Genomic DNA, 220918 nt, shown 5'->3' with positions numbered 1-220918 from the left:
CGGGCGATGACGTTCCCGTGGTCGTCACGGGTGACTCGTGCATCGGTGTGGTCCCGGAGCCACGCTGTGATGTACTCCCCAGCAGCCGCTTCGTCGTCGTGACTGGGGATCGAAACGAGGTCACGAGTCAGCGATGTGAGCGTGTCCATATCCGTGGGTCGGGAGCCCGCGGAACAAAAATCCGCGGCAGGCGATGCTTGCGTTGGCTGGCCCACGCCGACCCGGTCCGAAAGATGGGCGTCAGTCCACCGGTGACTCTGTATCAGGCCTGAAACGGGTTGGAGGGGCGCAGTTTTCGCTGAGACTTCTGGTGTCCGTTTCGAACCGAACACCTGTGTGTCCCGAGCGGTAATACTCGGTAATGCTGGGCTACGCGGCGATGAACCGGACGCTTCGAGAGCGTGACCCGCCTCGCCGGTGCAATCGCGACATGCAGAAGAAGACCTGGGAATCCGAGGGTATCGAGTACGCGGCCACGCTCGCTGCGCAGAACTTCGAGGACCTGCGCGAGATTCTGCTGTGGAATCGCGACCACGGCATCGACTTCTATCGCTGTAGCTCCAAACTCGTCCCGTGGAACTCACAGTTCGACATTACTGCCCTGCCGAACTACGAGCGGGTCCAGTCACTGGCAGCGGAGTGTGGTGCGGTCGTACAGGACAACGATATGCGTCTGACCTTTCACCCGAGCCACTGGTGCAAGCTGGCGAGTGAGTCCGACGACACCGTCGCTCGTTCCGTCGAGTCGGTCGAACACCACGGCCGCTGGCTAGACCTGATGGGGGTCCCGCGGTCGCCGCGGTATGCGATTAACGTCCATATCGGCGCTCATTACGGTGACAAGGCGGCGACAGCCGACCGGTTCTGTGATGTCGTCAGCGACCTCGCGCCGCGGGCTCGCGACCGACTGACTGTCGAAAATGACGACGCCGAGTCGCTGTGGAGCGTACAGGAACTCGTTACGGATGTGGCCAGCCGAGTCGATATCCCCGTGACGTTCGATTATCACCATCACAGCTTCACTGACCGCGGGCTCACCTATCGTGAAGGGTTCGAGTTGGCCCGGGAAACGTGGGATGGCGCCCGGCCGATCACACATTACTCGGAGCCGGCGCGCCTCCGGCCCGACAGCGATGCGAGCCCACAGGCACACGCTGACCACGTCGCTGCTGTCCCGACGTGGCTCACCGAACAATCGGACGTGATGGTTGAATCCCACGGCAAGGAGCGGTCGTTGTTTCGCCTGCGGGCGGCTGACGCTGACCGTGTGCCAGGCACGGAGTGAGCAGGCACGCTATTCGGTGTCGAACGTCGGTCCGGAGCGGGAGACTCCACACCCTTATGAACGGCAGTCTCCAACGTTCGCATATGGAAATTGTACCGGACACGAGCGTGGTCATCGACGGCCGCGTGTCCGACCAAGTGAAGGCTGATGCCGACCCTGACACGGATGTCGACGGCATGGGCTTTGCCGGCGCGACGGTCGTCGTTCCCGAGGCCGTCGTCGGCGAACTCGAAGCACAGGCGAACGATGGCCGCGAGACGGGCTGGGAAGGACTCGAAGAGCTCCAGACACTCGTCGACCTGGCTGAGGAAGGCACCATCGACGTGGAGTACGTCGGCCGGCGGCCGGACGCCATCGAAAAGCGCGAGGCCGGCGAAGGCCAGATTGACGCGCTCATCCGGGATATCGCCGGTGACCGCGACACGACGCTCGTGACCAGCGACGACGTCCAAGCCGAAGTCGCCCGCGCGAAGGGTCTCGCAGTGGAGTTTGTCGACCCGGTGAAGCGAACAGTCGACCGCCTGCTGATAGAGAACTTCTTCGACGAGGGGACGATGAGCGTCCACCTCAAGGTCGGTGTCGAGCCCTACGCCAAGAAGGGCTCTATCGGCGATATGCAGTACACGCCGATCCGCGACAGTCCCGCGACGGAGAGCGAACTCCGGGAGTACGCCGCCGACATCGAGGAGAGCGCACGCGCATCGCCGGACGGCTTCCTCGAACTCGACGAGCCCGGCATGACAATCACGCAGTTCCGGGACTACCGAATCGCCATCGCGCGGCCACCCTTCTCGGACGCACTCGAAATCACGGCCGTTCGGCCTATCGTCAAGACCGAACTGGACGACTACGAGTACGCTGACGAACTGCGGGACCGCTTCACCGAACACCAGCGCGGCGTCCTCATCTCCGGTTCGCCCGGGGCCGGGAAGTCCACCTTCGCGCAGGCGGTCGGCGAGTTCCTCGTCGACGCCGACTACGCGGTCAAGACGATGGAGAAACCGCGGGACCTGCAGGTCGGCCCGAACATCACGCAGTACACCGAACTCGGCGGCTCGATGGAGAAGACCGCCGACTCGCTGTTGATGGTCCGGCCGGACTACACCATCTACGACGAGGTGCGCAAGACCGACGACTTCGAAGTGTTCGCGGATATGCGACTGGCCGGCGTCGGGATGGTCGGCGTCGTCCACGCGACCCGTGCTATCGACGCGCTTCAGCGGCTCATCGGCCGCGTTGAACTTGGGCTCATCCCCCAGATCGTCGACACCGTCGTCTACATTGAAGCCGGGGAGGTCGACACGGTCTACGACGTGTCGACAGAGGTCAAGGTCCCGCAAGGCCTCATGGAGGAAGACCTTGCGCGACCGGTCATCATGGTCAAGGACTTCGAGACCGGTCGGCCGGAGTTCGAGATCTACACGTTCAACCGTCAGGTCGTTACCGTCCCGCTCAACGACGAAGACGAACAGCCCGACTCGGGCGTCGACCGCCTCGCCAAGCAGGAGGTCGAGCGGGAAATCCGCTCGATTGCCCGGGGCCACGTCGAGGTCGAACTCCGCGGCCCGAACACCGCCGTCGTCTGGGTCGAGGACGACGACATCTCGCAGGTCATCGGCAAAGGCGGCGGCCGCATCTCCGACGTGGAGAACCGCCTCGGTATCGACATCGACGTGCGGACCTTCGAGGAACGACCGTCCGGGCCGTCGGGCGGCCCCCAGACCGACTCCGGCGGCAAGCAGGGCGAAATCGTCCAGCCGGAAGTCACCTCGCGGCACGTCATCGTCCCGCTCGACGGTCACGCCGGTGACACGGTCGAACTGCAGGCCGACGGCGAGTACCTCTTTACCGCGACAGTCTCCCGTGGCGGCGAGATTCAGGTCTCGCGCGGGTCGGGCATCGCCGAGGAACTGGAGCGAGCTATCGACCGCGGAAGCACGATTACCGTCGTGCCGTCGTAGGGTTCGGCGAGCAAGCCGGTCGTGCGGTTATCGCCGAGAAATGGGGCCGAGCCGGCGAAAACGACAGCTAAATTCCGCTGGAACACGACAACATAGCTATGACCGATGCAGTTGTCGGTAAGTTACAAGACCAGGAGACGCTGGCCGCCCGAGTGGAGCGGGGCGACGCGCCAGAGTGGGTCGGGGCTCACTGGCGGACCTTCCGCGAGGGGTTGACCGGTGAGCGAAACGGCTCCCCGTTCCCCTGTTTCTTCGGCGCGGAGTCAGTTCGGGACGGCGAGCCGCTGTACACGGCCGTCCCGTCGATGAGTGACCCGGACGCGCTGTTCGACCTCGGCCAGACGCTCCTGAAGTACCTTGACACCTACCAAGACCACAGCGAGCGGGCCTCGCTAGTGACCTTCTTCCGGCCACCCGAACGGCCACTGACAGAGGCCGAGTACCACGACCGACTCTGGCACATTCTTCAGTTCCTCCACGTCCACGACCCGGAGCCGTGGCCCGAGGATATTCCGACTGACCCGGACGACCCTCACTGGGAGTTCTGTTTCGGCGGCAAGCCGATGTTTCCGACCTGCCGCGCACCGTTCTACGACACGCGAAAGAGCCGCTACTGTCCGGTCGGGCTGGAAATTACGTTCCAGCCCCGGGCGCTGTTCGAGGACCTGAACGTCACGGCCGACACCGAGGCCGGCCAGCACGCCCGCGATGTCATTCAGGGACGACTGGAGGAGTACGACGGCGTCTGTCCCCACGCCGACATCGGCGACTGGGGCGTTGAGGGCGACCGGGAATGGCCCCAGTACATGCTGTCATCGGACGAGAACGCGTCGCCGGACGAGTGTCCGATGACCGTGACGCGCGAGCACCCGAAATCGAAGTGGCTCGTCGAGACGCCCGCGCCGGAGCCGGCCGACTAAGATGGTCGTACTGCCCGAGACACCAGTCCTCGTGCTGGTTGACTTCCAGCAGGGATTCGACGAGTCGCAGTGGGGAACGCGGAACAACCCCGACGCCGAGGCGAACGCGACACGCCTGCTTACCGAATGGCGAGAGCGTGGGCTTCCGGTCGTCCACGTCCGCCACAACTCGACGGAACCGGACTCACCGCTTCGGCGCGGCGAACCGGGGTTCGCGTTCAAACGAGAACTATCGCCCGAAGCGGGAGAAGCGACGTTCGAAAAGCGCGTCAACGGCGCGTTCATCGACACCGGATTAGCGGACTGGCTCCGCGACACTACCTCCGAGACGCTCGTCATCTGTGGCCTGACGACCGACCACTGTGTCTCAACAACGACACGGATGGCCGAGAACCGGGGATTCGACGTTGTCGTTCCGGGCGACGCGACCGCGACGTTCGACCGGACACTCGACGGCGAACACTTCGACCCGGACCTCGTTCACCGAACGGCGCTGGCGCAACTGCGCGGTGAGTTCGCGACGATTGCGACGACGGACGACGTGGTCGCGTCGCTGTAGCGGCAAGCTCCCGACTGCGCTGGGAAACAACGAGCGAGAAAGCGAGTTAATCCGAAACCGCGGCGTCCGCTTCTGCCGGTTGTTCGATAATCTCGTAGAGGTTCTGCCGCGCGTCGGCGAAGTACACGTCTTCTTCGATGACACCGACTTCGTCGAGTCGTTCCAGAGCGTAGCGGACAGTCCGTGCCGAAAGCATCGACTCCTCGACGATGCCTTTCTGTGTCAGCGGGCCGTCGTACTCCAGAACCTTGTACACGAGCTTTGCGCTCGGCGGAAGGTCTGCGATGGCTTCCCCATCAGAGTCCGTCATTACCCGTAATCACAAGCGCCGGGCGCATAAAGATTGAGGAGTCAGTCTCGCCGGCGCACGCATTTGCGGCCGCGTCACAGTGCTGAACCGCGCACCTTTTGGTTGCGGGTAGTGGAACGTGTGGTATGGCTACGGAAACGGCGGACGGAATGAGCTCCCATATGCGGGGGCTCACTGTCACGACGCTGACAGCCGTCGCTGGCATCGCCGCCGCGTTTGGTTCCAACGCGCTAGCGGCCACGCCAAACGACCCACAGGGCGTGCTCGTCCTCGCGGTCGCTATCGCAGCACAGTTCCCGATTCTGCGGGTGATCGGCATCGACACGGACGACCTCTCGACGAAGGACGTGCTCTACATCGGCTTCATGACCTTCTCGCTGTGGTTCGTCTCCTGGGGTATCCTCCTCACAACGGGGGCATAACGATGGCCGAAGACAGTATCGCCGTCGTCGACTTGGAGCGGTGTCAGCCCGACCGCTGTAACTACGAGTGCATGAACTACTGCCCGCCCAACCGCAGCGGGAAAGAATGCATCGTCAAACGGGAAGACGAGTACGAGGAAGACGAGCCCTTCGAGGGCCAGCCCGATCAGGTCCGCATCTCCGAAGAGATCTGTCTGGGCGAGTCCTGCGGTATCTGCGTGAACAAGTGTCCGTTCGACGCGATCGAAATCATCAATCTCCCGCAGGAGCTGACCGACGAACCGGTCCACCGCTACGGGGAGAACGCCTTCGCACTGTACGGGCTCCCGAGCCCCGCCGAAGGGCAGGTGACGGGGATTCTCGGCCCGAACGGCATCGGGAAGACCACCGCCGTCCGCATCCTCGCCGACGAGATGCAGCCCAATCTGGGCCGCTACGGCGAGGAACCGAACTGGGACGAAATTCTCGACGAGTACCGCGGGACCGCCCTGCAGGAGTACCTCGAACAGATGCGCGACGGCGACGTGAGCGTCGCCCGCAAGCCCCAGTACGTCGACCGGATCCCGAACCAGTTCGACGGCAAGGCCATCGAACTGCTGGACCAGACCGACGAACGCGGTGCCCTCGACTACCTCGTCGAGCAGACGGGTATCGAGCCGGTCGTCGACAACCACATCGACGACCTCTCCGGCGGGGAACTCCAGCGGGTCGCGCTCGTCGCCACGCTGGCACGGGACGCGGACTTCTACTTCCTCGACGAGATCACGCCGTATCTGGACATCGGCCAGCGGATGACCGCCGCACGGCTCATCCGCGAACTCGCCGAGGAGGAGGACCGCTCGATGCTCGTCGTCGAGCACGACCTCGCCATTCTGGACCTGCTCGCGGACAACATCAACGTCGCCTACGGGACCCCCGGCGCGTTCGGTGTCATCACACCGCCAAAATCGACGAAGAAGGGCATCAACGAGTACCTCTCGGGCTACCTCGAGAACGAGAATATGCGCATCCGCCAGACGGACATCGAGTTCGAGGAGCACGCGCCACGGAGTGCGTCCCAGGGCGACGTGGTCATCGAGTACCCCGAACTCCAGAAGAGCTACGGCGACGGCGAGTTCTCACTGGATGTCGAGGCCGGCACCATCCGCGAGAGCGAAGTGCTGGGCGTCGTCGGGCCGAACGGTATCGGGAAGTCGACGTTCGCGAAGATGCTCGCCGGCCGGCTCGAACCGACCGCGGGCGAGATCGACACCAGCCTCGACATCGCCTACAAGCCCCAGTATATCGAAATCGACCAGCCGATGCGGGTCGACGCCTTCCTCGCGTCGATTACGGACGACTTCGGCAGTTCCTACTGGAACACCGAAATCGCCCAGCCGCTCCAGTTGGAGTCGGTGATGGAACAGCAACTCACCGACCTCTCTGGCGGGGAGCGCCAGCGGGTCGCCATCGCGGCCTGCCTCTCGAAAGATGCCGACCTCTACCTGCTCGACGAGCCCTCGGCCCATCTGGACGTGGAACAGCGCGTCATGGCGACCTCCGCCATCCGCCGCTACGCCGAGAACCACGACGCGACGGCGATGGTCATCGACCACGACATCTACATGATCGACCTGCTGGCCGACCGCCTGCTCGTCTTCGACGGCGAGCCGGCCAAGAACGGCCACGCTGCGCCGCCACAGGGCATGCGCGAGGGCATGAACGAGTTCCTCCAGAACCTCGATATCACGTTCCGCCGCGACGAGCGGACCTCACGGCCCCGTATCAACAAGCCTGACTCGCAACTGGACCGCGAGCAGAAAAACGCCGGCGAGTACTACTACGCGCCGTAGCGTCGGAACTCGAAGACACAGTACGGTGTCAAGCCGCGGGGTCACTGCCACTGCTCGTCTCGGACCCCGCAACCGCGTCATCGAGGCCGTCAGCGACTTCTTCTGGGTCGAACTCCTCGTCCGGGTCGAGTTCGCGGTCAGTCTGCTCGTCTGTCTGGCGTTCAGTGACCGCTTCATCGCCGGTAACCGTCACGAAGATGTCTCGCAGTTCCGCAACGCGCTCGGGTGACTGACTCTTGCTCATCGCGTGTGTGTACAAGTACCACAGAAAGGTAGGCGCTATACCGAATCAGTTTGGTATCTGTTCGCAAATCACAGCACGTTCCGCTGGCAGGACCCGCACAGCGAAACCTCTTTTACGTCGACTTGTCGGACGGTGGGGGAGAAATTCATCACGCAGCGCTTGTTGTCGCAGTGTTCCAGCCCGAGGGTGTGGCCGACCTCGTGGACGACCTCTTTTCGAACCCGCTGTGAGAAGATTTCGCCGGCAGAGCGGTTTGAGAAGCCGCCATCGGAGGACGTCTGGAGCCGGTACGTGGAGATAACGCTACCGGAGCCACCGAGATACGCGAGTCCGAAAACGTAGTTTCGGCGGCGGTAGAAGAGGTCTTTCGGCGTGATAGCGATGTTTTTGCCGCCGGAGCCGACCCGGCGGGCCAGATCGATAAACTCCTCTGCGCGGTACTGGTCGCGGTCCCCATCGTACGCGCCGGCAGGAATGGACTGTGGCTCGTGCATCGAGACCTCACAGTCGTAGACGGAGCGGAGTCCGTCCGAGGCCTCGCGTTTGACCTGGGCTGAGACCTCGCCCACCGGCACGATGTCGACGTGCATGGGAACGCATATGCGCCCGCATCTCATAAATTGTACGACGTGACCGACACCACCGGCCCGCTTGTCGACCGACTGGCGTCTGTCGATTCCGTCGTCGAGGTCGGCATCGGAAACCACCCTGACGTAACCGATGCTCTGGCCGAGCAGGGCGTAGATGTGACCGCAACGGATATCGTCGAACGGGAGGCCCCCGACGGGGTGCGGTTCGTCGTGGATGACATCCTCAAACCCGACCGCTCGGTGTATGTGGATGCAGACATCGTGTTCGCCCGGAACCTCCCGCCTGAACTGCACCGGCCGACGTTGACCGTTGCCGAGGCCGTTGGGGCCGCGTTCTGGTTCACGACGCTGGGCGGCGACCAGCCAACGGTCGCCGTCGAGCGGGAGCAGCTCCCGGGCGGGGAGACGCTGTACCGGGCGAAAGATAGCAAGGCGCTTGAGTGAGGACTGCCTTCGCTCGCCCATGCAAGTCGACGCGGTCGTCCTCGACATCGACGGCGTGCTGGTGGACGTGGCCGACTCCTATCGCCGAGCGATTATCGAATCCATCGACCGGGTGTACGGCGACACAATCGAGAAGGCGGCAGTCCAGCAGTTCAAGGACGCCGGCGGGTTCAACAACGACTGGGAACTGACCTATGCGGCCGCGCTGTTCGTTCTCGCCGGCCGCGAGTCCACTGTCGCAGATATAGCGGCGTTCACCGACGCTATTGCCGAACGCGGCGGTGGCCTCGACGCGGCCGAAGCGGTGGTTCGTGACCTGCTGGATGACCCCGCGGAAGACCGAGTCTTCGACGCTTGGAACCGCGAACAGCTCCGGGATGTGTTCCAGACGCTGTATCTCGGAACCGACCGCTACCGGGATATCGAGGGCGGCGAGCCACCGTTTACCGCGCCGGGCTACATCCATGACGAGCCGTTGCTGGTCGACGACGAGACGCTATCGGCTCTGCAGGACCGTTTCGCCGTCGGCGTCGTCACCGGCCGACCGGCCGCCGAAGCCGACATCGCGCTGGAGCGGGTCGGCCTCGACCTGCCCGCAGAGCACCGCTTCACGATGGATGACTGGGAGGAGGGCAAACCCCACCCCGCCGCCCTGCAGACGCTCGCCGAGCGCTTCGACGCCGAGCGGGTCGCCTTTGCCGGCGACACCCTTGACGACGTGACGACGGCAGTCAACGCCGATGCGGCCGACGACGACCGCGTCTACTACGGCATCGGCGTCTTGACCGGCGGGCTGACCGGCGATGCCGGCCGCCAGACGTTCGCCAACAACGGCGCGAGTGCCGTCATCGAATCGGTCACCGACCTGCCCGAGCTTCTCGACGCGGTATAAGCGAGGTGGCGGGGACAGCGCGACCGACCGGCAGTAAACGGCAACGGTTTCACCAACGGGACAGAGACCACGGATATGCGACGACTACCGACGTTCGGCTGGGCGCTGCTGGTGAGCATCTGGGCCGGACTCGTCGGAGGCGCGGTCATCCGCGAGCCGTCGGTCGACTTGGTGCCGCTGTACGCCGTTATCTGCCAGCTACTCGGCCTTATCGCGGCCTACGGGACGATGCGTGAACGCAGTCACATCCTCGAATCCGTCCACCGGCCGGGCCGCGTCGGGATGTTTATCATCATCCTCTTTTTCGTGATGGTGCCGCTTACGACTGTCTTTGCCCTCGTGCTCGGGGACGCATCAGTCGCTGGCGTCGCAACGCAGTGGGTCAGCTATCTGGTGGGCCTCGGGATCGCGCTGTACGTCGCCTTCGCCGGCGGGTTCGACCGGGCTTGGGAGAAGTACACCTGAGTGAACCTGTCACACAACGTTTATTCAGTGGTCGGCCTACGCCGTAAGTATGGACATCGCGTTGCTTGGCGGTACTGGAGACATCGGCCAAGGCCTTGCCCTCCGCTGGGCTGACGACACCAACCACACGATCATCATCGGCTCCCGGAAAGCCCAGAAAGCGGCGAACAAAGCCGAGGAGTACGAGACAGAACTGGCCAGCCGCGGCCACGACGACGTATCAATCGCCGGGCTGGTGAACGAGGACGCCGCCGCCCGCGCCGACGTGGTTGTCGCCGCCGTCCCGGCCTACCACCTTACCGACACCATCGACGCCGTTGCCGACGAACTCGACGACACAACCCTTGTGGCCCCCGCCGTCGGGATGCAACGCGACGAGGACGGCTTCCACTACAACCGCCCCGGTGCCGGCAGCGTCACGCAACTGGCCGCCAACGCCGCCCCCGATGACACGCCTGTTGTCGGCGCGTTCCACAACCTCGCGGCCGGTCGTCTTGCCAACCTCGACGCCGACCTGAACTGGGACACCATTGTCGTCGGCGACGACACCGACGCCAAAGACACCGTCTGTGAACTCGCCGAGGGCATCGAGGGGCTTCGTGCCCTCGACGGCGGCCCGCTCGCTAACGCCGCCGAAATTGAGGGACTGACGCCGCTGCTCATCAACGTCGCCCGCCACAACGACGGCCTGCATGACCTCGGTGTGAAGTTCCAATAGTACCTTTTTACGTCACCCCCTCTCCTCGCGCGCTCGCAGAGCGCGCTGTGGGGAGCGGGTTCGCAAAAATCTACGCTAAAAACGACCTCCGAGTCGCGCTCTGCGAGCGCGCTCGGAGTGAAACCGCTCGCCGTCGGCGAGCGGTATGCTTTACTGCACTCACTCGGCTACCGCAACGGCGGCGCTACTGCTCCTGTTCCAGCGGCAGGCCTGCCCTTCCCCGACGCCAGCGATAAAACGCTGGCGCGGCCCGAAGTGAGGGTCGGGGTTCCATATACGTATCAGATAGGCAAAAACAATCAGCAAGTACTTGCGCACTGCAGCCTTGACAATAGAGGATGGAGACAGAAGGGTCACTCTCAATACTCCATGTCGACGACGACGCGGCGTTGGGAGCCCTCGTCGAAACATATCTCGAACGGGATGACAGCGGCCTCGATTGTACTGTCACGACAGAGACGAACCCCGAAACCGCGCTATCGCTGATTCGGTCGTCGGAGACGAACTTCGATTGTATCGTCAGCGATTACGATATGCCGGAGATGAACGGTATCGACTTCCTCGAAGCCATCCGGGAGACCCATCCGGAGCTGCCGGTGTTGCTGTTCTCCGGGGAGGAAACCGGCGATGTCGCCGCCGAAATCATTCAGGCCGGTGTCACAGACTATCTCAAGAAATCCGTTGGAACCGACCAGTACACGTCGCTCATCCGCCGAGTCGAACACGCCGTCGATTCGGACGGGAGCTTCGAGACGGGCAACGAAGTCAAACTCAGCGGCGTCGGCGTCATCGGCACGGACGAGCGGTTCGAGCGAGTCGGCGAGACCTACGCCTCGTACTACGGCTACGAGTCGGAGGAACTCGTCGGCAAGCACTGGTCGGAACTCCACCCAAGCAACGAAGTCCAGCACATCAGGACGCACGTCATTCCTGCCGTCAGAAGCGGCGGGAAGTGGACCGGCCAGAGCAAAGGGTTGCGGCCCGACGAAACTACCTTCACCGAGTCGAAGATGGTGACGGCGCTTGAAGACGGACGGATGCTGATCGCCGTCGACGAAATCGACGATTCGGGACTGGCCGAACAGGAGTGAGCCAGCGGTTGCTACTGGCCGGTGTGATAAACCGCAAAAGCGACTGCGTTACGCCGAGGCCTGCTGCAGCGCGTCGTCGATGTCGTCGGCCTGCGTGACGCCGACGAAGCGCTCGACGATGCCGTCGTCGTTCTCGATGATGAGCGTCGGCAGGGAGCGTACCTGATACTCGTTGGCGACGTCCTGCTCCTCGTCGACGTTGATCTTCTCGAACTCAACGTCCGCCCACTCCTCTTCGAGGTCTTCAAGGATCGGGTCCTGCGTTTTGCAAGGGCCGCACCAGTCCGCGTAGAAGTCCTTCAGTGTAACCGTCATAGTACTCTGTTCGTGTTAGCCCGCGGTATCTGATAAGGGTTATCCATGTGTACCGGGGGCACGCAATCGCGGGCGACCCGAAAGGCTTAGTGTTGGTGATACACCACCCTGAAGTATGAGTGGTAGCGACGGCGGCGGACTGATGTCCAGTGCGGGACTGGTCCGGTATTTCGACGCTGAAGACCAGAACACGATCCGTATCGACCCTCGAACAATCGTCGCGACCGGCGTCATGTTCGGGCTGTTGATGCTCGTGCTGAACGCGATGATCGTGTAGGCGATTCCGCACTGTTTTCCTCTCCCCGCCACTGACTCGCGGGTATGCACTTCACGCAACGCGAACAGCAGGCGCTCCGCGATGCTGGCGTTGAGCAAGCGACCATCGAAGCGGCCTCCGACGCGGTGGTCGAAGCCACCGACGACGCGGCCGGAGAACTGGAAGCCTTCTTCGACGGCCGCGAGACGGTGTACTCCGATATGGATATCGCTCACAGTTCCAGCGAGATTCAGGAACACACCGTCGAATACTGCGACCTGTTCACCCACGCCGACGACATCCGGGGCTATCTGCGCTTCGACACCTGGGGCGTTCCGGTCGAGGGCGGACGCATTCTGAGCGAGGAGAAGGTCGAGCTCTCGCTCGGGCCGACAGTCCACGGACGGGTCCGCTTTGCCGCCGACGAGGACGCGCTATGACCGTCCGGGTCAGGGGCATCTACGCAACGGCGCTGACCCGGCTACTGCGCGAGGCGGACCACGAGGTCGTCCAGGCATCGGATCCTATCGAGGACCGCTTCGACGGCGAGTTCGCCGACGAGCGGGCGGCGGTCACCGTGGTGACGACCGACGACCAGCAGGGTGTCGGCGTCATCGGTGACCACGACACTGCCGCGGCCGTTACCGACCGCCTGGCCGAAGTCGGCCGGGACACGCTTCGCTGGGACGACCCGACGCCCGAGGGCGCTATCTACGCCGGCACGGTGACGGATACGCTGGGGAGCGGCGCCGTCGTCGACCTTGGCGACGGCGAGGGGTTTCTCCCGTACTCGTCTTCGGACGAGCGCGTCGAGACGGGCGATACGCTCCGGGTGCAGGTCGTCGAAGCGAGCGCGCCGTGGACCGACGGCCGCCCCGTGCTGGACACGACCGTCGCGGTCCGCGGGTCGCTGCTCTCGCTCGTGCGCGGCGGGACCGCCAACAGGTCGGGGACCGGCGGCCCGGCGATGCTGGACCTCATCGCCGCGGAGCCCCAAGACGGCTGGGGTGTCTCATGGGAAGCGGCGAGCGAGGACGCGAGCTTCGACGCGCTGGCTGCGGCACTCGACGCCGCCAACGACCGTGCGGCGGCCATCGATGCATCGCTCGACGGGGCCGACGCGCCCGAGGACTGCGCGCCGACCCGTTACGACGAGGGACGTTCGACGGCGTGGCTGTGGTTCGGCCGCGAGAGCCGGTTCGCCCTCGACGAGGTCCGCCGCGAGGTGACGTCGACGATGCCGGGCCACCACCGCGTGAAGGCCGGGGACCGCGCGGCCAGCGCCGCTGTGGACTACGTCGAAGCGCTGTGTGACGACCCCGAAACCGGCGAGACGGACTTCCCCTTCGCCGTAACGACCCGGCAGTTCGGCCCGCAGGTCGGCGGGTCGCTGTCGCTGGGTCACGGCAAGCCCGACGGCCGACTCATCACGATAGGCAATGGCGAGGTCCAGTCCGTCGATGACGACGGAACGGTGACCATCGAGCGCGAGATGAGTCCCGGCGGCACCTACGACGCGCTGGGCGTCCCGAAGGAGGCCGGCGACATCGCTGAAACGAAGGTCAAGGAGGGGCGGTGGTGGTACCCGACGGTGTACCGCGACAGCGACGGCGACAAGAAGGGCACGTACGTCAACGTCTGCACGCCTGTCGAGATATTCCCCGACACCGCCCGCTACGTTGACCTCCACGTCGACGTGGTGAAACACGCCGACGGCACCGTCGAGCGGGTCGACGACGACGAACTCGACGCGGCCGTCGAGCGCGGCCACATCTCCGAGCCGCTGGCCGAGCGCGCCCGGAGTGTCGCCGCCGCTGTCAAGAGCGCACTGGAGTGACGCAACGGGGCTCAATCAGGCGGGCGAGATCAGTCGCGCCGGCGTCGGGCGCGCCACGCTGCGAGTCCGACCGCCGCGACTGCCGACCCGACGCCGAAGCCGGGACCGCCGACGCCAAGGGAGGTGCCGTCAGCGTCGGTAGCGTTGCCCGCCTCGTCGTCCGTGGGCGTTGGCGTCCGTATCTGGGGGTCCGGGAACGTGTACAGTCCGGGCTGGACCTCCGTCCCCTGGCTCGCGTTCGTGCTCCCGGCGACGAAACAGCCGGCGGCGCGCTGGGCGGTCCAGAACGAGGTCGTTTCAGTGTCGCGCCACTCGAACGCGAGTTCAGGCGCGGTCGGGTCCGTCAGGTCGTGGACCCGGACCCCGCCGTTGTACCACGCCGAGTAACAGCGGTTGTCGGTCAGTTCGAAGTTGTGTGCCGTCGTGAGGATGCCGCCCGGCGATGGGTCCGAGGTCGGCGGCGGGTCGAGCGTGGACAGCAGTTCAGCGTCGGTCGGGTCGCTGATGTCGTACAGCTCGATGCCGCTGGGGCCGCCGCTGTCGTCGTCGCCAAGGTCCCATGATTCGCCGCCGACGCCCAGCAGCGACGCGTCCTCATTGACCGTCACGAAGTGGTCGTTGCCCGGCGGCTCGCTCCGTTCGGTCCCGGGGTCCTCGATGGCGGCGAGGTCTTCGGGAGGCCGACCGCGGACCTTCGAGACGAGCGAGATGTCGCTCGGGTCCGACACGTCCACGACCCACGTCCCGCCGTCCCAGTACGCCAAGTAGGCCCGGTCGTCCTCCACCCAGACATCGTGCAGCGGCCAGAGACTCGTCGGCACGTCGGTCCAGGCGTCGCCGGCGTCTAACAGCGACCAGTCGCCGACTTCCTGTTCGGCGTCGACATCGACGACGAGCAAGGGGTTGCCGTCGCGGTCGTTCGCGGTCAGGTAGGCGTAGCGGCCGTCGAAGTGACAGTTGTGGACCCGTGTGTCCAGTTCGAGGCCCGCGATTCGCTCCGGAGCCTGCCGGTCGCTCACGTCGAAGACGGCGAAACCGTGAGCGCCGTCGGCGGGGTGGGCAGGCCCGGCGGCCAGCAGCCGCGAGCCGCTGACGGCGAGGTCTTGCACGCGCTGTATCGGACCGTCGTCGCTCTCTGCCAGCAAGTCGGTCCGGCGGCTGAGGAGTCGGGGACTGGTCGGCGTAACGAGGTCAACGAGCGCGATGCCGTCACCTGTCGCGACGTAGGCCGTGTGTCCGTCGGGGCTGGTGACGACCTCGTACACTGTCTCCATCTCTAGCACGCCCAGCGGGTCTCCGCCGGTCGGGGTGTCGGAGGCCGCTGGCTCGGCTGTCCCATCACCGGTCGGCGTCGGATGGCCGCGGGTCGTCCCCGTAGCGAGGCCAACACCTGTCCCTGCAAGGGCGAGTCGTCGGAGGACCGTCCGGCGGCGCATAGCGGTCGTTGGGGGAGCCAGGGCAAGAAGGATTCCGGTGGGGCGTCAGTTCCCCTGAATCGCGTCGATAACCATCGCCGCGGCGATGATCGGCTCCTTCGGGACCGTGCTGGCGTCGTCGATGGTGATCTCGTAGCGGTCTTTCAGCGAGAACTGCCCGTCGATGTTGCCGACGTGGGTGCCGTCTTGGTCGGTGATCTCGTACTTGTGGGGAATCCACCCCCCAAAGGGGACGACGTTGCGGGCGATGGTCACGAGCGCGCCCTGAGAGTTGATTTCGGCGATCTTCGCCTCAGTGCTGGCGTCCCGAATCTTCCACGTGTCCTGAAAAATCGAGTAGTCGTTGTCGAGGATGACGATGTCCTCGCCGGTCTTCGAGTCGGTGAGGACGTAGTTGCCGGCCACGTCGATGATGCCGCCGGCGTTGACTTCGAACACTTCGTCACCATTTCCGTCGACGAACGGGAACTGCTCTTTCATCTTCAGCATCTTCTGTTTCCCGCGGAGGACGACGTTCCCGGCGGCGTCCATGGCTTTGTACTTGCTCCGTATCAGGCTCTGTTCGACCGTGTAGCTGTCATCAGAGAGGTCGATTCCCTTGATGTCGTACGTGGAGGGCGGACTCATATTATTTACCATAGAACACGCCGTAATCAAGCTTTCGACGGAACCAGTACCAATCAAGTACGGTTTCGGACGCAACCGACAGGGTTTCCCTCCTGCCGGCCAACGAAGATGCAAAGATGAGCAAGGATATAATCGAGGTCCGAGGGGCCGAGGAACACAACCTCAAGGACGTCGACGTGGAGATTCCCCGCGAGGAACTGACAGTCGTCACCGGGCTGTCGGGGTCGGGCAAATCCTCGCTCGCATTCGAGACGGTGTACGCCGAGGGCCAGCGGCGCTACATCGAATCGCTCTCCGCCTACGCCCGGAACTTTCTGGGGCAGATGGACAAGCCACAGGTCGAGAACGTCGAGGGGCTCTCCCCGGCGATCTCTATCGACCAGAAAAACGCCGCCAACAACCCCCGCTCGACGGTCGGCACTGTCACCGAACTCCACGACTACCTTCGCCTGTTGTACGCCCGCGTCGGCACGCCACACTGCCCGGAGTGTGGCCGCGAGGTCGGCGAGCAGTCCGCCCAGAACATGGTCTCGCGGCTGCTGGAACTCCCGGAGGGAACCCGCGCCAAACTGTGTGCGCCGGTCGTCCGCGACCAGAAGGGTGCCTTCGAAGACCTGTTCGACGACCTCGTCGGCGAGGGGTACAGTCGCGTCGAGGTCGACGGCGAGGAGTTCGACCTCACGCTGGACCGACCCGAACTGGACGAAAACTACGACCACACCATCGACGTGGTCGTGGACCGCGTGAAGATTTCGCCGGACGCCCGCTCGCGCATCACGGACTCCGTCGAAACCGCGCTCGAAGAGGCCGACGGGACGCTGAAGGTCATTCTGCCGGACCCGGCAGAAGGCGCGGCAGAGACGCTCGGCGGGTCAGACGCCCGGGCAACCGGCGACCTCGCCGACGGTGAGGAGGACGACGGAGCTACTTCGGACCGAATCGTCGTCGAACTCTCCGAGGACCTTGCCTGCACCCACTGCGGTATCGACATCTCCGAAATCGAGACGCGGTCGTTCTCGTTCAACTCACCGCACGGGGCCTGTCCGGAGTGTGAAGGGCTTGGCGAAACGAAGGAGGTCAGCGAAGACCTCGTCGTCACCGACCCGACGAAGCCGCTCAAGCACGTCTTCGAGCCCTGGAGCTACGACCGGACGTACTACTCGCGGCAACTGGACAACGTCGCCGAGCACTTTGGCGTCGACCTCTCGACGCCGTTCGAGGAGCTAGACGAGTCCGTCCAGCGGCAGTTCCTCTACGGGACCGACAGCAGGGTCCACTTCGAGTGGCGGACCAAGAACGGGACCCGCGAGAAGACTGAGCGCTTCGAGGGCGTCATCCCGAATCTGGAGCGGCGACACGTCGAGACGGATTCAGACCGCGCCCGCGAGCATATCGAGGAGTTCATGGCGACGACGACGTGCCCGGCCTGTGAAGGGACACGACTCAAAGCGGAGTCGCGGGCAGTGCTCGTTGACGGCACCTCGATAACGGAAGTCAACGAGATGTCCATCAGCGACGCGCTGGCCCACTTCGAGGGGATGGAGGAGAACCTCTCGGCTCGGGACCGGAAGATCGCCGAGGAGATTCTCAAGGAGATCCGCGCCCGTCTGGGCTTCATGACCGAGGTCGGCCTGGACTACCTGACGCTGGACCGTGAGGCGTCGACGCTATCAGGCGGCGAGAGCCAGCGGATCCGGCTGGCGACCCAGATCGGGAGCGGCCTCGTCGGTGTTCTCTACGTCCTCGACGAGCCCTCTATCGGCCTCCACCAGCGGGACAACGACCGCCTGCTGAACACCCTCGAAGAGCTTCGAGACCTCGGGAACACGCTGCTCGTGGTCGAACACGACACCGAGACGATGCGCCGGGCCGACCAGATAATCGACATGGGGCCCGGGCCGGGCAAGCGCGGCGGCGAGGTCGTCGTCAACGCCCCGATGGACGAGGTCATCGACACCGAGGAATCGGTGACTGGGGAGTACCTCTCGGGCGAGCGGACGATTCCGGTCCCCGACAGCCGCCGCGAGGCCGACGGCGAACTCACCGTTCGGGGTGCTCGCCAGCACAACCTCGCTGACCTCGACGTATCCATCCCGCTGGGGACGTTCACCGCCATCACAGGCGTCTCGGGCTCCGGGAAATCCACGCTGATGCACGACGTGCTGTACAAGGGGCTGGTGCGTCGGATGAACGACACCGACGTGAACCCCGGCGAACATGACGCTATCGACGGCCTCGACGACATCGAAACGGTTCGGCTCATCGACCAGTCGCCTATCGGCCGAACGCCCCGCTCGAACCCGGCGACGTACACCAACGTCTTCGACCACATCCGCGAGCTGTTTGCCGAGACGAGCCTCTCGAAACAGCGCGGCTACGAAGTCGGCCGGTTCTCGTTCAACGTCAAGGGCGGCCGCTGTGAGGGCTGTGGCGGCCAGGGGACGGTCACCATCGACATGAACTTCCTCTCGGACGTGACGGTCCCCTGCGAGGAGTGTGGCGGTGCGCGCTACAACGACGAGACGCTGGACGTGACCTACAAGGACGCAACCATCGCCGACGTGCTCGATATGACTGTCGAGGAAGCGTACGACTTCTTCGAGAGCCACAGCGGCATCCGTCGCCGACTGGAGCTCCTGAAGGACGTGGGGCTGGACTACATGCGACTGGGCCAGCCCTCGACGACCCTCTCCGGGGGCGAGGCGCAACGCGTCAAGCTCGCCGAGGAGCTCGGCAAAAAGGATTCGGGCGAGACGCTGTACCTGCTCGACGAGCCCACGACCGGGCTCCACCCCGAGGACGAGCGAAAGCTCATCGACGTGCTCCACCGGCTCACCGACGACGGCAACACAGTCGTCGTTATCGAGCACGAACTCGACCTGATAAAGAACGCCGACCAGATCATCGACCTCGGTCCCGAGGGCGGCGAGAACGGCGGCGAACTCGTCGCACAGGGCACTCCGGAGGACGTGGCCCGGACCGAGGCATCCTACACTGGGCAGTACCTCCGCGACCTGCTGCCGAACGTCGACCTAGAGGGGCCGCGAGCGGACCGCGACACAGCGGCCGAACAGCCGGCCGCGGACGACGACTGAGGAAGTCGGTATGCTGAAAGCAGGCAATAGCTGAAACGGCCACCAACGTTTTTGCCAGTAGGGAAACCTGATATAGCCAGTTATGGCGCAGTCGACAGCAGACCGCGTCGAGCGGAAACGGGGTATCGGTGGGCTGGCGAAGCAGGCGAACCCGGCGTTTGCTGTGGGGGCAGTCGCCGTCCCGCTCATCGCGTTTGCGGGGGCACTCGCCAGCGGAAACATCCGGGCGCTGACCTACGTCCATGTGATGGCCGGGGTGCTGTGGACTGGTATCGACCTGTTCATGGGCCTCGTGCTGGGGCCAGTGCTCGGCGGTCAAGAACCAGAGGCACGGGCAGACTTCTTCGCATCGTTCACGCCCAAGATGACGTTCCTGATGCCAACGCTGGCGACGGTGACTATTTCGGGCGGCATCCTGCTGGCACTTCGCCTCGGAAAGTTCCCCAACGCCGACCCGTGGCTGGCAATCCTGACCGCTGCGACGCTGATTCCGGTCATTCTCCTCATCGGCTATCAGTTCGACGCGCTGACCGACCCGAAGACGCTGGGCATCCTCGGCGTCGCCGTCGTGGGTTCGGGCGCGTATCTCGTCACGACGCTGCCGGCCTTCGCAATGACCTCGTGGTGGATGGTCGCCACGCTCGGTATCGTGACGCTGCTGTCCGTGCAGGGCTTTGGCGTCATCCTGCCCGGCGAGGTCCGTATCTACCGGCAGGTCGTCTCCGAGAACCCGGACGTCGACCTCGTCTCCGAAATCGGGATGCGAAACGCCAGACTGGGGGGCTTGCAGGGGCTGATGCAGTTGGCTATCGTGTTCGTGATGGTCGGCCTGCCCTGGTGGACACCATAGCGGGGTGGGAGTATCCCGTGGTACAGACGAGATAGAGCCGGACAGTCCAACCCGGCTCGGGTTTCTCGGCTGACTTCGGGCGGGGTTGTCTGCTGTTCGAGTGTGTGCACTCACGGCGTTCTCTGATGTCGGCAGAACACCTACAGGTTAGCCGTCCGATACGTCGGTTCGTATGTCCGACCCTGACAGCGGTCCGACGGACCCCGAGGCGGTGCTAGAGGAACTCGCTGGGCTGCCGACGCTGGCGCATCCGACGGCGTCCCCTGACGGCAGCGAAGTGGCCTGCTACTACGACGTGAGCGGGCGCAACGAACTCCACGTCCTCGACGTCGAGGCCGGCACGCACGAGCAGTGGAGCGACGGCGATGTCCCCAGGAATGCCCGCTGGCACGTGGAGTGGGACGCCGACGGCGAGCGGGTGTTCTTCCACCTCGACGACGACGGCAACGAACAGAACGACGTGTACGCCATCGACCGCGACGGGTCGGTTGAGGCGGTCGTCGAGATGGACGGGCAGGTAGTGCTGCAGGACGTTGGCGAGGACGGCGAGACGCTACTGGTCGGGTCGACCCGGGACGGGCAAATGAACCTCTACAGTCACAACCTCGCGAGCGGCGAGACGTCCAAGATTACTGACTACGACCGAGCGGTTCACACGGGACTACTCTCGCCCGACGGGTCGCAGTTAGCGTACGCGACCAACGAGACTGACGACTTCGACAACATGGACGTGTACGTCAGTGACGCCGACGGGTCGGACCCAGAGACACTCGAAATCGGCGTCACCGGCGCGGAGGCCGCCCCGGCCGACTGGGGACCCAACGGTGACCGTTTACTCGTGATGGACAACAGCAGTGACCTGTCCCGATGCGGCGTCTACGACCTACGCACGGACGCAGTGACGTGGTTCGGCGGCGAGTACGAGGAGGAACCACAGGCGTTCCTGCCCGACGGCAAGCGGTTCCTCGCGGTCCGGACGCGTGAGGCGACGAAGCTCCCGGTCGTGTACGACATCGAGACCGGCGACGCACGCGAACTCGACCTTCCTGCAGGCGTCGCGTCATTCGGCCGGATGGGCGGTGACCCGATACTGGGTGAGGACCGCCTCCTAGCGCTGCATACGACGCCCACGCGACGCCCCGAACTGCTCGCGTACGACCTCACGACGGACGAAACGGAGCCGCTGGTTGAGGCCGAGTACGGGCCGTTCTCTCCCGACGCCTTCGCCGACGCCGAGTACTTCACCATCGAGTCCGACGGCGTGCCCGAAACGCGGCAGGCGGCCGTCGAGCACGACCCGTACGACACGCTGGATATCGGCTGTCTCCTCTATGATTCAGGCGAGCGACCGTCGCCGCTCATCGTGAACCCCCACGGCGGCCCCCGCGGAATGGACAGCAAATCATTCGACCTCTACACACAGTTCCTCGTTCAGCGGGGCTTCTCCGTCCTGCAGGTGAACTACCGGGGTTCGACTGGCCACGGCCGCGAGTTCATCCGCGAACTGTACGACGACTGGGGCGGGGCCGAACAGGGCGACGTGGCCTCGGCCGCTGAACACGTTCTCTCGACCCGCGAGTGGCTTGACGAAGATCGGGTTGTCGTCTTCGGCGGCTCCTACGGGGGCTACTCGGCGTACTGGCAACTGGTCCAGTACCCGGACCTGTACGACGCCGGCGTCGCCTGGATCGGTCTCACAGACCTCGAAGACCAGTACGAGAACACGATGGCGCACTACCGAACAGAGTTGATGAGAAGAACATGGGTACTCCGGAGAAGAACCCGGACCTGTACGAGGAACGGTCGCCCATCACCCACGTCGACAACCTCGACGCCCCGCTGTTCATCGTCCACGGCGTCAACGACCGCCGGGTCCCCGTTTCGCAGGCCCGGCTGTTCCGCGATGCCCTCGAAGACGCGGGCTACACCGAAGGACCGGACGGCGCGTTCGAGTACCGGGAGCTCGGTGAGGAGGGCCACGCATCCTCAGACATCGAGCAGAAGAAACGGCTGTTCCGCCTCCTCGACGACTTCCTCGGTCGGCGAGTCGGGACCGAAGCGGTCGCTGCCGACGACTGAGTCCGGTGGTGTAGAAGCGCTTATCATCCTGCCTGTCGACCGTTTCTGGCAACGATGGGCTGGTCGGGTCGCGCCGAGAGTCGCTGTACGTTCACCGACGACCGCGCAGGGTTCGAGGGAGACCCGGACCAGGAGTGGGAGTGCCCACACGGGGCACTCGAAGGTAAAGAGCGCTGTCCGTTCCACTGCCAGCCCGAGGACGTCCCCGACAGCGTGGACGTTTCCGAGGCGTTCCTCGACGCGATAGCCGGCGATGCCGCCGAGAGTCGGCAGGACCGCGAGCGGGCGAAGCAGTTCATCGGAGCGACGTTCGATGTTCTCGACCTGTCGAACGCGGTCGTCGACGCCGCCGACAACCATCCGGTCGACCTCCGCGGGGCGACAATCGGTCGGCTGGACTGCACTGACAGCGAGTTCGGCCAGCGCCTCGACCTCCGGGGAGCGACGGTCACGGAAACGGCCACGTTCGACGGGACGTACCACGAAATCGATGCGAAAGACGCGACGATTTCCGAGGCAGTATTCAACGGGGTGACAGCGGACCGGGTCGACCTCAGGGGCGCGCAACTGGACACCGCTGCGTTCGAGAGCGCGGAACTGTCCGAAGTTGATGCCCGCGACGCAACAATTGAAAGCGCGACCTTCGACCGGGCCTCGGTGATTGACGCCGCCTTCGACCGGGTGACTATCGAGGAGGGGTCGTTCCAGCACGCCACACTGGAGATGGCCGACTTCGACGAGGCGACGCTCGGGACGGGCGACTTCTACCACGCGACCTTCGACGAGGCGGACTTCCGATGGGCGGAGTTCGGCACGGCGCGGTTCTACGGAACGACGTTCAGCGGCGGCTACTTCAACGAGACCAGCTACGGCGAGGCCGTTTTCGAGCGGGTGGAGGCCGAGCGACTCTATCTCCCTGACGTGACGCTCACCAACGCGACGTTCGCCGACGCAGCCGTCTCGATGAAACTAGTCGTTCACGACTCGGTGTTCGTGGGCACCGACTTCGAGGGCGCAAACATCGAGCGGCTCGACGCCACGGACACGACGCTGGTCGCCGCGAGGTTCGTCGACGCCACTGTCACCGACCTCGACCTGAGCGGGGCAACGCTGGCGAGCCCACAATTCGCTGACAGCGACATCGACCAGCTCCGTGCTGCGAAGGTGACCTGCATAGGCACCGTCCGACTCCACGGCTGCACCATCGGATCGGTCGACCTCCGGCCAGCGGCCGTCGGACCGGACGGCGTCGGACTCGTCTCGCTCTCCGAGACCACAGTCGAAGACGGCACGTTCGGCCAGCCGGCTGCAGGCGCAGCGGTTTACGACCCCGAGCGAGCGACGCTTGGCACTGTCCGATTTGAGGGCGACGGGACGGAGAGCGTCCTCGACCGTGTCGCGTTCTACCGGACGCGGTTCGCGGGCTTCGATTTCCGCGACGACGATGCCCTCGACTTGGAGGCTGCAAACTACCGGCTTCACGAACTCGACAGCAGGCTGTGGGACGGCCTGCGGACCGCGCTGTCGTACCCGGCAGCCCTCGACGAGGCCGTCGAAGCCCTGGCGGACGGCAACGAAAACGCAAAGACCGCCGAGCCAGGCACTGTCCCGAGAGTCGCGTCGGCCGGCGAGGACAGGGCGGGCTCGCCCGCCGGCGACGGTAACACGGCCGCGGTGGGCGATGAACCGCCGACTCTCACCAACCTGGCGGCCAAGCAGGCCCAGGACCATGCGGTCCCGACAGCCGCCCGCGCCACTGCCGAGCGACTCGGGACGGCGACAGAGGGGCGAATCGCGGCTGCCGCCGGCGAGGTGACATATCTCCGGGCCAAAAACGGCGCAAACGACATCGCCGACAACACCGCGGCCTCCGAGTTCTTCATGTCGCAGATGGGATACCGGCGGCGCTGTCAGTCCCGGCGCGTCCGGGACAGTGCGGCGTCGCTGCGGGAGCGGGGGCGGGCGCTCGCCCGCTGGGGGATGAACGCCTTCCTGTTCGTGACGACCGGCTACGGTGAGCGGGCATCGTACACGCTCGCGGCCTCGGCGGTACTCATCGTCACATACGCGGGGCTGTACCTCGCTATCGCGCCGGACCTGTTCGACAGTGTCGGCCAGTACGCCCAGCTCAGCCTCGGGTCGTTTATTGCCTTCTTCCTCGGCGGCGTTGGCGAGGTCAGTAATCCGACTGTGAGTCTCCTCGCCCAGTCCGAGGCGTTCCTCGGCGGCTTCTTCGTCGCGCTGTATGTTTTCGCCCTGACGCGGTCGGTCAGTCGCTGACCACCGCCACCTTTCTTCGCTCGGGCAACGTAGGTCGGCCATGGACACCGTCTACGCCGCACTTGGTGACCGCGTCCTTGTTGGGGACGGTAACAGCGGCTGGGACGATTGCCTCCGTGGCCACGATATCGAGTGTGTCGCCGCAGAGGCTGCCGAGTCGGAGCGAGCCTTCGTGGGTCCCTCGGATGCTGGCCTCCAGCGGACCACCGACGGCGGCGCGACGTGGGAAACAGTCCTCGATGCCGGCGACCGCGTGACGAGCGTCACGGTCAGCCCGCGCGACGCTGACGTGGTGTGGGCCGGGACGGAGCCGAGCGCGGTCTACCGTTCGGCTGACGGCGGTGAGACGTGGAACGAGAAGCCCGGACTGACGGAACTGGACTCGGCAGCACGGTGGTCGTTCCCGCCGCGGCCCGACACCCACCACGTGCGCTGGCTCGCCCTCGCGCCAGACGACCCGGAGCAGGTGTACGCCGCCATCGAGGCCGGCGCGTTCGTCCGCAGTCCCGACGGCGGCGAGACGTGGGTCGACCACCCCGACGGCGCTCGGCGAGACAACCACACGCTGGCGACCCATCCTGACGCCCCAGACCGGGTGTACACCGCCGCCGGCGACGGTTTCGCGCTGTCGACCGACCGTGGAGCGGCGTGGACCCACCCGCAGGAGGGGCTGGCCCATCGGTACGTGTGGGGGCTGGCCATCCACCCCGACGACCCGGACTGTGCTATCGTCTCGGCGGCCAGCGGACCCCGTTCGGCTCACAGTACACACGGCGAGAGCTACGTGTATCGATGGAACGGTGACCGGTGGACGCAATCGATGGACGGCCTGCCGGGACCGGAAGGTCTGGCCCGGCCGATTCTCACCGCTGCCCCGACTGATGGCTTTCTCGCGTTGACGAACCACGGCCTGTTCCAGTCGAAACACGGGGAGACGTGGGTCAAGCAGAACCTCGTCGGCGGGGACTGGACAGCCGAGTACGACCAGGTCCCGAGCGGACTGGCCATCGTCTAATACCGCCACCTCGTGATTCGGTCGGAAGACGCGCAGAACACACAGCAGACAGCAGTCCTTACAGGGCGGTGACGACCACGTACCCGATGCCGCTCGTCACGACCGTCGCGGCGGCCGCAAACAGGAGAATCTTCGCCGCTTTTCGCCGGTCAGCGCGAACGGCCTCACTTGTATCGACACTGCCGCGTTCCCCGCCCGACCCCGAGAGGTCGTAGCGGGCCAGCGCACCGAAGGCGACACAGAACCGGAAGTAGTCCTGAAACGCGCCAACGTACCCGCCGAAAATGAAGGGGATAGTCGCCCACAGCGACAGGTTGGGGACCGCGCCCACTGCGACGGCGAGCGCGAGACCGACAGCGACCGCAAACGAAGCAATGGCCGACAGTCGGCGGGCGCGGCGCTGGTTCGCTCCGATGTTACACACCCCGGGCTGATACTCTGCCATAGGCCATGACAGGGGCTACACCGACAAATACGCCCTGATTCGGGTAGTGACGCGACGGTCGGTTTCAAATGGTTGTGTCGTCAGGGGTGTGGTTTTTCATTTCGGCGGTCAACCATCCAACTATGTCCCTCCAGTTCGAGCTATCGAAAACGTGGAAATGCGCCCTTATTGGCGGCGTCATCCCCGCAGCGTTCACGGTCGTGGACGTGTTGCGGTCAGCATCGAATATCACCTTTCAGGGGCTTTTCCTCGGCGGCGTCGTCGCAGGCTATCTGGTCAAACGTCACGATGGGGTCGGGACTGCCGCCGGAATTAGAGCCGGACTCATTGGCGGCGTTCCAGCGCTCTGGTCGCTGAAAGAGCTGTTAGTGGCTATCCCAACGATTCCGAATCCGCTTTGGTTCCGGGTCGTCGGCGTCGGACTCGCCCTCGTTGTTGGTGTGCTACTGCTGGGCCTCCCGATGGCAGTCGGTGGCCTGGCCGGCCGTTTCGGCGGCTGGCTGGCCGAGCGACAGGGCCATCCGCGGGTCCCCACGGCGGGGAGTTGACCCGGCGGTCGTCCCGGAAACAGGGACAGCAGTCTGTATGAATCAAGAAGCTATTTGATTCGTGACACCGAGAGAACGTGTATGTACGATGTTGTGGTGGTCGGCGCGGGTCCGGCTGGGTCCCGGTACGCGCGTCAGGCGGCGAGTCGGGGGCTCGACGTGGTGGTGTTCGAACAGGGAGAGATCGGCAAACCACTGGCCTGCTCGGGCCACGTGAGCACAGATATCTGGGAATTCACCGAGGACGCCCGCGACGAACTGTTCCAGAACGAGATTTCGGGCGCACGCTTTCACACGGGCGGTCCCAGAAGTCAGGACCATCCCTTCTACAAGGACGAGGTCATCTCGAACGTCATCGACCGCGTCGGCCTGGACAAGCACCTCGCGGAAGTAGCCCGCGACGCCGGTGCCGACGTTCGTGAGGAACACTCCGTCGTCGGCGTCACCGAAGACAGGGACAGCGTCACCGTTGAAGTCCGCGGCGACGACGGCGTCGAGACACACCGAGCGAAGATGGTTGCCGGCTGTGACGGCCCGAAGAGCCGCGTCCGGCGGGAACTCGACCTCCCGGAGCCCGACGAACTGCTGCATGGTGTTCTCGGGTTCAGCGATGAAGTGGACCACGGCGATTTCGTCGACGTGCACCTCACCGTTCCGCGCTTTTTCGCCTGGCGCATCCCGCGGGGCGAGGCCGGTGTTGAGTACGGACTGGCGGTGCCGCCGGGCGATGACGCCCGCGGCCGTTTCGAGGAATTCGTCGACGGCTACGGCGTCGAAACTGACCACCGCTGTTCGGGACTCATCCCGATTGGCCCGCCGAAGCGAGTCACCGGCCGACGGTCGTTCCTCATCGGTGACGCCGCGGCCCAGACCAAGCCCTTCACCGGCGGCGGCATCCGCTACGGCATGACCGCCGCCGACCACGCAGCCCGAGAGATAGACCCCGAGGACCCGGCGACACTGGGCGAGTACGAGCGGGCGTGGCGCGACGACCTCCGGCAGGAAATCCGCCTCGGCCACGCGGTTCGGGCCGGCTACTCTGCGCCGGAGCCGATACAGAAAGCCGGGATGAAAGCCTTCGAAGGCGAGATCGGCGTCCACATGGACCGGCCGACGACGCTGTTCTCCCGGGAGCAGTTAGCAGCGCTGTTCTCCCGGTCCTGACGGACGTGTTACCGAACTATCGTGTGCAGGTAACGTTTTTACCGACCGCTGGAAAAGGGCGGGCGTGGTAACACGCCGACGAACCTACGTCCTCGCGGGCCTGCTCGTTCTTACCGGCTGCCTGACGACGGTCCTGCTCGCGCGAGTGCTCTCGACAATATTCTTCGCAATCACGGTCGCATACGTGCTCTTCCCCGTTTCGGAGTGGCTCGGACGCCACGGGCTCAACAAGCGACTGTCAGCGGCTGTGACGACGGGTATCGCCTTTGTCAGCGGCACGCTCATCGTCGTCCCGCTCGGGGCCGTGCTGTATCTCCGCCGTCGTGACCTGTTTACCTTCTTCCAGCAACTCCCGCCGATGGTGACCCTCGAAGTCGGTGAGTTTAGCTACCCGGTCGAGATTGCGCCGACGCTGATAGCCGCCCGAGAGACGCTCACGGCCGTCGCGGTCGACCTCGCTGCCGAATCGCCTGTGCTGGCGCTGAAAGCCGTGCTGTTTTCGATTCTTGTTTACGCGATGCTCTGGCGGCCACAGGCACCAAAAAAGGCCGTCTATCGGACAGTGCCGGCGTCGTATCACGAGGTCGTCAACCGACTCCATCAGCGACTCCGGGGGACGCTGTACGCGATTTACGTTCTTCAGGCGGCGACGGCGTTCGGGACCTTCGTCGTGGCGTGGGTCGTGTTCTGGCTGCTGGGCTATCAGGGCGCGTTCGCGCTGGCGGTCGTCGCCGGCATCCTGCAGTTCGTTCCCGTCATCGGCCCCAGCGTGGTCGTCCTTACCATCGCTGTCGCAGATATCATCAACGGCAACATCACCGGGGCGGTACTGGTGACCGTATTCGGCCTCGTCTTCGTCGGCTTCCTCCCCGACGCGGTCATCAGGCCGAAACTGGCCCGCTACACGACCGGGCTCCCGGCCAGTCTCTACTTCGTCGGGTTCACCGGCGGCGTGTTAACACTTGGCGTCATCGGCTTTATCGCCGGGCCGGTCGTTATCGCGCTGCTGGTCGAACTGTCGTCGCTGCTGACCAGCGAGCGACAGGGGGACCAGCAGCGGCTGACGTAATGTTGACCGCACCAGCAGTTGCGACGACGCCTCAGTTCGTCTCCAGCGGCCGCCCCTGTGCCTCCCATTCGGTGAGGCTCCCTTCGTAGAAATCCACCTGCTCGAAGCCGAGATGCCGGAGGACGACGTACGTGTGGCTAATGCGACGGGCAGTGTTACAGTAGAGGACGACGCGTTTGCCGGGGACGATGCCGGCGGCTTCGAGAACGGACAGCGCCTCGTCTTGCGGAAGCAGTCCACGAGTCTCGTTGTCAACGAGGTCTCGCCAGTCCAGCAGGACCGCACCCGGGATGTGGCCCGCGTCGTACTCCTCGTCCTCGCGAGTATCGACCAGCACCGCGTCGGGGTCGTCCGCGGCGTCAGCGACTGCGTCCGGGCCGACCAGCGGCGTCGAGTCGGGTCGCGTCACCTCGTAGTCAGTTGGCTCGACGGTCGGCGTCTCGCCCGTCGTCTCCCGTTCGAGTTGCCAACTGGAGAAGTCGCCGTCGAGGAGATGTAGCCGGTCGGGGTCGTGGCCGAACAGTTCCGCAGTGACCAGAAACCGCGCGGCGAAGACGCCGTGGTGGTCGTCGTACGCGACGATGTCGCTCTCCGGCGTAATGCCGGCCTCGGAAAGCAACTGCGCCCAGTCGCCTCCGTCGGGGAGCATTCCGTCGCCAGCGTCCGACTCCGCGCCGTGTTCGTCCGCCCGGAATGAATCGAAAGGCACGTTCAACGCGCCCGGGAGGTGCCCGAGGCCATCGTACTCCCACGCGTCCCGCACGTCGACCACCCGGAGGTCGTCGCCCCGACTCGACACCCACTCCGCAGAGACGAAATCAGTCATCATCCACGCGTTACCGCTCCGTCCGCTTGAAAACTCCCATCACAGCCGGTCGAAGGTGGATGCAAATGCTGCCGCCTCTCGCGAGAGAGTGGCCTGACTCACATCCGGACATGGCACGCCATGGCCCCTCCCTGCTGGGCGGCGAAAGTAGTGGACAGCGACATGTCCCAGTAGAAGCAATATCTGCCGGCACGGTGGATGAGTGGCCGAACATGCCGAAAGTCGTAGTAATATATGTCTGGTAGACTTACGCTTCGATGCATTATGACTGACTACGCTAACGACGTGCTCGTCTCGGCCGACTGGGTCAGCGAGCATCTGGACGAGTTCCAGAGCGACGACCCCGCCCACCGACTGGTAGAGGTGGACGTCGATACGGAACTGTACGACGAGAGCCACGCGCCCGGCGCGATCGGCTTCAACTGGGAGACGGACCTTCAGGACCAGACCACGCGAGACATCCTCGACAAGGAGGACTTCGAGGACCTGCTCGGTGCCCACGGCATCAGCGAGGACTCGACAGTCGTTCTCTACGGTGACAACTCCAACTGGTTCGCCGCCTACACATATTGGCAGTTCAAGTACTACGGCCACGACGACGTGAAGCTCCTCGACGGCGGCCGCGAGTACTGGGTCGAGAACGACTACGAACTCACCGACGAAGTGCCCGAGTTCTCCGAAGTCGACTACGAAGCCGCCGGCCCGCGCGAGTCCATCCGCGCCTACCGAGAGGACGTCGAGAACGCCATCGAGCGTGAACTGCCGCTCGTCGACGTTCGTTCGCCCGAAGAGTTCTCCGGCGAAATCCTCGCACCGCCTGGACTGCAGGAGACCGCACAGCGTGGCGGCCACGTGCCCGGCGCACAGAACATCTCCTGGGCGGCCGTCACCAACGACGACGGGACGTTCAAGGACTACGACGAACTCGAAGAGCTCTACGCCGAGTACGGCATCGACGGCGACTCCACGACAGTTGCCTACTGCCGCATCGGTGAGCGCTCCTCCGTCGCCTGGTTCGCCCTGCACGAACTGCTGGGCTACGACGACACCATCAACTACGACGGCTCCTGGACCGAATGGGGCAATCTGGTTGGTGCGCCGATAGAGAAGGGCGAAGCGGACGACTGACGCGAGATTCGACTTTAGGAGAATCTCGGTTGGGTGAGCGGGCCGTGCCCGCGAGCAGGCGAAGCGCAGGAGTTCGCTTCGAATCGGAGCGGGGAGGCATAGCCGACCCGCGGAGAAGGGCGAGGCTGAGTAAGCGACAGCGTACGAAGCCTCGAATCGAAGCGACAACGGCTTACTTTCTGATTTTTGTGGCACTGCTCGAGACCAAGAGCGTCGCTGAGGCAGACACCCGCGCCGAACAATCATCTGCCGACCTCGAAATACAGCGGTGTTCCCAACCGTACATTCAAGTCAGATGCGCATCCTACACCCGGGTGTGGACCGAACGGAACTCGAACAGGAACTTCGTGACGCTTTCGACGCCGACCCGGATATCGTCACGGTCGTCGCCAGACAGGCGCGGGACCTCTCGGAGTCGGACCAGTTCGTGACCGACTTCGGGGCGGAACTGACCGTTGAAGATGTTGTCGACAACCTCGCGGACGCGCCTGACGACTATCAACTCGCCGAGCGATGGAACTGGTGGCTGGGTGCACTTGACCTCTCACACGGCGGCTACGCGCGGTTCAGCGTGCGACAGGACATCGATAAGACGTCCTGACCTGTCGCTGTCCGTATTTTTGCGTGGAAAAACGGCGCAACGCCAGTCAGTGTACGCTAAGCCCGTGTGCCTCTCGTGCGTGTTCGAGGAGTTCCTCCGTCGTGTCGAACTCCTCGCCGCAACTGCACGTGTGGTACGTCGTCGGGGATTGCTGGCGTGTCGCCATGACAACTGAACAATGAACCCCGAGTATAATAATTGTTTATGCTAGCGTGATAACACTGCCCAGTCGACGTGTTATCTTCACACAACACCAGAAGCGAAAACAGCCCCCTGTCGATTCATAGCCACTGAGCGCCCACATATCGTCGTGTTCCAGTTCAAACGTATTCTGTCTGTCCAGCGGTCGGCAGCACGGTCCGGTCAGAACCAACGAACGGAAACGGACGGGCCGCTTCTGTCCCGATAATGGATGTGCAGTTTCTCGGCGGGGCGGGTGAAATCGGTCGGAGCGCCATCCTCATCGACGAGTCGTTACTGCTAGATTTCGGGATGTTGACCGACTCACCGCCACAGTTTCCGGTGCAGACGCCGTCGCCGGACGCCGTCGTCGTTTCGCACGGCCATCTCGACCATGTCGGGACCATCCCGGCGCTGGTGTCGGGCGACGCGCGGCCGCCGATTCACTGGACGCCGCCGACGTACGAACTGGCGATGACGCTCGCGCGGGACACGCTCAAACTCCACGGCGGGACGGTCAACTGCCCGTTCACCGAGACCAACGTCAGACGGGTCACACAGGTGTCAAAGACCCACGGCTACCGCGAGTCGTTCGAGGCCGCCGGCTACGAGGTCACCTTCTACAACGCCGGCCACATTCCGGGCAGCGCGCACGTGCTCGTCGACGATGGCGACACCAGACTGCTGTACACGGGCGATTTCCACACCGACGACCAGCGCCTCGTGGCCGGGACGACGGCCCGTCCGGACGCGGACGCGGTCATCTGTGAGAGCACCTATTCCGATGTCGACCACGACCCCAGAGAAACGGTCGAGGGGCGGTTCGTCGAGAGCGTCGAGACGACGCTCTGGGAGGGCGGGACCGTCGTCGTGCCCGCCTTCGCAATCGGTCGAACACAGGAGATGCTGCTCGTCTGCGAGGCACACGACATCCCGTGTTACGTCGACGGGATGGGGAAGCAGGTGACCGAGATGCTCGGGCAGTACCCCGAGTTCGTCCGCGACGCGGACGCGCTCCAGCGGGCGAAATCCCACGCCCGGTTCGTCACGGGCAAAGACGGTCAGCGCAAGCGTATCACCGACCAGAAGGCGGCAATCGTCACTACCAGCGGGATGCTCTCTGGTGGCCCGGCGATGACGTACATTCCGGAAATCCGCGGGAATCCGATGAACAAGATCACGATGACCGGGTATCAGGTCGAGGGGACGCCGGGACGGGACCTGCTAGAGACGGGGAGTGCCGAGATAGACGGCCGGATTATGCCGGTCAGCGCACGGGTCGAGCAGTACGACTTTTCGGCACACGCCGACCGAGACGGGCTGTTTGCGTATCTCGACAGCTACCGTGACACGCCGGTACTCGTGAATCACGGCGACCGCTGTGAGGCCTTTGCAACCACGCTCCGCGAGGACGGCTACGACGCGACAGCGCCCGAGTTAGGCGCAACCGTCGCCATTCAGTAGGCGGTTGTATATGCGACCGCAGTCCCGCTCAGATACTCTCGTCCGCATCCTCGGCAGCACGCTGTTTCAGCCATTCGTCAAGCAGGTCGCGGACCGCAGCGTCCCGGTTGTCGCGATGGTCGGCGAACGCCTTGTCATCAATCGCGTCGAGCAACTCCTCATCCAGTTCGACCGCAACCGATTCGAGGTCCAGAAACGCTTCGTCCATTGATTACGGGGAGTTTGACCGCCAGCGAAATATATCCTCGTCAGACAGCCGTCGGTCAGTCGTGTGACAGAGGCCGCGACGACGAAAAATTCCAGAAGGGTTGCAGGAACCGCCGTGCTTTGATTACGACTCGTGTTGTATCCACGGCAGTGATGGGTTCGCTACAGTCTCTTATCGGTCCCCACCGGCTCGACGCGCTCGGCGCGTGGGCGGTAACGGGAATTCTCATCGGGGGCGTCGGACGGTTCGCGGCCGGTGGCCACTTCGATTGGGCAGTGCTCACGGCACTCCTCGTCGCTATTGCGGTCACGGTTCCGTTTGCCACGCGGGACCTCGAAACGACGGTGCCCGCGGAGTTACTCGGACTGGTCGCGGTTCCAGTACTCGTCCGGGCGGTTGGCGGTTTCCCGCAGGTCACTCCGTTTCTCGTGATCGCCGGGGTCGCACTGTTGCTGGCCGTCGTCCTTGATGCGTGCACCTCACTGACGATGACGCCGCGGTTCGCGACGGTGTTCGTCGTCATCGTGACGATGGCCGTCGCGGGCGTCTGGGCGGTCGGTATCTATGCGGCCGACACGCTACTGGGGACCGCGTTTCTCGATGGACAGACAGAGCTGATGTGGGATCTCGTCACTGCGGCAGCCGCCGGTCTCGTCGCTGGGGTCGTGTTTGAACTGTACTTCGAGCGCTCGACCCGCATCGCCCGACTGCGCGTCTCAGGAGCTGACGCCTCGGAGTTTGACCAGCCGGACGCGTCCCTTCCTGGAAACGGCACGCACCATCGCATCGCTGCCCGTGCGCTACAGGCTGTCCTCGGTGTACTATCTGCATTCGCACTTGCGCAGGGCAATGTGACGCTGTTCGTCAACAGCGGCGGCCCGCTGGCGATAACGTTCCTGCCAGCGCTGTTCCGCCGGGAGTACGGCTACGGGATGAACACTGGTCTTGTGCTGTGGATCACGGTGGCGTCAACGCTGCACGCGGCCGGCGCGTTCGAACTGTACGGAGCGTTTGGCTGGTACGACAGTCTGACCCACGCCGTCTCGGCATCGCTCGTGGCCGGCGTGGGATACGCGATCGCACGGGCAGTCGAACGCCACTCCGGGGCGGTTGATTTCAACAGGGAGTTTCGTGCGACCTTCGTCGTCCTGTTCGTTCTCGCTGTGGGTGTCGGCTGGGAGATCCTTGAGTTCGCCAGCGGTGGCATTGCGTCGATGGTCGGCGGCGAAGCGGTCCTCGCCCAGTACGGAACGAGCGACATCGTGAACGACCTCGTGTTCAATACGATTGGCGCACTCATCGTCGCGGGCTGGAGCACCGCCCATTTCGAGGGGCTCGCAGCCCGGCTCAGCGGGCGGGTCGGGCGGCTCACCAGCAGTGAGTGAGTCCCTGCTGTGCGCTCTCCCGAAAGCGATTCTACCGTACAGACGGACCGAAACGTATGGAGCAGGCGCATCTCGGGTTCGACCGCTACTTCGAAGTCGCCATGGAGACTGCGGAGGCACAGGCTGCGGAGATGACTATCGAGCCAGGCCGGTCCGTGGGTGGGCCGGAGAACTACCACGCTGACAGCGACCAGTGGCTGTTCGTAGTCAGCGGTACCGGCACCGTCACTGTCGACGGTGATACCCACCACGTTGACGCCGGCGACCTCATTCGCATCGAGGCCGGCGAACGCCACGGCATCGAAAACGACGGACCCGAGCCCCTAGAGACGGTCAACTTCTACACGCCGCCGCGATAGCCGCCTCAGGTTTCGCTGTCGTCGACCCGAAAATGCGTTCAGCGTCAGTCAACGCCAGCTTCGGCGTCCATCGGGTCCTGAATGTCGCCGACGACCTCTTCGAGCAGGTCCGTGACCGTCACCAGCCCGACAACGTCGCCGTCCTCAAGGACGAATGCGAGTTCCTGACGCTCGGCCTGGAACTGGTCGATAGCGTCGCTGACGGTTGTGTCCGGCGACATCGTCATCGGCGGTGAGGCGACGGCTTCGAGGTCGATACGGTCAAGCAGGCCGCCGTTGCCGGCCTGCTCCTCGCGCTCGTCGACGAGCGCAGGGATGTAGACGATGCCGAGGAACTCTTCGAGCGCCTCACCGACGAGTGGGTAGCGGGTGTGTGGCGTTTCGGCGATCCGCTCGGCGTTGGTCGCATCGTCGTCGGTAGGCGACAGCGCAACGATGTCTTCCCGCGGGACCATCACCTCGTTGACTTCGCGGTCGCCGACGCGGAACGCGGAGAGGACCTCCTCGCGGCGCTCGTCGGATACGTCGCCGCGGTCCAGAACGGAGCCGAGTTCGTTTCGCAGCTCGCCCCGGGACTCGATGCTATCGACTTCTGCTTCGAGCCACGCGCCGGACATTTCGACACCGAACAGCCCGAGCGTCCACTTGGCAACGCCGTCACCGACGGCGATAATCGGCGAGATGAGCCACGCAAAGTAGTACAGCGGCGTCGCGCCGTACCGACAGACGAACTTTGCGCGCTCGACACCGAGATAGGTTGGCGTCTGCTCGCCGTGGGTGAGATGGACGAGGTTGATGAGGAGGAACGCAATAGCACCGCCGACACCGACGCCGGCCAGAACCGACGACTCGAAATAGGGCTCGAAGATGGCCGCAAGCGCCGGTTCGGCGATGATACCGACGGCGATGCTGGAGGCGGTGATGCCGACCTGACAACTGGTGAGATAGATCTCCAGATCGTCAGTCATCTCCCAGGCACGCCGGAGACCGGGTTCGTCGAACTCCGATTCGGAGTACTGTCTGGCTCGCGTCAGTGCGAACTCGATGGCGACGAAGAAGCCGTTGGCGAGGATCAGGGCGAGTCCTGCAAACAGCCTGACTGTGACTTCGACTGGTTGCATGTGCCGGCGGGGTTCACGGTCTGGCGGGGAAAAAGTGGGGATTGCCGGTCCCGCTCGCGTCGCGGCAGCACCGTCAACCGTCCTCAAGTACGCTCGAAATCGTATTCCACGCCGGTGAGGTCGGTTGAGACCGCCCAGAGCTGCTCGGCGGTTTCCTCGTCCTGTGACGCATCGTTGGACTGCTGGAACTCGGGCGAGCCGCGCATGTCGAACAGCCCGCCGGGACCGACGTACTCGCCGCCGATGACATCCTCGGCGGTGGCGGCGTACAGCATCGGCAGCGCGCCCTGTTCGGCTGATTGGGCGAAGACGGCGTTGGCAACGCCCATGGCCGCGGTTCGCAGCGTCGACCCCATCTCCCGTGGCCCGCGGAACTGGAGGTCGGTGTCAGCGTACCCAGGATGGCAGGCGACACTTAGCACGTCGTCCCAGCCGTGGTTGCCCAGCCGTCGCTGGAGTTCGTAGGCAAAGAGGAGGTTTGCGAGCTTGCTCTGACCGTAGGCTGACCACTTCCCGTAGGAGCGCTCACGCTGGAGGTCATCAAAGTCGATTTCGCCCATCTCGTGCGCGCCGCTGGACTGCGTGACGATTCGGGATTCGCTGTCAGCGGCTCCAAGCAGGTCGAGCAGGTGCCCGGTCAGGGCGAAGTGGCCCAGATGGTTGACACCGAACTGCGTCTCGAAGCCGTCGGCTGTCTCGCTCCGCGGAATCGCCATGACACCGGCGTTGTTACAGAGGATGTCGACAGCGTCGTAGTCGGCCCGGAGGCCGTCGGCGAACGACGCGACGTTCGACAGGTCGGCCAGATCACACTCTCGAACATCGAGCGTCGCGTTCGGAACGGCATCGCGAATCTCTTTGGCGGCCGACTCACCGCGTTCGACGCTCCGGCAGGCCATCACTACCGTCGCACCTCTGCGAGCGAACGCCTTCGAGCCTTCGAGTCCCAGCCCGCTGTTCGCACCAGTCACGACCACAGTTTGGTCCCTCAGCGGGGGCATATCTTCGATAGTCCAGCCTGTCATTGACGCAGATACGGGCGCGAGACACTGAAACCCATCGCCGGCGAGAGAGTGAGAGTCTTATGCCGTCGCCCCCGTGTTCCAGTGATGAGCGACGTGTCGATCACCGTCTACACGCGCGAGGACTGCCATCTCTGTGAGGAGGCCATCGAGACAATCGAGCGGGTCGCCGACGACGAGGGGGCCGCCATCGAACTGGACCTCGTTGACGTCGACGAGGACCCTGACCTCCGCGAGGAATACGGCGAACGCGTGCCCTACGTCTTCGTCGACGGGTCGCCGGCGTTCAAGTATCACGTCACCGAGCGACAGTTGCGCGAAAAACTGCAGCAGTCGGCGTAGCGGCCTCGGGCTCCCGACAGGCCGTCCGTCGCGGCTCCCACCGCAATTTATTAATTCTGGGATACGTTTCGTCGCTGATGCCCTCCAGTATCAGCAACACCGTGTTCAGCGAACCGTCCGGGCCACGGATTGCACTCATCCACTTCGCTGGTTCGCTTGTCTTCGCCGGTCTCTACGTGTCCGCGTGGAGTACCGACGGTTCTGCCGCGGCCACCTGGTTACTCGCTATGGTCGTCGGAACCGGATTAGCGGGCATTGCTGAGGCGTTGCCAAAGCACAGGCGGCAGTTGGCCGGCGTCTTGCGCTCGATCGCGACTCTCGTGTTTTTCTGTATCGTCGTTGCAGCCCTCGTCGTGCCCGGCTTCCTCGGTATCTGAGCACCACTCGCAGACCCGGGCCGTCTCGACGGCGACCACGGGTAGACCAGTGCTATCGCCCCTGCCCGACGGCTACCACGGGCTGGCCGGTGCTATCGTCCTTGCTCGACGGCACTGTGTAACGCTTCAGCCGCCGCCGCCGGGTCGTCGGCCTTCGTAATCTCGGTGATAACAGCTACACCGTCAGCCCCGGCGTCAACGACCGCAGTGGCGTTCTCGGCCGTGATGCCACCGATGCCGACAAAGGGGATGTCCACTGCCTCGGCAATTGCGGCGACGCGGTCGGTGCCAACAGCGTACTCCTCATCGTCGATGTCGTCTTTCGAGCCAGTGGCAAACACCGCGCCGACACCAAGGTAGTCTGCACCAGCCGTCGCCGCTTCCCGGGCGTCTTCGACGGTCGAGACCGAGCGCCCGATGACCGCATCGTCACCGAGGATATCCCGGGCAACAGAAACAGGGAGGTCGTCGTCGCCGAGGTGAACTCCGTCGGCGTCGATGGCCTGTGCGAGGTCGATACGGTCGTTAACGACGAACGTGACGCCGGCCTCGCGGGTCAGTTCTCGCAGTTTCTGCCCGAGTTCGTAGCGTTCGCGTGCGGTCCGGTTCTTCTCACGGAGCTGGACGACGCCGACGCCGCCCTCGATCGCCTCCGCGACGATTTCATCGGTTGTCCGGCCCGCCGAGAGCGACGCCTGCGTGACGAGATACACGTCCCAGTCGACCATAGCAAGTGTCGGAACCGATGGCCCTTGTGTGCTGTGCGTCATCCGTCTTTAGCTAAGATGAGAACCGCGTGACAGCGACGGCTTATCGAGGCTATTTTTCGAGAGGAATGAGGAGGAGAAGTCTGTGCACAACCCTCGCTCCTCAACGAGAATCATGCGTCGGCTCACTACGCTTTTTCCCTCTGAGTTCCTCGAAGAGCACGCCGAGGAACTCGGCGTGGTCGAGCGAGAAGGCAAGCTTCAGATTCCTGTCCTCGTGTGGGCGCTCGTGTTCGGCTTCGCCGCAGGCGAGAGCCGAACACTCGCTGGGTTCAGGCGCTGCTACAACGCCACAGCTGACGAACCGATCTCTTCTGGCGGCTTCTATCACCGGTTGACACCGACGCTGGCAGAGTATCTCCGCGACCTCGTCGAGCGCGGCCTCGACGAGGTCGCTGTTCCAGACGCTTTTGACGCTGATATCGACCGATTCAGGGACGTGATGATCGCTGATGGAACAGTGTTGCGGTTGCACGAATTCCTCTCTGATGAGTTCCAAGCCCGTCACGAGGAGCAGGCTGGAGCGAAGCTCCACCTGCTCCACAACGCCACCGACCAGACAATTGAACGGATCGACGTAACGGACGAGAAAACGCACGACAGCACGCTGTTCAACACAGGTTCGTGGCTACAAGGACGGCTAGTTCTGTTCGATCGAGCGTACTTCAAGTACCGCCGTTTCGCGTTGATCGACGAGAACGATGGCTACTTCGTGAGTCGGCTGAAGCAGAACGCGAATCCGGTGATAACGGCGGAATTACGGGAATGGCGCGGCCGCGCCATTCCCTTGGAGGGCAAGCAGATCCACGATGTGGTCGATGACCTCTCGCGGAAGTACATCGACGTAGAGGTCGAAGCGGAATTCAAGCGAGGGCAGTACGAGGGAACGCGGTCACTGGATACGAAGCGGTTCCGCGTCGTCGGCGTCCGCAACGAGGACGCCGACGACTACCATCTCTACATAACGAATCTGCCGAGAGAGGAGTTCCTGCCGTCAGATCTAGCGACGCTGTACCGGTGTCGATGGGAAGTAGAAACTCTGTTCCGTGAGTTGAAGACGCAGTATGAACTGGACGAATTCGACACGAACAACCCTGATGTCGTGAAAATTCTACTATACGCTGCGTTGCTGTCACTGCTGGTGAGCCGGGAGTTGTTGGATCTGGTCACCGAGCAGGCCGACGATGAGATCGTGTTTCCGCCGGAACGCTGGGCGGCGACCTTCCGGTCGCACGCCCAGCTCATCCTCCACAAACTCGGCGAGTACCTCGGTTACTCGCCACCGCCGTTGTTGGAGCGGCTAATCGAAGACGCTCAGAAGATTCATCAGCAACGGCCGATCTTACAGGAGACACTCGCTACCGCTACACAACCGAGGTGTGAGTCTTAGCTAAAGACGAATGGTGCTGTGCGTTAGGTCAGGACTCTGTTTCGGCTGTTGAACTCGACGTGTCCGCGTCGTCGGTACTGGCCTCGGAAGCGGTGAGCGCGCCGTCGCGGACGGCCATCCGAAGACCAAACTCGGCGATGTTGCCACCGTGCTCGGCTGTTCTGGCGAGGCTATCGAGGGCGCGGGTGAGCCGGTAGTCGGCGTCGCCCGATTCGAACAGCTGGCGGTCAAGGCTCGTTATCTGCTGGCGCACGGCCCGGCGCGTGGCCAGCGTCTGTCGGGCGGTATCGACACAGGCGTCGCCAATGATCACACGGACAGCGTCCTCAACGACGGTGCGAACGTCCTGAGCGATATCTTCGAGGGCTGTGACGATGGAACCGGTTGGCTGGCCGTCGAGCTGGTCGGCGATGGTGCCGATGCGTTCGGCGTGGTCAGCCACGCGTTCGAGTTCGTTCGCGGTCCCCCAAAGGGTGAACAGTTCCGGACGCGTCAGCCCGAGCGCATCGATCTCATCAAGCCGTGCCAGGCCCCGCTCGAAATAGCGGTCGATCATGGCGTGCAGTCGGTCGGCCTGCTCGTCACGGTCACCCCACCGGTCGCTGGTCGTCCCGGTTGTGAGGGCAGCCATCGCGTCCCGGTGCATCGACAGAGCGACGAACTGGAGCTGGCGAACCGACTGCCGGACCGACACCTCGCTGGCGTCGAGCAACGTCTGGACCGTCACGTGTGTTTCAGTCTCCTCGGCGATGGTTACGCCAGTCAGGTTTCGGGTGACGCGTTCGATGGCCCGGTGTTGCGCGTCGCTGTAGCCGTCGGGGAGTTCAAGAACGACGGACTCGACCCCGGCAGCGTAGGCCGCTCGCAACAACTGCTCGATTTCCGCCGGGTCGTCGTTTCCGACCTCCAGGGTGACGCGGTTCCGCGGCGTGGTCCGGGACTCGGGTGTCTGAATCACGAGTAGTCCGTCGATGTGCGTGTGGAGGTTCACCGTCGTTCCGGCCGTACAGTTCTCCGATTCGGCCCACTCTTTCGGTAGTGAAACCGTGTACGTCCCGCCGCCGACGGTCTGTATCTTTCGGGTTTCCATGCTTAGTAGATGAGTTCGGAGTCGGTTTCGACCATGTACAGCGTGCGTGCCGCGATGTTGACCGCGTGGTCGCCAACGCGTTCGAGGTCTCGAACCGTCAGCAGGAGTCGGGACACGTCATCAAGCAACTGCTCAACCGCCCAGCCGTCGTCGCCGTCGGCCTCTCGTTCGATGAGGTCCCGAGCGACAGTCTCGCTGGCCCGCTGGCAGAGCGCGTCGAGCGCGTCGTCGTCAGCCGCGATAGCGCGGCATTCCTCGACGTCTTCACGCCGATAGGCATCGATACTGCGCTCGACCATCTCAGTGGCTTCGCGGCCGATCGTGTCGACGTCGACCTCGGGAGCGAGTCGACGGTCGGCAGATTGTGCGTACGCTGCGAGGTTCGTGGCGAGGTCCGCGATGCGTTCGAGGTCGGTGATAATCTTGAACGAGGCGGCGACAAAGCGGAGGTCGGTCGCGACCGGCTGCTGGAGGGCAAAGAGGTCGATACAGTCGGCTTCGAGGGCCAGATACAGCTCGTTTATTTCGTCGTCGCCGTCGATGACGGACTGCGCCATCTCCCGGTCGACGGTCCGGAGCGCAGTGAGCGCCGCTTCGAGCCGCTCGACGACGAGGTCGCCCATCTCGACCACGTGCTCCCGGAGTTCGTCCAGCAGTTGCTGGTACGACTCGCGTGACATAGTTACCCGAACTTGCCGGTGATGTAGTCCTCGACACGCTGGCTCTCGGGGTTCTCGAAGATCTTGTCCGTGTCGTCGTACTCGACGAGTTCGCCACCGGTGAGGAACACGGCAGTCTGGTCTGAGATGCGGGCCGCCTGCTGCATATTGTGGGTGACGATGACGACGGTGTAGTCCTTCGACAGTTCCTCGACGAGGTCCTCGATTTTCGACGTTGCAATGGGGTCAAGCGCCGACGCCGGCTCGTCCATCAAGATGACCTCAGGGTCGACAGCCAGACAACGGGCAATACAGAGCCGCTGTTGCTGGCCGCCCGAGAGACCGAGCGCGTTGTCGTCGAGGCGGTCGCTGACCTCCTCCCACAGGGCAGCCTGTTTCAGTGACCGCTCGACGAGTTCGCCCTCCTGTTCCGTGTCGTCGCGGCCGAACAGACGTGCGAGCAGGCCCTTGTTGATGTCGCCGTGTTTGCGGGGACCGTAGGAGATGTTCTCCCGGATGGATTTCGGGAACGGGTTCGGCGACTGGAACACCATTCCGATACGTTTGCGCAGTTCGACGAGGTTGGCGTTAGGGTCGTAAATTTCGGTGCCCTCCAGCTCGACCGAGCCGTCGATGCGGGCGGCCTTGATGCGGTCGTTCATGCGGTTCAGGCACCGCAGATACGTCGACTTGCCACAGCCCGACGGGCCGATGAGCGCCGTGACGCTGTTTTCCGGGATCTCCATCGAGACGTCCTTGAGGGCGTGGTCGTCGCCGTACCACACGTCGAGGTTCTCGACCGAGAGCTTCGTGTCGCCGTCGAACTCGTAGTGCCGCCACTCGTCGCGGACTTGCTCCTCGCTCTCACCGGCCGTCGTCTCAGCGCTCGGCGATGTGGTTTCGACCGTCCGTTCGCCGTTCGTTTGCGTGTCCGTGCTCGGCTCCGTGTTGATGCTATCACTCATAGTTGAGTTTCCTCCGGAAGTACGTCCGCGCCGTGATACCGACCGCGTAGAACGTCAGAACAACCATCAGCAGGATAAACGCCGTCGCCCACCCCATCTGTGGCGACCCAGACACCCCGGCCGCGATAACGGCCCACACCTGCGTCGGTAGCGACGCTGAGGCCGTCAGCAAGGCGTCGTTGGCGATGAACGGCGGCCCCGATACGAAGCGGAAGCCGCCGATGACATCGACGGCAGCCGTCGCGTTCAGCGTCGACCCGAGGACGAGAATGAGCGGAGCAGTCTCGCCGGCGATGCGGCCGACGCCGAGGATGACACCGGTGATGACGCCCGGCATCGCCGCCGGCAGGACGACACTCTTGATGGTCTCCCACTGGGTCACACCCAGCGCTGCGCTGGCGTCACGATACTCGTCGGGGACGGCCTTGATCGACTCCCGCGAGGTGATAAGCACCAGCGGCAAGAGCATGAACCCAAGGACCAGCATCCCGGCCAGCAGCGACTCGTCACCGCCCAGCCGCGGGATCAGGAACGCCGCCCCGAACAGGCCGAAGACAATGCTCGGCGTGCTCCAGAGCGCGTTCGTTGCGATTTCGACGAGCGCGGTGAACCGGCCCTGCTCCGCGTATTCAGTGAGGAACACCGCTGCACCGACACCCAGCGGGACCGCGAACAGCGTCGCGCCGACGACCAGCCACACCGTGCCGATGATGGCAGGCATGATACCGCCGGGCTCGGCCCCCAGCGGGATGTAGGCCTGCATCACCATCGGCCACGAGAGGCTCCCCTCGTTGGCAATGGAGACGCCGAGAACATTGAATGACGTGCCGGTAACGGCCACGTGCAGGCCCACCAGCGCGGTGAAGCCGGCCGTGCCGACAAGTCCGAGTCGCGTCTCCTCGGTCAGGAGCCGGCGGGTGATCGTCTCTTCGCTGGACCGCTTTGCGACGGTCGTGAGCGTCGCCAGCGCGAGCGAGGCCACCGCGGCCCCGAGTGCGATTGCCGGCACGAGGTTCACCGGGCCGACCAGTGGATTGATGCCGGCGACTGGCTGGAGCAACAGCGCGGCCAGTAACAGCCCGAGTCCGCCGAACACACCCAGCGTGAACAGCGGCGCCTCGGACTGTGCGCTGTCCGCGAGCGTCGGCCCGTCGCTTGTGAGCACGCCGACAAGCGGGTAGACTGCGAGACCGCCCGCGGCGACCGACCCGGCGGCGACGGCGGCGAAGCCGAGCGTACTGCCGAGCGGCAGGCCGAACGGAGCGGGGCCGAAAACGAGGAAGAAGCCGGTGAGGACGACGAGCGCGAGAACCGCGGTCGGGACGGCCTGTCGAATCGAGCCGGCCCGCTCGGACTGTGTCCCGACCTTTCGGAGCGAACCGAACGAACGGAAGAAGGTGACTGCGAGCAGCGCCGCCGGCGCGAACAGCAGTAGCGTTCCGATTGTCGTGTCAGGGGTCACCGCGAATGCCGTATCGAGTGCCTGTCCCTGTCGGTTGACCTGAACAGTGTAGGCATAGGAGTAGCGTAGCGGGGACCCAGTGACGAGGACGCTCGCAACCGTCGCGGCAAGCGCGCCGACTGCCGCCAGTGGGAGGACGCGGAATAGCTGTCGAGCGCCGCTGTTCCAGTCATTCGTGCCCGCAGGTGTGCGAGCGAACTGGACCGCGGCGAGAAGGGCTGGCGTCAGGAGGACCAGCGCGGTCAGCGCACCGACCGAGAGCCCGTGGAAGGCGTAGCCGACGCCTTTGACGGTCACGAACACGACGATTGTCGCCATCACGGCCACCATCAGGAAGGCGTTAAGGTTGATGACGAGGAAGGCCCCGTACTCCCGGCCCCGAGCGCCGAATCCGGCCCGGCACTTGGCGGCCGACCAGGCCGACAGGAGCGTCCCGACCAGAAGGAACACGGGGATGACCGCGCCGCCGGTGAAGCCACCGGAGAGGGTCTGCGGGTTCCACTGCCAGCCGACGCCGATGGTGCCGGTTACGATTGTCAGCCCGAGCGCGCCGACCACGATGGCTGTCGGGAGCGTCGAACCGAGGTCCTCGCGAGGGAGAATTGCCAGCAGGAACAGCCCGACGCCGGCGACGACAGCCCCGACGAGCCACAGAAGTGAGCCGGCACTGGTGAGCGCACCGCCGATGGCAGCCCCCATAGCAAGGCCGACCGCGCCGAGCGCGCCGCCGGAGAGCAGCCCGGCGCTCATGTTCGGTTCCGTGTCCACGAGTTCGAGCCGGGAGGAGACACCGGCGGCAGTGATCGCCAGCGCTTCGGCCAGCAACACGGTTCCAAGCAGCGTCGCCATCGTCACGGGAAGGACCGCGGCAAGCGCGGTCAGCGCAAGCGTCGAAACGACGAGGCCCAGCCCGATGCCGCGCACTCGCTGTGAGGTGACCGGGACGACGTTGGTGTAGGAGGCGAGGCCGGTGATCCCGACCGCGCCGACGACGACAGCAAGTAGCGTCCCGAGCGCCGTGGTGAGGGCACTGCCACTGGCACCGGGCGGGACCAGATTCACCAGCGTGATGAGTCCGAGCGTGAAGCCGACGACGCTCAGTGCGATCGCCGTATCCAGTCCCCGGTCGTAGCTGTTCGAGTCCGCACTGACGAGTCGGTCCGTAGTCGCGTAGGCGTCACTCATTGTTGCCCCTTCAGTTTCCGCTGCATACGCCGCTCGATGTACTGCGAGACGATGCTCATCCCGGCGACGATGACGAACAGCATGACGCCGGCGACGAACAGCACGTCGACGGTGCTCTCGGATGCGCTCCCGTACTGGGTCGCGATCAGGCTGGTCAGCGTCGCGTTCGCGTCGAAGATGTCGAACAGTGGGTCGGCGAACTGTGTCCCCGAGGCCATGATCGCGGCGACGGCCATCGTCTCGCCGATGGCTCGACCCAGGCCGAGAATGACGGCCGCGGAGATGCCCGAGAACGCCGCCGGGATGGAGATGCTCTTCATCGTCTGCCACTCGGTCGCGCCCATGGCGACGGAGCCGTCACCCATCGACTGGGGGACACTGGAGAGAGCGTCCTCGCCGACGGAGACGACTGTCGGGAGCGCCATCACGCCCACGACGATCCCCGCGATGAGGAAGCTCGCCCCGTCATCGAGGAAGTTCGTCTGAATGAAGCCGTTCAGCACCTGAAAGCCGATGAACCCGTAGACGATGGAGGGGATGCCGGCCAGAATCTCCACGCCGGGCTTGATCAGTTCCCGCAGGCGGTCGCTGGCGACCTCGGCGATGAACAGCGCGCCGAACAGGCCAAGCGGCCCCGCAACCGCACCCGCGATGATGGTTACGACCACTGTCGCCCATATCATCGGTATCAGCGAGTACGCCCCGCTAAGGGGGTTCCAGTAGGTCGAGTCCGACGGCAGCACGGATTCGAGCCAGAAGAACCAGCGAGCGTCCCCGCCCTGTTCCGGGATCAACAGCAGTCCAAGTCCACGTTCGAGAAACGCTGGCAGTGCGCTTGCGAACAGGAAGAACGTGATGAACGCGACGGTCAACACCGTTAGCACCGTCGCAACCAGCGTGAGTAGGCGTGCAACCTCAGCCTGATAGGTGACCCAGCCGACCGCCGTGACAAACACGAATGCCAGCAGCATGGGCAACGCCAGCGCCGGCCGAAACAGGAAGACAAGAATCGTCGCCACCAGCGTCGTCGCTATCGTGACGACGGCGAGCGTCGACCCGTCGACTCTGTCCCCGCCCGACACCGCCTCGCCCTCCGTTGTAGGTATATCCTCTGTCATAGTATGGAAAATCGACCGACACGGCCGATAACTGTCAGATGTGGTCCGAGCCGTGGGCGATTACACCTGGTCGGGGAGCTTGGCGCGCTCTTCCTCGCGACGGCGTGCGCCGAGCTTGAAGTAGTTGTTCGGCGCGACGAAGGTGTCCTGACCGAAGTCAGACAGGATCATGTTGATGACCGCGGCCTCTTTCTTCGAGGTGCCTTCCCACGTGTACATGTGGAGGTCACGCGAGAGGGGGTAGGCCTTCGAGTCGAGGCCGTTCTGGTCGTCCTGATAGCTGTAGGTCGTCCCTTCCCACTCCAGCGCGATGGGAGCCAGCCCGTCAGTGTCGATGAACGCCAGCGCGAGGTAGCTGATGGCGTTGTCGGCCTGTGCGACAGCCTGCGCGAGGCGCTGGTTCTGACCGTAGCGGTTGGCAACAGAGGTGTCCTCCTCTGGGTTGCCGAAGACGTTGGAGACGAAGGAGGTTCGCGTCCCGGAGCCCTTGACACGGCCCAGCACCTGAATCTCGCGGTCCGGGCCGCCGAGTTCGCTCCAGTTGGTGAGTTCACCTTTGTAGAGGCTTTTGAGCTGGTCGCCGGTGATCTGCTCGACGCCGGCATCGGCGATCTCCTGGGAGACGACCAGTGGCTGGCCGTCCACACCGACGACGTGGTCGATGAATTGGTCGTAGGAGTCACGGTCCGGAAGTTCGTCCTCAACGTTCCCGGAGGAGTTCCCGATGTCGTTCTGGCCGTTCATGACCTTCTCGACGCCGGTCCCAGAGTGAGAGAGGCCAACAGTGAACTGGAACGGCGGCCCGTCCTCGCCGCCGGCCTCGAACCCGTAGAGACCGCCCCAGTAGTCCGCGAGGTTCTTTCCCGTGTCGATATCGTACTCGCCGTGTGGCCAGTACTCGCTGTCGCTGGCCGGCCGGTTTGCGTTCCAGTACGAGGCCGCGGTGTTGGCGATAGGGTACACCGTCGAGGAGCCACCGGATTCGAGTGCGGTGGTACCGCCGGAGCTACCGCCCTCGTCGGTGCTTTCGGTCGCTTCCATCTCCGTCGACACCGCTTCGGTGTCCGCACTCTCGCCGGAGCTCCCGTCCGACTCGGAGTCGCCGCTGCCGCTGGAACAACCGGCGATCGCAGCGATACTGGTCGCACCTGTCGTTGCGATAAATTTCCGCCGCGATACGAACTCTGACAGCCCGTTTGAGTCGTGCGCCATCAACAGAAGCCAACAGGACAGCTAATAAGTAATCTGCTAAGATAGCTATATCTATTGGGTTACTACTATATAGAATTAGTATGACAAACACTCGCAAACAGGTGTGAATATAATAGCTTATTCGTCTGATTTGGGCCTCCAAGTACCCAAATACGTCGAATATGAAGGATAATTATGTATCTCGGCGTGTTAGCCGTCTTCGCCGCCACTGCCAGCAAAAATTGCCGAAGAGTCGGCGTCCAGCCGGCGAATATGTCCCCAAATATTAGAACTCCAATACAGTATATAGATATGAGTGGATTTATATCATCGCATGAACGAGTGTCAGTCACATGGAGACACGCAAGGTCCAGGTGACGGGCGGGTCGACATACACCGTCTCACTACCCAAAGAGTGGGCGACAGAAAACGACGTGAGCGCGGGCAGCGTCGTCGAATTCCACGCTGAGCGGGACCTGCTGCTGCTCGCTCCACAGCGGGACAACGGCCGCGTAGAAGGGAGTCTCGACGTGGAGGGACTCGAAAACAGGCACGAACTCACGCGAGCGGTGATGACGATGTACGTCAGTGGCTTCGACATCATCCAGCTCGAAGCGACTCGGATAACGGCCGAACAGCGACGCATCATCCGTGATGCGACACAGGGGCTGGTCGGTCTGGAGATGATTGAGGAAACGACCGACCGGGTCGTCCTGCAGGACCTGCTGGATTCCTCGGAGCTGTCTGTCCACAACGCGATCACGCGTATGCGGCTGGTCTCGTTGACAATGCTCTCCGACGCTGTCGAAGCGCTCATCGAGGACGACGACGACCTCGCGGCGGACGTGATGCAACGCGACGACGACGTGGACCGCCTCTGGTACATGGTTTCGCGCGTGTTCCGCACCGTCCTCCGAAACCCAACGGCAGCTAACGAGATCGGCTTCCCGCGCGAGACCGTCTTCGACTTCCAGTCCAGCGCCCGCCAGCTAGAGCGTATTGCCGACCACGCGACGAAGATCGCCAGCCTCTCCCAGGAAATCGGGGAGATCACCGGCGAAACAGCCGAGCTTCTCGATCAGCTGGAAGCCGAGGCCATTGCAGTCCCCGAGACTGCGATGGACGCCCTGTTGACCGAAGACTCCGACGAGGCCGTCGAACTGGCAAACGGAGCCCGTAGCCAGATCCCCGATGTCGACGAGACTGCCCGCGAAGTCGATGGCCAGATCCGCGAGTTCGACCCACAGAGCGCTCAGGTTCTGGGCCTAATCGTCGACTCCCTGTCCCGGACCGCCGACTACGGCGGCAACATTGCCGAAAGCGCCCTCCAGAAGGCCGCGCCTCGACCGCAGTCCTGACCACCCGGCACGGCAAAAACTAGAGAGCCGTCCTGCGACCTTAGCTTGTCGAAACGATACAGTGACGACGATGCCGCCTGATCGTATCGAGGCACGTGACGGTGTCAACAAGCGCCGGGCACGTCACCGGACAGCCGTCGTAGAGATATCGAACGAGACTGGTCCCGTCAACACCGGAGAGAGCGGCGGCTGACCGGCTGTGGAGTTGCTGTTGGCGGGTCGCTGCCGCCGCCTCACAGTTAGCTTCAATTTCAGCAAGCTGGTCGTCGATGGTGTCGAGCCGCGCCGGGTCGGTTGTGCGGCGTGCGTTCGCACCGAGTGCAGCTGCACGGCGTTCGCAGTCATCAAGCGTCGCTTGCACCGACTGTAATGACTCCCGTTCGCGTTCGAGCGCCGGGAGCAACATTTCACGTTCGTCGCGCGCCCCCTCGCTTGCAGTCAACAGTGCCTCGTACAACTGCGCCGTCAAGCGCGTTCCCGTGGCGATCTGCGTGCCGAGTTCCGGGCCGAACTCCATCGACATATTCGCTTCTAGCGAGTCGTCGTACTCGGCTTCGAAATGTGGTACAGCCATGACCGTCTCGCGGTAGGCTTCCCGGACAGCACGCAGGCTGGTATCGGGTTTCGGCTGCCGGGCACTGAATGCCGACATCCCACCCCCGGAGGTGTCAACGGTACCCGCGGATTGGGCCGTCGGCTCAATAGATACCATCTGGGTCCGAAAACGTCTGAGCGCCGCCAGTTCAGCCTCGATGCAGTCGGTCTCTCGCTGAACGACAGCGAGCGCCTGCTCGATCCGCGGCTGGCTTGTCTCGGTGGTAGACACGGACACTCAGCCGGAGTGTTTGCTGTCGTCGTATAGGTATTTTATATGTTCGCTATATAGACCGTCGTACCGCTACCGTCGGAATCCACAGTGGTGTGATTCGCTCCGAGCAGCAATGTCCCTGCCAGCGACAGGTACTGTCAGCCCGGTCCGTCCATGTCGTCCGCAACGGATGCACTTTTCCCGAGTGGGGAACTACGACCTGCTGGTGGCGATGACGAGATGTTACCCCCGCTGAGCCCCTTGTGACGATGGACTTTTCCTGAGCCACCATTTCAACTCCGAACAGCGACTAAAACGGTGCAGCAGGGCCTTCGTCGGAATCTCTGTCAGCAGCTGCAGTGTCTGCCGGCGTCTCCTCATCTTCGGCACGCTCCAGCGGGCCGTCCCAGCCGTTCAGCCCGGGTTCGAAGCTTACTACGTCGCCATCAAACCCTTCGTACGACGCGATGAGCCGGGCGGCCTGCACACTGGACTTTCCTTTCGGGCACACTGTCACGACCTCGTCGTCGCCTTCGAACCGTTCGACTTCATCGACGAGCGACGGGAACGGGACGTTCTCGCTCTCGGGGATGTGGCCTCGCTCGAACGCGCCGGGTGAGCGGATATCGACTACCCGGACCGTCTCCTCGTCGAGTTTCGACCGTAGCTCGTCGGCGTCGATTTCGCCGTCCATACCCAGCCGCTAGCGGGCGATACCTAAACCTTCACCGGCTACAGCAATCCATCAGCCTGTGCCAGCAGGATGCCTTCGATGGTCGCGTCGTTAGCTGGCTCGCGACGGGCGACCGCCAGTGCCTCGTCGATGGGAACTGTCGTCACCGAGAGGAACTCGTTGTCGTCAAGTTCCCGGTCGACCGGTTCGAGGCCCTCAGCGAAGACGATGCCACGGCGGTGCCGGAGCACGCCGGTCGAACACGAGAACTCTTCGATAAGTGAAACGCCGGCGGCCTCGAAGCCGGTCTCCTCGCGGAGTTCGCGCGCACCGGCGGCCGTGTAGGATTCGTCGTCCTCGACGATGCCGGCCGGGAGTTCGAGGCACTGCTCACGAATGGTCGGGCGATACTGGTCGACCATGACGAGTTCGTCGCCGGTCGTGGCGACCACGACGGCCGCATCAGGGAGTTCGGCCCAGTAGTAGTCCTTCTCGGAGCCGTCGGGCTGGCGAACTCGGTCGTAACCGCCGGTGTACCAGCCGGTCTCGTACTCGCGTTGGCTCTCGACGATTGGCCACTCGTGGTCCGGTTCGCGGGTCATACGTCCTGTCGGACCGCGACGTGGTAAAACGTGCCGTTGTGCCGGACGACGACGCCGTCGTCGGTTACAGCCCCGTCGTACTGCTGGCTAAGCGCGTCTCGCTCGTCGAACGGCGAATGAGTGAACGCACCCTTGAACCCGAGCGGCCCGCGCCAGTACGGCTCGGATTGCCCGGTCGCCGACGGAGATGCGTCGGCCAGCGCCTCGCTCGTGTACGGGAAGCGTCGCTCAGACTGGCTGCTCCAGTTGATTGCCGTGCCGTTGTCGACGCTGTACTCGCCGTCGGTCGGCGTAGCAACGGCGTAGTAAGGGTCCCCGCTCTTGAGGAGGCCCGGCAGCGCACCCAGCGCCAGCAACAGCACGACGACGGCGATGATACCGAGCAGGGTGTTCCGTGTGACCGGGCGCATCAGATGACCTCGCGGTAGATGCGGCCGAAGGCCTGGCGACGGAGCGTCCCGACAGCAGCGCGACGTTCGTCCTGAAACGTCGCCGCGACGGCCTGCTCCGCGAAGGGCGCGGCGTGCCAGACAACGTTGTCAACGGTCTCCGCGCCGACTAGCGTCACCTCACAGTCGGTGTCTTCGCGCCACTCTTCGAACTCCGCCATCGAGCCGACCTGAACCGCGAGCGATTCTGCGAACAGCACGTCGCGAGCGGTTTCGACGACCTCGCTGGTGACTCGCTCCTCGTAGGTCTCCGGGTCGAGACCCATCGCCTTCGCGACTTCCTTGACAACGACCTGCGCCGTCGGCCCGAACGCGTCGTAGCGCTCGCGGGCCTCGGCTGCCGATACCGGCGCGAACTGCCCCTCAGTGTCCATACGTCCTGTTGCTGCCGGCGGGACTATTCGGTTTCGTCTCCGGTCGCGCCAGCCTCGTCGCCAGCGTCGGATGCCGACGTGTCACTATCAGTGGCGTCCGCATCGTTCTCGTCGTCGCTATCGCGTAGCATCTCCCGCGTCAGGTCCCGGGCCTCGGCCAGCACCTCGCTGTCGTGGTCGCTGAGCGCGTTCGATCCCCGGTGGCGGTCCGCGCCCTGCGGGAGGTCGCCGTGGCCGTGTCCGTGCGCGTGGTCGTGGCTATGCCCATCGCTGCGGTCGACGGTATCCTCGAACACCTGTGGGAACTCCGTCTCCTCAGCGTATTCGACGACTTCGGTGGACAGTTCGTCCTCGCCGAGTTGGCCCCAGTCGGGGACGCGGTCGTCAAGCCACGCTTCATGATCATCGCCGCCGGTCATCGCGGTAAACGCGAGGTGGTTCGCCAGATGCACGTCATCGGCTTGCGGGTCGTCACACACTGGACAGGCGTATCCCATTGGTGTGCAAAGCGTGGATGCGGAGCCGTATATGTAGTCGGGGTCTCGAAGCGGTCGTCGTTTCAGACCGGCGCTCCCGCTCTTCGCCGGGACTGCATCTGAGTATACAGGACCGCGGAGTGAGGCAAGCGCCTACAGCAGGCGGACCATTACCAAGGCGTCCTCACCGTTGCTGTAGTAGTTCGGAATCGTCTTGCGGTGTTCGAACCCGAAGCGCCGGTAGAGCTTTCGCGCGCCGCCATTGTCGGCCCGGACCTCCAGCTTGACCGAGCCGGCACCGGTCTCGTCGATGACCTCCATCGCACGCCGCAACAGCGCGCTCGCAACCCCCTGCCGTTGGTACGCCGGCCGAACCGCGAGGTCCTTGATGTGACCGAGCGGGGTACCGTGGTTCGGCACCGTATCCGCGATGACGTAGCCTGCGACAGCGGGCGGGTCGTCGTCGTCGTTACCGGTTTCGGCGACGAGAAACCCCGTTTCGCCGAGATAGCTCTCCAGTGCAGAAAACGGCCATGGCTGTGGAAATGACGCCTGCTCGATGCGGTGGACCTCGATGAGATCCGCACGGACGGCGCGTCGAACCGCTGGCGTATCCGGCGTCTCCGGTCCGTCAGGAGCGACCGTTGTCACGTGTGTACTTCGGTGTGGCCCTACATATGTGTTACCGCCGACCGAAGATATCCCGGGTTCTGACTGTTTGTCGATAAGTTCTGATAATTCATGCATCGATAGGGGCAGGACAAAGTTAGAACTCCGGAAGGTTCTTTAGTCTGACGAGTCTATCTATAAGCGCACCCATTTTGGGTGCCACCACCCCCACCCCCACCCCTCTTTCCAAACTTTTCCATCGCTGCCGAGTTGTACTAGACGTAGGTTCTGCCAGAGCCGACTGCAGGGGTCGGAATGAAGGCGTCCCCAGCTACGGAATGGGTATCATATCTCTGGCGCTGGTGCGGTTCTAGTATCCTGTTATCTGAAGGAAACGTGGTACTAGGCTTCGTTTCTCGATAAAAAACCGCGGTCAGAAGGCGACCGCGCTGTCTCACGGCGCAAAGCGCCGTTCGACCTGAAATCGATTCCTCGCTACGCTCGGAATCCCTCTGTCGCGGGTCGTTCCTCCCCGTCGTCGGGCGGCGATGCTGCCCGACTGCCTGCGGGACCTACGGTCCCGCTCCGCTCCGGAATCTGAGGTCGCTTCGCGACCTCACGTTAGTCGTCAGCAGGTGCAGCGCCGCCGTCGTCGTGCTGCTGCTTCGTGTGCGAGAGTTTGCCACCGGCGGCGAGGATCTCGCGTTCGCGCTCGGAGGCGTCAAGCTGGCCAGTCGCTTCCCAGTCGTCGTTCACGCGGATGGTGAACTCCGTCTGGCCGGACTTGACGGCCTCGGCCGCGTCGTCGACGACTTCGATGTCGTCGCCTTCCTCGATCTTCTCGTAGGTCTCCTCGTCGATGGTGAGCGGGACGATACCGAAGTTGAACAGGTTCGCCTTGTGGATGCGGGCGAAGCTCTGTGCAAGAACGGTCTCGATACCCAGGTACATCGGGCACAGGGCCGCGTGTTCACGCGAGGACCCCTGACCGTAGTTCTCGCCAGCGACGAGTACGCCGCCGTCTGCTTCGAGTGCGCGCTCCGCGAACGTGTCGTCGACGCGCGAGAGCGTGAACTCGGAGAGCTTCGGGACGTTCGACCGGTACATCAGGATGTCCTGTGTGGCCGGGATGATGTGGTCCGTCGTGATGTTGTCCTCCATCTTGAGGAGGGCTTCACCACCGACTTCGGTCTCGAGCGGGTCCTTCAGCGGCACGTCGCCGATGTTCGGGCCCTTGATGAGTTCGTCGTCGACGGCGTTGTCCGGCGCGATGAGGTCCGATTCGGAGTTGCCGATGTACTGGTCGGGCATCTCCAGACCGGGTGCCTCGAGGTCGCCGAGTTCGTCGGCGAGGTCTCGCGGGTCAACGATTTCGCCTTTGATGGCCGCCGCGGTGGCGACTTCCGGCGAGCAGAGGTAGACGTTGTCGTCCTCGATACCGGAGCGACCCTCGAAGTTGCGGTTGAACGTCCGCAGGGAGACGGAGTCGGAGGCCGGGACGTGACCGATGCCGATACAGGCACCACACGTCGCCTCGGAGAAGTTGACGCCAGCGGCCATCATCTCCGCGGTCCAGCCCTCGCGGGCCAGCATCTCGGAGGCCTGCTTGGAGCCGGGGGCGACGATCATCTCGGTCTTCTTGTCGATGTTGCGCCCTTCCAGCATCTTCGCGGCCGGGAGGATGTCCTCGTAGGCGCCGTTCGTACAGGAACCGATCATGACCTGCTCGACGTCGACGCCCTCGACCTCGGAGACCGGCACGACGTTGTCAGGCATGGACGGCTCGGCGATGAGCGGTTCGAGGTCCGAGAGGTCGACGACGATTTCGTCGGCGTACTCGGCATCCTCGTCGGGGCCGATGTCCTCGAAGACATCCTCGCGGCCGAGGCGTTCGAGGTAGTCCTTGGTCTGGTCGTCCGTCGGGAAAATCGACGAGGTGGCACCGAGCTCGGTCCCCATGTTGGTGATGGTGGTCCGCTCGGGGACGGTCAGCGTCTCGACGCCGGGACCGGTGTATTCCAGCACCTTGCCGACGCCGCCCTTGACCGACAGCCGGCGGAGCAGCTCCAAGATGACGTCCTTGGCAGTCGCCCATTCGGGCAGTTCGCCTTCGAGGCGGACGTTGACGACTTCCGGCATCTCAATGTAGTAGGCGCCGCCACCCATCGCGACGGCGACGTCGAGGCCACCGGACCCGATAGCGAGCTCGCCGAGGCCGCCGGGGGTCGGTGTGTGGGAGTCGGACCCGAGCATCGTCTTGCCGGGTGCAGCGAAGTTCTCCTTGTGGACGTTGTGACAGATACCGTTGCCGGGGCGCGAGAAATGGGCCCCGAACGTGCCTGCCGCAGAGCGGAGGAAGCGGTGGTCGTCGGTATTCTTAAAGTCGAACTGATAGGTCTGGTGGTCACAGTACTGGGCGGCCAGTTCCGTCTGAACCTCTTCGAGGCCCAGCGCTTCGAACTGCAGCCAGACAAGCGTCCCGGTCGTGTCCTGTGTCAGCACCTGATCGATCTCGATCCCGATCTCTTCTCCGGGTGTTAGCTCCCCTTCGACGAGATGGTCGTCGAGAATTTTTTCCGTAAGCGTCTGTCCCATAACGTGCGTCAATGGATGGCGCGGCGGTATAAATCCCGCGTATTCCGTCGTATTTTTCATATAAAAATCCGTGCCGTCGGTCACTCAGAAGCGAGTCAACAGGCCGGGACAGCGGTCGACCAGACCGGCAGGTCTTTCCACGACACTCGCACAGAACCGCGTATGTTCAAGAGTGGGCGGTTCGTCGCCGATGCTCTCGGCGACCTGAGAGACTCGCAGGTGCAACCGAACGGCGTCGACCTTACGCTCGGTGCAATCTACGAACAGGTCGAGCCGGGGCGCATCGAACGCGGCGACAAAACTGTCGGCGAGCGACAGGAAGTTGAGCCCGACGACGGTGTCTATCACCTCGACCGGGGCGGCTACATCGTCGAGTACGCCGACCGGGTCGTCATTCCGGATGGCCACATCGGCTTTCTCCTCCCGCGGTCGTCGTTGCTCCGCAACTCCTGCATGCTTGATACGGCTGTCTGGGACGCCGGTTACGAGGGGCGAGGCGAGGGGCTACTGGAGGTCCACCACCCGATCGAACTCGAACAGGGCGCGCGGATCGCACAACTCGTGCTCGCTGACGCCGCTCACGAAGGGACGTACGAAGGGTCGTATCAGGGTGAAAATCTCTGAGATGTAATCGCAGTCCCAGACGTGTCTCATCGTCCGAGACATGGTAGGCCATGCTGTGAATTTAAGTGGATTTCCTGAGTGCTATCGATTGGTGCTTGAAGCAACTATACCCCGGTCCACACTGCCGTTAGCCTTCAGTACCCGGAAATTACACAAGCACCGTTTTCAGGTACGACAACTGTCTGACCGGGGTTTATTATCGTTGCTGCGTGACAGTGAGACATGATAGTAGAATTTCACATCGATGCCCCCCTCTTGCAGCGAACAGCTGAAACGCTGAGTAAAGCAGCGATACGGATACAGCGACTTCACTGCGAGAGCGGCGACTGCCGTGCCGTCGCCTGGATTGGCCCCGTCGAACGGCCCGCCATCGAAGCGAATCTGGCCCAGGACGAGAGTATCACCGACTATGCCCATGTAGCGGCAGAAGGAGATGGTCACTGGTATACCCTGCATACAACTGATACGACAATCGACACGATCGGAGAATCGTTATTAAACGCGGACGGGTTCCTGCTCGGTGCCGCACAGACCGGCGATGACTGGGTGTTTCGAGCCCGGTTCCCCGAGAAGAGTTCCGTACTGTCGTTCCGTGACACACTCGTGGCCAGTGATATCAACATCGACATTCAGACTATCACTGACGACACGGAAGCCTCCCCACAGTTCGGCGTGACGGACCCACAGCGAGAAGTGCTGTTGCTCGCGCTCAATCGTGGGTACTTCACCGTCCCGCGGGAGTCGTCCCTCTCGGACCTCGCCACGGAGCTCGGTATCTCCAGTCAGGCCGCTTCAGAGCGGCTCCGGCGGGGGACGCGAACGCTGGTACAGAACACGCTGGCGGCCCCTGAACGGCCGCTTGTCGGCTCACCGCCGGAGTAATCGGACCAGGAACGGCTTCCGGCTGGTGAAAAGCGAGGGTGGTGGGACGCTGACCCGCTGTGAGAACCGGGTCTGGGGGCGACAGATTGCCGAATAGCTGTGTTTTGCGTCGTTTGAGCTGACAGTGTGTGACGCAGCGTCTGGTCTGTCATCGGCACGCCGGTTACTTCAGACAGTGAAACTGCTCATCCGCTGTTATAAGAGAAGGGAGCGTATGGTAGGATATGAGCTCGAACGAGGGGACTGTGTATATGCTGCGAAACCGGGCCACGGAGGGGTCCGACGACTGGGTGAGCCCCGAACCCGCAGAAGATGTTATTGCCGATGCGGTACTCGAAGCGACAGATCTGGATGCAGATGATATTGACGAGCTGGATACATACGTCAACAGCGAGTCACTCCGTGCGGTCGTCGGGGAAAGGACGACGGAGTCGCTGACGTTCACTGTCGAAGGACACGACGTGACGATAACGGCTGACGGTGAGGTTTCTGTCGACGGGTAACGGGCGCTGACACGTCCCCGTCCAAATGACATAAGACGGTGGCCCGAGAGCCCAAGGTATGACCCGCATCGCGCTCATCGCACACGACGACGAGAAGCCCGAGATGATCGACCTGGCACAGAGTTACGAAGCAACGCTTTCGGAGTTTGACCTCGTCGGGACCGGCACGACGAGCAAGCGCATCATGGCAGAGACCGACCTCACAGTCGAACGCAAGGAGAGCGGGCCGATGGGCGGCGACACGCAGATCGGCGCGGAAGTCGCTGAGGGCCGGATGGACGGCATCGTCTTCCTCCGGGACCCGCTGACGGCACAGCCCCACGAGCCGGACATCTCGGCGCTCCTGCGCATCTGTGACGTTCACGACGTGCCGCTGGCAACGACGCGGGCCTCTGCAGAATACATCCTCGAAGGGCTGGCACAGGACAGAGCCGACGACTAGTTCCGCAGTCGACACCGCCTACAATCTACTTACTCAGCGTACGTCGGTCGCTCCGCGTACTCGATGGGGTCCCGTTCCCCGATTCGCTGGAAGGCTTCGAGCCGGAACGCACAGGCGTCACAGGTCCCACAGGCCGGTTCGTCGTCCCGGTAGCAACTCCAGGTGTCCGCGTAGGGGACGCCGAGTTCGACGCCGCGCTTGGCGATGTCGGTCTTGGACCACTCGACGAAGGGCGCGACGAGGGCGATGTCGGTGTCGGGCTTCGTTCCGGCGTCGATGACGCCCTGAAAGGCGTCAAAGAAGGCGGGCCGACAGTCCGGATATCCCGAGAAATCCTCACTGTGTGCGCCGATGAAGACGGCTCCGCAGTCGTTGGCCTCGGCGTAGGAGACCGCCATCGAGAGGAGGTTCGCGTTCCGGAACGGGACGTACGAGGTCGGAATCTCGTCGCTGTCGGTGTCAGCGTCCGCTACCTCCATCGAGTCGTCGGTCAGCGACGACGCGCCGATCTGAGTGAGGTGGCCGGTTTCGACGTGGAGGAAGTTAGCCGCGTCGACGTGGTCGGCCAGCGCGCTGGCGCACTCGTACTCCCGGTCCTCGGTGTTTTGCCCGTAGCTCGTATGCAGCAGGTACAGGTGGTCGTAGCCGCGGGTCTGTGCTTCGTAGGCCGCCGTGGCGCTGTCCATGCCGCCCGAGGCGAGCACGACAGCGCGGGTGTCATCAGTCATCTGTTGTCGGTCAGGTCAGTCAGGTGCCCGGTGCGTCGTTCCAGAGGTCGACGTGGAGTCGCGGTGTGTACCGGTAGCCGTACTCCAGCACGAGGTCAGCGACCGTCTCCCGGGTCGCTTCGAGCTGGTCTCGCGTCTGGCCTTCCGGCATCAGCAGCACGTCGTCGTCACGCACGCGGGTCGACGCGGCGTCGCGGAGTCGCTTGAGGAGGCGCTCGATTTCGGCCATGTCCTCGCGGCCTGTGACGACGAACTTCAGTTGCGTGTCGTAGGTTTCGACGAGTTCGGCCAGCGTCGGCACGTCGAGCCGGCGCTCCTCGTGGCGGTCCGCCCACTCGCCGTCACCGTCGGGGTCGCGGTCGGCCGTCGGCGTGCTGGAGGCCAGTTTCGGGCTGACACTGGCGAGGTCGATAGGGGCGTCCGGGACGACGGTCCCGTTGGTCTCGACCGTCGTGTGATACCCCCGGTCGGCCAGCCGCGCCAGCAAGTCCTCGCTCGAATCGTGAATGAGCGGTTCGCCGCCGGTCAGGACAACGTGGTTGGCGTCGTACTCCTCGATAGCCGCGAGCACGTCATCGACGGTAAACCAGTCGTGGGTCGGCTCCCACGAGGTGTGATAGGAGTCACAGAACCAGCACCGCAGGTTACAGCCGCTGGTCCGGACGAACACGCTCGGGACGCCCGCCAGTCGGCCCTCGCCCTGAAGGGACTGGAACAGTTCGTTGATGGGGAGGTCACCCGACTCTGCGTCGGCGTCGGTCCCCTCGATATCGACCCCGGGCGCGTCGTTTGCGACCGGCATCAGCGGATACAGAGTTCGCTTGTCTCCCGAACGGAGACGGCGACATCCGACACGGTCTCGGGGAGGCGGTCGGCGAGGCGCTGTTCCAGTATCGCCGCCATGACCTCGGCTGTCGGCGGATGGTCGAGGACGACCACGGCGTCGCCGTCGCCGCTGGCCTCAAAGGCCTCGACCAGTGGGTCGCCGGCCTCAAGCAGGAAACGGTGGTCCCACTCGTCGACCACGTCCGTGATTTTGCCCTTGTCGACGACCCACCCCTCATCGGTGAGTTCGCCGGTGACGCGGACGGTTACTTCGTAGTTGTGTCCGTGCGGGCGCGAGCATTTCCCGTCGTGATGGAGCAATCGATGGCCCGCAGAGATCCGGAGCGGCCGGTCACCGCCGACGACGAGTTCGCGTTCGCCAGCGTCGGCGAGTGTGTTATCGGCCTTCGATAGTCGCTGAGACATATCACGGTATTATCGGTCGGTGGCTTAACTCTCACGGGAACTGGCCCGCAAGTGTCTCGGTAACACGGAACTGAGATGGAAGGGACTTCAGTAGTCATCCTCCGACAGTATGCGTGCAGTGGCGGACGCGCATCGAGAGCAAATAGACAGTAGCTAATCGGACAGCGTTCACCGCAGGATGGTGCTCAGCAATCTCCAAAGCCGGTTCCGCGTCTTAGTATGGGTGCCAGATTACTCAGAGATTGTTCCGTCGTCAACGGCCGCAAGTCGTCGGTTCATCGCTCGGAGATACTCGGCGGCAGCGTCGGGATCGTCGGTATCGAGCGCGGTGTACACTTGCTCACAGCCGTGGAGCAACTGCGAGCGCAACTCACACTCCGGGAGTTTGTTCCGGCTGACCGTCTCGACCGTCGCAACCGTCTGCCGAGCCGTATCGAACTCCGCGCCGCTGATCGCCGTCTCTCCCTCTTCAGCGAGTTGTGTCAGCACCGCGTGTACGTCGCTGGGCAGATCTCTGGACACAGACGCTGTTAGGTATACACAGTGATAACGGTCGTGTTGAATGCACAGCGGAAAACGCGGCACAAGCCCCAGACGACAGTTATGATTGCTTCCGAAATGCACTGACGGTGGTTTTAATCTGTCCTGTCCCTAGCGTGTACTATGACGACCGATCGGCTGTTGTTGGTCGAAGACAGCGATTTTCTCGGGACACAACTACAGGACGCACTTCGGGGCTACAATTTCGCCGTCGCTGTCGTTTCGACTGCCCGTGAAGCAGCACGACACGTTGCCCAGAACGAGGTCGACTGTGTCGTAACAAACTACGACCTGCCGGATGAAACTGGTATTGCGCTGGCCAGGGATCTACCCGACTCACTGCCGGTCCTCCTGCTGACAACGACCGAACTGAAATCGATTGCGGCCGAGGCGCTGGAGGCCGGTGTAACCGATTTCGTGCACAAAGACAACATTGTCGGAGAGATGAATATCGTGGCCAATCGGGTCTCCGTGGTAGTCCGTGCAGGCCGGGAGTGACCTCGAAACACGGCAGTCGGCAGCGGTGGCCCATGTTGCGAGGGACTATCGGTGGCGAACATCGGCGTAAGGGATAGGTCACTGCAGCCCACAGAGTCGGGTGTGACACGACGTGCCGTCGAACGAGAGTTCGAACGTTACCTCTCGCAGTTCGTCGACGAGACGTACGCGGCGTTTGACGTGGCAGCCGTGCTACGCGGGTCAAACGGGAGCGGAGGCCGCGTTGCGGGCAAACTGCTGAACAACAGCCGCCCACTAGAGCGCCACGTCATCCGGCCGAAACTCCAGTCCTACCAGCAACAGATACTCGACCAGCTGGAGCCGGTGCTCGATTACGCCGCCACTGACGCGGCGTTCGACACCTATGCTGACGAAGTGCTGGCCCGGGACATCTACTGGGACGCGCTCCGGGACACCGTCCGTGGCGACCGACGAGACCAGATTCGGGAGCGACTGCTGGCCCGCCAGCAGTCGTTTGGCGATGACCTCGAACCGCTGGTGGCCGCCGACAGTGACGACTTCTGGACTGCTGTCACCGACGCATACGACCAGGAGATGGCGACAGATATTGTCCAGACACACTTCGAGTTCTCCGTCCCACTACAGGAGGACCAGAACGCCTTCGCCTTCGAACTAAGCATCGACCCCGGCGAGGTGCTGGGCGGTCTCGCACGGGCCCTCCCCACGCTCGATGTCGAGTTCACCGACGAGGCATTGCGGTCGATGCGACGGGCTGAACAACAGGTCATTCCGTCGGCGAAGGCTGACGTAGAACAGGCGTACGAGTCATAGAACCCTCGTCGCCGGATGTCGGTTTCTACAGTACGCGCTCCCGGCTGGTGTTCCTCAGAAGTTCAGTCCGAAAGTGGACACGACGGCCGCCTTGGCACGTGGACGGCCGTCGCGTCAGGTATTGGTGTTGGTGTTGACTGACGACGGCAGGGATGGTTTACTCACGTCGGCTTGGTCTCGGACTCCGCGAGACCGAATAGCATGGGAGCTTGGCAGCGAACGCCGGTGACAGCGTTCACATGCGGGCTTCAGTACGTAGACCAATCGACCTGCCATCGATTTCCAGGTACCCATATGGTAAATAACCTACGGAATATGTTACTTCTATACTGAGTAAATCATTATAGTCCGCCGTCAGCGACTAGAACACCGGAACGCAGGTGGGGTCGAAAATACTAGAAATCTGGTAATTCTTTGGCACAGGTCACGGGAGTCGAACGTGGCGGTGAAGCGGGCGGCGTCGCGTCAATCGCCGAAGGGCCAGTCTCCTGTAATCCGCATCCCTTCGGCGAGGTTCTGTGCTTCGAGCGCATCGGCGATCTCCGCGGGGTCTTTGTGAGCAGGCCGTGCTGAGTCGTCCGCAAGCGCTACAGCAAGTTCGGTTAGAATGACGGCCTGTTCGCGGAACGTCCGGGGTTCCAGTTTGTCCAGCGTATCGGCGTGGGTGTGGCCCCAGCCACGTCCCTCGCCGCCGGTTTCGCTGGTCACGTGATAGCCGGGGACGGCCCGCTGCACGAACGGCCAGTGGTCGCTATGGGGGCCTTGCTCCGGCGTGAGCGAAATGGGGTGGTCAAGGCGGTCAGCCACGTCCTCGGCAGCGGCCGTAAGTGCGTCGAAGCCGTGGGTGTAACACTTCAACGTGCGACCCTGAACGACGCCGTCGAAGTTGAGCACGGCCGTTACGTCGTCGAGGGTAGTTTCGCCGGCCAGCCGATTCGAGCCGACAAGTCCGACCTCCTCGGCACCGAAGGCAACGAACTCCACGCGCGTCGCCAGTTCGTCCTCGCGGCCGGCCAGCGCGCGGGCCACCTCAACGACCATCGCCGTCCCGGCCCCGTTGTCCATCGCCCCTTCCGCGATGTCGTGGGCGTCGACGTGGCTGGTCACCAGCAGTCGCTCGTCCGTGTCCGGTCCCAGTTCGGCGTGGACGTTCTGGCTCGTCGCCTTGGGGGTCTCGCAGTCGACGCTGAGGGTGACGTTTTCCCCGGCGTATCGGCGAGCCAGCCGTGCGCCCGTCTCGCTTGCGACGCCGATAGCCGGAATCTCGCCGATTGGTGCGTCCGCGGTGCCGACGCTCCCGGTCGGTGGCAGCACGCCGTCGACGTGGTTACGGTAGATGAACCCTGCGGCTCCCGCCTCGACAGCGTGGTAGTACTTTTCCCGCCGGTGGATATACCGGTCGTACCAGTCGGGCACGTCCGAGCGGGCCAGCACTATCTGGCCCTCGCAGTCAGCGTCTTCGAAATCCTCTGGGAGACCGTGACCGACATCGACCAGTTCGCCGGTCACCTCGCCGGCCGGCGACCGCGGGAGGGCGATGCACTCGTGGGCCTGTGTCGCGACCGGCAACCCGCCGGCGTGGACAGCGCTGTCACCGCGTTCCCAGCCCTGAATCCCAAACTCGGAGAGTTGAGCGTCGCGGGCGTACGCCGCTAGCGCGTCTCGGGTCGCTTCTGCGGCCGCCCGTTCGCCGCCGCTGCCCGCCATCCGGTTCCCGATGTCGACCAGCGTCTCCAAGTGGTCCCACCCGACCGTGCTGGTGAACGTTTCTCCGATCCAGTCAGTGTCGTCCATACGTCTCGGTGGGACCGTGCCGGCTTTGAAATTGGGGGTCGCCGAGCCGAAATCGGCGGCGGTTACGACGACGCGAGCGGGCCGTATCGACTGGTGAGTCCATATCCAAGAACAGCCAGTGCAGTGACAGCGAGGCCGAAGCAGAGCAAGGAAAGAAGCAAATCAAGCGGCGTGACGGCTATGACCGGCTGGTTCAAGAGGCGATAGGACGCCGAAAAGAGCCCGCTACCGAGGACACTCGCGGCGAGAAACCCGCCGAAACTGGCGAGCCCGACGGCAAAGGCGGCGACGGTGCAGTACCGCTGGGACAGGTCGCGCCGTCTGGCGTCGGCGTACACCAGCGCGGTGACCGCTGGCGACACGAACAGGGCGACGACAACCGGGAGGAGGGTCATACCCGGACAGTTGGCTGCAGGGCTACATAAGATCGGCTCCCGGTAACTGGCCGCTCAGCAGTCCGGGGTTGCCGTCCTCGGTATTTTATCCGGGCCGCGCGAAGCAGCCCCATGCGTGTCGCAGTGCTTGAGGCGTACGGCGAACCGCTGGCCGTCCGGGACCGCGACCCGCCGACGCCGGACCCGGACGGGGCCGTCGTCGCGGTCGAGGCGTGTGGGATCTGTCGGAGCGACTGGCACGCCTGGCAGGGCCACGGCGACTGGGCCGACGACGACGTGCCGATAGGGCAGGTGCTGGGTCACGAACCGGCGGGTCGCGTCACCGCAACGGGCAGCCAGGTGACGACAGTGTCGGTCGGCGACCGCGTCGTCGTGCCGTTCAACCTCGGCGACGGGACCTGTGGCTACTGCCGGAACGGTCACGGTAACGTCTGTACAGACGGGTGGGCGCTGGGCTTCGAATCCGATGCGCCGGGCGCGTTTGCCGAGCAGGTCGCCGTCCCGCAGGCCGACTACAACCTCGTGGGGCTGCCCGACGGCGTCAGCTTCGACGCCGCGGCGGCGCTTGGCTGTCGATACGTCACAGCGTTCCACGCTCTGGCCCATCGAGCCGATATCGCCGCCGGGGACCGCGTCGCGGTGCATGGCTGTGGCGGCCTCGGGCTGGCAGCCGTCCAGATCGCGTCGGCACTGGGTGCGAGTGTCATCGCCGTCGACATCCGGGACGAGCCGCTGGCGATGGCCCGTGACGCGGGCGCAAGCACCGTTGTCGACGCCAGCGCTGTCGAGGACGTGCCGGCGGCCATCGAGGGCGAAACGGACGGCGGCGCGGAGGTGTCCGTTGATGCGCTGGGCCGAGCCGAGACCTGTCAAAACAGCGTTCGGAGCCTCCGCCCCCGGGGCACGCACGTTCAGGTTGGACTGACGACCAACGCCGAGCGCGGCGAGGTGGCGCTGCCGACCGACTGGATTACCCGCTGGGACATCGACGTGCTCGGCTCTCGCGGGATGCCGCCGTCGCGGTACGACGAACTCCTCCGACTGGTCGCTGACGGGCCGCTCGACCCCGGTGCGCTCGTCACTCGCCGAGTCGCGCTAGAGGCGGTTTCGGAGCGGCTGGCGGCGATGACCGACTACGGAACCGACGGCATCGAACTGGTGACAGAGTTCGGTCGGTAGCGGGTACGCTTTTCCCGCTTCAGCCTGACCACCCAAGCATGTCCGACATACTGCGTGACGCTGTCGTCAACCCAGTCCGGGACGCCGTCCCGTTTCTGGTCATCACCGTCCTGTGGGTTCTCGTGATGCTCGTCCTCTACGGCCTCTTTCTCGTGACCAAGCCGGGCAATATCATCTACGACGCCTGGGTCCACGCGACGGTGTTTGTCGTTCCAGCTATCGGGTTTCTGGGGCAGGTACTCCAGCAGGCGCTGTCAGGCCAGCACCGGGCCTAAGCGGCCCCGTCACTTCCAGGGGTTCGGGACCAGTTCTGCTTGCACCGTTGCACCGACAGCGAGATGCGTGTCGGTCGTCGGCTCGGCGATACAGAGCAGGACGTAGCCGTCCGCCAGATGCCGGTCCTTGAGCGCCCGCGGCGGGCGGTGATGGGCCACGTCGCCGGACAGCAACCGAGCAGTACAGGTCCCACAGGCGCCAGTCCGACAGCCAAAGGGCAGCCCGATATCCGCGGCCGCCGCGGCATCGAGTATCGTCTCACCGTCCGGCACCGCAATCGTCTCGGTGCGCTCACTGTCCCGCCAGTCCAGCAGGACCTCGGTCATCGGCTGTCCAGCCACACCATCGTCATTGCCACACGTCGCTGGTGCAGTCCCCGTCGGGCCACCGAATCTCGTGGGCACGAGCAGGGCCTTCGGGGAGGTCGCCGAAATCCACGAGGAAATCCCGATCCAGCGACATCGTTCCCGTTCGCGGGTCCACGTCGGCTTTGAGCATCACTGACCCCTTCTCGGCTTCCTCGGGGAAGAACTGGTTGTCCCACGAGGAAAACAGTGAGGTCGTCCAGTACAGCCGCTCGCCGTCGAGCGAAAGCTGGAGCATCTGCGGACCCGCGACGATATCACGACCCTGAACCTGTTCGATGTCGCCGAAGTAGCCGCCAATAGAGATGGAATCCGCCTTTCGGGGGTTGGAGGGGTCCGAGATGTCGTACATCCACACCTCCCCGTGGAGCCAGCTTGACCCGAAGAGGTAGCGGTCGTCCATCGAAATGAGGATATCCGTCACCAGTGCCGGCACCGGCATGTCCCAGCCTTCGTGCTCGCGGTCGTCGAACTCGATGACTGGTTCGGCGTGGTACCTGCCGTCCGACTCGTGGAAGTGAATGATATTCGAGGACAGCGCCGCGCCAACGTAGCCGTGGGTGCTCTCGGGCGTGTGCAAAAAGCGGGCTTCCAGCGGAATCAGGCCGTCCTCGCCAAGGTCGATGGTCTGCTCGATGACACCGTCTTCCCAGTCCCAGAAGTTGAGCCGCTGGCCGTACTTCCCGTCCTCGACATCGTCCAGATCGAAACCGGGGTAGTAGGTTTTCGGGGCCGCCCACTCCGTCGACAGCATCACGTTCTGGCGGGGCTGATACCAGTAGTCGTAGTTCATCTCGATCTCGCCGGGCGGGTCCCACCGCCCCTGCACCTCGAAGTCGTCGTTCAGTTCGAGGAAGCCGCCGGGCAGGTCGCCGTCGGCGTCGCCCAACATGGAAATCAGAATCTCACCGTCGGGGATGCAGTGGACGGTATGGGGCGCGGAGAGGTCGTGCTCGTACACCTCTTCCGGTTCGATGACTTTCGTCAGTTCGGGGTCGCGGCGCTCCTTTGTGTCGACGATGTAGATGCGCGAGGACCGCTGGCCAGGAATGACGAGATGCCGGCGCTCCAGCCCGTCCATATGACACGAGGAGGAACAGGCGTTCCACCCGAAGTGGTGGAGTTCATCGCCCTTGTTCGGCATCTGGACCCGATTGATTATTTCGCTGTAGGTGTCGGAGTCGGGGTCGAGGTCAACGACAGCCAGAAAGTCCGGCGCGTCGACATCCTGACCAACGTGCAGGCCCATCACGTACGCGGTTCGTTCGGGCTCGGCCGCCTCGATGGCGGCCTGCGGAGTGGCATAGCCCGGCCCCTCGTGATCGTGGTCATGGTGGTCGTGTGTCTCGCTCTCGGCTGGCTGCTCTGCATCACTCATGCGTGTTAGTTACAGACACATTACATTTTAGCAACGTGTTCCGGCTGAAACAGCCGCTATATGCGGCGCGGTAATGGTGGTGTCCGGAGCGATGGACGGACCACCGCTGGCTTCACGCCAGTTGTCGCCAGCTCCAAGTCGGTTCCCAGCCAAGCAGCCGCTCAGCTTTCGTCGTGTCAATGAGCGCCGTGTAGGGGCTTCCGTCGTCGCCCGTTTGGCCCCGGTAGTCAGCGTCGGAGTATAGCTCCGCCGCGAGTTCAGCGCTCGGTGTCTCAGCGCTGGTGTCTGGAGCCGATACCCAGAGCCGCTCGTGGCCAGCGAACGACGCCTCGATGGCTGCCTCAACGAGCGCAACGGCGTCTGTGACGTGGACATAGCCACAGAGCGTGTTGCGCTGGGTGTGGAAATGCGCCGAGTTCCGGAGTCCGGCGAGGGTACGGTCGGCCTCGACAAACGTCTCCTGAGCCAGGTCATCGTCAACGACCCACGGGAACCGAAGCGATACGATGGTCTCCGGCGCGTCCGTACTCCGGCGAGCGAACCCGTCGGCGGCGATCTCCAGTGTCTGCTTCCCCATTGCATACGGGTTCGATGGCGTGAGTCGGTGGTCCTCGTCAATCGGAAGGTAGTCGACTGTTATCAGGTCCGGTTCGAACCCGCCGCCAATAGCGCTGAAACTCGACGCCAGCGCAACCGTGTCGATTCCTAGTTCGCCAGCGGCCTCTAACACATGATAGCTGGACATGACGTTGCTCTCGTAGGTCCGGTATCCCGGCGTCTGGTCGGGCGTGGGAATCATTCCGAGGTGGACGACAGTGTCGGCATCGCTCTTTGCGAGTGCACCGTACACCTCGCCCGCATCGAGCAGGTCAGTCTTGATGTACGCGTCCGAGTGTGCCTCGTCGCACTTGCCACGGGAAAGGTTGACCGTTCGATACCCGGCTGTGGTCAGATGGTCAAGGACGTGCTTGCCAATGCGGCCGTTGCCACCGGTGACGGCGACCGATTCAGGCATGCGAGGGTATGCAGCAGACAGGCCCAAAGGGGTTCCGCCGGAACACGTCGCCGCCAGTCGTCACGCCCCAGCAAGCGCCTTCCGAACGGCGTCCTTGATCGGCATCTGGTCGATTGGCACGGCATCCTGCAGGTCCATTTCCGGGTCGACCGTGACCGGGTTCCGCATACTCTCGGCCAGCGGCCGAGCGATGGCGTACTGTACGTCTGTCGTGAATCGAAGCCAGTGCGAGGACAGGCCCGGCGTCATCACTGGCACGGGAAGAATAAACACCCGCTTGCCCTTCTCGGCGGCGGTAAGTTTCAGCAGCGACTCGTAGGACCACACCGATGGCCCGCCGATGTCGTAGGTCTCGCCACGGGTCTCGTCGGCATCGAGTAACTCCACGAGGTAGCTGATAGCGTCGTCGACGCCGATGGGCTGACACGGCGTTCGGACCCACTTGGGAACGAGCATCAGCGGCAGGCGGTCGGTCAGGTCGTCGACGATCCGGAAGCTCGCGCTCTCCGGGCCGATGATGACCGCCGCCCGGAGCACTGTCAGGTCGAACGACCCCTCCGCCAGCACCGATTCGACTTCGCGCCGCGACGCCAGATGTGGCGAGAGATTCTCCTCGTCGCCGCTGATGCCGCTGAGATAGACAACTCTGTCGACGCCCGCAGCCGACGCGGAGTCCGCGAACCGACGGGCGTAGCGACGGTCTAACTCGGCAAAGTTCTCGGAGGTGAGCGAATGGATAAGATAATATGCGACATCGATATCATCACAGAGACCATCAAGAGAGTCCGGTTCGCCGAGGTCGCCCTCAAACGGTTCAACCCCCTCGAGAAAGGACTCTTCGCTCGCGCTCCGGGAGAACGCCACCACATCGTGGCCTGCGTCGTCCAGGGCACGAACCAGTCGCCGTCCAATGAATCCGGTCGCACCCATAACGAGCACACGCATGTGTTCATACCTTGGGTCGGAACCCCAAGGACGTTGCGGCGATTCCCGTGCAGTCCTGTCGATGTCCGGGACCACAGAACGAGACACGTGGTCTATACAGTGGGTCGCAAAAAGCGGGCGGCGAGGGATTTGAACCGAGTGGAGACGGTCGCCCTCGCTTCGCTCGGTCGCTGCGACTCCCCGGGTTCAAACCGCTCTTGTACTGCTATTCGCTCGTCACATCCGTTCCGCGCAGAATAGCGGGCGGCGAGGGATTTGAACCACGGTCGTTCCGCTTCGCTCGGCTCTGGTGAATCGCTTGACAGCGCCGGTTTCGACCGTTAGAACTAGGAGTATGAAGCGGGAAACCGCCGATGGTTCATGTCTAAGATTTCCCGCTTCACGCAGAAAGCGGTCCAGTTAGCTAAAAATGCTGTTGGTGAGCGAGGCGAAGTCGCCGCCCCCGAAGGGGGTGGCGGCTTCGCCGAGTATGCGGTGGTGTCGCTGCACTGTCTCCGGGTTTACCTGGAAAAATCCTACCGAGAAGCACTCGATTTGCTGAGCGAGATGCCACAAATACTCGGGGAGATCGGCCTCGACGCGGCCGATCTCTCCGACCACTCCACGCTAGTGAAGTGGTTTGACAGAATCAAGACAGCGCTCTGGCGAGTGCTGCTGCGCCTCTCGGCGCAACTGCACGAGCCGAGCGGTCACGCCGCGATAGACGCGACATTTTTCGACCGAGAAAATGCTAGCAAGCACTACTGTCGCCGGACGAATTACCGGGTTCAGACCCTCAAAGCGACAGCTCTCGTCGACACAGAAAGCCAAGCGATTCTGGATGTTCACTGTACGACCGAGAAACGCCACGACACACAGCTCGGCTGGCAGGTCGCCCGCCGCAACGCGGGCGACCTCGCCAGCCTCGCTGCCGACAAAGGCTACGATTGGATGGAGTTACGTGAAAAACTCCGCGAAGAGGGCGTAAGACCGCTAATCAAACATCGTGAGTTCCGGCCCATCGATCACGCGCATAACGCGCGGATCGATGGGCCTCGATACCGCCAACGAGCGATGTGTGAGACCGTCTTCTCCACGATTAAGCGCACGCTCGGCGACGCCGTGCGTGCGCGAACTTGGTACGGTGAATTTCGTGAACTCGTTTTGATGTGTGTCGTTCACAACATCAAGCAGTCTCTGAAACAGTGAAATCAAGCTACGTCCGGCGATTCACCACGGCCCTTCGCTCCACTCCCTGATTCGAATCTTCGCTGCCGGTTCACTCACAGTCTCACTGTTGCTCGGCAGGTTCGTTACACGGGCGGCGAGGGATTTGAACCCCCGACCATCTGGTCCGGAACCAGGCGTTCTGTCCGCTGAACTAGCCGCCCACAGAAAACGGTATCAGACTGTCCGTCTTAACGGTTGTGAACCGTCAGGGTGACTCGCCGGTCTCGATAGTGAACTCGCTGGTCGGGTACGCGACACAGGTCAGGCAGTACCCCTCTTCCATGTCGTCATCCATCAGCGAGTCGTTGTTGCTGTGGCGAATGTGGTCCGTCGCCGGGCCGTCCTCAATGTGGCCGGCACAGGAGATACACTGGCCTTCGCGGCAAGCGTAGGGAAGGTCCCAGCCTTCCTCTTCGCCGGCGTCGAGAATCGTCTCGTTGTTGGCGACCTCGATTGTCTCGCCTTCCTTGGCGAATTCGATTTCGTAGTACTCGACCTCGTCGTCGGCGATGTCGTCGGGGTCGAAGCCTTCGTCTTCTTCTTCGACCGCTTCACCTTCGCCAAGTTCGCCTTCGGCCTCACCAGCCGGAATCGCTACGGCACCGCCACCACCGATAGAGCGGTTGTACGGCTCCGCAAAGTCAGTCTCGGGGACTGTCGCGGCCCGCTGCTCAAGGACCTCCTGGGAGATGTCTTCCGGTGCCTCCCAACCGGTCCCTTTGGCGTAGTGGAGCGCGACCACTATCAGGGTGAGCGTGGCCCCGGCGGCGAGTCCAACGAGTTCTACCATGTGCACGGCTATGGAATACTGGTTTAATTAGCTGTTGTTTCAGCGCGCGAGCACCGTCGACACCGCTTGACGAAGCAGCCCTCGGCACAGAACGGGGGCACAGAAAGCAACCGCAATCGGCGGCAGGGCTACTCCCGTCGTGGGACCTCGTGACGACCGAAGCCGTATCGGAGTCGGCTGGCGAGGCGGCGCGCGAAGCGACCGTCGTCAGCCCGCGAGCCGAACCGCTCGGCCAGCGACTGGTAGATGAGCGGCACTGGAACTTCCTGTTCGAGCGCTTCCTGTACGGTCCAGGTACCAGTCGACCCACCCTCCACTCGGTCGGCCACGTCGCCGAGGTCATTGCCCTCCTCGCGGAACGCCTCCTCACAGAGCTCCAGCAGCCACGAGCGGATGACAGCGCCGTTGTTCCAGGTGTTGGCGACTGATTCGAGGTCGAGGTCGTACCGGCCGTTAGCCAGTAGTTCGAAGCCTTCGCCGTAGGTCTGCATCAGCGCGTACTCAACGCCGTTGTGAATCATTTTGACGTAATGCCCGGAGCCCGCCGGCCCCATCCGGTCGTGGCCGTCCGGTCCGGTCGCAACGGCATCGAAGACGGGGACCAGTTCGTCGTAGGCCCACTCCGGGCCGCCGACCATCAGCGAGAAGCCCAGCTCTGCACCGGCGGGACCGCCAGAGGTGCCACAGTCGAGGTATGCCGCGTCGGTCGACTCGGCGCGCCGGACCGAGTCCTCGAAGTATGAATTGCCGCCGTCAACCACGACGTCATCGCTGTCGAGTGTCGGAGCCAGTTCATCCAGCGCGGCGTCGACCGGGTCCCCGGCCGGGACCATCAGCCAGATCCGTTTCTCCGAGCCGAGTTTCCCCGCGAGATCCGCGATGGACGATGCCGGTCGAGCGCCGGCGTCTGCCGCGTCAGCGACGCTCTCCTCGTCGATATCGAAGACGACGACTTCGTGGCCGGCTTCGAGTACGCGGTCGACGACGATGCGGCCCATGCGTCCGAGTCCAATGACGCCAAGTTCCATACCGAGGAGTCGCCGACCGAACAGGTAGGGGTTGCGGTTCGACAGAAAAGCGTGGCACGAACACCATCCGTGCCGTCGTCAGTCCTGACGCCGTCGTCAATCGGCTGTCCCGGAAACGGCCCTGAGAGAATCGCCATGAGTCCTGTCCCGTACTGCACCAAGTATTCCAGCGCTGGAACGCAAAAAATTCACGGAATACACTCACATCAGCCGTGCCAACCCGGGGACCACCGCCGTTTTGTTCCGGCCACACTTGGTGGGGATATGGACGACCGAATACGCGAACACGCCCGGATTCTTGTTGACTGGAGCGCTCGCATCGACGCGGGCGACGACGTGGTGCTGGCCGTTGAGGACGGTGCTCACGACCTCGCAGTCGCCGTGGCCGAACAGCTGGGCGACCGCGGCGCGAATCTTATATCGACGTACCAGTCAGACGAACTCACGCGGGCCTATCTGCAGGCGCACGACGGGTCGTTTACCGAGAACCCAGACTACGAACTGGCACTGTACGAGCGGGCCGACAGCGTGCTGTTCCTGAAGGGGTCACGGAATACCACCGAGACGGCCGACGTGGACAGCGACCAGCGGCAGGCGTACTCGACGGCTCGACAGGAAATCAGAGAGGCTCGGCTGGATACCGACTGGGTATCGACACAGCATCCGACACGGGCGATGGCCCAGCAGGCCGGAATGGCGTACGCCGAATACAAGGATTTTGTCTACGACGCGACGCTACGGGACTGGGAGGCGCTGGCGGATGAACAGGCTCGTTTGAAGGAGATTCTGGACGACGGTTCGGAGGTCCGTATCGTCGCGGACGGCACTGACATCACGCTGTTCATCGATGGCCGTATCGCCGTCAACTCCGCCGCCAGCGTGGCCTACGACTCCCACAACCTCCCCTCCGGCGAGGTGTTCACCGCGCCCCACGATACCGCCGGCGTCGTCACCTTCGACGTGCCGATGACGATACAGGGTCGTCGCGTCAAAAACGTCGAGCTGACGTTCAAAGACGGCGTCGTCGTCGACTGGTCGGCCGAACAGGGCGAGGTAGTCATCGACGAAATCATCGGGACCGACAGCGGCTCCCGCCAACTGGGTGAACTCGGTATCGGGATGAACCGCGGCGTCGACCGCGTCACCGACAACATCCTCTTCGACGAGAAGATGGGCGGGACAGTCCACCTCGCGCTCGGCCGCGCGTACGATGCCTGCCTGCCCGAGGGCGAGTCCGGCAACGACAGCGCCGTCCACGAGGACCTCATCACGACGATGGGCGAGGGGTCGCACCTCGAAGTCGACGGCGAAGTCATCCAGCAAGACGGCATGTTCCGCTGGGAAGACGGCTTCGAGGGGTAGCGTCGCGGGACTGCGGTGCTGTGGGCCGGGAATAGATGTCATGATTCTGTGGGCCGGGAGCGCCCTGCGTGGCGCGACCCGGGGAAGGGCAGGTTTGCCGGCGGTTGTAGCGCTGTTACTGTACCGCGATCGGAGCGAGCGGTTTCACTCCGAGCGCGGCCGCAGGCCGCGACTCGGAGGTTGTTTTTAGCGTAGATTTTTACAAAGGGGGTTCCCGCAGCGCCGCAGGCGCGAGGAAACCCCCTGCAGTAAAAAGGTACTTCAGATTGCGAGGAACTGCGACACCAGCCACTTCGTGAACGTCCCAGTAATAGCACCGATCCACGAGAGCACCACGAAATGCATGTACGTGTTGGCGTTGTGGCCGCCGTCGACGGTCCGGATCATCAGGGACGACAGCATCGCGCCGAACATGATAATGATGATAAGCAGGAACTCGATGAGCGGGATGTTGTAGACGCTGGTGTTGATAAGCGAGGCAGCGTCGAGCCGGCTCCCGGTGCTCAGGTTGAGCGACATATCAGCGAGGATGTTGACGACCTGCAGGCCGATGAAGAAGGCGAAGGTCGACGCGGCGGTCATCCCGTAGAGGAGGCCCACAAGCGTCGTTGCCGCCTGCTTGCGCTTCTGGCGGAGTTGCAGCACCTGATTCATGTTCTCGGAGATAAGCTCGCCCAGTTGCTTTGGCGACCCACCCATCTCGCGGCCGATGAGGTACATCTCGGAGAAGGTCTGGATGAGATAGGAGCGGCAGTCCGCGGTGAAAAAGCGCCAGGCAGAGGTCGGCTCAATTCGCATATTCAGTCGTTTGTAGAGATTATCGATGTTGGGCGAGAGTGCGCCGAAGTCCTTCTTGCGGAGGGTGCGAAGCACCGTGCCGGTAGTAGACTGCTTCGCGCCTTCGGTCGCACCGAGCGCGCGGATGAAATTCGGGAACTCCGAATCCCGGTCCTTGATACGCTGTTCTTCCTGTCGGAAGACGAGACCGGGGATGAGCATCGGGGTGATCGGCGCAGCAGCATACATCGGGAGCGGCACTTCGTCGAACATGAAAAAGAGGTCGTTCAGCGTGATCGGCGAGATGCCGAGCATCCCGCCCAGCGTGATGAACACGAGCAGCATCGACAGCCCCACGCCGGCGACCATCGATTTGTTGAGCTTAGACTCAATCGGCGACGGGTACTCGACTGGGTGGAACCACACCGGGTCGTAGGGAGCCATCGAGCGGACAGCGAGGTAGAAGCCGGTCTGGACGAACACGAACATCACGATGACGGCGCTGACGGTCATCGTCGGGTTCGTTCCGGTCAGGACTGGCAGGACAACGGCGAACACCAGCGCGAACGTCATCGAGAGGACCATCGACAGATACAGGTCTTTCATGACCTCTAGACTGTCGAGCGAGCTCTTGTACACCGTCGAGTAGTGCTGAATGATCTGCTCCTGTTCGGTCAGGAGATAGTCATCGAGTCCCTGTCCGGCCCCAAGCGTGTACGCGAGGCGGTCGAAGAAGTCCGAAACCGCGCGGCTCGGGACCTGTTTGGCGCGGCGACGGCAGGCGTCGTCGAGGCTGAGGTTCCAGGTGTCGACCAGCTGGACAATTCGGTGCATCTCCATCGCGAGTTCGCCGTACTCGTCTTCCTCGGCCAGCGTTCGGAACACCTCCATCCGGTCGATTTTCGTCGTCGCCAGCACGGTCATATGCGTGATGAGCAGGTGAAACCGGTTGTTGAGTTCTCGTTTGCGCTGGCTCAACAGGATTTTGGGGTAGAAGACTGCCGACGCCATCACCAGAAGTCCGAGTAACGGGATGGGCCCACGGATCGCGAGCGGGAGATCAATCAGAAGGGCGGCCGCCGTCGAAATAATGAAGAAGGCAACAGCCGGTAGCAGGATGAGAAAGAGATACCGCTCAATCGGAATCGTCATCTGGCGGTAGGACTCAACGAGCGACTGGATCGTCTCGGTTATCGTCAGGTCGATGTTGCTCTCGGCTTCACCCTGTGACATTGTTAGTCGGGCCTGGCCATATTGAACGGAATCCCTTCGACACCGTCGCGCTGGAAGTCCGAGATGAAGTCGTTGACCTCGTGATACCCCAGAATTCCCTCCTGCATGGCCCGCTCGATGAGGTTCGCACGGAACTCGAGGTCGTCGTAGATGTCACGCGTATCCTCGTAGCCGAGCAGGGTCGCGATCTGCTCTTCGAGGACGAAGGAGTTGTTCATTCCCTGGAAGATGATTTCGTCCTCGACGGGGTCCCAGTTGAACACCTGCCGAGTGACGACACCGTCCATCTCCTTGGAGTAGCCCTCGATTTCCTGAACGCTCGTCACGCGGCGAAGGACCTGGTCGCCCTGCTTGACGCGGTTCTGGAACAGCGCCACGTCGGCCACGTCCATGAACGTCTCGGGGACGTTGATCGGTTCACCGGTGAAGCGCTGAATCATCGAAACGATGTCGCTCGCGTGGAAGGTCAGCATCACCGGGTGGCCGGTCTGGGCGGCCTGGAACGCCATCCGTCCCTCCTCACCACGAACCTCACCCACGATGATGTAGTCGGGACGAGAACGCAGTGCGGCGGCGACCAGGTCGAACATGTCGATGCTGGTCCCTTCGTCTTCCCCTTCACGGGTCAGCAGTTGCTGCCAGGTGTTGTGCGGCGGCAGCACCTCGGCGGTGTCCTCCGCGGTGTAGATTTTCGCGTCGTCGGGGATGAACGAAGTGATGGCGTTCAGCGTCGTCGTCTTCCCGGACGCCGTCTCCCCGACCACGAACACGGTCTGTTCGTTCTCCAGACAGAGCCAGAGATACGCGGCCAGTTGCGGCGACAGTGTCATCCACTTGGTAATCTGAAAAATGGACAGCGGGACGTCGTCGCCCTGCCGAATCGTGAGCGAGGGGCCTTTGAGGCTCACGTCGTCGGAGTAGATGAGGTTCAGGCGCGACCCGTCCGGCAGCGTCGAGTCGACGATGGGGTCCGAATCGGAGACGGGGTCACCCATCCGCTCGCCCATGTTCCGGAGCCACTGGTCGAACGATTCCTCGGTCTCCCACTCGACGGTGGTTTCGAGCATGCCGTAGACCCCGTGGTCGACGTGGCATTCGCTGCGGCCGATAACGTGAATGTCCTCGTTGGCCGGGTCGCGCATGACCGGTTCGAGTGGGCCGAGGCCGACGATGTCGCGGTTCAGTCGATAGAGGATGTTCTCGTAGGTCTCTTGTGTGACCTCGACGCTGCTCACGTCGGTCAGGTTCGACAGGCGCGTGAGGACGCCACTGTCGCTGTCCTCGTCCCGGACTTTGGTGGTCTCCTGCAGGAGTTCCTCGATACGGTCGTCGAACTGGGCCTCGTTTTCGGGCGCGGGCTTGTTGACGCTGCGCTGGAGCAGGCGGTTCCGGACCTTCCCGAAGACGGCCCGCTCGTCCTCATCAAGTTCCGGCTCAATGGCGTAGTACTTCATGTCCTGACCCACGTCGCCGTAGATATGACAGAAGATAGGGCCACCGACCGGGTACAGCACGTTCGGCCGATTCGTCTCGTAGTCGTCGTCGGCCTCGTCGATGAGCATCGGGAACTCACCGGTGATCTGTTTGAACTTCTTCAGGTGGTCCCGCAGGTGGGGCCGCCGCGCTGCCATCTGTCGAAGTTCGTCCGACGGCTTCGCACGTCCGTGATCTGTCATATCTTAGTCACCTCTAGGCGACACTGCGCGATTCGATGACGATGCCGGTTCCCGAGCGGACCGAGAACCCGATGGTGTCACCGACCTGTTCGCCCATGCCGGCAAATCGGAGAACGTTGATCTGCCGGCGCACGTCGTTCCCGACCTCGATCATCTCCAGTTCGATGAACACGTCAGCGATGGCCCGGAACGGACCGATAGCCTCCTCATCCAGCGTCGATGGATCGACAGTGAGCATGATGCATTTACCCTGTGAAATGACGTCCCGGAAGTAGGAGATAACCTCCAGAGCGGCCTGTCGCTCCTCGTTTTGCCGGACGAGAGCTTCGAACTTGGGGTCGTTCCTGAGAATAGCGTCGAAGGTATCGATGACGACGACGTCGGCGTCCCACATCACCTCGGCCTCCATCAGCCGCTTGAGGAGTTCCTTCCGGTCGGTCTGGTCGTCTCCGCCGGTGAGGGCGTTCGATTCGCCGATGTCGGCGTGCAGGAACAACACGTCCTCATCGAGGATGTGGTCGACCATGTCATACGACAGCGAGTGCATCTGGTCGAGGAAGCTCCCGACAGTGAGTTCCGTCGAGAGGTAGGTCACTTCGTGGCCCTCTTCACAGAGGCCGTAGGTGAACCGCTGGCTCATGGCGGATTTGCCGGCCCCGTAGTCACCCTCGACGAGGATGATGCTGCCGGGTGGGATACCGCCGCCCAGTTCCTTGTTCAGCCGGTCGTGATCGTCCAGTCCGAGCGAGAATAGGTCAGTACTTGCGATACTCATGTGTTGAACTCGAACACCTCCTCGTCGCCGTTGACGATGAGCTTGAGCCGGTGGTCGCCGCCGCTGAGGTTGTCGTTGATGTCAATGCGGACGACCTCACCGGGCCGCCAGCTGTTGCCACCGTTTGGCTCCAGCGTTACCGTGTAATCACTGGCGAAGGTCCCGTCAACGAACACATCTACTTGCCCGGGGACCGGAGCCAGCGTCTCTGAACCGGTGTTTTTGACGTGAACCGTGATTGTGTTCGCGCCGCTGTCGTAGATGGTGTCGCTACCGCTGTCGGAAATGATTTCCACGTCGGTTCGGACGTCGCTGCTTACGTCCAGCCCTTGTTCCGAGACCGCGTTGCTCAGTTCGCCGATGCTGGTCGTAAAGACGCCGGCCACACTCGCGGCGATAGCCATCGACGCGATGAACAGAATCAGGTGGGAGACGGAAACGCTCGCCATGTTAGCTCACCACCATCGTTTCGGCGATACCGTTCTCGGTGACGACTTTCACCCGGTCGGGCTGACTACTGAGTGAGGTGACGGTAATCTCTAATCGCTCCTGTGACGCCCAGATGTCCGTCGAACCGTCACCGTCGACCGTCGTGCCGTAGCCTGTGCGGTAATCGTTGTCGACCAGCAGGTCGGTCGCTTCGACCGACAGCGTCTCGGAACCGGTGTTGTCGACGGTCACGACAAGGTTGTCGTTCCCGCTGCTGTTCCACGTCGCCGACACAAGCGAGATATCGGTGTTTTGCTGGTCGAGGAGCCGGTCGCGTTGGTCCTCGCGGGCGTCGTTGACGCGTTCGAAGCCGTTCGCGGCTGCGGAGTAGAACATCCCGAAGCCGATGAACGCGGCCACGAAAATGACGGCTGCCGAGCCGCTAACGCTGAATCCCATCGGAACCACCCCCCACCAGTTTCGAGAGCGCAACGGCGTCAGCGCCGCTGTCACTGTCAAGCTGTGAGATGTAGTGCAGGCTCTCCGTGTGGTGGTCGATAGACAGCCCATCCCCGGTGTCGTTCACGCCGTCGAAGCCGCGGAGGTACTCCTTGAGCTGGTCCGCGACCGACTCGTCGATCCAGTCGATAGTCTCATAATAGTCGATAGCGCGAGCCGTCTCACGGTAGCCCGAGTGCTGGACCAGGAACTCGAGCCACTCGACGATGATGAGGTCCGCCGCGAACCCTTCCGGCATCGTCGCCAGGTAGGGTTTCCCGTCATCGTCCGCGTCCGAGCCATCGTCTGCCGTTGCCGCATCACCGCTGCCGGTAGCCGCGGTGTCAGTCGGTTCCGGCTCTGGTTCAGGCTCTGGCTCTGCGGCCGGTTCCGGCTCTGGCTCGGGTTCAGGCTCCGCGACCGGCTCAGGCTCTGGCTCTGCGGCCGGTTCCGGCTCTGGGTCCGGTTCAGGCTCTGGTTCGGCTTCCATAGCTTCCGTCTCGGCCTCATCAATCCCATCGTCCTCGATGACCTCGTCGAAGAGGTCGTCGTCTTCCAGCCCGCCTGCGTCGCCGTCCGAATCGTCCTCGCCCAGCAGATCATCGCCCTCGTCGGCCAGCAGGTCGTCATCGTCGTCAGCAAGGAGGTCATCGTCGTCCGATTCGCCCTCAGGTTCCTCGCCCTCGGCCCACTCGGCGTCGCCGGACTCGTACTCGTCTTTGAGCTCTGCGAACGATTTGCCGCCGTCACCATCGTCGCTGTCCTCGTCCATACTCTCCCCGTCGTCCATGCTCATCCCATCGTCCATGCTCATGTCGTCCTCCGTGTCGTCGAAGTCGTCGAACTCCTCGTCGAACGACCCGCCGTCGTCCTCGAAGCCGCCCATGTCGTCGCCGCCGTCATCGGGAAACATATCGTCGACACCGCCATCGTCCATCGACATATCACCGCCAGTGTCATCCGTCAGGTCTTCGTCGAAGAACCCTTCTGCGTCGGCGTTGGCGACATCGTCGTCGATGTCCTCGTCGGTATCGTCACTCCCGTCGTCGTCGAACAAGCCGAAAGAGCCGCCGCCTTCGCCCATGCCGCCCATGCCGCCGTCGACATCATCGGCGAAGGGGTTGACGCCACGGGTGACCATCTCGTAGATGTCGAGCAGCTTCCGGACGTTCTCCTCGGTTTCTTCGACAGATTCGGAGATGCTCTCGTTTTCCGTCCGCACCGTGTTGACCGTCGAGGAGAGGCTACCGACCTCGTTTTCCAGTTCGTCGAGTCGGTGTTCCAGCTCGTCAGTGTCAGGCCCGCTCGCGTCCTCCATATCGCCGAACTCGTCATCACCGAACCCACCCATGTCGTCGCCGTCGTCGTCGAGGCCGCCGAGGCCACCGAGATCGTCGCCACCGCCACCGTCGTCACCCATCAGGCCGCCGCCGTCGGCCATCCCGCCGCCACCGTCGTCGCTTGCGTTCTCGCTCTCGTCGTCCGATAGAATCGAATCGAACATATTCTTGATGCTCATACCAACCAGCCCGCCGGTCAGCAGAACAAAGAGGGCGGGTGCCAGTCCAGCCAGTTCCGGTGAGACGGCTGGAGCCAGTGGCACGAGAGCGAGACTACTCATCTCTTGTATCTCACGCTTTTTCTACTCTTGAATATTCTCCTTAGCGTATCATATTTGATAATAATATCCCATTTTCCCGGCTCAGATGGGGTAAATTAACGATCCAAGTACTAGCCTGTTACATTTCAGATTAATTTCGAGCTGAAAGCCGGGGAACAGAGTGTGGCAGTGCGCCCCCGGCAGACGAACGGCTGTCACCCGTCTGACGCCAGACGTTAGACACGATTACTGCTCGCAGACATTACAGTGTTATCGAGTCCGTGTTCGCGCTTTTGACAATGAAATTGCCAGTGTCCGCTTCGAGTTTGACGGACCGGCCGTGGTCGCCACCCAGATCTTCGCCGACAACGGGAACGCCGTGTTCGTCCAGCGTCTCACGCACCTTCTTGGCGTTGCGCGAACCGATGGAGGATCCGTTCTCGGAGAAGTCGAGCATATCGCTCCCGCCAGCGATTTTGGCCTCCATGGCCTCCGTCGACGCCCCGGCATCCGCCATGGCCTCGATGAGTGCTTCGATGCCCGTGTCCGCGAACTTCGCATGGTTGCCGCCGTCGATATCAGCCGCCGACGGAAGCATGACGTGGACGAGTCCGGCCACCGTGTTACGGGTATCATATATTGCGATCCCGATACAGGAGCCCAGTCCGCTTGTGGTTAGCATGGCCGGCTCTGTGGTCACCTTGTACTCCGCGATGCCGACTTTGATGCGCTCGGGCGTACTTTGTTCGGGACTCTCTGTTTGGCTACCATCGTATACTTTCATTATTTGAATATCTGTTCGACGTCCGCGCCCGTCTCGGTCGCCCGCTCGACATCGAGGTCGTTGAGGGCGGCGCGCAACTCTTTCTCGTTGGGGAGAGCGTGAATCTCAGCCTGAAACTCGATGTCGTCGGTCTGCATCTGGGAGTCGATAATAAACGCATGCTCCTGATACTGTCCGACCTGCGCCGCAAGCGGGTCCATAATCGCCCGGCCCATATCGTGGACGACCCGCGGCGGCGTGTGTTCGACTGACGTCTGGAGGACGTTCGCCCAGCCGTCGACGAACCCGCTCGTCATGATGTTCCCCAGCTCCTCGATGGCAGCCTTGTGCTGGTCAGTTAGCTCATCACTGTCCATTTCGATGGGCATCATCGCCTCCGCAACGTTGATTGCTGAGACCTCGTCGAACAGCACCATGAGGTAGCCACTGGGGGTCCCGGTGAACTCGACGACCGTCCCGACGAATGTGTCCGTTCCGATCTGCTTTGGCACGTCCTCAATGGGAGCGAAACTGATCTGTGTCACCTCCGATTCAGTCGGGATGCCGGTCATCATCTCGACGTTGTCAGCGGCTTTTTGAGTGCCTCTGGTCGTCATCTCGTTGAACGTCTGGAGCTTGTCGATGGGGATCGCATCGCCGTCCGTGTCGACGTGCTCTACCATCATCTCCGTGAGTGATTCGTACTCAGGGAGCATGTAGATGTAGAAATTCACCGATTCGTCGATCCATTCGATCTCCGATTTGAACACGAACACCTGCTGGTGGTCGCCGCTCTCGGGCGCATCAGGGAGCACGTCGCTACCGGACTCCTCAATATACTCCGGCGGCGAGTGGTCGATGGTCGCACCGACGTAGTCGGCCCAGCCGTCGATGAACCCGCTCATCATGATGTTGCCGATCTCCTCGATACCGCTTCTGGCCATCGCCTCGTCGTCGCTGCTACCGGGCATCATTTCCTCGGTGATCGTCCCGGCGCTGTCAACGTCGAAGGCAAGCACAGTATCGCCCTCTAGAACGCCATCGAAAGAGAACTCGACTCCGACGAAGTCCCGGCCAGCCAGTTCTTCGCCGACATCAGCCCTGTCGAGCAGCGTGATCTTGGTGACGTCGACGACAGCATCGATGCCAGTCATCTGGCCCATCGACTGCGTGGCCTGTTCAGCCCCCTCGTGAGCGAGTTGGTTGAACGTGCCGAGCGACTGAATATCGACGTTCATCTATGAGGGAACGACGTCCTCGATAGCCTCCATCACGCTGGGTTTCTGGAACGGCTTGGTGATGTACCCGTCGGCCCCCGCTTTCACGGCCTCCTTCATCTTCTCTTCCTGACCAACGCTTGTACACATGATGACGTTCGCATCGGGATTGGAAGATTTGATTTCGTCCGTGGCCTCGATACCATCCCGGATGGGCATCACAATGTCCATCATCACCAGGTCTGGCCCTTCTTCTTTGAACACTTCGACAGCTTCGACTCCGTTCTCGACCTCCCCAACAATCTCGTGGTCTTCTTCGAGAATCTCGCGGAGGAGGTTACGCATAAACTCTGAATCGTCGGCGATCAGTACGTCTGGCATGCCTATCAAGCCTACATATCGTGATGAGTTAGATAAAGGTGTCCCGTAAATTATCGCGTGTGATATCGGTGGGACCCGAAACCGGGCAACTGCGTTCCGATTCTGACCGCGATGACAGGTACAACGCCTTCGTGTGCTGGTGCCTGCTTTAGAACTTCGCACCGTCTCGTGCTTCGATAGCCTCAACGAGGTCTGCGATACTGTCGTCCGGCGAGAGACCGGTCGACTGGACCATCCGCTTGAAGCTCTCTGGCGGGTGTTTGACTGGGACGTTGGACTCCGAGAGCAGAATGCCGAGCACGTTCTCGACCGATGTCGACCCGTCCATCTGCCGGCCGTACCAGAGCATGAAACTCTCGAACGCGGTGATGATGTCGTTGGACACAACCTGTTGCTGGTCAACGTTCCCGTCAAACTTCGCGGTCACATCGAACCCATACCGGCTGTTTGATTTCGCCATTTGCTCGGCGAGCCACTCGTGAACGTTCGCGTCGGTAAACTCAGGAGCGTCGGGCTCGGGAGCTGGGTCCGGGTCAGGGGTGGAGTCAGACGAAACCTGATTGCCGTAGGAATCGTTGGTTCGAACATCAGAGGAGACGACATACCGTCCTTCGTCGATCTCTGTGACGTGCTCGTCATCCGCGATGTCTAATTCTTCCGGAGAGAGGATCTTACCGTCCTCTGGATTCGGTTCGTCTGACCCCGAGGCCATGCAGATACATGAGAGATGGGATGATATAATTCCGTCGCTGCTCAGGGGTAGCCGACACGGTTTTGACTGGTCGTGGATACGTTCACAGTGTGAGCGAACCGAACCGGCGAGAGGAGCGAGCGACCGTTAAACGGCGGGCACAGAGCTCTCTCGGGTCGATTATCCTCCTGATTGCGGCGCTCCTGATCGCCGCAGCCACGGCTGGCGTACTGTTCGAAGTAGTCGGTGGGTTTCAGTCCGACGCGGCCACGGCCAGCGACAAAAGCGCCGACCGGGTCATTGCGCGGACCGAAGTCGTCGGGAGCACTGGCCACGTTAACACGACTGGACAGAGCATCGAAGCGGTGACGCTCGTGGTGAAGCGAGCGGAAGGGGGCGGGAACATGGACCTTAGCGATGTTGTCGTTGGGACGACAATCGGGAGCGGGGCCGACGCGCCGGTGGGTTCCGCTGCTGAGGTTACGGTTACCCCACTCAGAGATGACGACGACTCACTCTCGCGGGACATCCTGAACGACGACGGCGACCGGGCAGCCTTGCGTATCGACCTCGCGGCACTGACAGGGGTCGAGCTCCAGCCGAGCGAAAGCGGCACGATACGGTTGCTGTCACCTGACGGCGCGACGACAACGGTCAGAGTCTCGGTCCCATCGTCGCTCAACGGGAAGACAACGGTCCCGCTCTGACGGCCGGCAGTAGCAGCCGACCACCCGAACAGTGTGAGCCGGCTCACGGATATCGATGCGGAGAGGCGTGCTGACCCGAGTTCTTGACGCCCGACTTCGACCAGTAGACAGCCATACCGCGTGGCGTTTGGCCGTCTGTGCATCCGGCGGCTGCTACAATCGTCTCTCCCGAGTCTGGTCGGGAGGAAATATGGTGTGTCACACGATAACTGCGAGCCGACGCAGTTCGCTATGTCGCCGTTGACGAACGTACCGACGCACAGAAACAGACCGCACAGCGACAGAAACAGTGTGAAACACTGACCCGTGTATGAGTTCGATCCGTCCAACCGAAGCACGTCGCAAATGTATCGGGCTCTCGGCGTGGGCTTCTTGTCACTGTCTGGATGTTTGGACGGGAATGTGAAACTGACACGACGTAACAGAATCGAGGTCGTACCTGCAAAGAGGTGCATGCAGTAGAGCTTCGCTTACATGATAGAACCGACCACAGAGCATAGTCGACGCCCCCACGAGATGGCTGTTGCTGGTCGCGGGTGGAAAACAGAGAGAAAAGTTCTGCAAGCGAAAGAACGGCTCGCGTTAGACCTGCACTGCGGTTTCGCCTGATAGCGTGTTGGGCACGCTAACGCGGATTTCCGTGGTCGCGCCGGACTCCGTCGTCACTTCGAGCGTCATCGTCGCACCGGTTTCGAGCGTGCCGGGGTCAACGATGATGCGGAAGCGGTCAGCGTCGGTCATCACCGGGATGGACTCGTCCTCGTCCTGAACGGCCTGAACACCGAACGTCTCACCCTGTGAGGCGCTGGTGCCGCCGTAGGTGAGGGTGTTCGTCCCGCTGGGGCCGATTGTGGTGATGGTCGTCTGTTCGAGGTTGATCTGGTCTGCACCGGAACCTTTGATCGCGATGATGCTGATTTCAGAGACGCCGCCGCCGCCGCTGTTGTACTCCGCGTTCACGAGGAGTGCGGAGTCCGCAGCGGTTCCTTGAGTGATGGTGATACCACTGTCAACGTCGTCAGGTTCGAGCCCGTAGAAGGATCCTCCACCTGAAACGGTGATAGTGTCGCCATCTCCGTTCTCGAACTCGATGGTACTACTGCTGACAGAGAGCTCGTTTTCGAACGGGTTGAAGGTGAACGATGCACCCGATTCGACGTTAATTACCTCGACCTCGTTGTTGGAGAGGACATCGAAGCGGATTTCGTCGCCAGCGTCGACATCGAGAGCGCCACCGGATCCGCTAGGCGCAAGTTCCGCACCATCAGCGGTGTTCGACGTAGCGGTCAGCACTTCGCCATCACTGACCAGAAGTTGATCGGATGAGGAACTACTGGTAAGTGGGATGTACTGCTCGGTATTTTCGCTCACCTCTATCGGGAGAGTCTGGTCAGCGGGAGTTGCGTCGCTGTCCGTTAGCTTCAACGTTTGTAGAGTGACCTCTCCGTTGATCGGGTCCTCATAGGTGCGCTGGAGACGGATGCTGTCAGCGCTGGTAGCTGCGTTCGAAGCATCTATCGAGAGGTCTTCGCTGGTGTCAACAGTGATCGATGCACCGGTTGCATCGTTCTGCACTTCCACTGAGGAGGCGCTTGCCTTCGTGAAAGTAAGGGTGTCACCATCTTCGACAGCAATTTCGTTACTGCTGGCTGCAGTAAGAACAATGCTGCCATCACCATCTTCAGTGACAAGGACATCCACTTGAGACCCGTCGTCGATTGCGAACTCACCGTGGGTGTCTGAACTTGCCCCTGAGCTGTCGAATACGATCGTGTCTGCTGGACCGCTTCCAGAAACAGATCCAATCTTAGACGCCACCTGAATCTGGTTGGTCACTTGGTCGCTACTTTCTTGGCCGGTCTGTTCAGCTGAACTCTGCAGGAAGCCAGCAGTGTTAATCAGGACGCCTGCCGCGATTGCGGCGACAAGCACCATCGCGATGAACACGATGAGGGTCCCGATCCCCACTTGGCCTCGGTCTTCTGGATTTGTAATGCGTTCGAACATGTGTAGTCCGGGTCGCTCTGACCCTATCGGAACGAGTACGTACCACGTAATAACATCATCCCTCAAAATTTTATTCTTGATAACGATGGTTTCAGCCGGTTTAGACGGTACTTCTCAATAGTATTCAGCGTCGATTTGAACCGATTTCACGGTCGTATAGCGATCGTCGAAAAACCCGGAATCAGTATTGAAAATTAATTTTGCAAGCTGAAAGCGGCCGGTCGACCGGTCGGGTCACACGCAGGGACAGTCATTCGTACGTGATGAGACTGTACATCACAAACAGGTAGCCAAAGGTCGTCAACCCACTGTTGACCAGCAGCAACGAGCGGACGCCTTCGAAGTCATTGATGAACGCGCTAATCATGGTCGCGGCTGCGCCCGCGATTGCGAGCGAAAACCCCACCGAGAGGTGAAGCATCGCCTCCCGGGATGTCTGGACGTACGCCCGCATGGCCATCCCAACCATTGTCAGTCCGGCCACGACGAACACCAGCGTCGATATGGCATAGAGAAGTTCTATCATCAGCACTGTACAGTGCTACAGCGAACCCGTTATTAAATCCATGCTCGAAAATATCTTTCGTGATAACGGCGAAAAGAGGGGCTCTATCGCTCGGATAGGGTCCGCCACGCCTCGTCAAGTTTGTTGGTCACTTCCGACCGCTCTTCGATGTGGACAGTCAGTTCATCGTCGAAGTCGACCCGGACTTCATCCACGTTCCGCCGGTACACTTTGATACGTCGGCGGTCGTCAGAGAGAATATTGTCGTGGAGTTCCAGCAGGTCATGTTCGGTCAGTTCGTCGATCCGTCGGTAACACGTCGCGATGGGGATTCCGAGTTCGTCGCTGAGCTCCTGTGCGGAGACCGGTTCATCCGTCGCGTCAAGGATTTCGGCACTGTATTTATTGCCAAGCGTCTGAAGAATCTCCCCTGAATCCATCGTTATCAAATCATAAATTCAGTCAATAATAAAGGTATCGCCTGTGATATCGAGTGAAAGGAAGACAAACACGCACTGCGGGGCGTCCGTGCGAAAACGGCGGTCTGTGTCGCTGTATCCGTCGTTCTACGGAGTAATAATGGCTCTATCGTATCGTTAAATTGGTGATTCTTCCTCGCTCATCATCGAGAAGGCGCTGGCGTTCTGGTGGACATCGATGCCGCCGTGGTCAATCTCCATCGGATAGATGTCCGTCTCGATGTTCTGTTTTCGCATCTTGGCGACCCAGACGTATCTGTTCACACCGGTGTCAGTCGGCGTCTGGATAAGGTAGATGTTGCCGTCAGTTAGATAGTTCTCCAGTCCGATCTCGGTGTCCGGGAAGACGGCCCCCTGTTCGTTGGTCATCAGCGTCGTGAGCCCGCTGTCGCTGAGGATGTCAGTGAACTTCAGGAGATACGTCCGCTTCTCCCTCTCGTTTTCGAAGAACAGTTCGAACATGGCAAGCGAGTCAAGCACCAGTCGGTCGTAGTCACCGTCTTCGAGTTCCTCCAGAAGAATATCCAGCGAGGACGTAAAGTCATTCTCGCGCAGGAGCACCTGCTTGTCGTACACCTTGATGTTCCCGTTGTCGACGTGGTCCTGCCAGTTGTCGAAGCCGAGAGATTCGGCGGCTTCCCGGAGGTCCGACTCGTCTTCCTCGAAGGAGAGGTAGATGCCCTTCTCGTCGTACTTTTCGACGCCGTTGTAGATGTACTGGAGACAGAGGATCGATTTCCCGGCACCAGGGTTGCCGCTCACCAGTGTCGTCGAGTTCTTCACAATGCCGCCGTTCAGAATGTCGTCGAGGCCCTCGATCCCCGTTTTGGTTTGCTCAATCATAGTTTCGGAAGGAACTGGAAGTTGATTAGATACTCCTCTGTCGGGAATGTTAAAAAGTCTTGCTGGTGTGTCGCTAAACAAACTGGAATCAGTCACCAGCGTGGACGATGGCGGGGTCCACCCAGATAACAAAACTGTCATCTCGCTTGATGACGCCCCGGATTGAGCCGGCGTCGTTCGCGGGGGACCGGTCGACCTGTTCAGGAGTGATCTGGACTACCTGATACACTTCGTCGACGAGCCAGCCAGCTGCACCCTGTTCCTCGACGATATCCGGGTCGAAGACGATAATTCGCTTCTCCGCACCCTCGTCTCCAATGCCGAAGACGACTTTAGGGTCAACAATCGATGTCGTGCGCCCGCGAAGGTCCATGACGCCACGGACGTGCGGCGGGGCGTTCGGGACGGACGTGAGTTCGCCGATATCGACGATCTCAGTCACGTAGTCGATACTCACGCAGTACGTTTCCGAGCCGAGCTGGAACTCGAGTACTTGGCCGGTGGTGGCTGACTGTGCTGCCATTGCAGTTCTTATCCAAACTGTCGCGGATAGTGGCGCATAAAGGTGCCTGCTGGGCTATCAACTTTGATTACGTGGGCGGAGTATTTATTTCGGGGCCGGACGGGATTTGGAAGTAGGTATGAGGATGTCTCGTTCGCCGATGTCTCCTGTCCGACGGGAGCGTTGGTGATATGGCAGATGGTGTCCGCGCCGTGGTCGCAGACGACTCTCACTTCATGCGGAGTGTCATCTCTGATATCCTCAGTGATGGCGGTATTGATGTCGTTGCGCAGGCGCGTGACGGCGAGGAGGCAGTATCGGCCGTTATCGAACATCGACCTGATGTCGTGACGATGGATGTCGAGATGCCGGTAATGAACGGCATTGAGGCAACCGAGCGCATCATGGCTGAGTCTCCAACGCCGGTGTTGATGCTGTCAGCCCACACCGACGAGAACGCCGACGTGACGTTCGAGGCGCTCGATAAGGGTGCGGTCGACTTCTTCACCAAGCCCGGTGGTGAGGTGTCGATGGAGATGTCACGCCTGAAAGACCAGCTGGTCGAGATGGTCAGTTCTGTCGCGGCAGTCGATGTCGGCGCGACGGGCAGCCGCAGCGGGACAGGCAGCGACAGCGGAACGGCACCGACAACCGCCGGCGGTTCAGCCACTGACCGGAGAGGGACCGGAGGCTCGTCGGGCCAGACGACCTACGTCGCGAACCCGACGCTCGTCATCGGCTCTTCGACCGGCGGCCCGAAGATGGTGGAACAGGTTATGGAGAACCTCCCCATTGAGGCCGACCTGCGGGTGCTCATCATCCAGCACATGCCGGAAGGGTTCACCGGCCGGTTCGCCGAGCGGATCAACACGCGAAGCGATTACGAGGTTCAGGAGGCCACCGACGGGGCACGCATCGGCGGCGGCGAGGGACTTGTCGCCGCCGGTGACCGGCATATGGAGGTCAAAAACTACCGGAACGGCCGACTGCGGACGAAGTTGACACAGGACGAACCGGTCAACAGCGTCCGTCCGGCCGTCGACGTGACGATGCGGACGGCCGCAGAGACCATCGACGACCCACTCGTCGGGCTCATCCTCACCGGGATGGGCGAAGACGGCGCGGACGGGATTCGGCGCATCAAGCAGGCTGGTGGCAAGACCATCGCACAGGACGAGGCCACGTCCGCGGTGTACGGCATGCCAAAACGCGCCGCCGAGACGGGCTGTGTGGACACTGTCTTGCCTATCGACGACATTGCGGACGGCGTTATCGACACGATTACCACTGAGGTGACCTGACAATGGACGACCAGTATTTAGACGCATTCATCCGTGAAAGTGAAGAAGCGATTACCGAACTCAATAACTCACTGCTCGAACTCGAGTCTGACCCCTCCAACACGGAGGCGATGGACTCGATCTTCCGGACAGCCCACACGCTGAAGGGCAACTTCGGAGCGATGGGCTTTGACAACGCAGCAGACCTCGCGCACGCGATGGAGGACCTTCTCGACGAGATGCGCCAAGGCGAGATGGAGGTCACGCCGGACCTGATGGACCTTGTCTTTGCCGGCGTCGACCAGATAGAAGTTATCGTCGGGGAGATCGAGGAGCACGGCGAATCGGGGACAGAGACCGACGAGATGGTCGAAGAGCTCCGGGCCGTCCTCGAAGAGGGGGCCGCCGCCGCGGGTGGCACCGAAACGACAGACGACGGCTCGTCGGACAGCGACGAGTCGCTCACCACGGATGCGGGCGTCAGCGATGCCGACATCGACGGCGATGCCGTCGACGAGCGGGTCCTGCAGGCCGAAATCAGTGTCGGAGAGTCGGATATGCTCGGCGTTGACTCGATGCTGGCCGTCGAGTCCATCGAGGGGCGGTTCGACATTCTCGATTCGAGTCCGAGCCGTGCCGATATCGAGGACGGCGAGTTCGAGGACGCGTTCGTCCTGTATCTCGACGGCCCCGACGCGGCGACTGTCGACGCCGAACTGGGAACGACTGGGAAGGTCGACAGCTTCGACGTAACGGACGTGACCGACGAACTGGTCAGCGGCACAGGCACCGACTCCGATGCTGCCGACGATAGCGAGGCGGGCTCGGATTCGGGTTCGGACCCCGACCCAGAGGCTGAGGAAGAACACAGCGTCGACGAAATCAAGTCCGTCCGCGTCGACGTGGACCAGCTCGATGACCTTCACGGGCTCGTCGAGCAACTGGTCACGAGCCGAATCAAGCTCCGGCGTGGCGTCGAGAAAGACGACCTCGACTCCACCGGCGAGACGCTGAACGAACTGGACAAGATCACGGCGAATCTCCAGAACACAGTGATGGATATGCGGCTCATCCCGTTGAAGAAAGTCGTCGGGAAGTTCCCGCGGCTCGTCCGGGACCTCGCACGCGAACTCGACAAGGACATCGAGTTTGAAATCGAGGGCGAGGACATCGAACTCGACCGAACCATCCTCACCGAGATTTCGGACCCGCTGATGCACATCCTGCGGAATTCAGTCGACCACGGCATCGAGTCGCCCGAAGAGCGCGAACAGGCGGGCAAGTCACGCACCGGCCACATTACGCTCCGGGCCTCCCGCGAGCGCGACCACGTTATCATCGAAGTCGAAGACGACGGGGCCGGGCTTGACGTGGATGGCATCAGAGAGAAGGCCATCGAGAAAGGCGTCCGCTCGCCAGAGGAACTGGACGCGATGGACGACTCCGCGGTGTATGACCTCGTGTTCCATCCCGGCTTCTCGACGGCCGACGAAGTGACCGACACCAGCGGGCGCGGCGTCGGAATGGACGTCGTCCACGACACGGTCTCCCAGCTCGACGGGTCGGTCAGCGTCGACTCCGAACCGGGTGAGGGAACGACTGTCTCACTGCGCCTCCCGGTGACGATGGCGATCGTCAAGGTGCTGTTCGTCAAGGTCGGCGGCGAGGAGTACGGCGTCCCAATCAAGAACGTCGACGAGATTACCGGGACGGAAGAGGCAAAGCAGGTCAACGGTCAGGAAGTCATCAAGCACAACGACGAGATCTACCCGGTCATCCACTTGGATGACACCTTCGACATCGAGGGCGAGACAGCCAACGGCGACGGGATGCTCGTCCGCATCCGCGAGTCTGAGCGCCAGGTCGCACTCCACTGTGACTCGGTCAACAGCCAGGAAGAGGTCGTCGTCAAGCCCCTGGAGGGTATCCTCTCGGGAACACCCGGCCTCTCGGGCACGGCCGTCCTCGGCGACGGGAACATCGTCCACATCCTCGACGTGGTGACGCTATGAACAAAGGCAGCGAGCGGACTTTCAACGACCTTGTAGAGTTCATCGGCGAAGAGATGGACTTCGAGTCGGGCTTTTACAACGACTCGTATCTCGACCGCCGCATCACCGCGCGGATGCGTCGGACCGACACCGAGGACTACCAGACCTACCAGCGACTGCTGGAACGCGACAACGGCGAGCGTGAGGAACTGCTCGATTCGCTGTCGATCAACGTCACCAGCTTCTTCCGGAATCCGGAGGCGTGGGAGCGACTCCGGCCGGTCCTCCGAGAACTCACGGAGAACAACCGTCGCGTCAGGCTCTGGTCGGCCCCGAGTGCCGACGGCCGCGAGCCGTATTCGGCGGCGATGCTGGCACTCGACGACCCCGAGATCGATGCCCGTCGGGTCGAGATCACGGCGACAGACATCAACGCCGACATCCTCGAAGAGGCCCGCAAGGGGACCTACGCGACCTCCCAGACGACCGACATCGCCGATGAACTGGAACCGCTGGACGATTACACGAAATACATCGAGCAGGACGGCGACACGTTTCAGGTTCGGGACCAGGTCAAAGAGATGGTCACGTTCGAGCAACACGACCTCATCCGAGGCGACCCCAAGCGCGATTTCGATCTGGTGTTCTGCCGGAACCTCCTCATCTACATCGACTCGGAGTTCAAGGTCCCCATCTTCGAGACGATCCGCGGGTCACTCCGTGAGGGCGGCTATCTCATGATCGGCATGACTGAGACGCTGCCCGCGGAGTGCCGGGATTCCTTCGAAGCGGTCGACAAACGACACCGCATCTACCGGCGTGTGTAGCGACCAATGAGCCTCTACGAACTGGAACGGGACGGCAATGCACAGGAACTCATCCGCCTCCTCAGGGAGAGCGACAACGAGCGGGTCAAGACTCGTGCCGCGGAGCTACTGGGGAACTTCGAGGACCACGACGACCGGCGCGACGTGGTCAACGCGCTCGTGAACGCGGCACAGAGCGATAGCGACGCGATCACCGGGGCGGCTATCGACTCGCTTGACGAACTCGGTGACGACGCGATCACACAGCTCATCGGGAGTATGGCCGGCGTCGACCTCGAAGACGACGCCGCCGACTGGGTGAAGGCGAAGGCGTATATGCAGGTGCTCGACGCCGACGTGCCGGAACTTCGGATGGCAGCAGCAAACGGCCTCGGGAATCTGGACCAGGCCGACGCGGTCCCGAAGCTCGCAGAGCGCTTCGAGGACGCCGACCCGCGAGTGCGGGCGCGAGCGGCCCGGTCGGCCGGAAAGATCGGCGACTCGCGGGCAACGACGCCGCTGGAGTCCGTCCTGTCGGACCCAAAAGCTGGCGTCAGGCGCGAGGCGGCGGATGCGCTGGGGAATATCGGGAATCGACAGGCGCTTCAGGCGCTGTTGCCGCTGTACGAGGACGACGACGAGCGAGTCCGGCGCATCGCCGTCGGGGCGTTCGGGAACTTCGGCAACGACCGGCCGGTCGATTATCTCATCGAAGCCCTCTCGGACGACTCCGCCGCCGTCCGCCGGACGGCCGTCTACTCGCTCATCGAACTTCTATCGAACGTCCCGACTGACCAGAGCCACGAGATACGGGACACCGTCGTCGAGAAGCTCTCGAACACGGACGACCGGAGCGTCGTCGTGCCGCTGGTCGAAATTCTCGAAGAGAGCACGCAGGCCGCCCAGCGGCGCAACACCGCCTGGATGCTCGGCCGGGTCACCAGCCAAGAAGAGCGTGACCGCGTCATCGAATCGCTGGTCGACGCGCTCGGCGACGACGACCAGATGCTCCGGCAGTTCGCCGCCACCAGTCTCGCTGAACTCGGTGACGACGACAACATGGTGGAGAGACGACTGCTCAAAATCGTGCAAGACGACGGCGTCGACCCCGATATCCGCGGACAGGCTATCTTCACCCTCGGGAAGGTCGGCAGCGAGCGGTCCCGAAAGACGCTGGATAAACTCATCGACGAGACCGAACACGACGTGGTCAGGAAGAAGGCCTTCTCGGCCATCTCGAAGCTCGGTGGCCGCGGATGAGTCAGCCGAGTGGATTAAGACGTGGCGGGGCGTACACGAGAGCGATAGCTGGCTAACCGATGAGCGACGGAGAACACGCACTGGTCGATACGAAGGGGAAGTTCGTTCAGGTCGTCTCGGACGGGCGGAAGCGAAACGACATCGAGTGGCTACCCGGTCGGATTTTGCTCTCGAACAAGCGGCTCGTCCTTGCGACCAACGACGGCAAGCGGACCATCCCGCTGTCGAAGGTCAGCAGCGTCACGGCCAGCCAGATGAACCAGCCACTCGCACAGGTGGACAGCTACATCAAGGTGCAGGCCGGCCGGAACGTGACGCTCATCTCGGCAAAGAAAGCCGATGAGTTTCAGGAGAAACTGTACAGCACGCTACTCGACCAGACTGTCGTCCTCGTCAACCACCCCGCAGTCAAGGGTGGCGTTGTTCAGGACGGCGGCTGGGAGAAGGGGCGGCTCAAGCTCGACGGCGACTGCATCAATCTGGCCATCGCCAGCGGCACGTTCGTCGAACTGGACATCGACGACGTGGGGACCGTCGAGGCCAAGGAGAAGACGATCCGCGGCGACGAGCGACCACTGCTAGAGGTCGAACACACCATCGAGGGCACCAGCGTCGAAACCCACATCTCGGGGACGCCCCGACACGTCTCGCTCATCGAGGGGCTCGTCCGACAAGGCGAGCAGCGCAACATCGCCGACGACGTGGACCTCTCAAATAAGGAGACGCAGGTCCTGATGGCGCTGTACTCCGGCATCTCGCCGTTCAAGATCCCGGAGTTCGTCGATATGGAGATCGAGGAAGTCGAGGACGTGTACGACCGGTTGATGGAGTCCGATATCCTCGAACCGGTCCGGACACGCCGGGAGGTCCAACTGGAGGCCCGCGGCCGCTCGATCGCAAGCGACGCAATGGCTGACCAGTAGCGGCGATGACACCCTGAATGAGCGTGGTTTTGGAAACAGTGTACCACAAGACGGACATACGTTCAGTTTGTCATAGATTGTCATGGACGGGCCCGACAGCCACCGGATATCGGTACTGCATGTCGACGACGAACCGGGGCTCGCGGAGACAACAGCCGAATTTCTCCGACAGCAGAGCGACGGTTTCAGCGTCGAGACGGCGACCAGTACCAGCGAGGGGCTCAAGCGTCTTACCGAAGCGCCGTTTGACTGTATCGTCTCGGACTACGACATGGCAGACATGGACGGAATCGAATTTCTCAGGGCCGTCCGGGCGGAGTATCCGGACCTGCCGTTCGTTCTGTTCACTGGGCTCAATTGAATCCGGCGAATTTCGGCGTTTCAGCGTTCAATTGCCTGCTCCACGTTGTAAACGCCGGCTATGAGCGTTATCTCCCGGAACTGGCGGAACCAGTCACGCGCTCGGACGGCGGAGCCGTGCGAGCGCTTGATTGAGGAGTTGACGGACTCGGTCTGTGATCGCTGACCATAGAGCTCGTCGTCTATTCGGGCGTTGTGTGCGTGATCGTAAGGAGCGAAAACACGGTGCTTTATCAGCGGACGAATCCCGGCGTTTCGAAGCTCCTCACGGAAGCTCATGTCATCATAGCCTTTGTCAGCGGCCAAGCTTCGAAGGTCGCCCGCGTTCCGCAGGGCGACCTTCGGGCCGATCTTGGTTTCGTCAGGCGTATGTGTTTACCCTGTGGATTCAACGACCGGTACAGCGCGAGCTCGTGAGATCATCTCGTTGTCCCGAACGACTCGCTTGAGTTCCTCATAGGGATTGCGTCCCTGCTGGCTCCACGTTGCCAGCAGGGAGAAGAGGGTTTCGTGGACGAACATTCCGCGGTCGTTCCGGAGTGTCCCGATGATTTTCCGAAGAACGACTGGTTCACGTAGCGCGTTTTCCGCAGCGTTGTTCGTCGGCGAGACCGCTGGCTCACCGACGAAGGTGAGCCAGTGGTCGAGGCCTCCTTCGATCTTCCCGAGTAGTGTTGCCACTGGTCCGTCGGGGACCGACCGCTCAATCAACGATTCGAGTTCTCTCCGCGCGACACGCTGTAATTCTGCCCGCTCGCGCAGTGTCAAGTCGCTCTCCAGCTGAGTCTGGAGAGCGGCATACAACTGTGTGAGCGCTCGGTAGATCGGTTCGCCTTCTTCCTGCTGTTCGGCAGCATCCTCGGCCTCCCGGAGAATGTGCGCCCAACACCGCTGGAGTTTCTTGCTGAAAGCTGGGTACGCTGTCCACCCGTCACAGATAATCGTTCCTGCGAAGTCCTCCCCGAGGACTTCCGCAGGAACATCGTGGCCACGACTTTCCCGGACGGCGTACAGCGTGTGCTTGTCCGTTCGGAACGTCCAGAGCCACGCTTGGTCTCCGTCGCGCTTGATTCCCGTTTCATCAACGTTGACCACGTCGGCCTGTTGAATCTGTCTACGTATCTGCTCGTACTCCGAGCGACCGGCGCGCGCTGCGCGCTCGGTCGCATGCCACGCGGACGCGCCCGAAAGGTCCAATCCGTGGAGTTGGTTGAAACGATCAGCGATCTTTCGGTAGGGAAGCCGGTGATCGTACCGGGAAAGAGCCGCCTGCGCGATGACGTTCACCCCGAACTGCCCCTCATCGGGGCAGTCGGGGTGTGATGCCACCGTCTCGGTTCCGCACGAGTCGCACTCGTAGTAATGGCGGTTGTACTGGGTAGCTTCCACAGGCTGCGGATCAGGAATCTCTTCGACGAGTCGCGGGCTGACGCCCTCCGACTCATCGAACTGCTCACCACAGTCAGGGCAACAGTCACACGTGACTTCGACCTCCTCATCTGGATCGGGTGCAGACCGCCACTCGGGATTATGGCCGGATTTTCGACCCGGTGTCCCGCCGTCAGTACGAGGTTCTTCGTCGTCCTCGTCGGATGAAGACGAGGACGACTCCTCAGAGTCAGATTGTTTCTGACTGGAGGGGGTGTGCGGTCCTTCGTGCCAGCGAAGTTTGGCTCTGAGCCGCTTGTTCTCTTCGCGGAGGTGTTGATTCTCCTGTTCAAGCTTCTCAACACGATTTTTGAGCGCAAGAAGTTCCTCACGCGAAACCTCAACGCTGTCATCTGAGGAAGTCACGCGACTGCACTCCCCAAAGCAGACGACACGGGATGGTCTCTGTCAGAGAGACCATCCCTCACAATCGCCTTTGTCGCCTGCATTGACCTACTGGCAGGTCAGGGGCAATCTACGAGAGAGTACCGAAATCGTTCTGGGGGTAAACCGATGCCGTCAGGCCACTTCGTGCTGCAGTGTAAGTCAAGAATTGCTCCCTCAGCTGTATCTACGAGAAACGTCGTCTGGATCGTTTTGACGGAACGATCAATCCGTCGCAAGTAGTGAGACGATGCCTGCTGACGGTCGAAGTAGGTGGCATCAATTGCGGCGTGACCATTCTGGTCCAGCAGCTCCGCCGACCGGCGGAGCAGCTGTCGCCAGACAGTCATCGATGCCCGTTTGAACGCCTTACACAGCGTCGAAGGCGCGGGAAACTCCCCGCGTTGAAGATTCAATACCGCTCGAACACGTTCCATCTCTTCGGCCCAGTCGATGATTTCCTCGTACTCCGCGCTCATGTGTTCGCGCAGATAGAGCAAGACTGCGTGCTTCCAGCCGGCAAACCCGTTGCCGGCTGGATCACTCAGTTCCATCAGCGCAGCGTCAGTAAGCTTTTGAGCGAGCGAAGCCACTTGCTTCACGAAGCGGAAGAGGGTGTTGTGCATAACATTACTCTCCCGCTTCATACCCGTGATTCTAACGACCTATCCCGGCGCCGTCTGTGGATTCAATTGAGCCGTTCACTGGGAAGGGAAGCGAGGAAGTCGCCAGTGAAGCGGTTTCGGCGGGTGTAAGCGACTACCTCCAGAAGCGGGGCGGGACCGAGCGATACACGCTGCTCGCGAACCGTATCACGAACCTCGTCACACAACACCGTGCGGAAGAGCGCCTCAAGACACGGGTCCAGCAGCAAGAAGCCGTCGCTGACCTCGGCCAGTACGCGCTGACAGGATGTGGCCTCGATGCGTTGTTCGAACGGGCTGTCGAGTCCGTAGCAGCAGGCCTCAATACGGAGTACAGCAAGGTGCTTGAGTACCGGCCGGCCGACAACAAGTTCCTGTTGCGTGCTGGTGTCGGCTGGCAGTCGGGGCTGGTCGGCGAGGCAGCAGTCGGGGCCGGCGAGGAATCACAGGCCGGATACACGCTCCAGACCGAAGAGCCGGTCGTCGTTGAAGACCTCCGGACGGAATCGCGGTTCAGCGGTCCGTCGCTGTTACTGGACCACGGTGTCGTGAGTGGTATCAGTGTCATCATCGGAACAACCACCGAGCCGTGGGGCGTGCTCGGGGCGCATACGAGTGAGCGGCGCCCCTTTACCGAGGACGACATCACGTTTGTCAGAGGCGTCGCAAACACCCTCACAAATGCCATCGAGCGGGAACAGCTCGAAGGAACCCTCCGGCAGGCAGAGCAACGGTACAAGACCCTGCTGGAGAACTTCCCTAGCGGCGGCGTATTCCTGTTTGATGACGACCTTCGATACCTTGTCGCTCGCGGTGAGGGGCTCAGCGCGTTCGGTCTCACGCCGGCCGACGTGGAAGGGAAGACCCTCACAGAAGTGTTTCCGCCTGCGGTTGTCGAGAGACAGAAGCCGAAGTACCGCGCCGCACTTGACGGTGAAACACAGGTCTGGACACAGGAGTATGAGGGCAGGCAGTACCGGCTGTCAACGCTGCCAGTGACGGGTAGCAGCGACAAACAGCTCGGCATGGTTGTCTCAATGGATATCACCGGCCTGTCCGCGAGCGTGTGACGGTCGGTCCGACTCCAGTGAGCGGGACGGTTCGACGCGTTTTTGAATCGCGGTTGATTGAGAACAGGTATGGCAGAATTCACGGTCGCTGTCTCCGACCCGGAGGACGGCCACACCTACCAGATTGACGTTGACGGACAGGACGCAAACCGCTTCATCGGCCGCGAGCTCGGCGACGAGGTCGACGGCGGCGCTGTTGGCCTCGATGGCTACTCGCTTGAACTGACCGGCGGCTCGGACACTTCGGGTCGACCGATGCGACCTGATGTTCGCGGCGTCACGACGAAAGAAATCATGTCCGACGGCGGCGTCGGCTTCGAGCCGACCACCGACGGCGAGCGCAAGCGGATCACCGTCCGCGGCCGCGAGGTCAGCGACGACACGCGCCAGATCAACGCAAAAATTACGGCCCGCGGCAGCGACGATGTGGCCGACCTCCTCGGCGACGACGAGTAAGTCACGTGTCGGACCGCGTTCCCAGTGACCACGAAACCGTCGAGACGCATCGCGTTCCCGTCGAGTCGGTCGGTCGAACTGACCGACCACGGGTCGTGCTCCCGGAAGAACTGGCTTTCGACGACGGTGACACCATCCGCCTCGCACTTGACGGCGACCGGTACCACGCCGTCGTCGAGACGAATCTTGACGGCGAGCCGGTACTCTCACACGTTGCCGACAACCGCCGACTGGCCCGCGAACGGGACGGGACAAATCGCCTCGCAGAGTGGGTCGCCGATAGCGATGTCTCACTTGGCGGCTCAGCGCATCTCGACGTGGTCACTGACGGAACGGAGTACGGCCTCCGAACGCCGGGCAAGCGCGTCGTCTATACCGCGACCGACGGACCGGACTCCTCGCTGTCAGATATCGCTCGAAATCTCGACAACTGACGCCGTTGGCCGCTGTTCTCCTGAATAGATCCGATTTTTGCTGTTGATACTCGCGCGAAACGCTCAATATCAGTGCTGCTGTACTTCGGGTAACGGACGAATGTCGGAATCAGTGATCGCGGATTTCGTCGGCAAATTCAACTCCGAAGTGGCCGGTCGGGGCGACCCTATCAGAGGTCGGGTCGTCCTCTCCCAGAAGCGGCTGGTACTGGCCGCAAGCGAGGACGACAAGCTGACGATTCCACTGGATTCGATTTTCGACATCGCCGTCGGGCAGGTCCCGCCCGATCTGGGCGATTTCTTCGACTCGACAGTGACGATTGCCTTCGAGCACAGGGGAAAGCGACTCGTCGCAGCCATCGAAGCCGGCGACGAGAAAATAGAGAAGTTCGGGACGGTACTGTTCAAGGCCATCATCAATGGGACCGAGACAACGGTCAAAGAGCGCGCCCGTGTCGGTGGTCGCGTCACGGAGGAGTCGTTCAAGACCGCGAAGCTGTTTCTCACGCCCGGTAACGTCGAGTTCCGACGCAGCGACGGGTCGTTCAACGTCGACCTGAAGACAGTGTCGGACTTCGACCGGAACACGCGGGAGATTAACGGGAAGGGCCGGCCAGTGCTGACAGTCCGGCACATGAAAGACGGGACGGCCATGACGACGCTGGCTGCGATGGCATCGAACCGCAAGATGTCCATCCTCGGGCGCTATCTCCGCCGTGAGTACGCCGAGCTCATGGAGGAGATCGAAGACGTCGACCTCACGAAGGACAAAAAGGAGGTGCTGGTCGCAATGTACTCGACCGGCGACATGGACGGAATGCCGCTTGCGAGCATTCTCGGGAAGGACTCCTCGCAGGTGTCGATGATTCTCCAAGATCTCGCCGCTGACGGGCTCGTACAGGACGGCTCCGACGGGCCGACGCTCACGCCGACTGGGAAGGTCGTCGCCAGCCGTCACCTGGAAGATGTGAACGCCTGACAGGCGACTGCCTCCGTCGTCTTACTCCTCGGCTCCGACAATCGTGCTGATTCTGGCGTTTTCTTTGAGCTTCAGCCCCGCGCCGCCGACCGACAGTGGCACGCGCGGGAGTGCGTCGACGTGCAGCGTCGGGTGAGTCGCCCCACGTTCGAGCAGTGCCGTCCGCGCCTGGAGCGTCACCGTCGCCTCGCCGGTCAGCGACTCGTTGTACTCGACAAGGTACTGGCCGCCTCGCAGCGTCCACCACTCGTAATCGTCGTCCGGGTTCCGCTTTTCGCTTGCGTGAGGCACCACTTCAGCCGCATCAAGCTCACCGCCGCCGAAGTCGATTCGTCCCGGTTCGACGACTTCATACACCGCAGCGACGGTGAGGTCGAACCCCGGGCTGTCGGTCTGGGTCGGTTCGTGGACGATATCCGTGACGTACTCGCCGAAGTCTGTCATATGCGACTGTATTCGGCGAGTGTGCCTAAAAGTGAGGCTGAGACGGGATAGTGACTTGCAGGAGGAACGCGGCACTTTTGCCCGGCGAGTGACTCCCTCTCTGCATGACCAAACACACGGAGTTTCTGGCGGGCGAGCGGCCTGAAGACGTGCTCTTCTTCCTGCACGAGGACGCCGTCTCGAACCCGGGCGCACTGGCTGAGTACGCTGACGAAGTCGAGGACGGGCACATCCTCGTCCTGCCGGGTGACGACGGCCGAAGTGCGTTCCAGTCGGCGACGGGCATCGACCCGATGGGGCTGGCTCAAGAGGCGATGGGCACGGAGGGCGACATTCACGACGACCTGACCGACGCGGTCTGTCCGGTCGCCGAGGAAGAACCGGAGAGCAACCACACGACCCGGTTTGTCTTCGCCTTCGCCGAAGAACAGAACGAGGACGTGGGCGGCCTCTACGCTGAGGGCGACGTGGTCCACGCCTACGCGGTGTGTGCCTGCGGGGAACGGTACAGCGACAAGTGGGTCGTCGGGGAGTAACTTACAGCAGGAACGGTTCAGCCAGTCGGACGAGCAGTGCCTTCACCAGGCCCGTAACGGGGCTGCCGTCGTGCGCATATGAAATCCCGACCTCGTCGCGGGTGATGCCGTGACGGAGGTGTTGGACGCCGTCGACGAGGAACCAGCAGCCGAGGAGCGCTCCCGAGACGACGACCCACGTCGGGCCGGCGGCCGCGACCGTGTACGCCACGAACCCGAACACGAGGAGGCCAAACACTACGTGGTCGGCGTAGTCGCCGACAGCGACCTGAGCGGCGTCGGCAGCGAGCCAGACACAGAAGGCCATCGCCGCCACGGCCGCGGCGTACCGTATCGAGCCGTCGAGGACCAGCAGCGTCGCGCCGACAGCGACAGCGCTACTGAGACGCTGTCGGACGGCTGTCTCGCGCCAGATTCGAGTATGGAGGGACTCGGGCATCACCCAGAAGTGACGACTGAGGGGCAAATCAACGTTGCGTCGGGCGACGATACACCGCCCACTTCACTCGCGAGTCCACCTATCGGTCGGTATCGACACCTTCCTCTTCTTCCTCAGGCAACCGCCGGAAGGCGTCGACGATGGCCTGTTTCGCAACGGCCCCTTGCGTCGTCCAGTGGTGGGCGTAATCCATCATGTCGTCGTAGATGTCGGGCTTGCAGCCCGCGGCTTTCGGGTGGCCGCCACCGTTGACCTGCTGGGCGACCTCGTGGGCACGCTCGAAGCTGTCCGTCCCACGAATGGAGGCGGAGCCAGCGGGCTTGACGATGACGGCGGCGTCCGCGCCCTGCTCGCGGAGGGCTTCGGCGACCTCGTTCTGCGAACAGCGGCCGTAGGTGACGCCAACTGTCCACTCGCCTACATCGCGGAGTTCGGCCCGGTCGACGGCCTTCTCGATGAGTGCCTCCTTCTCGACGCGCTTCTCGTCAAGGAACTCATGGAACTCCGGGGAGAGGTCGGGGCCGTGGTCCCGAACTGCCTCGATGTACTCCTCTGGCTCGCTCCAGTACGAGAGGTCTGCGAGGTCGTCGCTTCGGGGGTCGTCACGGATCCAGAGGTCGTGGTCGCGGGTGACGGCGGCGAGGTCGGCCCACTGCTCGTCGAAGTCGTAGTCGAGTTCCGAGAGCGCCACGTCGGCGGTACATACCTCCTCAGAGTCGCCGACAGTGCGTTCGACACCGGACGCGTCCACGTCGGCGGCGAGGTCGTCGGGCCACTGGTGGTGGTCGAACCAGACGACCCGCTCGGCGGTGTCGACCAGTGAATCGAGCGGGGCGATGTCGGACTCGCGGTCGGGACAGAGGTCACAGATGAAGACGGTCGCGTCGGGGTCGGCGTACTCGGCGGTCCATTCGAGCGCCTCCGTGAGTTCATGCGGGCCGGCGGGCAGCAGCGCGCCTTCGCCGTGAGCTTCACGAATCAGCGCGGTACAGGCCAGTCCGTCAGCGTCCGGGTCGGCGATAACAATGACGCCAGCGTCGGTCAGCGTCTCTGCGGCTTCGGCTTCGGCTTGCTCTTCTTCGTAGGAATCCGGAATAAAAAACCCCTCACCGGGGAGTACAGATTTGCGGCCGATAGAGAGGCGGTCGTCGTCGATGAGCCAATCGTCCATGCCACAGCAAGCGGGTGGGGCGTCAAGAAGCCGTCGGGTTCCGTTACACGCCCTCGCGCTCGGGGTTTGGTTCGCCTTCGAGCTGGCGGACCGTCAGCACCGGCATGGGAGCCTCCCGGACGAGTTCCTCGGCGACACTGCCCAGCAGATAGCCGTGTTCGCCGTGGCGGCCACGGGTCCCGCTGACGATGACATCGGCGTCGTGTTCCATTGCGTACGTGCAGATTTCGTCGGCCGGGTCGCCCTCCCGAACAGCAGTAACGAGTTCCTCGTCTGCCTCGGCGTCGGCGGCCTCCAGAATGAACGAGAGGGCGCGGCCGCCAGTGGTCGCCAGCGCGCGCTCCAGCGCCTCGCGAACCTCTTCGGGAGTCGTCTCAACCTCGCCGGTGTCGACGACGTACAGCCCGTGGACAGTTGCGTCGAAGCGTGCTGCCAGGTCCAGCGCCGCCTCGACGGCCCGCTCTGCGCTGCCGGAGCCGTCCGTGGCGATGACCACCGTATCGAACATACACCACGCATCGAAGCCGCGACTAAATACACTGTTGGTCACGGCGAGGGACTCGCCGTATGACACGACGTTACCGGCTCGAACCCCGGTGGATTTTTGCCGACCGGGGTCACAGTGGCGAGTGATGGATATCGACCTCGTACTCGCGCCGGTCGACGGCAGCGACCAGTCGGAACGAGCGGCCGAGTACGCGATCGCCGTTGCGGAGCGGTATGACGCCGACCTCCACCTGCTGTTCGTCATCGATGAACGACTTCACCAGGATATCGATAGCGGCGACGTGAGCGCGACCGCGATCGCCGAGGAGCACCAGGCGTTCACCGAGAGCATCCGAGACCGGTTCCGCGACGCACACGACGGCGTGTTCGAAACGTCGTCCGCGACCGCGTTCTCAGAGACACGACTCATGCAGACGCCGGGCAGCGTCGTCCTCGACGTGGCGGAGGACCTCGATTCGGATTTCATCGTCGTCCCACGCGAGGAAGGAAGCGAAGAGGCCGTCGGGCGCGCGGCGATCTACGTCATCGAATACGCTAGCCAGCCGGTCCTCACCGTTTAGATTCGGATCGCCATCTCTATTTCGAAGCTCTCGGCGCTACTGATCTCGAACCCGACCTTCTCGTACAGCGAGATCGCCGGGTCGTTCCACCGCTCGACGGTGAGCCAGACGTGGTCGATGCCTTTACTCTGTCCCTGACCCAGCAGCGTCTCGACCAGCGCTGTCCCGATACCAGCACCCTGGTAGGCCTGTAACACGAAGATAGCGAGTTCGTGCTCGTCCTCGTTGTCCGGGACCAGCGTCGCGTGGCCGGCGACAGTGTCGTCGTGTTTGGCAACGACGTTGACACAGTCGCCGTCGAGGATCGTGTCGAGCCACTCGCGGATAGCTTCCTCTTTGACCGGTGGGATGCCTTGCGCCCGGTCGGCGGGGTCGAAGTCGAGGTACATCTCGACGAGGCTCTCCGTATCGGCGTCGTCCGCAGGGATGACGTCGATGGAGCGGTCCTCGCGGTCGGTGATCGTCCGCGGTGGCTGTGGGAACTCTTCGGCGGGTTCGTCTGGGTAGGTTCGAGTCATCGGATGAGAGTCACCGGCGTCTGTGCGTTCAGCAGGACGAACTCGACAATGGGGCCGAGCTGTATCTTTCCGAGCGGCGAGCGGCCGCCGCCGCCGAGGACGATTCTATCGAACCCTTCGCTCTCAGCGATGTTCACCAGCTCACTTCCCGGTGAGGTGCCTTCGACACGGCGAAGCGGGGGTTCGAGCCCGCTTTCGTCGATACGCTCCTGTATCCGTTGCTGGACCGCTTCGAGGTCGGCGTCGTTGTCTTCGTTGTCGAAGACAGCGACGGTCAGTTCGTCGCCTGTTTCCGCGACGCGGTCGAGTGTTTCGGTCAGTGCCTGGTAGGACAGTTCGCTGCCTCCGACACCGAGCAGTATTTTCATAGTCGGGCCATGCATGGGAGCGGTAAAAAAGCCACCCGGCTGAACTGTCGGGGAAAGACCATGACAGCGGGGCGGCGGCGATACCCTTTTTCACCGCGGGCACGCATGCTCGGCTATGACTGAGGGCGCACCGCCGGACGAGACGGATGTCGAGGCGGCAGACGACGGTTCGGCCGGCCACCAGCCGGACGACCCGGCGGCCGCGGATGACGGGGCCGACGAGGCCGACGCCACGGACAACGGCCCTGCGGCCACTGAACAGACAGCACCGGCCGAGCCAACCAGCGGGACAGCGGTTTCTGAAGCCAGTGACGTTCCGTCCGACGTACAGAAGTACGACCGCTTCAAGAAAATCGAGGGCGGGACCTACGACCGCGCGAACGATTTCCTCCGGGACCGGACGTACATCACCGCCCGCGAGTGGGCCATCGCCCGCCTCTGTGCTGACTTCCGGACCGAAACTGGCGTCGAGATGACGAAAATCGGGGAGAACCTCCCAGAACTCGTCCCGTTCATGACGGACACGTACACGCCACAGGCGGTCAATCAGGCCCGCGCTGCCTTCGAGGACAAAGTCCGGAAGGCCGGCGCAACGTTCCTCTACGGCGCGATGTGTGACTTCTTCACCGCTGAGGACCTTGACGACGTGATGTACGAGGCCACCGAGGTCGCAAAATTCCTCCTCGAAGTCGAGGGCGTCGACCTCGCCGTCGAGGACGAGATGGAGGCCGAAGACCGGATCTCCTCGGTGATGCGGGAGGTCCGCGAGCAGTCGGCGGCGCTGCGACACGACGAGGTGTGTTGTCCGGAGTGTGGCAATGAATTCCAAGCTGACGAGTAGCCACGGCTGAGATGGACGACATCGACCCCGACGCCCAGCCGTCGATGTCGGTCCACGAAGCGACACAGAAAGTGCTACGGACCGACCTGGCCATCGGCATCGGCGGCGCGGTGCTTGGCTATGCTGAGGCAGGGACAGCCCTGTTCGACGTACTGCCGGTAGTTGTCGGGTTCGGTCTCCTGACGGGTATCGCAGTGGCTGTCGTCGAACACGACGCAGTCCCGGGCGTCTATCCGGAGGTCGCCGCACTGGCGTCGTTCGTCGTGCTTGCCGGGGCTGTTGCCGGCCTCGTAACGCTCTCCGATGCGCCGATAACACTCGTACTCGCGGCCGTCCTCTCGGGCTTCGGTGTCGGTGTCATCGGTAACCGGGTGCTCTATGGCATCGCCTTCGACGTGCCGGCGTACCGATTGACCCAGGTGCGTGAGCAGTCATAGTCACGCAGCTGGGGACCGGTCTTAGACTGGCGTTCAGTCAGGGAAGAACGGCTCAGGGTCCTCGTGAGTGACGGTAACTACCTCGTCGTCGCTGAGCGGTCGGATATGCGAGTACAGTCCGTGGTCGGCGGCGACCTGCGAGAGGTCCGCGCGCTCGGTCCGGTCGTAGTATAGCGGCACGAGCACGGCGAGGTCGTCGCCACATTCCAGCGCGACAAGCAGGAACACCATCCCGTCGTCGGTCGCCCGAAACACCTCGGAGCGGTCGACGGTGCGGTCTTCGAGCGCGTCGGCGACGCGCCGGAACTCATCGCCGGGAACCACGACATCAAAGCCGAGTCGCCGGGTTTCGGGCTCGTACTCGTCGGTCTGTTCGGCCATCGTCCGCGGCTCACCGGTCAGCACCGTCACGTCGCCGGGGTGGAGTTCGATAGCCTCGCGCCCGTCGTCTCGGTACTGTGTGGCCGTCGCAGCCATATCCTCGATGACCTGCTCCCAGTGACCGACAACACGGTCGAAGGGGTTAGATTCGGGGTCGGCAGGGTCGTTCATACGTCGAGTGTGGCGGCGGCCGGGATAAATTGTTGGTGGGACAGTGGCACAACAGTTTTACTGGTATTTTGAGAAGAAGGGGACAGATGCGCGACCTCTTAACATTATCTGACCTCCGTACCCAGTTCGAGACGGACCGCGGCACCGTCAAAGCCGTCGACGGCATCGACCTCACTGTCAGGGAGGGGGAAACCGTCGGTCTGGTCGGCGAATCCGGATCGGGGAAATCTGTCACAGCGTTATCGGCAATGGATATCGTCGACGAGCCCGGACACATCGCCGGCGGGCAGATCCGGTTTGGCGCACTTGGGACAGTCACACGGCTGTCCCGGCAGTATCCGAAGGCAGTACGGACAGCCGACGAGGGCAGCGGCTTCATCACCATCGACGCGGCAACGGTCGACCGGAGTCGGCTCCCCGCGTCGCTTGAGACGACGGCCGATGACCGGACGCTGGCAAAGCAGTTCATTCAGGAAGCCCCAAAGAAGGCCCTCCCGGAGACCGGTGACGCGCCCGTCACGATTACCGACGGCTACGTTGACCTGACGGCAGCCCCGGAGCGGGTGATGCGGGACATCCGCGGCGGCGATATGGGGATGATCTTCCAGGACCCGATGACCTCGCTGAATCCCGCGATAACGGTCGGGGAACAGGTCGCGGAGAGCCTGCGCCTTCACCGCTACGGGAGCAAGCGAAACGACTCGTGGTTCAACGCCGTCCGTGAGATCACGCCCTCGATCAGCCGGGGCAGCGAGATGGACGAGGAGATCCGGTCTGACGTTATCTCGCTGCTGGAGGAGGTCGGTATCCCGGAACCAGCCGACCGTGTCAACGAGTACCCCCACGAGTTCTCCGGCGGGATGCGCCAGCGCGTGCTCATCGCCATCGCGCTGGCGTGTCGCCCGAAGCTGCTGGTCGCCGACGAGCCGACGACGGCGCTCGACGTGACCATTCAGGCGCAGATTCTGGACCTCATCGACGACCTGCAGGCGGACCTCGGGATGTCGGTGCTGTTCATCACGCACGACCTCGGCGTCGTCGCGGAGACCTGCGACCGCGTCGCCGTGATGTACGCCGGCGAAATCGTCGAGGAAGGGCCGGTCGAGGAGATATTCCAGAACCCATCACACCCGTACACGTACACGCTCCTCGAATCGATACCGGGCGAGGGGACAGAGCGACTGACGCCAATCGAAGGGAACGTCCCCAGCCTCATCGACATGCCCAGTGGCTGCCACTTCGCCGACCGCTGTCCGTGGGCCGAACCCGAGTGTCGTGAGGGCGAGATTCCGTCTCTCCAGCACGGTCCGGACGATGTCACCCACCGCTCGAAGTGCATCCACGAATCGTTCGACACGAGCGAGTACGGCACCGGCGACACCGGCGTTGCCGCGACGGAGACGACGCGAACGGACAGACAGCTCATGGAAGTCGACGGGCTGAAAAAACACTTCTCGCGGGCCGACGACCTGCTGGACAAGTACATTGGCCGCGAGCCGGAGTCGGTCAAGGCCGTCGACGGCGTCTCGATGGACATCTACGAGGGCGAGACGCTGGGGCTCGTCGGCGAGTCCGGCTGTGGGAAATCGACGACCGGGCGAACCATCCTCCGGCTACTCGAACCGACAGATGGGAAAGTAGTTTTCGCCGGGCAAGACCTTTCGGAGCTTGATAAAAGTGGCCTGCGAGAGGTGCGTCGGGACCTGCAGATGATTTTCCAAGACCCGATGTCCAGCCTCGACCCACGGATGACCGTCGGCCAGACGATTATGGAGCCGCTGAAAATTCATGACCTCCCGGAAGACACCGGTGACGGCTCACGCCGCGAGCAGCGGGTCGAGCGCGTGGCGGACCTCATGGAGGCGGTGGGACTCGACCCAGACCAGTACGACCGCTACCCGCACGAACTGTCCGGCGGACAGCGCCAACGCGTCGGCATCGCCCGCGCGCTCGCCGTCGACCCCGATTTCATCGTCTGTGACGAGCCCGTTTCGGCGCTGGACGTGAGCGTGCAGGCCCAGATAATCAATCTCCTGGAGGACCTCCAGCATGAGTTCGGCCTGACGTACCTGTTCATCGCTCACGATCTGAGCGTGGTTCGCCACATCTGTGACCGCGTCGCGGTGATGTATCTCGGCGAGGTAGTCGAAGTCGCCGACACGCCGGACCTGTTTGCGGACCCGAAACACCCCTATACGCGAGCGCTCATGTCGGCGATTCCGGAACCGGACCCGACCGTGGAAGCCGACCGGATACTGCTGAAGGGCGACGTTCCATCACCGATTGACCCACCGTCGGGCTGTCACTTCCGGACTCGCTGTCCCGAGGTCATCCCACCAGATATCGACATCGAGCAGGAGACGTACCGCGAGGTAATGGACTACCGGCAACGGGTCGAGGACGAGGCCATCTCCATCGATGCAGTTCGGGAGCAGGCCGGAGACGCCGACAGCGCCACAGCGGCGACGGACGGCGGCGCGAACCTCACCGAGCCGCCGAGCGGCAGGGGACAGGTGCCGATGTCCGCGTTCAAACAGACGATGTTCGACCGGTTCTTCGAAACGGACCTGGCCGGAGAGAACCGCCGCGTCGTCGAAACGTCGATTGAGCATCTCGCGGACGAGGACTGGGACGCCGCCGCATCGGTGCTACAGGATCGATTCGAGAGCGTCTGTGAGACACAGCACCCCGAACTCCAGCCGGACTCCCACCCAGCAGCGTGTCACCTTTACGACCAGAATGACAGCGACAGTACCTGAATAATATTACTTAGCTGCACATAACTCTCAGGAGATATATAGCAGAATCATTGTTCTATCCGGTACAATTATAATAGATCTGTTTGAACAAAGTCCCATGTCATCCGGTGATTCTATCGACAGACGAAGCTTCCTTACCGCGGCCGGCAGTGCCGCGGCAGCCGCAACGCTCGCAGGTTGTTCCGGCGACGGCGGTGATGGTGGCGGAACCGAAGGTGGAGACGGTGGCGACGGGACTGGGAGCGACGGTGGCGACGGCGGAAGCGACCAGACGCTCGTGTACGCCCGTGGCGACCACCCCGAAAACTACGACCCACAGCAGTCAACCAGCGGCGAGGTGGCGAAAGTCACCAATCAGGTGTTTGACACCCTCATCCAGTTCGCAGCCGGGAGCGGCGGCCAGCTCGAAGACGCGCTCGCAACCGACTACACTCTCGAGGGAACCACCGCAACGCTGACCCTCCGAGAGGGTGTGATGTTCCACAACGGCGAGGAGTTCACCGCGTCAGACTTCAAGGCGACCTGGCAGCGGTTCACCCAGAGCGACTACGAGTACTACCTCGGCGATGATACCCGGTCGGGGTACGGTCCGTTCACGCTTGGCGACTGGATCGAAAGCGTCGACGCGAGTCAGGACTACGAGCTGACAATCGAGCTTACACAGCAGTTCGCGCCGTTCCTGCGGAACCTCGCGATGTTCGCCTCGGCAGTCCTCTCGAAAGCCCAGATCGAATCGCTGGGCGACAGTCAGGCCGACCTCGGAAGTGAACCCGCAGGCACTGGGGCCTTCCAGTTCGATACTCTTGACAACCCGAACGAGCGTATTCGGTTGACGGCCAACAACGATTACTGGGGTGACGGCCCGAACGTCGGGACGGTCATCTTCAAGACCATCACCGAAAACAGCACGCGAGTGCAGGACGTCATCAACGGGGCCTCACATATCACGGACAACCTCGACTCCTCCGGATTCCAGCGCGCCGAGGAAAGCGGAACGGCGACCCTGTTGCGGAAGGACGGCATCAACCACGGCTACATGGCGATGAACATGGCGCGGTTCGAGCCGTTCCGTGACCGGCAGGTCCGCCAGGCCATCGCCCACGCTGTCAACACCGAGGCCATCGTCAACCAAATCTATCAGGGCTTTGCAACGCAGGCCTCCCAGCCGCTCCCGCCGGACGTGCTCGGACACAACGACGACCTCGACCCGTATCCGACGGACAAGGAGCAGGCCCAGTCGATGCTCGAAGAGGCAGGCTACGGCGACGGCTTCGAGTTCGAACTCGCGACGTTCTCGAACCCTCGGGGATACAACCCCAGCCCGGTCAACACCGCGAATCAGGTGAAATCAGACCTAGAAGAGATCGGTCTGACGGTCAACATCAACCAGTTCTCCAACTTCGGGCCGTATCTGGACTACACGTCGGCCGGAAAGCACGATGCCTGTTTCCTCGGCTGGTACACCGACAACGCCGATCCGGACAACTTCCTGTACGTTCTGCTGGACCCGCAGGTGGAGATGGACGCCGTCCCCGACGGGCAGGACTGGGTCAGTTTCGATTCCGACGGGTACAACACCCTCAACGTGTCCGGATGGGCCAACACCGACTACATGGAACTCGTCCGGGAAGCCCAGCGGACCTACGCGGAGGGCGACCGCGAGACGATGTACGAAGAGGCCAGCCAGCTAGCCTACGACGAGTCTCCGTGGGTGTTCCTCGACTACGCCGAGACACTCCGGGCAGTCAACGAGACTGTCGTTGAAGACTCCTACACCGTCAGCTCTGTCGGTGGCCCGTATCTTAACACGGTCGAGCTGCAGTAGCGCTCTAAGAGAACTTTCGAATGAACTGGACACAGTTTCTTTTCAGGCTGGTCGAGCCGGTGGTACCGCCACGGTTCGTCATCAAGCGGCTGCTGTTGCTCATCCCAGTCCTGTTCGGCGTCGCATCGGTCGTCTTCGCGATCCTCCACCTGGCTCCGGGGGACCCGGCTATCATTATTGCCGGCCAGCGAGCGTCGGCCGAACAGCTAGAACAGATACGTGTTGAGCTGGGACTTCGGCGGCCGCTCTGGGAACAGTATCTGGGCTTCCTGTGGGACGCGGCACGGTTCGACTTCGGCCAGTCCTACAGCATCAGCCGCGGGAACAGCGTCCGCTCGGTCATCTCGGACCGACTCCCCATCACGCTCGAACTCGCGATTTACGGCCAGGCGGCGGGCATCCTGCTCGGACTGCCACTGGGCATCATCTCCGCGGTCAAGCAGGACTCACTGACTGACCACGTCACTCGGATCGGGGCGCTGACTGGTATCTCGGTCCCGATATTCTGGTCCGGACCGTTGCTCATCCTGCTGTTCTCGACGTACCTCGACGTGTTCCCGACCAGCGGGCGTATCGCTTCGACGTTGTTCCTGCCCGACACCTGGACGCTGTTCGGCCGTGAGCTGCCCCTGACCGGGATGATAACGCTCGATACGATCCTGCTTGGAAACACCGAGGCGTTCCTCTCGGCGGCCCATCACCTATTCCTGCCGGCGGTGGTCATCGGCGTCTACTCGACGGCGCTCATCTCCCGGATGATGCGCTCCTCGATGCTCGAAGTCATCCGTCAGGACTACATCCGGACCGCGCGGGCGAAAGGGCAGGGCGCGAAGATCACGCTGATGAAACACGGCTTCCGGAACGCGCTGATTCCGGTCGTCACCGTCATCGGCATCCAGTTCGGCACGCTGCTGGGCGGGGCAGTCCTGACCGAAACCGTGTTCGGTATCAACGGGATGGGGCTGACTATCGTCACCGCCATCGGCGTCTCTGACTACCCGGTGGTTCAGGGAACGGTGCTCACCTTCGCCCTGCTGTTCACGCTCGTGAACCTCTTCGTCGATGTCACCTATAGCTATCTCGACCCACGGATTCAACAATGAGTACGGACACCGAGACACGGGGCACGTTGGGACGCCTGCGGGCGTCCCCGTTCCTCGCCGACCTGCTGACGAACCGCCTCGCCGTCGTCGGGCTGACGATTATCCTCAGCATGGCCGCTGTCGCCATCTACGCCCGCATGACCTACGACTTCGGCGCGCTTACGAGCTCGCAGCTCGGCACCGAAATCGCCGACCGCGCGCCGCCCGGCTGGCTCGGTCCCGCTCCGGCGAACCAGCAACTGTTCGGCACGGACGCGGCGGCCCGTGACATCTACAAGCGGAGCCTGTACGGTGCGTGGTTGGCCCTGAAGTTCGGGACGATTACCGTCGGCACCTCGACTACCGTCGGTGTCGGCCTGGGTATCATTGCGGCGTACTACGGCGACGTGACCGACAACGTCATCATGCGAACGATGGACGTGCTGTTGGCGTTCCCGCCACTGTTGCTCGCGCTCGCGCTGGTCGCCATCTTCCCGCGGGACCTCGGGCTCTGGCGGGCCGTGGTGGCGCTCGTGCTGGTGTACACGCCGCGGTTCGCCCGGGTCGTCCGCGGGGCCGCGCTCAAAGTGCTCGAAGACGAGTACGTCGACGCCACAGTTGCGCTTGGCGCGACCGACCCGCGAGTTCTCGTCCGGCACATCCTGCCGAACACGCTCGCGCCGATTACCGTCCAGTCCACGCTGAACTTCGGGCTCGCCATCATCGACCTCGCGGCGCTGTCGTTCCTCGGGTTCGGTGCGCAGGCAGGGACGCCATCGTGGGGCCTGATGCTATCCCGCGGTGTCGAGAACGGCCTCCTGACCGGCGAGTGGTGGCTCTCCTTCTTCCCAGGGCTGTTCCTCGCAATCACCGTGCTCGGGTTCAATCTGCTCGGTGACGGGATGCGGGACGCACTCGATCCGCGGATGCGCGACGCGATTGACTGATGGAACAGAGCGGTGACCCACCCCGACTCCGGCAGTACGTCGCGGTCCGTGCGCGACTGGTGGGGAGCGGACTGGTCGTCGGCCTCCTGCTTGGTAGCCTGGGAATGGCAGGCTGGACGCTCTACACCGGTGATGCGCGGTCGAGTGAAGCGACGGTGTTCGCCCTCGGCGCGCTGGTGTTCGGCTTTGGCCTGCTGGGCTGGTCTGGGTCGATACTCGCCGGCCGCGGCATCGAAGCTATGCAGGAACACATGGACACGCGAAGCAACTGGACCGAACGCGATTCGCGGCGGGCAATGGCCCGGCTCTGTGGCGGTGGTGGCGGGATAATGGTCGGGACGTCAGTCGTCGCGGCGTTACTCTAGCCGCTCGCTGTCCGCACCGCGGACGTTTTCGCCCTGATGATCGTAGAACACGTCCTCTTGAGCAGTGCTGTCGTCGGCTTCCAGCGCGTCGCCGCGCTCGTAGACGACCGTCCCCCGGACCATCGTCCATTCAGGGAACACCGCATCGTGGCCCTCGAACGGCGTCCAGTCGCATTTCGAGTGGAGCGCCGCACCGCTGATCTCACTCGTCTCGGTCGTGTCCACGAGCACGAGGTCGGCGTCCTTGCCGGCTTCGATGGCACCCTTCTGTGGGATGTCGAACACGTCGGCCGGGTTGCGTGCAGTGAGGTCCCGAACACGCTCGTAGGTGAGCCCGCTGTCCGGGTCACGAGCTTCAGCCAGTAGGAGCGGGAGGACCGTCTCGACACCGGGGACGCCCGACGGCGCGTCCCAAATGCCGGCGTCTTTCTCCTCGCGGGTGTGTGGCGCGTGGTCCGTCGCGATCATATCGACGGTGCCGTCCACGACGCGCTCGTAGAGCTTTTGACGGCGTTTTTCGCGGCGCAGAGGCGGGTTCATCCGCCCGAACGTGCCCAGCTCCGAGAGGTCGCGCCGAGAGAGCAACAGGTGATGTGGCGTCACCTCGGTCGTCATCCCGGCCTCGCTGGCAATGTCAACACCCTCCGGGGTGGACGTGTGCGCGATGTGTATCGTCGCATCGTGTTTCTGCGCGACTTCGCAGGCCCGCTCGACGGCTTTCTCTTCGGCCTTTGCAGTCCGGAACGCGCTCCAGGCATCCGCGTCGTCGCGGGCCTTGGCGTCGTCGTTGAAGTAATCGGCGTCCTCAGCGTGGACGGTGACCGGCACGTCGTTGTCGGTGGCAGCTTCCAGTGCGTCTGCGAACAGGTCGGCCTCGATACCCATGTCACCGGTCGAGTCCGCGAGGAACACTTCGCCGAGTGCGAACAGCCGACGGCGCAGGAGGACGTTCGGAATCCAGTCGGCCGTGACGCCGCCGTTGATACCCCAGTCGACGACAGAGTCGGCAGCGAACTCGGCTTTTTGATCGAACGACTCGCCGTCGATGGTTGGCGGGTCGGTGTTTGGCTGGTCGACGACAGCCGTAACGCCACCGGCCGCCGCGGACCGGGACCCGCTCTCCCACGTCTCCTTGTGGGGGTAGCCGGGCTGGCGGAAGTGGACATGAACGTCAATCATTCCCGGGAACAACCGCTTGCCGGTCGCTTCGATAACGTGCTGGTCGGACGCGTCGAGGTCGCGGCCGACCTCGGCGATGGACTCGCCACGAACCCGGACATCCCGCTGGCGGCCGTCCGGCAGCGTCGCGTTACGGATGAGCATACGCCCAGTCGGCCGGGCGCGCCCCTAAGTCTCTCGGATAGCGCTCACCGACACGTCGCGGCCGTCAGCCAGCGACCGCTCCAGCGCCGCGATGACCTGTTCAGGGTCGTCGGTCCCCCCAGCGTTGGCGACGCTCCCGACGCTCTGTGGGTCGAACGGGACATCGAGTGACTCGTAGATGGGAGCCAGCACCTCAGCGATAGCCTCGTGGTCTCGAACGACGACGATGCCGCCGATAACAGCGACGGACTGGCGGACACGCTGGGCGAGCCCCGAGATTTTCCCGTCGGCCTGAATCGAGTGGCTCCCCGGACAGAACGCGGCGTCCGGTTCCCCGGTCCAGGCGGTGATGCCGCAGTCCTCAAGTGCGCGCTGCACAGCAGTTTTAGCCCACTCGTAGCGGTCATCAATAGTTCCTCGCGGGTCCTCGGTCGGGACGGCGAGGGAGAACGAGACAGTCGACCCGGTGTAGGCGACGGCGCGACCTCCCACGGCGCGCTCGATGACAGTGTACCCCCGGTCGCGAGCGGCCCGGCACGCCCGGTCATAGCCGTCGCTGTTCGCGTCACGGCGGCCGAACGCGACCTGTCTGTGCGGTCGCCAGACTCGCAGGGCTGGCTCGCGGTCTTCGGCGACCGTTTCGGCTATCTCGCGGGTCCGCTCGAAGTCGGTTTCGGGGTCGGTGGCGCGGCCCCGTAGCAGACGCATAACCGAGCGGTACGGTCCCGTCGGATTAAAACAGTCCGCCGGTCCAACAGGTGACCCCGCAGCGGTGGATAGCGAACAGGCGACACATGGCCGTCGCGGCGGGACGTGTCGCACACCCGCTGCCCCCGCCGCGGTCGTCGTCAGCGCACACGAAGCGGTGGCCCCGGGATAGCTCTTGAACCTTCGGACGACAGAGCCATACCGATACACCCCTAATCGCCGTCGATGCCCGTCACGATATCGCGGGATGTGCTTTTCCAGTACTACCGGTTCTCCCTGTACAACTCGCCGTTCGACGCCCACGACGAGGGATGTGCTATCGACCTCTACCCCGACGGCGAACGTGCGCCGTCGCCGGTCGCCGGCGAGGTCGTCGATACGAAGACGGTTCAGGCCCCACCAAAGGCCTACGCGGCCGAGCACGACCACCTCATTTTGATTGATACCGGCGACACTGTGGCGCGGTTACTGCACGTCAACCCGGCCGTCGAACCCGGCGAGACGGTCGCTGTCGGCGATGACCTCGGAGCGCTGGTGCGGGCGGGCTTTTTCGCGCCGTGGGTCCCCAACCACATCCACCTCGGCTTCCGCGACCCTGATGCGAACCCCTACCGGGCGTCGGGGTCGCTGCCGGTCGACGTGGCCGCCGACGTGACGCCGGTGTTCTGGGACGGGACCGGCACCGTCGTTGACGGCGGCGAAACGTGGGCCCGGCTCGACGAACCTGCCCATCCGGCCCCCGGTGACTCCTTCGTCGGCATCGCCAACGATGTTGGCGGCGACGGTTCGGGCGTTCTCGACGGCGGCTTGCCCCACTACTCGGGCGGTGGCCTGCTGGGCGATGATAATGCTGGCGCCGCGGCTCTTGCAGGCCAGCACGTCGGGACAGCCGACGGCCGTACGGTCGCGTGGGACGACGTGGCCGTGCTGGCAAACGGCGAGCCCATAACCGGTATCGCGCTGTTCTGTGGCCGCGAGCGCTTCGGTGCGAAGCTCGTTGGCGAGGACATCGACCTCGCCCGTGGCGACGAAGTCCGAGTAACTATCGAACGGGGCGCGGCCGGTGACGACTCTACGTAGCTATGACTTCCCGTAGCGCTCGGTGTGGGCCTGCTCCGCCTGTTCGTAGGCCAGGTCTTCAGCCATCCGTCAGGCAAACGTGAGGCCGCCTCGGTCAGTCAGTTCGCCGAACAGCCACTCAGCGTGCTCCAGTGCATACTCGCGGTGCTCGTCCTCGATGTAGCCGACGGCGTCCTCGACGAGAACTGGTCGGTAGTCACGGAGGCCAGCGCTAGAGGCAGTGTGGAGCACGCAAACGTTCGCGAGCGTGCCACAGATAGCCAGGTCCTTGACGCCGTGAGCGTCGAGCCATCCCTCCAGTTCCGTCTGGTAGAAGGCGTCGTAGGTGTGCTTGACGACGACCAGATCTTCGTCCTGTGGGTCGAGGTCATCGACGAGTTCGGTCTCCCAGGACCCTTCGACGACGTGTTCGCCCCATCGGTCGAACTCGTCGTAGTAGTGGGTGTCCTCGAACTGGTCGGGCGGATGCACGTCGCGGGTGAATACGACCTTCGCGCCGGCTTCGCGGGCACGGTCGACGAGTTCGGCACAGGGCTCAATGGCTGCTTCGCTGTCCGGTGCATAGAGGCTCCCATCGGGGTGGCAGAAGCCGTTCTGCATATCAACGACAATCAGGGCGGTCTGTGCTGGGTCGAGTTCCATACGGGAACCTTGGCAGGGCGCGACTACGAAAGTTACTCCCACGGTGGGGTCGGCTCAAACAGACGCAGAAATTGTTTCTGGCCGGCGAATGGACTCACGATTAGCGTGTGACTTTTCACTGTGGTAACCTACCGTGAAGGTAGATGCGTCGCCCTTTCGCCCTCGTCATTCTCTGTGCCGTTGCGCTGTTACTTGCGGGCTGTCAGGCACCCAGTGTGTCGCCCGATCAGACGGAGTCACACAATGCCGATCTGACGCCAAGCGAACCCGCGACCGACTACGGGAACAACGACTCCGCCCCGCCAGCGCCTGCGACGGACCAGTTGGGCTACGAGAACGGCTACTGGTACAACGAGTCACTGTCGGTAACAACCGAGGACGGGCTGAACGAGACCGAGCGAGAAGCCGTCGTTGCCCGAACGATGGCCCGCGTCGAGCGAATTCGCGGTCTGGAATTTGAGGAGACAGTGCCGGTTTCTGTCATCTCGCGATCCGAGTACCGTAATAACACGGGCGGCGGCGAGACCGGCGATTCGCTGCGTCGGTTTGACAACGTGAAGTTCGAGGCGCTGTTTTTCATCGGCGAGGACCGCGACTCTATCGCCGTCCAGAACAGCAACCGCGGGGAGAGCGTGCTGGGTTACTACAGCAGCCAGCGCGGTGAAATCGTCATCGTCAGCGACTCCGAGACGCCGACGATAAGCCGGGGGACGCTGGCCCACGAACTTGTCCACGCCCTACAGGACCAGCAGTTCGGCCTCGAAAGTGATGCGCGGACGCGGGATCAGGTGCAGGGTCGGAACGGCGTGGTCGAAGGTGATGCCGTCGCCGTCACCCAGACCTACACTGACCGCTGTGGTGCGGCATGGCGCTGTATCGACAGGCCCGCCCAGAGCGGCGGTGGCGGCGGTGACCGCCACTTTGGCATCAACTTCATGAAGTATTTCCCCTACAGCGACGGCCCTGGCCTGATCGGGAATCTCCGGGACCGCGGCGGCTGGAGCACGGTCAATGACGCCTACGACGACCACCCCGATGGGGCCGTGGAGGTAACGTACCCAGAGCGCTACCCCGGGTGGGAACCCGAGTCAGTCTCGCTTGCGGACCGGTCCAGCGACGACTGGGAACGGGTTAGACCCTCGACCGACCGCGACCGACCCGACTACGCCGTTGTCGGGCCCTCCGCCATCGCCGGGTCGATGGCGTACACCATCGCCGATGACTACAACGAGTCGAGCGTCGTCCAGACGGGGGACGTCATCAACTACGAGGACGGGTCACTGGACAGCGACGACCCGTACAACTACGACCTGCCCGCGACCGACGGCTGGCAGGGCGGCCGGATGCACGTCTACGCCAGCGGTGACGAGACAGCCTACGTCTGGAAAACGACCTGGGCCAGCGAGGCCGATGCCCGCGAGTTCGCCGACGCTTGGGCGGCGGTCATTGCCCACTGGGGCGGCACTCGAACCGCTGAAGGCCACTGGGTCATCGAAGAAGGCAGTCCCTACACCGACGCTGTTTCGGTCAGGGTCGACGGACAGACCGTCACTATCGTGAACGCACCGACAGGCGACGAACTCGACGAGGTCCACGATGCGTAAGGAACTAGTCATCGCCCTGACGGTCGTTCTGGCGGGCTGTACGGTCCCGTCTTTCGGCGGCAGCGACCACCCTGCAACACCGACCGGTGACGATGCCATCGGCTACGAGAGCGGCTACTGGTACGACGACTCGGTGTCGGTGACGACCGGCGACGGCCTGAACGAGACGGAGCGAGAGGCTGTCGTCGCCCGGACGATGGCCCGCGTCGAGCAGGTCCGTGACTTGGAATTCAAAGAGCCAGTCCCGGTTTCGGTCATCTCCCGGGCAGAGTACCAGAACCGCTCGGGGGGCAACAACAGCGGCGGCAGCAGTCGGCCACAGGACCCCTGGAACGACCAGGTGTGGGAAGCGCTCCTGCTCATCGGCGAGGACTCCGGCAGCAGCGACGAAATCGACGACACGCTTTCGACGACAGTGCAGGGCTACTACTCGCCGAGCAAGGACGAAATCGTCATTGTCAGCCCGACGGAGACACCACAGATCGACCGGCGAACGCTCTCACACGAACTCGTTCACGCCCTGCAGGACCAGCACTTCGGGCTGAACGGCTCCGCGGAAACGCAGGACACGCAACTGTCACGGCAGGGCGTCACCGAGGGCGAGGCCAACTATGTTCGCATCCTCTACGAGCGACAGTGTGGTGACGGCTGGGGCTGTATCGCACTCCCGGACCAGACCAGCGACGGGGGAGGCAACGACGGCGGAGACGGCGACAGTCAGGAACCAAGCTACAACGAGGGGCTGTTCACCGTTCTCTACCAGCCGTACGTCACCGGGCCGCGGTTCGTCGACCAGGTGCGCTCTGACGGCGGCTGGGACGCCGTCGACGCCCTCCACGACGACTTCCCCGACAGCACCGAGCAGGTGCTCCACCCTGAGAAGTATCCCGACGAAGAGCCCGTGAACGTCAGCGTCGCGGACCGCTCATCCGACGAGTGGAGCCGCTTCGACCACGATCCGGTCGGCGACACGGTCGGGGAAACGTCGATCTACGCGATGATGTACCACAACGGCCAGACGGAGGGCGACCGCTACAGCTACGAGAGCGAGATCTCGGCGGGCTGGGGCGGTGATCTCGTCGTGCCCTACCGCAACGGCTCCGGCGGCTACGGGTACGTCTGGGAGACCCGCTGGGATACTGAGGAGGACGCCAGCGAGTTCGCACAGGCGTATCGGGCGGCGCTGACCGAGGAACACGACGCCAGCCAGCCCCGGAGTAACGTCTACGTCGTCCCCGAGGAATCACAGTTCAACGACGCCTTCCGCGTCGTCCGGTCCGGCAAGACCGTCCGCATCGTCAACGGCCCGACAGTGAACAATCTCGACGAGATTCACCAGCCAGCAGGCTGAATGCGGCGCGTCAGCGGGCGAGCACCGGATAGCCGAGCGTGCGACAGTACGCGAAGCGGCCGAATCCGATGACAGTGACAGTAATGCGGGCCGCGACCAAAGCATAGCCGACCGCGGACGTCCGGCAGTAGTTCCGAGGACCGACTTTCTCGAAAGTAAGCCAGTCACTAAGGAAAATGTTATTTAAATATTATTATTGTCACGGCTGAGAATAGATTGATGAATAGAAAATCAACGAGGACACGGAGTGGCGAACGAAGCGTCAGTGCTACTGTCGTGTCGGCTGTCGCGGATTACAAGGGAGTGAACGAGTTTGCGCTGGACCGGGCACTGTACAACGTCATTGATCCAGACGCTCTCGACAATCTATTCAAGCAGAGCAGGGGAGTTGTTCGGTTCGACTACTTGGATTGCATAGTCGCTGTCAATCAGGACGGGGTCGTGACCGTTTCCAGCGAAGGCGACTGCGGATAGACACACTCGGCGGCTATCTGTGGAACCGTAGAAAGCGGCTTCCATCCTCCGGAGACGGCGGCACCCTGAGAGCGGCACCCCACGCGTACCAATCGGACCGCTTTTTCAGTCCCCCGGTCGTACGGACAGCTAATGACCGAGGAGTTCGACGTCGTCTCGCCAGAGGCGATTCGCGAGGGGCGGGCGACCGACGCCTACTTTGACCGGACGATGGAGGCGCTGGAACACGCAGGCAAGAACCCGGACGTGGTCGCCGAAGTGACGGCAAATCAGTTCGCGACGGGCCAGTGGAAGCTGCTGGCGGGGCTGAAAGACGCCGCCAAGTTGCTCGAAGGACGGAGCGTCGACGTTGACGCGCTCCCCGAAGGACAACTGTTCGACGGCGGCCCAGTGATGCGCATCGAGGGGGCGTACCGGGAGTTCTGCCGGCTGGAGACCGCGCTCCTTGGCTTTCTCTCACACTCGACCGGTATCGCAACGCGGGCACTGGAGGCCCGTCACGCCGCGCCCGAGTCGACGGTGCTCTCCTTTGGTTCGCGCCACGTCCACCCATCGATCAGTGCGATGGTCGAGCGGTCAGCGCTGTTGGGCGGTCTCGACGGCATCTCGAACGTCGCTGCGGGCGAGGTCATCGACCGGGACGCTGGTGGGACGATGCCCCACGCGCTCATGATCTGTTTCGGCCGCGGTAATCAGGAACAGGCGTGGCAGGCGTTCGACGCCGCCGTCCCCGAAGAGACGCCCCGCGTCGCGCTGACGGACACCTACAGCGACGAGACCGACGAAGCGCTCCGCGCAGCGGAAGCCGTCGATGACCTCACAGGCGTTCGACTGGACACGACCGGCTCCCGCCGTGGGGACTTCCGCCACATCGTTCGAGAGGTACGCTGGACGCTGGACGCCTACGGCCACGAGGACGTGGACCTGTTCCTCTCGGGCGGTATCACCCCGACAACCCTGCGAGAGCTTCGGGATGTGGCCGACGGCTTCGGCGTCGGGGGGTACGTCGCCAACGCCGACCCGCTGGATTTCGCGCTGGATATTGTCCAACTGGACGGCGAACCGGCCGCCAAGCGGGGGAAACTCACTGGGACGAAGTCGGTGTACCGAACCGCCGACGGCGGCCATCACATCGGTCTGGCCGACCGCGACGGGCCGGCGGACGCCGAGTCGCTACTGGAACCACTGATTCGTGATGGGGAAATCGTCAGGGAGTTCGACCTCAACGGAGCCATCGACCGCGCGGCGGCGGACGCCGAACGAGTCGGCTACGAAGGCGTGACCGTGGCCGAGTAACGGGCGTTAAGTCTCCGGGCCGCGAACACGCGGTATGGTCGACCGCATCATGAAGGTCAACGCGTACACGACCTTCGACCTGCTCGACGGTGAGGTAGAAGGCCACGGCTTCGAGGAGGAGGCTCTGGCTGTCCTGAACGTGACCGCGCCGCGAAAGAACCCGGACCACGTCGAACTCCAACTGGAGATGGACAACACCGACCTCGACGCGGTGAAGCCACACGCGGACTCGGTGACGCTCTCGGCGGCACAGGCCCGCGAACTGGCTGCCGAGCTGGAGGAGTACGCGGAGAAGGTCGAGACCGCACAGTCTGAGTAATCTGTCCCGCTCAGCGTCATGTATCGCGACGGTTCGATAATTCTATGGTGTGAAGACACATACCACGAAATATGTCAACCGAGACGCCCGGTAATCCAGCCGCACGGGAACTGGGCTATTGCCCGTGCTGTGGCTACCAGACGCTCCCGGAGGGCCGACCCGGGTCATACGAGGTGTGTTCGGTGTGTCACTGGCTCGATGACCCGATCCAGTTCGGCGACGCGGAGTTCGTCAGCGATACGAACCACGTGTCACTGACGGAAGCACGCGAGAACTTCCGCGAGCACGGGGCGTGCTCCCCTGATGAGGCCGGGGATTGCGAGGAGCCGACAGGCCTTGACCGCGACCCGAACTGGCCCTACGAAGAGTGACGGCAGTTCAGGCTGCAAGCGCGATATCTAGATACAGCATAACGATGACGCCGGCCATCAGCCCGAGCGTCGCAACGCGCTCGTAGCCGCGCTGGTGCGTCTCGGGGATTATTTCGTCAGAAATCACGAACAGCATCGCGCCCGCCGCAAAGCCCATCGCATAGGGCAGGAGCGGTTCGATGGTCACGACGGCAACGGCGCCGAGCACCGCCAGCGGGATTTCCACGACGCCCGAGCGAATCCCAGAAAAGACGGCGTAGAGCCGACGGTCCAGACCCGCGTTGATTGCCGCAACGGAGACGGCCAGCCCCTCGGGAATGTTCTGAATGCCGATAGCAAGCATCAACGAGAGCGCGCTGCCGATCTGGAGCGGGTCGCCGGCGGCCGCGCCGAAGCCGACCCCAACGGCCAGCCCCTCAGGGATGTTGTGGAGCGTGATCGCGAGGATGAACAGGACGACGCCCGCCAGTTTCGACTCGTCAACCGAGAGGTCCTGGCTGGGGTTGGCCGCATCCGACCGGCGGCTTCCGGTCAGGAGGTAGTGGGCGTGCGGGACGAGGCCGTCCGCGCGGTCGAGGAACAGCGCCCCCAGTGCGACACCGACGAGCGTCGGAATCGGATTTCCGCCCGAGTACTCCTCGATGCCGGGGATGATGAGGCTCGTGAACGCGGCGGCCAGCATCACGCCGGCAGCGAACCCGAGCGCCGTGTCCAGCGCCCGCTCCGAGGGGTCACGCCAGACCAGCACGAGCGACGCACCAAAGAGGTTCATCGTCGCGATGATGACCCCGCCAACGAGGCCGTTTATGAGCGGGTCGGTGCCGACGAGGTCGACAAACAGTTCGACGAACCCGGTTTGCATTGTCGAGTAGTGTACGTCGGCCCCTCTTGGGTGTACCGGCAGTCAGGAACGGTCGTCTCTGTTTCAGTGGCAATCCCCGCAACGAATACGGACAGCCGACCGACAAGCGTGCGACGCCGGAAAGTCCTAGTTCGCTTAGGTCGTCCAGCCGGCTTCAGGTAGGGCCTTCTGGCTGGTAGGGACCGTATTCGAGCGATTAAACGCTGTATTAGAACGGTTCCGGCGAGTCGACGAGCCGTCGCATCTCCATCGCGCTGGAGAAGTCGTCCCGAGAGACCACACGGGTTCCCTCAGGCCCGTCGACGAAGGCGGCGGAAGCCCGGGCAGTGTCGAGTTCGACGAGCACATCGAAAGCAGCCATCGCTGCAGGGAATCGCGGCAGATCCGCCTCCATCAGGTCGGCAACGGTGTCCGCTTCGCGTTCGGCCTTGGAGAGTTCCCTGAAATCGTCGACGGTGACGACGCCGACTACGTCACCACCGCGTGTGACTGCGAACTCCGTCCGGCGGTCGGCGAACATCCGGTCGACAAGGTCCTCAACGCTGGCGTTGGCCTCGATAGTCGCATCGAGTGGGCTGGCCACGTCATCGACACTTAGCCCGTCAAGCAGCGCTGCCAGCGCGACGGTACGGGATTCACTCGACGCAGCCCCGTAGACAAACAGCGCGAGTAGCAGCAACAACGGGCTGAACGAGAGGACGCCGACGACAGCGAACAGCACAGCGAACCCGGTCCCGATCCGAGCGGCGATGCGGGTCGCCGTCGCGTAGGGCCGCGTTCGCGCGAGTAGCGCCCGGAGCACGCGGCCCCCGTCCATAGGGAACGCCGGCAGCATATTGAACACGGCGAGAAAGATATTCGTGACGGCCAGCCAGCCGATAACGAACAGCGTCACCTGCGCGCTCGCTGGCAGGGCAAACAGTGCGGCGTAGCAGGCGAGCCCGGTTAGAATACTCACAGCAGGGCCGGCCAGCGCGATGACGAGCTCCCGGTTCCACTCTTTTGGCATGGCTTCGAGGCTGGCGAGGCCGCCGAGAATCCAGAGCGTGATTGCCTCCACTCGGAGTCCATAGCGCATCGCCGCCCAGGCGTGGCCCAGTTCGTGGAGGGCGACGCTTGCGAACAGGCCAACGGCCGCGGCGGTCCCGATAAGCCACGGCGTCTGGCCCGCGGTCAGCACTGTAAGGTCAAGCGTCACGCCGGAGAGGACGCTCACGATACCAGCGTACACCGATATCTGAGCCCCGCTGCCGATAATCCAGGCCAGCACCGGCAGGAAAATCAACAGCGAGACGTTGACCCGTATCGGAATCCCCCAGATCGTCGTGATGTGGAAGTTTCGCACGTGACGCCCAACGAACAGTGGCCGGGTATAGCTTCTGCCGGGGCGACGCCGACGAGTAGCGGCCTTATTCAGGGTGTAGCGTGAACGGATATCTAATGACAGTTCGACACGACGGGCTGACCGTCGACTGGCTGGGGTACGCGACGCTCCGGTTCGCCGGCGACGACACGGTGGTGTACGTCGACCCGGGCCGGTACGGCGTGCTCACCGGCGAGTGGGAGCCCCACACGGACGGTATCGGCCATCCGCCAAGCAGCGACTATCGGCCGGAAGACGGCGACATTGTCTGTGTGACCCACGTCCACCACTACGACCCGGACGGTATCGAGCGCGTCGCGAGCGAGGACGCGACCATCGTTGCCTACGAGAGTATCGACGAACGCGTCGGCGACCGGGACCTTCCACCGCTGTCCTCGCTGCCCTACGACGTTGTCGAGGTCGGGATGAAATCACAGACCACGGTCGAGGACGTGCCGATCTGGTCGACACCGGCGTACAACGAGCCAGACGGCCGGCATACGCTACCCGATGGTACACCGTACCACCCCGAAGGTTTCGGCTGTGGCTTCATGATTGCCGTCGAGGGCACCAGAGTGTTCTATCCCGGCGATTCGGACGTCCTTCCGGGCCATCGGACCCTTGAGGTATCGCTACTGTGTCCGCCAATCGGCCCGCGGGCGACGATGGACCGCCACGAGGCCGCCTCGCTGGCCGCGACCATCGACCCGGACCTCGTGATGCCGGTCCACTACAACACCTTCTCTAATCTTGAAGCCGACTCCCGTGAGTTCGCCGCTGACGTGGCCGAAGCCGGCGTCCCGGTTGTGCTAGACGAGCAGTGACCGAGCGCCCACCAGTCTCGGATATCACCGGCGCTCGGTCCATTCGCTCCGGTCCCGGTGGGCGTCAGCTATCCCACCGATTTCGTCAGTCTCCAGCACGCCACGCTCGGTGACGACCGTCACTGCCGACGCCGGCGTTATGTCGAAGGTGGGATTCGACACCGCGATGTCGGCGGCGCCGGCGTACACCTCCTGAGCGTCACGTTCCTCCCTGTCCCACGCAGCGCGTGGTGTAATCTTGTCCGTCGCACACACCGCGTAGCAGTCCACGTCCGCGGCGGCCGCCGACAGTGCTGCCGAACGGGTCCCGACTTTGTTGACCACGCAACCGTCCGGCAGGACGCGGTCGGCCCCGACGACGAGCGTGTCGGTGCTCCACGCGTCCAGTTCGTGGCCAAAGGCCGCGTCGGTGGTCAGCGTCACCGCGGTGCTCTCAGCAAGCGTTTCGGCGACGCCGACGCCTTCACCGCCGGGCCGTGACTCGGCGACGAGCACAGCCTCGGGAGCAGCGGCGGCGGCCACTGCACGGACTGTCCCGGACCGAGACAGCGTTGCGATACGGTCGCCGACATGTTCGGCGGCGACGGCCGCGGCAACCCGGTCTGCGGTCACCGCGTGGTTCAGCGCCTCGGTCGCGGCCCGCTCAACAGCCGCCGGCGATTCGTCAGTGACGGCAGCCATCGCCCGGTCGAGGCGGTTCGCGATGACGACCATCGATGGGCGGGCCTCCCGGATTTCAGCGGCGAGGGCGGCAAGCGCCTCCCAGTCGTCGCCGTCCCGCTCGGCCGTCTCCAGGTCGTCGCTCCGTCCGGCGTCAGCCAAGGCAGCCTCGTCGCGCAGCACCTCCAACGCCCGGAGCGACAGCCACGCCGAGCCGTGGGTCCGGTCCTCGCGAACGGCCGCCACTCGCGGGCGAATGCGGTCCCAGGAGGTCCACAGTCGCGGGACCGTCTCACGAGTCAATATTTCCGGCGGGTGGACCCACGCGGTCTCGGTCGACTCCTCGTTCGTCTCGGCCGTGCGGGCCTCGCAGTCGAACAAAAACGGGTGGACCTGCCAGCGAACCCCATGGTCGGTGTCAGCGACCTGAAACGAGTCGCCCTGCCGGACGAGCGTCACCGCGTCGGCCAGCCCGGTTTCCTCGTCAACTTCGGCCCGCGCGGCCGTTTCCGGGTCCCGGTCCCGGCCGGCGTCGTCGGCGACGTGTCCCGCGACCCCGCTCCACTGGCCCCGATACGAGCCGACCGCATCGCTCCGGCGCAACAGCAACACTTCGCCCTCGCTACGCAGGAAGCACGTCACGACGGGGCGTGTCTCCATACGAGACGGAACGACCGGCCGGGGCAAGAAAGTCCGGGCCAGTGGGGCCGCAGTCGAGGCGGGGACGTTGAAGGAACTACATCGCGTCGAGTAAGCGGTCGATGTCGTCGGCCGTATTGAACGCGTGGACGGACGCCCGGAGCGCATCAGGGTTAGGGAGTGACCTGATGATGATACCTTCAGCCGCGAGTCGCTCAACGGTCGCCTCGGGGTCGTCGGCGGTGAACGTCACAAGTCCCGACTCGTAGTCGCGGGGGCTCAGCAGTCGGTCGCCGAGGCCGTCCTTGAGCCGGTCGGTCAGCCGCTCGACACGGGGCTGAATTGTATCGAATCCGATGGCTTCGACCGTCTCAATGGCGTTCGCGAGCGCGACGTAGGGGACCGGTGAGGTGGTTCCGACCTCGAAGCGGCGCGCGCCCTCGTGATACTTGTATCCGTCCGCACCGGGGTTTTCGACGCTCCGGTAACCAATACGAGTCTGGCGCAGTCGGTCGTACGCGTCCGGGTCGACATAGAGGAACCCGCCACCCCAGACGCCCAGTAGCCACTTGTGGCCCGCCGCGGCCACGAAGTCCGCGCCCCATTCGGTCACGTCGACGGGGTGTTGCCCAACAGACTGGACAGCATCGACGAGCACCTGTGCGCCGGCGTCGTGGGCTACCGCAACGACATCCGCAATCGGGAGTCTGGTCCCGTGGGTCCAGGAGATCGAACTCAGCGCCACCAGTCTGGCGTCGGCCACAGCGTCTTTTACCTCCGCCATGTTGAGCCGACCGCCGTCTGTTTCCAGCACCCGGACCTCGATATCGTGGGTGTCGGCCAGCCGGTCCCAGGGGAGTGTGCCAGCCGGGTGTTCGAGGTCAGTCCGGACCACCACATCACCGGGCTGCCAGTCGATGGCCCCGGCGACCATGTTGACCCCGTCTGCGGTACTGCGAGTCAAGGCGACGTTGGCGGCGTCAGTCCCGATATGGCTGGCGACGACCTCGCGAGCCGCCGCGATAGCGTCCCACGCAACCGTATAGGGCCCTTCATCGGCGGGTGCGTCGAAGGCGTGGCGTTCGAGAAACGCCGTCGCAGCGTCGACCACGGGGCGCGGCGTCGGCCCGCTTGCCCCCGTGTTGAAGTACGTACACCGTTCGAGTGCCGGAATCGACGCTCGGAGCTCGACTGGGTCCATGTCCGTTCCGATGGTCCCCGACGCCTTCAGCCCTGTGTGACCCAGCAGGCGGATTCGACGGCGGATTCCCGAGACGACAGCACGGTTCTATTTCTATGGCCGACTATTGGACTGAATTGCCTATCTTGTTGTGTTTCGCAATCTTTCTCGGTTGTTTGAATATCTACGAGCCATTGCAGATGCTCGATGTAGTCAGATAGAGCCAGAGTGGCGACTCAGTCCTGCTGACACTCGCAGCCGCCCTGCTCGAAGAACTCCGCAACGGCGTACTGGCTACCGCACGACTGGCACAGCACCTGTGCGTCCAGAAATACCTCGAAGTCCGCAATGTCGATGCGACCCGTGTCGCGTAGTTTCTCGATGCGCTGGTCGGTGACCGATAGCGTTCGGGTCAGGAGTCGCTGAATGCTTTCCAGATCCTTTTCGATCTTCTCGTCGTCGGACAACCCCTGATACTCCGCGCCGCGCCATTCCTTCAGATACGACCGGATGGCCTGATAGGTGATGAAGTCAGTTTCGAGACTGTCGACGTCGACGCCGTTGCGTTCGAGTCGGTTGACGGTGTCAGTCCGAACGCCTGTGCTGATGTCGTCACCGGTGAGATTCTCGTAGGTCGATTCCACGTCGCTTTCAAGCGCGCTCAGGCCCGCATCGACCAGTTCGCGTTCGAGGAGGCGCTTGTTGAAAAACTCGGCAAGGTCACGAAGACTCATACGCTCTTCACCGTCACCCGTCCAGCGCGCCTCCATCTCCGCACCGAGTCCATCAAGTTCGTACTCGTCGATGAGTCGAGCGACTTTGCTCGACGGCCGGCCGTCTGTCGTATTCGCCATCTGTTGTTCCCACGTACGGTAACCGGAACTAAAAGACTACGGGGTTAGATCGAGGTGATGCGGTTGAAGTCGTCGTCAAGCGCCTGCGCGTCCTCCGGCAGGAGGGCGACGACAAGATGCTCGGCGTAGTCGGCGAAGTACTCGACGAGTTCGGCGATCCGCGCTGAGTCGATGGCTTCCAGTGAGTCAAGCAGCATGAACGGAACGCTCTCGTGGAGGTCGTGCACCAGATAGCCCGCGAGGGCGAAAATGAGGCCGGTCACCTCGCGCTCGCTCTCGCTGAGATGCTCGATGGTGTCCTCGTAAGCCGCGCCGTTCTCGGTGGTCCGGACGATGTGGAGTTCAAACACCGTTCGGTCGACCTTCTGGCGCCCCTCACGGACGGTCTGCTCAACGCGTTCGATCCAGATGCGCTCGAGGTTCTCGTACTCAAGGATCCCGAGGATAGCGTCCATGTGCTCGTTGAACTCGTCGACAGCGTTGGCCTCGATCTGGTCTATTTTCGTCCGCTTGTCGGTGAGTTCCTCGACAAGAGCGTCGCGTTCGTCGCGGAGGTCGTCGGCCCGGTTGACCAGTTCCTCAATCTCCTCGATTTCGGCCGACACGTCGTCAAGGTCGGACTCCAGGCTGTCGATCTCAAACTCGAGCTGGTTTGCCTCCCGGTGCAGCGAGAGAATTTCGTCGAAGTCCTCGGATTCGAGATTGTCGACCTCGTCTTCCAGCGACTCGACATCCTCCGTCAGTTCCTCGCGTCGGTCCTTCAGCGAAGTGATCTGCTCGTCACGGCGTTCGATCTCCGTTTCCGTCTCCTGGATCTTCCGCTCGACGTCCTCGCGACGGCGCTGCTTCTTTTCGGCCTCGCGCTGGTCGGTCTTGAGGTCGTCGAGTTCCGACTTGATGTCGTTGAGGTCCTCGACCTTCTGCCGGCGGAGGTCCTGCAGGCGGTCGACGGTGTCTTCGATCTGCTCGCGGTCAACCGTCGAGCCACACGTCCAGCACACGACGGATTCCTCGTCTTCGCCTTCGAGAAGTTGTTCTGTCACCGCGCCGTCGGAGCCCTCGGGCGCGTCTTCGAGCGACTGGATGACATCGTAGTCTTCCTCTTCGAGCCGTTCCTCGTTGTACTGGATGAGGCTCTGGAGGTCGGATATCTCGCTGTTCAGCCGCTGGCGCTGGTCGCGCAGGCTTGCGATCTCGTCTTCGAGGTGCTGCTGGTCGCCCATCGGCGTCTCCGGCAGGTCATCCAGTTCGTCTTCGAGGTCGGACCGTTCGCGTTTCAGCGAGGAGATGCTCTCTTCCTGTGCCTCGATATCACGCCGGACAGATTCGAGATCCGACCGCGTCGAGCGGAGTTCGTCAAGCTTCTCTTCGAGGACATCCTGTTCCTGACGGCTCTCCTCGATATCTCGACTGCTGTTGTCGATCTCTTCTTCCCGCTCGGCCAGTTCCTCGCGTTTCTCTTCGATCTGCTCGCGGAGTTCGGTCCGGCGCTGTTCGAGATCCGGAAGGTCGCGCTGACGGGATTCAACCGTGGCGAGTTCGTCATTGATATCGCCTTTCTCCGCTTCCAGTTGTTCGACTTCCGAACGGATCGCGTCGATATCGACCGGCCGCATGATGATCTCGCGGAGGTCGTCGCCGCGCGCCACGGACCGGCGTGCCTCATTGGTTTCGAGGAGGAACGCGAACAGGTCGGCGACCGCAGGGTCGTCAAGATATCCGTCGCCGTCGAACTGAACAGCGTCCCCCGCTCGCGTGAGCGTCCGTTCGTACACCTCATCCACGTAAGTAAGGGCAACGCTTCCCTCGTCTGCGTCGCCTTTCAGCGTGGCCTGTGTACTCCCCATCGCCGCCATAATAGACTGCAGAAACGACGTCCGATTTGTGGCGTTTTTCCCCGTCAGCACCGTCACACCCGGTGGAATATCGACGGAGGTTTCGTCGATCCCACCGATGTTGGTTACATCGAAATGGGCGATACTAGAGCCTTGCTTTGATTCTGGCATTGTTCTGCCGTAGTCGGAGAGGATATAAAAATAGTTTCATTGCTGGAAACCAAGTTACAGATTGATGTCCCTACTGCGGGCCAATACGTCAGAAGTGGTATTACACAGCAGACAGCGAACGGACCGACAATCGGTTCTGGAATAACACCTGTACCAATATTATTCCGAGCTAGAGCTATTGGCGAAGACAGATAGGCTGTTTCTCCAGTCTTGCTGTTTTGTTGTGTATAGTAATATTTCCCGCTTGTAACCGCTTCCAATATGCCAATCTATAAGTCGGCGTGATTGGAAGCTGGTCGTATGACCCGTTACGAAACGCTGCTTGAGGTCGAACTTGACGAGTGGGACAGTGGGTATGGTGTCTTGCAGATCGTCGACCCGGATGACAGCGACACCGCCGAGTTACGGTTCTGCTACTTCAACGAAAACGGCAAGTTCACCAACCGACCGTTGACACTACGCCCCGACGAAGAGACGCTCGACCGGACCACGCGGATGGTAGAGAACCTCGGCTACGTCGCCCGGACGTTCGACCCGGCAGAGATCCGTGAACTCGTTGAAACACTCGGCGAAGATCGGGTTATCGAACTCGCACAACTCATCGACACCCTTGGCGAAGCGCGGCTGGCGGAGATACTCGGGGAGTAACGATGGCAGACACCCACCCGCTGGTAACGGTCGAAACTATCGTCCTCGTGAGTCTGGGGGGCTTTGCTGGCTCGAACCTCCGGTACTTCGTCGGCCTCTTTTTCCCGGGCTTACAGGGGACGCTGCTGGTCAACGTCTGCGGCAGTTTCGCTCTCGGCGTCCTGGTGTACGAGGGGCTTCAGGTCGGTGCGCTGGCCAGCGAAACGAAGCTAGCCGCGTCAACTGGGTTCATTTCGTCGTTTACCACCTACAGCACGTTCGCGGTAGAGACGGTTCTGACACCCGAGTGGGCGGTCGCGAACGTCGTCGGAAGCTACGCTCTGGGTTTTGCCGGCGTCCTTGTCGGCCGTGAAGTCGTCCGGCTGTTCGCCGGAGGTGGTCAGTAATGGTCGCTCTCGAATCGGCACATCTGGTCGGGGCCGGTGGGGCGCTCGGCGCACTCTGTCGCCACTATCTGGCGGGTGCAATCCAGCGAGAGACGTTTCCGCTCGGGACGCTCACGGTGAATGCCTTCGGGAGCTTCGCTCTGGGACTGTTGACCTTCGCTAGTGTGACCGGTGACGCGGCACTGCTTGTCGGTGTCGGTGCGTGCGGTTCGTTCACGACGTTTTCCTCGTTTTCGGTCGAGACGGTCCGACTGTGGGAGAACGACTACGTGGCCCTCGCCGCGCTCAACGCTGTCGGGAACCTCGCCTGTGCGCTGGTCGGAATCGGGCTTGCCTGGGGCATCGTGCGGATCATCTAATTCCCGCCGCGCTATCGGGTTTCACAATTTCTTGAAGGGGCTTCGTGCGCGCTGTCTGCTGCGAAGTCGCTTGCCCGCGGTGTCTTACCGCCATGGGGTGTCCGCCGTTCGCGGACGGTCACGTGATGGACGGATTCGGTGCCATCGTCGACGACGAGCGCGTCACCGGTTGTTTCTGGTAATCGAGCCGCGAAATCGCCGTCGAGATACGTTGGCTGGGCCGCCTGTAGGGCGTTGATGTCCGCCATGCTCGTCAGTCGGTGGGCGACGAGCAGGTCAGTCTGGGAGACGGTCGTCGCTGGCACCGCGCTGGGTCGCTGTGTCGCCAGCACACAACTTACCCCGGGCTGGCGGCCCCGAGTGACAAGTCGCCGGAGCGGACGCCGGGCGACGCCGTCAGTGAACACGTGGGCCTCGTCGACCAACAGCCACGGCAGTCGGCTTGTCTGTTCAGCTATCCGAGCATCGTACAGCGCAGTCGCGACAGCGGCGAGGATCGCGCCGGCTGGTCGGGAAGCGAGTCCCGACATATCGAGCACAGTCAGGCTATCGCTGCACAGCGTTTGCATCTCGATACCCGTATCATCGAAGATGTCCCATGACGCGGCGAGCGCGAGATAGTTCGCCGCCGCGCGGACGGTGCTCGCCGCTGCATCCGCATCGGCTACCCACGAGCGCATCCCGTCGAGGGTCGCACACTCGCTCGCCGCCCGCCACACAAGCGCTCCCGCGCCCTGTTCCGGGTCGAGGCCGAGCACCGTACACCACTGGCGCGGGTCGAGTGCGTCCGCACGAACGCTTGGATGTACGACCATCGCAGACACGTCTGCAGTTTCAAGCGGCGTGAACGCCCCCATCGGGTCGACGGCGACTGGGGCGACCCCTGCAGCAGCAATCAGTCCCTCGGCGAGGACGCCAAGCGTGTACGTCTTCCCTGACCCGCGTTTGCCGACGACGAGGCCGACGTGTGGCCGGTCAACATCGATATCGACCGCAGCGCCGCGGCTCCCGTCGCGGGCCCGATAGTGACCCAGCCGCGTCGTTGGCCCCGTTGCTGCCTCACGTCCGATAACGACCATGCCGCCGGTTGGCCCGTTCCAGCACTTGAACGTTCGTCCGAGGGTTCAAATACGAGTTCGGAGCCACGCCTGTCCATGTCAGATTCGCTGTGGCGCGACGAACGTGCCATCGAGGGGCTACCGATTCGTCTCGTTATCGCGCTGGTGGTCGGTGTCGCCTGCCTCTCCGTGATGATGAGCACCATCTCCGGGATCGAGACGCTGCAAGTAACCGAGGTCGATGTGGAACCCCACCCAGAGGTGACGAATCCGGGGACGCAGGACGTAGTTGTCACCGTCGTCGACTCAAAAGGGTCGCCCGTGTCCGGTGCAACAGTGGTCGCCAAAAGTGGGACAGCAACGCTCTCGTCGGTCACGACCGGTGAGACCGGTAGTGCGGGGAACGTGACCCTCTCACTGTCGCCGTCGCTTGGGCCGAACCAACAGGACGGCACCGTCACTTTCGAAGTGAAACCACCGGCAGGGAGTAACTACGAAGACGCTCGCTCGAACACCGACCTGCTCGTCGTCGAGTCGCCCTAGCCGTCCCAGTCAATCCATTCCTGCTCCCAGCCGGCGCGGGACTGGGCGGCCCGGCGGGCACGCTCGCGGTCTTCACGGTGAGTCCGGTTGCGCTCGACGGTATCAGCCTGTTCGCCCTCGACGAGCATCGGCTGGAACGCGACAGTGCCGTGTCGCTTGACCGAGCCATCGGCCTCCACGACGGCCAGTGACTGCTCGCCGGTGCCAAGCGGCATCACGAGGCGGCCGTCGTCGGTTAGTTGCTGGAGGAGCGCTCGGGGTGGGTCGATTGCGGCGGCTTCCAAGAGAATGCGGTCGTACGGTGCGTACTCCGGGAGTCCGTCAGCCCCGTCACGACGGTCCACGAGGACGGCATCATAGCCTGCTTCTGCCAGATTCTGGCGCGCTTCGATGACGAGGCGGCGCGTGATATCTATCGCATGAACGTTCGCTGCGCCGACCTGTTCTGCCAGCACGGCGGCCGTGTAGCCGACGCCGGCACCGACCACGAGCACATCGTCGTCTTCCTCGGGTGACAGGGTTTCGAGCACCCGGCCGGCGGTACTGGGCGAAAGAACGCGCGTGCCGAGGCGTTCAAATGGGCGGTCGGAGTAAGCCTGTTGCTCGCCGACGAACGCCTCTCTGGGGACGGCACGCATCGCTGTCGACAGCCACGCGCTCCGGACGACACCCTTACTCTCGTGTTGGAGGCTGTCGACCATGTCGTCCCGCAGTACCGCCGGATCCATATTAGTGTATTCGGCCGGAGCTATATCAATGGCGCGACAACGGCCGTGTCTGTCGAAAACCCTACTGCAACGGGACGAACCGGACGCTGCCGTGATCCTCTTTTTCGAGCGTGCCGCCAGCCTGTTTCTTCGCTCGGATGAGTCGCTGTTGGCTGTCGCCGATCGGAGCCAGCAGGACGCCACCATCGTGGGTCTGCTCGACGAGCGGGGCGGGGAAATCCGCCGCGGCACAGGTCAGATACGTCCGGTCGTAGGGCGCGTGTTCTGGCCACCCCTGCTTGCCGTCACCGGCTCGAACAGAAACGCTGCTGTATCCGGTCGCTGCTAGTGTCTCGCGTGCCTCGTCTGCCAGCGTCGCGTGGTACTCCACGCTGAAGACGTTCTCTGGGCCGACCAGTTCATACTGTCGGCTAAAAATTCTTTAGGATAGAGTGTGACTGTCGAGTATGGCCGCGCTTGACGACGCCACTCTCGACGACCTCCGCGAGGCTCTCGCGGAGGTCGAGGACAAGAAGCCGACACAGCGGCTAATGGCGGTGATTAACTACCTCGAAGAAGACGACGCAACGATGGCAGAAGTAGCTGAGCGGTACGGATACACCGGTCCATGGCTGTCTCGATGGGTTGGGCGGCTCGACCGGCTCGCTGATGAGCCGGTCGAGCAAGTCGTCTATGACGATCCACGTGAAGGCAGAACAGCAGAACTCTCTGGTGAACAATACGACCAGTTCGTTGAGGCTCTCCACGAATCACCCGAAGAAGTTGGACTAGACGCGCCCGCGTGGTCTGTTCCACTAGCCCGTCACTATCTTGCCGAAGAATTCGACGTTGAGTATTGTGAACGCCACGTCCGTCGATTGATGTCCGAGGCCGGGCTGTCCTGGAAGACAGCCCGGCCGGAGTACTACAAATCCGACGAGCGAGCGCAAGAAGCCTGGCAAGAAGGGTTCAAAAAAAGCGCGACAACCTGGACGACGAATACACGATCCTGACCATCGATCAGACGCGTCAGGTGCTCTCGACGCTGATCTATGCGTGGTTTCCCGAAGGAGAGCGCCCGTCACTCCCGGTGACGGGCGCGTGGGACAGCATCAAACTACTCGGTGCAATCAGCGATTCCGGCGAGACGTTCTTTCTACCCTGTGAGGAGAACTTCAACAGCGACACGACGAATCGCTTGCTAGACGCTCTCCAAACCGAATTCGGCGAGAAAATCTGCGTCATCTTGGACAACGCGTCGTATTTTACGGCTAACGCAGTGCAGGAATTCGTCGAAGACACGCCGATCGAACTGTGCTACCTTCCGCGGGGTTCACCGGAGCTGAACCCCGCGGAAGAGTGCTGGCGACAACTCGATCAAGAACTTGGCAACCGTCTGTTCGACACACTCGACGATCTGCGTGATGCTGCGCTCACTGCACTCGATCGAATTGAAGTTCCAGATGTCTTCACGTATTTATGTCCGTGAGTATCAGCAGTCACCGCGGCGTGGTAGCCACAGCCCGTGCCGATCTCCAGTACCTGATCTCCGGGAGACAGGTCGAGTAACTCGGACATAATTGCGACCATGTGCGGCGCAGAAATCGTCTGGCCCGACCCGATCGGGAGCGGACGGTCGGCGTAGGCATCGTGTCGCTTGTCGTCCGGAACGAACTGATGGCGTGGAACCGACGCTACCGCCGCGAGAACATCCTCGTCGGCGACCCGTTCTCGCAGACGGTCGGACAGCCGCGACCGCTGCCGGTCCCAGTCGGCCATCCTACCAGGCCGACCACGCCGTGGTCGACTCGTCCCTGACGTACAGTCGGTTGATATCCTTCGCAATACCCATGTCGCCGTCGTGGTCCATGTTCTCGTGGTCGTAGCCGTGGGCGTCGTCGCGGACGTGAATCCCCTCGACGGTGAACTCCTCCTCGCCGAACTCCTCGGTTTGGCCGACGACGAACTCGTAGTCGCCGGGGACGTGGAGTTTGAAGCTCTCAGTCTCGTCGTGAGTCCCGTCTTTCGGGTGCATCGTAACGTTGACCGAGACGTTTCCGACGGCCCGCGACCAGATGGTCTCGACGTCCTCGGCAGCCGCCTCGTCCTCGCGGCCGTCCGCGGTCTCAAGGCTGGTAATGCGCGCAGTCACAACCGCTTCTTCGGTCTCCAGCAGGAACTCCTCGCCGACGGACAGTTCTTCTTCGGCCGGCACGTCAACCTCGGCGGTGAAGGAGTCCCCGTCCTGTGAGACGACGACACTACGCTGCAGTGTCTCTTCTTCCGGGAGCTGTTCCTTGTGAACGTGGTCACAGTCCGTGCAGCGAACCGTCACGTGGCCGCCCGGCTTCAGCACCTCGTGAACCGTTTCCAGGTCCGGCGAACAGGCCGGACACGGGAGGGCGATGCGGTCGCCCGGTGTAGCGTCTGTCATATACAGCCGTTGACTGTGCTCCCCTAAATGGTCGTCGCCACGGCGCTGCTCGTGGTTCTCACTCGCACAGTCACGCTGTCCTTCTTGTGCCGCCGGACCAAACGCCGAGTATGGCACGCCAACAGAGCCGTGCCGACATCGCAAGCGGTGTCATCATCGGCCTGACAACCATAGCTGGTCTCACAGTCTGGTCGCGCCTCCCCGCTGAAATCGCAATTCACTTCTCCGCGTCGGGCACGCCCGATACCTACGTTTCGAAGCCGGTCGGTGCCGTTCTCATGCCAGTTCTGATGCTTGCAACCCTCCTCGTCCTAAAGGGTGCGTTCCGCTACGACCCGCCAGACGCGCCGCAGGTGGCGGCCACTATCACCGTCGCAACGATGGCGTTCATGGGTGCGGTACACGGGCTTGTGCTTGCGTGGAACCTCAGCTACCCAGTGCCGTTCGACCTCGTCCTCATCGGGTCGCTCGTCTGGACGGTTGTCATGGTCGCGTACGCGTTGAAGACGGAATATGCAGACTGATATTGTCGGTCGGCTGTCAGTCAGCGTCCGCTACTCACGGGTCTTTGCGTTACTGTGGAGTCCGTTCTCGTCGCGTGGCACGATACAACGCGAGGAAGTTCCACTTCCTCGCCGTCCTCACGGCTCCCGTCAGTCGCCGTTCGTCTTCGGGAGGTCTACGAACTCCCCACGTTCGCGGCGTTACCGCTCACTCCACCCGAGGAAGTTTCACTTCCTCTCCATCCGCATACACGGTCGGTTCCGTCAAAATCCCGTCGAGATGAATGGGCGCGTGCACGTCGCCGCCCATCGCGTGGTCGTCGCCGATAGCGATGTGGACCGTGCCACCGGCCTTTTCATCCAGAAGGACGGAACCGACGAGTTCGGTCACGGCGACGTTTGTGCCGATACCGAGCTCGGCGAGATTGTAGGCGTCTCGGCCAACCTCGTCAGCGGCGTCCTCGACCTGTGCGCGAATATCGGGGTCGTCGATGTCCGTGACGTACCCGTCCTCAACCTCGAAGGTGAGTTGCTTCCCGTCGAGTTTGCCGTGGGGGCGCATCGTCCCATCGACGACGAACGTTCCGTCGGCCGTTTCAGGGGCGAGGAACACCTCGCCGGCAGGGAGATTCGACATCTCGCCGGCCTCGTGGACAATGCCGGTGTCCATATGCCACTCACGGGAACCGATACCAAACGTGATGTCGGTCCCCTGGGGGGACGTGACCCGGATCTCCTCGGCGTCGTCGACCTGTGCCAGCACGTCCTCGCAGTGCTGTTCAATGAGGTGGTAGTCGGCGTCTAACCCCATGAGGAACACGCCCTCGCTGATGCCGGGCAGGGTCGCAACGCGAGCGCCGGCCTCGTTGGCGTCGGTCCGGGCCTCGGTGTGGCTCAGGCTCTTGGTCGTCGGCGCGAGCACGACATCGGCGGTTTCCATCGCGCCGGCGACCGGCGCAGGCGGTTCCGAACCGTGTTGCTCGCCCGGCGGGTAGCGCACAAAAACAGAGTCGTCGGTAATCTCTGCGGCGACGCGATACAGCGCCTCGCCGATCGCCTTCCGCTGGTCATCAGTGATGACGGCACATGACTCGTCGGACTGGAGGTTCAGGCACTGTTTGACGGCGGTTTCTGCGGGCGCGCGTAGCGACGAGTTGTCCATACAACTGATTGCGTACTCCGGCTGAATAACTCTTGATAGACTGCCGGCGTATGCCGGCGAAACACGCACCATCTCAGTGTTTTCTGGTAATTCGTGCTAAAAGATCACAATATCCAGAGGTACAACTATCTGAGTTAATTTCTCCATAAATTAATCACAAAGAATATACTCTCCCCGAAGAGATGGACGTGTATGCTCCACGTGGGCATCAACGGCTTCGGCACCATCGGGAAACGCGTCGCTGACGCGGTGCGTGTCCAGCCAGATATGACAGTTGCGGGCGTCGCAAAGCGCTCGCCGAACTTCGAGGCAACTATCGCGGACGACCGCGGCTATGATCTCTACGCCGCGGACGGCCGCGAACCGTTCGATGAAGCCGATCTCGGTACGGCCGGTACGGTCCATGACCTTATCGAGACGAGCGACGTGGTCGTCGACACCACGCCAAGTGGCGTCGGCGCGGCCAACGCGTCGCTATACGCCGAACATGACACGCCGGCCATCTTCCAGGGTGGAGAGGATGCCGATGTGGCAGACGTGAGCTTCAACGCTCGCGCCAACTACGAGAAGGCAGTCGGGGCTGATACGGCCCGCGTCGTGTCATGCAATACAACGGGCCTTTCACGCCTGCTCGCACCGCTTAGGGAATCATACGGCGTTGAAAAATCGCGTGTGACACTGGTACGGCGCGGTGCCGACCCGGGCCAGACCGGTCGTGGCCCGATCAACGACACACTCCCCGACCCCGTCGAAATCCCCTCCCACCACGGTCCCGACGTCCAGACGATTTTTCCCGACCTTGACATCGATACGATGGGCATGAAGGTCCCGACGACGCAGATGCACACCCACAGCGTCAACGTCACGCTGGAAAGCGAACCCACCACAGAGGAGGTCACGGCGCTGCTCGCCGACGAATCGCGGTTGTTCCTCATCCCGGAGACGCTCGGTATCGACGGCGCAGGGAAACTCAAGGAGTACACCCGTGACGCCGGTCGCCCGCGTGGTGACGTGTGGGAGAACTGTATCTGGGCCGAATCCATCACAGTTGAGGGGCGGGACCTCTATCTGTTCCAGGCGATTCACCAGGAAGCCGATGTCGTGCCGGAGAACATCGACGCCGTTCGCGCGCTCTCAGAGCGGACCGCAAGCGCTGAAAAGAGCATCCGCCGGACCGACGAAGCCCTCGGTGTCGGGCGCGGCCTCGTCGAACACGACGGGAGCCCGCAACGCGTCGACAGTCACGCCGACGACTGATTCTCACCCCAGTTCGTGGAATTTGACCTCGCCAGTCTCCGTCGAGAGCGTCGCGACCGAAAACGGCTCGGGCGCCAGCGGAATCGAAATGCCGCCGGGGTTGATTCGGACCGTACCCCCACGCTCCTCGGAACCGCGTTCGTGCGTGTGCCCGTGGAAAACGTAGTCGTAGCTTCCGCACTTGACCAGCGCGTCGACGATTTCCCCGCTAGTTCCGTGATAGACTGCGATTGTGTGCCCGTCGATTGTCAGCTCACCCATCTCGCCGAAGTACGTGCCAAACTCCTTGACGGTGGACTGGACCGCCCACTCGCCGTCGTTGTTGCCGCGCACAGCGTAAAACGACCAGTCGCCGTCGAACGGTGTCACGGAGAACGGCGCAACGAAGTCGCCGCAGTGGACGACAGTCTCACAGCCCGTGTCAGCGAACGTCTCAACTGCGGCTTCGACCTCCGACGCGTTGTCGTGCGTATCCGAGACGATGCCGATTTGCATACCAGCGAGGTTCAGCCGGCAGCGACTTGAACGTATGTCCCTCGGCGCTGGTGCGGACGCAAGTCGTCACGCAGGCGCGATGTTTTTGTTTAGTCACCGCCTACGGCAGCCGATGGCACGGGGACTCATCGGGACAATCGAGCTGATGGTTGCGGTCGTACTCGCTGCGCGGGTCACCCTCCTCGGCGTCGACAACCTCGCTCGCGGCCAAACAGCGATCGGTGCGGTCTTTCTCGGGTTAGCCGCCGCCTTACTGGTTATCGAGTGGGTCGCTCCCTCCCCGACAGATATCCCCGGCGCAATCGCTGGGCGGGCGCGCAGTGCGCTCCCCGGCGGAAACCCACCGGACAGTGGCGACGACGACTAACTCTCGTCGCGCCAGCGGTCCGGATCGTCGGCGGCGAGATACTCCCTGAGCAGCGGCGGGAAGTTCCGGCCCTTGAGATACCGCAGTCCGAAGTCCTCTGCCCAGTTGATGATGCCCTGGTCCTCCGTGACGACGCCGGCGTCCAGTTCCTGTGCGAGAATCAGGAGGTCGAAGTCCTCGCGGGAGTCGAGCACGCCCTGTCGGAGCGTGTCCCGGTACTCGTCGCGCAGGTCCGAGATGACTTTGTCCACTTCGGTCATGTGGTCGTGTTCCTCGACCGTTTCGGCCCGCGACTCCTCGGCCTTCCGGACGGCCTTCTCCGAGACGCGCAGCCCACGGTCGACCCGCTCAGACATCTCGTCGATAAACTCGTAGACGAGGTCCGCCGGAATCCGCACCTCGTGGTGAGCCGGTGACTTCGTGATGACCCATGTGTCGAGTTTCGTCAGCACCTCGTCGCTGATGGCCCGGTCTTCGAGCATTGTCGTCAGTTCCGCCTGTATCGACGGTGGCATGTAACAGGAGATGTTGTGGACCAGTTTCGCCTCCGAGATGAGACCGAGCAGGTCCAGACAGGCCGCCTCCAAGTCCTCGTCGCCGCTCCTGATTTCGGGGGTGAGAAACAGCGACGTATCGAGGACGAACCGTTGTTTGAGCGGGCGGTCGACCATACTAGCGCTACGATAGCCGGCCACTAATGCTCTCTGACAGGTACGGTAGTAACGCTCGCCAGCAGTATTTTAGTGTCATGTCAACAAGAAACACGTATGTCGAGAGACTGGGGGTCGCTGTTCGATATCGACACCGACCCCGAGGACCTGCTGGAACACTTCGATACCGAGTGGTTTCGTGGACAGCGGTATCGACATCTCAGCGACGAGCGTCACGGTGTCGAGCGCGGGACGGCGCTCGTCGGCGACGTGATCGTGCGCGGCTATCCGTCGATGCCGCGTGCGCTCGTCCTCGAACCGGCGATCCGAGAGACGTTCGACGGCCCCGTCGCCATCGAGGAGAAACTCAACGGCTACAACGTCAGAGTTGCACGGATCGACGGCGACCTCCTGGCGTTCACCCGGAGCGGGTTCGTCTGCCCCTACACCACGCGGAAGGTCGAAGCGTTGCTGGACGCCGAGGCGTTTTTCGATGACCACCCGGAGCAGATGTTGTGTGGCGAACTCGTCGGGCCGGCGAATCCCTACACAGACCACGATTACAGCGAGGTCGATGAGGTCGGGTTCTACGTGTTCGGGATCCGCCATCGCGAGACCGGGACACCGATGGGTGTGGAACGGCGACTCGACCGGTGTACGACCTACGGCCTCGACAGCGTCGGCCACTACGGGACGTTCACGCCGACGGCAGCCGTCGACGCTGCCCGCGAACGGATCGACGACCTGAACGCCCGTGGCCGGGAAGGCGTAGTCCTGAAATCGGCCGACGGGGAGACGGCGCTGAAGTACACAACGAGCGCTATCCACCGGGCCGACCTCGAACACGCGTTCGAACTACCCTTCGACTACGGGCGGGACTTCGTTTTCACGCGTGTCATACGGGAAGCTTTTCAGGCGGTCGAACGCGGCGAGTCGCCGGCAGCAGTCCGCGAGCGGGCACGAGAACTCGGCGAGGCCATCCTCGAGCCTGCAGTCGAGACGGTACGGGCGGTTGACGCGGGCGACCCGGTCGGCGAAACGCACACCGTTCGCGGCGACCCGAGAACCATCGACGACCTGTTGTCGTACTTCCACGACCAGGGGCTGGAACTCCACGTCGAGCACGACGAAGCCGACGGTGACCAGCGGGTGGTCACATTTACAAAGATCGCACAGTCAACGCGTGATAAGACGAGGTACTACCTGGAGGGTGGAACAATCGACGAGTAAGGAAATCGGCCGCGTCAGTCAGCCGCGAGGGTCTCGCTGGCGTCGTCAAGCAGTTGCTCGATAGAGCGGTCACTTGGCTCGTTCTCCAGCAACACGTCGATGGGTAGCGTCGGCGCGCCGTCGACGAGATTCTCAAGCAGGACAAGCCGTTCGCGGGCGCGGGACATCCCAACGTAAAACACGCGCCGTTCGTTGTCGGTCAGCGTCGGGATGGGGCTGGTGTGTTTCGTGAATTCTTCCATGCCGGGCACCTCGATACCCTGCTGGTCGACAGTCGCGGCCATCTGTTCGACGACCTTCTCCGTGAGGTCGGTCGCGACAAACACGTGGTCGGCCTCACGACCTTTCGCGGAGTGGATAGTCCCCACACGAACACGGTCGGCGTCCATTCCGGTGTAGTCGCCGGTGAAGTACGCGTCGACGGTCCGCTCCTGGAAGTTGGTCACTTTCCGGAGCATGTCGCCTGCCGAGGCCAAATCGGGGAGGAACGGGACGTGCTCCTGAACGACGTCGGGTTCGATTTCGATATCGGCGATGTCTTCGTCCTCGTGGGACTCGTCGATCTCTTCGAGCGCGTCAAAGAGGTCGTCGCGCTCGCCCGTCCCGAAGGCGGAGTCAACGAGCATATCAGCGAGCCGGCGCGCTTCGAGCACCGTGAGCGGTTCGTCAGCTTCGACGGCTTCGAGCCCGTTGACGTACTGGGTGAGGCGGTCAGTCCACATCCGCTGGTCAGTGAGACAGGAGAAGGGGATCCCGTTGTCGATGAACTCGTCGATGAACTGGAACATCTGGTAGCGAGCGCGGAACAGCACCATCACCGTCTCGTCGGACTGCTCAATGGTCCGCGTGACATTCCGTGAGAGGTCAAACATCGAGGGGTTCTGGACCGCCTCGACGCGGCCGCCCTCCTTGCGCGGATTGAGGTCTTTCTCCTGGCGCTTCTCGATGTGGCGGACTTCGCGGTTGACGACGTTCAGAATGCGCGAGGGGAGCCGATAGGAGTTCGGAAGGACCTCGTCCTGGGTAACGACTTCCTCAAGCAGGAGGTCGGGGTCAGCGCCCTGCCAGGCGTAGACGACCTGGTCGTCGTCGCCGGCAATGAGCACCCGCTCCATGTGGGGTTTCCACTCGTCGTACACGTCGTACTGCAACGTCGTGATGTCCTGAAACTCGTCGATGATGAGATAGTCGACGTTGGGGAGCAGCGAGCGCTGGGCGACCCGTTCGAGCATATCTGCGAAGCCGGTCAGGTCGTTCTCGCCTTTGTAGGTGCGCCAGCCGCGGATGACGCTTGGCACGTCAACACGGTCGTCGTCGGTTGGCCAGGTCGGCGTGTACTTGTTCCCGGTCTGGGCGTTGTCGTCGATCTCGGGTGGGAGTCGGACCTCCTCGTCGTCCCACTTGAACGGGACATCGTACCAGTCGGCGACGTCACGGCGGGTCCGCTGGAGCCACTGACTCGTTGCGATGATCTTGTTCCCGAGGGTCGTCGAGCGGGCCGACCGACGCCGGGACCCTTCGTATTCGTCCTCGTACTCGATGCCGAACTCCTCGCAGAAGGCTTCCTTGTCGTCTTCGCCAACGACATCGCCACGAGAGAGGTTCAGCAGTTCGTACGCCTTCGCGTGCATCGTACAGACGTTCCCGCGAAGGGCACGAGGGGACAGCCCGAGTCGGTCCGCGAGCCGTTCACGGATCTCGGCGGCCGCCGCACGCGTGTACGAGACAACAAGTACGTCACGGAAATCGACGTCGTCGTCTTCCAGCAGTTCGTCGACGCGGTCGAGCAGCGCCGTCGTCTTCCCGCTACCGGGCCCACCGAACAGGCGGACAACCTCGGTGGTCGAATCAGTCATTGAACATGTAGTGGGACCGCGGCCAAATAAACAACGTGCTTTAGGAGGACGGCAAGTGACAGACGATCCCAAGCAGATTTCTCACCGGTACAGCGACACGTACAACATCGCGAACCCGATGATAAACGGGATCGTCTCCGACATCTGGAAGAACACGCGAACGATGGCACCGGTCTCACCGGCGCTCAGTTGCGTGATAACGCTGGAGATAGCGACGCCCATACTGATGAACGCAAAACCGACAAACGCGTACTGGAGGCGTTCTGACGGGCGTTTCCGGTAGGCCTGAAAGCTAATCAGGGTGATACCGAGTGTCAGCCCGAACACCACCATCCGCATCAGGATGAGCACACTACGTGCGATAGCCACGCCAGTCGTCATGCGGTCACCCGTCCACTGGTCGGCAAGCTCATTCCGGGTTCAGCTCGTCCCAGAGCTGACTGAACCGGTCCGGGAGGTTCTCCTCCCGATAGATGCGTACTTTGTACTCCTCGTCTTCGAGCGAGATGACCGTCGACTCGAAGTTGGACTCGTACACCTTGTAGTGGTTTCCGTCCTCGGCGACGAGCGTCCGGTCGGTGATGAGGTCGTACTCGTCGAGCAGTTCGATACGTCGATACACCGTCGGCAATGAGAGGTCACACTCCTCTGCGAGTTCCTTTGCCGACTGCGGTTCTCGACTGATTGCGGCGAGTACACGGCGCGCGTGCTGGTCGCCGATCGTATCGAGAATCTCCTCGATGCTCTGTTCCTCAGCCACTACACCAAGATTCGCGTCATATTATATAACCGTTTTCGAGCACTGTGGTGGTTTCACGTTCAGAAAACACTGCCCCGTTTATATCACGATAGCCTCTGTAACCCTCAGTGCGGATTGCGTTCAGGTGAGACGATGTCCGGAGACAACCTCCGTCGCGTGACGACGGGCAAGATGCAGGGCCGAAACGCCGATGAGCGAGTGACCCCTGTCGGCGATACAGAGCGCCCGGAATCGCATGACCCACCCAGTCGTGACGCCATCACGGAGTCGCTGTTGGACCCGGTCATTGACGACGTCGTCGACGGCGAGACCGCGGTCGATGACGGCCTGGTCACACAGAGTCTGGAAGAGATCCTACTGGCGATGATCGCAGTCGCCGATGGTGGCACCCACGGGACCGGACTGATGGAGGAACTGGAAGCCCAGTTCGGTGCCGAACTGAGCCCGGGGACAGTGTACCCCCGGCTGCACGAGTTAGAAGCGGATGGCACGCTCCAGATGCACGAACTCGTCCAGACGAAACAGTACGGAATCGCGGACGATGCGGCTGCAAAAGAGCAGATTGCGACGTCCGCATACCAACATCTCGCGCTCGGGCTGTTCCTCCATGCGTCGCTCGATGCGCTGTAACCACCACAAACCGGTTATCTCGCCGACACACGACCCCCCAATCGTCGGCTACGAACCGGTCGGCCCGCTGGCACACGACCCCCCAACCGCCGGCTGGCCACGCAAAGACTCCCCACTTCCTTTCTGCGCACTGTAACGCAGTTCCGACTGTCTATACCGTTGCTGTCACGACAAGCGACGGCGTGAGGCACAGCTCGGCAGAGAGCGAACTGCCGGTTCTGCAGGTCGGTACTGTCGCTCTCGGATGAAAGGTGGAAGACCGAAAAGCGGAGTATCCTTACCGTACCGGTGTCCAGCCACACACCGAGCACTGTGCCGCTGTCGACTCGTGAAGACCGCCGCAATCAGGGCACTGCTTCTTGTTATAGCTCTCTTCCCAACCACTCTGGTCCACGTCGTGGCCACGCTGGGAGAGGAACTCGTCGAACATATCGTCACTACTCGGTGCGGACGCCATACATGATATGGTATAGCACATCAGTATATAGGTTTAATGGTATTGTGAAACATTGCCATAATTAGCGGCGCGCCACGTGCGACGAGATGGTCAGTTACAGCGGGTTGTGCCACTCAGGAGCCGTACACCCAGCAGACAGCAACAAATGAGAGTCGTTCAGACGGCGTGCTGGATCCGCTCGTGTCCGGGTGCCGCTCGTTAGCTTTCGGTCGCAGCTGTGTGAGTGTAGTCCACAGTGAGACGGGCGCTAGCGATGAGTGCGTTTGCGATGGCCTCCGTCGCCGGTTCCTGTTCGGTTCCACCCTCGATAGACAGCTCCTCGCCGAGTGCATACACCTGAAACCGGTGTTCGTAGGGCTGTCCGGCCGGTGGACACGGCGGTTCGTACCCCGGATCATTGGGGGGGTGTGTTCCCTGTCGAGCGCCGCCGAGCGTGTCGAGGGTCGGCTCGCGCGGGAGCCCTGCGGGAATCCGCTCCGTCTCCGGCGGGACGTTCCAGAGCGTCCAGAACACCGGCTGGCTGAACACACCACCGTCGTACTCGGCTGTGATGGCAAGCGCTGCCGTCGGCTCCGGGACGCGCTCGATGACAAAAGGCGGCGAAACACCGTCGCCATCGCAGGTGAATCGGGCCGGAAGCTCGTCTCCGGAACTAAACGCGGGGCTTGACACTTCGAAGGCCGATGTTGTGTCGTCCGACTGCTCGGCACAGCCCGCGCTCCCGACCAGTGCTGACACCCCGAGTGTCTGGACGAAGTGGCGACGGCGCATATCAGAGTGGGAGGGACAGGTAGTAATTTGCCTTGTGATACCCCGCCACGTCCCACATCGAATCCGGGGACGGGACACCACTAGTCCCTATCAGGGCGAACATGTTCCCTCCCGTCGCCAGCGACTGAGAACGTCTTCTTCCCTTCTTATTTTGGGGTCTTGGAGGTCCAACAACATGAAGCTCAAACGCAAAACAATCGCGAAGGTGATCGCCGCCGCGTTCGTCTTCAACCTCATCGTCATGGGGGCCGGCGCGTGGATCGCGTATCAGGAAGCGCCACCCATCCCGGAGCAGGTTGTCGGACCCGACGGCGAGACACTCGTCACGGGTGAGGACATCCGCGACGGGAAGAAGGCGTTCCAGAAAAACGGGCTGATGAACCACGGGTCGATTCTCGGGAACGGCGCGTACTACGGTGCGGACTACACCGCTGACTCGCTGGAGTTGAAAACCCAGCATATGCGGACGTACTACGCCGAGGAGCGCTACGGGACCGAGTACGAATCGCTGTCGACGGCTGAACAGGCCGCCGTCAATGACGACGTGAAACAGGACCTCAGTGGAGAGTATGAGGGCGGAAACATCGAGTACTCCGCCGCGGAGTTGTACGCCCACCAGCAGGTCCGTCAGGAGTACGTTGAGCGGTACCACGAGGGGAGCCACGAACGGGGCGTTCCCGAGGGGATGATCGACTCCGAAGCCGACGCCCGGCAATTCGCCGACTTCGCCATGTGGACGGCGTGGTTCTCCCACACCGACCGCCCAGGCGGCGAACACTCCTACACGAACGACTGGCCCTACGAGCCAGCCGCCGGGAACGACGCGACCGGCGCGGCGATGACCTGGAGCGTCATCGCGATGGTCCTGCTCGTCGCCGCCGCCGGTGGCGGCATCTGGCTGTACCAGTCCGTCAGCCTCCCGGAACCGTCCGCCGGCGACCTCTCGGTTCCCGAACCGGGGGACGTGAGCATCTTCCCCAGCCAGCGGGCCGCATTGCGGTTCATCCCGGTCGCCGCCGGGTTGTTCCTCGCACAGGTGTTGCTCGGCGGGTTGCTCGCGCACTTCTACATCGAACGGGCCGGGTTCTTCGGCATCGAGGAGATCTTCGGCGTCCACATCCTCCAGCTACTGCCCTTTGCCATGGCGAAGACCTGGCACATCGACCTCGGCATTCTCTGGATCGCCGCGACGTGGCTCGGTGCGGGACTGTTCCTCCCGCCGCTGCTGACCGGCCACGAGCCCAAACGCCAGTCGACGTACATCGACATCCTGCTCGGGGCTATCGTCGTCGTCACCGTCGGCGGCCTCGGCGGCATCTGGCTCGGCTCCCATGGCTACTTCGGTGACCTCTGGTGGCTGTTCGGCAACGAAGGGCTAGAGTACCTCGAGGTCGGGAAGGTCTGGCAGGTTGGACTGCTCGTCGGCTTCGGGCTGTGGGCCGTCCTCTCGATTCGGGGCCTGAAGCCGCTGCTGGACCGCGAGCCGGTGTTCGGCCTCGCGCACATGATCCTGTACGCCGGCGGCTCGATTGCCCTGCTGTTCACCGCCGGGTTCTTCTTCACCCCCGAGACCAACATCGCCGTCACGGAGTTCTGGCGCTGGTGGGTCGTCCACATGTGGGTCGAAGGGGCCTTCGAGTTCTTCATCGTCGCCATCATCGGGCTGACGCTGGTGTCGATGAACCTGCTGAGCCGCCGCAGCGCCGAGAAGGCGGTCATGCTCCAGGCCTTGCTGGTGATGAGCACGGGCGTCATCGGCGTCTCTCACCACTACTGGTGGGTCGGCATGCCCGACATGTGGGTCCCCATCGGGAGCGTGTTCTCGACGCTAGAGCTGCTCCCGCTGGTGTTCATCCTCTACGAGGCGCTGGGCCAGTACCGGGCGATGTCGGAAACCGGTGGGTTCCCCTACAAGCTCCCGTTCATGTTCATCATTGCCAGCGGCGTCTGGAACTTCGTCGGGGCCGGCGTGCTCGGGTTCTTCATCAACCTCCCGCTGATCAACTACTACGAGCACGGCACCTACCTCACGGTCGGCCACGCCCACGCCGCGATGTTCGGGGCGTTCGGCTTCCTCGCGCTGGGGATGGTCACCTACATGCTCCAGCTCGCCATCGAACCCGGTCGCTGGGACGGCTCCTGGCTCCGGGCGGCGTTCTGGTGCTGGAACGTCGGCCTGGCCCTGATGGTGTTCGTCTCCGTCCTGCCCGTGGGCTTCCTCCAGCTGGAGGCGGCGTTCACCGGCAGTTACGCCGCGGCCCGGAGCGTGGCGTTCTACAACCAGCCGCTCGTCCAGACGCTGTTCTGGGCGAGGCTCCCCGGTGACACGCTCATCATCCTCGGGACGGCCATCTACGCGGCCGATCTGATCCGCAAGCGATTCGTCCTCCGGGCGTCCGAGGACGACCCCACGGTCGAGGACATGGCCGTCGCGGAGGGCGTCATGAGCGACGACTGAGTCACCGCCGGTTTTCGGCTGTGCGTCCTCACAGTCGGAGCACGACCGTCACCGAGAGCGAATAGGGAAGTGAACGCCGGGTCTAGACGGGGAACTGCGTGGCCGTCCCGGCGACGATGACCCACGTCACGAGGACGGCGTTGATCGTCGCGCCGACCCAGACCCGACCCATCTTTCTAAAGAAGTAGGTGCTAACGAAGGCCACGATGCTGAGCAGGGCGACAAACTGGAGCGCCAGGATTGTCAACAGCGGGTGGCCCAGCGGAAGCGGCTGCCCGGACAGCAGTGGGACGTACTGAACCGCCAGTAGCACGACGAACCCACCGACGACGATGAGCCAGTTCGTCGCCATCGCACGGCGGAGCGACCGGGATTCGCCCTCGGGACGGAGTTGGCCGTGCAGGAGCGCCCCCAGGACGACGAAGAAGGCAAACAGCGGCAGGAGGTACGAGAAACTGATCCGGAACTGCGCCGGGGACAGGAGTTTGATGGCGAACACCCAGATACGGAAATCCGTCTGGAACAGGAACGCCACGACGGCTTCCAGCAGGTACAGCACGGCGACGGTAGCGACGCCGGCCAGGACCGAGACGCCGACCGTCCGCGCGCCGTCGCCCGTATCGAGGCCGTAGTTCGCCAGCGACACCGACGCGTCGTCCGCATTAGTGGTGTAGTGCCACACCGCGAACAGCACCGCCGTGATGGCCGCGTTCCCCAGCGCCCAGACGATCACGCCGTTGTTGATCTGCTGTGGGAACAGCCAACTGAGGCCGATAATCGCCGGTGCGGCGTCTTGCAGCGGGAAGTAAGTCACAATCGGAATTGCCGCGGCGAGCAGCGATGCCCCGTAGCGTTTCGCGCCGGTCATCCCCTTCCCGTCAGGGTACTCTCGTCGGAGTCTGTCAGTCGATGCCCGCTCGATGAGCAGACCGCCCGCCGGGAACAGCGACAGCACGCCACCGAGGAGGGCAATAAAAGTCCCCAGCGATTTCCAGTACCAGACCTGGTTTCCGGGGTCCAACTCGTCCTCGCCCTCGAGCGTTAGCTGGAGCCACTCGATGGACGCGCCGATGGCTGCGGTCGAGAAGTGATCGCCGGGATGGGTCGTCGCCGGCGTGTACAGCCGCCTTGCGGTCCCATCCTCGACACTGCCGTAAGTACGCCCCTCCTCGACGGCGCTGTCCGTGCCGAACACCGTCTGGAGTTTGTCGCTCTGCTCAACGTCGGACGCACTCGCTGTCCCCCACATCAACGGGGAGAACTCGTCGTACTCGCTGAACACGACGGCGAGGTTCCGTGGGAACGAATCGGTGCCTTCGGGGGCACGGTTCGACCCCGTCGAGGAGCCCTCGATGACCATCGATTCGTACCCGTCCGGATGCGCCGCGGCCGCCGTGACGACGGTCCAGCCGCCCATCGAGTGCCCTTCGAGCCCGATGTTTTCGTTGTCAACGTAGTCCAGCGACCGGAGGTATTCGAGGCTATCGGGGCCGCCATAGCCGTTCTGGAACGCCGGCGGGTCCGAGTAGCCATGGCCCGTCTGGTCGATAGCGAGGACGACGAAGCCCCGTCTCGCGTACTCGATAGCGAACGGCGACTGCGTCTCCTTCGAGTTGATGTAGCCGTGGACGGCCAGTACTCCGGGTTGTGGGCTGGCGCTGCTCGCCTCCTCAGGGATGTACAGCGTCCCGCTCATCATCGTTCCGTTGGTCCCGGAGAACCGCACATCGCGGACTTCCACGGATCCGGCGTCTGTTTGTACTGTCCATGCGAGCCCGCTCCCACCGAATATCAGGAGTAGCGACACTGCAGCCACGAGCCACAGTTGTCTATCATCGTTCATGATAATACCACGAACGCAGGTGAGAAACTCAGGGAATTAAACTTGCTGTAAACTCGCGGCTATCGGTAAAGAATTGGAAACGGACACGCCAAGAGTGTTTTTACCCGTTTATTTGGGGGTGTGATGCTGCCATTCGTGTTATCCAGTCACCGATTCCCCGGTTCGTTATCGTCTATCTGGCGTTGCCAATAAACTACTTTCCAAGGTGTCTGTGCATACAAATAGCAACTCTCGTCGCCACTGTTGGCTTCACCAACGTGGTTACGCGCTCCCGAGTTCGTTCGTCCAGAGGTGTTCGATGTCGGCTTCGAGGTCGGCTGTATCGAGCGTCTCGACGCCGGAGAGGTACTCGCGGGCGTCCGTGAGATGTTGCTGGACGGCGGCCACGTCGTCAACCGACTTCGCGGCACAGAGCGACACCCGCGCTCGGTTGATTTCCAGCCGCTCCCCGAGCGCCTGTGTGACCGGGATATCGTGTTCGTCACCGAGCTGTGCCATGCGGTCTAGCACGCTTGTCGGTACTTCGAGTTGGGCGGCAAGGTCCCGCGACGGAAGATCAACCGTGACGACGGTCGTCTCACACCCACTCTCCCCCCACGGCGCGATAACGTACTCCTGCCCGTCAGTGGACATGTGCAACTGGTCGCCCCGGGCACGCATATTTACTCACAGACTAACAGGAAGAAGGAGGCGTATACCGGTCGTTTCGCTGGCGTTAGTCGTCGGCTTCGGCCGGCGCTGGCCGGGGAATCGTCACGTCTGTGAGCCCTGCTTCGATTTCCTCGCGGCGGTCCTCGAACTTCCCGGGCAGCACCAGTCGGCCGCCGAGGTCGTCAAGCGGTTCGTCGCTGTCGTAGCCGGGGCCGCTCGTGGCGAGTTCGAACAGGATGCCGCCGAACTCCCGGAAGTAGACCGACCGGAACCAGTGGCGGTCGATCTGTGAGGTGGGGCGCAGTCCCGCACCGCGGACGGCCTCGCGCATCGACTGCTGGTCCTCGTCGGTTGGCGTCTGGAAGGCGACGTGATGGACCGTGCCGTGGCCCTGCCGGCCGCCCTCGATAGTCGGCAACACGTCGACGTACTTCCCAACGGACCCCGTCGCGGCGAAGCGGGTTCGCTCGTCGCCGGGCGTGTCGCCCTGTGCCTGCTCGGTGCCGACTTCGTCCAGACCCATCTTCTGGAGCAGGTCTTCCGTAGGTTCGGGGTCAGCGAGCCAGAGCGTCACGGAGTGGAAGCCGCGGATGGCGGCGTCTTCTGGGACGACCTCCGTCCATGGCTCGGTCGGGTCGTCGTCGGGAATCTCGACTTCGACTAGTTCGACCGGGAGCCGGTCGGGGTCGCGAAACGGGAGGACGGTCTCGCCGAACCGCTCGACGCGGTCGTCGTAGTCGACGCCGTACTCGTCAAAGCGGCCCTCCCAGTAATCGAGACTCCCTTCGGGAACGCGGAACGCGGTGCGTGAGACCTGTCCGGAGCCGACCTTCCCCTGTGCGTGGTCCTCCCACGGAAAAAACGTCATGCTCGTTCCCGGGTTCCCCTCAGCGTCGGCAAAGAAGAAGTGATACGTACTGGGGTCGTCCTGATTGATCGAGCGCTTGACGAGCCTGAGTCCAAGCGTTTCGGCCCAAAAGTCCATGTTCTGTTGCGGGTCGCTCGCGATGCATGTGACGTGGTGGATACCCGGTGTGGGGGTGACTTCGGTCATTAGCATCAATACGTGCCGGAACTACTTGAGTGACTGCTGACGCGAGTGTTACCGGGTTACAGTCGATGGAAGCAGTTGGCGCTGACGAGTCATACGACGGACAGCAGCTATATATGATGCTGGTGGGACATTCGCGTATGGCAGACGCGGACCGGACAGCGATTCTCGGCGGGACCTTCACACCGATTCACAACGGCCACCGGGCGCTCCTACACAAAGCGTTTCAGACCGCAAGCCACGACGGGAGTGGCGACGGCCACGTCATCGTCGGTCTGACGAGCCCCGAACTGGCCACAGAGACGCGTAGCGACCCAACACACGTCAAGCAGCTGGGTGCGTACGATGACCGTCGGAGCGCGCTCGCTTCTGAGCTAGACCAGCTAGGTGAGCCATACACCGCCACGTATGAGATTGTCCGGTTAGACGACACGCAGGGACCGGCCGCGACACGGGCGGACGTGGATGCGCTCGTCGCTTCGCCGGAGGCAAAGGCACAGCGCCGCGCCTACGAACTCAATCAGCAGCGGCGGGAGTCGGGGCTCCACCCGCTGGAAATCCACACGCCGCCGTTCGTCGTCGCCGAAGACGGCACACGAATCAGCAGTACTCGGATTCGGAACGGCGAAATCGACGTGCACGGCCGCTTGCTTGACGCGTCGGAATGAGATCCAGCTGATAGGCTCCAGTGTCTCCACGCGCTATGCCGTCACTCTCTGGTATCTAACCCAGCCGCATCCAGCCGTTCGGCGGCACTATCGACAGTCAGCGGCACGTCTACTGTTCGACGCTCGAACAGTCTGACGACCTGCGGCGGGCGCAGGTCACAGTCCCGCAGCAGGTCAGTGTCGGTCAGGATACGTCGGGTCGTCCCCCTCGCAGCAATCGTGCCAGTATCGTCGAGCAACAGCACCCGGTCTGCGACGTGTGGGACGAGTTCGGTGTCCGGCGTTGAGACGACAAGCGTGACGCCATCGGCCGCGAGTTCATCGAGCAGGTCAAGAATCGTTTCCCGGTTCGCGGCATCGACGTTGCTCACCGGCTCATCGAGCAGCAGTACGTCGGGCTCGACGGTGAGCGCGCTGGCGAGGGCGGCTCGACGCTGCTCGCCGCCGCTGAGTCGGAACGGCGGCTTCGACAGGAGGCCATCGAGGTCAAGCCGGTCCGCGACTCGCTCGACGCGGCGGTCGACTTCCGCGCGGTCGCAGTCGAGTTGTGCCGGCCCATAGGCGAGGTCCTCGCGGACGGTCGGATTGAACAGGTAGTCCGCGGGGTTCTGCGTGAGGACGCTCAGCCGACTACGGACGGTATCGGCGTCGGTCGTCGCCCCAAAGTACCGTACCTGCCCGCCGTCGGGGTCGACTAACCCACCCAGCAGTTCCAGCAGGGTCGACTTGCCAGCCCCGTTCGGGCCGAGCAGTGCAACGCGATCGCCGCGCTCGATGGACACGTCGACGCCGTCGACGGCCAGCGTTTCGTCGGGGTAGGCGTACCGGAGGGCAGTCGCCTCGATGGCAGTCACGCGACCACCACCACGACGGCGAGTGCGACGACCAATCCGAAGGCGAAATCGGCCCGCCCGAGCGGTTCCCGGGGCTGTGCCGGTGTCGAGCCAGTCCCGCCACGGGCACGAGCGGCCCGCTGGACCCGCTCGCCGCGTTCCAAGCTCCGGACGAGAAACGAGCCAACGAAGTGTCCCGAATCGCGCCAGTTCCGGCGAAGACTCGGCTCAGCAATGGTTCGGCTCCGGCGGGCCCGGACCATACGTTCGAGTTCCGCGAAAAAGAGGAGCAAATAGCGGTACGTGATTCCGAGCAGTGAGACGGCAATGGGCGGCGCTCGGAGCCGGCGAAACGCCGCCAGCAGGTCGGCGAAGCGGGTCGTCAACAGCAGCACGGACAGGAAACCGACACACGCGGTTACGCGGACGGCGAACGTGAGGACGTAGTCGACGCCAGCGGCCGAGAGCGGGAGCGACCCCAGCGAGGGGCCACCCATCAAGAACGCTTGCGGCGCGACGACCACGAGCGCGAAGGCCGGCGGGCCAGTCAGGCGACCCAGAAAGGTCCGAACGGGGACCCGCGACAGCGCCGCGAGCACCGTGGCAACAAGCGCGAGCGCGCTGACGACTGCCAGCGCCCGCTGTGTCACGGTCAGGGCGACAAGCGTTGCGATGCCGACGAGCTTGACCGTCGGCGTAACGGCCTGAAGAAACCCGTCCCGGTCCGGGAGGTCCTCCGCGAGCAGGAACCACTGAGCGCTGGCCGCGATAGCCGCGACGGTCCGGTCAAGCAGGTCTCTACCGGACATCAGCTACTGCCGCTGGTCGGTATCCGCCCCGAGCAGACGACCGATGCCAGCACCGAGGAGGAGCGTCAGTGCCGTTCCGACGACAGCCGACACGAACGTCCCGGTCGCGCCGCCGAGTCCGGGGACACCGTAGTCGGGGAACAGGGCGGTACCGACGGCGGTGGCGTGTTCTGTCGCACCTGTCGTCTCGGCGGCGTTCTCAAGGGGCTCGGCGTAGCCGACCTGCCCGGCTGCCCACCCGAACACCGGCGCGAGCAATGTCAGGACCAGCAACGCGGTGAGGGCACGAGGCAGCCAGTCGAGGCGGTTCCGAGCCATCACGCGCTCACCTCTGAAGCGGCGTTCGGCCGGAGGTCGGGGCGAGCGCGAGCGAGGTAGCGGTAGACCGAGGCGGTGATGGCCCCCTCAATCAGCCCGAGCACGAGATGCCCGACGCCCATTATCGACAGCGTTGTCAGCAACTGGTACTGGAACGCCGAGGAGAGGCCAAGCTGGAACGCGGCGGTCAGTGCACCGGCCGTGATTCCCAGCCACCCCGCAGCGAAGGCGGCCCGGAACTCACCGTAGGGGACAAGCAGGCGATAGATGGCGTAGCCGACGTACACCTCGACGACAGCCATGTTGAACACGTTCGCGCCAAGCACCACGAGCCCGCCGTCACCGAAGACGAGCGCCTGAATCGTGACGACGGTCGCGACACAGAGCGCGCCCAGATGCGGGCCGAGGAGAATCGCCGCGAACGCGCCGCCGACGAAGTGGGCGCTGGTCCCGCCCGGAATGGGCCAGTCGAGCATCTGTGCAGCAAAGATGCTCGCCGCAACGACGCCGAGCAACGGTGCGCGCGCGTCGGATATCTCACCGTTGACGCGTTTTGCAGCGACGCTCAAAACGACGACCGCAAGCGCACCGAACAGCAGTGCAAGCGGGAGATCGATATATCCATCGGGAATATGCATGCTACCCAAGTCTGGTCCCGGCGCGGTAATAATACTTTTTCATCGGGCAGTATTACTGCCGGCGGGTGAGTATTACCGAAGCCCGGATATCCATATGCGGGCCCCGCCCTATCGACACACATGAGTGACGATCTCGACCGGATAAGTCTGACACTTCCATCGTCGATGGTCGACCGGCTCGACGGCATCGTCGACGAGTGGGAATACGCGAGTCGGTCGGAGGCGATACGCGACTCGCTGCGTGACTTCTTTGCGACCTACGAGTGGGAGTCCGGTGACGAGCAACACCACCATGGGACCATTGTCATTGTCCACGACCACCACGTCTCAGGCATCGCTGACGAACTCCAGACAGTCCAACACGACATGGCCGACATCATCACCTCTGTCCAGCACATTCATCTCTCCCACGATACCTGTATGGAGACGCTGGTCGTTGAGGGCGCGGGTGGCACAATCACCGAGTTGGCCAACCGACTCCGGGCAATTGGTGGCGTCCAACAGGTCAAGGTCGTCGTTGTCGACGAGTGAGCAGCGGACGGTGAGCGGAGGCGGGCCCGAAGCAATAACGCTATTCAGTCCAGCAGATAGCCATATTACAAGTTTTGAGACAGCAGAAATGGGCCCTGCCGGATTTGAACCAGCGCTCAATCGGTTATGAGCCGATCGCTTTAACCAGACTAAGCTAAGGGCCCTTCAGAATGGTGTTGATGAGTCCGCATCTTTAGCCTGTCGGGTTGGAGTGGTAGGGTTCGGAGAGACAGGTGGGTCGATACAGAGAGTTTCGTGCATCGGCTGCATATCTCACCGTCCAGCGGCCCTGAAAGCCGCAGTGACGGAGTCGCAGCGCTCGTCGGTTTGTGAGTGAAAGAACGACGCCACCGCCAGGGCTCGAACCTGGGACAACCTGGGTAACAACCAGGTGCTCTACCAACTGAGCTACGGCGGCGCGAACGCATTCAATCATTGCCAGAGTTGGTAATTAGGGCTTTCGTTTCCAGTCGGCATCGACACGCTTTCACGCACTTGTGCGCAAGCGGCGGTATGAGCGATGAGTTCGACGCCGTCGTCGGGAAGGTGCGAGCACGGGCCTCGCCGACCGACGACGAACGAGCGCAGTTACAGCGGGTCGCCGACGCGGTGATGGCTGACGCCGAAGCAGCTATCGCTGACCTTCCAGTTGAGGCGGAAGTGGTGCAGGTCGGCTCGACGGCGCGAGGGACGTGGACCGCCGGTGACCGAGACGTGGACGTGTTCGTCTGTTTTCCGCCGTCTATCGACCGCGAAACGCTGGAGGAGTACGGACTGGCTGTCGGGCACGATGTCCTGCCCGATGGGCGTGAGGAGTACGCCGAACACCCCTACGTCGTCGGCGAGCGCGAGGGGTACGCCGTGGATCTGGTGCCCTGTTATGCGGTCGAGGACGCCACAGAAATCCAGTCCGCGGTGGACCGGACGCCGTTTCACACCAGATACTTGCAGGAGCGACTGGACGACAACAGCGCGGCAGAGGTGCGGGTGGCAAAGCAGTTCCTGAAGGGGATCGGCGTCTACGGGAGCGACCTCCGGACACGCGGGTTCTCAGGCTATCTAACGGAATTACTGGTGCTTGAGTTCGGTGGCTTCCGAGCGTTCCTCGAAGCGGTCGCGGACTGGCACCCGCCAGTTCGACTGGACCCGGACGACCACGGGAGCGAGACGTTCGACGACCCGCTGGTCGTCATCGACCCGACGGACCCGGAGCGCAACGTCGCGGCAGTGTTGTCCGAAACGAACGTCGCCACACTCCAGCACTACGCCCGGGACCTCCTCGCCGAGCCGCGGGTGTCGCTGTTCACCGAAGACGACCCGTGCCCGTTCGAAGCAGCGGACGTTGAAGCCGCGGTATCACAGCGGGGCACCACGCCGGTCGCGCTTCGCTTCGCGGCCCCGGATGTCGTCGATGACCAGCTCTGGCCACAGCTCCGGAAGTCCCTCGACGGGCTCTGCAGCGAACTCGACCGACGCGGGTTTGAAGTCCTGCGGTCGGCCGCATTCGTTGAGGACGACAGCGGTGAGCCGGAAACGCTGGACACCGAAACCCGGGGACGAGACGCCGTCCTGCTGCTTGAGTTCGCTGTCGCCGAGCAGCCGGCTGTTGAGCGTCACGAGGGGCCACCAGTGCACGTCCGCGAGCACGCGAGCGGGTTCTTCCAGAAGTACGACGACAACTCCGAGGTGGCCGGCCCCTTCATCGACGGCGACCGATACGTTGTCGAACGGCAGCGAACGTTTACCACAGCGACTGGGTTCCTGTCGAGTGCTGCCGTCTACGACGTTGGGCTGGGACAGCGGATCGAGTCGGCGCTGGAGAACGGGTACGAGGTACTGGTCGGTACAGATATCGCAGCGCTTGCCGACGGCTTCGGTGTCGATCTGGCGAGCTACTTCGATCCGAAGCCCTGATCGGCGAGGTCATCGAGAACATCGCGGGCGTCGTCGCTGACATCGTCGTCGGGCTCCATCGGCTGGTAGCCGTCGAAGACCTCGTGAACGGTTGTAACCGAATCCGAGAGCGTGTCAAGTCCGTATCCGCCTTCGAGGATGATTCCCAGTGCAGCGTCACAGGCGTCTGTGAGCGAGCGCATCCGGTCAGTCATTGCGCCGTACCCCTCCGTAGAGACGCGCATCCGTGAAATCGGGTCGTGTTCGTGCGCGTCGAAGCCGGCGCTGATGAGCAGCAGGTCGGGATCGTAGTCCCTGATCGCCGGCGCGATGCACTCGTCGATTGCGGCGAGGTAGTCGGCAGTATCAGCACCGGGCTTGTACTTCACGTTGAGATTCGTGCCGTCGGCGTCGCCCGTGCCAGTCTCCGAGATATCACCGGTACCGGGGTAGAGCCCGTCTTCGTGTATCGAGGCGTAGAACACGTCCGAGCGGTCGTAGAAAATGTCCTGCGTGCCGTTCCCGTGATGAACGTCCCAGTCGAAGATGGCGACGCGGTCGGCGTCGGCTTCGAGGGCCGCCTGTGCCGCGACGGCCGCGTTGTTGATGAAACAGAACCCCATCGCGTCGTCGCCCACTGCGTGATGACCGGGTGGTCGGCCCAAGGAGAACGGCGTGTCACGGCCGGTATTGCCGTCAAGCGCGGCTTCTGCTGCCCAGACAGCGAGGCCGGCTGACGCGAGTGCGGCGTCCCACGTCTCCTCGACCGCGACGGTGTCGGCATCCCAGTTTCCGCCACCGTCGTCGCAGAACTCGCGGAACTCCGCGATGTAGTCGGTGTCATGAACCGCACGGACGAGGTCGAGGTCTGCGTCGTCAGCGGCGACGTACTCGACACCGTGATTTTCCTTGAGCGCGCGCCGTATCGCTCGAAGTCTGTCGGGACTCTCCGGATGTCGCGGCCCGGTGTCGTGGTCCAGACAGACCTCGCGGTAGCCGAAGTTCATTCAGTAGTACTGTTCGAGTTCGAAGTACGTTTCAACGTCAGCTGCCTTGATCGTCCGGCGGTCAGCATGACGAGCCAACGCGGCGGCCGCGGCGGCCGTTTCGTCGGCGTACGTTTCGAGGAGAGACGCGAGCGCGACGCGAGCATCCATGGCGACGCGGTAGTCGTCGTCGATGTCGAGCCGTGCGATGCGGTCGACCGGCGCGACGGGGAGTTCAAGGCCGTCCTTTTCGGGGACCTGCTCGATGCCGAAGTCGGCCGGCATCAGCGTCTTTCGCCCGTCCGTGGTGGCCTCCGTGGCTGCCGTGACGGCAAGCGACGCGCCGTGGTCCTGTATTCGACGAGCCAGTTCCTCCGCAGCGTCGGCACTCACCCGGAGCCCGCCCGCGTTCCGCCGAATGACCGCATCCACCGGTGCGAACGGTAGCTCGACACTCATACCCAAACCCGGGAGTGTTGCGGTCTTAAGAGTTTCCGTAGCGTCGCTCGGCGACTCAGAACACGTCCTCAGCGTGAAGCCGGTCGTCACGGAGTTCCCCACGGACAGTTATTTCCTGCCCTAACTGCACGCGCTCGCCGGTTTCGACGCTCATCGTCTGCTCACCGTCGTCGAGAACGACGGGGTCGCCAGTCTGGACGACGGTGCCGGTGAACTCAACCTGCTGGCCGGCACTCTGTGCGCCACCGTCCGGTGACGTGTCGCCGGTGCCGGCGCTGACAGCGGCCGCCTCGTTGCCGCTGCTATCAGCGTCAGTGTCGTCCCCTTCGTCGCCGAAGGAGGACAGGCCAGCGTGTTCGGCATCGGTCGTCTCGGCGCTGGCTCCCCCGCCTGCGCCACCAGTCGCCAGATCCGCACCGTCATCAAGCACGACAATCGTGGAGTTCCAGCTCGCCGAGGCCTCCTTGTCGTCCTGCCAGCCGTCCTGAATTTCGACATCGGCCGCGAGCACCTCGTCCCCCGGTGCAATGTCCTTGTCCGCCTTGTCGCCCCACAGCGCCACGCGGATGTCGCCGGTGGCGTCCTGAATGCGGACGTTCCGGACTTGCCCCTCGCTGCCGTCGTCGCGGTCGAACGTCCGCTTGGGGTCGGCCGAGCGCACGACGCCAGCAATATCGGCCGTCTCTTCGAGTTCGACCTCTGCGATTGGGTCGGCGTCGGGCTCAAAGGCCACGTCGTCTTCCACTTCGTCGACGGCCCCCTGGTCGCCGACGTGGAGTTCAAGCGAGCCGTCCCGCTCCCGAACGTAGCCGTCAATTATTTCGACGGCCGCGCCCGCATCGAGTTCGTCGGCGCGGTCGGCTCGGTCGTCCCACAGCGTCACCCGGATGCGCCCCGTCTCGTCGCCAAGTGTGAGGTTCGAGACGCGGCCCTCGCTACCGTCGTCGCGGTCAAACGTCCGAATCGAATCGGTATCAAGCACGAGCCCGCGCAGCGTCACGTCGGACTGTCCCATCGTCAGCGCGTCGATGGACGAGCCAGCGCCCGGCTCCACGTCGATTGTGGCGTCCTCGTCCGGCTCTGCCTTGTCGACGGACACCTCAAGCCCGTTGTAGCCGTCCTTCGGCCGGCCCTTGACCCGGAGCACGTCGCCGACCTCCAGTTGCCCCTCGTCGATGTCGACGGCCTGTCCGTCCCAAAAAGCGAGCCTGAGGCTGCCGCTCTCGTCGGCGGCCTCGACGTTGATGACCCGGCCGTCTTCGTCCTCGTCGTCGCGTTCGAAGGTTTTCAGGTCGCCGATGGCCATCACCTTGGCGAGGAATTTGACCTCGTCCATCCCAGGTTCGATATCGGCGATGGCGTTGACCTCATTCTCGTTGAGTTCGTGGGCCAACAGCATCGCGGCCGTCTCCTCGTCGGCGAGCCCTCCCATCTGCTCGACCTTCTCCTCGACGGCCTCGCGGAACTCCTCCTCGGGGACGTCCGTCTCTAGGTCCTCGTAAATGTCCTCTATCGCACCCATCTATCTATGGGACGCTGGGCTGGGGCGCGCTTAAGCGTTGTCGTTGGGCGAGCGAGCGGCCGTTGTCGGTCGATTTCGGTCGTATCTCGTCCATGACTCGAAAGTGGTCACGGGATGGGATATAAACTCTCGTCCGCTGGCTCGACAGCAGACACTCACATTCCACCACGGTGAGAGCGGCGCAGGTAGCCGTTAGGGTGTCGCTGTTGTCACAGGGTTCAGGCCGTCGCCACTGTCGTGGGAGACAGACACCGTACCAGGGAGCCCGTTCTCGAACGTCACCGTAGCCCGGTAGTTGATTTCCATAATGGCTTGCGGACACATATCGCCGGCATCTGGCATCTCTGTCGTCCCAACGCTGAGGCTCAGTTCATCGGCACTCGTATCATACGAGATGTCTGTCAGGTCGGCCGTTTTGCACCCGTTAGACCCCCAGATAGTCCCGTCAACGACGACCTGATCCCCGTCGAAAGCCACCGTCGCCGAACTTGTCTGTGCGCCGGACTGTCGCCTGATAATACTGAATGTCGTCTCGTTCACACTTGGGATTCACACGCACCCTCCGTGGATGTTTCCCCGCTACCGGACGCACCGCCGAAGCAGCCAGCAAGCGCTATCGAACAACCGAGACCACCGTATTGCAGGAGTTGGTGGCGCTTCATATTCGCCCTAATATATGGTCGTTGAATGGGACTCCCGGTTGTTCAAGCCAGCGTTGTAGCGAAGTGTGCCTACCAGTCGCGTGACGGTACGCGAATCGTCACCCTTTTTAGGTGCACCACCCTCTCTCGATATGAGTCCGGATAGGGTAGTGGACTATCCTCTTGGCTTGCGGAGCCAGGGACCGGAGTTCAAATCTCCGTCCGGACGTTTCTGCCGACACAAACCGCCGAGCGACAGCCAGGGCGACTGCGTTGGCGAAGCTCTGTGCGGAGACTTGAACACGATAGTCGCAGCGTAACTGGAGGGAAGGACCGTCTGTCACCTGTTCAAATCTCCGTCCGGACATTCACTTTGTTTACCACCGGACGTGCTCCACGCTCACGGTGCTCGCGTGGAACTCCGTCCGGACGTTTCTCTACAGCACAACACCGCGAGCGTAGCGAGCGGTCAGTGCTGTGGATCACTCCGACCGATACAAGAGAAGAATCCACAGCAACAACTCTGTTCGAAACGCCAATGCGGTTTTCCGACCGCGAATCCAACTCGCTGTGTGCGCGACCATCTCCGTGCCGGCATCGCAGTGTACAACGAAGGTCGCTACCACGCCGCACATGACGCGTGGGAAGAGTACTGGCTGGACCTCGATCCGGGCGACGATGAACGATTCCTGCACGGCCTCATCCAGTTCACTGCGGTCGTCTACCACGCCAGCGAGGAGAACTGGTCGGGCGCGCAGGGACTGGCCGAGAGCGCGGCGGAGTACCTCGACGGCCTGCCCGACCCGTATCACAGCGTGGCGCTAGACGAGGTCCGGTCGTTCCTCGCGGCAACAGCGGCTGACCCCCACCACGCAGCGACGGACCCGCCGACGCTGACACATGACGGCGAAGCCATCGGCTACGGCGCGCTGGATTTCGACGCCACGGTCATCACCGCCGAGGTGCTGGCAGAGACTGGCCGGTACGACAGGGCGGTCATCGCCGACGCTGTTGCCCGCGCCCGGAGTGAACTTGGAGGCAACGGCAACTCGCAGTTCGTCGGGATGCTGTTCTCGTTCGTGCGCGAGCGCGACCAGCGGCCCGTCGTTTACCAGCGGCTTCGGGACCACGTCGAACTAGAGCAGCAGAAAGACGACGACGTCCGTGGGCTGTTCGACGGCTCGGGATAGCGGGCGACGGTAAGTAGGAGACGGCTACGGTTCCGGTTCGGCGACGCGTTCTTCGCCGTCAAAGTGCGCGGAGTTGTCCTGTGGGTCGTACCCAAGCACGTCCTTGGCGCGCTCGATGGAGTAGTACTTGCGGTCGTTGTCGGAGATGCCGTAGACGATTTCATACTCGTAGTCGGCCTGCAGCGCGCAGTCGTGGATGTGGGCGCAGTCCCGGTAGGAGAGCCACATCGCCTGGCCGCGCTCGTAGTCTATCGGCGGGTGGCCTCGCGTGAGGTTGCCGATACGGATGTTGCAGACGGAGAGGCCGTGCTCGTCGTGGTAGTAGCGGCCCAGCACCTCGCCGGTGGCTTTCGAGACGCCGTAGAGGTTGCCGGGGCGGGGGAGCTCGGTCCCGTCAAGGCGGTACTGGTCGTCCGGGCGATACATCTCGGGTGTGCGCTCGTCCGTTTCGAAGGAGCCGACGGCGTGGTTCGAGGACGCGAAGACGAACTTCTCGACGCCCTCGTCGACAGCGGCCTCGTACATCTTCTGGGTGCCGTCAATGTTGTTTTCGAGGACGGAGTCCCAGGGGGCTTCCGGCCGGGGGTCGCCGGCCAGATGGATGACAGCGCCGACGCCGTCCATCGCCGCGGCCACGTCGCCCTCGCTGGACACGTCCCCGACGAGGTACTCGTGGTCGGGCTCCTCGGCGGGTGGGCTGTGGAACATGAGTTTCCACTCGTAGGCGTCCTCGAGTCCTTCGAGGATGGCCGCCCCGACAGCGCCGCCAGCGCCGGTGAGCAGAACCGGGTCGTCCATTCGTATGAGACGATACGTCGCACGCAATAGGTAGCTTGCGGTTCGCTTTTGTGTCGCCCAGCCGGACCGATTGTATGGAACCCACAGCTCCGCAGGAGGCGTGTTTCGAAGCGGGCGTCAAGTTCGGCTCGCTGTATCACCAGTTCGCGGGGACACCAATCAGCCCGGATAGCGCCGACTCGCTCACAGCTGCAATGGAAGAGGCCATCGAGAACCAGCCGTTCTGTGAGGCGGTCACCGTCAGCGTCCGCATGGAGGCGCTGGAAAGCGCTATCGCCGAGGGCGGGGCGGACTACACGGAACTGACCGGGCGGTTCATCGACGTCGAGATGCGCATCGAATACGAGGGGGTCACGGTCGAGACGAGCATGGCGATGGAGGACGGGTACCCGCTGATGCAGGTCGACGCAGTGCAGGAATGAAATAGCCAGAGAGCGGCCTGAATCCCTGGCACAGCCCCGAAAATTTTACCAGAGCGGGCTGTGAGACTTCCGACATGGCCCTCCACGCAGTCGACGATATCGACGACGCAATTGACGCGACGAAGTCGTTTCTGTTCCCGTTCGAGAAATGGACGTGGCTGCGGATGGCGTTCGTCGTGTTCTTCATCGGTGGCGGCGGTGTCGGACTGAACAACGTCCAGTCGTTCAGCAACTTCGGTGATTTCGGCGGGAACGGCGGCCAGGGCGGCCCCAGCGGTCCGGGAAGCGACTTTCAGCTGACCGCGCCACTCGAAACTATGCTGTCCCTGCCGGGGGACTTCGCTCTGCAAGTCTCCGAACCCGGTGTCCCGTCCGGTGTGCCGGACGAACTACTCGCCGGGGCTGGGCTCCTCGTGTTCGCCGTTATCGGCCTGTTCATTCTGCTAGCGCTCGCGTATGGTGTCCTGAGTAACTTCATGGAGTTCGTGTTGACCCAGGCGCTCATCGACCGCGAGATACACGTCCGCCAATATTTCAGCGAGCACGTCGGGAACGGCATACGGCTGTTCCTGTTTCGACTTGTCCTCGGGATTATCTGGCTCGGCATCGCACTCGTAATCGGCGCAGCCGGGTTCTTCCTCGTGCTCGGTGGTGAGGCCGCAAACGTCGGGGCATCGAGCGTCCTCGCGCTATCGGGACTGTTCATCGCTGTGTTCGCGGTGCTCGCGATAAGCTACGGCATCGTCTTTGGCTTCACCACGGTGTTTGTCGTCCCGCTGATGACGGCAGACAACGGCGGCGTTCTCTCGGGTTGGTCGCGACTCTGGGGTTCAATCAAACGCCACCCCAAGCAGTACCTCGCTTACCTGTTTTTCTCTATCGTCCTTCAGATTGGTGTCGGTATCGTCAGCGCGATTCTCGGCATCATCGCACTCATCGTCGTTGGGATTCCGGTCGGACTCGGCGCGTTCGCACTCTATCTTGTCATTCAGGGGACTGTCGGAATCGCTGTAGCCGGCGTTATTGGCCTGCTAGGCGGACTGGTTTTCATCGTCCTCAGTGCACTCATTCAGGTCCCGCTGACGACGTTCCTGCGATACTACGCGATGCTCGTGCTGGGTGACATCGACGCCGACATGGACCCGATTCCAGAGGTGCGCTCGGACATCCGGGCCGAGTAACTAGAATGGCTTTTCGGTTTCAGGACTGACCAGTCGGTCACGTCTTGCGGTTTCACTTTCACTTTCAGGCGTGCTTTTAATCCCTTACCACACAAATCGTCCCATATGAGTCAGTCAAGTCTGGACGACGACGAACTGTTCGGCGAGGCCGCAAACGAGATGCGAACCGACGTCGAGGAGTCGCTCGCAGAGGCCCGAAACGCACTCCCAGCGGCCGATTCGGTCTGGGACGTGGAAGCCGACAACACGCTCGGTGTGCTGAACTCGCTCAAGACAGCACTCGATGTGGGCGACGCCGAGGACCACCTCCGCGACGCAAAGAAGTGGTACACGATGGGCGAACGCGCGGACGCCTTCGAGGACGCTGATGACCTCGCTGAAGAAATCGAGACCATCGCGGACCTCATCGACGATGTCGACGATGCCCGCGAGCAGGTCGGCGACCTCACAGCGACGATTCCACAGCTTCGCAGCACGCTCGAAGAATTCGAGGGTGAAGACGGGGCGGACGCGGAGGCGGACGGCGACGCCGACGCGGAAGCGGAAGCCTGAGTTCGGGACAGCCACGTTCCGGCGAATGCCCGCCGCGTGCTCCGCCGGTAGCTAGCGCGTCGCTCGCGTCGTCCAGCGTTTTTTCGGACCGATATACCACCGTGCTCGGCTCTATAGCCAAGCCTGACTGCTGTTCAGGTGGTCGTTGCGACACCCTTTAATCGCTCAAGTATGCCGGCGGTCCGGCTCAGACGATAGAGTCCGGGCGCGTCGAGAAGTAGTTGAACACTGCGCCGAGGCCAATGCCGTAGACGATGTGAGCAACGAGTGTCAGCACTGCGTACAGCACCAACATGAGTCCGGACTGACCGGTATAGAAGGCGAGTACGAATCCAGTCCACATGGCCGCGCCGAAAAACACGCCGCTGACGGGGTCAGACTGGCCCGGGAGGTACGCCTTCAGCGAGGCGAACAGCAGCGGCCACGGGAACATCCCGCCGCCGAGGAAGATGAAGAAGCCGAACAGGACCTCCGGTACGTAGCCAGTCAGACCCACGAGTTCGGTGAGGATGGCGAAGTCCTCGAGGTTGAACGCGCCCAGTGACTGGGCGATGAGGAAGACGACCGTCATCATCGCTGTCCCGACCAGTCCACCGGCGGCGCCGACGACGCCGTCAGCGAGAATCCCGGCGAGACTATCGAACTCCTCGGCCTCGGTGAGACCGTCGTCGTTGACGGGCGGGTCCTCGACGCCGGATGACGTATCTTCCATGGTGTGTTGTAACATGGCAGTGGACAAAAAGGTTCCCGCACACGTTAGGCCACCAAAGGATATGTGTCAGATTTCTGTCCGCAATACCTATTACAGGGTGGGAAGAATCATGAAGAAATGGCGACATCCTTGATAACATACGCCACGGTTGTGTTCCCCTTGCACGGTGGCGACGTCAGGGCACCCAGTGCGGTGTTCGAGCAAATATTCGAGGTGTTCCTGCTGCTGGGGACAGCTGTCGGGGTGGTCGTCGTGGCCTACACCATGTACCACGCGCTCAAGTACCGCGACGACGGGAGCGGAACGGACCCGTACGCCGACAAGGTCGAGCGGCCCGAGATGGGGGAGTTGCCAACCGGCGGCACGGGGGGGCGGAAGGTGTTCTACTCGTTCAGTATCAGCGCCATCATCGTCGTCTCGCTCATCGCCTGGACGTACTCGCAACTGCTGTACATCGAACAGGGTCCCGACCCGGCCCAGGAGGAGGCGCTTGAAATCGACGTGGAAGGGTACCGCTTCGGCTGGGACTTCATCTACCCGAACGGACACACGGCCAACACGCTCCGGGTGCCACAGGACCGCGTGGTCAGATTACAGGTGACTTCGACGGACGTGTTCCACAACTTCGGGATCCCGGAGTTGCGAGTCAAGACCGACGCCGTTCCGGGCCAGTACACGTCAGCCTGGTTCACGGCCAACGAGACGGGAACTTACGCCGCCAAGTGCTACGAACTGTGTGGCAGCGGCCACTCGCTGATGACGACAGACGTGGTTGTGATGCCACAGGACGAGTACGAGGAGTGGTACAACGGGACTGAAGGTTCGGCCGGGAGCGGAGACCAACCGGCCGCGAACGGGACCGCAACCGAATCGACCAGCCTCGGGACACCGACCGCAGGCGACGTAGCCGCGACCACCGGAGGTGCCCCAGCATGAGCCACGACCACGGCCTCCCGCCGAAGTCGTCGGTCAGCCGATGGTTCCTCACAACCAACCACAAGGACATCGGCGTGCTGTATCTCATCACCGCGCTGTTCTTTCTGGTCTTTGGGGGCGTTCTCGCCCTGCTATTCCGCCTGGAACTGATTTCCTCAGGCGCTGACTTGCTGGGGTCGATGGGGTACAATCAGGCAGTGTCGACCCACGGCCTCCTGATGGTGTTCTGGTTCATTTCGCCGTTTGCCTTCGGCTTTGCGAACTACCTCGTCCCGCTACAGATCGGCGCGGACGACCTCGCCTTCCCGCGGCTGAACGCGCTGTCGTACTGGCTCTACCTGTTCTCGGGCATTCTGATGGGCGTCTCCTTCTTCCAGGGGACCACCTTCGCGGGCGGGTGGACGATGTACGCCCCGCTGAACACGCCGGCGTACATCCCCGGCGAGGGACTGGGGGCGACCTCGGTCGTGCTGGCGCTCATCATGTTCACCGCCGCGGTGACGCTGGGGTCGGTGAACTTCCTGACGACGATGTACCGCATGCGTGCCGAGGGCCTGCGGATGCGGGACATCCCCATCTTCTCGCTGTCTATCAACCTCACCGTCTGGATGATGCTGTTTGCCTTCGCGGCGCTGCTTGCGGCGCTGATGATACTCGCTTCGGACCACATCCTCGGGACAACCTACTTCCAGTACTCCATCGACGGGACGACGATGGCGACCGACGCGGACAATCCGGGTGCGTCGCTGCTGTGGGCGCACCTGTTCTGGTTCTTCGGCCATCCGGAGGTGTACATCGTCTTCTTCCCGGCGCTGGGCGTGATGGCCGAGTGCTTCCAGACCTTCACCGGCCGGCGGCTGGTCGGCCGCAAGTGGTTCATCATCTCGATGGTGCTGGTGGCGCTCCAGAGCTTCGTGGTCTGGATGCATCACATGTTCCTGACCGGCATCAACCTCCCAATCAAGACCATCTTCATGGCGACGACCATCGGCATCTCCCTGCCATTCGACCTGATGGTGTTCTCGCTCATCTACACGATGGCGAAGGGGCGGGTCCGGTTCACAACGCCGTTCCTATTCTCGCTGGGCGCGCTCATCCTGTTCATCATCGGCGGCATCACCGGCGTCTTCCTCGGCGCAATCGTGCTGGACTACCAGTTCCGCGGGACGTACTGGGTCGTCGCGCATTTCCACTACGTGATGGTCGCGGGCGCGACGGCGCTGTTCGGCGGCCTCTACTACTGGTATCCGAAGATAACGGGGAAGATGTACAACGAGACGCTGGGGAAGATACAGTTCGGCGTCTACTTCCTCGGGTTCAATCTGCTGTACTTCCCGATGTTCATCGCCTGGGAGACGCCGCGGCGAGTGTTCGTCTACCCCGATGGCCTGCAGATATGGCACTCGATGGCCACTGTCGGCGGGTTCATTCTCGGCGCGAGTTTCCTGCTCATGTTCTACAACCTCTTTGTGAGCCTCTGGCGCGGCGAGGACGCTGGCCCCAACCCATAGGAGTACGCCACCTCCGCCGAATGGGCCGTCTCCTCGCCGCCGCCGCTGGAGAACTTCCCCGGCGTCCCAAGCTACGCCACCGGCAAGCTGGAGTTCCTTGACGACGAGACAGTCACCGAGCGGACCGAAAGCATGCCCGGAGCAGCGGCGCATGGCCACGCGGCGGCCGACGGCGGGACCGCGACGGACGGTGGCGCGGTAACGGCGAGGGCCACGGCGACGGCCACTACGATGGAGCCGGCCCACGAGGTCGGCGGCGAGGAACACGCCAGCCACGCCAGTTTCTGGCCGTTTCTCGTCAGCCTCGGCGGGTTCATCGCGTTCCTCGGGCTCTCGGGCGTGCGGACGGGGAGCGTGTTTTACCTGTCGATGGCGGCCGTCGGCGGGGTGGCGACGTTCGGGTCGCTCGTCGGGATGACCCGCGAGCCGTTCCACGCCCCGGAGATGGCCATCGCCGAGCGGTGGCCCTTCGAGCGCGTCGAGAAGATGAAACTCGGGATGTGGACGTTCCTCGCCAGCGACATCGTCCTGTTCGGGGCCTTCATCGGCTCGTATGCCTTCGTTCGGGTCGCCTACGGCTGGACGGCCTGGCACCACGACCTCATTCCCGCCGAGCACGTGACCATGCCCGGCCTCATCAACACGTATCTGTTGCTCACGTCGAGTTTCCTCGTCGTGCTGGCGATGGTCGCCGCCGAACGCGAGAGCAAGCGCGGGACCGTCGCCGCACTCATGGGAACGTTCGCGCTCGGCGTGGGCTTCCTCATCAATAAGGGGCTGGAGTGGCAGCACCTGTTCCACATCAGTACAGAGGCGTTCCCGAACGGGTGGAACCTCTCGACGAACATCGCGTCGTCGACGTTCTACCTGACGACGGGGCTCCATGGCGCGCACGTCACCATCGGGCTGGTTATCTGTGCGTACATGACCATCAGGGCCTGGAACGGGGCCTACCAGGGCGACGACAGGGCCATCGAGTACTTCGGGCTGTACTGGCACTTCGTCGACATCGTCTGGCTGTTCCTGTTCCCGCTGTTTTACATCCTCTAGAACAATGGACTGGAAAGGCTACACCGTCATATACGTCGTACTGTTCGTCTTCGCGACCGCGCAGGCCGTCGTCGAGTTCACCGGCCTCGTCGACAGCGCCTACTGGCCCGCCTTCGCGCTCATCATGGTGCTGTCGGTCGTCAAGGCCGTCGGCGTCGCCGCGTACTACCAGCACCTCCGCTGGGAACCACGGGCCGTCACGTACCTCGTGCTGGGCGGGACTGTTGCTGCGCTCGCGCTGACCGGCGCGGCGGCGTACTCGATACTGTGAGGGTCTCAGGCCCCGACAAGCTGGAAACCGACCGCGATGAGAAAGAGAACGCCCGCGACAGTCGCGGACTCGGCGACCGCTAGCGAGCGGGGATGTCCCCGTCGCGTCGCCGAGAGATACACCCCAAACAGCAGGTAGCCACAGAGGCCCGCCCCACCGACCACGGCGACCGCAAGCCCCGCTATCGACTGGGTCTCGACGGGGCCGGAGATAGACGCGACGACGCCGACGAGGAGGCCGACGACCAGCACCGCGAACGCGCCGACCCAGACCATCGGCTGGTCGGCATACGTCTCGAAGTGACTCTCGCGGTCACTCGTTGGAGACCGGCCGCTCGTTGACGACCCCGGGCTGTAGTGATACCACCCTCGCCCGCGGACCATCCATGTGACCACCGCCACCACTAACGCACCCATCAGTGCCATGCTAGCGAGGTACGTGGTTGTCATATGATAGCATTACAATACAAGATGTAATAATCGTTTGTGCTCGGCCAACCAGAAACCGGTGTTTTCGCTGGTTCAGGCATTAGCCAATACCGACCACTGACGGTTCGAACATTGCGTTCTCACCGCTTCAATCGTCGGCATCCGTCCGCGCCCGTCGCTGAATCGCTCTCTCGACGAACTCTTCCGGAAGCTCGTCGATTTCGCCGGCCTGAACTGCCCAGAGGTTGGCATAGAGGCCGTCGGCGGCGAGCAGTTCGGCGTGACTCCCGCGTTCGACGATACGGCCGTCCTCGACGACGAGAATCGTGTCGGCGTCTTTCACCGTCGAGAGACGGTGCGCGATGGCGAACGTGGTCCGGTCGGCGGTCAGGTCGTCAAGCGAGCGCTGGATGAGCATTTCCGTCTCCGTGTCCACGTCGCTTGTCGCCTCGTCGAGAATGAGGATTTCGGGGTCTTTCAGAATCGCCCGGGCGATGGCGATGCGCTGGCGCTGGCCGCCCGAGAGCTTGACGCCGCGTTCGCCAACCATCGTGTCGTAGCCGTCCGGAAGGTTACGGACGAACTGGTCGGCTTCGGCGGCTTCCGCGGCGGTGACGATTTCCTCATCGGTCGCGTCGAAGGTTCCGTAAGCGATGTTCTCGCGGACGGTGCCGTAGAACAGGAACGTCTCCTGACTGACGTAGCCGATGGCGCGACGGATGCTCTGTATCTGTACGTCCTGCACGTTCTGGCCGTCGATGCGAACCGTGCCGGAGTCAACGTCGTACATCCGGAGCAGGAGCTTCAGCACGGTTGATTTCCCCGCGCCGGTCGGGCCAACGAGGGCGACTGTCTCGCCGCCGTCGGCCTCGAATGAGATGTCCGAAAGCACCGGCTCGTCGTCGCCATCGTAGCTAAAGACCACGTCCTCGTACGCGACGCGACCGTCGGTCACGGCAAGCGGCGGCGCGTCCTCGGCCTCTTCGAGGCGACCGGGCGTGTCCATCAACCCGAACACGCGCTCAGCGGAGGCGTAGGCCCGCTGGTACATATTGATGATCTGCCCGAACTGCGCCATCGGCCAGACGAACCGCTGGGTGTAGATGATGAAGGCGACAAACTGCCCGCGGGAGAGGCTCGCCGTCAGCGGTCCGGGTGCCTGCCCGGTGACCATCAGTCCGCCGACGATGAACGTGACGACGAAGCCGATGCCCGAGACGAGCCGGAGGCCAGGGAAGAAGGTGATACGCGTCTCGATGGCGTCCCAGTTGGCGTCGAGGTAGTCCTCAGAGGTGTCCTCGACTCGGTCGGCCTCGTACGGCTCGGTGTTGGCGGTCTTGATTATCTGGATGCCGCTGAGGTTGTTTTCCAGTCTGGAGTTGAGCTTGCCGACCGTCGACCGGACCTCGGCGTATTTCGGCTGGATAACGTCGATGAACCGCTTTGTAAACACGGCGATAATCGGGACGGGCAACAGCGCGACCAGCGCCAGTTGCCAGTTCATGTAGAACAGGTACGTGGCGATGCCGACGACCATGATTATCATCCGCGAAGCGGAGTTGAGGCCGTCGTTGAGGAACTTCTCCAGCCGGTTGACGTCGTTCGACAGCACCGACATCATCTCGCCGGTCTGCTTATCGGCGAAGAAGTCCATGTTCAGCCGCTGCATCGTCTCGTAGGTGTCGGTGCGGACGGCGTGTTGAACGTGCTGGGCGAACTTGTTCCAGCCCCAGTTCCGACTCCAGTGGAAGACGGCCCCGAGGCCGAACGAGGCGGCGATGATGCCGGCAGTGAGCCACAGCTGTGGCCCCTGCCCGTTGGGAATCCAGGCGTCGGGTATCAGGAAGAGGCCGTATTCGGCCTCCTGTAGGAAGATAGCGTCGATAGCCAGCGCCAAGAGGATCGGTGGCAGTAGGTCCAGCATCCGAGCGACAATAGAACTGCAGAGGCCGACGACGAACGCTCCCCAGTGGCCCTGTCCGTAACCGGTGAACAGTCGAAGCATCGGCCGGTCGACGCGTTCCCTGGCGTCTTCGAACACGTCGTCGTCCGAACCCGCGTCGAAATCCATTATCGAATTCAGGGGCCGAACCCGCAAAAGGCCGTCGGGCTACGTAGCTTCGGGCGGCAGGTCGACCCGGTCGCCGACCGCAACGCCGGTCCGGTTTGTCCACCCGCGGTTCACTTCGAGGACGTACTTGCCCCGCCCCGCGTAGCCTGTCAGGCCGCTCTCGGAGGTCCCCTCCGGCGGGAGCGGCGCGTGGTGGATGGTCGTGATAGTGCCGTTGGCGTCGATGAAGATGATGTCAAGCGGGAACGACATGTTCCGCATGACGTAGGTGTACTGGCCCGCCTCGTCGTGGACGAACAGCATTCCTTCGTTTGGCCCAAGCGACTCGGTGTTGCTCAGGCCGACGTACCGCTGATCGAACGTCTGTGCGATGCGAACCTCAACCGTCCCCAGCGGTTCCCCAGCATTTTTTTCACGCACCGCGACGGTCGTCCCTGGCGTCGAAGCATCCGTAGAAGGCTGTGTTGCGGTTGTTGTCACCGCGTCTGACCCCTCACGGACCGTTACTGTGCCCTCCTCGTACTCGCCGGTGCCAAGCACCTCGACCCAGAGGCCGGTCTGGAGGACCACGGCGGCGGCAACGAGCAGGCCAACCAGTCCGAGGACAACCACGGCAGGGCGCTGCATACTCCGTGTGAGGGGTAGGTCGTGGGTAATACTGTCGGTGCCCACTGTCGACCGAGAGAGAAAGCGTTATTCCTGCCGATGGAAAACAGTGGAGTACGGGTCCGTGGTCTAGTTGGTTATGACGTGGCCTTTACAAGGCCGAGGCCGGTGGTTCGAATCCGCCCGGACCCACTGAACTTCTCCCGGCGCTCACTGACGAGCGCCGCGTGTGTGATGCGACCCGGGCGGTTCGAATCAGGGAACGAAGCAGCGCGGAGTGACCGTGGTTCGAATCCGCCCGGACCCATTCTGCGACGAACGGACGTGAGGAGCGGCTGGTTCCTGTGGATTCGATTCCTGCCAGTCGCGCGCAACGCAGTGAGCACGTCTGGCTTCGGTTTGAATCCGTTCAGACCCACTTCTGACACCGACTGCGACGAGTGTAACGCGGAGCCAGCGGTGTCTGTGTGGGAAATGTTGGTTCGAGCCCCGGAAGACGAACATAGTGAGTCTTCCTTCGGTTCGAATCCGCTCAGACCCAGCCTGTGACGCCTGGACCAACTGGGCTTCTCGGGGCATTCAATTCCAAGCTCAGTCTATGGGAGAGCCAACTACAGCGGGGCAAACACCCACAGCCAGCAGAAACGGGGCCCTCTATCTCGATTGATAGTCGCCCGTAATCCATATATCCGGAGTGGTGGTAGTGCATGACATGATAGATGGCTCGACGTGTCCGGCCTGCAGCGGGGACGTCTCGACGACTAATGGCACTGAGTACGAATGCGACGACTGTGGCGAGACGTTCGACAGCGCGGACCTATTTCTCCCGTAATCAGCGGTCGACCCTCCCGGCGGATGCCACAAAACCTCCGCCCGCTTTCGAAATGCTTTTTTCTACCCTCGTCATCGATTGGAGTGCGCGCCGCCTTAGCTCAGACTGGGAGAGCACTCGACTGAAGATCGAGCTGTCCCCGGTTCAAATCCGGGAGGCGGCATTTTCCTGCGGTTCGTTCCCTATTGACCGTATAGCGGCGGATTTCGGCAGGTTCGCCCCCGCGAATCGCGGGGAGATTTGAACCGGCTCACGAACGCACCCTTCGCCGTCGGGCGTTTCATTAGATTGTACGTACCGAGGCCCTTTCAGTCCTTCCCCTGTTACGGAATGGATTGTATGGATTTGACTGCTGTGAGTGGCGTTTTCGAGGGGTTAGGGTTTCCAAGGGTAGTCGTCTATACCGAGCTTGACGCGCGCTCACCGAAGGTGTTCGAGTATCTGAAGGATGCGAAAGCCGAGTTCCCCGTAATCCTTCTCGGTCTGTCCTGCTCTCTCGCGCAAGGCTTCTATGCGCTCGGTGTATTCCTCGTTGATTACGAGTTCAAGCTCCGCGCCGGTTTCCACCTCGAACTCGTCGGCCATGTTGTAGAGGCCTGTCAGTAGGTACTTTTCGTCACGGTTCCCGCGCACGACGGGCGACCAGAATTGGAAGACATAGGAATCGGCGTCAAACAGGTCGGTGACGTACTCCCTATCCGCAGTGAACTTCTGCCACAGGCGTTCAAGAGTATGCTGGTAGTCCTCGTTACCGTACTCTGCCCACCGGTTAGTATCAGGTGTTCCCGAATAGTGAAGCCCGTCGATGTGGGTCACAACCTCGCAGGTATAGACGACCTGTTCACCCTCGTCAGTGTTGTCTACCCCTATCACGTCAATTTCGAGTTGGTCGCCTTGCTCCTGCGAGCGCTGATTGTACATGACCAACTCACACCCCTCTACAAGTCGAAGGTATGAGCCGACGAGAAGTTCGCCTGATTCGGGTTGTTCGGTCATGCACCTATACCCGGATACTGACTTGATAAGCGCTTACCTGTCGATAGTTTCGACAGAAAATTGAGGGTGTCTATAGCGACGTGCCAGCACGAATCTCGTAGTCGTCAATCGCGGCGGCGTCGTCACCCATGCCGGGATACTGCACCTCGAAACTCCACGTTTCGCCTGCCGACCAGCCGTTGATGTTGTCCATGAACGATTCCGCCAGCGTGTCGCCCTCGTAGAACTTCACCTCTACCTCGGCGTATGAGAGTTCGCCACCGCTGACGTTCTCGGCTTCACCGACAACCTTCACCGTCTCGCTCATTTTGCCTTCGTTCTCTCGGACCATCTCGTGATTCAGCAATTCCACGTCCTTCGAGGACCCGTCACCGCTGTTTCCGTTGGAACCACCGTTCCCGGACGTGCTGGTGCCGCTACCGTTGCCGTCCTCGAAATCGCCTGATTCGCTTTCAGAACAGCCAGCGAGCACGAGGCCGCTGACGGTCGCACCAATCGTTGCGAGGTAGCGTCTTCGGTTCAATTTCATACCAGTTCGTAGTAGCGAGGTGTCGCATAATGAAAGTTTGGTACTAAACTTTAGCTTTGATACTCAACTATTCGGCGTTGTCACCACTCAACGGCGCGTTTCACACTATCATGCGCCTCTCGGGTGATTTCATGGTAATCTGCGATGAACGGATTCTCGAATACCTCTCGGAGAACGAAACGGGAACTCCGAAGCAAATGGAAGATAGCGGCCTTGTACGATTCAGCAGGTCGTATATCACGCAGAGAGCCAAGGTATTACTGAACCACGGTATGCTCCGTCACCTCGGAAACGGAGTCTACACGCTTTCCGAAGAAGGCCAACAGTACCTCGATGGCGAACTCGACGCGGCGACTCTCGAACCCAAGGAAGAGTAACACTGGTCGTTCCCTAAACCGGAACGAGAAACGTTCTACTGTCCTTTTCTATGGTAGCCACGCCACCAGCACGCGGTGAGAGCGGCGTGAGTGGTGCGTGAGCGCGGTCGAGGCGCGGACGAGTAGATTGGAGCGTCATTTCTGAAGTGCCTTCAGCGCCTCTGTGCGGTAGTGTGAGCATACGCCTATTCGCAAAGGTAATCAAATATCTACCTCACATACCCAAGAATTATAATATTATAGAACGTAGTAATCAATAGAGGGCGACCGCTTCTCGGGGCTTGATTCGCGTCAGAAAGCCCGCGTGTTAGAGGCACGCGAGCGGTGGCCTTCGGGAGCGAAGACCAATGCCAACTACAACTGCCGAGAGGCATGAGAGTACCGACCTCGAACAGCGCGATGTACGCGCCCTGACGGAATACATGACCACCCTTCCGCTTTGGGGCGACGTGTACTCGGTTACGACCGAGAGCGGGTCAGAATACCGTGTGGACGCCTTCGAAGGGCGCTGTACTTGCCCCGACCACGATTACAGGGAAGTCCGGTGTAAGCACATCCGTCGTGTCGCCTTCGCAACCGGTAACCGACCGATTCCCGCGTGGGTTGACGCCGACGAGGTAGACGCACAACTCGGTCAGCACGTCGAAGAGACGCCGAAGGTTGCCGCGACCGACGGGGGTGTCACCCTCGACTCGTTCGGTGCCGACGACCGTCCCGAGGACTGCGACTGTGCCGAACTCTCCGGTGACTTCCCGTGCTGGCCGTGTGTCCGAGACGGTCGCCGTGACCTGCCGGGTGAAGGCGAATGACTCGTCCATCCCCGGCGGCAGCCCTCAACGGCGTACAGGTGGGCAACATCTGCGACCGTTGTAACCGACGGATTCGGACGGGCGACAAAGCCGTCGTCTACGCGACCTACTACAACGCCGACGGGTGGGTCGTCCGGCGCATGATGTGTGACTGCGGAAGTCGTACTATCGGACTGCCGACCGACGGGGCCGATGAGGTGATTGTCGAGGCCGTGTACTGGTCGGGATGGCTCGTCAGTGTCAAGACCGTTGACCGCAGTCGGCCTTGACCAAGACCAACCGAACTTATACCCGACAGCCACCTTTCTCGGAATAGTGGTAGAGCCAACGGTCGTCAACGTCGTCGGGACAATCACCTATCAGCAAGAGATTGCATTAGACGCGTTGGCAGACACATTCACTCGCCGTGGTGAGATTTCTGACGTAACATACGAACCTGCCGAGAATCACTGGCTACAGACTCGGTTCGCGCCCGATGATACCTACGTCGCATTCTATCGGAGCGGTCGCTGTTCAATAGCAGGCGGCAATTCGGTCGAACATTTTCATGAGGTAGCAGACCGGGTTAATACTCTCATGCGGGACATTCTACAGTTCGAGTACGAGCCGACCGTAGAAATCAGCAACATCGTCGCAACGGCGGATATTGGCTCACCAATCCCGTTGGAAGCCCTGACGCTCGAACTCGGGATGGAACACACCGAATACGAACCCGAACAGTTCCCGGCGCTCATGTATCGAGAAGGGGATTACGTCATGTTGGTCTTTGCCAGCGGGAAACTGCTTTGCACCGGACTTACCGATGTGGCAGATGTGACCGACGCGATTGAACAAATGGAATCCCGGCTACAGGCAGTTGTGTAGTCACACGTCTTCTTCGCTAAACACCAGCTTCGCGCTGTTCTGTTCTAACCACTCGGCCTTCTCCTTGTAGTCCGGGATATGTTCTCCGACCAACTGCCAGAACTCTCGTCCGTGGTGCTGTTCGGTCAGGTGAGCGAGTTCGTGGACGACGAGGTAATCAACAACGTCGGGTGGGGCCATAATGAGCCGCCAGTTCAGGCTAATCGTTCCGCCAGTCGAACAACTACCCCACCGTGTGCGCTGGTTTCGGAGTTCGAGTTTTTCGTACTCGACACCCATGCGCTCGGCGTAGTGGTCTGTGCGGTTGGTGAGATAGTCCCGCGCCCGGCTCCGATAGAAGTTTTCGAGAACTTGCTTGACCGAAGATTGCCCGACGGCACTCTTTCGGAGTCGAATCGAATCCTCGTCTACCTCTTGTTTCTGTAGTGGCTCGATAACGAGTTCCCGGTCTTCACCGAGGAATGGGAAGCGCTCGCCAGCCTCGAATGTCCGGTTGGGGACTTGCTCTCGGTAGGCGTCGTACTTCCGTTGCTGGTCTACCACCCATGCCGCGTTCTCCTTGAGTAGTTCTGTGGGCTGAACGTCGTCGTCTTCGGGAACGACGACCGTCACGCCGTGTATGTCAACGTCGATACGCGGTTCACTGGCGTCGGCGCTATGACGTACCTCGTACTCGACGGGGTTCCCCAACAGGTCGATGTTCCGACTGTGGGCTTTAGCCATGATTCTCGATAAGGTAGTTCCGTATCGAGTCTACGAACCCATCGTCGTCTCGAATCAGGTGGCCGAGTTCGTTTTCCTTCACCAGTACGTCCAACAGGATACGCTCGATTTCCGCGATGGTCTGCTGGTTCGTCTTCCACCCGTGGTATCCTCGGTCAACGCGTTCGCGGAACTGTGAGACGATTTCTTCGGCCACTTCCTCGGCCTGTTCTTCAGACTCGATAGCGTCGGGAGTCTGCTCTGTGAGGTGCGTGTATATGGCGAACTCCGCGTCGTCCATCCCCTGCTCTTCGGCTTCCTCTTCGACGTTCAGAACCTCTTTTTCGACCGATTTCAGCGCCTCGACGGCGTCGGGGTCACTGATTTCATCACCCTGCCAGCGTTCCACAATGTCCGTCACGCGCTCGCTCAACCGCTTGTAGCGAGGATTCTGGTTCTCCCGAGGGTGTAGGTGTTCGCGGGTTGCGTGGGCAATCTGTGAGGCCTTGACGCCGGGGTTGTCCAATCCTTCTACGTCTTCGAGGTACTCTTCCCCGAGTTTGTAGGTCGGGAAGTCGTCCTTGATTTCCGTGATTTCGACGTTCTCGTTGATAATCTCTCGCGTCTTCTCGCGCATGTCGTCTTCGGGGTCATCTTCGCCCCCGGTCGTGCGCTTGAACGCGACGTGAATCCGGCTCAACCACTTGTAGTCGCGCTCGATACCCTCGTTAATGAGCCGCTTGTCCGGAGCGACGGCTTCGTAGAGATTCTGTAGACGGCGGAAGCCCTGTTTGAACTCGCGGCGCTCGGGATGGGTGCTAATGCGTTCGACGGCCTCGTAGGCGGCCTCTTGGGTGTCGTCCTTGGGTATGCCATCGAAGATACCCATGACCGTTTCCAACTGGTCTTTCAGGTCGTCGTAGAGTTCGTCCTTGTCGCGGGCGGCGTAGGCCTTCGTCTCGGCGTCGTAATCGAGGGCGTCGTCGATGTTCTCGAAGATACCTTGGAAGTCTACAATCTCACCGTTCTCCTTGCCCTCGGCAGGCCGGTTCGTGCGGGCGATAGCCTGCATGAGATTGTGGTTTTTGAGATTCCGGTCGAGGTACATCGTCTTCATAATCGGTGCGTCGAAGCCCGTCAGAAGCATGTTGTGGACGACCAGCAGTTTCGGCGTGACTTCCTCGGCTTCCTCGTCGGTCTGCTTGAACGCCTTGATGATACTGTCACGCTCTTCGGAGTCGGTGTGGAACTGCTGAATCAGGTCGGGGTCGTCGTTGGTCGCCGTGTAGAGAACTTCCACTTCGTCCTCGCCGCGACAGTCAATGAGCCGCTCGCCGTACATGGCGGCTGACCGGCGGCTCGGTGTGACGACCATCCCTTTCCACCCGTTCGGCGCGACGTGTTCGTCGTAGTGTCGGTCTATTTCTTCGACGGCGCGGTCTACGCGAGGTTCGATTTCGGCCAGTGTCCGAGCGGTTACGTTCTTTTGAATGAACTCGCGCTTCTCGTCCGTACTCAATCCACGAAACTCCTGCTCGAACTCCTCGTCAAGCCCTGCTTCGTCTATCTCCCACTCCATCTCGTGACGGAGCGTGAAATAGACCGGAAGAATCAGCCCGTCCTCGATACCCTGCTTGACCGAGTAGCGGTGTAGGTAGTCCTCGTCCTCGGGTGAGAACTCACGGAACGTGTTACGGTCTTCATGACGCTCACCCTCACGGACGGGCGTCCCGGTGAAGCCGAAGTGGTAGCAGTCGGGAAGGGCGGCGTCGAGACGACTGCCAAGGTCGGCTTCCATAAAGCGGTGGGCCTCGTCGCTCATGACGATTACCTCGTCGTTGCCCTGTTCGTCGGGGTCAACGTCCTCGAACTTCTGAATCGTCGTGAGAACCAGTTCACTTTGGCCTTGTTCGATAAGTTCCTCAAGGTGGGCGATACTCTCGGCCTCTGTCCACTGTTCGAGGGTGAGGTTCGCCAACTGGTCGCGCATTTGGGAGTTCAACTTGTCCGTATCGACAATGATGAACACCTGCGGATTGCGGGCCACAGTGGGGCGCGAGAGAAGGTTCTCGGCGGCATAGAGCATGGTAAACGACTTGCCCGACCCTTGGGTGTGCCAGACGAGGCCGCGCTTGTGGACGCCCTCACGAACGCGGTCGAGAATCGCGTTCACCGCGTAGTACTGCATGTACCGGGGGACGATTTTCGCGTCTCCACCGGCTCGGCGCTCGTAGAAGACGAAGTTCTTCAGCAGGTCGAGGATAGATTTGGGGTTACACAGAGCCTTGATGGCCTGCCTCACGTCGTTGCTGTCCTCGAACTCTTCGGGGGCGTCGTTCCACGGCTCGTAGAACTCCTTGGGTGCGCCGACCGCGCCGTAGCGGAGTTCAAAGGTGTCGGCGGCGATGTTGAACAGGCCGGGGACGAAGAGTCGTGATACGTCTTTCTCGTAGTTCCGAAGGTCACGGACGGCGTCGTGCCAGTCGTTGTCCTGTGCTTGGCTCTTGAGTTCCATCGTGACCAGCGGAATCCCGTTCACGAAGAGACTCACGTCGGGGCGAATAGTCGTCTCACGGGAGACGGAAAACTGATTGACGGCGTGGAAGCGGTTGTTTTCGTGGTCGTCGTAGTCTATCAGGTCAACGTAGACCGTCTCGGTCGAACCGTCGTCGCGTTGGACGGAGAAGGTCTTGCCCTTCGTCAGCAGTTGGTGGAACGCTCGGTTCCCGTCCATCAGGTTCTCGGTGTCGAGGTCGCGCTTCAGTGACGAGATGAACTTGTCTACGTTTTCGTCGGTCACGTCCTCATTGAGCGCGACGACCTGTTCGGCCAGTAAGTCCCAATAGACGACTTCGTGGCTTTTGCGTTCGTAAGCGTCGTCAAGGACGTTCGAACCTCGGTCACCGTCTTGGCCGTGTGTCTCCCATCCAACGCCGTCAAGCCAAGAGAGAAGAGAGCGTTCGACGCCTTGTTCAGATGGGATATTAACCATGCTGTGCGATTTCGTCGGGCACCTCTATGTTAGTGTCGGTTGTTCGGACTGTTCCCGAGAGCAAGTCTTGCATGAGACTCTGCTTGAGGCGCTGAAGTCGGTCACGGTAATCCTGTTCGTTTTCGACTCTTTGGTCAAATTTCTCAAGTGTATCCGCAATCTCAACCTGCTCTTTCAGGGGTGGCTTCGGTAGTTTTAGTTCTGCAATATTTTCGAGGTTGATTCGACTTCTACCGGTTCCACGGAGATGGGCAACGGCCTGTCGCCAGACTTTGTGTGAGTTCATACAGTACATCAGGAATCTCTCATCGAACTCCTCGTTCGTCTGAACCCGAACAACGTCCGCACAACCGAGAAGGTACTTATCGTACTTTTCAGGCACTATACAGGCCCTTGCAACGGGTTCTGCCATCTTTGCGACGACTACTTCACCGGGGTAGATTGCCCTGTGGGTAATCTCTTCGTATTTTTCTTCTGTCGCAAATTTCGGGTCTTCGTCATTGAACTCTCCTTCACCCACTTCTTGTAGGAGAATCGCTCTTGCCTCTCCCTCATCGTGAATTTCTGCGGAGGAAAGAGAATACCGCGCTCCGTCAGTAAACGCATTTTCTTCGTCGGCAACAATATTCTCGATTGTAGTCACTTCCCAGTGGGTTGGAATGCTTCCAAGTTTTGTACCTGTGTCTGAAGTCTCCGAGGCCCCTAACCCACGCTCAAGAACGTCTTGAACAATTCCTTTCTTGGTTTGGCGAATCTGCGATTCTATGTTTTCAGTCTTCTGAATCGCCCGGTCAACGTTGTGGATTACAGTAGCGATTTTGCGCTGTTCCTGAAGTGACGGAACCGGAATGTCAAGCAACTGTAGGTCGCTCTTGGTGACAGACTTGAATGTACTGCCAGTCGCAAGACGAGAGAGCCACGGCTTTCGTTCGGCAAGGTTATAGAAGAGATAGAGACCATTGAGGCTCTTGGGTCGAAGAGCCGCAAGTCCACGGCCAATACAGCAGTTCCTATCCGCGATGTTCAAATCGCCAACCGGAGCGCGAATGCTCATCAGTACATCGTTCTTTGCGGCTTCCTTCCGAGGCTCCGAACACCATGTGTCTGCCACAGGATGAAAGTGCCCGAACTCGGAGTTGCCTTGGAAGAATGGAAGTCCCTCACCCTTTTCGTTGTAAGTAGACGAGGGAGGCGAGTTCCCCGGAATAATTTCGGCTATATCCGCGAGCGACTCAATTGACCAATCTATCGGAATCTTACCTAACCCGAATAGTTCTTGTTCACTCTCTTCTCCTGACTCTGCCTCTCCGGCAGTCTCGGTGAAGTCATCCAAGGTTGCTTCTTCACTCATAGTTCAATACCTTCATGTGCTGATTCATCTGTGATTCAATCTCGTCGCGCTCGGTTTGCAACTCACGCAATTTTCCGAGTTCTTCCTGTACGTCTATGTCCTCTTCAGGTTCGGTCGTATCGACGTAGAGCGCGATATTCAGGTTGTACTCGTTCTCTTTAATCTCGTCTAGCGCTACCGTTCGACTGACGCGCTCTTCGGTCGTCCAGCTCCGGAAGTTCTCTACGATGTGGTCAAGGCCTTCCTTGGTCAATTCATTCTGATTCGAAAGTTCTCGGTAGAAGTCCTCGTCAGCGGCGTGAATGAACTGTACCTCATTCTTGCGCTCGTCGGGCTTTGCGGTATTCAACACAAGAATGGCCGATGGAATACTGTTGTTCTGAAAGAGGTTCTCGGGAAGGCCGACGACGGCTTCCACCATGTCGTTCTCCAACATCGGCTTCCGGTAGCGCTGTTCATGCTTCCGGAACAGTACACCGTGAGGAATTACGATAGCCGCCTTCCCACCCGTTCCATCGCGGTCGGGCCGCTTCAACTGCTTCGCCATGTGCATGACGAACGCGTAGTCGCCACGGTCGGCGCGAGGGAGTTTCTCGTGCCAGTCGAAGCGTCCCCACGGGTCGTCCTGTAGTTCGTCTTTGGCCCAATTGGCCGAGAACGGGAAGTTCGCCAGCACTCGGTCGAAGCGTGTCAGTTCGTTGTCCTCGTCGTTGGTGAACTCCGGACTCGCCAGCGAGTCTTCGCGTGCAATAGAGCCATTTAGCCCGTGGATAGAGAGATTCATTCGGGCGATGGCGGCTATGTCGGGATTGATTTCCTGCCCGGTGAGTTCAAGTTTCGAGGGGTCGCCACCCTGTTCCTCGCGGTAGTAGCGGGCGGCCTCAATAAGCATACCACCGGAGCCGACGGTCGGGTCGTGGAAGGTGTGGCCGTCCTCGAACTCGTCCACAAGCCGAACGCAGAGGTTCACAATGTGGGGCGGGGTAAAGAACTGGCCGCCGGACTTCCCTTCCTCTTCGGCAAAGTGCCGAACCAAGTCCATGTAGGCCTCTCCGAGCATGTCCGGGGGAACGCTGTCCCGGTCGAAGTCGTACTTCGAGAGGTGTTCGACCAGTCTCCCGAGCCGTTCGTCGCCAAGTGCGTCAGCCTCGATGTAGTCCGTCCCCTCGAAGATACCCTTCAGCATCCGTCTTTAGCTAAGATGAGAACCGCGTGACAGCGACGGCTTATCGAGGCTATTTTTCGAGAGGAATGAGGAGGAGAAGTCTGTGCACAACCCTCGCTCCTCAACGAGAATCATGCGTCGGCTCACTACGCTTTTTCCCTCTGAGTTCCTCGAAGAGCACGCCGAGGAACTCGGCGTGGTCGAGCGAGAAGGCAAGCTTCAGATTCCTGTCCTCGTGTGGGCGCTCGTGTTCGGCTTCGCCGCAGGCGAGAGCCGAACACTCGCTGGGTTCAGGCGCTGCTACAACGCCACAGCTGACGAACCGATCTCTTCTGGCGGCTTCTATCACCGGTTGACACCGACGCTGGCAGAGTATCTCCGCGACCTCGTCGAGCGCGGCCTCGACGAGGTCGCTGTTCCAGACGCTTTTGACGCTGATATCGACCGATTCAGGGACGTGATGATCGCTGATGGAACAGTGTTGCGGTTGCACGAATTCCTCTCTGATGAGTTCCAAGCCCGTCACGAGGAGCAGGCTGGAGCGAAGCTCCACCTGCTCCACAACGCCACCGACCAGACAATTGAACGGATCGACGTAACGGACGAGAAAACGCACGACAGCACGCTGTTCAACACAGGTTCGTGGCTACAAGGACGGCTAGTTCTGTTCGATCGAGCGTACTTCAAGTACCGCCGTTTCGCGTTGATCGACGAGAACGATGGCTACTTCGTGAGTCGGCTGAAGCAGAACGCGAATCCGGTGATAACGGCGGAATTACGGGAATGGCGCGGCCGCGCCATTCCCTTGGAGGGCAAGCAGATCCACGATGTGGTCGATGACCTCTCGCGGAAGTACATCGACGTAGAGGTCGAAGCGGAATTCAAGCGAGGGCAGTACGAGGGAACGCGGTCACTGGATACGAAGCGGTTCCGCGTCGTCGGCGTCCGCAACGAGGACGCCGACGACTACCATCTCTACATAACGAATCTGCCGAGAGAGGAGTTCCTGCCGTCAGATCTAGCGACGCTGTACCGGTGTCGATGGGAAGTAGAAACTCTGTTCCGTGAGTTGAAGACGCAGTATGAACTGGACGAATTCGACACGAACAACCCTGATGTCGTGAAAATTCTACTATACGCTGCGTTGCTGTCACTGCTGGTGAGCCGGGAGTTGTTGGATCTGGTCACCGAGCAGGCCGACGATGAGATCGTGTTTCCGCCGGAACGCTGGGCGGCGACCTTCCGGTCGCACGCCCAGCTCATCCTCCACAAACTCGGCGAGTACCTCGGTTACTCGCCACCGCCGTTGTTGGAGCGGCTAATCGAAGACGCTCAGAAGATTCATCAGCAACGGCCGATCTTACAGGAGACACTCGCTACCGCTACACAACCGAGGTGTGAGTCTTAGCTAAAGACGAATGTACCCTTCAGTTCCGGGTTTTCCTCGGTGAGCGCGTCGAAGGCTTCGTTCAGGGCTTGGTCTACGTTGTCCGAGACGGCGCGAACGTCATCCCACGAGTGTCCTTCGGGGACAACGGGAACATCGTAGAGGTTCTTCCGGCGAGCGAAATCATCGCCGTACTCGTCGAGATTCTGTTCGTACTGCTTCTCGAACTCGTCGCTGATACTCTTGTAGTAGACGAGCGGTAGAATGTACTCCTTGTAGTCGGTCGGGTCAACTGCGTCTCGAATTATGTCGGCGCATTTGAAGAGGTGGTTTTCGAGTTCGTCCAAAGAGATGGGCATATTCCTCTCAATTCATGCGAGCGTGTTATTTGCTCCGGTGAAGTTCAAGAGCGGGAGACAGGGATATATACACCTCTCGGATTCTACGGTCTACCAGAAGCGCCTGATATGGAAATCGTCAGCACGATGGGAAGCGGCTCTCTTGGTCGAGAGTTGGATTTGGAAGTCCTCGTCAGCAGTCTTCAGAACCATCTTAACTCTTCTATCGACGCCAATTTCACGAGCAACGGGATGGCAACGGTTCGATTAGAAGAGGGCGGGCCAGCCTACACTCTCTATCGGACAGGAACGTTTCAGATTCGGGGTGCAACCGACGAAGAACATCTGACCGAATCGGCTGACCGGTTCCGTGAGGTATTGTCCGAAATCGGCGTCGAGATTCCCGACTACGAGTTCAGGCACGTTACCTCGGTCTTCATGGAAGACCTCGGGCGAGAGGTGAACTTGGAAGCGCTCACTATCGCGCTCGGGATGGAAGACACCGAGTACGAACCCGAGCAATTCCCCGGCCTGATTTACCGACCGCCCGAATACGAAGTCACTCTGCTGGTCTTCGCCAGCGGGAAAATCATTGTCGGTGGAACGACCGATAGGAGCGAAGCGAAATCCGCTGTTCAACAGTTGAAAGACGAACTGGCTGTGTTGGATAGGGCCTGATAGGAGCGCCGGGTTGGGGGTCGGAGAATCCTCTACTATCCTTTTTTGAAAGATGGTTTAGAGGGTGGCCTTGTCCCAATCAATCTCGAACGAATCGTTTTCAGCCGATATTCCACCATGCTTGAGCGCTTGGTGGTACTCTCTATCATAATCCTCTAAATCTCGCGCGAGGTGTTCCGCTTGAGCGCAATTGAGTATGCGCCCCAACTCATACTCGTATTCAGATAGAGTTCGGTCAAAGCGGGATGGAATTGGAATATCATCCCTTCCCCCGTCAACGGATACGATATATACGTTATCCAAACGACGGCCTCGATGGGTTACTTCGAGTTGTCGTTTGTACGCTGTGTTATCTGCATAGTTCTCTACCCACTCTTCGTGAAAGTCTTCGCGCTCGCTGTAGGGCTGAAATTTCAGCACTATATCTCTGTTATTTTTGTAGACGAATTGAGTCCGGCTTTCCTCATCTATTTCTTGGTACTCCCATTCGTCGGGTTCCGTGGACTTAATCAGGTGTTCCACATCACGGGGGTACCAGTATTCGGGTTGGGTGAACGAGAAAATCGCCAGAGAAATTGATAAAATCGCCAGTGTGAGGCTCACGAGAGAAAGTACAGGGGATGGAAAGAAGGCGAAGATAGCGGTCAAAATTAGAATCAAAACACCGCCTGCTCCAACGTATCCGAGTAGACTGCGGTAGTGTCGTTGTTTTCGTGGGCCGATTCGGTTTAGGCCAGCACGTTCCCGTCCGCGATTATAGCGCTCCACAAGACCGCGAGTTGCCCGAGATACAATCTCACTACCCATTGTGTCACATTCTTCGGTAGACATTCTTCAATCCCCTCGATTACCGTCATTCGCGCTGGTCGTGTCTACCGGGAGGGATTATTTGTGTTCACAACATGTCGTCCCATATGAACGCCGTTGACCGCTTCCGTACACGCGTGGCAGAAGCCTTCGGCGCTATGATTCTGACTTTGATGGCAACCGTTGGGGGCGTGATGATTCGTTCCGCCCGAGAAGCCACACCGGCAACTGAACCTGCTACGTCGCTATCTATCGACCTGACGCTCGGGCTAATCACATCCCTTCCGGGACTCGTCACGCTCGCCGGAATTATGGCCGCGACCCTTGTTGCGGGGCCGTTCGGATTCGTAGGTGCGCTACTCGAAACAGCAGGGGCGACACAGCTGCTCTATCATCAAAGCGAGGCGGGCTTTTGGATGGTTGTCTTTGGAGCCGGTCTGGTGACAGTCGGTGCGTCAATCCCTTGGGGGAAGGTATTGGAAGCGTTCCTTGACTCGGGTGGCCGATACTAACCAACCAGACCGACGCCGACAGCGAAGTGGTTGGGGTCTACCTGCGCGTGTTCTGATTCAGAAGATGGGGCGCTCTGTTATCTGTCGGAACTGATGGGGGTACGCAACTCTTCTTTAATCTCTGTCACAGTCTGTTCCTGAATCTCAAAGTCCGGTTCGTCTGTGGAATTGAATGGAACGCCCTCGTTTCTGAATGCGTCCGAAGGGGGTTGTTCAACCTCGGCTTCGTCCGACTCGACAGCCGTAACAAAGTCCCACGGGAAGTAGTGATTCCACGGTCCCTCGTCAGACAGGTCGCTCACGTCCGCGTCGTCAACGGCGACGAACCGGAAGTCTTCGTCGGGGAACGTCTCTTCGTACACGTCCTGAACGAGCCGTAGGCCGTCCCGACGGCGTGGCTTGATGTGGTTCTCGAACTCCGAGTTTTCGTACTCGTACTCTCCGTTGCACAGGTACTCTTCCCATAGGGACTCGGCCTCGGCCAGTCCGGGGATTTCAGCCTCGCTCTTGAGGTGCTGGTTCCCTGTTGCCCACACGGGAATGTCCGTACAGTGCGCCCACCACTGTATCCACCCGATAGGCACCGCTCGCTTCTCGGGGTGGCCGTTGACCGACACCGTGCTGTCCCTGTCGAAACAGAGGACGATTCGTTCAGTCGTCTCTATGTGGTTGCTCACTGGTGGCTCCGTACATATCATAAGGTGAGAAGGAATTTTAGGATTCCGGCTGTCCCCACTTGACGCTGACAAGTACAAGTCGTGGAAGAATTTGTGTTCTGAAGCCGCCCCTGCTCTCGAACAGTTGGAAGAGAACGTTGCTATGCTCAATACCCGTGAATGAACCCACGTATTTGGCTATGTCATGAACTGCTCTACCTTCTCTCTACATTCCGAGAGTAAGCTGTCATATAGAGAATCAAAATTCTCGATGTACTCTTTGGACCCGTGGTGATTCAGGGCATTTGGGTCTAAATCTGTCTGGCTCACATCATTGGGACGAGAAATAACGTCCACGGAGACACCCAAGTCGGACAGATTCTCTTGTGCGTCCAACGTAGCAGAGTCTTCGTGTAAGTCGTCGGGATACGCCCCCGTCGTCAAGTAAATATACTGTATATCGAGGTCTTCATACCTGTTCTGTAGGGCGTGAAGTTGCAATATGACGTTGTGCTTCCTCCGGAGCTTCGCCGAGTTTACCTCGTTTTCAGCGGTCGTTTCTATGACCACTATCTGTTGGTTCTCGAAGTCACTCAATACAATATCTAACTCATGGACCATCTTGACTGGTTCTTCGCAACTGCAACTCAATTTAATGTCATCAAAATCAGAGTCTACGTGGAGTTGGAAAGCAAGGACGGCGTTGAACAGAAACTCACCCTCGCTATCCAACCCGTGTGAATCCATTCGACCATCATGACCGGCGATGAAATCGTCATCAGTCTCAATCTCTGACGGTGGGTCCGAACCCGTTGCCAGTTCCAATATGTCGTAATCCTCGAACTCACCGGGAACAGTATAGTCGGTTGGGATTCTGTGCAATAATCCGCTCCCACCTAACATCCACAAATAATCCGGGTCCTCTCTGACTTTTTCGGAGAACCAAGAGGACATATAAGTCTGGCAATCCTCGCAGGCTTCGCTCGTACCCTCTTCTGCGTATTCTGTTGTCTCTGGCGTGTCAATTTCTCTCCTTCCTTCCTCCAATGTGAAAGAGAAACTCGAATGGGCAGAATTGAATCCAAGTAGTGATTTGGCAGGACAGACGCTACAATTTCCATAGGCGTGACCAAGATGTAGTAGCGGATTTCGAACTTTCCCTCGTCCGTATGGGGTGGCGGCGTCGTCTGTACACCAGATTGAGGCTATCAGGTCCTCATCCAAGATAATGTGCGATAAGTCTCCTTGGCCGCTCCATGCCTCGTAATAGAACGAAAAAAGTCCCAAGCGACCAATATCATCGAATACTGTTCGTTCTGAAATAGTGTAACTTTCAGAACTCCGTGTAATTACTCCGTTATCCCGTAGAAGACTCGAAAAGGCTGATTGAAGCCTTTCACCGTCTGAATCCGGAATGAGCGTGAGTGAATCAGACGTTAATTGCTCTTCTTCCGGCATTCACAGTAGTATCCTGCAACAGAGGGGTGTATTTATCGACACTATCTAAATCGTCCAAGTCGTAAACTGTCTCGACGAGCTGTTTCGTTTGGGTGTTCTCGTATTCGCGGAGAACCCGTTTCAACATAGCTCGTTCCTCCCGAGTTAGGCTTGAACCCTCGTAGTCACTGTTAGCCTCATACCGGTAGTAGGTACCATTCTTCGAACGGCCTGACAGTTCCCGTATCTCGTCACCGTCCATCTCTTGCAAAGTGTCTACTATGTCTTCAGAGTACGGGCCATAGTGATATTTGATATATTTTATATTTGAAATCTGCCTATCGCGGTCGATATATGATTCTCGGTCAGCCAAGTAGAGAAGCTTCACCAGCTTGGTTCTGGTGAGTGCATTACCCGAGAAGTTACTCACAAGATACTCTATCATGTCGTTGAGTTTAGCCTTCTCGGGCATAGTTCTACTATGAAATCGTACCTTCTGCCCCAAATGCTTTGTTGTGTATTGGTACGAATCCACGACCCCGGAAGTTTCACGGCGAAGGATAGGGTCCTACCGACGAGGGGGTAGTGCGGACTGATGAGGCGGTGGACAGACTCTCCCCCGTTCAGGGTTTTAGAATAACTCTCCGAGCCTTCGCAGGCCTCGGATTCTGTGGCACCTGATACGCCACGCCCACTGAAGCCGAATAGGTGCATGCCAGAGTAAGTCAGGCCGTTGGGATTCACCCGAGCCAAGTCCAACATACCTCGATAGTTGTTCGAACCCATCCCGAACAGTGCCGACCGAGTAGTGGTTGGGTTCTCGGGGAATTACGTTGCCTCAAAACCGGTTCCATAGCCGCCGTGTGGAGCCTCATACACAGCAGGACAGGTTTGTTATCGCGTGTCCACTGCAATCCCACTGTGTCAACTCCACGCCGAACGAGCCGACTGGCGTTTCTGCCAGACGTTTTTGAGAGGTATTCCCGTTCAATTCGTCTTCAGTCGTATAGACGAGTACCGATTGCCCCTTCCGAGGGTATTCCTGCTCGACAGGTTTGCACCTACCCGACCTTCCAACCTACCCTCGCCAGCGGATAGGGTTTGGACAGTTCAGTCCGAGGCGGTCGTCGGGGAACTACAAGAAGGGAAGTGAGTTCACCAGCCGTCCCCTTCTCATAGGCTTTTGCTCTTAATCCTAATTGGTGGTTAGAGGTTCTTAAACATTCGGTAGCGGCCTATACGCTCGCATGTAGATTACGACTGTAAGGTGAGAAGGGGACGGCTGGTGAACCCATTGGGAGCATAGCATCGAAAAGGAATAATACTGTCGGTAATACTCACTACAAGTCCGTTTTCGGTACCTACTGATAGGGATAATAGCAGAGCGCTGAACCGAACCGGTCAAAATTAGGTTGGGGTGTAGGAATCCTACTCGGTCGCTGTGAAATCGACACCGGGGGTGTTTTTAGAAACTACCGGGGGCGTCTCTTCGTTCATCCCCCATGTCGGGATGTGTGGGGGTCGGTTTGTTTGAAGCAGGTCGTTGGCTCTGCGAAACGCTTTCATTCTCGAAACAACCCCTGAATCGGGAGATAACCGGTTCTAACGCTCTCTAAAGCCATTATAGGCGACAGTAGAACGCCGTAGCGCCCCTCTACGAGGATGTGGGGTCGTCTCTGGTGGCCCTACCCAACCCGTAGTCACCCGACCTGTGTAAGCGCACGGCAGGCATAGTCACCACATGAGCGCACAGAGGGGCAGGGACCGGTGGGGTACCCCCTTGGGGACCGGGTGGGGCTGGTAGGGGGTGGGGGCCGGGACCGCCGGGGGTAGGGATGGGGGGTTTGAGCGGTGGCGAGAATTTTCAGAGCGGCAGGCACTCCGTAGAGATGTGTGATTTTCGCGCGGTGATTGACTCCGTTCGTGCCGCCCTGCTGGCTATGTGGGGGTTGTGAAGGTCGTCTTCGAGAGCGTGGCCCACTCGTCAGCATCGGTCTTTGAGGGCGAGAGCGGTGGACTGCTGGTCGAGAACAGGCAGGTGGCGGCCTTCAGGAACGGCCTCTTCGCGGAGTTAGGGTGTGGTGGCGGTTAAGTAATTTTTCAGGCTCGGCTCCAAGGCTCCGGATACCTCTCAATTCCACTTTCACCTTGGTTGTCAAACACTTATTTGCCAGTGACTCGTCAGGTACAGGCATGATAGCAGAACTCCTTCAGTACGTGTCGAACCACCTCGACACCATCATGACCGGTCTGACTATGGCGGTGGTCGGAATTGGCGTCTACGAAGCGCGGGATGGCTTCTTCCGTTTCTTGGGTAAGTTCAGGGGGAAGTACGTTGCACTGGTGGTCTTCGTGGGCGCACTATTCGGTTCCTCCCTAATTACGCCGATGGTGGGTGATTGGTGGGCGCGGTCGCTCCCGTACATTCCGTCCGGTCAACTCCTTGGTGCGATTCTCGTCCTCGGTATGCTCGGGGTCAACAAAGCAGCGGAGTGGAACTTCTTCGACATTAAGTCGCTTCCTGTCTACGGACTTGGTGTCGTCCTGATAGCGAATCCGGAACTCCTACACGCCGTAGCGTAGCCGGGACACCGGCCAAGGGCCTCTTCCTCTTCGTCAATTCGTTCATGCGACCAGCAGGTTGACTGGTGAAAGTAGGCCGCCGTGTGGATTTATTGTAGTCTGTCGTCATTTTTCGAATAGCATGGCTCGGAACCCGAAATGCCCCCGTTGTGGCAGTTTCAACGTGACTCGAACGCACGGCATGAAGAGTTGCCAAGACTGCGGGAAGAGTTGGGAGTGATGAGTCGGAACCAACGAACCTACGCCTTCCCCTGTTCTGGCTCTACTTCCGCTTCACCGAGTTCGTCCAAGCGACCATAGGTCACGTCGTCGGGGTCGTCTCCCGAAATGTCATACTCGGCAAGATAGCGCCTGACCGTCACGGGTGAACAGTTCATCTCGTCTCGGGCCGCAATCTCGGACGCAGAAAGGCCATGTTCGACGTACAGGCGGCGTAGGGTGTCCTCGTGCCGCCACGGTCGGAGAACGCCGAGACGTTCCATGTAGACACTGACGCGGCTCTTCGAGACGCCCAACTCGTAAGCGATAGTGCGAGGAGATAGTCCCCTCTCGTGGTAGGCCCACTGAAGGAACTCCCGGTCGCGCCACGGCTCGGATTCCGGTATGCGTTCGTCGGGAAGACGGAAGGTCATGTACGAAACTACGCGATTCTCGCCAGTAATTCGTTCGGTGACGGTATTCCCGGAATCGGCTACCACCCACCTTTTGACTCAATTTCGAGGTCACATTCGTTTGCCAGTCGTTGAATATGGCGCTTCTTGTCCCGCTTGTTGAAACTCGTGAATAGATAGTAGCCGTTCGTCAACTCACGATATGTTCTCATATCGCGTTCATCGTCGGGATGAACTGGCTGGTCATTGATTAAGGCATTTTTATTCCCGGGGACATACGGAAGTGGTTCGATACGGGAAATCAGGTCGTGACTCTCAATGAGATAGTCTACAGCGTCAGCCATTACGTCGCTCTGGTTGTCACCATCAAGGACAACGAGAGCACTATCGTCTCCTTGTATCTCGATAACATACTCTCCGTCTACATCGGAATCCTCTACTCTTTCGGGTGCTTCATTGAGTGAATCAGCGATTTCTTGCTTTGACTTCTTCCCATCGGCATCAATCTCCGACTCAATATCCGAGACGAGTCGGTCAATCATTTCCTTCGCCTGTGTTTCCGCGAGCGACGAGATAGCGTCTGAAATCTCGTCGGCCAGCGTGTTCGAGAGTTGGACTGCCAAGTCGTCCTTGTCGGTTTCAAGGGTTCGGCGGGCTTCACGGAGTTCGTTGATACGCCCGAGTATTTTCCCTGATTCCCCTGACTCGATAGCGTCTTTCTGGTAGGCCTTCAGAACGGGAAGGCGGTTGGGAAGGTCTTCGAGGGCTACATCACCGACCTTCTGAACGTCTACGTTCGAGGCGTCCACACGGCGCTGAAAGAATCGGTACTGCTTGCCGTTCGTGAGGATACCGTAGGTGACGTTTTTGTTCGTCATGTACGACGACAACTGGTCTTCGTGGTCGCCGGTCAGGGTTGTGTCTGCGCCCTTGGCTTCGAGGAAAGCGACCGGCGTTCCATCGAGAATCAGCGCGTAATCCACCTTGTAGGTCTGCCCGAACGCCTCGACGGAGTATTCAAGTTGGGTGTTCTGCGGAATCTGCCAATCAAGAAGGTCTAAAAAGTCACGTAGAACGGCGGCCTTCGTGTTGGCCTCGTCCATCTGTGGAGAAGAGTCGAAAACGGCGTCAGATTGTTCGACATACTCCCTAACAGCGTCCCTATCCATGTTGTTCTGTCACGTCACAGGGACGGCTTATCAAACCCTGCGAACGAATTTCGGAGGTGGATGTTAGTCGTAGTAGCTCACACGCTCGACGACCTCGGCAAAGGCGACATTCTGGCGCACATCGGTAATCTCGACGGTGACACGCTCGCCCTGTTCTGTGTCGGGGACAATGACGACGAAGCCACGTTCGACGCGAGTGATACCGTCGCCCTGTTCTCCAATGTCTTCGATTTTAACGGTGCGTTGCTCTCCCTCTTCGACAGGGGGCGTCTGTGGCCTTTGCTCGGGCAGTGGTTTGCGTTCGGTTTCGTCGGCCTCGTCTGTGGACGGCGCTTCGAACAGCGCCACACGGTACGTCTCGCCGTCCTGAAGGTCGCCAAGTTGGACCTCTTGTTCCGGCACCTCAACCACATACGAACCGTCGCGCTCTTCGAGGGTAACAGAGAACAGACAGCGAAGTTGGTCGGGTATTTCCATCAGTAGTGTCTTACGCGGGATACGCAAGGGAGAACACTTGACTTTGCTGTCCAAGAAGCTATACTGAACTTTAAGCCAGTGTCAGTTCAAGCCGTTGTCAGTATGGAAGAAGACCACCTTCGGAGCATTCTTGAAGAAGAGTTCAGTCCTACTCATGCCGACCTTGAGAGGGTGACTCGACAGGCGATGAAATTAGACCAGTCCGGAAATTTCAAAGAAGACACTGGTGATGAGTTGACAGTCGACCTCATAAGAAACAAACTCGAAGAGGCCGACCGGCCAATCAAAGCGGGTTGGAACTGGTGGGTAGGACAACTCAACGTCTTCTTTGAAAGTAGCTACGAGCGCTTTCAGATATAGGCAGAGTTCGCAGTTCTACAGGTCGCCAATCAGACGAGCCTGTGCGACCGCGAGGTTCTTCTCTTCATCCGTCTCCGCACCAGCCATATCAATCACTTCCTCTTCTCCTTCCGGAATTTGAACATCAGTCATATACCCCGATAAGAAACGCAGGCTCAAGTTCTTTTACCAGACAAGGTTTAACAGCCAACACCAAGTGGACTGACCTATGCCGACTTCAGACGAGATACTGAATAAGAAACCACCGGAGTTCTACCGGCTTCTATCGGAGTGTGTAGAAGTAGCAGAACACCGGGGAACAATCTATTACGAAACAGCAGGTGAGCTAATTGGTGTTATCGCCGTAAATATGAACAACTGGTCTGCCGCGATAAGCAAGGAAATGGTTCAGCAGGGCCATCCAATGATTAGTGCTGTAATCGTCGGGCAAGGTGATGACACACCGGGAGACGGATTCTATACTCTTGCTTACGACATTGGTCGATTGGATACGGACCCTACCCACCTGACCGAAAACGAGAAACGCGAGTTTTGGAAAGAAGAGCTTCAGCGAGTTTACCGGACCTTCGCCCGATAGAGACGAACTTGGCGACTAAACCCCTTCGAGATACCCCCGACGCTGTTCGACCTTCTGTTCCTCACTTCGCTTGTCGTAGTGTTTGTCCAACACGTCCGGGCCGACGTTCATACGGTCGCTCACGACCTTTTCCGGCACATCCTTCGAGAGATGTTCCGTGATACTGCCACGCCGAATATCGTGTGGTGAGACGTTGACCGGACACTTGCTATAGCCGTTGTAGTGCGTCCCCTCACAGGATTCCGGGTCACGGTTCCGGGGACAGTCCGCACCATAGTAGCAGGGCCGAGTGACCTTGTAGACCGTTTCCCGGACGTTGCCCCGCGAGAGGCGACCGTACCGACTCGTGACGAGCGGCTTCCGACCGTAGTCGTCCCGCGTGTCTGGTCGGTTGTGTTCGATGTAGCCGTCGATAACGCTACACACCGTGCCGCTCAATGCGACGATTCGCTCGCCCTCTTTCCCGTTCTTCAGCGCAGTGCCGGTTTCGGGTCGGTGCCGGATTTCGAGGGTTTCGTTATCCGAGTCGTAGTCCCCGAGGTCGAGCGCGTGGAACGCTCCGAGGCGAATCCCCGTGTGCCACAGGATTTCGAGGATAACGTGGCCTCGGGTGGCGTACTCGTACTGTCGGAGGTATTCTAACACAGCCTCGGCCTGTTCGGCTGGCAGAATGCTCTCGCTCTGTTCGTCCTCCCTCGAAAGCGTGGGCATGATGATTTTCTCGTGAAGCCCCTGCGGCACTGCGTCGATGGACTCACACCACCGGATGAAGACGCGGAGTGCGTCGAGGTTCCCTTCCAAGGTGACAGGCTTCAGGTCCCCGTCGTCGCGCCGCCACGTTCGGAACTCTTGGAGTTTCCGTCCGGTGAGGTCGTTCATGTTGTCTATGTCGGCTACCTCGTTACACCACCGAATGAAGTGCTTCAACCGGTAGTGGTAGCCGTCAAGGGTCGATTGGGATACCTCGCGCTTGCGAGCGTTGAGGTACATTTCCTTCGCGCGTTCCGGTGAGATGGGTTGGAGTTCCTGACTCATTTCGACCACCGAAACGCCCGCTTGCGAGGGTGTGAACCGGCCCCACCCAAGGCGGTGGAACCGCCGGACGTGAGGGCTGTCCCCGGTTCAAATCCGGGAGGCGGCATTTTCCTACGAACAAAGTGAACAGTGAAAACGCTCTCGAGCGGATTTGAACGAGGTGAGTAAGTAGCGACCACTGGTTGCCCCGTTGACTCGGCACAGTCGCCGGAACAGGTACTTCCGTGGCGACGAGTAGCATGGGTATGACAGAGGAGCCAGCACACGAGCAGATGGAGCGCCATGCGACCCTGACCGACGAACTCGCAGACCTCGATGCGGAGCGGGATGCCGTTGCGGCGTCAGTACAGGACCGGCTTGCCGACGCGGTTTCGGAGGCCATAGCAAAAGCGGGGACGAACGTCGGGAGTCTCGGGCAGTCCAAAGACCGTAAGCGGTTTCGATTCGAGGCGCGGCTTGATCGAGCGGCGCTGGTGGCGGCGGTGACGGAAGCGCTGCCGGACGGATTCGTCGTCTCCCACGTCAACGAGGATGGGACGCTGAGCGTGGACTGGACCGGCGACAGTACCACACCCTCGAAGCGGGAACACGGGGCCATCCTGAAGGCGATCATCGCAGAGGAAACGGAGACAGACAGGGATGGCTTCATCGAGTCCGTGCCCAGCCGCGACCGCGTGCTAGCGCGGGCGGTGGAACTGGGTGTCGACAAAGAAGACGCGGCAGACCGCCTCAGTCGACTGGCGACGCTGGACGTGGTGGATATCACTGACGAAGGGGTCTACCCCGACGAGAACTTCTCGCGATATTAGCGAACAAGGGCGGATGCCAGCCGACGGCAGGCGGGAAAGGGCACAGGGACGGAGTCGGCGTGACCGACGTTTATTACTTGGTCCAGTCTGTGGTGTCAGACGAAATGGCAGTACTATCGACAGAAGACGAGGGGAAATTTCTCATGGACGCACAGGGAGAACAGATCGGCATCGTGACCGAGGTTGACCCGGAGGGGCAGATTGCGTACGTCGAACCGGACCCGGACCTCACCGAGGCCTGGGTGCAGGGGCTCGGGTTCGGTGACGCCGACGAGGACGACATTGAGGTCGCCGCCGACGCCATCGGAACGATAACTGACAGCGAACTGCGTGTGACTGTCGACCTGTAGTCACGCGACAGACTCGGGACACTCGCCCACACGAACTTCCACCACTTGACGCGCTCCGTGCGTTCATACAGGTCGGGAAGCCGCGCCGGCGCAGTCGGCTCGGAGATGCTTCGAGCATCAGTTGCGACCCGAGCGTCTGTTTTTACGGAGTCGACAGCGGGCGCACGCGACCATAGAGGGGATAAGATATCACAGTAGCTGAGGAATAGCGGGATAGCAGGGTACTAAGAGCGCTTTCGCTGGGGAAGCCGTCTAACATCGGCAAGCAACAGTCGAAAAAAGAGGGCTACTCAATTTCGATTCGGTTCGAGTCACTGGCATCGTCCGCGCGCGGCAGCGTTATTTCGAGCACGCCGTTGTGGTAGGTGGCCGTGATGTCATCGTCCATTACCGGCTCGGGAACGGTGACACGTTCGGTGACTCGTCGGCTGTGTCGGCGAGCGCCATCGCTCGTTTCCGCAGCGACAGTCGATTCGCCTTGGATACTGAGGACACCATCCTCGAAGCGAACGGCGAGGTCGTCGCGCTCAAAGCCCGGGAGGTCGACCATCACGGCGTACCCGTCGTCGGTCTCGTCGACATGAAGGTTCGTGTCGATGCCGTGCTGGCGGTGGTCGACCGAGCGCGTGCTAGCGGCTGGTCGGTCGGCACGGTATCCGGGACTGTCAGCCATTCGGCGTCTCGAATCGTCATCCATCCGCCGGCCCAGATTGTCGTCCGTCATCTCTCGTTGCGTCTGTGCGAAGAGTCGGAACATTGTCTCGAAGGGATCGTTGCTGTGTGTCATAATCACCTTATATAAGCTCGTACTGATATTAACAATTGCGTAACACGTGCTATCACGGGGAGACGGAAGTGCCGTCCGTAGGCTGCGTTCGGCCGGCTCGAAAATGCGTGATGAGATACCGTAGCGGAACTGTTTTGTCAGGCGTACAGCTAGAACAGCCACAGATAACCGCCGAGTACCCGGTCCGTCGGTGGCCGGGCGACTGGACACGAAACACACCATGGCAACCGATTCCGGCACCCGGATAGACCCTTCGGCTGACGAGGTATCGAACTACGACTACCAGAATGAGACTGTCGCTCGGTCTGGCCTCGTCGACGACCTGCAGGCGCGCGTCGACGGCGAGGTCCGGTTCGACGAGTACTCGCGGCAGTTGTATGCGACCGACGCCAGCCTCTATGAGGTGCTGCCCATTGGCGTCGTCTATCCACAGTCAACCGAGGACGTGGCCACGGTCATGTCCTACTGCGCCCAGCGTGAGATTCCGGTTCTGCCGCGGGGCGGCGGGACGAGCCTTGCCGGCCAGACCGTCAACGAAGCCGTCGTGCTGGATTTCTCACGGTACATGAACGACCTCGTCGAGGCCCGGCCCGACGACCGGCGAGCGCGAGCCCAGCCGGGCATCAAGCTCGGCGACCTGAATGGGGAGCTGGCCGACCACGGGCTGAAGTTCGCGCCGGACCCGGCGTGGGGCGACAAGAGCGTTCTCGGCGGCGCTATCGGTAACAACTCCACCGGCGCACACTCCCTGCAGTACGGCAAGACCGACGCCTACATCGAAGAGTGCGAGGTCGTCCTCGCGGACGGCACCGTCACCACGTTCGGCGAGGTCACCCGCGAGGAACTGCGCGACCGAGCGGACCCCGACGGTGACCTCGAAGCCCGGATTTACGCCGAAATCGAGCGAATACTCGCCGAGGAGGGCGAGGAGATTGAGAGCCACTACCCGGACCTGAAGCGCAACGTCTCTGGGTATAACCTCGACTGGGTGCTCGACGACGCACAGGACGGGACCATCAACGTCGCCTCGCTGCTGGCCGGCAGCGAAGGGACCCTCGCAATTGTCACCGAGGCCGAGGTGTCTCTGGAGCCGATTCCAGAAACCAAGTCGATGGGCCTGCTCGCCTACGAGGGGCTCATCGAGGCTATGGAAGACGTGGCGGACATTCTCGAACACGACCCGGCTGCCGTCGAGGTGCTCGACGACGTACTCATCGACCTAGCCCAAGACACCGCCGAGTTCGAAGACGTGGTTGGGATGTTGCCCGAGGGGACTCGGGCGGTCCTCATCGTAGAGTTCTACGCCGACGACGAGGAGAGCGGGCGACAGAAAGTCGCCGACCTGCTTGCGGACCGAACGAACGGCGTCGACCCCGCCGCTGACCCGGCTGCGGGCCGGACCGTCGTCGACGCGCCGGTGCGGGCGTTCGACGCCATGGAGGCCCACGACGAGGCGAAACGCGAGAAATTCTGGAAGATGCGCAAATCCGGCCTCCCGATACTACTCTCGCGGACGACTGACGAGAAACACGGCTCGTTCATCGAGGACACCGCCATCCCGCCGGCGAACCTCCCGGAGTACGTCGCCGACTTTCAGGAGATTCTGGAGGAGCACGACACCTTCGCCTCCTTCTACGCCCACGCCGGCCCCGGCGTGCTCCACATCCGCCCGCTCATCAACACGAAGTCGGTCGAAGGCGTCGAAACCATGGAATCCATCGCCGACGCGGTGACCGACCTCGTCGTGAAATACGGTGGGAGCGTCTCGGGCGAACACGGCGACGGCCGCGCCCGCACGCAGTGGAACGAGAAGCTCTACGGCGCGGACCTCTGGGAGACCTTCCAGGAACTCAAGTCGGTGTTCGACCCCGACTGGCTGCTCAACCCCGGGCAGGTCGTCGGCGTCGACGCCGCCGCTGTCGAGTCCGGCGCGATGCCCGAGCGGGCGCGCACTGTCGACATGACCGAGAACCTCCGTTTCGACCCGGAATACGAGTTCGACACCGGCTTCGACCCCGCACTGGAGTGGGACAACGACAACGGGATGCAGGGGATGGTCGAACTCTGTCACGGCTGTGGCGGCTGTCGCGGCCCGCAGGAGACGACCGGTGGCGTGATGTGCCCGACCTATCGCGCGTCCGAGGAGGAGATGACGACGACGCGGGGGCGGGCGAATATGCTCCGGCAAGCGATGAGCGGCGACCTGCCGGACGACCCTACGGACGAGGAGTTCATGCACGAGGTGCTCGACCTCTGTATCGGCTGCAAGGGGTGTGCGAAGGACTGCCCGAGCGAGGTCGACATGGCGAAACTCAAAGCCGAGGTGACACACGCCTACCATCAGGAACACGGGTCCAGCCTGCGGGACAAGGTGTTCGCCAACGTCGACGCGCTGGCCGGGCTAGGCAGTTCCTTCGCGCCACTGTCGAACCTCGCGACGAAGGTGCCGGGCGCTCGAACGGTGCTGGAGAAGGCGGTCGGTATCGCCCCCGACCGCACGCTGCCGAGCTTCCAGCGCACGACGCTGCAGGACTGGTTCGACGAACGCGGCCCGCAAATCCCGGCGGACGAAGCCGAGCGGCAAGCCCTGCTGTTTCCCGACACGTACACAAACTACAGCCATCCCGAGGTCGGGAAAGCCGCCGTTCGCGTCCTCGAAGCCGCGGGCGTCCACGTCCAACTGGCCGACCGGACCGACAGCGGACGGCCGGCCCACTCAAAGGGCTTTCTCGACCAGTCCCGGGCGACCGCGAAGGACAACGTTGAGGCGCTCGTGCCCGCGGTCAAGGAGGGCTGGGACGTGGTGCTGGTCGAACCAAGCGACGCCGTGATGTTCCAGTCGGACTATCTGGACCTGCTGTCGGGCGAGGACGTGGAGACGCTGGCCGCCAACGCCTACGGCATCTGTGAGTACCTCGACACCTTCCGGCTGGACGAAGGGGCCGACTGGGACGTGCCGGCCGAGACGCTGACCTACCACGGCCACTGTCACCAGAAGGCGACGAAGAAGGACCACCACGCTGTCGGCGTCCTCCGACGGGCCGGCTACGACGTGGACCCGCTGGATTCGGGCTGTTGTGGCATGGCCGGCTCTTTCGGCTACGAGGCCGAGCACTTCTCGATGAGCAAGGCCATCGGCTCGATCCTGTTCGATCAGATCGGCGAGAGTCGCGGCGACACCGTGGTCGCGCCCGGCGCATCCTGTCGCACGCAACTGGACGACTGGGACGAAAGCGACGGCGAACCGCCGCATCCGGTGGAGAAGCTCGATGCGGCCCTAGCCTGACGGTTCGTCGGGCTGGCGAACCGCTTGAACGATGCCGACCGTCTGGCCGACCAGCGCAAGTCCGATGCCGGCGAGCAACGCGGTTTCCGCCGGCGGGAACAGCGCGCCAGCGTACACCGCCGCACCGAGAACACTCAGCACTGCGCCGGCCGTGTACGCCCGCTGGCCTGCCGGAACGTGCTTCCCAGTGTAGTAGAGGCCGACGCCCGGAACAGCCATCCACCCCAGTAGTGTCGTCGTCAGGAACGGAACCCGGAGCGGAGAGTAGAGGAAACCGACGATGCCGCCGACGGTGAGCAGGAGTCCAACGAGCAGAATATCGCGCCAGATCCGGAGGACGCCCGTCACCATCTCATCCCACGAAAGGACGGCGAACGCAGCGATGAGGACGGCGGCAACGACGTGGAATATCAGCACGGTCCGGTCAGTGACCACATCGAGATGGGCCAGCCCCACGAGCAGCCACGCCAGCGGGATGAGGACGGTCGGACCCTGTGCACGCAAGCGAGGGAACATACGCCTCACTGTGCCCCCCACAATCAAGAAACGTCGGTCGTGCGGACAGGTGTCACGCTCGCGGGAGTTCGACGACGAAGTGCGCGCCGTCAAGGTCGGTGTCGGGGAAGGCCGCGTCGGTTTTGCTGGCGGTGTCAGCGAGGGAGATATCGCCGCCGAAACTCGTAACGAGCGTTTCGACGAGATGGAGTCCGCCGCCGTGCGTGTCGCCCGCCCGCGGGTCGAAAACGCTGTCACGCTGGTCGTCGGGAATTCCCGGACCGTCGTCGACAACGTGGGTCTCGATGACATCGTCGGTCTCGCAGATTGCGACGAACACCGATGGCTGATGATATCTGTCTCCCGTCAACTCTGTCGTCTCCGCCCGCTGTGCCTCGCTCGGCAGCGCTGCTCCGTCCGTCGCGGTCCCCTCAGCGGAGAGTTCTGCTGCCGGCGTCCCGTGTTCGATAGCGTTCTCGATGAGGTTCCGGAGAACCGGGCGAGCGGCCTCGTTGGTGTATGCCATTGCGCTGTCCGGGGCTTGAAGTTCGATGGTGATGGGATGTGTTTGCTCGATTCGCTGTATCACCGCCTCGGCAATCCCGACGATGTCGGTCGGTTCGAATGCCGGGTCGGAACTGAGGGTCTCAACGACCGCCCCGGCGTTGTCGACCAAGCTATCGAGTTCGGTTACCTGCTCGTGGATCGCGTCCGCTGCCGTTTGAACCGTGTCCGAGTCGGCGTTCCGTCGAATGATTGTCGCGCGGCCATCAATAACGACGAGTCCGTTCGCGATATCGTGTCGAAACAGGTCGTTGACGAACGACAGCGTGTTCGCGGTTCGGGTCGCGCGACTGGCATCCTGACGGGCCCGAACCGCAAGCGTGCCCGCGATGAGTCCCGTGACAGCGCCCGTCTCCATCGCCAACAGGGTGACGAACACCGGTTCGGCGATTGTTCGACCCTCCATCATGCGGATAAAGACGCTCAAACCGATGACAGCCCCGACTGCAAGGCTGCCGATAACGCTCCAGACGAAGACGGTCCAGATCTGCGCACCCGGTGTCGACGACGAGACGAGGCGATAGCTGCCATACACTAGCACCAGCGGCAGTAGCCCGTCGAGGGCCAACGCGAGCGCAGGGCCGCCGACCTGTCCGATACGCTGTGTCTCGATACCGAGGTGCCAGACGATGGCCGCACCTGTGAACGCGAGTCCGAAGCCAGCAAGCAGCCACGGCGCAAGGCGGGCCCGGGCACCACGGTACATAATTATGACTTGTGCTCGAACGGCTAATTCCATTTGGTTAGTGATCCGGTAAGACCGAATGCGACGCCGTAGCGTCTATAGCCAGCCGGGAGAGCCGGCGGCGCATGTGCCATGACAGTATTACACACCCCCTAATCGCCAGACAGCGGTCGGATCTTTCTGTTTCCCACCAGAGCATCGTACCGACACTGTTATCCGTGGTGCTGGCATCTCTTTGGTTGCAATGGCGAAAGGAACGGTTGATTTCTTCAACGACACTGGCGGTTACGGTTTCATCGACACTGAGGACGCGGACGAGGACGTCTTCTTCCACATGGAAGACATCGGCGGCCCGGACCTCGAGGAAGGACAGGAGCTCGAATTTGACATCGAGCAGGCGGACAAGGGTCCGCGCGCCAACAACGTCACGAGGCTCTAACAATGGCGGAAGGCACTGTCGACTTCTTCAACGACACTGGTGGTTACGGCTTCATCGAAACCGACGATGCGGACGAAGACGTCTTCTTCCACATGGAAGACGTCGGCGGCCCTGACCTCGAAGAGGGGCAGGAAGTCGAGTTCGACATCGAGCAGGCGGACAAGGGTCCGCGTGCGACCAACCTCACGCGACTGTAAGACGGCATCTGTCTTCAGTCTAGCATTATAATCACTTGTCAGCGGTCGCGGTGTACCATAGCGTACACGGCAGTGTCGCTGGCACGTACATAACTCACGACGAGCAACAGCGCTCGCCAGCGCGTCACTACGTGATCAGTGGCGACGCTGCCCGATAGACGATTTCCATCGGCAGCCCCGTCGCATCTCGCGGCGGCTCGGGCGGGAGCGTGTACAGTTCTCCATCACCCGGCTGTGCTGTGTACGCGAGAGCGACGGCGTCCAGCACGTCGTCGACGGCCACCGCTGTGCCACCGGTCGCTTCGGCGGCTTTCTGGACTGTCGGGGCGGCGTCACGGTCGTAATGCGCGAGAATCCGCATCCGCTCAGCGTACCCTCCGGCAGTGTGCTTCGGGTGAGTGAGCGGCTCGCCGCCAAGTGCTCGGAAGCAGACTTCCGGATGAGACTCCCGAATGGCAGCGGCGGCCTCGGGCAGTTCCTGCAGGAGTTCGTCGACTCGGGCGAGGCTGTCGCTCCGTGCGAACGCCCGCTCGGAGAGTTCGTGTCCAGTCTTGCGCTTGTGGACGCGATTGGCCGTCGAGTATCGCTGTTTCCGGGTCGCTTCTCGCACTGGCGGCGTGCGGACCGTCGTGCTTCGCTCACCAAGAACTGACCGAGCGAGTTCATCACACCGGCGGTCCGGCTCGCCGGATTCGACAAGTCCGATCGGCACCCCGACCAGAATCCGGCGGGCGCGCTCCTCGTAAGCTGCCCAGCACGCGCCGATACTATCGAACACGGACGTGTGGTCGAAGCCGTCGCCGGTGAACGCCACAGCGACCCAGGACTCGTCGCTCCGGTCGACGCCGACGTACAGCGGTTCCGCCATTATGAATACTCGTTCCGACGGGCGCAAAAGTGTATCCCGAGGTGTTTTTTCGCCAACCAGTCGGTCTTCGGGCTATCGGTCAAAGCGCTGACTGCCCCGACGGAAGGTCATGACCGCCGGAATTTCGTGAGGTCCTTGAGCGGGACGAGCCGGTGTTCCATCGCCGGCTTGGTGTAGCCAGCCGACTCCTCGGAGACGCCGCTGGTGAACACCAGCATCTTCTGCTGGAGGACGTGCGGTATGCCGTCGTTGTCCCGGATGATGTCGACCGAGCGCCACGCTTCGTCTTCCATGTGTTAGAGTCACACGCCACTCCCACCTGTCTCTTTCCCCGTCAGGAGTGCGCCCCAACGAATGCCGTCCGGAGCCGCGCACCACAATCTGGACAGCACAGCGTCTGCCAGCGGTCGATGTCGAGGTCACCGAACGTCGCCCGGCGAATGGCTTCCTCAACGGTGACCGACCGGGCGCAGGTATCACACTCCTCAGCCATACGGATTGTTGGCGGGCCACAGACAGAACCCGCTCGTCCACAGGCATTTAGCCGGCACGAGCATGGGACCAAATATGGACGGCGTCGTGCTCGCTGCCGGCGAAGGGACGCGGATGCGACCGCTCACTGCAGACAAGCCGAAGGGACTGGTCGAGGTGGCCGGAAAGCCGCTGCTGACACACTGCTTCGAGACGCTACGGTCAGTCGGCGTCGACCGGCTGGTCGTCGTTATCGGCTACCGCGCCGACGACATCCTGTCTCACTACGGCGAGCAGTACCGAGGCACGCCGATAGCGTACGTCCGGCAGGACGAGCAACTGGGGCTTGCCCATGCGCTCGAACAGGCCAGATCCGCCGTCGACGGAACCTTCGTCGTGCTGAACGGCGACAACGTCTGCCGGGCGAACCTGAGCGACGCGATTGCCCGTCACCGCGAGACTGACGCCAGCGCGACGCTACTCGTCGAGAGCGTGTCGCGGGCGGAAGCCAGGTCGACCGGTGTCGTCACGACAGACAGCGAGGGCCGGGTGACCGGCCTCGTCGAAAAGCCATCGGACCCACCGTCGACACTGGTCACGCGGGGCTTCTTTGTCTTCGAACCGGCTATCGGCCACGCCTGCGTGCTGACGCGACCTTCCGAACGCGGCGAGTACGAACTCCCCGACGCAATCGACCTGTTGCTGAGTGCCGGTCACCGCGTCGAGGCGGTCGAACTCGACGGCTGGTGTTACAACGTCAACGAGCCGGGCGACATCGACGCGGTCGAGGACCGGCTCGCGTGACAGCTCGGCCGCTGCCAGGCGACACAGCGCGCGGACACGGTGACAGAACACCGAAGGGGTTCCACCCCAATACAGGGGTATGACAGCCGTTCGGCCGCTCGTGCTCGTCGCGATCGCCGTTCTCGTTTCGCTGGCCGGTTGCGGGGCGCTGTTCGGCAGCGGCGGAGAGGCACCCTCCGAGGCGACGGTAACGCCCGCCGCCGTGCCGACGGATGAGCCGGAAGCGGCGGAAACGACGAGCGGGTACTGGGGCAACGTCTCCGTCGACGCCAACAGGTCGGCCGTGACACAGCCGCGGGTCCTCGAACTACGACCGAACTGCGAGCGGCCGCCGGGACTTGTCGTCCACATTCAGGTGCTGGCGCTGCAGAACAACGACCCGGCGACGAACGAGGGCATCAACACCACCTGGCAGTTCGCGTCCCCGTCGAACCGGGACCTGACAGGACCGTACGCGAACTTCGTCCGAACAATCCAGAGCGGATTCGAACCGCTCCTGAACGCGACAGGCGTGCGGTACGGGCCGCTGGACCGCGACGGCGACACCGCCTCACAGCCGGTGACGGTCGTCAACGGGACCGGAGCGACGACGAGCTACCGGTGGACAGTCGAAAAGCAGACCGAGGCGCCCTACGAGGGCTGCTGGATGACGGCAGGCGTCGCGCCGGCCTAACCTTCCATCCCGCTGAAGGAGAGGCCGCCCTCGATGTAGCGCTGGGCGAACAGGTACGCGAGCATGATCGGCGAGGCGAAGGTGAGCGCGAACGCCGAGAAGCGCGCCCACGGGATGGAGTACTCGTCGACCATCGCGTACAGGCCGACCGGTAGCGTGTAGTTCTCCGTCCCCAGCAGCGTCTGGGCGACGACGAACTCCGTCCAGCCGGTGAGGAAGACGAAGATGAACACCGTCGCCAGCCCGGCGGTCGACATCGGGATAATGACCTCCGTCACCACGCGCCACGGCGGCGCGCCGTCGACGACGGCGGCCTCCTCGTAGGAGACCGGGATGCCGTCCATGTAGGTCTTCAGCAACCACGTGTTGAACGGCACGGCAGTCGCAGCGTAGTACACCGCAAGCGCCAGCTTGCTGTCGTTGATGCCGAACTGGACGTACAGCGCGTACATCCCAATGAGCAGGGCAACCCCGAGGCCGCCCCCGACCTGCGTCATCAGCACGTAGAGGAACAGCACCTTCCGACGGAGGATGAACTCCCGGCGCGAGAGAGCATAGGCCGCCGGAATGATGAGCGACATCGCAATCAGGACTGTTGGAATCGCCACCATGAGGCTGTTCCAGAGGAAGTGCTTGAAATCCGACGGACGGTCGACGCCGTAGTCGGAGGCGTCCAGAATTTCGATCCCCGGCGTCTGGAACACGAAGGCGAGGTCAGTGAACGGGATGGCGGCGGAGATCGAATACGACGGGACGATGAGGTCGCCGATAACCCAGATGAACGGTTTGACCGTTGGGTTCGCGGGAAACAGCGAGAAGCTCTCTGAGGTGTACAGCGAGCTTCCGGAGCCGGAGAGAGCCGCCATCAGAATCCAGTAGATCGGGAAGAGGAGTGCCAGCACCACCAGTGTCGCGCCAATCGTCGAGAGGATGACCTTCAGAACCTCCGACGCGGGTAGCTCGCCGCGACGGACCGCCTGCACAGTGTAGGACCACTTTCGAACGGTTCGGGCGGGCATCGTGGCGAATGTCTTGATGTCATCGCTGAGCTTCCGGGCGATTGCACCGAGTAGCATCAGTCATTCACCCCGTCGGCGAGTTTCCCTTTCTTGACGTTGAGCCACATGAACGCGCCGATGAATACGAGCGCGATGATGCTGATGGCCGCACCACGACCGTACTGCTGGAACGACAGTGCCTCACGATAGCCGTAGACGACGATGAGTTCGTTCGCCCGTGCCGGGCCGCCTTGGTTGAACACGAACGGAATGAGGAACTGCTGGAACGACGCCGCAGATGTCAGAATCGACGCAAACAGGACGGGCCGCTTGATCGACGGCAGGGTGATGTGGGCAAAGCGTGCCAGGAACCCCGCGCCGTCGACGACGGCCGCCTCGTGGAGTTCTTCGGGCACGTCCTGGAGTGCGCTGACGGTGATGATGACCATGAACGGGTACGCCAGCCACGCCTCCGTGACGTTGTATGCGACGAAGGCAGTCCAGCGGCCCGAAAGCCACGCGACCGAACTCGCCCCGAACGCGGTCAGTAGCTGGTTCATCAGCCCGAACTCGGCGGAACTGAAGATGCCGCGCCACACGGTGATAGTGAAGATCGGCGGCAGCCCCATCGGGAAGATGATGAGCGAGCGCAGGACGCGCTTGCCACGGACGAGTTCGCTGGTCACGACGAGTGCGATAGCCAGACTCGCTCCGATTTTGAGCGTGACGCTCGTGGCGACAAACAGCCAGGTGACACCGAAGGAGTTCCAGAACTGGCCGTCAGTCAGCACGTCAGCGTAGTTCTCCAGCCCGACGAACAGCGCGTCACCGAACGTGAGCACGGCAACGACGCCCTCGCCGGCGAATAGATTCGCCGGCTGGGCGTTGGTAAAGGAGATCCCCAGCAGATAAAGGACCGGGAACAGCATGAACGCCGAGAAGACGAACAGCCCCGGGAGCACTAACAGTAACGACGCGTCGTCCCGCGTCAGAAACGGGACCGACTCGATGCGGTCCGCCGCTCGTGAAACCGTACTCATGGGCGTTTCTCACTCCCAGTTGCTGCGGATTTCCTCGGCGGCGGTCGTCAGTGCGTCTTCGGCGCTCGAATCGCCGTTGAACGCCTCGATAAGAGCGTTCTCAAGCGGCGACCACACCTTGTTCATGCGCGGGTCGGTCGGCATCGGGACCCCCTGGCTGACGGTCTGGGAGTACGTCTGGACGTGGTCGGGGAGTTCATCGCTGCCGACGAGGCTGTCGAGCACCGGAATCGCGCCCTGCTCCTGAGCGAGTCGGGTCGCGTGGTCCTCGTTGGTGGCGAACCACTCGACGAAGTTCCGGGCGGCCGTGGCGTCGGCCCCGCCTTCGTTCATCGCGTCCGCGAAGTACCACATCGAGATGCCGGTGTACGGCGTCACCTCGCCGCCGTCGATGGCAGGGAACGTCGCCACCTCGTAGTTCACGTCGCTCTGGTTCAGCGTCGCCAGATACCACGGCCCGTTGACGGCGAATGCGGCGTTCCCCTCCGAGAATGTCGCGGCCTGCGGTTCGTAGTTCGGGTCGTCGGGCATGTACGGACGGAGGGTGTCGAGAGCGAACTGGAGCCCCTCGATAGCTTCGTCGGCATCCAGCCCGAGCGCCGGGTCCTGCGCCGGGTCGAAGTAGTAGCCGCCGAAGGCCTGAATCCACCCGCTCGTGAAGTATGGGTCAAACGGCGCAGCGAGGCCGTACTGGCTGCTGCTCGGGTCGTGGTACTCCTCCATCGCCGCCACCATGTCGTCGACCGTCTCGGGCGCTTCATCGACGATGTCCGCGTTGTAGATGAGCGTCACCGTCTCCGCCGAGTGCGGGAGGCCGACGACGGCGTCGTCGAACTGGACGGCGGAGGCGGCGGCGTCCGTGAACTGGTCGAGGCTCACGGAGAGTTCCTCGGACTGGTCGACGACGAACTCCCGCTGGTAGTAGTCGCCAACCCAGTCGTGTGCCCACTCGAAGATTTCCGGCCCCTGCCCGGCCGGAATCGCGCTCGTGGTCTTCTTTTCCATGTTGGAGATGTCCGAGCCCTCGACACCGAACTCCGTCTCGCTCGCGAACGTCTCCATCGCGTCCTCGCGGGCAGGTATCTCTGAATCCTGAAGCTGGTACCACGCCGTCGCGGTCCCGCCGGACTGCTGACTCCCGCCGCTTGCCCCATCGCCCGATCCGTCGCCGGAAGCCGTTTCCCCCTCTGAGCCGCCACTGCCCTGCTCTTGCACACTACAGCCAGCAAGGGCTGTAGCCGCCCCGACACCGCCGATCCGTTTGAGCACCGTCCGTCGTTCCATTGTCATGGGTAGATATGGGATGAAATAGTCCTTCACAACTTAAATCATTCGGAAATAGAAGGAGACAATGATGATAGATTCCGAGAGTCGGTGTGAAATCGTCTCGCTGTGTATCGGTTTCAGTAAACCGGCCGTGGTAGAATAAACGAAGTAATATTTTTTCTAAAATCTAACCAGAAGCGTAACACTCACAGTACCGACCCCGCACCGTAGGCGTATGCATCATCCAGGACCGCCGCGGTTCGCCACCGTCGGCGAATCGGTGGAACTGGCCCCGCGCCAGCCCGACCCCGACATGGCTGCCAAGTGGCGGTTAGTCAAGCGGCCAGCTGCGAGTACGGCAACGCTCGGCGACGGCCCAATCGGTCACCTCGAACCAGACACACCGGGCGTCTATCGAGCCGAGCTAATCGTGCCGGACGGCACGCACGAGCAAGTCATCCGAGCGTTCCCGGGCGTCACCGAGACGGCTCGATTCAGCGTCACAGCGGACGACTTCGACGGCGACGAGCTCACCGTCGCCGACCGCGCCATCGTCATCGGAACGTTCAACGACTTCACGATGGGAACCCACTGGGCCGAGCGCGACGGCGACGAGTGGGTCATCGAGGCCGACCTCCCACCGGGAACCCACCACGCCATTTTCAGTTTCGACGGCTCCTTCGAATCGACCGCGACCGACGAGGTCACCGTCGAAGGCCCCGGTCGCCCCCGGGTCGAACTCACCGGCGAGACGGTGGACGGAGACTTCGTCGTCTCGGCGGACGCCCGCGCGGCCCCGTCGGGGAGCGAACCGGAAGTCGAGTTCTATCTTGACGGTCGAGACTCACTGGAAGAGTCGGCCGTGGCTGTCGACGGCGACGAACCCCGGGTCCCACGCGAAGCACTGCCTGAAACGGCCCGAATTCACGCGGTCGCTGTCGCCGAGCGCCACAGTGTCGCGGACACGCTAATCGTGGAGTGTGGCAGGGAAAGCGAGGACGCGGACACAGACGAGACGGTGTCCGTCTCGCGGCCGGCCGACCCGCCGGCCTGGGCCAGCGACGCCACCATCTACGAGATATTCGTCCGGTCGTTCGCCGGCGAAACCGTCGACACGACCTTCGAGGCTATCGAGCGGCGGGTCCCCTATATCGAGTCGCTGGGCGTCGACGTAGTGTGGCTCACCCCTGTTCAGGCAAGTCCGACCCGCCACGGCTACCACATTACTGACTTCTTTGACACTGCCGAGGACCTAGGAACACGCGAAGAGTTCGAGTCGCTGGTCGACCGACTCCACGACGCCGGGATTCGGGTTGTCTTCGACCTAGTCATCAACCACAGCTCGTGGGACCACCCGGCGTTCCAGCTTCACCGGGCCGGTGTCCCCGAGTACGCCGACTATTACGAGCGAATCCCGGTGTCACAGGATGTCTCCGACGTCGACTGGGCAGGAACGGATGCGCCGGGTTACTACTTCAACTGGACACGGATTCCGAACCTCAACTACGATTCGCTCGACGTTCGGCGCTGGATGCTCGACGTGGTCGAGGAGTGGCGCGACGTGGTCGACGGGTTCCGCTGTGACGTTGCCTGGGGTGTACCACACGGCTTCTGGAAGGAGGTCCGGGAGCGGGTGAAAGCCGACGACCCGGAGTTCCTGCTACTCGACGAGACGGTGCCGCGTGACGCCGCCTTCGCCGAGAACGAGTTCGACCTCCACTACGACACGTACCTGTTCGACACGCTCCGTGACATCGGGACGGGCGCGGAACCGGCGTCGGCGCTGTTCGAAGCACTCGACGCGACGGCCGAGCACGGCTATCCCGACCGTGCCGGCCACATGCGGTATGTCGACAACCACGACGAAGACCGCTACCTCGACCAGTACGGGGCCGCGTCACTACGGGCGGCTGTCGGGGCCACGTTTACCCTCCCCGGGACGCCGATGATATACGCCGGGCAGGAACGGGGCGTCGAACAGCAACGCGGGACGATGCGCTGGCACGACGGCGACAACGACTTAACCGACTTCCACCGGCAACTGGTGGCGCTGCGAGCGGACCACGCGGCACTGCGCGCGCCCGGGGTGTGCCCGGTTGCCCACACCGTCGAGACAGGCGATGCTGACAGAGTCGTCGCGTACGAGCGCACCGACGGCGATGAGACGCTGGTGGTCGTCCTGCACTTCGGCGACGGAACAGCGAAGGTCTCACTCGACACCATCGACGAAGAGACCGACCTTCTCAGCGGCAATCCGGTCGGCGGCGACGGGACAGTCGAGGTCGGCGATATCGTTGTGGTACCGGCGACGAGAGAGCGCTGACAGCGCTCGGTTCCACAACCGAACCGACTCTGCTAGAACTTCTATGAAAAATCCCATCAAACTTATTAGCGATGGGTGTGAGACTCCGTGTAATGGCGAGTCTCGAACTAGACGGTCTCCGCAAGGAGTTCGACGGTGGCTCCATCGTGGCGGTCGACGACATCGACCTGTCCATCGACGATGGGGAGTTCGTAACGGTCGTCGGCCCGTCGGGGTGTGGGAAATCGACGACACTGCGGATGATTGCCGGGCTTGAGCGGCCGACGAGCGGCCGTATCCGCATAGGCGACGAGGACGTAACAGACGTCCACGCCCGCAAGCGCGACGTGGCGATGGTGTTCCAGAACTACGCGCTGTACCCGCACAAGTCCATCCGACAGAACATGGCGTTTGGCCTCCGGATGAGCACGGACCTCTCGAAGGCGGAACGGCAGGAGCGAGTCACCGAGACGGCGGAGATGATGGGTATCGGCGACCTGCTTGATGACACGCCGGACCAGCTCTCCGGCGGCCAGAAGCAGCGGGTCGCGCTCGGGCGCGCCATCGTCCGCGAGCCCGACGTGTTCCTCTTCGACGAGCCACTCAGCAACCTCGACGCGAAGCTCCGGACAACGATGCGGACGGAAATCCAGCGCCTGCAAGAGGAGCTCGGAATTACGGCTGTCTACGTCACCCACGACCAGGAAGAAGCCATGACTATGGGCGACCGCATCGTCATCCTCAACGACGGGAAGCTCCAGCAGGCCGGCCGGCCGAAGACGGTGTACGAGAACCCGACCAACCAGTTCGTTGGCGGCTTCGTCGGCTCGCCCTCGATGAATTTCCTCGACGTGACCGCGGAGCCGCTCAGCAGCGGCGTACGGCTTACCGGCGCGCACGACGACTTTTCCTATGACCTCACGGGCGGCCGCGCCAGTGCCTTCGGCGACATCCAGCGCGGGTCGTACGTGCTGGGTATCCGACCGGAGCACGTTTCGGTCAGCGACGGCGGCGACCAGAACGCCGTCCCGGCGACAGTCGACGTGCTCGAACCCATCGGCAGCGACAACTATCTCTATCTCGACCTGGGCGAATCGAAGACCGGATTCGAGGGCGATGGCGCGCCGGATTTCATCGCCAGGGTCAGCACCGACGTTGAGCCGGCCATCGGCGACCGTGTGCAGGTGTCGTTCGACGAATCCGCCGTCCATCTGTTCGACCCGGAGACCGGAGAAGCTGTTACGGCCGGCGAGGACGCGCCCGTTGCAACGCCACAGTAGGGCAGCAGTCAGTGGTCCGGTCCCGGACGTAGTCACTGTTTTCCGTCAGGCAGACATTCTTCCATTCCTTCGCGATGTTCCGAAGTGAACAGGCCGCGTAGAAGGAGTTATTCGCGGACGCTCAGCGGCTCGGCAGTGAGTTCCCCGGCGTCATCGAGGTGGGCCACAGTGGCCAGCCGGAGTGCGTGGGGCCAGCCAAGCGGCGTCCCACAGTCCGGCGTCCCGTCGTCGAACAGTTGCTCGGGGAGGTAGCCGCTGGACTGGACGAGTGAGCCGCCGGGAAGAATCTCCCCCAGCAGGTCCCGGGACCGGGTGTAGGCCGCCGCCGCTCTGCTGTCGTCGGCGTCACGCAGGAGGGCACCCAGCTGGGCGGCACTGTTTGCGCCCCACGCCGTCGAGACGGTCCAGATTTTCTCGCGGTCTTGCGAGCCACGCCGCCAGTCGTCGCCCTCGAAGCGGATGAGACCGCGGATGTCGCCGGTGTCCCGTTCCAGCCCGTCAAGTGTCGTCTCGACGTGGGTGTAGAGCCGGTCGCGGGTCTCCGCTGGCAGGTCGATAGCTTCGGCAGCGACGCGACAGGCAGCGGGGAGGGCCAGCGTCGCGGAGTCCAGTCGGTTGTCGATGGTCCCATCATGTTCACGAAGGGCGTAGCGGTCACCGGTCCACAGCGCGTCCAGCGAAGACAACACCGTCTCGGCCTGCGACCGGGCGTGGTCTCGGAGCGTGGCGCAGACGGGCGCGCGGGCAACGGCCGCGTAGGCGTGCAGGAAGGTCGCAGCGGTGTGCGTGAACCGACCCTGCATGTTCTCCCAGGCGTTCTGGCAGGCAATGGGGAGGCCGTCGTCGGCCAGCGTGTCGTCGATGCTCTCGACGGCGCGCCCGAGCGTGGCTTCGATGCACTCAGGGTCGGCCGGCTCGCCGGTCCGGAGATACGTCGCGAGGAAGCTGGTGACGCTCGCGGTCTGGTCGGCCTGGTAGTCGGCGTCAGAACCGCTTTCGAGCCGGGCGTTCGCCCAGCCTGGCGCGAGCGTCTCGTCGCCGGGCCAAACACGGTGGGGCCAGCTCCCGTCCGGTTGCTGCGTGCGACAGTAGAATTCGGCGGAGCGCTGGTGCCACGAATCGAGTCCGAGGTCGAACGTCCCGTCGGCTTCGAGCAGGAACGCCGATATCTCGGCGTCGTCGCGGAACCACGTGTAGCCGTAGCCGCCGGAGGTGACGTAGTACGGGTCGAAGTCCGGCGCGGCGATTCTGGCCCCGTTCGCGGCCGATAGCAGCGAGAGGACCCTGAGGTCGGCCACGACGCTTTCGCGGCTCGGCGTCTCCGCGGGGACGCGCCATCGCCGCTGCGCCTGGCCGGCTTCGAGCAGCGTCTCAGCGGTGTAGTGGTCGCTCACCAGCCGGTTGATGGTTGACAGCGCCGCGTCACGCCCAGTTTCGTTCGTGTCCGTCAGCAGCGTCGTCAGCGTGACGCCGCCGTCGACAAACGGCGCGGACAGCAGGACACCGCCGGTGAGCGTCGTATCCTCGTACCGGCGCGCACCGGTGTCCCGAGGGAACGAGACCGGGTCGTCGTCGACGAGTTCGGAGAACCGCTCGGGAATCTGGCCCGCAACAGTGTCGAGTTCGGTAGAGACGCCAATGAAGTCGTGTTCGGACCGGTGGTAGGCCTCGACGGAGTTTCCGTGCATCAGCAGGCTCTGCTGGCCGGTCCGTCCGTCTGGTGCGAAATCGACGAACGCCCGAAGCGACACGTCGGCGGGCGCGTCGCCGCGAAGTTCGAACCGGGTGACGTGGGCCTGCTCGATGGTGCAGTCCGTCTGGACAACGGCCCAGTCGCCGCAGTCGTGGATCGTCTCGACGACGCCGGCGTCACCGCGATACCGCTGGTCAGCGTCGGCGCTGAACCACGTCGTCGAACCCGTTTCGATGCCGAACCGCGAGCGGTCGATTCCTGTGAGCCCACACAGCGGATAGGAGTAGTCCCGCAGCGAGCCGTCGTTGTCAACATGCACCAAGCGGCTGTCAAGTCCGGAGAAACTGCCCGTCGTAGAGCGGAGTTCACCCGGGAACTGGTGGCGCCGGTCCCGCGTCCGCTTGAAGTCGTTGAGTGCCGTCCGGAGCGTCATTAGAGAGAGACACCACTGCAGGGGATATAAAATGTGGTGTAATAGTTTTTCATTCTTATAAATCCAGTGTCGGGCAGTCGAAGGTAGATACCCGTGCCGGCAGCTTCGAAGGCGTTTCCGGGTTACACAGCACCGAAACACAGTTATCCGCCGCCGTTACCAGATGTGAACAGATGGACGATTCGACTCTCAGGGACAGGCTGGAACAACTGGGCCTGTCGGAGAAGGAAGTCGACACGTACCTGTCGATTCTCAGCAGCGGCGAGGCCACGGCAAGCGAAATCGCCGACGACACCGGCGTTTCCAAACGGTACGTCTACAGCATCAGTGAATCGCTCGAAGACCGCGGGTTCGTCGAGGTCAACGACCACGTCGTGCCCACGACGATCCGCGCCCGGCCACCCGAGGAGGTCATCGACGCCCTGACCGACCGGCTCGAAGAGATGAGCGGGGCACTCGATTCCCGATACTCTGCGAGTGCGCGAGAACCCCAGCAGTTCGACGTCATCAAGTCGCGGGTGACGGTCATCAAACGGCTCACGGAGTACATCAGGAACGCGGAGCGCGAGATCATGCTGTCGGTTCCGCAGCAGTACCTCCCGGAGATTTCGGAGGAACTGGGTGCGGCCGTCGACCGCGGCGTCCTCGTGATGCTGGTCGTCAGCAGCGCCGACGACCTGCGCTCGGACGACGCGAGTGGGCTGGCCTCCGTGGTCCGGTCCTGGGGCCAGCCGATGCCAATAATGCTCACCGTCGACGCCCAGTTCGGCCTCGTCTCGCCGGCCGAAATGGTGACACGCACCAACTCCGACCAGCGCGCTATCGCCTTCGTCCAGCAACAACTCGTCCCGGTACTGTCGGGGTCGTTCCTCGGGAACTACTGGCTGATGGCCACCGAGGTGGCCGTCACCGACCCGGCTCCGCTCCCGGCCACCTACCACGACTTCCGTCACGCCGTTCTGCAGGCGACGCTCCACCTGCGCGCCGACCACGATATCCACGTCTCCGCAGACGTGCGGGCGGTACAGGCCGACGACGACACCACCACCATCGAGGGGACCGTCGTTGAGACGAAACAGGGCCTCGTCGAGCCGGAGACAAACTCCTACCCCATCGAACACACGCTGGTCGTCGATATCGGCGACCGGACTGTCTCGCTGGGCGGCTCCGGGTCGTTCCTCGAGGACTACGAAACCGACGCAGTCACACTCTCGCTGGCCGAGTGACGGACTTCGTCCCACCTGAAACCCAAGCGGCTCAGTTGCGCTGGCTCGGGTCCGGCCAGCGATAGATAACGTACGTTTCTGACTCCGGTTCGTCAGCGGGGTTCCAGACGAGTCGCAGCGTCGCGTCACGCAGGTCCAGATGGTCCCCGCTCGGGATGCCGGTGAACTGCCCCTGATGTATCGTAATTTCTGTCCCCGACGTAATCCGCGTCGAGGCCTGTGCCTGCATTGGATTAGTGTCAAGCGTCACGTCGGTGCCGCCGGAACTCTTGGCACCGGAGACGACGACAGAGAGATTGTTCCTGTAGACGGTGTCACCGCTGCTGAAGCTGAGATTCAGATACTCCCCGTTGCCGGTGGTCCGCTCGTTGTAGTCAGCCACGATAGCGACCTGTGGGGCCTGTGTCGGCTGCTGTTCGCTGAAGCCGAGCGCGAACACGCCGACGGTGGCGGCGAGAATTGCAACAATGCCGACAAGAATAACAACACCAATGACCGGGCTCACAGCCCGGCTTCGATCATCTACCCGACTCATTGAACACAGGTGAGAACTGGGTGTATAAAAGGGACAGCGTCGACTCAGCGTTCGATATCCGACAGCGATACTGCCCGGTTACGCCGTCGGAAAGAGCGTCTCGGGGAGGTCGCCCGGCAGTTCGTCGCGGTCGTGGGCAGCCTCGAAGTCAGGGTCGGGACCCATCGGGACGATACGCTTCGGGCTCACGTCGGGGTGGGTGGTGTAGTAGTGCTCCGTGATGTGGTCCATGTTCACCGTCTCGGCGACACCGGGGAGCTGGTAGAGGTCCCGGAGGTACGGCCAGAGGTTGTCGTACTCGCGAATGAGCTTGTGGTTGCACATGAAGTGGGTGTGATACACCTCGTCGAAGCGAACGAGCGTCGTGAACAGACAGATATCCGCCTCGGTCAGACGGTCGCCGGCGAGGAAACGCTGGTCTTCGAGGACAGTATCCCAGTGGTCCAGCGCGTCGAACAGTTCCTCGACGGCCTCGTCGTAGGCCGACTGGCTATCGGCGAAGCCAGACCGATAGACGCCGTTGTTGATCGGCTCGTAGATGTCGTCGATGATGCGGTCGACCTCGTCTTGATAGCCCTCGGGGTAGAGGTCAACGTCGTTGTCCGACACGTCGTCGAACTCGGTATCGAGCATTCGGAGGATCTCCTCGGACTCGTTGTTGACGATGGTTTCTTCCTGCTTGTCCCACAGCACCGGCACTGTCACGCGGCAGGTCGCGTCGGGGTCGGCTTCGACATAGACCTCGCGGAGGTAGTCCGACCCGTTGACCGTATCCGGCGTACAGCCCGCCTTCTCGGGCGTGAACTGCCAGCCGTCCTCGCCGCGGAACGGGTCGACGTAGTCGACGGTGATGGCGTCTTCGAGTCCCAGCAGCTTCCGGGCGACCAGAATCCGGTGGGCCCACGGACAGGCGCGGCAAGCGTACAGGTGGTACCGGCCGGCTTCGGGCTGGAACCGCGCGTCGGGGTCGTCCTCGACCCGGTCACGGAAGGTTGTGTCCTGCCGGTCGAAGGCCCCGTCCTCGTTCGTAGTTTCGTATGCGTCAGTCCGCCACTCGCCGTCAACGAGCATATTCATGGTATCTATGATATGTGCGCAAAGCGTAAAAGAACGCGGTGACAGCGGTGTTACCAGAACACACTGACACCCACACGGACAGCAAACTGCCGACACAGCCATCACAGCAACGGCCAGTTTGGGCCCGCTCACGGTTGTGTGGGACACACCAGCACGCCGCCGGGCGGGTTCGAAGCCCTTATTGGGCCGCTCGGCGACGTATTCTCCAAGAGTACCTATGTCGGACAAACCCGCCTCAATGTACCGGGACATCGACAAGCCCGCGTACACCCGACGCGAATACATCACAGGCATTCCCGGGTCGAAGATCGCACAGCACAAGATGGGCCGTAAACAGAAGGACGCCGACGATTACCCCGTCCAGATCAGCCTCATCGTTGAGGAGACTGTCCAGCTCCGTCACGGCTCGCTGGAGGCCTCCCGCCTGTCGGCCAACCGCCACCTGATCAAAGAGCTCGGCGAAGAGGGTGACTACAAGATGACGCTGCGGAAGTTCCCTCACCAGGTCCTGCGCGAGAACAAGCAGGCGACCGGTGCCGGGGCCGACCGTGTCTCCGACG

The 220918-nt window shown here is 62.2% G+C and carries 231 protein-coding genes, 6 tRNA genes and 10 pseudogenes (2 of these 247 cut by a window edge); 114 read left to right on the top strand and 133 right to left on the bottom strand.

All coding sequences use genetic code 11. The features are described 5' to 3' along the window. Positions 1 to 149 carry the start of a M20 family metallopeptidase gene (locus BDK61_RS04940; protein ID WP_121302464.1) on the bottom strand. Its footprint begins 934 nt before the window's first position, so the window shows 149 of its 1083 coding nt (coding positions 1-149); the start codon lies at positions 147 to 149; the stop codon falls past the left edge of the window. 212 nt (positions 150 to 361) lie between these two features. Between BDK61_RS04940 and uvsE the strand changes: the two genes are divergently transcribed. From uvsE to BDK61_RS04920, 4 genes are all read left to right on the top strand, one after another. Further along, a complete protein-coding gene (gene uvsE, locus BDK61_RS04935) occupies positions 362 to 1285 on the top strand; it encodes a UV DNA damage repair endonuclease UvsE (RefSeq protein WP_121302463.1) in 924 nt (307 codons plus the stop codon). An 83-nt stretch (positions 1286 to 1368) separates the two neighbouring features. Beyond that, on the top strand, positions 1369 to 3246 hold the full coding sequence (locus tag BDK61_RS04930; RefSeq protein WP_121302462.1) for a PINc/VapC family ATPase: 1878 nt from the start codon (positions 1369 to 1371) through the stop codon (positions 3244 to 3246). 98 nt (positions 3247 to 3344) lie between these two features. Beyond that, positions 3345 to 4166 (top strand): YqcI/YcgG family protein, encoded by an 822-nt coding sequence (locus tag BDK61_RS04925; protein WP_004958453.1) that lies wholly within the window; start codon positions 3345 to 3347, stop codon positions 4164 to 4166. Position 4167: 1 nt separating this feature from the next. Next, positions 4168 to 4725, top strand: a complete 558-nt coding sequence (locus tag BDK61_RS04920) for a cysteine hydrolase family protein (protein WP_121302461.1) — start codon at positions 4168 to 4170, stop codon at positions 4723 to 4725. Between the two features lie 46 nt (positions 4726 to 4771). On the opposite strand, the gene BDK61_RS04915 is transcribed toward BDK61_RS04920, so the two are convergent. Next, positions 4772 to 5035 carry a winged helix-turn-helix domain-containing protein gene (locus BDK61_RS04915; RefSeq protein ID WP_004958458.1) on the bottom strand — a complete coding sequence of 88 codons (264 nt, stop codon included), beginning with the start codon at positions 5033 to 5035 and terminating at the stop codon, positions 4772 to 4774. A gap of 125 nt (positions 5036 to 5160) precedes the next feature. Between BDK61_RS04915 and BDK61_RS04910 the strand changes: the two genes are divergently transcribed. Both BDK61_RS04910 and BDK61_RS04905 read left to right on the top strand, forming a co-directional pair. Further along, complete coding sequence (locus BDK61_RS04910) at positions 5161 to 5457, top strand: EMC6-like membrane protein (protein WP_007188651.1); 297 nt, start codon at positions 5161 to 5163, stop codon at positions 5455 to 5457. A gap of 2 nt (positions 5458 to 5459) precedes the next feature. Further along, a complete protein-coding gene (locus BDK61_RS04905) occupies positions 5460 to 7289 on the top strand; it encodes a ribosome biogenesis/translation initiation ATPase RLI (RefSeq protein ID WP_121302460.1) in 1830 nt (609 codons plus the stop codon). Positions 7290 to 7317: 28 nt separating this feature from the next. Here the strand turns inward: BDK61_RS04905 and BDK61_RS04900 are convergent, their stop codons facing one another. Both BDK61_RS04900 and BDK61_RS04895 read right to left on the bottom strand, forming a co-directional pair. After that, entirely contained in the window at positions 7318 to 7533 is a 216-nt protein-coding gene (locus tag BDK61_RS04900; protein ID WP_004958463.1) for a hypothetical protein, read from the bottom strand. A 68-nt stretch (positions 7534 to 7601) separates the two neighbouring features. Beyond that, positions 7602 to 8123 (bottom strand): archaemetzincin family Zn-dependent metalloprotease, encoded by a 522-nt coding sequence (locus BDK61_RS04895; RefSeq protein WP_004514915.1) that lies wholly within the window; start codon positions 8121 to 8123, stop codon positions 7602 to 7604. 30 nt (positions 8124 to 8153) lie between these two features. Between BDK61_RS04895 and BDK61_RS04890 the strand changes: the two genes are divergently transcribed. The 5 genes from BDK61_RS04890 (at position 8154) to BDK61_RS04870 (ending at position 11733) form a co-directional block, all read left to right on the top strand. After that, positions 8154 to 8567 (top strand): UPF0146 family protein, encoded by a 414-nt coding sequence (locus BDK61_RS04890; RefSeq protein WP_121302459.1) that lies wholly within the window; start codon positions 8154 to 8156, stop codon positions 8565 to 8567. 19 nt (positions 8568 to 8586) lie between these two features. Beyond that, on the top strand, positions 8587 to 9459 hold the full coding sequence (locus BDK61_RS04885; RefSeq protein WP_121302458.1) for a TIGR01548 family HAD-type hydrolase: 873 nt from the start codon (positions 8587 to 8589) through the stop codon (positions 9457 to 9459). A 75-nt stretch (positions 9460 to 9534) separates the two neighbouring features. After that, positions 9535 to 9924 carry a hypothetical protein gene (locus BDK61_RS04880; protein WP_011224033.1) on the top strand — a complete coding sequence of 130 codons (390 nt, stop codon included), beginning with the start codon at positions 9535 to 9537 and terminating at the stop codon, positions 9922 to 9924. A 49-nt stretch (positions 9925 to 9973) separates the two neighbouring features. Then, positions 9974 to 10642, top strand: coding sequence for an NADPH-dependent F420 reductase (npdG, locus tag BDK61_RS04875; protein WP_121302457.1), 669 nt, complete (start codon positions 9974 to 9976; stop codon positions 10640 to 10642). Positions 10643 to 10980: 338 nt separating this feature from the next. Further along, positions 10981 to 11733: a response regulator gene (locus BDK61_RS04870; protein WP_121302456.1), complete on the top strand. Its 753-nt coding sequence runs from the start codon at positions 10981 to 10983 to the stop codon at positions 11731 to 11733. A gap of 48 nt (positions 11734 to 11781) precedes the next feature. Here BDK61_RS04870 and BDK61_RS04865 read toward each other — a convergent pair whose 3' ends face one another. Further along, complete coding sequence (locus tag BDK61_RS04865; RefSeq protein ID WP_004591027.1) at positions 11782 to 12048, bottom strand: thioredoxin family protein; 267 nt, start codon at positions 12046 to 12048, stop codon at positions 11782 to 11784. A gap of 115 nt (positions 12049 to 12163) precedes the next feature. On the opposite strand from BDK61_RS04865, the gene BDK61_RS04860 reads away from it, so the two are divergent. From BDK61_RS04860 to BDK61_RS04850, 3 genes are read left to right on the top strand one after another with little or no spacing between them, the layout of a single operon-like run. Next, the gene (locus tag BDK61_RS04860; protein ID WP_004514908.1) at positions 12164 to 12325 is read left to right on the top strand and encodes a preprotein translocase subunit Sec61beta; all 162 of its coding nucleotides are present in this window, start codon (positions 12164 to 12166) and stop codon (positions 12323 to 12325) included. A gap of 44 nt (positions 12326 to 12369) precedes the next feature. After that, the gene (locus BDK61_RS04855; RefSeq protein ID WP_011224035.1) at positions 12370 to 12744 is read left to right on the top strand and encodes a DUF7532 family protein; all 375 of its coding nucleotides are present in this window, start codon (positions 12370 to 12372) and stop codon (positions 12742 to 12744) included. Then, positions 12741 to 14141, top strand: coding sequence for a DUF402 domain-containing protein (locus tag BDK61_RS04850; RefSeq protein ID WP_121302455.1), 1401 nt, complete (start codon positions 12741 to 12743; stop codon positions 14139 to 14141). The genes BDK61_RS04855 and BDK61_RS04850 overlap by 4 nt, the downstream gene beginning before the upstream one ends. Before the next feature lie 29 nt (positions 14142 to 14170). Here BDK61_RS04850 and BDK61_RS04845 read toward each other — a convergent pair whose 3' ends face one another. Then, positions 14171 to 15577 carry an LVIVD repeat-containing protein gene (locus BDK61_RS04845; protein WP_121302454.1) on the bottom strand — a complete coding sequence of 469 codons (1407 nt, stop codon included), beginning with the start codon at positions 15575 to 15577 and terminating at the stop codon, positions 14171 to 14173. Between the two features lie 45 nt (positions 15578 to 15622). Beyond that, a complete protein-coding gene (locus BDK61_RS04840) occupies positions 15623 to 16204 on the bottom strand; it encodes an LURP-one-related/scramblase family protein (RefSeq protein WP_121302453.1) in 582 nt (193 codons plus the stop codon). Positions 16205 to 16320: 116 nt separating this feature from the next. On the opposite strand from BDK61_RS04840, the gene uvrA reads away from it, so the two are divergent. From uvrA to BDK61_RS04815, 5 genes and pseudogenes are all read left to right on the top strand, one after another. Further along, entirely contained in the window at positions 16321 to 19299 is a 2979-nt protein-coding gene (uvrA, locus tag BDK61_RS04835) for an excinuclease ABC subunit UvrA (protein WP_121302452.1), read from the top strand. An 82-nt stretch (positions 19300 to 19381) separates the two neighbouring features. Beyond that, positions 19382 to 20149 carry a hypothetical protein gene (locus BDK61_RS04830; protein ID WP_121302451.1) on the top strand — a complete coding sequence of 256 codons (768 nt, stop codon included), beginning with the start codon at positions 19382 to 19384 and terminating at the stop codon, positions 20147 to 20149. 172 nt (positions 20150 to 20321) lie between these two features. Continuing rightward, a pseudogene (locus tag BDK61_RS04825) lies at positions 20322 to 22228 on the top strand (S9 family peptidase). Positions 22229 to 22282: 54 nt separating this feature from the next. Then, complete coding sequence (locus BDK61_RS04820) at positions 22283 to 24508, top strand: pentapeptide repeat-containing protein (protein ID WP_121302450.1); 2226 nt, start codon at positions 22283 to 22285, stop codon at positions 24506 to 24508. A 40-nt stretch (positions 24509 to 24548) separates the two neighbouring features. Beyond that, positions 24549 to 25523, top strand: coding sequence for a WD40/YVTN/BNR-like repeat-containing protein (locus tag BDK61_RS04815; RefSeq protein WP_121302449.1), 975 nt, complete (start codon positions 24549 to 24551; stop codon positions 25521 to 25523). Between the two features lie 58 nt (positions 25524 to 25581). On the opposite strand, the gene BDK61_RS04810 is transcribed toward BDK61_RS04815, so the two are convergent. After that, a complete protein-coding gene (locus BDK61_RS04810; protein WP_004958512.1) occupies positions 25582 to 25968 on the bottom strand; it encodes a hypothetical protein in 387 nt (128 codons plus the stop codon). 68 nt (positions 25969 to 26036) lie between these two features. Here BDK61_RS04810 and BDK61_RS04805 point away from each other — a divergent pair, with 68 nt between their 5' ends. The 3 genes from BDK61_RS04805 to BDK61_RS04795 all read left to right on the top strand — a co-directional run bounded on the left by BDK61_RS04805 (position 26037) and on the right by BDK61_RS04795 (position 28749). Next, complete coding sequence (locus tag BDK61_RS04805) at positions 26037 to 26516, top strand: DUF5518 domain-containing protein (protein WP_121302448.1); 480 nt, start codon at positions 26037 to 26039, stop codon at positions 26514 to 26516. 81 nt (positions 26517 to 26597) lie between these two features. After that, positions 26598 to 27680 carry a geranylgeranyl reductase family protein gene (locus tag BDK61_RS04800; RefSeq protein WP_121302447.1) on the top strand — a complete coding sequence of 361 codons (1083 nt, stop codon included), beginning with the start codon at positions 26598 to 26600 and terminating at the stop codon, positions 27678 to 27680. 64 nt (positions 27681 to 27744) lie between these two features. Further along, complete coding sequence (locus BDK61_RS04795) at positions 27745 to 28749, top strand: AI-2E family transporter (protein ID WP_004958520.1); 1005 nt, start codon at positions 27745 to 27747, stop codon at positions 28747 to 28749. 31 nt (positions 28750 to 28780) lie between these two features. Here the strand turns inward: BDK61_RS04795 and BDK61_RS04790 are convergent, their stop codons facing one another. Continuing rightward, entirely contained in the window at positions 28781 to 29575 is a 795-nt protein-coding gene (locus BDK61_RS04790) for a sulfurtransferase (RefSeq protein ID WP_049919108.1), read from the bottom strand. Positions 29576 to 29839: 264 nt separating this feature from the next. Here BDK61_RS04790 and BDK61_RS04785 point away from each other — a divergent pair, with 264 nt between their 5' ends. The 3 genes from BDK61_RS04785 to BDK61_RS04775 all read left to right on the top strand — a co-directional run bounded on the left by BDK61_RS04785 (position 29840) and on the right by BDK61_RS04775 (position 32948). Further along, a complete protein-coding gene (locus BDK61_RS04785; RefSeq protein WP_121302446.1) occupies positions 29840 to 30703 on the top strand; it encodes a sulfurtransferase in 864 nt (287 codons plus the stop codon). A gap of 295 nt (positions 30704 to 30998) precedes the next feature. Further along, the gene (locus BDK61_RS04780; RefSeq protein ID WP_121302445.1) at positions 30999 to 31304 is read left to right on the top strand and encodes a hypothetical protein; all 306 of its coding nucleotides are present in this window, start codon (positions 30999 to 31001) and stop codon (positions 31302 to 31304) included. A gap of 408 nt (positions 31305 to 31712) precedes the next feature. Further along, on the top strand, positions 31713 to 32948 hold the full coding sequence (locus BDK61_RS04775) for an MBL fold metallo-hydrolase (RefSeq protein WP_121302444.1): 1236 nt from the start codon (positions 31713 to 31715) through the stop codon (positions 32946 to 32948). Between the two features lie 28 nt (positions 32949 to 32976). On the opposite strand, the gene BDK61_RS04770 is transcribed toward BDK61_RS04775, so the two are convergent. After that, positions 32977 to 33156: a ribbon-helix-helix protein, CopG family gene (locus BDK61_RS04770; protein ID WP_004958557.1), complete on the bottom strand. Its 180-nt coding sequence runs from the start codon at positions 33154 to 33156 to the stop codon at positions 32977 to 32979. 152 nt (positions 33157 to 33308) lie between these two features. On the opposite strand from BDK61_RS04770, the gene BDK61_RS04765 reads away from it, so the two are divergent. Together BDK61_RS04765 and BDK61_RS04760 are read left to right on the top strand one after the other, a co-directional pair. Beyond that, complete coding sequence (locus tag BDK61_RS04765; protein WP_121302443.1) at positions 33309 to 34541, top strand: hypothetical protein; 1233 nt, start codon at positions 33309 to 33311, stop codon at positions 34539 to 34541. Positions 34542 to 34597: 56 nt separating this feature from the next. Continuing rightward, a complete protein-coding gene (locus BDK61_RS04760) occupies positions 34598 to 34900 on the top strand; it encodes a cupin domain-containing protein (RefSeq protein ID WP_004958563.1) in 303 nt (100 codons plus the stop codon). A 44-nt stretch (positions 34901 to 34944) separates the two neighbouring features. Here BDK61_RS04760 and BDK61_RS04755 read toward each other — a convergent pair whose 3' ends face one another. Then, positions 34945 to 36021 (bottom strand): hemolysin family protein, encoded by a 1077-nt coding sequence (locus BDK61_RS04755; RefSeq protein WP_121302442.1) that lies wholly within the window; start codon positions 36019 to 36021, stop codon positions 34945 to 34947. A gap of 83 nt (positions 36022 to 36104) precedes the next feature. Then, complete coding sequence (locus BDK61_RS04750) at positions 36105 to 37046, bottom strand: oxidoreductase (protein ID WP_004958569.1); 942 nt, start codon at positions 37044 to 37046, stop codon at positions 36105 to 36107. An 84-nt stretch (positions 37047 to 37130) separates the two neighbouring features. Between BDK61_RS04750 and BDK61_RS04745 the strand changes: the two genes are divergently transcribed. Both BDK61_RS04745 and BDK61_RS04740 read left to right on the top strand, forming a co-directional pair. Further along, on the top strand, positions 37131 to 37385 hold the full coding sequence (locus tag BDK61_RS04745) for a glutaredoxin family protein (RefSeq protein WP_004958572.1): 255 nt from the start codon (positions 37131 to 37133) through the stop codon (positions 37383 to 37385). A gap of 77 nt (positions 37386 to 37462) precedes the next feature. Continuing rightward, positions 37463 to 37762: a hypothetical protein gene (locus BDK61_RS04740; RefSeq protein WP_121302441.1), complete on the top strand. Its 300-nt coding sequence runs from the start codon at positions 37463 to 37465 to the stop codon at positions 37760 to 37762. A 92-nt stretch (positions 37763 to 37854) separates the two neighbouring features. On the opposite strand, the gene thiE is transcribed toward BDK61_RS04740, so the two are convergent. After that, on the bottom strand, positions 37855 to 38490 hold the full coding sequence (gene thiE, locus BDK61_RS04735) for a thiamine phosphate synthase (protein ID WP_121302440.1): 636 nt from the start codon (positions 38488 to 38490) through the stop codon (positions 37855 to 37857). Positions 38491 to 38644: 154 nt separating this feature from the next. Between thiE and BDK61_RS04730 the strand changes: the two genes are divergently transcribed. After that, entirely contained in the window at positions 38645 to 39919 is a 1275-nt protein-coding gene (locus BDK61_RS04730; RefSeq protein ID WP_121302325.1) for an IS4-like element ISHma1 family transposase, read from the top strand. 28 nt (positions 39920 to 39947) lie between these two features. Here BDK61_RS04730 and BDK61_RS04725 read toward each other — a convergent pair whose 3' ends face one another. The 6 genes from BDK61_RS04725 to BDK61_RS04700 are packed head-to-tail and all read right to left on the bottom strand — an operon-like array spanning position 39948 to position 47610. Beyond that, positions 39948 to 41009: a phosphate uptake regulator PhoU gene (locus BDK61_RS04725; protein ID WP_121302439.1), complete on the bottom strand. Its 1062-nt coding sequence runs from the start codon at positions 41007 to 41009 to the stop codon at positions 39948 to 39950. A 2-nt stretch (positions 41010 to 41011) separates the two neighbouring features. Next, complete coding sequence (gene phoU / locus BDK61_RS04720; protein WP_121302438.1) at positions 41012 to 41689, bottom strand: phosphate signaling complex protein PhoU; 678 nt, start codon at positions 41687 to 41689, stop codon at positions 41012 to 41014. 2 nt (positions 41690 to 41691) lie between these two features. Beyond that, a complete protein-coding gene (pstB, locus tag BDK61_RS04715; RefSeq protein ID WP_004958581.1) occupies positions 41692 to 42633 on the bottom strand; it encodes a phosphate ABC transporter ATP-binding protein PstB in 942 nt (313 codons plus the stop codon). Then, the gene (gene pstA, locus BDK61_RS04710; protein ID WP_121302437.1) at positions 42626 to 45280 is read right to left on the bottom strand and encodes a phosphate ABC transporter permease PstA; all 2655 of its coding nucleotides are present in this window, start codon (positions 45278 to 45280) and stop codon (positions 42626 to 42628) included. The genes pstB and pstA overlap by 8 nt, the downstream gene beginning before the upstream one ends. Next, a complete protein-coding gene (gene pstC / locus BDK61_RS04705) occupies positions 45277 to 46398 on the bottom strand; it encodes a phosphate ABC transporter permease subunit PstC (RefSeq protein ID WP_121302436.1) in 1122 nt (373 codons plus the stop codon). Before pstC ends, pstA begins: the two co-directional genes overlap by 4 nt. A gap of 60 nt (positions 46399 to 46458) precedes the next feature. Next, a complete protein-coding gene (locus BDK61_RS04700) occupies positions 46459 to 47610 on the bottom strand; it encodes a substrate-binding domain-containing protein (protein WP_121302435.1) in 1152 nt (383 codons plus the stop codon). Positions 47611 to 47942: 332 nt separating this feature from the next. Between BDK61_RS04700 and BDK61_RS04695 the strand changes: the two genes are divergently transcribed. Continuing rightward, positions 47943 to 48947, top strand: coding sequence for a phosphate uptake regulator PhoU (locus BDK61_RS04695; RefSeq protein WP_004958590.1), 1005 nt, complete (start codon positions 47943 to 47945; stop codon positions 48945 to 48947). A 40-nt stretch (positions 48948 to 48987) separates the two neighbouring features. Here BDK61_RS04695 and BDK61_RS04690 read toward each other — a convergent pair whose 3' ends face one another. From BDK61_RS04690 to BDK61_RS04655, 8 genes are all read right to left on the bottom strand, one after another. Then, positions 48988 to 49773, bottom strand: coding sequence for a DUF7260 family protein (locus BDK61_RS04690; RefSeq protein ID WP_121303895.1), 786 nt, complete (start codon positions 49771 to 49773; stop codon positions 48988 to 48990). A 292-nt stretch (positions 49774 to 50065) separates the two neighbouring features. After that, positions 50066 to 50449, bottom strand: coding sequence for a rhodanese-like domain-containing protein (locus tag BDK61_RS04685; protein ID WP_004958620.1), 384 nt, complete (start codon positions 50447 to 50449; stop codon positions 50066 to 50068). Between the two features lie 38 nt (positions 50450 to 50487). Then, the gene (locus BDK61_RS04680; protein ID WP_121302434.1) at positions 50488 to 51030 is read right to left on the bottom strand and encodes an NUDIX hydrolase; all 543 of its coding nucleotides are present in this window, start codon (positions 51028 to 51030) and stop codon (positions 50488 to 50490) included. Continuing rightward, positions 51027 to 51440 carry a hypothetical protein gene (locus BDK61_RS04675; RefSeq protein ID WP_007189288.1) on the bottom strand — a complete coding sequence of 138 codons (414 nt, stop codon included), beginning with the start codon at positions 51438 to 51440 and terminating at the stop codon, positions 51027 to 51029. The genes BDK61_RS04680 and BDK61_RS04675 overlap by 4 nt, the downstream gene beginning before the upstream one ends. Further along, a complete protein-coding gene (locus BDK61_RS04670) occupies positions 51440 to 51853 on the bottom strand; it encodes a DUF5809 family protein (RefSeq protein ID WP_121302433.1) in 414 nt (137 codons plus the stop codon). Before BDK61_RS04670 ends, BDK61_RS04675 begins: the two co-directional genes overlap by 1 nt. Before the next feature lie 23 nt (positions 51854 to 51876). Continuing rightward, on the bottom strand, positions 51877 to 52350 hold the full coding sequence (locus BDK61_RS04665; protein ID WP_007189290.1) for a DUF5810 domain-containing protein: 474 nt from the start codon (positions 52348 to 52350) through the stop codon (positions 51877 to 51879). Between the two features lie 132 nt (positions 52351 to 52482). After that, the gene (gene rimI, locus BDK61_RS04660; RefSeq protein WP_121302432.1) at positions 52483 to 52980 is read right to left on the bottom strand and encodes a ribosomal protein S18-alanine N-acetyltransferase; all 498 of its coding nucleotides are present in this window, start codon (positions 52978 to 52980) and stop codon (positions 52483 to 52485) included. A 579-nt stretch (positions 52981 to 53559) separates the two neighbouring features. Further along, on the bottom strand, positions 53560 to 55533 hold the full coding sequence (locus tag BDK61_RS04655; RefSeq protein WP_004958634.1) for an aconitate hydratase: 1974 nt from the start codon (positions 55531 to 55533) through the stop codon (positions 53560 to 53562). Positions 55534 to 55674: 141 nt separating this feature from the next. Here BDK61_RS04655 and BDK61_RS04650 point away from each other — a divergent pair. From BDK61_RS04650 to BDK61_RS04635, 4 genes and pseudogenes are all read left to right on the top strand, one after another. Next, positions 55675 to 56157: pseudogene (locus BDK61_RS04650) on the top strand (deoxyuridine 5'-triphosphate nucleotidohydrolase); the annotation flags it as partial. A 222-nt stretch (positions 56158 to 56379) separates the two neighbouring features. Continuing rightward, the gene (locus tag BDK61_RS04645) at positions 56380 to 57039 is read left to right on the top strand and encodes a helix-turn-helix domain-containing protein (RefSeq protein WP_121302431.1); all 660 of its coding nucleotides are present in this window, start codon (positions 56380 to 56382) and stop codon (positions 57037 to 57039) included. Positions 57040 to 57263: 224 nt separating this feature from the next. Continuing rightward, on the top strand, positions 57264 to 57542 hold the full coding sequence (locus tag BDK61_RS04640; protein ID WP_004958641.1) for a HalOD1 output domain-containing protein: 279 nt from the start codon (positions 57264 to 57266) through the stop codon (positions 57540 to 57542). 58 nt (positions 57543 to 57600) lie between these two features. Beyond that, entirely contained in the window at positions 57601 to 57984 is a 384-nt protein-coding gene (locus tag BDK61_RS04635; RefSeq protein WP_007189293.1) for a methylglyoxal synthase, read from the top strand. A gap of 29 nt (positions 57985 to 58013) precedes the next feature. On the opposite strand, the gene queC is transcribed toward BDK61_RS04635, so the two are convergent. The 4 genes from queC to BDK61_RS04615 form a co-directional block, all read right to left on the bottom strand. Further along, positions 58014 to 58712: a 7-cyano-7-deazaguanine synthase QueC gene (gene queC, locus BDK61_RS04630; protein WP_121302430.1), complete on the bottom strand. Its 699-nt coding sequence runs from the start codon at positions 58710 to 58712 to the stop codon at positions 58014 to 58016. A gap of 19 nt (positions 58713 to 58731) precedes the next feature. Further along, on the bottom strand, positions 58732 to 59514 hold the full coding sequence (locus BDK61_RS04625; RefSeq protein ID WP_121302429.1) for a 7-carboxy-7-deazaguanine synthase QueE: 783 nt from the start codon (positions 59512 to 59514) through the stop codon (positions 58732 to 58734). Next, positions 59514 to 59963 carry a 6-pyruvoyl trahydropterin synthase family protein gene (locus BDK61_RS04620; protein ID WP_121302428.1) on the bottom strand — a complete coding sequence of 150 codons (450 nt, stop codon included), beginning with the start codon at positions 59961 to 59963 and terminating at the stop codon, positions 59514 to 59516. The genes BDK61_RS04625 and BDK61_RS04620 overlap by 1 nt, the downstream gene beginning before the upstream one ends. 231 nt (positions 59964 to 60194) lie before the next feature. Next, positions 60195 to 60485: a hypothetical protein gene (locus tag BDK61_RS04615; RefSeq protein WP_007189296.1), complete on the bottom strand. Its 291-nt coding sequence runs from the start codon at positions 60483 to 60485 to the stop codon at positions 60195 to 60197. 141 nt (positions 60486 to 60626) lie between these two features. Between BDK61_RS04615 and BDK61_RS04610 the strand changes: the two genes are divergently transcribed. Then, positions 60627 to 61001, top strand: coding sequence for a response regulator (locus BDK61_RS04610; RefSeq protein WP_004958661.1), 375 nt, complete (start codon positions 60627 to 60629; stop codon positions 60999 to 61001). Between the two features lie 102 nt (positions 61002 to 61103). After that, positions 61104 to 61793 (top strand): hypothetical protein, encoded by a 690-nt coding sequence (locus BDK61_RS04605; RefSeq protein WP_049938968.1) that lies wholly within the window; start codon positions 61104 to 61106, stop codon positions 61791 to 61793. A 465-nt stretch (positions 61794 to 62258) separates the two neighbouring features. Here the strand turns inward: BDK61_RS04605 and BDK61_RS04600 are convergent, their stop codons facing one another. Together BDK61_RS04600 and BDK61_RS04595 are read right to left on the bottom strand one after the other, a co-directional pair. Beyond that, the gene (locus BDK61_RS04600) at positions 62259 to 63587 is read right to left on the bottom strand and encodes a M28 family peptidase (RefSeq protein WP_121302427.1); all 1329 of its coding nucleotides are present in this window, start codon (positions 63585 to 63587) and stop codon (positions 62259 to 62261) included. 62 nt (positions 63588 to 63649) lie between these two features. Then, positions 63650 to 63982, bottom strand: a complete 333-nt coding sequence (locus BDK61_RS04595; protein WP_121302426.1) for a hypothetical protein — start codon at positions 63980 to 63982, stop codon at positions 63650 to 63652. A 111-nt stretch (positions 63983 to 64093) separates the two neighbouring features. Between BDK61_RS04595 and BDK61_RS04590 the strand changes: the two genes are divergently transcribed. Both BDK61_RS04590 and BDK61_RS04585 read left to right on the top strand, forming a co-directional pair. After that, positions 64094 to 65161, top strand: coding sequence for a zinc-dependent alcohol dehydrogenase family protein (locus BDK61_RS04590; RefSeq protein ID WP_121302425.1), 1068 nt, complete (start codon positions 64094 to 64096; stop codon positions 65159 to 65161). A 38-nt stretch (positions 65162 to 65199) separates the two neighbouring features. Next, positions 65200 to 65436 (top strand): hypothetical protein, encoded by a 237-nt coding sequence (locus BDK61_RS04585; RefSeq protein WP_121302424.1) that lies wholly within the window; start codon positions 65200 to 65202, stop codon positions 65434 to 65436. A gap of 9 nt (positions 65437 to 65445) precedes the next feature. Here the strand turns inward: BDK61_RS04585 and BDK61_RS04580 are convergent, their stop codons facing one another. From BDK61_RS04580 to BDK61_RS04565, 4 genes are all read right to left on the bottom strand, one after another. Beyond that, complete coding sequence (locus BDK61_RS04580) at positions 65446 to 65763, bottom strand: 2Fe-2S iron-sulfur cluster-binding protein (RefSeq protein WP_121302423.1); 318 nt, start codon at positions 65761 to 65763, stop codon at positions 65446 to 65448. Between the two features lie 22 nt (positions 65764 to 65785). Next, complete coding sequence (locus BDK61_RS04575; RefSeq protein WP_121302422.1) at positions 65786 to 67180, bottom strand: selenium-binding family protein; 1395 nt, start codon at positions 67178 to 67180, stop codon at positions 65786 to 65788. Positions 67181 to 67292: 112 nt separating this feature from the next. Beyond that, positions 67293 to 68195, bottom strand: a complete 903-nt coding sequence (locus BDK61_RS04570; RefSeq protein ID WP_121302421.1) for an NAD-dependent epimerase/dehydratase family protein — start codon at positions 68193 to 68195, stop codon at positions 67293 to 67295. A 60-nt stretch (positions 68196 to 68255) separates the two neighbouring features. Then, positions 68256 to 69140: an NAD(P)H-binding protein gene (locus BDK61_RS04565; RefSeq protein ID WP_121302420.1), complete on the bottom strand. Its 885-nt coding sequence runs from the start codon at positions 69138 to 69140 to the stop codon at positions 68256 to 68258. Between the two features lie 360 nt (positions 69141 to 69500). Between BDK61_RS04565 and BDK61_RS04560 the strand changes: the two genes are divergently transcribed. Further along, a complete protein-coding gene (locus BDK61_RS04560) occupies positions 69501 to 70328 on the top strand; it encodes an IS5 family transposase (RefSeq protein ID WP_121302419.1) in 828 nt (275 codons plus the stop codon). Between the two features lie 109 nt (positions 70329 to 70437). Here BDK61_RS04560 and BDK61_RS04555 read toward each other — a convergent pair. From BDK61_RS04555 to gnd, 3 genes are all read right to left on the bottom strand, one after another. After that, positions 70438 to 70510, bottom strand: a tRNA-Arg gene (locus tag BDK61_RS04555). Between the two features lie 44 nt (positions 70511 to 70554). Then, positions 70555 to 71139, bottom strand: a complete 585-nt coding sequence (locus BDK61_RS24135; protein WP_004958689.1) for a 2Fe-2S iron-sulfur cluster-binding protein — start codon at positions 71137 to 71139, stop codon at positions 70555 to 70557. Positions 71140 to 71267: 128 nt separating this feature from the next. After that, positions 71268 to 72167, bottom strand: a complete 900-nt coding sequence (gnd, locus tag BDK61_RS04545) for a phosphogluconate dehydrogenase (NAD(+)-dependent, decarboxylating) (RefSeq protein ID WP_121302418.1) — start codon at positions 72165 to 72167, stop codon at positions 71268 to 71270. A gap of 264 nt (positions 72168 to 72431) precedes the next feature. Between gnd and BDK61_RS04540 the strand changes: the two genes are divergently transcribed. Further along, positions 72432 to 73529: an aminopeptidase gene (locus BDK61_RS04540; protein ID WP_121302417.1), complete on the top strand. Its 1098-nt coding sequence runs from the start codon at positions 72432 to 72434 to the stop codon at positions 73527 to 73529. 261 nt (positions 73530 to 73790) lie between these two features. Here BDK61_RS04540 and flaJ read toward each other — a convergent pair whose 3' ends face one another. The 10 genes from flaJ to BDK61_RS04490 form a co-directional block, all read right to left on the bottom strand. Continuing rightward, positions 73791 to 75539: an archaellar assembly protein FlaJ gene (flaJ, locus tag BDK61_RS04535; protein WP_121302416.1), complete on the bottom strand. Its 1749-nt coding sequence runs from the start codon at positions 75537 to 75539 to the stop codon at positions 73791 to 73793. A 2-nt stretch (positions 75540 to 75541) separates the two neighbouring features. Further along, positions 75542 to 77215, bottom strand: coding sequence for a type II/IV secretion system ATPase subunit (locus BDK61_RS04530; RefSeq protein ID WP_121302415.1), 1674 nt, complete (start codon positions 77213 to 77215; stop codon positions 75542 to 75544). 13 nt (positions 77216 to 77228) lie between these two features. Further along, a complete protein-coding gene (locus BDK61_RS04525) occupies positions 77229 to 77990 on the bottom strand; it encodes an ATPase domain-containing protein (RefSeq protein ID WP_005537381.1) in 762 nt (253 codons plus the stop codon). Beyond that, on the bottom strand, positions 77987 to 78439 hold the full coding sequence (locus tag BDK61_RS04520; RefSeq protein ID WP_121302414.1) for a CARDB domain-containing protein: 453 nt from the start codon (positions 78437 to 78439) through the stop codon (positions 77987 to 77989). The genes BDK61_RS04525 and BDK61_RS04520 overlap by 4 nt, the downstream gene beginning before the upstream one ends. Before the next feature lies 1 nt (position 78440). Further along, a complete protein-coding gene (locus BDK61_RS04515) occupies positions 78441 to 78878 on the bottom strand; it encodes a flagellar protein F (RefSeq protein WP_007189309.1) in 438 nt (145 codons plus the stop codon). Continuing rightward, the gene (locus tag BDK61_RS04510; protein ID WP_121302413.1) at positions 78862 to 80538 is read right to left on the bottom strand and encodes a FlaD/FlaE family flagellar protein; all 1677 of its coding nucleotides are present in this window, start codon (positions 80536 to 80538) and stop codon (positions 78862 to 78864) included. The genes BDK61_RS04515 and BDK61_RS04510 overlap by 17 nt, the downstream gene beginning before the upstream one ends. A 241-nt stretch (positions 80539 to 80779) precedes the next feature. Next, the gene (locus BDK61_RS04505) at positions 80780 to 81301 is read right to left on the bottom strand and encodes a chemotaxis protein CheD (protein WP_007189311.1); all 522 of its coding nucleotides are present in this window, start codon (positions 81299 to 81301) and stop codon (positions 80780 to 80782) included. Next, positions 81301 to 82518 (bottom strand): chemotaxis protein CheC, encoded by a 1218-nt coding sequence (locus tag BDK61_RS04500; protein ID WP_004958720.1) that lies wholly within the window; start codon positions 82516 to 82518, stop codon positions 81301 to 81303. Before BDK61_RS04500 ends, BDK61_RS04505 begins: the two co-directional genes overlap by 1 nt. Further along, a complete protein-coding gene (gene cheY, locus BDK61_RS04495) occupies positions 82519 to 82878 on the bottom strand; it encodes a chemotaxis protein CheY (protein ID WP_004515265.1) in 360 nt (119 codons plus the stop codon). A 148-nt stretch (positions 82879 to 83026) separates the two neighbouring features. Beyond that, a complete protein-coding gene (locus BDK61_RS04490; protein ID WP_004958722.1) occupies positions 83027 to 83590 on the bottom strand; it encodes a DUF7500 family protein in 564 nt (187 codons plus the stop codon). An 89-nt stretch (positions 83591 to 83679) separates the two neighbouring features. Between BDK61_RS04490 and BDK61_RS04485 the strand changes: the two genes are divergently transcribed. Beyond that, entirely contained in the window at positions 83680 to 84276 is a 597-nt protein-coding gene (locus BDK61_RS04485; protein WP_049938970.1) for an archaellin/type IV pilin N-terminal domain-containing protein, read from the top strand. A 582-nt stretch (positions 84277 to 84858) separates the two neighbouring features. Here BDK61_RS04485 and BDK61_RS24130 read toward each other — a convergent pair. The 6 genes and pseudogenes from BDK61_RS24130 to BDK61_RS04460 all read right to left on the bottom strand — a co-directional run bounded on the left by BDK61_RS24130 (position 84859) and on the right by BDK61_RS04460 (position 88633). Further along, entirely contained in the window at positions 84859 to 85851 is a 993-nt protein-coding gene (locus BDK61_RS24130) for a hypothetical protein (protein WP_394337633.1), read from the bottom strand. A gap of 15 nt (positions 85852 to 85866) precedes the next feature. Continuing rightward, positions 85867 to 86283, bottom strand: a pseudogene (locus BDK61_RS24315) (archaellin/type IV pilin N-terminal domain-containing protein); the annotation flags it as partial. Between the two features lie 250 nt (positions 86284 to 86533). Beyond that, positions 86534 to 86809: a DUF7521 family protein gene (locus BDK61_RS04475; protein ID WP_121302411.1), complete on the bottom strand. Its 276-nt coding sequence runs from the start codon at positions 86807 to 86809 to the stop codon at positions 86534 to 86536. 83 nt (positions 86810 to 86892) lie between these two features. Next, positions 86893 to 87228, bottom strand: coding sequence for an ArsR/SmtB family transcription factor (locus BDK61_RS04470; protein ID WP_004515272.1), 336 nt, complete (start codon positions 87226 to 87228; stop codon positions 86893 to 86895). A 156-nt stretch (positions 87229 to 87384) separates the two neighbouring features. Then, positions 87385 to 88110, bottom strand: a complete 726-nt coding sequence (locus BDK61_RS04465) for an RAD55 family ATPase (RefSeq protein WP_007189314.1) — start codon at positions 88108 to 88110, stop codon at positions 87385 to 87387. Positions 88111 to 88198: 88 nt separating this feature from the next. Further along, positions 88199 to 88633 (bottom strand): chemotaxis protein CheW, encoded by a 435-nt coding sequence (locus tag BDK61_RS04460; RefSeq protein WP_004958750.1) that lies wholly within the window; start codon positions 88631 to 88633, stop codon positions 88199 to 88201. Positions 88634 to 88803: 170 nt separating this feature from the next. Between BDK61_RS04460 and BDK61_RS04455 the strand changes: the two genes are divergently transcribed. From BDK61_RS04455 to BDK61_RS04430, 6 genes are all read left to right on the top strand, one after another. Beyond that, the gene (locus BDK61_RS04455) at positions 88804 to 89913 is read left to right on the top strand and encodes a protein-glutamate methylesterase/protein-glutamine glutaminase (RefSeq protein WP_121302410.1); all 1110 of its coding nucleotides are present in this window, start codon (positions 88804 to 88806) and stop codon (positions 89911 to 89913) included. A gap of 2 nt (positions 89914 to 89915) precedes the next feature. Continuing rightward, a complete protein-coding gene (gene cheA, locus BDK61_RS04450; protein WP_121302409.1) occupies positions 89916 to 91904 on the top strand; it encodes a chemotaxis protein CheA in 1989 nt (662 codons plus the stop codon). Then, complete coding sequence (locus tag BDK61_RS04445; RefSeq protein WP_004958756.1) at positions 91901 to 92710, top strand: CheR family methyltransferase; 810 nt, start codon at positions 91901 to 91903, stop codon at positions 92708 to 92710. Before cheA ends, BDK61_RS04445 begins: the two co-directional genes overlap by 4 nt. 6 nt (positions 92711 to 92716) lie before the next feature. Beyond that, entirely contained in the window at positions 92717 to 93949 is a 1233-nt protein-coding gene (locus tag BDK61_RS04440) for a HEAT repeat domain-containing protein (RefSeq protein WP_011224084.1), read from the top strand. Between the two features lie 59 nt (positions 93950 to 94008). After that, positions 94009 to 94872 carry a CheF family chemotaxis protein gene (locus tag BDK61_RS04435; RefSeq protein ID WP_121302408.1) on the top strand — a complete coding sequence of 288 codons (864 nt, stop codon included), beginning with the start codon at positions 94009 to 94011 and terminating at the stop codon, positions 94870 to 94872. A gap of 82 nt (positions 94873 to 94954) precedes the next feature. Continuing rightward, positions 94955 to 95233: a response regulator gene (locus tag BDK61_RS04430; protein WP_244209685.1), complete on the top strand. Its 279-nt coding sequence runs from the start codon at positions 94955 to 94957 to the stop codon at positions 95231 to 95233. Positions 95234 to 95253: 20 nt separating this feature from the next. Here BDK61_RS04430 and BDK61_RS04425 read toward each other — a convergent pair. The 3 pseudogenes from BDK61_RS04425 to BDK61_RS04415 all read right to left on the bottom strand — a co-directional run. Then, positions 95254 to 95592 (bottom strand): annotated as a pseudogene (locus BDK61_RS04425) (transposase); the annotation flags it as partial. 15 nt (positions 95593 to 95607) lie between these two features. After that, positions 95608 to 97081 (bottom strand): annotated as a pseudogene (tnpC, locus tag BDK61_RS04420) (IS66 family transposase). Between the two features lie 76 nt (positions 97082 to 97157). Further along, positions 97158 to 97691: pseudogene (locus BDK61_RS04415) on the bottom strand (IS5/IS1182 family transposase); the annotation flags it as partial. 35 nt (positions 97692 to 97726) lie between these two features. Between BDK61_RS04415 and BDK61_RS04410 the strand changes: the two are divergent. The 4 genes from BDK61_RS04410 to BDK61_RS04395 all read left to right on the top strand — a co-directional run bounded on the left by BDK61_RS04410 (position 97727) and on the right by BDK61_RS04395 (position 100627). Further along, on the top strand, positions 97727 to 98758 hold the full coding sequence (locus tag BDK61_RS04410) for a GAF domain-containing protein (protein ID WP_244209683.1): 1032 nt from the start codon (positions 97727 to 97729) through the stop codon (positions 98756 to 98758). Between the two features lie 69 nt (positions 98759 to 98827). Further along, entirely contained in the window at positions 98828 to 99214 is a 387-nt protein-coding gene (locus BDK61_RS04405; RefSeq protein WP_121302407.1) for a 30S ribosomal protein S6e, read from the top strand. Positions 99215 to 99219: 5 nt separating this feature from the next. Further along, entirely contained in the window at positions 99220 to 99648 is a 429-nt protein-coding gene (locus BDK61_RS04400; protein ID WP_049938971.1) for a DUF7112 family protein, read from the top strand. 100 nt (positions 99649 to 99748) lie between these two features. Further along, positions 99749 to 100627, top strand: a complete 879-nt coding sequence (locus BDK61_RS04395; protein WP_011224086.1) for a CheF family chemotaxis protein — start codon at positions 99749 to 99751, stop codon at positions 100625 to 100627. A gap of 21 nt (positions 100628 to 100648) precedes the next feature. Here BDK61_RS04395 and BDK61_RS04390 read toward each other — a convergent pair whose 3' ends face one another. After that, positions 100649 to 101071: a dCTP deaminase/dUTPase family protein gene (locus tag BDK61_RS04390; protein ID WP_004958777.1), complete on the bottom strand. Its 423-nt coding sequence runs from the start codon at positions 101069 to 101071 to the stop codon at positions 100649 to 100651. Positions 101072 to 101175: 104 nt separating this feature from the next. Here BDK61_RS04390 and BDK61_RS04385 point away from each other — a divergent pair, with 104 nt between their 5' ends. Beyond that, entirely contained in the window at positions 101176 to 101607 is a 432-nt protein-coding gene (locus BDK61_RS04385) for a DUF5807 family protein (protein WP_004958780.1), read from the top strand. A gap of 1 nt (position 101608) precedes the next feature. Here BDK61_RS04385 and BDK61_RS04380 read toward each other — a convergent pair whose 3' ends face one another. From BDK61_RS04380 to BDK61_RS04370, 3 genes are all read right to left on the bottom strand, one after another. Further along, positions 101609 to 102046: a hypothetical protein gene (locus BDK61_RS04380; protein ID WP_121302406.1), complete on the bottom strand. Its 438-nt coding sequence runs from the start codon at positions 102044 to 102046 to the stop codon at positions 101609 to 101611. Positions 102047 to 102125: 79 nt separating this feature from the next. Next, positions 102126 to 103217 (bottom strand): DHH family phosphoesterase, encoded by a 1092-nt coding sequence (locus BDK61_RS04375; protein WP_121302405.1) that lies wholly within the window; start codon positions 103215 to 103217, stop codon positions 102126 to 102128. A gap of 43 nt (positions 103218 to 103260) precedes the next feature. Then, on the bottom strand, positions 103261 to 103725 hold the full coding sequence (locus tag BDK61_RS04370; protein ID WP_004958790.1) for a universal stress protein: 465 nt from the start codon (positions 103723 to 103725) through the stop codon (positions 103261 to 103263). 124 nt (positions 103726 to 103849) lie between these two features. Between BDK61_RS04370 and BDK61_RS04365 the strand changes: the two genes are divergently transcribed. Beyond that, the gene (locus BDK61_RS04365; RefSeq protein ID WP_007189327.1) at positions 103850 to 104284 is read left to right on the top strand and encodes a universal stress protein; all 435 of its coding nucleotides are present in this window, start codon (positions 103850 to 103852) and stop codon (positions 104282 to 104284) included. Here the strand turns inward: BDK61_RS04365 and BDK61_RS04360 are convergent. Further along, entirely contained in the window at positions 104281 to 104802 is a 522-nt protein-coding gene (locus BDK61_RS04360; protein ID WP_004958795.1) for a GNAT family N-acetyltransferase, read from the bottom strand. The genes BDK61_RS04365 and BDK61_RS04360 overlap by 4 nt on opposite strands. Next, positions 104799 to 105170, bottom strand: coding sequence for a universal stress protein (locus BDK61_RS04355; protein ID WP_004958797.1), 372 nt, complete (start codon positions 105168 to 105170; stop codon positions 104799 to 104801). Before BDK61_RS04355 ends, BDK61_RS04360 begins: the two co-directional genes overlap by 4 nt. Positions 105171 to 105285: 115 nt before the next feature. Here BDK61_RS04355 and BDK61_RS04350 point away from each other — a divergent pair, with 115 nt between their 5' ends. Together BDK61_RS04350 and BDK61_RS04345 are read left to right on the top strand one after the other, a co-directional pair. Further along, positions 105286 to 106011, top strand: coding sequence for a DUF5806 family protein (locus BDK61_RS04350; protein WP_007189328.1), 726 nt, complete (start codon positions 105286 to 105288; stop codon positions 106009 to 106011). 11 nt (positions 106012 to 106022) lie between these two features. After that, complete coding sequence (locus tag BDK61_RS04345; protein WP_004958803.1) at positions 106023 to 106448, top strand: hypothetical protein; 426 nt, start codon at positions 106023 to 106025, stop codon at positions 106446 to 106448. A 33-nt stretch (positions 106449 to 106481) separates the two neighbouring features. On the opposite strand, the gene BDK61_RS04340 is transcribed toward BDK61_RS04345, so the two are convergent. Continuing rightward, complete coding sequence (locus BDK61_RS04340; protein WP_121302404.1) at positions 106482 to 107000, bottom strand: DUF7529 family protein; 519 nt, start codon at positions 106998 to 107000, stop codon at positions 106482 to 106484. Between the two features lie 86 nt (positions 107001 to 107086). Here BDK61_RS04340 and BDK61_RS04335 point away from each other — a divergent pair, with 86 nt between their 5' ends. The 5 genes from BDK61_RS04335 to BDK61_RS04315 all read left to right on the top strand — a co-directional run bounded on the left by BDK61_RS04335 (position 107087) and on the right by BDK61_RS04315 (position 113978). Beyond that, positions 107087 to 109759, top strand: a complete 2673-nt coding sequence (locus BDK61_RS04335) for a dipeptide ABC transporter ATP-binding protein (protein WP_121302403.1) — start codon at positions 107087 to 107089, stop codon at positions 109757 to 109759. Positions 109760 to 109856: 97 nt separating this feature from the next. Beyond that, positions 109857 to 111584: an ABC transporter substrate-binding protein gene (locus BDK61_RS04330; protein WP_007189331.1), complete on the top strand. Its 1728-nt coding sequence runs from the start codon at positions 109857 to 109859 to the stop codon at positions 111582 to 111584. Between the two features lie 20 nt (positions 111585 to 111604). Then, complete coding sequence (locus BDK61_RS04325) at positions 111605 to 112687, top strand: ABC transporter permease (protein ID WP_011224098.1); 1083 nt, start codon at positions 111605 to 111607, stop codon at positions 112685 to 112687. Next, the gene (locus tag BDK61_RS04320) at positions 112684 to 113613 is read left to right on the top strand and encodes an ABC transporter permease (RefSeq protein WP_121302402.1); all 930 of its coding nucleotides are present in this window, start codon (positions 112684 to 112686) and stop codon (positions 113611 to 113613) included. Before BDK61_RS04325 ends, BDK61_RS04320 begins: the two co-directional genes overlap by 4 nt. Continuing rightward, positions 113613 to 113978, top strand: coding sequence for a DUF7268 family protein (locus tag BDK61_RS04315; RefSeq protein ID WP_007189333.1), 366 nt, complete (start codon positions 113613 to 113615; stop codon positions 113976 to 113978). The genes BDK61_RS04320 and BDK61_RS04315 overlap by 1 nt, the downstream gene beginning before the upstream one ends. Here BDK61_RS04315 and BDK61_RS04310 read toward each other — a convergent pair. Both BDK61_RS04310 and BDK61_RS04305 read right to left on the bottom strand, forming a co-directional pair. After that, entirely contained in the window at positions 113970 to 115301 is a 1332-nt protein-coding gene (locus tag BDK61_RS04310) for a dihydroorotase (RefSeq protein ID WP_007189334.1), read from the bottom strand. The two genes, BDK61_RS04315 and BDK61_RS04310, sit on opposite strands and share 9 nt — an antisense overlap. A 24-nt stretch (positions 115302 to 115325) precedes the next feature. After that, positions 115326 to 116009: a lipoate--protein ligase family protein gene (locus BDK61_RS04305; RefSeq protein ID WP_121302401.1), complete on the bottom strand. Its 684-nt coding sequence runs from the start codon at positions 116007 to 116009 to the stop codon at positions 115326 to 115328. A gap of 225 nt (positions 116010 to 116234) precedes the next feature. Between BDK61_RS04305 and BDK61_RS04300 the strand changes: the two genes are divergently transcribed. Beyond that, the gene (locus BDK61_RS04300) at positions 116235 to 117089 is read left to right on the top strand and encodes a hypothetical protein (RefSeq protein ID WP_121302400.1); all 855 of its coding nucleotides are present in this window, start codon (positions 116235 to 116237) and stop codon (positions 117087 to 117089) included. A 69-nt stretch (positions 117090 to 117158) separates the two neighbouring features. On the opposite strand, the gene BDK61_RS04295 is transcribed toward BDK61_RS04300, so the two are convergent. After that, the gene (locus BDK61_RS04295; RefSeq protein WP_004958835.1) at positions 117159 to 117731 is read right to left on the bottom strand and encodes a cysteine hydrolase family protein; all 573 of its coding nucleotides are present in this window, start codon (positions 117729 to 117731) and stop codon (positions 117159 to 117161) included. Positions 117732 to 117874: 143 nt separating this feature from the next. Between BDK61_RS04295 and BDK61_RS04290 the strand changes: the two genes are divergently transcribed. From BDK61_RS04290 to BDK61_RS04265, 6 genes are all read left to right on the top strand, one after another. Further along, positions 117875 to 119335 carry an Hvo_1808 family surface protein gene (locus tag BDK61_RS04290; RefSeq protein ID WP_121302399.1) on the top strand — a complete coding sequence of 487 codons (1461 nt, stop codon included), beginning with the start codon at positions 117875 to 117877 and terminating at the stop codon, positions 119333 to 119335. After that, positions 119328 to 120686: an Hvo_1808 family surface protein gene (locus BDK61_RS04285; protein WP_121302398.1), complete on the top strand. Its 1359-nt coding sequence runs from the start codon at positions 119328 to 119330 to the stop codon at positions 120684 to 120686. Before BDK61_RS04290 ends, BDK61_RS04285 begins: the two co-directional genes overlap by 8 nt. A gap of 219 nt (positions 120687 to 120905) precedes the next feature. Next, positions 120906 to 121160, top strand: coding sequence for a HalOD1 output domain-containing protein (locus tag BDK61_RS04280; RefSeq protein WP_011224104.1), 255 nt, complete (start codon positions 120906 to 120908; stop codon positions 121158 to 121160). A 132-nt stretch (positions 121161 to 121292) separates the two neighbouring features. After that, positions 121293 to 122456 (top strand): nicotinate phosphoribosyltransferase, encoded by a 1164-nt coding sequence (locus tag BDK61_RS04275; protein WP_004958847.1) that lies wholly within the window; start codon positions 121293 to 121295, stop codon positions 122454 to 122456. A 34-nt stretch (positions 122457 to 122490) separates the two neighbouring features. Then, positions 122491 to 122775 carry a DUF6360 family protein gene (locus BDK61_RS04270; protein ID WP_004958849.1) on the top strand — a complete coding sequence of 95 codons (285 nt, stop codon included), beginning with the start codon at positions 122491 to 122493 and terminating at the stop codon, positions 122773 to 122775. A 71-nt stretch (positions 122776 to 122846) separates the two neighbouring features. Then, a complete protein-coding gene (locus BDK61_RS04265) occupies positions 122847 to 123146 on the top strand; it encodes a CPCC family cysteine-rich protein (RefSeq protein ID WP_004958854.1) in 300 nt (99 codons plus the stop codon). Positions 123147 to 123153: 7 nt separating this feature from the next. Here BDK61_RS04265 and BDK61_RS04260 read toward each other — a convergent pair whose 3' ends face one another. Together BDK61_RS04260 and BDK61_RS04255 are read right to left on the bottom strand one after the other, a co-directional pair. Beyond that, positions 123154 to 124008, bottom strand: coding sequence for a ZIP family metal transporter (locus BDK61_RS04260; protein ID WP_004958855.1), 855 nt, complete (start codon positions 124006 to 124008; stop codon positions 123154 to 123156). Positions 124009 to 124216: 208 nt separating this feature from the next. Then, on the bottom strand, positions 124217 to 125353 hold the full coding sequence (locus BDK61_RS04255) for a site-2 protease family protein (RefSeq protein ID WP_121302397.1): 1137 nt from the start codon (positions 125351 to 125353) through the stop codon (positions 124217 to 124219). Positions 125354 to 125448: 95 nt separating this feature from the next. Here BDK61_RS04255 and BDK61_RS04250 point away from each other — a divergent pair, with 95 nt between their 5' ends. Then, positions 125449 to 126195, top strand: coding sequence for an MBL fold metallo-hydrolase (locus tag BDK61_RS04250; RefSeq protein ID WP_121302396.1), 747 nt, complete (start codon positions 125449 to 125451; stop codon positions 126193 to 126195). Positions 126196 to 126219: 24 nt separating this feature from the next. Here the strand turns inward: BDK61_RS04250 and BDK61_RS04245 are convergent, their stop codons facing one another. The 4 genes from BDK61_RS04245 to BDK61_RS04230 all read right to left on the bottom strand — a co-directional run bounded on the left by BDK61_RS04245 (position 126220) and on the right by BDK61_RS04230 (position 131534). Next, complete coding sequence (locus BDK61_RS04245) at positions 126220 to 127515, bottom strand: NUDIX domain-containing protein (protein WP_121302395.1); 1296 nt, start codon at positions 127513 to 127515, stop codon at positions 126220 to 126222. Positions 127516 to 127591: 76 nt separating this feature from the next. Beyond that, complete coding sequence (locus BDK61_RS04240) at positions 127592 to 128695, bottom strand: aminotransferase class V-fold PLP-dependent enzyme (RefSeq protein WP_121302394.1); 1104 nt, start codon at positions 128693 to 128695, stop codon at positions 127592 to 127594. A gap of 215 nt (positions 128696 to 128910) precedes the next feature. Further along, a complete protein-coding gene (rdfA, locus tag BDK61_RS04235) occupies positions 128911 to 129528 on the bottom strand; it encodes a rod-determining factor RdfA (RefSeq protein WP_004958870.1) in 618 nt (205 codons plus the stop codon). A 44-nt stretch (positions 129529 to 129572) separates the two neighbouring features. Then, positions 129573 to 131534 (bottom strand): archaea-specific SMC-related protein, encoded by a 1962-nt coding sequence (locus tag BDK61_RS04230; protein ID WP_121302393.1) that lies wholly within the window; start codon positions 131532 to 131534, stop codon positions 129573 to 129575. Between the two features lie 300 nt (positions 131535 to 131834). Between BDK61_RS04230 and BDK61_RS04225 the strand changes: the two genes are divergently transcribed. From BDK61_RS04225 to crcB, 3 genes are read left to right on the top strand one after another with little or no spacing between them, the layout of a single operon-like run. Next, the gene (locus tag BDK61_RS04225; protein ID WP_121302392.1) at positions 131835 to 132182 is read left to right on the top strand and encodes a hypothetical protein; all 348 of its coding nucleotides are present in this window, start codon (positions 131835 to 131837) and stop codon (positions 132180 to 132182) included. A gap of 2 nt (positions 132183 to 132184) precedes the next feature. Next, positions 132185 to 132568 carry a fluoride efflux transporter FluC gene (locus BDK61_RS04220; protein WP_121302391.1) on the top strand — a complete coding sequence of 128 codons (384 nt, stop codon included), beginning with the start codon at positions 132185 to 132187 and terminating at the stop codon, positions 132566 to 132568. Then, complete coding sequence (crcB, locus tag BDK61_RS04215; protein WP_121302390.1) at positions 132568 to 132927, top strand: fluoride efflux transporter CrcB; 360 nt, start codon at positions 132568 to 132570, stop codon at positions 132925 to 132927. The genes BDK61_RS04220 and crcB overlap by 1 nt, the downstream gene beginning before the upstream one ends. Positions 132928 to 132938: 11 nt before the next feature. On the opposite strand, the gene BDK61_RS04210 is transcribed toward crcB, so the two are convergent. Continuing rightward, positions 132939 to 134006 (bottom strand): ATP-binding protein, encoded by a 1068-nt coding sequence (locus tag BDK61_RS04210; RefSeq protein WP_121302389.1) that lies wholly within the window; start codon positions 134004 to 134006, stop codon positions 132939 to 132941. Between the two features lie 75 nt (positions 134007 to 134081). Here BDK61_RS04210 and BDK61_RS04205 point away from each other — a divergent pair, with 75 nt between their 5' ends. Continuing rightward, positions 134082 to 134528: a DUF7382 domain-containing protein gene (locus BDK61_RS04205; RefSeq protein ID WP_004958888.1), complete on the top strand. Its 447-nt coding sequence runs from the start codon at positions 134082 to 134084 to the stop codon at positions 134526 to 134528. Here BDK61_RS04205 and BDK61_RS04200 read toward each other — a convergent pair. Both BDK61_RS04200 and BDK61_RS04195 read right to left on the bottom strand, forming a co-directional pair. After that, positions 134525 to 135256 carry a protein-L-isoaspartate O-methyltransferase family protein gene (locus BDK61_RS04200; protein WP_004958889.1) on the bottom strand — a complete coding sequence of 244 codons (732 nt, stop codon included), beginning with the start codon at positions 135254 to 135256 and terminating at the stop codon, positions 134525 to 134527. The two genes, BDK61_RS04205 and BDK61_RS04200, sit on opposite strands and share 4 nt — an antisense overlap. A 61-nt stretch (positions 135257 to 135317) precedes the next feature. After that, a complete protein-coding gene (locus tag BDK61_RS04195; RefSeq protein WP_244209681.1) occupies positions 135318 to 135626 on the bottom strand; it encodes a protein-L-isoaspartate O-methyltransferase family protein in 309 nt (102 codons plus the stop codon). A gap of 76 nt (positions 135627 to 135702) precedes the next feature. Here BDK61_RS04195 and BDK61_RS04190 point away from each other — a divergent pair. Next, a protein-coding gene (locus tag BDK61_RS04190; RefSeq protein ID WP_121302044.1) for an IS630-like element ISHhi1 family transposase occupies positions 135703 to 136724 on the top strand; the annotation gives its coding sequence in 2 pieces (ribosomal slippage) (positions 135703 to 136206 and positions 136209 to 136724; 1020 coding nt in all). Here BDK61_RS04190 and BDK61_RS04185 read toward each other — a convergent pair. Both BDK61_RS04185 and BDK61_RS04180 read right to left on the bottom strand, forming a co-directional pair. Continuing rightward, positions 136706 to 137014: pseudogene (locus BDK61_RS04185) on the bottom strand (protein-L-isoaspartate O-methyltransferase); the annotation flags it as partial. The gene BDK61_RS04190 and the pseudogene BDK61_RS04185 overlap by 19 nt on opposite strands. A gap of 1 nt (position 137015) precedes the next feature. Beyond that, complete coding sequence (locus tag BDK61_RS04180) at positions 137016 to 137669, bottom strand: HVO_0476 family zinc finger protein (RefSeq protein WP_121302388.1); 654 nt, start codon at positions 137667 to 137669, stop codon at positions 137016 to 137018. 110 nt (positions 137670 to 137779) lie between these two features. On the opposite strand from BDK61_RS04180, the gene BDK61_RS04175 reads away from it, so the two are divergent. Continuing rightward, a complete protein-coding gene (locus tag BDK61_RS04175) occupies positions 137780 to 138193 on the top strand; it encodes a DUF1648 domain-containing protein (protein ID WP_121302387.1) in 414 nt (137 codons plus the stop codon). A 187-nt stretch (positions 138194 to 138380) separates the two neighbouring features. On the opposite strand, the gene BDK61_RS04170 is transcribed toward BDK61_RS04175, so the two are convergent. Next, the gene (locus tag BDK61_RS04170; RefSeq protein ID WP_004958906.1) at positions 138381 to 139334 is read right to left on the bottom strand and encodes an aminopeptidase; all 954 of its coding nucleotides are present in this window, start codon (positions 139332 to 139334) and stop codon (positions 138381 to 138383) included. Positions 139335 to 139526: 192 nt separating this feature from the next. On the opposite strand from BDK61_RS04170, the gene BDK61_RS04165 reads away from it, so the two are divergent. After that, entirely contained in the window at positions 139527 to 140591 is a 1065-nt protein-coding gene (locus tag BDK61_RS04165) for a type II glyceraldehyde-3-phosphate dehydrogenase (RefSeq protein WP_004958907.1), read from the top strand. Positions 140592 to 140594: 3 nt separating this feature from the next. Here the strand turns inward: BDK61_RS04165 and BDK61_RS04160 are convergent, their stop codons facing one another. Further along, entirely contained in the window at positions 140595 to 141086 is a 492-nt protein-coding gene (locus tag BDK61_RS04160) for a metallophosphoesterase (protein ID WP_121302386.1), read from the bottom strand. Between the two features lie 112 nt (positions 141087 to 141198). Here BDK61_RS04160 and BDK61_RS04155 point away from each other — a divergent pair, with 112 nt between their 5' ends. Then, entirely contained in the window at positions 141199 to 141453 is a 255-nt protein-coding gene (locus tag BDK61_RS04155; RefSeq protein ID WP_004958914.1) for a DUF7533 family protein, read from the top strand. Here BDK61_RS04155 and BDK61_RS04150 read toward each other — a convergent pair. Further along, the gene (locus BDK61_RS04150; RefSeq protein ID WP_121302385.1) at positions 141450 to 142124 is read right to left on the bottom strand and encodes an RNA ligase partner protein; all 675 of its coding nucleotides are present in this window, start codon (positions 142122 to 142124) and stop codon (positions 141450 to 141452) included. The two genes, BDK61_RS04155 and BDK61_RS04150, sit on opposite strands and share 4 nt — an antisense overlap. 96 nt (positions 142125 to 142220) lie before the next feature. Between BDK61_RS04150 and BDK61_RS04145 the strand changes: the two genes are divergently transcribed. Continuing rightward, positions 142221 to 143333, top strand: coding sequence for an RNA ligase (locus BDK61_RS04145; RefSeq protein WP_121302384.1), 1113 nt, complete (start codon positions 142221 to 142223; stop codon positions 143331 to 143333). A gap of 14 nt (positions 143334 to 143347) precedes the next feature. Here BDK61_RS04145 and BDK61_RS04140 read toward each other — a convergent pair whose 3' ends face one another. The 3 genes from BDK61_RS04140 to BDK61_RS04130 all read right to left on the bottom strand — a co-directional run bounded on the left by BDK61_RS04140 (position 143348) and on the right by BDK61_RS04130 (position 145949). Continuing rightward, positions 143348 to 145189, bottom strand: coding sequence for a UvrD-helicase domain-containing protein (locus BDK61_RS04140; RefSeq protein WP_121302383.1), 1842 nt, complete (start codon positions 145187 to 145189; stop codon positions 143348 to 143350). An 81-nt stretch (positions 145190 to 145270) separates the two neighbouring features. Continuing rightward, positions 145271 to 145570, bottom strand: a complete 300-nt coding sequence (locus tag BDK61_RS04135; RefSeq protein WP_004958925.1) for a DUF7521 family protein — start codon at positions 145568 to 145570, stop codon at positions 145271 to 145273. Positions 145571 to 145598: 28 nt separating this feature from the next. Further along, complete coding sequence (locus BDK61_RS04130; protein ID WP_004958928.1) at positions 145599 to 145949, bottom strand: ArsR/SmtB family transcription factor; 351 nt, start codon at positions 145947 to 145949, stop codon at positions 145599 to 145601. Between the two features lie 132 nt (positions 145950 to 146081). On the opposite strand from BDK61_RS04130, the gene BDK61_RS04125 reads away from it, so the two are divergent. After that, positions 146082 to 146579: a PadR family transcriptional regulator gene (locus BDK61_RS04125; RefSeq protein ID WP_121302382.1), complete on the top strand. Its 498-nt coding sequence runs from the start codon at positions 146082 to 146084 to the stop codon at positions 146577 to 146579. Positions 146580 to 146856: 277 nt separating this feature from the next. Here BDK61_RS04125 and BDK61_RS04120 read toward each other — a convergent pair whose 3' ends face one another. Further along, entirely contained in the window at positions 146857 to 147036 is a 180-nt protein-coding gene (locus tag BDK61_RS04120; RefSeq protein ID WP_004515335.1) for an HVO_0416 family zinc finger protein, read from the bottom strand. A 198-nt stretch (positions 147037 to 147234) separates the two neighbouring features. Next, positions 147235 to 147807 carry a YbhB/YbcL family Raf kinase inhibitor-like protein gene (locus BDK61_RS04115; protein ID WP_004958932.1) on the bottom strand — a complete coding sequence of 191 codons (573 nt, stop codon included), beginning with the start codon at positions 147805 to 147807 and terminating at the stop codon, positions 147235 to 147237. A 175-nt stretch (positions 147808 to 147982) separates the two neighbouring features. Between BDK61_RS04115 and BDK61_RS04110 the strand changes: the two genes are divergently transcribed. Then, positions 147983 to 150265: a nitric-oxide reductase large subunit gene (locus tag BDK61_RS04110; protein ID WP_121302381.1), complete on the top strand. Its 2283-nt coding sequence runs from the start codon at positions 147983 to 147985 to the stop codon at positions 150263 to 150265. Between the two features lie 82 nt (positions 150266 to 150347). On the opposite strand, the gene BDK61_RS04105 is transcribed toward BDK61_RS04110, so the two are convergent. From BDK61_RS04105 to BDK61_RS04095, 3 genes are all read right to left on the bottom strand, one after another. Next, positions 150348 to 152108, bottom strand: coding sequence for an alpha/beta hydrolase family protein (locus BDK61_RS04105; RefSeq protein WP_121302380.1), 1761 nt, complete (start codon positions 152106 to 152108; stop codon positions 150348 to 150350). Positions 152109 to 152369: 261 nt separating this feature from the next. Then, complete coding sequence (locus tag BDK61_RS04100; protein WP_121302379.1) at positions 152370 to 152741, bottom strand: hypothetical protein; 372 nt, start codon at positions 152739 to 152741, stop codon at positions 152370 to 152372. Between the two features lie 82 nt (positions 152742 to 152823). After that, positions 152824 to 153813: a VOC family protein gene (locus tag BDK61_RS04095; protein ID WP_121302378.1), complete on the bottom strand. Its 990-nt coding sequence runs from the start codon at positions 153811 to 153813 to the stop codon at positions 152824 to 152826. A 137-nt stretch (positions 153814 to 153950) separates the two neighbouring features. Between BDK61_RS04095 and BDK61_RS04090 the strand changes: the two genes are divergently transcribed. Continuing rightward, complete coding sequence (locus BDK61_RS04090) at positions 153951 to 154478, top strand: phosphopantetheine adenylyltransferase (RefSeq protein WP_049919126.1); 528 nt, start codon at positions 153951 to 153953, stop codon at positions 154476 to 154478. 41 nt (positions 154479 to 154519) lie between these two features. On the opposite strand, the pseudogene BDK61_RS04085 reads toward BDK61_RS04090, so the two are convergent. The 4 genes and pseudogenes from BDK61_RS04085 to BDK61_RS04070 all read right to left on the bottom strand — a co-directional run. Then, positions 154520 to 155281, bottom strand: a pseudogene (locus tag BDK61_RS04085) (energy-coupling factor ABC transporter ATP-binding protein); the annotation flags it as partial. A 47-nt stretch (positions 155282 to 155328) separates the two neighbouring features. Beyond that, positions 155329 to 156120: a cobalt ECF transporter T component CbiQ gene (gene cbiQ, locus BDK61_RS04080; RefSeq protein ID WP_004958945.1), complete on the bottom strand. Its 792-nt coding sequence runs from the start codon at positions 156118 to 156120 to the stop codon at positions 155329 to 155331. Positions 156121 to 156123: 3 nt separating this feature from the next. After that, the gene (locus tag BDK61_RS04075) at positions 156124 to 156438 is read right to left on the bottom strand and encodes a PDGLE domain-containing protein (protein WP_121302376.1); all 315 of its coding nucleotides are present in this window, start codon (positions 156436 to 156438) and stop codon (positions 156124 to 156126) included. After that, the gene (locus BDK61_RS04070; RefSeq protein ID WP_121302375.1) at positions 156438 to 157076 is read right to left on the bottom strand and encodes an energy-coupling factor ABC transporter permease; all 639 of its coding nucleotides are present in this window, start codon (positions 157074 to 157076) and stop codon (positions 156438 to 156440) included. The genes BDK61_RS04075 and BDK61_RS04070 overlap by 1 nt, the downstream gene beginning before the upstream one ends. 120 nt (positions 157077 to 157196) lie before the next feature. Between BDK61_RS04070 and nikR the strand changes: the two genes are divergently transcribed. Further along, positions 157197 to 157607: a nickel-responsive transcriptional regulator NikR gene (gene nikR / locus BDK61_RS04065; protein ID WP_004958951.1), complete on the top strand. Its 411-nt coding sequence runs from the start codon at positions 157197 to 157199 to the stop codon at positions 157605 to 157607. Positions 157608 to 157696: 89 nt separating this feature from the next. On the opposite strand, the gene BDK61_RS04060 is transcribed toward nikR, so the two are convergent. Together BDK61_RS04060 and BDK61_RS04055 are read right to left on the bottom strand one after the other, a co-directional pair. After that, positions 157697 to 157771 (bottom strand) — tRNA-Ile (locus BDK61_RS04060). A 181-nt stretch (positions 157772 to 157952) separates the two neighbouring features. Then, positions 157953 to 158025 (bottom strand) — tRNA-Asn (locus BDK61_RS04055). A 95-nt stretch (positions 158026 to 158120) separates the two neighbouring features. Between BDK61_RS04055 and cca the strand changes: the two genes are divergently transcribed. Continuing rightward, positions 158121 to 159521, top strand: coding sequence for a CCA tRNA nucleotidyltransferase (gene cca / locus BDK61_RS04050; protein WP_121302374.1), 1401 nt, complete (start codon positions 158121 to 158123; stop codon positions 159519 to 159521). On the opposite strand, the gene BDK61_RS04045 is transcribed toward cca, so the two are convergent. From BDK61_RS04045 to BDK61_RS04030, 4 genes are all read right to left on the bottom strand, one after another. Further along, positions 159500 to 160507 carry a histone deacetylase family protein gene (locus BDK61_RS04045; protein ID WP_007189364.1) on the bottom strand — a complete coding sequence of 336 codons (1008 nt, stop codon included), beginning with the start codon at positions 160505 to 160507 and terminating at the stop codon, positions 159500 to 159502. The genes cca and BDK61_RS04045 overlap by 22 nt on opposite strands. Continuing rightward, on the bottom strand, positions 160508 to 160945 hold the full coding sequence (locus BDK61_RS04040) for a histone (protein ID WP_004958956.1): 438 nt from the start codon (positions 160943 to 160945) through the stop codon (positions 160508 to 160510). A gap of 55 nt (positions 160946 to 161000) precedes the next feature. Then, positions 161001 to 162467, bottom strand: a complete 1467-nt coding sequence (locus BDK61_RS04035) for a single-stranded DNA binding protein (protein ID WP_004958958.1) — start codon at positions 162465 to 162467, stop codon at positions 161001 to 161003. A 192-nt stretch (positions 162468 to 162659) separates the two neighbouring features. Continuing rightward, positions 162660 to 163007, bottom strand: coding sequence for a hypothetical protein (locus BDK61_RS04030; protein ID WP_004958961.1), 348 nt, complete (start codon positions 163005 to 163007; stop codon positions 162660 to 162662). A gap of 257 nt (positions 163008 to 163264) precedes the next feature. On the opposite strand from BDK61_RS04030, the gene BDK61_RS04025 reads away from it, so the two are divergent. Beyond that, a tRNA-Arg gene (locus tag BDK61_RS04025) sits at positions 163265 to 163337 on the top strand. Between the two features lie 343 nt (positions 163338 to 163680). After that, the gene (locus tag BDK61_RS04020; protein ID WP_121302373.1) at positions 163681 to 164298 is read left to right on the top strand and encodes a DUF309 domain-containing protein; all 618 of its coding nucleotides are present in this window, start codon (positions 163681 to 163683) and stop codon (positions 164296 to 164298) included. Positions 164299 to 164322: 24 nt separating this feature from the next. Here the strand turns inward: BDK61_RS04020 and azf are convergent, their stop codons facing one another. Further along, entirely contained in the window at positions 164323 to 165096 is a 774-nt protein-coding gene (azf, locus tag BDK61_RS04015) for an NAD-dependent glucose-6-phosphate dehydrogenase Azf (RefSeq protein WP_004958965.1), read from the bottom strand. A gap of 74 nt (positions 165097 to 165170) precedes the next feature. Between azf and BDK61_RS04010 the strand changes: the two genes are divergently transcribed. The 3 genes from BDK61_RS04010 to BDK61_RS04000 all read left to right on the top strand — a co-directional run bounded on the left by BDK61_RS04010 (position 165171) and on the right by BDK61_RS04000 (position 167251). Continuing rightward, positions 165171 to 165518 (top strand): dihydroneopterin aldolase family protein, encoded by a 348-nt coding sequence (locus BDK61_RS04010; protein ID WP_121302372.1) that lies wholly within the window; start codon positions 165171 to 165173, stop codon positions 165516 to 165518. A gap of 74 nt (positions 165519 to 165592) precedes the next feature. Next, positions 165593 to 166699, top strand: a complete 1107-nt coding sequence (locus tag BDK61_RS04005) for a DUF7544 domain-containing protein (protein ID WP_121302371.1) — start codon at positions 165593 to 165595, stop codon at positions 166697 to 166699. Between the two features lie 105 nt (positions 166700 to 166804). After that, positions 166805 to 167251, top strand: coding sequence for a DUF5790 family protein (locus tag BDK61_RS04000; protein ID WP_004958971.1), 447 nt, complete (start codon positions 166805 to 166807; stop codon positions 167249 to 167251). Positions 167252 to 167438: 187 nt separating this feature from the next. Here BDK61_RS04000 and BDK61_RS03995 read toward each other — a convergent pair whose 3' ends face one another. Continuing rightward, a complete protein-coding gene (locus BDK61_RS03995) occupies positions 167439 to 167963 on the bottom strand; it encodes a DUF6789 family protein (protein WP_004958973.1) in 525 nt (174 codons plus the stop codon). 117 nt (positions 167964 to 168080) lie between these two features. Here BDK61_RS03995 and coxB point away from each other — a divergent pair, with 117 nt between their 5' ends. From coxB to BDK61_RS03980, 3 genes and pseudogenes are all read left to right on the top strand, one after another. Then, positions 168081 to 168899, top strand: coding sequence for a cytochrome c oxidase subunit II (coxB, locus tag BDK61_RS03990; RefSeq protein WP_121302370.1), 819 nt, complete (start codon positions 168081 to 168083; stop codon positions 168897 to 168899). Beyond that, positions 168896 to 171460: pseudogene (locus BDK61_RS03985) on the top strand (cbb3-type cytochrome c oxidase subunit I). Before coxB ends, BDK61_RS03985 begins: the two are co-directional and overlap by 4 nt. Before the next feature lie 4 nt (positions 171461 to 171464). Continuing rightward, entirely contained in the window at positions 171465 to 171731 is a 267-nt protein-coding gene (locus BDK61_RS03980) for a cytochrome C oxidase subunit IV family protein (RefSeq protein ID WP_121302369.1), read from the top strand. A gap of 5 nt (positions 171732 to 171736) precedes the next feature. On the opposite strand, the gene BDK61_RS03975 is transcribed toward BDK61_RS03980, so the two are convergent. The 3 genes from BDK61_RS03975 to BDK61_RS03965 all read right to left on the bottom strand — a co-directional run bounded on the left by BDK61_RS03975 (position 171737) and on the right by BDK61_RS03965 (position 174857). Beyond that, a complete protein-coding gene (locus BDK61_RS03975; RefSeq protein ID WP_121302368.1) occupies positions 171737 to 172180 on the bottom strand; it encodes a hypothetical protein in 444 nt (147 codons plus the stop codon). 127 nt (positions 172181 to 172307) lie between these two features. Beyond that, positions 172308 to 174230, bottom strand: coding sequence for an ABC transporter ATP-binding protein (locus BDK61_RS03970; protein ID WP_121302367.1), 1923 nt, complete (start codon positions 174228 to 174230; stop codon positions 172308 to 172310). A gap of 39 nt (positions 174231 to 174269) precedes the next feature. Continuing rightward, positions 174270 to 174857, bottom strand: coding sequence for a DUF192 domain-containing protein (locus BDK61_RS03965; RefSeq protein ID WP_121302366.1), 588 nt, complete (start codon positions 174855 to 174857; stop codon positions 174270 to 174272). 97 nt (positions 174858 to 174954) lie between these two features. On the opposite strand from BDK61_RS03965, the gene BDK61_RS03960 reads away from it, so the two are divergent. Both BDK61_RS03960 and BDK61_RS03955 read left to right on the top strand, forming a co-directional pair. Continuing rightward, a tRNA-Val gene (locus BDK61_RS03960) sits at positions 174955 to 175028 on the top strand. Positions 175029 to 175757: 729 nt separating this feature from the next. Next, positions 175758 to 175831, top strand: a tRNA-Phe gene (locus tag BDK61_RS03955). Positions 175832 to 176088: 257 nt separating this feature from the next. Here the strand turns inward: BDK61_RS03955 and BDK61_RS03950 are convergent. Together BDK61_RS03950 and BDK61_RS03945 are read right to left on the bottom strand one after the other, a co-directional pair. Next, on the bottom strand, positions 176089 to 176664 hold the full coding sequence (locus BDK61_RS03950; RefSeq protein WP_121302365.1) for a hypothetical protein: 576 nt from the start codon (positions 176662 to 176664) through the stop codon (positions 176089 to 176091). Positions 176665 to 176734: 70 nt separating this feature from the next. Continuing rightward, entirely contained in the window at positions 176735 to 177193 is a 459-nt protein-coding gene (locus tag BDK61_RS03945) for an FxLYD domain-containing protein (RefSeq protein ID WP_121302364.1), read from the bottom strand. 724 nt (positions 177194 to 177917) lie between these two features. Between BDK61_RS03945 and BDK61_RS23720 the strand changes: the two genes are divergently transcribed. Genes BDK61_RS23720 through BDK61_RS03925 form a run of 3 tightly spaced genes read left to right on the top strand, consistent with a single transcriptional unit; the run spans position 177918 to position 179243 of the window. Then, on the top strand, positions 177918 to 178379 hold the full coding sequence (locus BDK61_RS23720; protein WP_208644658.1) for an SWIM zinc finger family protein: 462 nt from the start codon (positions 177918 to 177920) through the stop codon (positions 178377 to 178379). Next, complete coding sequence (locus BDK61_RS03930) at positions 178376 to 178648, top strand: hypothetical protein (protein WP_121302362.1); 273 nt, start codon at positions 178376 to 178378, stop codon at positions 178646 to 178648. Before BDK61_RS23720 ends, BDK61_RS03930 begins: the two co-directional genes overlap by 4 nt. A 46-nt stretch (positions 178649 to 178694) precedes the next feature. Next, a complete protein-coding gene (locus BDK61_RS03925; protein WP_121302361.1) occupies positions 178695 to 179243 on the top strand; it encodes a TATA-box-binding protein in 549 nt (182 codons plus the stop codon). Here BDK61_RS03925 and BDK61_RS03920 read toward each other — a convergent pair whose 3' ends face one another. Genes BDK61_RS03920 through BDK61_RS03905 form a run of 4 tightly spaced genes read right to left on the bottom strand, consistent with a single transcriptional unit; the run spans position 179244 to position 185474 of the window. Further along, a complete protein-coding gene (locus BDK61_RS03920; RefSeq protein ID WP_121302360.1) occupies positions 179244 to 179966 on the bottom strand; it encodes a M48 family metallopeptidase in 723 nt (240 codons plus the stop codon). Then, positions 179959 to 182937, bottom strand: coding sequence for a type I restriction endonuclease subunit R (locus BDK61_RS03915; RefSeq protein ID WP_121302359.1), 2979 nt, complete (start codon positions 182935 to 182937; stop codon positions 179959 to 179961). Before BDK61_RS03915 ends, BDK61_RS03920 begins: the two co-directional genes overlap by 8 nt. Continuing rightward, positions 182930 to 184288 (bottom strand): restriction endonuclease subunit S, encoded by a 1359-nt coding sequence (locus BDK61_RS03910; RefSeq protein WP_121302358.1) that lies wholly within the window; start codon positions 184286 to 184288, stop codon positions 182930 to 182932. Before BDK61_RS03910 ends, BDK61_RS03915 begins: the two co-directional genes overlap by 8 nt. Further along, positions 184281 to 185474, bottom strand: a complete 1194-nt coding sequence (locus BDK61_RS03905) for an HsdM family class I SAM-dependent methyltransferase (protein WP_244209679.1) — start codon at positions 185472 to 185474, stop codon at positions 184281 to 184283. The genes BDK61_RS03910 and BDK61_RS03905 overlap by 8 nt, the downstream gene beginning before the upstream one ends. 112 nt (positions 185475 to 185586) lie before the next feature. Here BDK61_RS03905 and BDK61_RS03900 point away from each other — a divergent pair, with 112 nt between their 5' ends. After that, positions 185587 to 186861 carry an IS4-like element ISHma1 family transposase gene (locus BDK61_RS03900; RefSeq protein WP_121302325.1) on the top strand — a complete coding sequence of 425 codons (1275 nt, stop codon included), beginning with the start codon at positions 185587 to 185589 and terminating at the stop codon, positions 186859 to 186861. Positions 186862 to 186869: 8 nt separating this feature from the next. On the opposite strand, the pseudogene BDK61_RS03895 reads toward BDK61_RS03900, so the two are convergent. Further along, positions 186870 to 187199: pseudogene (locus BDK61_RS03895) on the bottom strand (type I restriction-modification system subunit M N-terminal domain-containing protein); the annotation flags it as partial. Positions 187200 to 187307: 108 nt separating this feature from the next. On the opposite strand from BDK61_RS03895, the gene BDK61_RS03890 reads away from it, so the two are divergent. Continuing rightward, on the top strand, positions 187308 to 187856 hold the full coding sequence (locus BDK61_RS03890; protein ID WP_121302357.1) for a TATA-box-binding protein: 549 nt from the start codon (positions 187308 to 187310) through the stop codon (positions 187854 to 187856). Between the two features lie 57 nt (positions 187857 to 187913). Here BDK61_RS03890 and BDK61_RS03885 read toward each other — a convergent pair whose 3' ends face one another. Continuing rightward, a complete protein-coding gene (locus BDK61_RS03885) occupies positions 187914 to 188687 on the bottom strand; it encodes a hypothetical protein (RefSeq protein ID WP_148709123.1) in 774 nt (257 codons plus the stop codon). Positions 188688 to 188770: 83 nt separating this feature from the next. Here BDK61_RS03885 and BDK61_RS03880 point away from each other — a divergent pair, with 83 nt between their 5' ends. Next, a complete protein-coding gene (locus BDK61_RS03880; RefSeq protein WP_121302355.1) occupies positions 188771 to 189175 on the top strand; it encodes a hypothetical protein in 405 nt (134 codons plus the stop codon). Positions 189176 to 189252: 77 nt separating this feature from the next. Here BDK61_RS03880 and BDK61_RS03875 read toward each other — a convergent pair whose 3' ends face one another. From BDK61_RS03875 to BDK61_RS03865, 3 genes are all read right to left on the bottom strand, one after another. Next, positions 189253 to 189852, bottom strand: coding sequence for an adaptin protein (locus tag BDK61_RS03875; RefSeq protein ID WP_121302354.1), 600 nt, complete (start codon positions 189850 to 189852; stop codon positions 189253 to 189255). 177 nt (positions 189853 to 190029) lie between these two features. After that, a complete protein-coding gene (locus BDK61_RS22985) occupies positions 190030 to 191289 on the bottom strand; it encodes a hypothetical protein (protein WP_148709122.1) in 1260 nt (419 codons plus the stop codon). Further along, positions 191261 to 191740, bottom strand: coding sequence for a Panacea domain-containing protein (locus BDK61_RS03865; protein WP_121302352.1), 480 nt, complete (start codon positions 191738 to 191740; stop codon positions 191261 to 191263). The genes BDK61_RS22985 and BDK61_RS03865 overlap by 29 nt, the downstream gene beginning before the upstream one ends. A 1470-nt stretch (positions 191741 to 193210) precedes the next feature. Here BDK61_RS03865 and BDK61_RS23275 point away from each other — a divergent pair. Together BDK61_RS23275 and BDK61_RS03860 are read left to right on the top strand one after the other, a co-directional pair. Next, positions 193211 to 193360: a hypothetical protein gene (locus BDK61_RS23275; RefSeq protein WP_167467356.1), complete on the top strand. Its 150-nt coding sequence runs from the start codon at positions 193211 to 193213 to the stop codon at positions 193358 to 193360. A 101-nt stretch (positions 193361 to 193461) separates the two neighbouring features. Beyond that, the gene (locus BDK61_RS03860) at positions 193462 to 193851 is read left to right on the top strand and encodes a hypothetical protein (protein WP_121302351.1); all 390 of its coding nucleotides are present in this window, start codon (positions 193462 to 193464) and stop codon (positions 193849 to 193851) included. 239 nt (positions 193852 to 194090) lie between these two features. Here BDK61_RS03860 and BDK61_RS03855 read toward each other — a convergent pair whose 3' ends face one another. The 3 genes from BDK61_RS03855 to BDK61_RS03845 all read right to left on the bottom strand — a co-directional run bounded on the left by BDK61_RS03855 (position 194091) and on the right by BDK61_RS03845 (position 196108). Next, positions 194091 to 194483: a hypothetical protein gene (locus BDK61_RS03855; protein WP_148709121.1), complete on the bottom strand. Its 393-nt coding sequence runs from the start codon at positions 194481 to 194483 to the stop codon at positions 194091 to 194093. Between the two features lie 59 nt (positions 194484 to 194542). Next, positions 194543 to 195631, bottom strand: coding sequence for a type I restriction endonuclease (locus BDK61_RS03850; protein ID WP_121302349.1), 1089 nt, complete (start codon positions 195629 to 195631; stop codon positions 194543 to 194545). 63 nt (positions 195632 to 195694) lie between these two features. After that, on the bottom strand, positions 195695 to 196108 hold the full coding sequence (locus BDK61_RS03845) for a TRAM domain-containing protein (protein ID WP_121302348.1): 414 nt from the start codon (positions 196106 to 196108) through the stop codon (positions 195695 to 195697). Positions 196109 to 196210: 102 nt separating this feature from the next. Between BDK61_RS03845 and BDK61_RS03840 the strand changes: the two genes are divergently transcribed. Then, the gene (locus tag BDK61_RS03840; RefSeq protein WP_121302347.1) at positions 196211 to 196468 is read left to right on the top strand and encodes a hypothetical protein; all 258 of its coding nucleotides are present in this window, start codon (positions 196211 to 196213) and stop codon (positions 196466 to 196468) included. A gap of 208 nt (positions 196469 to 196676) precedes the next feature. Continuing rightward, positions 196677 to 197045, top strand: coding sequence for a hypothetical protein (locus BDK61_RS03835; RefSeq protein WP_121302346.1), 369 nt, complete (start codon positions 196677 to 196679; stop codon positions 197043 to 197045). Positions 197046 to 197060: 15 nt separating this feature from the next. On the opposite strand, the gene BDK61_RS03830 is transcribed toward BDK61_RS03835, so the two are convergent. After that, a complete protein-coding gene (locus BDK61_RS03830) occupies positions 197061 to 198080 on the bottom strand; it encodes a tyrosine-type recombinase/integrase (protein ID WP_121302345.1) in 1020 nt (339 codons plus the stop codon). A gap of 239 nt (positions 198081 to 198319) precedes the next feature. Here BDK61_RS03830 and BDK61_RS03825 point away from each other — a divergent pair, with 239 nt between their 5' ends. Together BDK61_RS03825 and BDK61_RS03820 are read left to right on the top strand one after the other, a co-directional pair. Beyond that, on the top strand, positions 198320 to 198889 hold the full coding sequence (locus BDK61_RS03825; RefSeq protein WP_121302344.1) for a hypothetical protein: 570 nt from the start codon (positions 198320 to 198322) through the stop codon (positions 198887 to 198889). Between the two features lie 104 nt (positions 198890 to 198993). Continuing rightward, positions 198994 to 199239 carry a hypothetical protein gene (locus BDK61_RS03820; RefSeq protein ID WP_004958991.1) on the top strand — a complete coding sequence of 82 codons (246 nt, stop codon included), beginning with the start codon at positions 198994 to 198996 and terminating at the stop codon, positions 199237 to 199239. Between the two features lie 286 nt (positions 199240 to 199525). Here the strand turns inward: BDK61_RS03820 and BDK61_RS03810 are convergent, their stop codons facing one another. Further along, positions 199526 to 200026: an Hsp20/alpha crystallin family protein gene (locus BDK61_RS03810; protein WP_121302343.1), complete on the bottom strand. Its 501-nt coding sequence runs from the start codon at positions 200024 to 200026 to the stop codon at positions 199526 to 199528. Between the two features lie 220 nt (positions 200027 to 200246). Here BDK61_RS03810 and BDK61_RS03805 point away from each other — a divergent pair, with 220 nt between their 5' ends. Further along, positions 200247 to 203312 carry an FAD-binding and (Fe-S)-binding domain-containing protein gene (locus tag BDK61_RS03805; RefSeq protein ID WP_121303894.1) on the top strand — a complete coding sequence of 1022 codons (3066 nt, stop codon included), beginning with the start codon at positions 200247 to 200249 and terminating at the stop codon, positions 203310 to 203312. Here the strand turns inward: BDK61_RS03805 and BDK61_RS03800 are convergent. Both BDK61_RS03800 and BDK61_RS03795 read right to left on the bottom strand, forming a co-directional pair. Then, positions 203304 to 203828: a hypothetical protein gene (locus BDK61_RS03800; protein ID WP_007189380.1), complete on the bottom strand. Its 525-nt coding sequence runs from the start codon at positions 203826 to 203828 to the stop codon at positions 203304 to 203306. The genes BDK61_RS03805 and BDK61_RS03800 overlap by 9 nt on opposite strands. 52 nt (positions 203829 to 203880) lie before the next feature. Beyond that, complete coding sequence (locus tag BDK61_RS03795) at positions 203881 to 205077, bottom strand: ATP-binding protein (protein ID WP_244209673.1); 1197 nt, start codon at positions 205075 to 205077, stop codon at positions 203881 to 203883. A gap of 223 nt (positions 205078 to 205300) precedes the next feature. Between BDK61_RS03795 and BDK61_RS03790 the strand changes: the two genes are divergently transcribed. Together BDK61_RS03790 and BDK61_RS03785 are read left to right on the top strand one after the other, a co-directional pair. After that, positions 205301 to 205495, top strand: coding sequence for a cold-shock protein (locus BDK61_RS03790; protein WP_004515390.1), 195 nt, complete (start codon positions 205301 to 205303; stop codon positions 205493 to 205495). Between the two features lie 2 nt (positions 205496 to 205497). Beyond that, positions 205498 to 205692 (top strand): cold-shock protein, encoded by a 195-nt coding sequence (locus tag BDK61_RS03785; RefSeq protein WP_004515391.1) that lies wholly within the window; start codon positions 205498 to 205500, stop codon positions 205690 to 205692. Positions 205693 to 205819: 127 nt separating this feature from the next. Here BDK61_RS03785 and BDK61_RS03780 read toward each other — a convergent pair whose 3' ends face one another. The 3 genes from BDK61_RS03780 to BDK61_RS23270 form a co-directional block, all read right to left on the bottom strand. Beyond that, on the bottom strand, positions 205820 to 206560 hold the full coding sequence (locus BDK61_RS03780) for a DUF429 domain-containing protein (RefSeq protein WP_121302341.1): 741 nt from the start codon (positions 206558 to 206560) through the stop codon (positions 205820 to 205822). A 107-nt stretch (positions 206561 to 206667) separates the two neighbouring features. Next, positions 206668 to 206853, bottom strand: a complete 186-nt coding sequence (locus BDK61_RS03775; protein ID WP_121302340.1) for a hypothetical protein — start codon at positions 206851 to 206853, stop codon at positions 206668 to 206670. Between the two features lie 41 nt (positions 206854 to 206894). Then, positions 206895 to 207053: a hypothetical protein gene (locus tag BDK61_RS23270; RefSeq protein WP_167467355.1), complete on the bottom strand. Its 159-nt coding sequence runs from the start codon at positions 207051 to 207053 to the stop codon at positions 206895 to 206897. Between the two features lie 74 nt (positions 207054 to 207127). Between BDK61_RS23270 and BDK61_RS03770 the strand changes: the two genes are divergently transcribed. Together BDK61_RS03770 and BDK61_RS03765 are read left to right on the top strand one after the other, a co-directional pair. Next, positions 207128 to 207835, top strand: a complete 708-nt coding sequence (locus BDK61_RS03770; RefSeq protein WP_121302339.1) for a nucleotidyltransferase family protein — start codon at positions 207128 to 207130, stop codon at positions 207833 to 207835. 79 nt (positions 207836 to 207914) lie between these two features. Beyond that, complete coding sequence (locus tag BDK61_RS03765; protein WP_121302338.1) at positions 207915 to 208508, top strand: DUF4864 domain-containing protein; 594 nt, start codon at positions 207915 to 207917, stop codon at positions 208506 to 208508. On the opposite strand, the gene BDK61_RS03760 is transcribed toward BDK61_RS03765, so the two are convergent. The 3 genes from BDK61_RS03760 to BDK61_RS03750 are packed head-to-tail and all read right to left on the bottom strand — an operon-like array spanning position 208505 to position 211836. After that, complete coding sequence (locus tag BDK61_RS03760; protein WP_004959012.1) at positions 208505 to 209584, bottom strand: sugar ABC transporter permease; 1080 nt, start codon at positions 209582 to 209584, stop codon at positions 208505 to 208507. The two genes, BDK61_RS03765 and BDK61_RS03760, sit on opposite strands and share 4 nt — an antisense overlap. Beyond that, positions 209584 to 210546, bottom strand: a complete 963-nt coding sequence (locus tag BDK61_RS03755; protein ID WP_011224170.1) for a carbohydrate ABC transporter permease — start codon at positions 210544 to 210546, stop codon at positions 209584 to 209586. Before BDK61_RS03755 ends, BDK61_RS03760 begins: the two co-directional genes overlap by 1 nt. A gap of 9 nt (positions 210547 to 210555) precedes the next feature. Then, positions 210556 to 211836 (bottom strand): extracellular solute-binding protein, encoded by a 1281-nt coding sequence (locus tag BDK61_RS03750; RefSeq protein WP_208644657.1) that lies wholly within the window; start codon positions 211834 to 211836, stop codon positions 210556 to 210558. A gap of 211 nt (positions 211837 to 212047) precedes the next feature. On the opposite strand from BDK61_RS03750, the gene BDK61_RS03745 reads away from it, so the two are divergent. Together BDK61_RS03745 and BDK61_RS03740 are read left to right on the top strand one after the other, a co-directional pair. Then, positions 212048 to 214135 (top strand): alpha-amylase family glycosyl hydrolase, encoded by a 2088-nt coding sequence (locus tag BDK61_RS03745; RefSeq protein ID WP_121302337.1) that lies wholly within the window; start codon positions 212048 to 212050, stop codon positions 214133 to 214135. Between the two features lie 92 nt (positions 214136 to 214227). Beyond that, a complete protein-coding gene (locus tag BDK61_RS03740) occupies positions 214228 to 215394 on the top strand; it encodes an ABC transporter ATP-binding protein (protein ID WP_004959020.1) in 1167 nt (388 codons plus the stop codon). A gap of 107 nt (positions 215395 to 215501) precedes the next feature. Here the strand turns inward: BDK61_RS03740 and BDK61_RS03735 are convergent, their stop codons facing one another. Beyond that, positions 215502 to 217520 (bottom strand): glycoside hydrolase family 15 protein, encoded by a 2019-nt coding sequence (locus tag BDK61_RS03735; RefSeq protein WP_121302336.1) that lies wholly within the window; start codon positions 217518 to 217520, stop codon positions 215502 to 215504. A 173-nt stretch (positions 217521 to 217693) separates the two neighbouring features. On the opposite strand from BDK61_RS03735, the gene BDK61_RS03730 reads away from it, so the two are divergent. Then, the gene (locus tag BDK61_RS03730; protein ID WP_121302335.1) at positions 217694 to 218746 is read left to right on the top strand and encodes a TrmB family transcriptional regulator; all 1053 of its coding nucleotides are present in this window, start codon (positions 217694 to 217696) and stop codon (positions 218744 to 218746) included. A gap of 31 nt (positions 218747 to 218777) precedes the next feature. On the opposite strand, the gene BDK61_RS03725 is transcribed toward BDK61_RS03730, so the two are convergent. Together BDK61_RS03725 and BDK61_RS03720 are read right to left on the bottom strand one after the other, a co-directional pair. Then, positions 218778 to 219251 (bottom strand): type IV pilin, encoded by a 474-nt coding sequence (locus tag BDK61_RS03725; protein ID WP_121303892.1) that lies wholly within the window; start codon positions 219249 to 219251, stop codon positions 218778 to 218780. Positions 219252 to 219359: 108 nt separating this feature from the next. Further along, positions 219360 to 220358 (bottom strand): glutathione S-transferase family protein, encoded by a 999-nt coding sequence (locus BDK61_RS03720; RefSeq protein WP_121302334.1) that lies wholly within the window; start codon positions 220356 to 220358, stop codon positions 219360 to 219362. A 217-nt stretch (positions 220359 to 220575) separates the two neighbouring features. Here BDK61_RS03720 and BDK61_RS03715 point away from each other — a divergent pair, with 217 nt between their 5' ends. Next, positions 220576 to 220918 carry the 5' portion of a 50S ribosomal protein L16 gene (locus BDK61_RS03715; protein ID WP_007189393.1) on the top strand. Its footprint extends 191 nt past the window's final position, so only the first 343 of its 534 coding nucleotides appear in the window; its start codon is at positions 220576 to 220578; its stop codon lies off the right edge, out of view.

This window comes from Haloarcula quadrata (assembly GCF_003634715.1).
In the GTDB taxonomy this organism is placed as follows: Archaea; Halobacteriota; Halobacteria; order Halobacteriales; family Haloarculaceae; genus Haloarcula; species Haloarcula marismortui.
Note: the sequence above shows the minus strand (reverse complement) of the source record. Positions and strands in the feature narration are given on the sequence as shown.

Coding starts and splice junctions, on each gene's coding strand:
- BDK61_RS04725 (WP_121302439.1), bottom strand. CDS start 41,009: ATGGAAACCCGAAAGATACAGACCGTCGGCGGCGGGACGTACACGGTT.
- BDK61_RS04785 (WP_121302446.1), top strand. CDS start 29,840: ATGACTGACTACGCTAACGACGTGCTCGTCTCGGCCGACTGGGTCAGC.
- BDK61_RS03980 (WP_121302369.1), top strand. CDS start 171,465: ATGGACTGGAAAGGCTACACCGTCATATACGTCGTACTGTTCGTCTTC.
- BDK61_RS04240 (WP_121302394.1), bottom strand. CDS start 128,695: ATGGACCCAGTCGAGCTCCGAGCGTCGATTCCGGCACTCGAACGGTGT.
- BDK61_RS04260 (WP_004958855.1), bottom strand. CDS start 124,008: ATGCAAACCGGGTTCGTCGAACTGTTTGTCGACCTCGTCGGCACCGAC.
- BDK61_RS04330 (WP_007189331.1), top strand. CDS start 109,857: ATGTCATCCGGTGATTCTATCGACAGACGAAGCTTCCTTACCGCGGCC.
- BDK61_RS23720 (WP_208644658.1), top strand. CDS start 177,918: ATGCCAACTACAACTGCCGAGAGGCATGAGAGTACCGACCTCGAACAG.
- BDK61_RS04805 (WP_121302448.1), top strand. CDS start 26,037: ATGGTTGTGTCGTCAGGGGTGTGGTTTTTCATTTCGGCGGTCAACCAT.
- BDK61_RS04750 (WP_004958569.1), bottom strand. CDS start 37,046: ATGACAGGCTGGACTATCGAAGATATGCCCCCGCTGAGGGACCAAACT.
- BDK61_RS04675 (WP_007189288.1), bottom strand. CDS start 51,440: ATGCGCCCGGTCACACGGAACACCCTGCTCGGTATCATCGCCGTCGTC.
- BDK61_RS04380 (WP_121302406.1), bottom strand. CDS start 102,046: ATGCCCGAGTCCCTCCATACTCGAATCTGGCGCGAGACAGCCGTCCGA.
- cca (WP_121302374.1), top strand. CDS start 158,121: ATGAGCGATGAGTTCGACGCCGTCGTCGGGAAGGTGCGAGCACGGGCC.
- BDK61_RS04005 (WP_121302371.1), top strand. CDS start 165,593: ATGGCCCTCCACGCAGTCGACGATATCGACGACGCAATTGACGCGACG.
- BDK61_RS04860 (WP_004514908.1), top strand. CDS start 12,164: ATGAGTGGTAGCGACGGCGGCGGACTGATGTCCAGTGCGGGACTGGTC.
- BDK61_RS04165 (WP_004958907.1), top strand. CDS start 139,527: ATGCTCCACGTGGGCATCAACGGCTTCGGCACCATCGGGAAACGCGTC.
- BDK61_RS04925 (WP_004958453.1), top strand. CDS start 3,345: ATGACCGATGCAGTTGTCGGTAAGTTACAAGACCAGGAGACGCTGGCC.
- BDK61_RS04465 (WP_007189314.1), bottom strand. CDS start 88,110: ATGATTGAGCAAACCAAAACGGGGATCGAGGGCCTCGACGACATTCTG.
- BDK61_RS04045 (WP_007189364.1), bottom strand. CDS start 160,507: ATGAACTTCGGCTACCGCGAGGTCTGTCTGGACCACGACACCGGGCCG.
- BDK61_RS24135 (WP_004958689.1), bottom strand. CDS start 71,139: ATGGTAGAACTCGTTGGACTCGCCGCCGGGGCCACGCTCACCCTGATA.
- BDK61_RS04580 (WP_121302423.1), bottom strand. CDS start 65,763: ATGACCGAGGTCCTGCTGGACTGGCGGGACAGTGAGCGCACCGAGACG.
- flaJ (WP_121302416.1), bottom strand. CDS start 75,539: ATGTCACAGGGTGAAGCCGAGAGCAACATCGACCTGACGATAACCGAG.
- BDK61_RS04500 (WP_004958720.1), bottom strand. CDS start 82,518: ATGAACGTCGATATTCAGTCGCTCGGCACGTTCAACCAACTCGCTCAC.
- BDK61_RS03920 (WP_121302360.1), bottom strand. CDS start 179,966: ATGGCTAAAGCCCACAGTCGGAACATCGACCTGTTGGGGAACCCCGTC.
- BDK61_RS04435 (WP_121302408.1), top strand. CDS start 94,009: ATGAGCGACGGAGAACACGCACTGGTCGATACGAAGGGGAAGTTCGTT.
- BDK61_RS04850 (WP_121302455.1), top strand. CDS start 12,741: ATGACCGTCCGGGTCAGGGGCATCTACGCAACGGCGCTGACCCGGCTA.
- BDK61_RS04670 (WP_121302433.1), bottom strand. CDS start 51,853: ATGGACACTGAGGGGCAGTTCGCGCCGGTATCGGCAGCCGAGGCCCGC.
- BDK61_RS04270 (WP_004958849.1), top strand. CDS start 122,491: ATGGTCGACCGCATCATGAAGGTCAACGCGTACACGACCTTCGACCTG.
- BDK61_RS04640 (WP_004958641.1), top strand. CDS start 57,264: ATGAGCTCGAACGAGGGGACTGTGTATATGCTGCGAAACCGGGCCACG.
- BDK61_RS04445 (WP_004958756.1), top strand. CDS start 91,901: ATGAACAAAGGCAGCGAGCGGACTTTCAACGACCTTGTAGAGTTCATC.
- BDK61_RS04205 (WP_004958888.1), top strand. CDS start 134,082: ATGTCAGATTCGCTGTGGCGCGACGAACGTGCCATCGAGGGGCTACCG.
- BDK61_RS03730 (WP_121302335.1), top strand. CDS start 217,694: ATGGACGATTCGACTCTCAGGGACAGGCTGGAACAACTGGGCCTGTCG.
- BDK61_RS03805 (WP_121303894.1), top strand. CDS start 200,247: ATGGCAACCGATTCCGGCACCCGGATAGACCCTTCGGCTGACGAGGTA.
- cheY (WP_004515265.1), bottom strand. CDS start 82,878: ATGCCAGACGTACTGATCGCCGACGATTCAGAGTTTATGCGTAACCTC.
- BDK61_RS03970 (WP_121302367.1), bottom strand. CDS start 174,230: ATGGATTTCGACGCGGGTTCGGACGACGACGTGTTCGAAGACGCCAGG.
- BDK61_RS04150 (WP_121302385.1), bottom strand. CDS start 142,124: ATGGTCGACCGCCCGCTCAAACAACGGTTCGTCCTCGATACGTCGCTG.
- BDK61_RS04885 (WP_121302458.1), top strand. CDS start 8,587: ATGCAAGTCGACGCGGTCGTCCTCGACATCGACGGCGTGCTGGTGGAC.
- BDK61_RS23270 (WP_167467355.1), bottom strand. CDS start 207,053: ATGGCTGAGGAGTGTGATACCTGCGCCCGGTCGGTCACCGTTGAGGAA.
- BDK61_RS04575 (WP_121302422.1), bottom strand. CDS start 67,180: ATGAGTGATGCAGAGCAGCCAGCCGAGAGCGAGACACACGACCACCAT.
- BDK61_RS04780 (WP_121302445.1), top strand. CDS start 30,999: ATGCGCATCCTACACCCGGGTGTGGACCGAACGGAACTCGAACAGGAA.
- BDK61_RS04325 (WP_011224098.1), top strand. CDS start 111,605: ATGAACTGGACACAGTTTCTTTTCAGGCTGGTCGAGCCGGTGGTACCG.
- BDK61_RS03720 (WP_121302334.1), bottom strand. CDS start 220,358: ATGAATATGCTCGTTGACGGCGAGTGGCGGACTGACGCATACGAAACT.
- BDK61_RS04075 (WP_121302376.1), bottom strand. CDS start 156,438: ATGGCTCGGAACCGCCTCGACTGGCTGCCTCGTGCCCTCACCGCGTTG.
- BDK61_RS04800 (WP_121302447.1), top strand. CDS start 26,598: ATGTACGATGTTGTGGTGGTCGGCGCGGGTCCGGCTGGGTCCCGGTAC.
- BDK61_RS04295 (WP_004958835.1), bottom strand. CDS start 117,731: ATGGAACTCGACCCAGCACAGACCGCCCTGATTGTCGTTGATATGCAG.
- BDK61_RS04740 (WP_121302441.1), top strand. CDS start 37,463: ATGCCCTCCAGTATCAGCAACACCGTGTTCAGCGAACCGTCCGGGCCA.
- BDK61_RS03810 (WP_121302343.1), bottom strand. CDS start 200,026: ATGACACACAGCAACGATCCCTTCGAGACAATGTTCCGACTCTTCGCA.
- BDK61_RS04625 (WP_121302429.1), bottom strand. CDS start 59,514: ATGCCGGTCGCAAACGACGCGCCCGGGGTCGATATCGAGGGGACCGAC.
- BDK61_RS04300 (WP_121302400.1), top strand. CDS start 116,235: ATGCCCGTCACGATATCGCGGGATGTGCTTTTCCAGTACTACCGGTTC.
- BDK61_RS04765 (WP_121302443.1), top strand. CDS start 33,309: ATGGGTTCGCTACAGTCTCTTATCGGTCCCCACCGGCTCGACGCGCTC.
- BDK61_RS04520 (WP_121302414.1), bottom strand. CDS start 78,439: ATGGCGAGCGTTTCCGTCTCCCACCTGATTCTGTTCATCGCGTCGATG.
- BDK61_RS04155 (WP_004958914.1), top strand. CDS start 141,199: ATGGCACGGGGACTCATCGGGACAATCGAGCTGATGGTTGCGGTCGTA.
- BDK61_RS04570 (WP_121302421.1), bottom strand. CDS start 68,195: ATGCCTGAATCGGTCGCCGTCACCGGTGGCAACGGCCGCATTGGCAAG.
- BDK61_RS03850 (WP_121302349.1), bottom strand. CDS start 195,631: ATGGATAGGGACGCTGTTAGGGAGTATGTCGAACAATCTGACGCCGTT.
- BDK61_RS03965 (WP_121302366.1), bottom strand. CDS start 174,857: ATGCAGCGCCCTGCCGTGGTTGTCCTCGGACTGGTTGGCCTGCTCGTT.
- BDK61_RS03795 (WP_244209673.1), bottom strand. CDS start 205,077: ATGTACCGTGGTGCCCGGGCCCGCCTTGCGCCGTGGCTGCTTGCTGGC.
- azf (WP_004958965.1), bottom strand. CDS start 165,096: ATGGACGACCCGGTTCTGCTCACCGGCGCTGGCGGCGCTGTCGGGGCG.
- BDK61_RS03830 (WP_121302345.1), bottom strand. CDS start 198,080: ATGAGTCAGGAACTCCAACCCATCTCACCGGAACGCGCGAAGGAAATG.
- BDK61_RS04505 (WP_007189311.1), bottom strand. CDS start 81,301: ATGAAAGTATACGATGGTAGCCAAACAGAGAGTCCCGAACAAAGTACG.
- BDK61_RS03945 (WP_121302364.1), bottom strand. CDS start 177,193: ATGAAATTGAACCGAAGACGCTACCTCGCAACGATTGGTGCGACCGTC.
- BDK61_RS03975 (WP_121302368.1), bottom strand. CDS start 172,180: ATGACAACCACGTACCTCGCTAGCATGGCACTGATGGGTGCGTTAGTG.
- BDK61_RS04855 (WP_011224035.1), top strand. CDS start 12,370: ATGCACTTCACGCAACGCGAACAGCAGGCGCTCCGCGATGCTGGCGTT.
- BDK61_RS04305 (WP_121302401.1), bottom strand. CDS start 116,009: ATGCGTCTGCTACGGGGCCGCGCCACCGACCCCGAAACCGACTTCGAG.
- BDK61_RS04865 (WP_004591027.1), bottom strand. CDS start 12,048: ATGACGGTTACACTGAAGGACTTCTACGCGGACTGGTGCGGCCCTTGC.
- BDK61_RS04430 (WP_244209685.1), top strand. CDS start 94,955: ATGGACGGGCCCGACAGCCACCGGATATCGGTACTGCATGTCGACGAC.
- BDK61_RS04265 (WP_004958854.1), top strand. CDS start 122,847: ATGTCAACCGAGACGCCCGGTAATCCAGCCGCACGGGAACTGGGCTAT.
- BDK61_RS04645 (WP_121302431.1), top strand. CDS start 56,380: ATGATAGTAGAATTTCACATCGATGCCCCCCTCTTGCAGCGAACAGCT.
- BDK61_RS04375 (WP_121302405.1), bottom strand. CDS start 103,217: ATGGACGATTGGCTCATCGACGACGACCGCCTCTCTATCGGCCGCAAA.
- BDK61_RS04040 (WP_004958956.1), bottom strand. CDS start 160,945: ATGAGTGTCGAGCTACCGTTCGCACCGGTGGATGCGGTCATTCGGCGG.
- BDK61_RS04315 (WP_007189333.1), top strand. CDS start 113,613: ATGGAACAGAGCGGTGACCCACCCCGACTCCGGCAGTACGTCGCGGTC.
- BDK61_RS03785 (WP_004515391.1), top strand. CDS start 205,498: ATGGCGGAAGGCACTGTCGACTTCTTCAACGACACTGGTGGTTACGGC.
- BDK61_RS04595 (WP_121302426.1), bottom strand. CDS start 63,982: ATGACCCTCCTCCCGGTTGTCGTCGCCCTGTTCGTGTCGCCAGCGGTC.
- BDK61_RS03855 (WP_148709121.1), bottom strand. CDS start 194,483: ATGACCTTCCGTCTTCCCGACGAACGCATACCGGAATCCGAGCCGTGG.
- BDK61_RS04755 (WP_121302442.1), bottom strand. CDS start 36,021: ATGCAACCAGTCGAAGTCACAGTCAGGCTGTTTGCAGGACTCGCCCTG.
- BDK61_RS04470 (WP_004515272.1), bottom strand. CDS start 87,228: ATGGATTCAGGGGAGATTCTTCAGACGCTTGGCAATAAATACAGTGCC.
- BDK61_RS03840 (WP_121302347.1), top strand. CDS start 196,211: ATGGAAGAAGACCACCTTCGGAGCATTCTTGAAGAAGAGTTCAGTCCT.
- cbiQ (WP_004958945.1), bottom strand. CDS start 156,120: ATGTCCGGTAGAGACCTGCTTGACCGGACCGTCGCGGCTATCGCGGCC.
- BDK61_RS04540 (WP_121302417.1), top strand. CDS start 72,432: ATGGACGACCGAATACGCGAACACGCCCGGATTCTTGTTGACTGGAGC.
- BDK61_RS04560 (WP_121302419.1), top strand. CDS start 69,501: ATGTCTAAGATTTCCCGCTTCACGCAGAAAGCGGTCCAGTTAGCTAAA.
- BDK61_RS04115 (WP_004958932.1), bottom strand. CDS start 147,807: ATGCGCCGTCGCCACTTCGTCCAGACACTCGGGGTGTCAGCACTGGTC.
- BDK61_RS04525 (WP_005537381.1), bottom strand. CDS start 77,990: ATGAGTATCGCAAGTACTGACCTATTCTCGCTCGGACTGGACGATCAC.
- BDK61_RS04700 (WP_121302435.1), bottom strand. CDS start 47,610: ATGGCGCACGACTCAAACGGGCTGTCAGAGTTCGTATCGCGGCGGAAA.
- BDK61_RS03885 (WP_148709123.1), bottom strand. CDS start 188,687: ATGTCTACCGAAGAATGTGACACAATGGGTAGTGAGATTGTATCTCGG.
- BDK61_RS04840 (WP_121302453.1), bottom strand. CDS start 16,204: ATGAGTCCGCCCTCCACGTACGACATCAAGGGAATCGACCTCTCTGAT.
- BDK61_RS03775 (WP_121302340.1), bottom strand. CDS start 206,853: ATGGAAGACGAAGCGTGGCGCTCGGTCGACATCATCCGGGACAACGAC.
- BDK61_RS04665 (WP_007189290.1), bottom strand. CDS start 52,350: ATGGGATACGCCTGTCCAGTGTGTGACGACCCGCAAGCCGATGACGTG.
- BDK61_RS04910 (WP_007188651.1), top strand. CDS start 5,161: ATGGCTACGGAAACGGCGGACGGAATGAGCTCCCATATGCGGGGGCTC.
- gnd (WP_121302418.1), bottom strand. CDS start 72,167: ATGGAACTTGGCGTCATTGGACTCGGACGCATGGGCCGCATCGTCGTC.
- BDK61_RS04565 (WP_121302420.1), bottom strand. CDS start 69,140: ATGCGTGTGCTCGTTATGGGTGCGACCGGATTCATTGGACGGCGACTG.
- BDK61_RS04070 (WP_121302375.1), bottom strand. CDS start 157,076: ATGCATATTCCCGATGGATATATCGATCTCCCGCTTGCACTGCTGTTC.
- BDK61_RS04880 (WP_011224033.1), top strand. CDS start 9,535: ATGCGACGACTACCGACGTTCGGCTGGGCGCTGCTGGTGAGCATCTGG.
- BDK61_RS04695 (WP_004958590.1), top strand. CDS start 47,943: ATGGAGACACGCAAGGTCCAGGTGACGGGCGGGTCGACATACACCGTC.
- BDK61_RS03890 (WP_121302357.1), top strand. CDS start 187,308: ATGGAAATCGTCAGCACGATGGGAAGCGGCTCTCTTGGTCGAGAGTTG.
- BDK61_RS04530 (WP_121302415.1), bottom strand. CDS start 77,215: ATGACAGATCACGGACGTGCGAAGCCGTCGGACGAACTTCGACAGATG.
- BDK61_RS03900 (WP_121302325.1), top strand. CDS start 185,587: ATGCGTCGGCTCACTACGCTTTTTCCCTCTGAGTTCCTCGAAGAGCAC.
- BDK61_RS04095 (WP_121302378.1), bottom strand. CDS start 153,813: ATGACCGAAGTCACCCCCACACCGGGTATCCACCACGTCACATGCATC.
- BDK61_RS03765 (WP_121302338.1), top strand. CDS start 207,915: ATGACAGCCGTTCGGCCGCTCGTGCTCGTCGCGATCGCCGTTCTCGTT.
- BDK61_RS04355 (WP_004958797.1), bottom strand. CDS start 105,170: ATGAAAATACTGCTCGGTGTCGGAGGCAGCGAACTGTCCTACCAGGCA.
- BDK61_RS04905 (WP_121302460.1), top strand. CDS start 5,460: ATGGCCGAAGACAGTATCGCCGTCGTCGACTTGGAGCGGTGTCAGCCC.
- BDK61_RS04125 (WP_121302382.1), top strand. CDS start 146,082: ATGTCCGGAGACAACCTCCGTCGCGTGACGACGGGCAAGATGCAGGGC.
- BDK61_RS04585 (WP_121302424.1), top strand. CDS start 65,200: ATGTCCGACATACTGCGTGACGCTGTCGTCAACCCAGTCCGGGACGCC.
- BDK61_RS03910 (WP_121302358.1), bottom strand. CDS start 184,288: ATGAGTGAAGAAGCAACCTTGGATGACTTCACCGAGACTGCCGGAGAG.
- BDK61_RS04135 (WP_004958925.1), bottom strand. CDS start 145,570: ATGACGACTGGCGTGGCTATCGCACGTAGTGTGCTCATCCTGATGCGG.
- BDK61_RS04770 (WP_004958557.1), bottom strand. CDS start 33,156: ATGGACGAAGCGTTTCTGGACCTCGAATCGGTTGCGGTCGAACTGGAT.
- BDK61_RS04275 (WP_004958847.1), top strand. CDS start 121,293: ATGACCGAGGAGTTCGACGTCGTCTCGCCAGAGGCGATTCGCGAGGGG.
- BDK61_RS04915 (WP_004958458.1), bottom strand. CDS start 5,035: ATGACGGACTCTGATGGGGAAGCCATCGCAGACCTTCCGCCGAGCGCA.
- BDK61_RS04210 (WP_121302389.1), bottom strand. CDS start 134,006: ATGGTCGTTATCGGACGTGAGGCAGCAACGGGGCCAACGACGCGGCTG.
- BDK61_RS04590 (WP_121302425.1), top strand. CDS start 64,094: ATGCGTGTCGCAGTGCTTGAGGCGTACGGCGAACCGCTGGCCGTCCGG.
- BDK61_RS04120 (WP_004515335.1), bottom strand. CDS start 147,036: ATGGCGTCCGCACCGAGTAGTGACGATATGTTCGACGAGTTCCTCTCC.
- BDK61_RS04820 (WP_121302450.1), top strand. CDS start 22,283: ATGGGCTGGTCGGGTCGCGCCGAGAGTCGCTGTACGTTCACCGACGAC.
- BDK61_RS04810 (WP_004958512.1), bottom strand. CDS start 25,968: ATGGCAGAGTATCAGCCCGGGGTGTGTAACATCGGAGCGAACCAGCGC.
- BDK61_RS04345 (WP_004958803.1), top strand. CDS start 106,023: ATGGACGACATCGACCCCGACGCCCAGCCGTCGATGTCGGTCCACGAA.
- queC (WP_121302430.1), bottom strand. CDS start 58,712: ATGACTGATGACACCCGCGCTGTCGTGCTCGCCTCGGGCGGCATGGAC.
- cheA (WP_121302409.1), top strand. CDS start 89,916: ATGGACGACCAGTATTTAGACGCATTCATCCGTGAAAGTGAAGAAGCG.
- BDK61_RS04730 (WP_121302325.1), top strand. CDS start 38,645: ATGCGTCGGCTCACTACGCTTTTTCCCTCTGAGTTCCTCGAAGAGCAC.
- BDK61_RS04680 (WP_121302434.1), bottom strand. CDS start 51,030: ATGACCCGCGAACCGGACCACGAGTGGCCAATCGTCGAGAGCCAACGC.
- BDK61_RS03950 (WP_121302365.1), bottom strand. CDS start 176,664: ATGACCGAACAACCCGAATCAGGCGAACTTCTCGTCGGCTCATACCTT.
- npdG (WP_121302457.1), top strand. CDS start 9,974: ATGGACATCGCGTTGCTTGGCGGTACTGGAGACATCGGCCAAGGCCTT.
- BDK61_RS04320 (WP_121302402.1), top strand. CDS start 112,684: ATGAGTACGGACACCGAGACACGGGGCACGTTGGGACGCCTGCGGGCG.
- BDK61_RS04000 (WP_004958971.1), top strand. CDS start 166,805: ATGAGTCAGTCAAGTCTGGACGACGACGAACTGTTCGGCGAGGCCGCA.
- BDK61_RS04370 (WP_004958790.1), bottom strand. CDS start 103,725: ATGTTCGATACGGTGGTCATCGCCACGGACGGCTCCGGCAGCGCAGAG.
- pstB (WP_004958581.1), bottom strand. CDS start 42,633: ATGAGTGATAGCATCAACACGGAGCCGAGCACGGACACGCAAACGAAC.
- BDK61_RS04745 (WP_004958572.1), top strand. CDS start 37,131: ATGAGCGACGTGTCGATCACCGTCTACACGCGCGAGGACTGCCATCTC.
- coxB (WP_121302370.1), top strand. CDS start 168,081: ATGGCGACATCCTTGATAACATACGCCACGGTTGTGTTCCCCTTGCAC.
- BDK61_RS04760 (WP_004958563.1), top strand. CDS start 34,598: ATGGAGCAGGCGCATCTCGGGTTCGACCGCTACTTCGAAGTCGCCATG.
- BDK61_RS04455 (WP_121302410.1), top strand. CDS start 88,804: ATGGCAGATGGTGTCCGCGCCGTGGTCGCAGACGACTCTCACTTCATG.
- BDK61_RS03835 (WP_121302346.1), top strand. CDS start 196,677: ATGCCGACTTCAGACGAGATACTGAATAAGAAACCACCGGAGTTCTAC.
- BDK61_RS04340 (WP_121302404.1), bottom strand. CDS start 107,000: ATGAACGACCCTGCCGACCCCGAATCTAACCCCTTCGACCGTGTTGTC.
- BDK61_RS03750 (WP_208644657.1), bottom strand. CDS start 211,836: ATGACAATGGAACGACGGACGGTGCTCAAACGGATCGGCGGTGTCGGG.
- uvsE (WP_121302463.1), top strand. CDS start 362: ATGCTGGGCTACGCGGCGATGAACCGGACGCTTCGAGAGCGTGACCCG.
- BDK61_RS04350 (WP_007189328.1), top strand. CDS start 105,286: ATGACTGAGGGCGCACCGCCGGACGAGACGGATGTCGAGGCGGCAGAC.
- BDK61_RS04515 (WP_007189309.1), bottom strand. CDS start 78,878: ATGGGATTCAGCGTTAGCGGCTCGGCAGCCGTCATTTTCGTGGCCGCG.
- BDK61_RS04775 (WP_121302444.1), top strand. CDS start 31,713: ATGGATGTGCAGTTTCTCGGCGGGGCGGGTGAAATCGGTCGGAGCGCC.
- BDK61_RS04225 (WP_121302392.1), top strand. CDS start 131,835: ATGACCCGTTACGAAACGCTGCTTGAGGTCGAACTTGACGAGTGGGAC.
- BDK61_RS04290 (WP_121302399.1), top strand. CDS start 117,875: ATGCGTCGCCCTTTCGCCCTCGTCATTCTCTGTGCCGTTGCGCTGTTA.
- crcB (WP_121302390.1), top strand. CDS start 132,568: ATGGTCGCTCTCGAATCGGCACATCTGGTCGGGGCCGGTGGGGCGCTC.
- BDK61_RS03790 (WP_004515390.1), top strand. CDS start 205,301: ATGGCGAAAGGAACGGTTGATTTCTTCAACGACACTGGCGGTTACGGT.
- BDK61_RS03780 (WP_121302341.1), bottom strand. CDS start 206,560: ATGGCGGAACCGCTGTACGTCGGCGTCGACCGGAGCGACGAGTCCTGG.
- BDK61_RS04815 (WP_121302449.1), top strand. CDS start 24,549: ATGGACACCGTCTACGCCGCACTTGGTGACCGCGTCCTTGTTGGGGAC.
- BDK61_RS04390 (WP_004958777.1), bottom strand. CDS start 101,071: ATGACAGACTTCGGCGAGTACGTCACGGATATCGTCCACGAACCGACC.
- BDK61_RS04200 (WP_004958889.1), bottom strand. CDS start 135,256: ATGGATCCGGCGGTACTGCGGGACGACATGGTCGACAGCCTCCAACAC.
- uvrA (WP_121302452.1), top strand. CDS start 16,321: ATGAGCAAGGATATAATCGAGGTCCGAGGGGCCGAGGAACACAACCTC.
- BDK61_RS04635 (WP_007189293.1), top strand. CDS start 57,601: ATGACCCGCATCGCGCTCATCGCACACGACGACGAGAAGCCCGAGATG.
- BDK61_RS04180 (WP_121302388.1), bottom strand. CDS start 137,669: ATGACAGACGCTACACCGGGCGACCGCATCGCCCTCCCGTGTCCGGCC.
- BDK61_RS03740 (WP_004959020.1), top strand. CDS start 214,228: ATGGCGAGTCTCGAACTAGACGGTCTCCGCAAGGAGTTCGACGGTGGC.
- BDK61_RS03905 (WP_244209679.1), bottom strand. CDS start 185,474: ATGCTGAAGGGTATCTTCGAGGGGACGGACTACATCGAGGCTGACGCA.
- BDK61_RS04790 (WP_049919108.1), bottom strand. CDS start 29,575: ATGACTGATTTCGTCTCTGCGGAGTGGGTGTCGAGTCGGGGCGACGAC.
- BDK61_RS04230 (WP_121302393.1), bottom strand. CDS start 131,534: ATGCCAGAATCAAAGCAAGGCTCTAGTATCGCCCATTTCGATGTAACC.
- BDK61_RS04395 (WP_011224086.1), top strand. CDS start 99,749: ATGTCGGAATCAGTGATCGCGGATTTCGTCGGCAAATTCAACTCCGAA.
- pstC (WP_121302436.1), bottom strand. CDS start 46,398: ATGACAGAGGATATACCTACAACGGAGGGCGAGGCGGTGTCGGGCGGG.
- BDK61_RS03735 (WP_121302336.1), bottom strand. CDS start 217,520: ATGACGCTCCGGACGGCACTCAACGACTTCAAGCGGACGCGGGACCGG.
- phoU (WP_121302438.1), bottom strand. CDS start 41,689: ATGTCACGCGAGTCGTACCAGCAACTGCTGGACGAACTCCGGGAGCAC.
- thiE (WP_121302440.1), bottom strand. CDS start 38,490: ATGGTCGACTGGGACGTGTATCTCGTCACGCAGGCGTCGCTCTCGGCG.
- BDK61_RS04335 (WP_121302403.1), top strand. CDS start 107,087: ATGCGCGACCTCTTAACATTATCTGACCTCCGTACCCAGTTCGAGACG.
- BDK61_RS03770 (WP_121302339.1), top strand. CDS start 207,128: ATGGACGGCGTCGTGCTCGCTGCCGGCGAAGGGACGCGGATGCGACCG.
- BDK61_RS04010 (WP_121302372.1), top strand. CDS start 165,171: ATGGAACCCACAGCTCCGCAGGAGGCGTGTTTCGAAGCGGGCGTCAAG.
- BDK61_RS04475 (WP_121302411.1), bottom strand. CDS start 86,809: ATGATAGAACTTCTCTATGCCATATCGACGCTGGTGTTCGTCGTGGCC.
- BDK61_RS04405 (WP_121302407.1), top strand. CDS start 98,828: ATGGCAGAATTCACGGTCGCTGTCTCCGACCCGGAGGACGGCCACACC.
- BDK61_RS04220 (WP_121302391.1), top strand. CDS start 132,185: ATGGCAGACACCCACCCGCTGGTAACGGTCGAAACTATCGTCCTCGTG.
- BDK61_RS04285 (WP_121302398.1), top strand. CDS start 119,328: ATGCGTAAGGAACTAGTCATCGCCCTGACGGTCGTTCTGGCGGGCTGT.
- BDK61_RS03865 (WP_121302352.1), bottom strand. CDS start 191,740: ATGCCCGAGAAGGCTAAACTCAACGACATGATAGAGTATCTTGTGAGT.
- BDK61_RS04930 (WP_121302462.1), top strand. CDS start 1,369: ATGGAAATTGTACCGGACACGAGCGTGGTCATCGACGGCCGCGTGTCC.
- BDK61_RS04510 (WP_121302413.1), bottom strand. CDS start 80,538: ATGAGTAGTCTCGCTCTCGTGCCACTGGCTCCAGCCGTCTCACCGGAA.
- BDK61_RS04145 (WP_121302384.1), top strand. CDS start 142,221: ATGTCGAGAGACTGGGGGTCGCTGTTCGATATCGACACCGACCCCGAG.
- BDK61_RS04620 (WP_121302428.1), bottom strand. CDS start 59,963: ATGTCTCAGCGACTATCGAAGGCCGATAACACACTCGCCGACGCTGGC.
- BDK61_RS03915 (WP_121302359.1), bottom strand. CDS start 182,937: ATGGTTAATATCCCATCTGAACAAGGCGTCGAACGCTCTCTTCTCTCT.
- BDK61_RS04685 (WP_004958620.1), bottom strand. CDS start 50,449: ATGGACGGCGAAATCGACGCCGACGAGCTACGGTCGAAACTCGACGAG.
- BDK61_RS04250 (WP_121302396.1), top strand. CDS start 125,449: ATGACAGTTCGACACGACGGGCTGACCGTCGACTGGCTGGGGTACGCG.
- BDK61_RS04870 (WP_121302456.1), top strand. CDS start 10,981: ATGGAGACAGAAGGGTCACTCTCAATACTCCATGTCGACGACGACGCG.
- BDK61_RS04160 (WP_121302386.1), bottom strand. CDS start 141,086: ATGCAAATCGGCATCGTCTCGGATACGCACGACAACGCGTCGGAGGTC.
- BDK61_RS04140 (WP_121302383.1), bottom strand. CDS start 145,189: ATGACTGATTCGACCACCGAGGTTGTCCGCCTGTTCGGTGGGCCCGGT.
- BDK61_RS04600 (WP_121302427.1), bottom strand. CDS start 63,587: ATGGACGACACTGACTGGATCGGAGAAACGTTCACCAGCACGGTCGGG.
- BDK61_RS04845 (WP_121302454.1), bottom strand. CDS start 15,577: ATGCGCCGCCGGACGGTCCTCCGACGACTCGCCCTTGCAGGGACAGGT.
- BDK61_RS03820 (WP_004958991.1), top strand. CDS start 198,994: ATGGCAGTACTATCGACAGAAGACGAGGGGAAATTTCTCATGGACGCA.
- nikR (WP_004958951.1), top strand. CDS start 157,197: ATGAGTGACGATCTCGACCGGATAAGTCTGACACTTCCATCGTCGATG.
- BDK61_RS04490 (WP_004958722.1), bottom strand. CDS start 83,590: ATGGCCTCGGGGTCAGACGAACCGAATCCAGAGGACGGTAAGATCCTC.
- BDK61_RS03880 (WP_121302355.1), top strand. CDS start 188,771: ATGAACGCCGTTGACCGCTTCCGTACACGCGTGGCAGAAGCCTTCGGC.
- BDK61_RS04900 (WP_004958463.1), bottom strand. CDS start 7,533: ATGAGCAAGAGTCAGTCACCCGAGCGCGTTGCGGAACTGCGAGACATC.
- BDK61_RS04360 (WP_004958795.1), bottom strand. CDS start 104,802: ATGACTCGAACCTACCCAGACGAACCCGCCGAAGAGTTCCCACAGCCA.
- BDK61_RS04170 (WP_004958906.1), bottom strand. CDS start 139,334: ATGGACAACTCGTCGCTACGCGCGCCCGCAGAAACCGCCGTCAAACAG.
- BDK61_RS04610 (WP_004958661.1), top strand. CDS start 60,627: ATGACGACCGATCGGCTGTTGTTGGTCGAAGACAGCGATTTTCTCGGG.
- BDK61_RS03755 (WP_011224170.1), bottom strand. CDS start 210,546: ATGAGTACGGTTTCACGAGCGGCGGACCGCATCGAGTCGGTCCCGTTT.
- pstA (WP_121302437.1), bottom strand. CDS start 45,280: ATGAGTGACGCCTACGCGACTACGGACCGACTCGTCAGTGCGGACTCG.
- BDK61_RS04035 (WP_004958958.1), bottom strand. CDS start 162,467: ATGGGTGCGATAGAGGACATTTACGAGGACCTAGAGACGGACGTCCCC.
- BDK61_RS04090 (WP_049919126.1), top strand. CDS start 153,951: ATGGCAGACGCGGACCGGACAGCGATTCTCGGCGGGACCTTCACACCG.
- BDK61_RS04310 (WP_007189334.1), bottom strand. CDS start 115,301: ATGCTCATCCGTAACGCGACGCTGCCGGACGGCCGCCAGCGGGATGTC.
- BDK61_RS04110 (WP_121302381.1), top strand. CDS start 147,983: ATGAAGCTCAAACGCAAAACAATCGCGAAGGTGATCGCCGCCGCGTTC.
- BDK61_RS04385 (WP_004958780.1), top strand. CDS start 101,176: ATGACCAAACACACGGAGTTTCTGGCGGGCGAGCGGCCTGAAGACGTG.
- BDK61_RS04100 (WP_121302379.1), bottom strand. CDS start 152,741: ATGTCCACTGACGGGCAGGAGTACGTTATCGCGCCGTGGGGGGAGAGT.
- BDK61_RS04245 (WP_121302395.1), bottom strand. CDS start 127,515: ATGGAGACACGCCCCGTCGTGACGTGCTTCCTGCGTAGCGAGGGCGAA.
- BDK61_RS03930 (WP_121302362.1), top strand. CDS start 178,376: ATGACTCGTCCATCCCCGGCGGCAGCCCTCAACGGCGTACAGGTGGGC.
- BDK61_RS04830 (WP_121302451.1), top strand. CDS start 19,382: ATGGCGCAGTCGACAGCAGACCGCGTCGAGCGGAAACGGGGTATCGGT.
- BDK61_RS03800 (WP_007189380.1), bottom strand. CDS start 203,828: ATGTTCCCTCGCTTGCGTGCACAGGGTCCGACCGTCCTCATCCCGCTG.
- BDK61_RS03860 (WP_121302351.1), top strand. CDS start 193,462: ATGATAGCAGAACTCCTTCAGTACGTGTCGAACCACCTCGACACCATC.
- BDK61_RS04175 (WP_121302387.1), top strand. CDS start 137,780: ATGGCACGCCAACAGAGCCGTGCCGACATCGCAAGCGGTGTCATCATC.
- BDK61_RS22985 (WP_148709122.1), bottom strand. CDS start 191,289: ATGCCGGAAGAAGAGCAATTAACGTCTGATTCACTCACGCTCATTCCG.
- BDK61_RS04460 (WP_004958750.1), bottom strand. CDS start 88,633: ATGGCAGCACAGTCAGCCACCACCGGCCAAGTACTCGAGTTCCAGCTC.
- BDK61_RS04655 (WP_004958634.1), bottom strand. CDS start 55,533: ATGGGACAGACGCTTACGGAAAAAATTCTCGACGACCATCTCGTCGAA.
- BDK61_RS04280 (WP_011224104.1), top strand. CDS start 120,906: ATGAATAGAAAATCAACGAGGACACGGAGTGGCGAACGAAGCGTCAGT.
- BDK61_RS03845 (WP_121302348.1), bottom strand. CDS start 196,108: ATGGAAATACCCGACCAACTTCGCTGTCTGTTCTCTGTTACCCTCGAA.
- BDK61_RS03745 (WP_121302337.1), top strand. CDS start 212,048: ATGCATCATCCAGGACCGCCGCGGTTCGCCACCGTCGGCGAATCGGTG.
- BDK61_RS03995 (WP_004958973.1), bottom strand. CDS start 167,963: ATGGAAGATACGTCATCCGGCGTCGAGGACCCGCCCGTCAACGACGAC.
- BDK61_RS04440 (WP_011224084.1), top strand. CDS start 92,717: ATGAGCCTCTACGAACTGGAACGGGACGGCAATGCACAGGAACTCATC.
- BDK61_RS04920 (WP_121302461.1), top strand. CDS start 4,168: ATGGTCGTACTGCCCGAGACACCAGTCCTCGTGCTGGTTGACTTCCAG.
- BDK61_RS04105 (WP_121302380.1), bottom strand. CDS start 152,108: ATGAACGATGATAGACAACTGTGGCTCGTGGCTGCAGTGTCGCTACTC.
- rdfA (WP_004958870.1), bottom strand. CDS start 129,528: ATGGCGAATACGACAGACGGCCGGCCGTCGAGCAAAGTCGCTCGACTC.
- BDK61_RS04895 (WP_004514915.1), bottom strand. CDS start 8,123: ATGCACGTCGACATCGTGCCGGTGGGCGAGGTCTCAGCCCAGGTCAAA.
- BDK61_RS03825 (WP_121302344.1), top strand. CDS start 198,320: ATGGGTATGACAGAGGAGCCAGCACACGAGCAGATGGAGCGCCATGCG.
- BDK61_RS03760 (WP_004959012.1), bottom strand. CDS start 209,584: ATGCTACTCGGTGCAATCGCCCGGAAGCTCAGCGATGACATCAAGACA.
- BDK61_RS04365 (WP_007189327.1), top strand. CDS start 103,850: ATGGATATCGACCTCGTACTCGCGCCGGTCGACGGCAGCGACCAGTCG.